Origin of the sequence: Hyphomicrobium sp. B1 (assembly GCF_049532635.1) — a bacterium.
Lineage (GTDB): Bacteria > Pseudomonadota > Alphaproteobacteria > Rhizobiales > Hyphomicrobiaceae > Hyphomicrobium_B.
The window spans coordinates 2,381,241-2,611,926 of record NZ_CP134871.1; the positions used below are offsets into that span (position 1 = coordinate 2,381,241).

At 59.8% G+C, this 230,686-nt stretch carries 197 protein-coding genes, 6 tRNA genes and 6 pseudogenes (2 of these 209 only partly in view); 133 read left to right on the plus strand and 76 right to left on the minus strand.

The window, feature by feature from the left end; genetic code table 11:
• Together RLW55_RS11415 and uvrC are read right to left on the minus strand one after the other, a co-directional pair.
• Nucleotides 1-593 carry the 5' portion of a mechanosensitive ion channel family protein gene (locus RLW55_RS11415; RefSeq protein WP_423414252.1) on the minus strand. Its footprint begins 2,257 nt before the window's first position, so only the first 593 of its 2,850 coding nucleotides appear in the window; its start codon is at nt 591-593; the stop codon falls past the left edge of the window.
• Nucleotides 594-714: 121 nt separating this feature from the next.
• Nucleotides 715-2,706, minus strand: a complete 1,992-nt coding sequence (gene uvrC / locus RLW55_RS11420; protein ID WP_423414253.1) for an excinuclease ABC subunit UvrC — start codon at nt 2,704-2,706, stop codon at nt 715-717.
• 134 nt (nt 2,707-2,840) lie between these two features.
• On the opposite strand from uvrC, the gene RLW55_RS11425 reads away from it, so the two are divergent.
• On the plus strand, nt 2,841-3,875 hold the full coding sequence (locus tag RLW55_RS11425) for a hypothetical protein (RefSeq protein WP_423414254.1): 1,035 nt from the start codon (nt 2,841-2,843) through the stop codon (nt 3,873-3,875).
• Nucleotides 3,876-3,896: 21 nt separating this feature from the next.
• On the opposite strand, the gene RLW55_RS11430 is transcribed toward RLW55_RS11425, so the two are convergent.
• The 3 genes from RLW55_RS11430 to RLW55_RS11440 all read right to left on the minus strand — a co-directional run bounded on the left by RLW55_RS11430 (nt 3,897) and on the right by RLW55_RS11440 (nt 7,650).
• A complete protein-coding gene (locus RLW55_RS11430) occupies nt 3,897-5,342 on the minus strand; it encodes a hypothetical protein (RefSeq protein ID WP_423414255.1) in 1,446 nt (481 codons plus the stop codon).
• Between the two features lie 35 nt (nt 5,343-5,377).
• Entirely contained in the window at nt 5,378-6,697 is a 1,320-nt protein-coding gene (locus RLW55_RS11435; RefSeq protein ID WP_423414256.1) for a glucosaminidase domain-containing protein, read from the minus strand.
• A 212-nt stretch (nt 6,698-6,909) separates the two neighbouring features.
• Nucleotides 6,910-7,650 carry an SDR family oxidoreductase gene (locus RLW55_RS11440; protein WP_409560668.1) on the minus strand — a complete coding sequence of 247 codons (741 nt, stop codon included), beginning with the start codon at nt 7,648-7,650 and terminating at the stop codon, nt 6,910-6,912.
• 383 nt (nt 7,651-8,033) lie between these two features.
• On the opposite strand from RLW55_RS11440, the gene RLW55_RS11445 reads away from it, so the two are divergent.
• Together RLW55_RS11445 and RLW55_RS11450 are read left to right on the plus strand one after the other, a co-directional pair.
• The gene (locus RLW55_RS11445; RefSeq protein WP_423414257.1) at nt 8,034-8,831 is read left to right on the plus strand and encodes a TorF family putative porin; all 798 of its coding nucleotides are present in this window, start codon (nt 8,034-8,036) and stop codon (nt 8,829-8,831) included.
• Nucleotides 8,832-9,028: 197 nt separating this feature from the next.
• A complete protein-coding gene (locus RLW55_RS11450) occupies nt 9,029-9,784 on the plus strand; it encodes a hypothetical protein (RefSeq protein WP_423414258.1) in 756 nt (251 codons plus the stop codon).
• Nucleotides 9,785-9,861: 77 nt separating this feature from the next.
• On the opposite strand, the gene RLW55_RS11455 is transcribed toward RLW55_RS11450, so the two are convergent.
• The gene (locus tag RLW55_RS11455; RefSeq protein ID WP_423414259.1) at nt 9,862-10,842 is read right to left on the minus strand and encodes a ribonuclease T2 family protein; all 981 of its coding nucleotides are present in this window, start codon (nt 10,840-10,842) and stop codon (nt 9,862-9,864) included.
• A 57-nt stretch (nt 10,843-10,899) separates the two neighbouring features.
• The gene (locus tag RLW55_RS11460) at nt 10,900-12,303 is read right to left on the minus strand and encodes a dipeptidase (RefSeq protein WP_414463275.1); all 1,404 of its coding nucleotides are present in this window, start codon (nt 12,301-12,303) and stop codon (nt 10,900-10,902) included.
• Between the two features lie 146 nt (nt 12,304-12,449).
• Between RLW55_RS11460 and ppdK the strand changes: the two genes are divergently transcribed.
• Entirely contained in the window at nt 12,450-15,161 is a 2,712-nt protein-coding gene (gene ppdK / locus RLW55_RS11465) for a pyruvate, phosphate dikinase (RefSeq protein WP_423414260.1), read from the plus strand.
• Here ppdK and RLW55_RS11470 read toward each other — a convergent pair.
• From RLW55_RS11470 to RLW55_RS11505, 8 genes are all read right to left on the minus strand, one after another.
• Complete coding sequence (locus RLW55_RS11470) at nt 15,158-15,391, minus strand: hypothetical protein (protein WP_409560662.1); 234 nt, start codon at nt 15,389-15,391, stop codon at nt 15,158-15,160. The two genes, ppdK and RLW55_RS11470, sit on opposite strands and share 4 nt — an antisense overlap.
• A 77-nt stretch (nt 15,392-15,468) precedes the next feature.
• Nucleotides 15,469-16,341, minus strand: a complete 873-nt coding sequence (gene nadC / locus RLW55_RS11475; protein ID WP_423414261.1) for a carboxylating nicotinate-nucleotide diphosphorylase — start codon at nt 16,339-16,341, stop codon at nt 15,469-15,471.
• Between the two features lie 22 nt (nt 16,342-16,363).
• Nucleotides 16,364-18,022: an L-aspartate oxidase gene (locus tag RLW55_RS11480; protein ID WP_423414262.1), complete on the minus strand. Its 1,659-nt coding sequence runs from the start codon at nt 18,020-18,022 to the stop codon at nt 16,364-16,366.
• 46 nt (nt 18,023-18,068) lie between these two features.
• Entirely contained in the window at nt 18,069-19,127 is a 1,059-nt protein-coding gene (nadA, locus tag RLW55_RS11485; RefSeq protein ID WP_423414263.1) for a quinolinate synthase NadA, read from the minus strand.
• Between the two features lie 186 nt (nt 19,128-19,313).
• Nucleotides 19,314-20,372, minus strand: a complete 1,059-nt coding sequence (locus RLW55_RS11490; RefSeq protein ID WP_414463270.1) for an NUDIX hydrolase — start codon at nt 20,370-20,372, stop codon at nt 19,314-19,316.
• A gap of 108 nt (nt 20,373-20,480) precedes the next feature.
• Nucleotides 20,481-21,089 carry a hydrolase gene (locus tag RLW55_RS11495; RefSeq protein WP_414464643.1) on the minus strand — a complete coding sequence of 203 codons (609 nt, stop codon included), beginning with the start codon at nt 21,087-21,089 and terminating at the stop codon, nt 20,481-20,483.
• On the minus strand, nt 21,086-21,691 hold the full coding sequence (locus tag RLW55_RS11500) for a DNA-3-methyladenine glycosylase I (RefSeq protein ID WP_414463269.1): 606 nt from the start codon (nt 21,689-21,691) through the stop codon (nt 21,086-21,088). The genes RLW55_RS11495 and RLW55_RS11500 overlap by 4 nt, the downstream gene beginning before the upstream one ends.
• Nucleotides 21,691-22,602: a YgfZ/GcvT domain-containing protein gene (locus RLW55_RS11505; RefSeq protein ID WP_409560657.1), complete on the minus strand. Its 912-nt coding sequence runs from the start codon at nt 22,600-22,602 to the stop codon at nt 21,691-21,693. The genes RLW55_RS11500 and RLW55_RS11505 overlap by 1 nt, the downstream gene beginning before the upstream one ends.
• Nucleotides 22,603-22,683: 81 nt before the next feature.
• Between RLW55_RS11505 and RLW55_RS11510 the strand changes: the two genes are divergently transcribed.
• On the plus strand, nt 22,684-24,018 hold the full coding sequence (locus tag RLW55_RS11510) for a dihydroorotase (protein WP_423414264.1): 1,335 nt from the start codon (nt 22,684-22,686) through the stop codon (nt 24,016-24,018).
• 11 nt (nt 24,019-24,029) lie between these two features.
• Here RLW55_RS11510 and RLW55_RS11515 read toward each other — a convergent pair whose 3' ends face one another.
• The gene (locus tag RLW55_RS11515; RefSeq protein ID WP_409560655.1) at nt 24,030-24,788 is read right to left on the minus strand and encodes a L,D-transpeptidase; all 759 of its coding nucleotides are present in this window, start codon (nt 24,786-24,788) and stop codon (nt 24,030-24,032) included.
• Between the two features lie 124 nt (nt 24,789-24,912).
• Complete coding sequence (locus tag RLW55_RS11520; RefSeq protein ID WP_409560654.1) at nt 24,913-25,443, minus strand: hypothetical protein; 531 nt, start codon at nt 25,441-25,443, stop codon at nt 24,913-24,915.
• Between the two features lie 170 nt (nt 25,444-25,613).
• On the opposite strand from RLW55_RS11520, the gene RLW55_RS11525 reads away from it, so the two are divergent.
• On the plus strand, nt 25,614-26,273 hold the full coding sequence (locus RLW55_RS11525; RefSeq protein WP_409560653.1) for a LysE family translocator: 660 nt from the start codon (nt 25,614-25,616) through the stop codon (nt 26,271-26,273).
• 24 nt (nt 26,274-26,297) lie between these two features.
• On the opposite strand, the gene RLW55_RS11530 is transcribed toward RLW55_RS11525, so the two are convergent.
• Nucleotides 26,298-26,543 carry a hypothetical protein gene (locus RLW55_RS11530; RefSeq protein ID WP_013948581.1) on the minus strand — a complete coding sequence of 82 codons (246 nt, stop codon included), beginning with the start codon at nt 26,541-26,543 and terminating at the stop codon, nt 26,298-26,300.
• 159 nt (nt 26,544-26,702) lie between these two features.
• Nucleotides 26,703-27,113, minus strand: coding sequence for a TIGR02301 family protein (locus RLW55_RS11535; RefSeq protein WP_423414265.1), 411 nt, complete (start codon nt 27,111-27,113; stop codon nt 26,703-26,705).
• 91 nt (nt 27,114-27,204) lie between these two features.
• Here RLW55_RS11535 and RLW55_RS11540 point away from each other — a divergent pair, with 91 nt between their 5' ends.
• From RLW55_RS11540 to RLW55_RS11550, 3 genes are all read left to right on the plus strand, one after another.
• Nucleotides 27,205-27,891 carry an SOS response-associated peptidase gene (locus RLW55_RS11540; protein ID WP_423414266.1) on the plus strand — a complete coding sequence of 229 codons (687 nt, stop codon included), beginning with the start codon at nt 27,205-27,207 and terminating at the stop codon, nt 27,889-27,891.
• 216 nt (nt 27,892-28,107) lie between these two features.
• Nucleotides 28,108-29,931, plus strand: coding sequence for a Clp protease (locus tag RLW55_RS11545; RefSeq protein WP_423414267.1), 1,824 nt, complete (start codon nt 28,108-28,110; stop codon nt 29,929-29,931).
• 122 nt (nt 29,932-30,053) lie between these two features.
• A complete protein-coding gene (locus RLW55_RS11550) occupies nt 30,054-30,242 on the plus strand; it encodes a hypothetical protein (RefSeq protein WP_409560650.1) in 189 nt (62 codons plus the stop codon).
• On the opposite strand, the gene RLW55_RS11555 is transcribed toward RLW55_RS11550, so the two are convergent.
• Complete coding sequence (locus RLW55_RS11555; RefSeq protein ID WP_423414268.1) at nt 30,239-31,207, minus strand: L-threonylcarbamoyladenylate synthase; 969 nt, start codon at nt 31,205-31,207, stop codon at nt 30,239-30,241. The two genes, RLW55_RS11550 and RLW55_RS11555, sit on opposite strands and share 4 nt — an antisense overlap.
• Nucleotides 31,208-31,288: 81 nt before the next feature.
• Here RLW55_RS11555 and RLW55_RS11560 point away from each other — a divergent pair, with 81 nt between their 5' ends.
• The 9 genes from RLW55_RS11560 (at nt 31,289) to RLW55_RS11600 (ending at nt 40,631) form a co-directional block, all read left to right on the plus strand.
• Nucleotides 31,289-33,058 carry an acyl-CoA dehydrogenase gene (locus tag RLW55_RS11560; protein ID WP_423414269.1) on the plus strand — a complete coding sequence of 590 codons (1,770 nt, stop codon included), beginning with the start codon at nt 31,289-31,291 and terminating at the stop codon, nt 33,056-33,058.
• Nucleotides 33,055-33,828, plus strand: a complete 774-nt coding sequence (locus RLW55_RS11565) for a crotonase/enoyl-CoA hydratase family protein (protein ID WP_423414270.1) — start codon at nt 33,055-33,057, stop codon at nt 33,826-33,828. The genes RLW55_RS11560 and RLW55_RS11565 overlap by 4 nt, the downstream gene beginning before the upstream one ends.
• Before the next feature lie 115 nt (nt 33,829-33,943).
• Nucleotides 33,944-34,828 carry an SDR family oxidoreductase gene (locus RLW55_RS11570; protein WP_414463258.1) on the plus strand — a complete coding sequence of 295 codons (885 nt, stop codon included), beginning with the start codon at nt 33,944-33,946 and terminating at the stop codon, nt 34,826-34,828.
• 25 nt (nt 34,829-34,853) lie between these two features.
• Complete coding sequence (locus RLW55_RS11575; RefSeq protein WP_423414271.1) at nt 34,854-35,798, plus strand: histone deacetylase family protein; 945 nt, start codon at nt 34,854-34,856, stop codon at nt 35,796-35,798.
• A gap of 49 nt (nt 35,799-35,847) precedes the next feature.
• Nucleotides 35,848-36,132, plus strand: coding sequence for an exodeoxyribonuclease VII small subunit (locus RLW55_RS11580; protein WP_409560644.1), 285 nt, complete (start codon nt 35,848-35,850; stop codon nt 36,130-36,132).
• A 195-nt stretch (nt 36,133-36,327) separates the two neighbouring features.
• Nucleotides 36,328-38,235: a 1-deoxy-D-xylulose-5-phosphate synthase gene (gene dxs / locus RLW55_RS11585; protein ID WP_423414272.1), complete on the plus strand. Its 1,908-nt coding sequence runs from the start codon at nt 36,328-36,330 to the stop codon at nt 38,233-38,235.
• A 46-nt stretch (nt 38,236-38,281) separates the two neighbouring features.
• Nucleotides 38,282-38,650 (plus strand): DoxX family protein, encoded by a 369-nt coding sequence (locus RLW55_RS11590; RefSeq protein ID WP_013948569.1) that lies wholly within the window; start codon nt 38,282-38,284, stop codon nt 38,648-38,650.
• A 27-nt stretch (nt 38,651-38,677) separates the two neighbouring features.
• Nucleotides 38,678-39,409 (plus strand): TlyA family RNA methyltransferase, encoded by a 732-nt coding sequence (locus RLW55_RS11595; protein WP_423414273.1) that lies wholly within the window; start codon nt 38,678-38,680, stop codon nt 39,407-39,409.
• The gene (locus RLW55_RS11600; protein ID WP_423414274.1) at nt 39,402-40,631 is read left to right on the plus strand and encodes a class I SAM-dependent RNA methyltransferase; all 1,230 of its coding nucleotides are present in this window, start codon (nt 39,402-39,404) and stop codon (nt 40,629-40,631) included. The genes RLW55_RS11595 and RLW55_RS11600 overlap by 8 nt, the downstream gene beginning before the upstream one ends.
• Here RLW55_RS11600 and RLW55_RS11605 read toward each other — a convergent pair.
• From RLW55_RS11605 to RLW55_RS11655, 11 genes are all read right to left on the minus strand, one after another.
• Nucleotides 40,628-41,314 carry an NAD-dependent deacylase gene (locus RLW55_RS11605; RefSeq protein ID WP_423416411.1) on the minus strand — a complete coding sequence of 229 codons (687 nt, stop codon included), beginning with the start codon at nt 41,312-41,314 and terminating at the stop codon, nt 40,628-40,630. The genes RLW55_RS11600 and RLW55_RS11605 overlap by 4 nt on opposite strands.
• A 34-nt stretch (nt 41,315-41,348) precedes the next feature.
• Entirely contained in the window at nt 41,349-42,437 is a 1,089-nt protein-coding gene (aroC, locus tag RLW55_RS11610) for a chorismate synthase (RefSeq protein WP_414463253.1), read from the minus strand.
• Nucleotides 42,438-42,953: 516 nt separating this feature from the next.
• Nucleotides 42,954-43,571 (minus strand): histidine phosphatase family protein, encoded by a 618-nt coding sequence (locus tag RLW55_RS11615; protein WP_409560639.1) that lies wholly within the window; start codon nt 43,569-43,571, stop codon nt 42,954-42,956.
• Nucleotides 43,568-44,419 (minus strand): enoyl-ACP reductase FabI, encoded by an 852-nt coding sequence (gene fabI, locus RLW55_RS11620; RefSeq protein ID WP_013948563.1) that lies wholly within the window; start codon nt 44,417-44,419, stop codon nt 43,568-43,570. Before fabI ends, RLW55_RS11615 begins: the two co-directional genes overlap by 4 nt.
• A 190-nt stretch (nt 44,420-44,609) precedes the next feature.
• Nucleotides 44,610-45,350: an ABC transporter ATP-binding protein gene (locus tag RLW55_RS11625; protein WP_013948562.1), complete on the minus strand. Its 741-nt coding sequence runs from the start codon at nt 45,348-45,350 to the stop codon at nt 44,610-44,612.
• A 22-nt stretch (nt 45,351-45,372) separates the two neighbouring features.
• Nucleotides 45,373-46,587 (minus strand): ABC transporter permease, encoded by a 1,215-nt coding sequence (locus RLW55_RS11630; RefSeq protein WP_423414275.1) that lies wholly within the window; start codon nt 46,585-46,587, stop codon nt 45,373-45,375.
• Nucleotides 46,588-46,695: 108 nt separating this feature from the next.
• Nucleotides 46,696-47,235, minus strand: coding sequence for a hypothetical protein (locus RLW55_RS11635; protein WP_423414276.1), 540 nt, complete (start codon nt 47,233-47,235; stop codon nt 46,696-46,698).
• Between the two features lie 138 nt (nt 47,236-47,373).
• Nucleotides 47,374-47,793: a hypothetical protein gene (locus RLW55_RS11640; RefSeq protein ID WP_414463249.1), complete on the minus strand. Its 420-nt coding sequence runs from the start codon at nt 47,791-47,793 to the stop codon at nt 47,374-47,376.
• A 23-nt stretch (nt 47,794-47,816) separates the two neighbouring features.
• Nucleotides 47,817-48,032: a hypothetical protein gene (locus tag RLW55_RS11645; protein ID WP_423414277.1), complete on the minus strand. Its 216-nt coding sequence runs from the start codon at nt 48,030-48,032 to the stop codon at nt 47,817-47,819.
• A 250-nt stretch (nt 48,033-48,282) separates the two neighbouring features.
• Nucleotides 48,283-49,368, minus strand: coding sequence for an HlyD family secretion protein (locus RLW55_RS11650; RefSeq protein WP_423414278.1), 1,086 nt, complete (start codon nt 49,366-49,368; stop codon nt 48,283-48,285).
• A gap of 237 nt (nt 49,369-49,605) precedes the next feature.
• Nucleotides 49,606-49,884 (minus strand): hypothetical protein, encoded by a 279-nt coding sequence (locus RLW55_RS11655; RefSeq protein WP_414463248.1) that lies wholly within the window; start codon nt 49,882-49,884, stop codon nt 49,606-49,608.
• Nucleotides 49,885-50,083: 199 nt separating this feature from the next.
• On the opposite strand from RLW55_RS11655, the gene RLW55_RS11660 reads away from it, so the two are divergent.
• Entirely contained in the window at nt 50,084-50,665 is a 582-nt protein-coding gene (locus tag RLW55_RS11660; protein WP_423414279.1) for a glutathione peroxidase, read from the plus strand.
• Nucleotides 50,666-50,744: 79 nt separating this feature from the next.
• Here RLW55_RS11660 and sseA read toward each other — a convergent pair whose 3' ends face one another.
• The gene (gene sseA / locus RLW55_RS11665; RefSeq protein ID WP_409560631.1) at nt 50,745-51,608 is read right to left on the minus strand and encodes a 3-mercaptopyruvate sulfurtransferase; all 864 of its coding nucleotides are present in this window, start codon (nt 51,606-51,608) and stop codon (nt 50,745-50,747) included.
• A gap of 270 nt (nt 51,609-51,878) precedes the next feature.
• Between sseA and RLW55_RS11670 the strand changes: the two genes are divergently transcribed.
• The 9 genes and pseudogenes from RLW55_RS11670 (at nt 51,879) to RLW55_RS11710 (ending at nt 60,714) form a co-directional block, all read left to right on the plus strand.
• Nucleotides 51,879-51,963: transfer RNA gene (locus tag RLW55_RS11670), tRNA-Leu, on the plus strand.
• Between the two features lie 239 nt (nt 51,964-52,202).
• Nucleotides 52,203-53,504: a protoporphyrinogen/coproporphyrinogen oxidase gene (locus RLW55_RS11675; RefSeq protein WP_423414280.1), complete on the plus strand. Its 1,302-nt coding sequence runs from the start codon at nt 52,203-52,205 to the stop codon at nt 53,502-53,504.
• A gap of 13 nt (nt 53,505-53,517) precedes the next feature.
• Nucleotides 53,518-54,366, plus strand: a complete 849-nt coding sequence (gene hpnK / locus RLW55_RS11680; protein ID WP_423414281.1) for a hopanoid biosynthesis-associated protein HpnK — start codon at nt 53,518-53,520, stop codon at nt 54,364-54,366.
• Nucleotides 54,367-54,461: 95 nt separating this feature from the next.
• Nucleotides 54,462-55,655 carry a bacteriohopanetetrol glucosamine biosynthesis glycosyltransferase HpnI gene (hpnI, locus tag RLW55_RS11685; protein ID WP_423414282.1) on the plus strand — a complete coding sequence of 398 codons (1,194 nt, stop codon included), beginning with the start codon at nt 54,462-54,464 and terminating at the stop codon, nt 55,653-55,655.
• A complete protein-coding gene (locus RLW55_RS11690; RefSeq protein ID WP_409560627.1) occupies nt 55,655-56,680 on the plus strand; it encodes a lysylphosphatidylglycerol synthase domain-containing protein in 1,026 nt (341 codons plus the stop codon). The genes hpnI and RLW55_RS11690 overlap by 1 nt, the downstream gene beginning before the upstream one ends.
• A gap of 98 nt (nt 56,681-56,778) precedes the next feature.
• Complete coding sequence (locus tag RLW55_RS11695) at nt 56,779-57,108, plus strand: hypothetical protein (protein ID WP_414463243.1); 330 nt, start codon at nt 56,779-56,781, stop codon at nt 57,106-57,108.
• Between the two features lie 114 nt (nt 57,109-57,222).
• On the plus strand, nt 57,223-58,632 hold the full coding sequence (gene selA / locus RLW55_RS11700; RefSeq protein ID WP_423414283.1) for an L-seryl-tRNA(Sec) selenium transferase: 1,410 nt from the start codon (nt 57,223-57,225) through the stop codon (nt 58,630-58,632).
• Between the two features lie 36 nt (nt 58,633-58,668).
• Nucleotides 58,669-60,501 (plus strand): annotated as a pseudogene (gene selB / locus RLW55_RS11705) (selenocysteine-specific translation elongation factor); the annotation flags it as partial.
• Between the two features lie 117 nt (nt 60,502-60,618).
• Nucleotides 60,619-60,714, plus strand: a tRNA-Sec gene (locus RLW55_RS11710).
• A gap of 111 nt (nt 60,715-60,825) precedes the next feature.
• Here the strand turns inward: RLW55_RS11710 and RLW55_RS11715 are convergent.
• Nucleotides 60,826-61,452 carry a sulfotransferase family 2 domain-containing protein gene (locus tag RLW55_RS11715; RefSeq protein WP_414463241.1) on the minus strand — a complete coding sequence of 209 codons (627 nt, stop codon included), beginning with the start codon at nt 61,450-61,452 and terminating at the stop codon, nt 60,826-60,828.
• Nucleotides 61,453-61,833: 381 nt separating this feature from the next.
• Between RLW55_RS11715 and RLW55_RS11720 the strand changes: the two genes are divergently transcribed.
• On the plus strand, nt 61,834-63,906 hold the full coding sequence (locus RLW55_RS11720; RefSeq protein WP_423414284.1) for a glycosyltransferase family protein: 2,073 nt from the start codon (nt 61,834-61,836) through the stop codon (nt 63,904-63,906).
• A 203-nt stretch (nt 63,907-64,109) separates the two neighbouring features.
• Here RLW55_RS11720 and selD read toward each other — a convergent pair whose 3' ends face one another.
• From selD to fdnG, 5 genes are all read right to left on the minus strand, one after another.
• Nucleotides 64,110-65,156, minus strand: coding sequence for a selenide, water dikinase SelD (gene selD / locus RLW55_RS11725; protein WP_423414285.1), 1,047 nt, complete (start codon nt 65,154-65,156; stop codon nt 64,110-64,112).
• A 118-nt stretch (nt 65,157-65,274) separates the two neighbouring features.
• Nucleotides 65,275-66,204, minus strand: coding sequence for a formate dehydrogenase accessory protein FdhE (gene fdhE, locus RLW55_RS11730; protein WP_423414286.1), 930 nt, complete (start codon nt 66,202-66,204; stop codon nt 65,275-65,277).
• Nucleotides 66,205-66,214: 10 nt separating this feature from the next.
• Nucleotides 66,215-66,886 (minus strand): formate dehydrogenase subunit gamma, encoded by a 672-nt coding sequence (locus RLW55_RS11735; protein ID WP_423414287.1) that lies wholly within the window; start codon nt 66,884-66,886, stop codon nt 66,215-66,217.
• A complete protein-coding gene (gene fdxH / locus RLW55_RS11740) occupies nt 66,883-67,830 on the minus strand; it encodes a formate dehydrogenase subunit beta (protein WP_423414288.1) in 948 nt (315 codons plus the stop codon). The genes RLW55_RS11735 and fdxH overlap by 4 nt, the downstream gene beginning before the upstream one ends.
• 11 nt (nt 67,831-67,841) lie before the next feature.
• A complete protein-coding gene (gene fdnG / locus RLW55_RS11745) occupies nt 67,842-70,913 on the minus strand; it encodes a formate dehydrogenase-N subunit alpha (protein ID WP_423414289.1) in 3,072 nt (1,023 codons plus the stop codon).
• 497 nt (nt 70,914-71,410) lie between these two features.
• Here fdnG and tig point away from each other — a divergent pair, with 497 nt between their 5' ends.
• The 9 genes from tig (at nt 71,411) to RLW55_RS11790 (ending at nt 79,971) form a co-directional block, all read left to right on the plus strand.
• On the plus strand, nt 71,411-72,769 hold the full coding sequence (gene tig, locus RLW55_RS11750; protein ID WP_423414290.1) for a trigger factor: 1,359 nt from the start codon (nt 71,411-71,413) through the stop codon (nt 72,767-72,769).
• 101 nt (nt 72,770-72,870) lie between these two features.
• Complete coding sequence (locus tag RLW55_RS11755; RefSeq protein ID WP_013948535.1) at nt 72,871-73,524, plus strand: ATP-dependent Clp protease proteolytic subunit; 654 nt, start codon at nt 72,871-72,873, stop codon at nt 73,522-73,524.
• A gap of 350 nt (nt 73,525-73,874) precedes the next feature.
• The gene (gene clpX, locus RLW55_RS11760; RefSeq protein WP_013948534.1) at nt 73,875-75,125 is read left to right on the plus strand and encodes an ATP-dependent Clp protease ATP-binding subunit ClpX; all 1,251 of its coding nucleotides are present in this window, start codon (nt 73,875-73,877) and stop codon (nt 75,123-75,125) included.
• A gap of 278 nt (nt 75,126-75,403) precedes the next feature.
• Entirely contained in the window at nt 75,404-77,830 is a 2,427-nt protein-coding gene (gene lon / locus RLW55_RS11765; protein ID WP_409560616.1) for an endopeptidase La, read from the plus strand.
• Nucleotides 77,831-78,082: 252 nt separating this feature from the next.
• Nucleotides 78,083-78,361, plus strand: a complete 279-nt coding sequence (locus tag RLW55_RS11770; protein WP_013948531.1) for an HU family DNA-binding protein — start codon at nt 78,083-78,085, stop codon at nt 78,359-78,361.
• Nucleotides 78,362-78,450: 89 nt separating this feature from the next.
• A tRNA-Val gene (locus RLW55_RS11775) sits at nt 78,451-78,525 on the plus strand.
• 180 nt (nt 78,526-78,705) lie between these two features.
• Complete coding sequence (locus tag RLW55_RS11780) at nt 78,706-79,212, plus strand: DUF1993 domain-containing protein (protein WP_423414291.1); 507 nt, start codon at nt 78,706-78,708, stop codon at nt 79,210-79,212.
• Between the two features lie 4 nt (nt 79,213-79,216).
• Nucleotides 79,217-79,777, plus strand: coding sequence for an AAA family ATPase (locus RLW55_RS11785; RefSeq protein WP_423414292.1), 561 nt, complete (start codon nt 79,217-79,219; stop codon nt 79,775-79,777).
• A 117-nt stretch (nt 79,778-79,894) separates the two neighbouring features.
• Nucleotides 79,895-79,971, plus strand: a tRNA-Asp gene (locus tag RLW55_RS11790).
• Between the two features lie 128 nt (nt 79,972-80,099).
• Here RLW55_RS11790 and RLW55_RS11795 read toward each other — a convergent pair.
• The gene (locus RLW55_RS11795) at nt 80,100-80,855 is read right to left on the minus strand and encodes a HugZ family protein (RefSeq protein ID WP_423414293.1); all 756 of its coding nucleotides are present in this window, start codon (nt 80,853-80,855) and stop codon (nt 80,100-80,102) included.
• A gap of 149 nt (nt 80,856-81,004) precedes the next feature.
• Here RLW55_RS11795 and RLW55_RS11800 point away from each other — a divergent pair, with 149 nt between their 5' ends.
• Nucleotides 81,005-82,588: a Na+/H+ antiporter gene (locus RLW55_RS11800; RefSeq protein ID WP_423414294.1), complete on the plus strand. Its 1,584-nt coding sequence runs from the start codon at nt 81,005-81,007 to the stop codon at nt 82,586-82,588.
• Nucleotides 82,589-82,672: 84 nt separating this feature from the next.
• On the opposite strand, the gene RLW55_RS11805 is transcribed toward RLW55_RS11800, so the two are convergent.
• On the minus strand, nt 82,673-83,812 hold the full coding sequence (locus tag RLW55_RS11805; protein ID WP_409560611.1) for a Spy/CpxP family protein refolding chaperone: 1,140 nt from the start codon (nt 83,810-83,812) through the stop codon (nt 82,673-82,675).
• On the opposite strand from RLW55_RS11805, the gene RLW55_RS11810 reads away from it, so the two are divergent.
• The 3 genes from RLW55_RS11810 (at nt 83,789) to RLW55_RS11820 (ending at nt 86,388) form a co-directional block, all read left to right on the plus strand.
• Nucleotides 83,789-84,349, plus strand: coding sequence for a hypothetical protein (locus tag RLW55_RS11810; protein ID WP_423414295.1), 561 nt, complete (start codon nt 83,789-83,791; stop codon nt 84,347-84,349). The two genes, RLW55_RS11805 and RLW55_RS11810, sit on opposite strands and share 24 nt — an antisense overlap.
• Nucleotides 84,350-84,700: 351 nt before the next feature.
• Nucleotides 84,701-85,363, plus strand: coding sequence for a transglutaminase-like cysteine peptidase (locus tag RLW55_RS11815; protein ID WP_423414296.1), 663 nt, complete (start codon nt 84,701-84,703; stop codon nt 85,361-85,363).
• 134 nt (nt 85,364-85,497) lie between these two features.
• Nucleotides 85,498-86,388: a bestrophin family protein gene (locus RLW55_RS11820; protein ID WP_423414297.1), complete on the plus strand. Its 891-nt coding sequence runs from the start codon at nt 85,498-85,500 to the stop codon at nt 86,386-86,388.
• A gap of 18 nt (nt 86,389-86,406) precedes the next feature.
• Here RLW55_RS11820 and RLW55_RS11825 read toward each other — a convergent pair whose 3' ends face one another.
• Complete coding sequence (locus RLW55_RS11825; protein ID WP_423414298.1) at nt 86,407-87,537, minus strand: DUF2778 domain-containing protein; 1,131 nt, start codon at nt 87,535-87,537, stop codon at nt 86,407-86,409.
• Between the two features lie 287 nt (nt 87,538-87,824).
• A complete protein-coding gene (locus RLW55_RS11830) occupies nt 87,825-88,160 on the minus strand; it encodes a hypothetical protein (RefSeq protein WP_414463224.1) in 336 nt (111 codons plus the stop codon).
• Nucleotides 88,161-88,519: 359 nt separating this feature from the next.
• Here RLW55_RS11830 and RLW55_RS11835 point away from each other — a divergent pair, with 359 nt between their 5' ends.
• From RLW55_RS11835 to lpxB, 43 genes and pseudogenes are all read left to right on the plus strand, one after another.
• On the plus strand, nt 88,520-88,885 hold the full coding sequence (locus RLW55_RS11835) for an NADH-quinone oxidoreductase subunit A (protein ID WP_013948518.1): 366 nt from the start codon (nt 88,520-88,522) through the stop codon (nt 88,883-88,885).
• A complete protein-coding gene (locus RLW55_RS11840; protein WP_409560605.1) occupies nt 88,876-89,469 on the plus strand; it encodes a NuoB/complex I 20 kDa subunit family protein in 594 nt (197 codons plus the stop codon). Before RLW55_RS11835 ends, RLW55_RS11840 begins: the two co-directional genes overlap by 10 nt.
• A 63-nt stretch (nt 89,470-89,532) precedes the next feature.
• On the plus strand, nt 89,533-90,138 hold the full coding sequence (locus RLW55_RS11845; protein WP_024276165.1) for an NADH-quinone oxidoreductase subunit C: 606 nt from the start codon (nt 89,533-89,535) through the stop codon (nt 90,136-90,138).
• 170 nt (nt 90,139-90,308) lie between these two features.
• The gene (locus RLW55_RS11850) at nt 90,309-90,638 is read left to right on the plus strand and encodes a hypothetical protein (protein ID WP_423414299.1); all 330 of its coding nucleotides are present in this window, start codon (nt 90,309-90,311) and stop codon (nt 90,636-90,638) included.
• 10 nt (nt 90,639-90,648) lie between these two features.
• A complete protein-coding gene (locus tag RLW55_RS11855; RefSeq protein WP_409560603.1) occupies nt 90,649-91,098 on the plus strand; it encodes a thioesterase family protein in 450 nt (149 codons plus the stop codon).
• Between the two features lie 2 nt (nt 91,099-91,100).
• The gene (locus RLW55_RS11860) at nt 91,101-92,291 is read left to right on the plus strand and encodes an NADH-quinone oxidoreductase subunit D (RefSeq protein ID WP_409560602.1); all 1,191 of its coding nucleotides are present in this window, start codon (nt 91,101-91,103) and stop codon (nt 92,289-92,291) included.
• 6 nt (nt 92,292-92,297) lie between these two features.
• Nucleotides 92,298-92,729, plus strand: a complete 432-nt coding sequence (locus RLW55_RS11865; protein ID WP_423414300.1) for an SRPBCC family protein — start codon at nt 92,298-92,300, stop codon at nt 92,727-92,729.
• 96 nt (nt 92,730-92,825) lie between these two features.
• A complete protein-coding gene (locus RLW55_RS11870) occupies nt 92,826-93,293 on the plus strand; it encodes a hypothetical protein (protein WP_414463219.1) in 468 nt (155 codons plus the stop codon).
• 230 nt (nt 93,294-93,523) lie between these two features.
• Nucleotides 93,524-94,765 (plus strand): NADH-quinone oxidoreductase subunit NuoE, encoded by a 1,242-nt coding sequence (gene nuoE / locus RLW55_RS11875; RefSeq protein ID WP_423414301.1) that lies wholly within the window; start codon nt 93,524-93,526, stop codon nt 94,763-94,765.
• A gap of 5 nt (nt 94,766-94,770) precedes the next feature.
• Nucleotides 94,771-96,057 carry an NADH-quinone oxidoreductase subunit NuoF gene (nuoF, locus tag RLW55_RS11880; RefSeq protein WP_409560598.1) on the plus strand — a complete coding sequence of 429 codons (1,287 nt, stop codon included), beginning with the start codon at nt 94,771-94,773 and terminating at the stop codon, nt 96,055-96,057.
• A gap of 5 nt (nt 96,058-96,062) precedes the next feature.
• The gene (locus RLW55_RS11885) at nt 96,063-96,398 is read left to right on the plus strand and encodes a pentapeptide repeat-containing protein (protein WP_414463217.1); all 336 of its coding nucleotides are present in this window, start codon (nt 96,063-96,065) and stop codon (nt 96,396-96,398) included.
• Between the two features lie 20 nt (nt 96,399-96,418).
• The gene (gene nuoG / locus RLW55_RS11890) at nt 96,419-98,515 is read left to right on the plus strand and encodes an NADH-quinone oxidoreductase subunit NuoG (protein ID WP_423414302.1); all 2,097 of its coding nucleotides are present in this window, start codon (nt 96,419-96,421) and stop codon (nt 98,513-98,515) included.
• 6 nt (nt 98,516-98,521) lie between these two features.
• Nucleotides 98,522-99,607 carry an NADH-quinone oxidoreductase subunit NuoH gene (gene nuoH, locus RLW55_RS11895; protein ID WP_409560596.1) on the plus strand — a complete coding sequence of 362 codons (1,086 nt, stop codon included), beginning with the start codon at nt 98,522-98,524 and terminating at the stop codon, nt 99,605-99,607.
• The gene (gene nuoI, locus RLW55_RS11900) at nt 99,604-100,092 is read left to right on the plus strand and encodes an NADH-quinone oxidoreductase subunit NuoI (RefSeq protein ID WP_423414303.1); all 489 of its coding nucleotides are present in this window, start codon (nt 99,604-99,606) and stop codon (nt 100,090-100,092) included. Before nuoH ends, nuoI begins: the two co-directional genes overlap by 4 nt.
• A 13-nt stretch (nt 100,093-100,105) precedes the next feature.
• The gene (locus tag RLW55_RS11905; RefSeq protein WP_409560594.1) at nt 100,106-100,756 is read left to right on the plus strand and encodes an NADH-quinone oxidoreductase subunit J; all 651 of its coding nucleotides are present in this window, start codon (nt 100,106-100,108) and stop codon (nt 100,754-100,756) included.
• Nucleotides 100,753-101,061 carry an NADH-quinone oxidoreductase subunit NuoK gene (nuoK, locus tag RLW55_RS11910; RefSeq protein WP_013948504.1) on the plus strand — a complete coding sequence of 103 codons (309 nt, stop codon included), beginning with the start codon at nt 100,753-100,755 and terminating at the stop codon, nt 101,059-101,061. The genes RLW55_RS11905 and nuoK overlap by 4 nt, the downstream gene beginning before the upstream one ends.
• Nucleotides 101,062-101,067: 6 nt before the next feature.
• Nucleotides 101,068-103,026 carry an NADH-quinone oxidoreductase subunit L gene (nuoL, locus tag RLW55_RS11915; RefSeq protein WP_409560593.1) on the plus strand — a complete coding sequence of 653 codons (1,959 nt, stop codon included), beginning with the start codon at nt 101,068-101,070 and terminating at the stop codon, nt 103,024-103,026.
• Nucleotides 103,023-104,522, plus strand: a complete 1,500-nt coding sequence (locus tag RLW55_RS11920; RefSeq protein WP_409560592.1) for an NADH-quinone oxidoreductase subunit M — start codon at nt 103,023-103,025, stop codon at nt 104,520-104,522. Before nuoL ends, RLW55_RS11920 begins: the two co-directional genes overlap by 4 nt.
• Entirely contained in the window at nt 104,519-105,982 is a 1,464-nt protein-coding gene (gene nuoN / locus RLW55_RS11925) for an NADH-quinone oxidoreductase subunit NuoN (RefSeq protein ID WP_423414304.1), read from the plus strand. The genes RLW55_RS11920 and nuoN overlap by 4 nt, the downstream gene beginning before the upstream one ends.
• Nucleotides 105,983-105,988: 6 nt before the next feature.
• Nucleotides 105,989-106,762, plus strand: a complete 774-nt coding sequence (locus tag RLW55_RS11930; protein WP_409560590.1) for a biotin--[acetyl-CoA-carboxylase] ligase — start codon at nt 105,989-105,991, stop codon at nt 106,760-106,762.
• Nucleotides 106,759-108,474 carry a ribonuclease J gene (locus tag RLW55_RS11935; RefSeq protein WP_423414305.1) on the plus strand — a complete coding sequence of 572 codons (1,716 nt, stop codon included), beginning with the start codon at nt 106,759-106,761 and terminating at the stop codon, nt 108,472-108,474. The genes RLW55_RS11930 and RLW55_RS11935 overlap by 4 nt, the downstream gene beginning before the upstream one ends.
• 47 nt (nt 108,475-108,521) lie before the next feature.
• Nucleotides 108,522-108,926 (plus strand): methylmalonyl-CoA epimerase, encoded by a 405-nt coding sequence (gene mce / locus RLW55_RS11940; RefSeq protein WP_409560588.1) that lies wholly within the window; start codon nt 108,522-108,524, stop codon nt 108,924-108,926.
• A gap of 35 nt (nt 108,927-108,961) precedes the next feature.
• The gene (locus RLW55_RS11945; protein ID WP_423414306.1) at nt 108,962-109,228 is read left to right on the plus strand and encodes a DUF1467 family protein; all 267 of its coding nucleotides are present in this window, start codon (nt 108,962-108,964) and stop codon (nt 109,226-109,228) included.
• A 174-nt stretch (nt 109,229-109,402) separates the two neighbouring features.
• A complete protein-coding gene (gene proS, locus RLW55_RS11950) occupies nt 109,403-110,935 on the plus strand; it encodes a proline--tRNA ligase (RefSeq protein WP_423414307.1) in 1,533 nt (510 codons plus the stop codon).
• 87 nt (nt 110,936-111,022) lie between these two features.
• Nucleotides 111,023-112,339: a lipoprotein-releasing ABC transporter permease subunit gene (locus RLW55_RS11955; protein WP_423414308.1), complete on the plus strand. Its 1,317-nt coding sequence runs from the start codon at nt 111,023-111,025 to the stop codon at nt 112,337-112,339.
• Between the two features lie 5 nt (nt 112,340-112,344).
• On the plus strand, nt 112,345-113,055 hold the full coding sequence (locus RLW55_RS11960; protein ID WP_409560584.1) for an ABC transporter ATP-binding protein: 711 nt from the start codon (nt 112,345-112,347) through the stop codon (nt 113,053-113,055).
• A 95-nt stretch (nt 113,056-113,150) separates the two neighbouring features.
• Nucleotides 113,151-116,696: a DNA polymerase III subunit alpha gene (gene dnaE / locus RLW55_RS11965; protein WP_423414309.1), complete on the plus strand. Its 3,546-nt coding sequence runs from the start codon at nt 113,151-113,153 to the stop codon at nt 116,694-116,696.
• A 141-nt stretch (nt 116,697-116,837) separates the two neighbouring features.
• Nucleotides 116,838-117,083 carry a hypothetical protein gene (locus RLW55_RS11970; protein WP_013948492.1) on the plus strand — a complete coding sequence of 82 codons (246 nt, stop codon included), beginning with the start codon at nt 116,838-116,840 and terminating at the stop codon, nt 117,081-117,083.
• A 106-nt stretch (nt 117,084-117,189) separates the two neighbouring features.
• Nucleotides 117,190-117,561, plus strand: coding sequence for a hypothetical protein (locus RLW55_RS11975; RefSeq protein WP_409560582.1), 372 nt, complete (start codon nt 117,190-117,192; stop codon nt 117,559-117,561).
• 364 nt (nt 117,562-117,925) lie between these two features.
• Nucleotides 117,926-118,915, plus strand: coding sequence for a 30S ribosomal protein S2 (locus tag RLW55_RS11980; RefSeq protein ID WP_013948488.1), 990 nt, complete (start codon nt 117,926-117,928; stop codon nt 118,913-118,915).
• A 107-nt stretch (nt 118,916-119,022) separates the two neighbouring features.
• Nucleotides 119,023-119,976 (plus strand): translation elongation factor Ts, encoded by a 954-nt coding sequence (gene tsf / locus RLW55_RS11985; RefSeq protein WP_409560580.1) that lies wholly within the window; start codon nt 119,023-119,025, stop codon nt 119,974-119,976.
• A gap of 142 nt (nt 119,977-120,118) precedes the next feature.
• The gene (gene pyrH, locus RLW55_RS11990) at nt 120,119-120,850 is read left to right on the plus strand and encodes a UMP kinase (RefSeq protein ID WP_409560579.1); all 732 of its coding nucleotides are present in this window, start codon (nt 120,119-120,121) and stop codon (nt 120,848-120,850) included.
• A gap of 79 nt (nt 120,851-120,929) precedes the next feature.
• Complete coding sequence (gene frr / locus RLW55_RS11995; protein WP_409560578.1) at nt 120,930-121,493, plus strand: ribosome recycling factor; 564 nt, start codon at nt 120,930-120,932, stop codon at nt 121,491-121,493.
• Between the two features lie 73 nt (nt 121,494-121,566).
• A complete protein-coding gene (locus RLW55_RS12000) occupies nt 121,567-122,325 on the plus strand; it encodes an isoprenyl transferase (RefSeq protein WP_013948484.1) in 759 nt (252 codons plus the stop codon).
• A gap of 9 nt (nt 122,326-122,334) precedes the next feature.
• Nucleotides 122,335-123,207 (plus strand): phosphatidate cytidylyltransferase, encoded by an 873-nt coding sequence (locus RLW55_RS12005; RefSeq protein WP_423414310.1) that lies wholly within the window; start codon nt 122,335-122,337, stop codon nt 123,205-123,207.
• 2 nt (nt 123,208-123,209) lie between these two features.
• The gene (locus RLW55_RS12010) at nt 123,210-124,448 is read left to right on the plus strand and encodes a 1-deoxy-D-xylulose-5-phosphate reductoisomerase (RefSeq protein WP_423416412.1); all 1,239 of its coding nucleotides are present in this window, start codon (nt 123,210-123,212) and stop codon (nt 124,446-124,448) included.
• A 63-nt stretch (nt 124,449-124,511) separates the two neighbouring features.
• On the plus strand, nt 124,512-125,654 hold the full coding sequence (gene rseP / locus RLW55_RS12015) for an RIP metalloprotease RseP (RefSeq protein WP_409560575.1): 1,143 nt from the start codon (nt 124,512-124,514) through the stop codon (nt 125,652-125,654).
• Nucleotides 125,655-125,950: 296 nt separating this feature from the next.
• Nucleotides 125,951-128,362, plus strand: a complete 2,412-nt coding sequence (bamA, locus tag RLW55_RS12020) for an outer membrane protein assembly factor BamA (RefSeq protein WP_423414311.1) — start codon at nt 125,951-125,953, stop codon at nt 128,360-128,362.
• A gap of 190 nt (nt 128,363-128,552) precedes the next feature.
• Complete coding sequence (lpxD, locus tag RLW55_RS12025; RefSeq protein ID WP_423414312.1) at nt 128,553-129,614, plus strand: UDP-3-O-(3-hydroxymyristoyl)glucosamine N-acyltransferase; 1,062 nt, start codon at nt 128,553-128,555, stop codon at nt 129,612-129,614.
• 56 nt (nt 129,615-129,670) lie between these two features.
• Nucleotides 129,671-130,174 carry a 3-hydroxyacyl-ACP dehydratase FabZ gene (gene fabZ / locus RLW55_RS12030; protein ID WP_013948478.1) on the plus strand — a complete coding sequence of 168 codons (504 nt, stop codon included), beginning with the start codon at nt 129,671-129,673 and terminating at the stop codon, nt 130,172-130,174.
• Nucleotides 130,167-130,973: an acyl-ACP--UDP-N-acetylglucosamine O-acyltransferase gene (lpxA, locus tag RLW55_RS12035; RefSeq protein WP_013948477.1), complete on the plus strand. Its 807-nt coding sequence runs from the start codon at nt 130,167-130,169 to the stop codon at nt 130,971-130,973. Before fabZ ends, lpxA begins: the two co-directional genes overlap by 8 nt.
• Before the next feature lie 11 nt (nt 130,974-130,984).
• A pseudogene (locus tag RLW55_RS12040) lies at nt 130,985-131,797 on the plus strand (LpxI family protein); the annotation flags it as partial.
• A 471-nt stretch (nt 131,798-132,268) separates the two neighbouring features.
• Complete coding sequence (lpxB, locus tag RLW55_RS12045) at nt 132,269-133,447, plus strand: lipid-A-disaccharide synthase (RefSeq protein WP_423416413.1); 1,179 nt, start codon at nt 132,269-132,271, stop codon at nt 133,445-133,447.
• Here lpxB and gltA read toward each other — a convergent pair.
• The gene (gene gltA / locus RLW55_RS12050; protein ID WP_013948475.1) at nt 133,444-134,754 is read right to left on the minus strand and encodes a citrate synthase; all 1,311 of its coding nucleotides are present in this window, start codon (nt 134,752-134,754) and stop codon (nt 133,444-133,446) included. The genes lpxB and gltA overlap by 4 nt on opposite strands.
• Nucleotides 134,755-135,080: 326 nt before the next feature.
• Nucleotides 135,081-136,646 carry a glutamate--tRNA ligase gene (gltX, locus tag RLW55_RS12055; RefSeq protein ID WP_423414313.1) on the minus strand — a complete coding sequence of 522 codons (1,566 nt, stop codon included), beginning with the start codon at nt 136,644-136,646 and terminating at the stop codon, nt 135,081-135,083.
• Between the two features lie 71 nt (nt 136,647-136,717).
• Here gltX and RLW55_RS12060 point away from each other — a divergent pair, with 71 nt between their 5' ends.
• Nucleotides 136,718-139,063, plus strand: a complete 2,346-nt coding sequence (locus RLW55_RS12060; RefSeq protein ID WP_423414314.1) for a ComEC/Rec2 family competence protein — start codon at nt 136,718-136,720, stop codon at nt 139,061-139,063.
• Between the two features lie 58 nt (nt 139,064-139,121).
• Here the strand turns inward: RLW55_RS12060 and lexA are convergent, their stop codons facing one another.
• Both lexA and RLW55_RS12070 read right to left on the minus strand, forming a co-directional pair.
• Complete coding sequence (gene lexA / locus RLW55_RS12065) at nt 139,122-139,862, minus strand: transcriptional repressor LexA (RefSeq protein ID WP_423414315.1); 741 nt, start codon at nt 139,860-139,862, stop codon at nt 139,122-139,124.
• Between the two features lie 357 nt (nt 139,863-140,219).
• Nucleotides 140,220-141,191, minus strand: coding sequence for a hypothetical protein (locus RLW55_RS12070; protein ID WP_423414316.1), 972 nt, complete (start codon nt 141,189-141,191; stop codon nt 140,220-140,222).
• Nucleotides 141,192-141,448: 257 nt separating this feature from the next.
• Here RLW55_RS12070 and RLW55_RS12075 point away from each other — a divergent pair, with 257 nt between their 5' ends.
• Together RLW55_RS12075 and RLW55_RS12080 are read left to right on the plus strand one after the other, a co-directional pair.
• Nucleotides 141,449-141,586, plus strand: a complete 138-nt coding sequence (locus RLW55_RS12075; protein ID WP_155831253.1) for a hypothetical protein — start codon at nt 141,449-141,451, stop codon at nt 141,584-141,586.
• 663 nt (nt 141,587-142,249) lie between these two features.
• Entirely contained in the window at nt 142,250-142,387 is a 138-nt protein-coding gene (locus RLW55_RS12080; RefSeq protein WP_409560568.1) for a hypothetical protein, read from the plus strand.
• A gap of 52 nt (nt 142,388-142,439) precedes the next feature.
• Here the strand turns inward: RLW55_RS12080 and RLW55_RS12085 are convergent, their stop codons facing one another.
• A complete protein-coding gene (locus RLW55_RS12085) occupies nt 142,440-143,072 on the minus strand; it encodes a dihydrofolate reductase family protein (protein WP_423414317.1) in 633 nt (210 codons plus the stop codon).
• Between the two features lie 323 nt (nt 143,073-143,395).
• Between RLW55_RS12085 and RLW55_RS12090 the strand changes: the two genes are divergently transcribed.
• Nucleotides 143,396-143,686 carry a hypothetical protein gene (locus RLW55_RS12090; RefSeq protein ID WP_423414318.1) on the plus strand — a complete coding sequence of 97 codons (291 nt, stop codon included), beginning with the start codon at nt 143,396-143,398 and terminating at the stop codon, nt 143,684-143,686.
• Between the two features lie 260 nt (nt 143,687-143,946).
• Here RLW55_RS12090 and RLW55_RS12095 read toward each other — a convergent pair whose 3' ends face one another.
• Nucleotides 143,947-144,396 carry a hypothetical protein gene (locus RLW55_RS12095; protein ID WP_423414319.1) on the minus strand — a complete coding sequence of 150 codons (450 nt, stop codon included), beginning with the start codon at nt 144,394-144,396 and terminating at the stop codon, nt 143,947-143,949.
• Between the two features lie 165 nt (nt 144,397-144,561).
• On the opposite strand from RLW55_RS12095, the gene pdxH reads away from it, so the two are divergent.
• Both pdxH and RLW55_RS12105 read left to right on the plus strand, forming a co-directional pair.
• Entirely contained in the window at nt 144,562-145,218 is a 657-nt protein-coding gene (gene pdxH, locus RLW55_RS12100) for a pyridoxamine 5'-phosphate oxidase (protein WP_409560564.1), read from the plus strand.
• A gap of 445 nt (nt 145,219-145,663) precedes the next feature.
• Nucleotides 145,664-146,107: pseudogene (locus RLW55_RS12105) on the plus strand (DUF1499 domain-containing protein); the annotation flags it as partial.
• Nucleotides 146,108-146,189: 82 nt separating this feature from the next.
• Here the strand turns inward: RLW55_RS12105 and RLW55_RS12110 are convergent.
• From RLW55_RS12110 to RLW55_RS12120, 3 genes are all read right to left on the minus strand, one after another.
• A complete protein-coding gene (locus RLW55_RS12110) occupies nt 146,190-147,098 on the minus strand; it encodes an MBL fold metallo-hydrolase (protein ID WP_013948463.1) in 909 nt (302 codons plus the stop codon).
• Between the two features lie 90 nt (nt 147,099-147,188).
• Complete coding sequence (locus RLW55_RS12115) at nt 147,189-148,463, minus strand: FAD-dependent oxidoreductase (protein WP_423414320.1); 1,275 nt, start codon at nt 148,461-148,463, stop codon at nt 147,189-147,191.
• 234 nt (nt 148,464-148,697) lie between these two features.
• The gene (locus RLW55_RS12120) at nt 148,698-149,705 is read right to left on the minus strand and encodes an NAD-dependent epimerase (protein WP_423414321.1); all 1,008 of its coding nucleotides are present in this window, start codon (nt 149,703-149,705) and stop codon (nt 148,698-148,700) included.
• A 294-nt stretch (nt 149,706-149,999) separates the two neighbouring features.
• Between RLW55_RS12120 and RLW55_RS12125 the strand changes: the two are divergent.
• From RLW55_RS12125 to RLW55_RS12135, 3 genes and pseudogenes are all read left to right on the plus strand, one after another.
• A pseudogene (locus tag RLW55_RS12125) lies at nt 150,000-150,263 on the plus strand (DUF2793 domain-containing protein); the annotation flags it as partial.
• 135 nt (nt 150,264-150,398) lie between these two features.
• Nucleotides 150,399-150,659 (plus strand): annotated as a pseudogene (locus RLW55_RS12130) (DUF2793 domain-containing protein); the annotation flags it as partial.
• Nucleotides 150,660-151,453: 794 nt separating this feature from the next.
• A complete protein-coding gene (locus RLW55_RS12135; protein ID WP_423414322.1) occupies nt 151,454-151,654 on the plus strand; it encodes a hypothetical protein in 201 nt (66 codons plus the stop codon).
• Nucleotides 151,655-151,832: 178 nt separating this feature from the next.
• Here the strand turns inward: RLW55_RS12135 and RLW55_RS12140 are convergent.
• Nucleotides 151,833-151,909 (minus strand) — tRNA-Pro (locus RLW55_RS12140).
• A 295-nt stretch (nt 151,910-152,204) separates the two neighbouring features.
• Between RLW55_RS12140 and RLW55_RS12145 the strand changes: the two genes are divergently transcribed.
• A tRNA-Gln gene (locus tag RLW55_RS12145) sits at nt 152,205-152,279 on the plus strand.
• Between the two features lie 23 nt (nt 152,280-152,302).
• Here the strand turns inward: RLW55_RS12145 and RLW55_RS12150 are convergent.
• The gene (locus RLW55_RS12150; protein ID WP_423414323.1) at nt 152,303-152,839 is read right to left on the minus strand and encodes a hypothetical protein; all 537 of its coding nucleotides are present in this window, start codon (nt 152,837-152,839) and stop codon (nt 152,303-152,305) included.
• Between the two features lie 156 nt (nt 152,840-152,995).
• Between RLW55_RS12150 and RLW55_RS12155 the strand changes: the two genes are divergently transcribed.
• Complete coding sequence (locus RLW55_RS12155; protein ID WP_423414324.1) at nt 152,996-154,132, plus strand: NAD(P)/FAD-dependent oxidoreductase; 1,137 nt, start codon at nt 152,996-152,998, stop codon at nt 154,130-154,132.
• 52 nt (nt 154,133-154,184) lie between these two features.
• Here RLW55_RS12155 and RLW55_RS12160 read toward each other — a convergent pair whose 3' ends face one another.
• The 3 genes from RLW55_RS12160 to RLW55_RS12170 all read right to left on the minus strand — a co-directional run bounded on the left by RLW55_RS12160 (nt 154,185) and on the right by RLW55_RS12170 (nt 155,688).
• Complete coding sequence (locus RLW55_RS12160) at nt 154,185-154,730, minus strand: VOC family protein (RefSeq protein ID WP_423414325.1); 546 nt, start codon at nt 154,728-154,730, stop codon at nt 154,185-154,187.
• Nucleotides 154,731-154,800: 70 nt separating this feature from the next.
• Entirely contained in the window at nt 154,801-155,553 is a 753-nt protein-coding gene (locus tag RLW55_RS12165; protein WP_409560556.1) for a M23 family metallopeptidase, read from the minus strand.
• A gap of 3 nt (nt 155,554-155,556) precedes the next feature.
• Nucleotides 155,557-155,688, minus strand: coding sequence for a hypothetical protein (locus RLW55_RS12170; protein WP_423414326.1), 132 nt, complete (start codon nt 155,686-155,688; stop codon nt 155,557-155,559).
• A 72-nt stretch (nt 155,689-155,760) separates the two neighbouring features.
• Between RLW55_RS12170 and RLW55_RS12175 the strand changes: the two genes are divergently transcribed.
• The 4 genes from RLW55_RS12175 (at nt 155,761) to RLW55_RS12190 (ending at nt 162,727) form a co-directional block, all read left to right on the plus strand.
• Nucleotides 155,761-156,672: a 4'-phosphopantetheinyl transferase family protein gene (locus tag RLW55_RS12175; RefSeq protein ID WP_409560554.1), complete on the plus strand. Its 912-nt coding sequence runs from the start codon at nt 155,761-155,763 to the stop codon at nt 156,670-156,672.
• Nucleotides 156,599-160,657, plus strand: coding sequence for a Pls/PosA family non-ribosomal peptide synthetase (locus RLW55_RS12180; RefSeq protein WP_423414327.1), 4,059 nt, complete (start codon nt 156,599-156,601; stop codon nt 160,655-160,657). Before RLW55_RS12175 ends, RLW55_RS12180 begins: the two co-directional genes overlap by 74 nt.
• Nucleotides 160,658-160,844: 187 nt before the next feature.
• On the plus strand, nt 160,845-162,320 hold the full coding sequence (gene bcsS / locus RLW55_RS12185; protein ID WP_423414328.1) for a cellulose biosynthesis protein BcsS: 1,476 nt from the start codon (nt 160,845-160,847) through the stop codon (nt 162,318-162,320).
• Between the two features lie 116 nt (nt 162,321-162,436).
• Nucleotides 162,437-162,727, plus strand: coding sequence for a hypothetical protein (locus RLW55_RS12190; protein WP_409560551.1), 291 nt, complete (start codon nt 162,437-162,439; stop codon nt 162,725-162,727).
• Between the two features lie 39 nt (nt 162,728-162,766).
• Here RLW55_RS12190 and RLW55_RS12195 read toward each other — a convergent pair whose 3' ends face one another.
• The 5 genes from RLW55_RS12195 to RLW55_RS12215 form a co-directional block, all read right to left on the minus strand.
• On the minus strand, nt 162,767-163,600 hold the full coding sequence (locus tag RLW55_RS12195; RefSeq protein ID WP_423414329.1) for an FkbM family methyltransferase: 834 nt from the start codon (nt 163,598-163,600) through the stop codon (nt 162,767-162,769).
• Between the two features lie 75 nt (nt 163,601-163,675).
• Complete coding sequence (locus RLW55_RS12200; RefSeq protein WP_423414330.1) at nt 163,676-164,842, minus strand: hypothetical protein; 1,167 nt, start codon at nt 164,840-164,842, stop codon at nt 163,676-163,678.
• A 43-nt stretch (nt 164,843-164,885) separates the two neighbouring features.
• Nucleotides 164,886-165,260, minus strand: coding sequence for an EamA family transporter (locus RLW55_RS12205; protein ID WP_409560548.1), 375 nt, complete (start codon nt 165,258-165,260; stop codon nt 164,886-164,888).
• Nucleotides 165,261-165,268: 8 nt separating this feature from the next.
• Complete coding sequence (locus RLW55_RS12210) at nt 165,269-166,765, minus strand: UbiA family prenyltransferase (protein WP_423414331.1); 1,497 nt, start codon at nt 166,763-166,765, stop codon at nt 165,269-165,271.
• A gap of 246 nt (nt 166,766-167,011) precedes the next feature.
• Complete coding sequence (locus tag RLW55_RS12215; protein ID WP_423414332.1) at nt 167,012-167,479, minus strand: hypothetical protein; 468 nt, start codon at nt 167,477-167,479, stop codon at nt 167,012-167,014.
• A 328-nt stretch (nt 167,480-167,807) separates the two neighbouring features.
• On the opposite strand from RLW55_RS12215, the gene RLW55_RS12220 reads away from it, so the two are divergent.
• From RLW55_RS12220 to RLW55_RS12235, 4 genes are all read left to right on the plus strand, one after another.
• Nucleotides 167,808-168,803, plus strand: coding sequence for a glycosyltransferase family 2 protein (locus RLW55_RS12220; protein WP_423416414.1), 996 nt, complete (start codon nt 167,808-167,810; stop codon nt 168,801-168,803).
• Between the two features lie 335 nt (nt 168,804-169,138).
• Nucleotides 169,139-170,734 (plus strand): polysaccharide biosynthesis/export family protein, encoded by a 1,596-nt coding sequence (locus RLW55_RS12225; protein WP_423414333.1) that lies wholly within the window; start codon nt 169,139-169,141, stop codon nt 170,732-170,734.
• 384 nt (nt 170,735-171,118) lie between these two features.
• Nucleotides 171,119-172,636, plus strand: coding sequence for a lipopolysaccharide biosynthesis protein (locus RLW55_RS12230; protein WP_423414334.1), 1,518 nt, complete (start codon nt 171,119-171,121; stop codon nt 172,634-172,636).
• A gap of 19 nt (nt 172,637-172,655) precedes the next feature.
• Nucleotides 172,656-173,615 (plus strand): glycosyltransferase family 2 protein, encoded by a 960-nt coding sequence (locus RLW55_RS12235; protein WP_423414335.1) that lies wholly within the window; start codon nt 172,656-172,658, stop codon nt 173,613-173,615.
• A 98-nt stretch (nt 173,616-173,713) separates the two neighbouring features.
• Here RLW55_RS12235 and RLW55_RS12240 read toward each other — a convergent pair whose 3' ends face one another.
• Entirely contained in the window at nt 173,714-175,624 is a 1,911-nt protein-coding gene (locus RLW55_RS12240; protein WP_423414336.1) for an exopolysaccharide transport family protein, read from the minus strand.
• A 313-nt stretch (nt 175,625-175,937) separates the two neighbouring features.
• Here RLW55_RS12240 and RLW55_RS12245 point away from each other — a divergent pair, with 313 nt between their 5' ends.
• The 9 genes from RLW55_RS12245 (at nt 175,938) to RLW55_RS12285 (ending at nt 185,577) form a co-directional block, all read left to right on the plus strand.
• On the plus strand, nt 175,938-176,408 hold the full coding sequence (locus RLW55_RS12245) for an acyltransferase (protein ID WP_409560541.1): 471 nt from the start codon (nt 175,938-175,940) through the stop codon (nt 176,406-176,408).
• 63 nt (nt 176,409-176,471) lie between these two features.
• A complete protein-coding gene (locus RLW55_RS12250; protein ID WP_423416415.1) occupies nt 176,472-177,485 on the plus strand; it encodes a Gfo/Idh/MocA family protein in 1,014 nt (337 codons plus the stop codon).
• A 6-nt stretch (nt 177,486-177,491) separates the two neighbouring features.
• Nucleotides 177,492-178,589: a DegT/DnrJ/EryC1/StrS family aminotransferase gene (locus RLW55_RS12255; RefSeq protein WP_409560540.1), complete on the plus strand. Its 1,098-nt coding sequence runs from the start codon at nt 177,492-177,494 to the stop codon at nt 178,587-178,589.
• A gap of 45 nt (nt 178,590-178,634) precedes the next feature.
• Nucleotides 178,635-179,600 carry an NAD-dependent epimerase/dehydratase family protein gene (locus tag RLW55_RS12260; protein ID WP_409563279.1) on the plus strand — a complete coding sequence of 322 codons (966 nt, stop codon included), beginning with the start codon at nt 178,635-178,637 and terminating at the stop codon, nt 179,598-179,600.
• The gene (locus RLW55_RS12265; protein ID WP_409560539.1) at nt 179,597-180,739 is read left to right on the plus strand and encodes a DegT/DnrJ/EryC1/StrS family aminotransferase; all 1,143 of its coding nucleotides are present in this window, start codon (nt 179,597-179,599) and stop codon (nt 180,737-180,739) included. Before RLW55_RS12260 ends, RLW55_RS12265 begins: the two co-directional genes overlap by 4 nt.
• A gap of 71 nt (nt 180,740-180,810) precedes the next feature.
• A complete protein-coding gene (locus RLW55_RS12270) occupies nt 180,811-181,614 on the plus strand; it encodes an ABC transporter permease (RefSeq protein WP_423414337.1) in 804 nt (267 codons plus the stop codon).
• Entirely contained in the window at nt 181,611-182,882 is a 1,272-nt protein-coding gene (locus RLW55_RS12275) for an ABC transporter ATP-binding protein (RefSeq protein ID WP_423414338.1), read from the plus strand. The genes RLW55_RS12270 and RLW55_RS12275 overlap by 4 nt, the downstream gene beginning before the upstream one ends.
• On the plus strand, nt 182,873-184,585 hold the full coding sequence (locus tag RLW55_RS12280; RefSeq protein WP_423414339.1) for a glycosyl transferase family 1: 1,713 nt from the start codon (nt 182,873-182,875) through the stop codon (nt 184,583-184,585). Before RLW55_RS12275 ends, RLW55_RS12280 begins: the two co-directional genes overlap by 10 nt.
• Complete coding sequence (locus tag RLW55_RS12285) at nt 184,582-185,577, plus strand: glycosyltransferase family A protein (RefSeq protein ID WP_414463176.1); 996 nt, start codon at nt 184,582-184,584, stop codon at nt 185,575-185,577. The genes RLW55_RS12280 and RLW55_RS12285 overlap by 4 nt, the downstream gene beginning before the upstream one ends.
• A gap of 30 nt (nt 185,578-185,607) precedes the next feature.
• On the opposite strand, the gene RLW55_RS12290 is transcribed toward RLW55_RS12285, so the two are convergent.
• Together RLW55_RS12290 and RLW55_RS12295 are read right to left on the minus strand one after the other, a co-directional pair.
• The gene (locus tag RLW55_RS12290; RefSeq protein ID WP_423414340.1) at nt 185,608-186,588 is read right to left on the minus strand and encodes a glycosyltransferase family 2 protein; all 981 of its coding nucleotides are present in this window, start codon (nt 186,586-186,588) and stop codon (nt 185,608-185,610) included.
• Complete coding sequence (locus RLW55_RS12295) at nt 186,585-187,385, minus strand: polysaccharide deacetylase family protein (RefSeq protein WP_423414341.1); 801 nt, start codon at nt 187,383-187,385, stop codon at nt 186,585-186,587. The genes RLW55_RS12290 and RLW55_RS12295 overlap by 4 nt, the downstream gene beginning before the upstream one ends.
• Nucleotides 187,386-187,606: 221 nt before the next feature.
• Here RLW55_RS12295 and RLW55_RS12300 point away from each other — a divergent pair, with 221 nt between their 5' ends.
• From RLW55_RS12300 to RLW55_RS12335, 8 genes are all read left to right on the plus strand, one after another.
• Nucleotides 187,607-188,686: an acyltransferase family protein gene (locus RLW55_RS12300; protein WP_423414342.1), complete on the plus strand. Its 1,080-nt coding sequence runs from the start codon at nt 187,607-187,609 to the stop codon at nt 188,684-188,686.
• 174 nt (nt 188,687-188,860) lie between these two features.
• A complete protein-coding gene (locus tag RLW55_RS12305; RefSeq protein WP_423414343.1) occupies nt 188,861-189,679 on the plus strand; it encodes a sugar transferase in 819 nt (272 codons plus the stop codon).
• A gap of 540 nt (nt 189,680-190,219) precedes the next feature.
• Nucleotides 190,220-190,993, plus strand: a complete 774-nt coding sequence (locus tag RLW55_RS12310) for a LuxR C-terminal-related transcriptional regulator (protein ID WP_423414344.1) — start codon at nt 190,220-190,222, stop codon at nt 190,991-190,993.
• Between the two features lie 86 nt (nt 190,994-191,079).
• Complete coding sequence (locus tag RLW55_RS12315; RefSeq protein ID WP_423414345.1) at nt 191,080-193,356, plus strand: glycosyltransferase; 2,277 nt, start codon at nt 191,080-191,082, stop codon at nt 193,354-193,356.
• A 312-nt stretch (nt 193,357-193,668) separates the two neighbouring features.
• On the plus strand, nt 193,669-194,646 hold the full coding sequence (locus RLW55_RS12320; protein WP_423414346.1) for a glucosyl transferase: 978 nt from the start codon (nt 193,669-193,671) through the stop codon (nt 194,644-194,646).
• A complete protein-coding gene (locus tag RLW55_RS12325; protein ID WP_423414347.1) occupies nt 194,643-195,755 on the plus strand; it encodes an acyltransferase family protein in 1,113 nt (370 codons plus the stop codon). Before RLW55_RS12320 ends, RLW55_RS12325 begins: the two co-directional genes overlap by 4 nt.
• A gap of 15 nt (nt 195,756-195,770) precedes the next feature.
• The gene (locus RLW55_RS12330; RefSeq protein WP_409560527.1) at nt 195,771-197,060 is read left to right on the plus strand and encodes an O-antigen ligase family protein; all 1,290 of its coding nucleotides are present in this window, start codon (nt 195,771-195,773) and stop codon (nt 197,058-197,060) included.
• 40 nt (nt 197,061-197,100) lie between these two features.
• Nucleotides 197,101-198,807, plus strand: coding sequence for a hypothetical protein (locus RLW55_RS12335; protein ID WP_423414348.1), 1,707 nt, complete (start codon nt 197,101-197,103; stop codon nt 198,805-198,807).
• 30 nt (nt 198,808-198,837) lie between these two features.
• Here the strand turns inward: RLW55_RS12335 and RLW55_RS12340 are convergent, their stop codons facing one another.
• From RLW55_RS12340 to RLW55_RS12350, 3 genes are read right to left on the minus strand one after another with little or no spacing between them, the layout of a single operon-like run.
• Nucleotides 198,838-201,966, minus strand: a complete 3,129-nt coding sequence (locus RLW55_RS12340; protein ID WP_423414349.1) for an efflux RND transporter permease subunit — start codon at nt 201,964-201,966, stop codon at nt 198,838-198,840.
• Between the two features lie 4 nt (nt 201,967-201,970).
• The gene (locus tag RLW55_RS12345) at nt 201,971-205,117 is read right to left on the minus strand and encodes an efflux RND transporter permease subunit (RefSeq protein ID WP_414463165.1); all 3,147 of its coding nucleotides are present in this window, start codon (nt 205,115-205,117) and stop codon (nt 201,971-201,973) included.
• Nucleotides 205,114-206,448: an efflux RND transporter periplasmic adaptor subunit gene (locus tag RLW55_RS12350; protein WP_409560523.1), complete on the minus strand. Its 1,335-nt coding sequence runs from the start codon at nt 206,446-206,448 to the stop codon at nt 205,114-205,116. The genes RLW55_RS12345 and RLW55_RS12350 overlap by 4 nt, the downstream gene beginning before the upstream one ends.
• Nucleotides 206,449-206,856: 408 nt before the next feature.
• On the opposite strand from RLW55_RS12350, the gene RLW55_RS12355 reads away from it, so the two are divergent.
• Nucleotides 206,857-208,815, plus strand: a complete 1,959-nt coding sequence (locus RLW55_RS12355; RefSeq protein ID WP_423414350.1) for a putative bifunctional diguanylate cyclase/phosphodiesterase — start codon at nt 206,857-206,859, stop codon at nt 208,813-208,815.
• A 15-nt stretch (nt 208,816-208,830) separates the two neighbouring features.
• On the opposite strand, the gene msrB is transcribed toward RLW55_RS12355, so the two are convergent.
• Nucleotides 208,831-209,328: a peptide-methionine (R)-S-oxide reductase MsrB gene (gene msrB / locus RLW55_RS12360; protein ID WP_013948411.1), complete on the minus strand. Its 498-nt coding sequence runs from the start codon at nt 209,326-209,328 to the stop codon at nt 208,831-208,833.
• A 107-nt stretch (nt 209,329-209,435) separates the two neighbouring features.
• The gene (sfsA, locus tag RLW55_RS12365; protein WP_409560520.1) at nt 209,436-210,155 is read right to left on the minus strand and encodes a DNA/RNA nuclease SfsA; all 720 of its coding nucleotides are present in this window, start codon (nt 210,153-210,155) and stop codon (nt 209,436-209,438) included.
• An 87-nt stretch (nt 210,156-210,242) separates the two neighbouring features.
• Between sfsA and RLW55_RS12370 the strand changes: the two genes are divergently transcribed.
• The gene (locus RLW55_RS12370) at nt 210,243-210,989 is read left to right on the plus strand and encodes a competence/damage-inducible protein A (protein WP_409560519.1); all 747 of its coding nucleotides are present in this window, start codon (nt 210,243-210,245) and stop codon (nt 210,987-210,989) included.
• Nucleotides 210,990-211,923: 934 nt separating this feature from the next.
• Nucleotides 211,924-212,220 (plus strand): annotated as a pseudogene (locus tag RLW55_RS12375) (septal ring lytic transglycosylase RlpA family protein); the annotation flags it as partial.
• 68 nt (nt 212,221-212,288) lie between these two features.
• Here the strand turns inward: RLW55_RS12375 and RLW55_RS12380 are convergent.
• On the minus strand, nt 212,289-212,465 hold the full coding sequence (locus tag RLW55_RS12380; protein WP_423416442.1) for a hypothetical protein: 177 nt from the start codon (nt 212,463-212,465) through the stop codon (nt 212,289-212,291).
• A 231-nt stretch (nt 212,466-212,696) separates the two neighbouring features.
• Complete coding sequence (locus RLW55_RS12385; protein ID WP_409560518.1) at nt 212,697-213,314, minus strand: hypothetical protein; 618 nt, start codon at nt 213,312-213,314, stop codon at nt 212,697-212,699.
• 434 nt (nt 213,315-213,748) lie between these two features.
• Here RLW55_RS12385 and RLW55_RS12390 point away from each other — a divergent pair, with 434 nt between their 5' ends.
• The gene (locus RLW55_RS12390; protein WP_409560517.1) at nt 213,749-213,976 is read left to right on the plus strand and encodes a hypothetical protein; all 228 of its coding nucleotides are present in this window, start codon (nt 213,749-213,751) and stop codon (nt 213,974-213,976) included.
• A gap of 314 nt (nt 213,977-214,290) precedes the next feature.
• Nucleotides 214,291-214,635 (plus strand): GIY-YIG nuclease family protein, encoded by a 345-nt coding sequence (locus RLW55_RS12395; RefSeq protein ID WP_423414351.1) that lies wholly within the window; start codon nt 214,291-214,293, stop codon nt 214,633-214,635.
• Nucleotides 214,636-214,889: 254 nt separating this feature from the next.
• Here the strand turns inward: RLW55_RS12395 and RLW55_RS12400 are convergent, their stop codons facing one another.
• On the minus strand, nt 214,890-215,537 hold the full coding sequence (locus RLW55_RS12400) for a hypothetical protein (protein WP_423414352.1): 648 nt from the start codon (nt 215,535-215,537) through the stop codon (nt 214,890-214,892).
• Between the two features lie 258 nt (nt 215,538-215,795).
• On the minus strand, nt 215,796-219,563 hold the full coding sequence (locus RLW55_RS12405; protein WP_409560514.1) for a vitamin B12-dependent ribonucleotide reductase: 3,768 nt from the start codon (nt 219,561-219,563) through the stop codon (nt 215,796-215,798).
• Nucleotides 219,564-220,240: 677 nt separating this feature from the next.
• On the opposite strand from RLW55_RS12405, the gene RLW55_RS12410 reads away from it, so the two are divergent.
• Both RLW55_RS12410 and RLW55_RS12415 read left to right on the plus strand, forming a co-directional pair.
• Nucleotides 220,241-220,639 (plus strand): NADH:ubiquinone oxidoreductase subunit NDUFA12, encoded by a 399-nt coding sequence (locus tag RLW55_RS12410; protein ID WP_409560513.1) that lies wholly within the window; start codon nt 220,241-220,243, stop codon nt 220,637-220,639.
• 93 nt (nt 220,640-220,732) lie between these two features.
• The gene (locus tag RLW55_RS12415; protein WP_423414353.1) at nt 220,733-221,314 is read left to right on the plus strand and encodes a DUF2155 domain-containing protein; all 582 of its coding nucleotides are present in this window, start codon (nt 220,733-220,735) and stop codon (nt 221,312-221,314) included.
• 269 nt (nt 221,315-221,583) lie between these two features.
• Here RLW55_RS12415 and hemB read toward each other — a convergent pair whose 3' ends face one another.
• Nucleotides 221,584-222,633: a porphobilinogen synthase gene (gene hemB / locus RLW55_RS12420; protein WP_423414354.1), complete on the minus strand. Its 1,050-nt coding sequence runs from the start codon at nt 222,631-222,633 to the stop codon at nt 221,584-221,586.
• Between the two features lie 160 nt (nt 222,634-222,793).
• A complete protein-coding gene (locus RLW55_RS12425) occupies nt 222,794-223,927 on the minus strand; it encodes an extensin family protein (RefSeq protein ID WP_423414355.1) in 1,134 nt (377 codons plus the stop codon).
• A gap of 282 nt (nt 223,928-224,209) precedes the next feature.
• Between RLW55_RS12425 and RLW55_RS12430 the strand changes: the two genes are divergently transcribed.
• From RLW55_RS12430 to glyA, 5 genes are all read left to right on the plus strand, one after another.
• Nucleotides 224,210-225,325: an enoyl-CoA hydratase/isomerase family protein gene (locus RLW55_RS12430; protein WP_423414356.1), complete on the plus strand. Its 1,116-nt coding sequence runs from the start codon at nt 224,210-224,212 to the stop codon at nt 225,323-225,325.
• 218 nt (nt 225,326-225,543) lie between these two features.
• Entirely contained in the window at nt 225,544-226,053 is a 510-nt protein-coding gene (ldtR, locus tag RLW55_RS12435) for a transcriptional regulator LdtR (RefSeq protein ID WP_013948395.1), read from the plus strand.
• A 156-nt stretch (nt 226,054-226,209) separates the two neighbouring features.
• Entirely contained in the window at nt 226,210-227,562 is a 1,353-nt protein-coding gene (locus RLW55_RS12440; protein WP_423414357.1) for a L,D-transpeptidase family protein, read from the plus strand.
• Nucleotides 227,563-227,800: 238 nt separating this feature from the next.
• A complete protein-coding gene (gene hemA / locus RLW55_RS12445; protein WP_409560507.1) occupies nt 227,801-229,033 on the plus strand; it encodes a 5-aminolevulinate synthase in 1,233 nt (410 codons plus the stop codon).
• Nucleotides 229,034-229,227: 194 nt separating this feature from the next.
• Nucleotides 229,228-230,532 (plus strand): serine hydroxymethyltransferase, encoded by a 1,305-nt coding sequence (glyA, locus tag RLW55_RS12450; RefSeq protein ID WP_414463153.1) that lies wholly within the window; start codon nt 229,228-229,230, stop codon nt 230,530-230,532.
• A gap of 79 nt (nt 230,533-230,611) precedes the next feature.
• Here glyA and RLW55_RS12455 read toward each other — a convergent pair whose 3' ends face one another.
• On the minus strand, nt 230,612-230,686 hold the end of the coding sequence (locus tag RLW55_RS12455) for a flavodoxin family protein (protein ID WP_409560505.1). The gene runs 510 nt beyond the window's last position; the window shows 75 of its 585 coding nt (coding positions 511-585); the start codon falls outside the window, past its right edge — the gene reads right to left on this strand; it ends in the stop codon at nt 230,612-230,614.

Below are 230,686 nucleotides of genomic sequence, written 5' to 3' on the forward strand. Positions count from 1 at the left end.
GATTTCTCCGCCCCGTCCATCTGGCCGACGAGATTGGTGATCTCCGCGTTGACCTCCTGAGAAACCGCTGGCGGCGGCGGAGGCGCAGCTGGTGCTGCCGGAGCGGGTGCTGCGGCCTGGGCGGGTGCCGCAGCCGGAGCAGGCGTCGCCGGAGCCCCAGCCGCCGGAGCTGTTGCGGTGGGAACCACCGCAGCGGGGGCCGCTGTTGCTGGAACCGCTGCCGCAGGCGCCGCTGGGGCTGCAGTCGCCGCAGGAGCGGCTGCAGCGGGTGTTTGCGCCGCGGCAGGAGGAGGTGCTGCGGCGGGTGCCGCAGGCGCTGGCTGGGCCGCTGGAGCCGCCGCGGTTGGCTGTTGCGCCGGCGTGATGGTTTGAGCGGGCACCGCCGATTGTGCAGGCTGTGCAGCAGAATGCGCGGGAGCCACGGGCTGTGCCTGCGTCGTGGCCTGCGCCTGCGGCTGAGCCGGGGCTTCCTTGGTTTCCTTGACGGGATCGGCAACTGGTGCCCAGCCGTTCGTGGTGGCGTCCTGGGCGTCGGCCCGCGGTACCGCAAAGAGAATGGCTAAGGTGGCGATCGCAAGTGCACGTCTGAGCATCGGCAGAACTGGAGCCTTTGGAAAGTGAATTGAGCACAAGGGAGATGGCCCATCGCCCTCAAGTGCCGCGAAATTAGGGCGGACGGTGTGCAGCTGGCTAGCCTTTAAAGAGTCCCCGCGACTATCCCGCCCGTTCGTGGAAGAAGTCGTAGATTTTTTTGGCCATATCGGCCGAGATTCCATCGACGGCCTTCAAGTCTTCGACACCGGCGCGTGACACCGCCTTGGCCGAACCGAAGTGTTTCAGAAGCGCCCGCTTACGCGTGGGACCAACGCCCTCGATCTCGTCGAGCGGATTGGCGCCGAGCGATTTCGCACGCTTCGCCCTGTGCGTGCCGATTGCAAACCGATGTGCTTCGTCACGCAGGCGTTGCACGAAGTAGAGCACCGGGTCCTTCGCTTCAAGCATGATCGGCCGGTCGCGCCCCGGAATGTGGAAATGTTCGCGGCCTGCATCGCGATCCGGACCTTTTGCGACACCGATCAATGCAATATCGTGCAATCCGAAGCCGGCCAAGACTTCGCGCGCGACCGAAAGCTGCCCCAGGCCGCCGTCGATCAGGACGAGATCGGGCTTGTCTGGAAACGCGCGTTCGTCTGCGGTGTCATCCGGATCGTCGACAATGGGCGAAAGCGGACCTCCGCTGACGTCTGAGGCAATCTCTTCGACCTCGGTCTCGATCTCGTCCAGCACCTCGGCTTCCGCAATGCGCTTGAAGCGGCGCGTCAGGACCTCGCGCATCATCGCGTAGTCGTCGCCCGGCGTTGTCTCCGGCGACTTGATGTTGAACTTGCGATACTGGCCTTTGACGAACCCCTCCGGCCCCGCGACGATCATGCCGCCGACGGCATTGGTGCCGGAGATATGGCTGTTATCGAAAACCTCGATGCGGCGCGGCACGGCCGCAAGCGAGAACCGCTCCGCCACACCTTCGAGCAGACGCGCCTGCGACGAGCTTTCTGCGAGCTTTCGGCCGAGCGCTTCGCGGGCGTTCGCAAGCGCATGTTCGACGAGCGTCGATTTGGTGCCGCGTGATGGCACGCGAATTTCAACCTTGCGCTCCGCCTTTGTCGTCAACGCTTCGGCCAGCAGTTCGCGGTTCGGGATATCGTGCGAGATCAGGATCAGGCGCGGCACGGGCTTATCGTCGTAAAACTGCGCGATGAAGCTATCGAGTACGTCCTCGACGTTCAGCGAGCGATCCGCTTTCGGATAGTAGGCGCGATTGCCCCAGTTCTGTCCGGTGCGGAAGAAGAACACCTGAATGCATGTCTGTCCGCCGTCCTGGTAGGCGGCGAACACGTCGGCTTCTTCGACGCCTTCCGGATTGATCGACTGATCGGCCGTGACATGCGCCAGCGCCCATAGACGATTGCGATATGTCGCGGCGGTCTCGAATTCGAGCTTCTCTGCGGCTTCCGCCATCAACCGTTGATACATCTCGCGGACCGTCTGGCTTTCGCCGCTGAGAAAGCTTTCCGCTTCATCGACGAGCCGCCCGTAATCGTCGAGGTTGATCTCTCCGGTACACGGCGCCGAGCAACGCTTGATCTGATAGAGCAGGCACGGCCGTGTGCGGCTGTCGTAGACGCTGTCGGAGCACGAGCGCAGCAGAAACGCGCGTTGCAGCATGTTGACGGTGCGGCTGACGGCGCCAGCGGACGCGAACGGTCCAAAGTATCGGCCTTTGCGGTTGCGCGCACCGCGATGCTTCATGACGGCCGGCGCGCCGTGGTCCCGGCTGATGAGAATGTAAGGAAACGACTTGTCGTCGCGCATCAGCACGTTGAAGCGCGGCCGGAAGCGCTTGATGAGGTTCGCCTCAAGCAAAAGCGCCTCGGCTTCGGTGCGTACCGATACGAACTCCATCGACGCCGTCGAAAGGATCATCCGTGCGATGCGGTTCGTATGGCCATTGAGACGGGCGTAATTCGAGACGCGGGCTTTGAGCGACCTCGCCTTGCCGACATAGATCACCTCGCCGTCCGTATCGAGCATTCGATATACGCCGGGGCTCGGCGGCAGCAGCTTGAGATAAGCCCCAATGACCTCGGGCCCTGTCTTTGCGGGCGTTTCCGGGGAGGATGTCAATGTCGCGGGTTCTTCGGTCATGGCGCACCTAAAATTGGGCCGCCGCCAAGGTCAAGCAAGGCATTGCATGCTGCGCCACAAAATCACCATGCCGAGGGCGTGGTGTCCAATTTCATTGAAAGTTCAGGGAACAACGATGCGCCGAGGGGGGCGTCATGCGTCGCGTCATCGCCATTCTTGGCTTAGCTTGGCTCATTTTGCTGCCGGCGTTCGCGGTGGCGAGACCCGTGAAAGTGAATGATTTCACACTTGCCGGACCTGCTAGAAATTCCGCCGTTGCGAAACACACGAAAGGCAAGTCTCAGAAGCCGTTTCAGAATTCGCAAGAGCTACTCAAGTGGATCAACGATTATCGCAAGAATCCTGATCCTCAACGTCTGCCGCTAGCCGTGAAGGCAATGTCGGATTTCGGCGTGACGAGGGATACTGATCAGTCCGGCGTCTACATCGGCTTCGTCGCCGGCGTGCTGGGCGCTAACCCAAAGATCGCCGACGAACTGATAACGAAGATGTTTCCGCTCCCGCCGGAAGATCAGGTGCTCGTGATCAAGGGCATCGCGTATTCTGGCCTGCCGCGTTGGCGCGATACCCTGAAGAAATACGTCGAGCGTATGCCGGCCCGCAGAGTGCTGATCGAGAAGTATCTCTACGGCAACAAGCCGACGCTGACGGAGATGTCGATCAAGGATGACTCCAGCGTTATCGATTTGAATTGGGGCTATTACTTCGCGACCGGCTGGGAAGCGCCAGTCCGGCGCATTGTGACCGCGCTCGAATTATCGCTCGATAAGGACAAGGTCGATTATCTGACAATCGGCGCGATGGCGAAGTGGACGCTGGCGCAAAACGCCGCTCGCAACGATGACTTGCTGCGAATGTTGAAAAAGATTTCGACAGACGTCGATCCCAAACTGCGCAAGCCGCTTGCCGAAGTGATCGACGCGGCCGAGTCCTATGAGCTCGCCAAGCTGCGCAAGGATGCACTGGCGTCGATCGACCAGCTCAAAGCTCAGGGTCCTGAGAGCCTTCGCAATTACAACTGGTGGGGTCAGGCCGGGCAGACTGTGCTGGCGCTCGGCTGTGTCGCTGCCGGTGCGCTGGGACAGGTTGAGGTCGGCATTCCCTGCGTCATAGGCGGTGCGGCATCAACAGCTGCGCTTAAGTATCTTGCGCCGACATCGACGCCTTAATACGGGCGCGCGAACGGCGCCTCACTTGTCCTCAGGACAATTGACCTTGGCGTCGATCAGCGCCGATTCCGGTGACGCATATTCGCCGACGATCTCGGCACCGACTGCTTCCGTGCGGGCGTAGGCGTCGAACATCGGCTTTTCGAAACCGTCCATGATCGTCAGCGCCGTGTATTGAACTTCATCGCCGGAGCGTGAGCGGATCAGCAGTGTTTTCTTGCCGCCGTAGCTCGCTGTCAGAACCTTGCAGTGCGCTGCGGGCGCGTTTTCCGCGGCCTTCGCCGCGGCGCCAAGCTCCGCCGGGAGCGGACCGCCGAGAGGTGACGGCTGGGGCGGCTCCGGCGCGATACGGAACGTCGGCAGCCACGGCAGGAAACTTGAGCTTTCGCTGTTCTCTGCAACTTGCTCTGTCGCTGGCGGCGCGGGAGCCACGGCTGGAGCAGCGTCCGCTCCTTCCTTGGCAATAGTCGTCTCGTGCGTGACTTCGGTCGTTGCAACCCAAGCCGATGTCGAAGTGTGGGCGCTCGCCAAGTGCGACGCCGTTTTCGACTTTCGCGCTAGTTTGCGAACTTTCGCTTTTTTCAGTGCATGTTTCGGGGTTTTCACCGCGGGCTTTTTCGGAGCCACCGCGGCGGGATGGGCATGATGGACCGGTGCAGCCGGTTGTTTCTTCGATTTCACGCCCAGGGGCGGGACTTCGGGCCCGGCGTTGTCGTCTTCGGGTACTGGTCCGCCAAGTCCGGACGGCGGCCGGAACGGATACCGCCATTCACGCCGGATCTGTAACGGTGCGGGCGGCGGCACGTCGCTTTCCGCTGCTTGCGCCGGCTGGTCGCAATAGCGCGCGCGGAACAACCCGGCGACGATGTCGATCGACTTGCCGTAAGCGCGGTCTGCAGCCCATCGGCGCGCGAGATCGCCGAACGTCACCGGCCGTCCGAGCCGTTGGGCGAGTTTGATGATGTCGTCTTGATTTTCGCGTGTCCGCTTGGCAACCGGCGCCGCGAGACGTTCGCCCGAATAGGCGACGAGATGCTGGATCTGCGCGTGTACGCCGGTCTTCACATCCGCGAAGCGCTCGCCGCGCACGCCGCCGCCGGTCGCACCGATGCCTGCAAAATTGTTTTGGTTTTCACGAACGTCGCCGCGCTGTCCATCGCCCCGGCGATAGGACAGATAGTTCGTCTCCAGCACCATCTGATAGAACGCATAGTCCCACCGCACGTGCCAGCCTTCGCCGAAATATTTGTACCAGCGCGCGATTTCGCGGAAGCGCGGGTCAACGTGCGGATTGCGCTCGGCCACAAAAGCCATGAGGCGTTCCGGAGTGACGCAGGCCGGAACCTGATTTTGCGCACTCGTCCTGATCGGAGGCGCGGCTTTGGCACCGCTCGTCGTCAGGACGAACAGTGCCGATGCCAGGGCGGCGGTTAGATTCCGGAATGGAAGCGGCTTTGGTGTCGCCATCAAATAAGGCCCTCTGCGACGGTTTCTCTTCGCGATCAACCGTCAGGGCAGAGTTCGAAGGCCTTATCGAGGGCTTGCGATGGGTTCGAATATTCGCCAACGGTCACGCCGCCCTTCGCGTACGCTGCAATGTAGGCTGCAGCCTCGCGTTTTTCGGAGCCTTCGTTGACGTCAAGCACCGTATAATTTTCCTGCGCATCCGCTTTGGCGCGGATAATAACCGAGTGGCCGCCGCCATAGCTCGCCGTCCAGACTTTGCACTTCGGCTTTACGCCTGCAGCCGGGATCATCATCGCGGTCTTGGTGCCGCTGGACACTTTCGCGGCAGCAGACTGCTTCTTGTTCGTCTTCGACTTCAACGGCTCGACCTGAGCAGAGGTATCAGCAGTCGCGGCTTCATCGTCGGGCGACGTCGAGGCGTTGATGACCTTGAACGACGTTGTCGACGTATTGGCGGCCGGTTCGCCGACGGCGGGTGCATTATCCGCCGGCGGGATCAGCGATTCAGCGCCGAGGCCAGAACGCTCGAACGAACCGGATTTCCGCGCTTCTTCTACCGCGCGCTTGGCGAGTGCCGCGCCGGAAATATAGGGACCCGTGTTAGCCGAGCTGTCGTCGGCCGAGGCGACTTGCGTTGACGTGGTGTCCGCAGGCGGCGTCTGCGCGGCAACCTTCGTGCCGCCGCCCGGCTGGGCGAGGGCCATCAGTTCAGGCTGCGGATCAGGGCCGCGGCATGGGCTGCCGTAGAATGCTTCGACGAGCCCTGCGATTTCGCGGCTGTAGCGCCGCGAGCCGGGCGCCCATTGCTTTGCAAGCTGATCGTAGGTGACAGGACCGTGCAGTGATTTCTGCCAGTCCGTCAGAATACCCCACTCCTGAACCTTCCGCGTGCGCTCGGCGACCGGATTGTCGATGTGTTCGCCGGCGTACATCAAGAGATGCTGCAGATGGGCTTCGACGCCCGTCGCGACATTCGGAAAGCTTTCGCCGGGCACATTCTTGCCCGTGGCGCCCATGCCGGCGAAGTTGTTTTGCGTCGCCTTGACGTCGCCTTTGAACGTCAGGTTGCCGGTTTCGAGCATCATCTGGAAGAAAGCGATATCCCAGCGAATTTTAAGCTCGTTGCCGATCCGCATGTAATCAGCGGCAATCGTCTGAAATTTCGGATCGAGATCGCGATTGCGGCTTTCGAGAAAGCCCATCAAGCGTCCAGGCGTGGCGCACACCGGGACCTTGTTCTTTGCGCTGATCTCGACCTGAGGAAGTCCCGCAGCCTTTACAGGCAGCGACATGGCAGCCAGTGGCACGGCTGCAGCCAAAGCGAACGCAAAAGGCGTCCGAACGCGGCGAAGCATGGTTACACCCATTTGCACGCGGCACCCCCTGTCGAGGCGCCCAACAGAACTATTAACGTTCGTAGGCGCTTAACGTTAAAAAAGTGTTTATGAGCCCCCCATTTGGACCCGATTCAAAGGTCGCCAAGTATTTGGGCAGTAATGAGAACAGCGCGCGGTGACATTGCGGCGGGGCTGGGGCATTGCCGCGCAACGACGGGCTCATTTGTGCCTCAAGTCAGATGTTGTCCGCCGTCGAGGGCGATCATCTGGCCGGTGAGGGACGGCGTCGCAAGAATGAATCGCACGGCGGCGGCGATCTCATCGGTAGAGGCGCCGCGCCCGAGCAATGTCGATCGGCTCTCGCGCTCGAAATCATCGTCTGTCTGGTGAATGCTGCGCAAAACGGGGCCGGGACCGATGGCGTTCACGCGAACCCGGGGCGCGAGCGCTTGCGCCAGCGTTCGCGTCGCCGTCCAGAGGCCCGCCTTCGAGATCGTGTAGGAAAAGAAGTCCTGCGTCAGATTCCAAACGCGCTGGTCGATGATGTTGATGATGTTTCCTTCGCAACCCTCTGGCAGACCCGCGGCAATCGCTTGAGCCAAAAACACCGGCGCTTTGAGATTGATGCCGAGGTGGAGATCCCAAGTCGCGTTATCGAGATTCTGAACCGTGTCGGGCAGAAACTCGGACGCGTTATTGATAAGCACGGTCGGCGAGCCGAATACGCGCTCGACGTCGGCAACGAGGGCGCGTGGCGCTTCTGAATCGATCAGATCGGCTTGAAACGCTTGCGCACGGCCGCCGTTCGACTCGATTTCCTCGACCAGCAGCAGGGCCGCTGGCGCCGATTTCCGGTAATGAATCGCAATCGTCCATCCCGCGCGCGAAAGATCGAGGGCGAGCGCACGTCCAATGCGCCGCGCCGCGCCGGTAATGAGGACGGTACCGGGGGGATTGTCGGGGTGATTCATGTCTTTGACGGCTTATGTGCGAGCGAAACTGAGTGCGTTGTAACTGCCACAGATAATTCCTGACGAGACGTCATAACGAAGCGTGTTCAGATAGTTTCTCATTTGGTGTTCAATTTGCTTTTGCTTTTTGCAAGGTGCCTTTAAGTTGGCTTTTGCCGCAGCACTGACGTGCTTAATTTCAAGGCATATCGACAACGCACAGGCTTCTTCTCTCGGCAGCGTTGCACACAGGTAACATACGCCTGGCAAGTCACACAGTGTTGCTCCTAATCGCTTGTGCGGTCCCATCAAAAAAGTTTTCCTAATCTCAGAGCGGTTGAGAGTCGCGTTGTCCGCAATAGAGCGGGTGTTGCGAGCCGCAGATCTGGGACGGGGGTTGTCTTATGAAGAATATCAGAAGTTTCTTGGGCGCTGCAGGCGTGGCGGCTGTCGCCGCGCTGGGCATGTCGACGGCAGCGCTCGCCGATGACGACGGGGCGAACAAGTTCGGCTACTCGATCACCATCTCGGGCACCTCGGACTACATGTTCCGTGGTATCTCGTTCACGAACGAAGATCCGGCCTTCCAGCCGTTTATCGAATTCACCTACGGCAATCCTAACCTGACCTGGTACTTGGATTTCTGGGGTTCGAATATCGCCGATCCGTACGGCCCGTTCGAGTTGGATATGTACGCAGGTGTCCGTCCTGTGACCGGTCCGGTCAACTGGGACTTCGGTATCCTGTACTATACGTATCCGAACAACTCGATCCCTGGCTCGAGCAACGGCGACTACCTCGAACTTAAAGCCGCGGCGTCTATCACGCCGATCACCAACTTTACGACCGGTCTCACGCTGTACTACACGCCGGATCAGGGCGGCAACTACAACGAAACCTGGACGATCGAAGGCAACGCGTCCTACACGCTGCCGAACTTCTACATGTTCACGCCGGTTGTCAGCGGCGTTGTCGGTTATACCGATACCGGCATGTCTTCCACGAGCGCCGACTTCATCGGCGTCGGTCTGGGCCAGAAGGATTACACCTACTGGAACGCTGGTCTGAAGCTGTCGGTCGACAAGTACTTCATGGACTTCCGGTACTGGGATACGAACATCAGCAAGAACGCTGCTGACGGCTTTGATAACAATCTGGCCGACTCGCGTTTCGTCTTCACGGCTGGCGTAAACCTCCCGTAATCACGTAAGTAAAACAGACCCTAATCCCGTCGCAGATGGCCGGAGCCTTCCTCAGGGCTCCGGTTCCATTTTGTGGCGGGATTGCTCTTTATGCAGATAATGTTTTTCACCAAGCGAATTGCTCAAGGCCGCTTGAGAATTGCCGCAACTCAGCTCAGAGATTGTAGTGAGGTTTCTGGCATCGTGCGGTCCGGTCCGTGCTCCTAACGGTCATTGCTCTCGTTTCTCTGACCACTATTGCCGCCGCGACCATCATCGTGCCGCGGCTCGTGCCGCATCATGTCCGCCTTGCCGATAATCCAGACCGACCGCGCGCCTTCGGGCACGATATGGCTTGGCTTGCGATCAAATCAAACGATCGGGCGGCCGTAGCGGCGGCGCTCGGACTTGTCCGGCTTCGGCCTGCCAACTGGAATTCTGGCGTAGGTGCAATTTACGATTCGGAGATCTCGAACGGGCTCGTTTTCATCGGCCCGCCGATCAAGGGCTGGACGCTCGTCGCTGCCGAGTCGCTTCCTATTCCGTCCAGTGAGTCGTTTATCGATAAGATGACGCCGCTGCTTCGGCATCTCGCGATCGAATTCCCAGCCGTTCAGTATTTCGCGTCATTCCCGATCATCGACTTCTACGCCTGGGCGCGCTTTGAAAAGGGCCGGCGCGTCCGGGCCTTTGCGGTTGGCGATGGGGGCGTGATCTGGAATGCCGGCAATCTGTCGCAAGAAGAACGCCAGCTCGGCCTGTCGTTCATCGAAATCAGGGGCATCCGCGACCGCCACGGAGACCTCGGCGGCGAGCTACAGCTCTACCCGACCGAAGAGCACGTCTCCGCGATTTCCGGCGGCTGGAGCATCAATCCTATGGCGATCGAATCGCTGCGAGCGCCGACCAGCGTCGGCTGGATCGCCGATGCACCGCGTTCCTGGCGGCCTGAGCGCATTCGCAAGGTTGCCTGACGGCAACCACGCGAGGAGAGCGGGAAAGGGCACGGCGCGCCTCGTTGGCCGACGCCAATCACACGACCTTCGAAGCTTCACTGCGTGCTGCGCCCGTAATTGTAATTCATCTGCGGCCCCGGCAGATGGTCGCCGCCTTGTGCATTGTTTCCCGGTGGCGTCGGCAACTGGATCTGCTGTTGGTTCTGCCAGTTGCGCGCCGTCGAGCGGGCTGGCGGCACGAAGACTTGGTTGGCCGTGCAGAGATTGCGTCGCGTTTCGTTCTGGCCGCAACGGCGCGGTGCGCCGTCCTTCGTCAGGCAAAGCCGCACTTCCCGCAGCATGCCGCCTGCGCCGCCGCAGACGACGGTCATCATATCGGGACTGAATTGAGGGTTGGCCTGCAGGAAGACTCGTTTGACGTCGGCCGCCGACAGGATCTGCGACTCAAACGGATTGTTGAAGCGCTCAGGAATGTTGATGCCGTCGAACAGGCGGCGTGCCAGCGCGAAGTACTGCATCGGGTTGAGACCCGAGCATGTCCCGTGGGCGCGGTACTCGTGAATGACCAAGCCACGGCTAGGCATGATGTCGAGCATGTTGTTGATCACGGGATCAGGAACGAACGGCCGCCTCGGAAGGCGGCAGTTCGACGGATAGCCGCTGTCATACTGCGGCCAGAGACCATGCAACACGAACGAGTGGCGACGGCCGTCGCGGCGATTGCACTGCGTGTCGTCATCGCGTCCCTGGTCGGAGCAGTAGGTCGGGCTCCATGAGAGAACCAGCGCGTAGTAGTCAAACTGGCCCGGAACGTTTCGCTGGTCGCTATCGTCGTCGGAGTTCTCGTTCCAACGGTCGTCGTCGTTGTACGCCTGTTTGTTTCGGGCATCGCGGCCGGAGAGATTGGAATTTCCGTTGCCGCTCGTACCGGCGCTGGATCCTGTTGTTCCTTTGCCACCGTCGGCGGTGCGGCCGGGCAACGGATATATCTCGGGCCGCTCGCTCATAAAGTGGGCAAAGTAAGCGCCAAGAGCCACGAGCACTAAAACCGTCAGAAATAAATGAGGTTTGAGCATTTCTCTTTCTCTGACATCGCACGCAAGATGCGGCGTGAGCGGACGGTTTCGGTAGCCTCACGTACCAGGTTTGGCGAGCGCTGCAAGAATACGCGCCCAGCTCCGCGCACCCTTCTCGAAGCTTCGGATATTGTATTTCTCGTTGGGCGAATGAATGCGGTCGTCGTCCAATCCGAAGCCGACCATCAGGCTGTCCATGCCAAGCGCATCGCGGAACGAAGAGACAATCGGGATCGAGGCGCCGCTGCCCATCAGCACCGTGGGCTTGCCCCATTCTTCTTCCAGCGCCTTGGCCGCCGCGCGCATCGTCGGGTCGTTGGTATCGAACATGATCGCGCCTGAGCCGTGATGGCCGAGCCAGGTCGCCTTGCAGTCGGCTGGAATAAGCGTCGCGACGTAATCGCGGATCGATTTCATGACGTGCTCGGGATCTTGGCCGGACACCAATCGGCACGTGATCTTCACCGAGGCTTTCGCCGGGATCACGGTCTTCGAGCCGATGCCCTGGTAGCCGCCCGTCACACCGTTGAATTCAAGCGTCGGGCGCGACCACAGTTGCTCAATGACGGAGCGGCCTTTCTCGCCTGCAGGCACTGACAATCCAACCGAGCCGAGGAACGACTGCGCGCGCACGCCAAGTGCCTGCCACTGCGCGAGCTGCTCTGCTGTCGGCTCTTGAACGCCGTCGTAGAATCCCGGAACGGCGATCTTGCCGGTATCGTCGTGGAGTGCGGCCATCACCTTCGCCAGCACGCGAATGGGGTTCGCGACGGGGCCGCCGTAGATGCCCGAATGCAGATCGCGCGTCGGTCCGGTAATGACGAGTTCGTCGCCGACAAGTCCGCGCAGCATCGTCGTGATGGCAGGGGTGTCCTTGTCCCATTGTCCCGTGTCACAGACCAGAACGAGATCGGCCTTGAGTTCATCGCCGTGCGAGGCGAGGAACGCCGGCAGCGACGGCGAGCCGCACTCTTCTTCGCCCTCGATCAACACCGAGACGGCGATCGGCAATTCGCCCGCGACCTTCTTCCAGGCCCGCGCCGCTTCGAAAAAGGTCATGAGCTGACCTTTGTTGTCTTCTGCGCCGCGCGCCACGATCACCTCGCCGTTGACGAGATCGCTTTCGATCCGCGGCTCGAACGGCGGCGTTTTCCAGAGGTCGAGAGGATCCGGCGGCTGCACGTCGTAATGTCCGTAGAACAGGACGTGCGGCATGTTGGGGTCGCGCTTCGGCCGGTCGTGCGCCACGACCATCGGATGGCCGCTTGTTGGCACAACCTTGGCTTCCGCAAAGCCGATGTCTTTTAACGTCGCCGCGCACCATTCCGCAGCCCTGAGGCAACTCGCCTTGTGGCCGGGATCGGTCGAGATGCTGTCGATGCGCAGAAGCTGGAACAATCGGTCAAGTCCGGCCGATTTTGACTGGCCCAAGGTATCGAGAACGGTTTCGAGCTTGCTCATTGCGACAGACTTTCCGACGTGTTGCCAGCGGGGCAGGATCAGGCGGCGCTAGGAATGCGGGGCCTCATTTGCTATGGCACCTCTCCCTGACGCCCATCACTCCTGAAAGGAATGATGGGCAGTAAAAAGACCGCATCGGAGGTCTGATGGCACAGCCGAACGCCGACGGCAAAAAGAAATGGGTTTACGCTTTCGTACCTGGAAGGGCCGAAGGCAGCGCCGAGATGTCCGAACTGCTGGGCGGTAAGGGTGCCAATCTTGCCGAGATGGCGGCGCTCGACCTTCCCGTGCCGCCCGGATTCACGATCACGACCGAGGTTTGTAAGGCTTTCTTTGCCGCAGGCCACCAGCTGCCGGAAGAGCTGAAAGGCGAGGTGCTCCAGGCGCTCGACGCCGTCGGCGAGACCGTGTCGGCCAAATTCGGCGACGAGACGCGGCCGCTGCTCGTTTCCGTCCGCTCCGGCTCGCGTGCGTCGATGCCCGGCATGATGGATACGATCCTCAATCTCGGTTTGAACGATAAAACGGTCGAAGGGCTCGCCGCGCTGACTGGCGACCCGCGCTTCGCGTTCGACAGCTATCGCCGCTTCATTCAAATGTACGGCGACGTCGTCCTGGGTGTCGATCACGGTGCGTTCGAAGATATTCTCGAAAATTTCAAGAACCTGAACGGCTTCGCCGCCGACACCGACCTCGACGCCGAAGCCTGGCACGAAATCATTGCCGACTATAAGGCCGCGATAGAGCGCGAGCACGGCGCGCCGTTTCCGCAGGACACCAGCGAGCAGCTCTGGGGCGCCATCGCCGCCGTCTTCAATTCCTGGGACAATCCGCGCGCGGAGACGTATCGCCGGCTGCATGACATTCCTGAGGATTGGGGGACCGCCGTCACCGTTCAGGCAATGGTTTTCGGCAACCTGGGTGACAACTCCGCGACAGGCGTCGCCTTCACGCGAAACCCATCGACGGGCGAGAAAGAAATCTTCGGCGAGTATCTTCCCAATGCCCAGGGTGAAGATGTCGTCGCCGGCATTCGCACCCCGCACGCGTTGACGAAAAAGAGCGCAGCCGGTGAGGCCGAGACGTCGCTAGAAGTCGCGATGCCCGACGTCTTTGCCGAACTCAAGAACATCTTCGACCGCCTGGAACGCCATTATCGCGACATGCAGGACGTCGAGTTCACTGTCCAGATCGGCAGGCTCTGGATTCTGCAGACGCGGTCTGGAAAGCGCACGACGGAAGCCGCGCTCCGCGTTGCCGTCGATCTGGCGGCAGAAGGCCTGATCTCACAGGATGAAGCCATTCTGCGCGTCGAGCCCGCGCAGCTCGATCAATTGCTGCACCCCGCGATCGACCCGTCGGCCGACCATGACCTGATCGCCAAAGGCTTGCCCGCGTCTCCTGGTGCCGCATCCGGAGAAATCGTTTTCCATTCTGAAATGGCCGAGGCGCTGAAGGCTAAGGGCCGCGACGTCATCCTCGTGCGCTCCGAGACGAGCCCGGAAGACGTTCACGGCATGCACGCAGCCGTCGGGGTTTTGACGGCGCGAGGCGGCATGACGAGCCACGCCGCCGTCGTCGCGCGCGGCATGGGCCGGCCCTGCGTCTCTGGCGCCGGAACCCTTCGCATCGATGCCAACGCCGGCACCATGCGGGCCGGCACGCGTACCTTCAAATCCGGCGACATCATCTCGATCGACGGCAGCTCCGGCCGCGTCTACGCGGGCAAAGCCAAGATGCTGCCGCCGCAGCTTTCCGGCACGTTCGCGACCGTCATGGAATGGGCGGACAAGACGCGACGCATGAAAGTGCGCACCAACGCTGACACGCCGCGCGATGCCCGTCAGGCCCGCGCGTTCGGCGCCGAAGGCATCGGACTCTGCCGTACCGAGCATATGTTCTTCGAGGAAAAGCGCATTCTTGCCGTCCGCGAGATGATTTGCGCGGAAGACGAAGAGGGCCGCCAGCAGGCGCTCGACAAGCTGCTTCCCGTCCAGCGCGCCGACTTCGAAGAGCTGTTCGAGATCATGGCGGGATTGCCGGTCACGATCCGCTTGCTCGATCCGCCGCTGCACGAATTCCTGCCGCACGAAGATCGCGAGGCCGCGCAGGTCGCGGCCGCGTTGGGCATGGATCTGATGCGCCTGAAAGCCCGCGTCGCCGAGCTTGAGGAATTCAACCCGATGCTTGGGTTCCGTGGCTGCCGTCTCGGCATCAAGTTTCCTGAGATCACGCGTATGCAAACGCGCGCCATCTTCGAAGCGGCGATCAATGCGCAGAAGAAAACGGGCGACGCGGTCCATCCCGAAATCATGATCCCGTTCATCGCCTATCGTCGCGAGCTCGATATTCTGCGCGACGTCATCACGGCGACTGCAAAGGCCGTGGAAGAGGAGACGGGCGTCACCATTCCCTACGCCGTCGGCACGATGATTGAGTTGCCTCGCGCGGCGTTACGCGCCGCCGATATCGCTGCAGGCGAGAAAGGGGCCGACTTCTTCTCCTTCGGCACCAACGACATGACGCAGACTGTGCTCGGCCTGTCGCGCGATGACGCCGCGCCAATTCTATCGAACTACCTTGAGCACGAAGTCATCACGACCGATCCGTTCGTTTCGATCGATCAGCTCGGCGTCGGCGAATTGGTGAAAATCGGTGTTGATCGCGGCCGGTCCGTCAAGCCAGGCATCAAGACTGGCATCTGCGGCGAACACGGCGGCGATCCGAGGTCGATCTACTTCTTCGAAACGGTCAATCTCGACTACGTATCGTGCTCGCCGTATCGCGTGCCGATCGCGCGTTTGGCAGCAGCACAGGCAGCGATCCGCAGGAAACGGCGCGAGCAGGCGGCGTCCTAGAGCGGCCCGTTTTCGTGCCTGTCGATTTCATCGAGTGTCGGCCGGCGCGGCCGCGGACCCTTGTTTCGCGGCAAGAGCAGCAGCCAAAGTGCGAACGGCGGCACCAGGAAGCTCCACGCTGTCCAGTACGACAGATCGCGATTCTTGATGCCTGCGAGGACGGCCGCAAAGACCGAGGCTGCGATTGCGATCCCGCCCCAAAGCACGATCCATTGCATTGCCATCGACATGCCGATTCTCCCAAACCCGCGCCCGAGACTCAGAGTTTCTACCACAGTCAGCCAGATGCGAGCCGACTATGGCGAATTCAAGCAGGGCGGCCGGAACTCTTTTGCGGTGCCGAGATGAAATCAAGTCCCAGGTCGAGAACGGGCGCCGAATGCGTCAGCGCACCGACCGAAATCAAATCAACGCCGCTTGCGGCAATTTCCTTGACGGTATCGAGGTTAACGCCGCCCGAGGCTTCGGTCAGGCAGCGCCCGGCGACCGTCGCGACGGCCGCTCGCAATCCCTGCGGGGTCATGTTGTCGAGCAGCACGCAATCGACTTTTTCCCGCATGACGACGTCAAGCTGTTCGAGCGTGTCGACCTCGACTTCGATCTTCGTCATATGACCGGCCGCGTCGCGGGCAGCCTTGATCGCCTCGGCGACACCACCGGCGGCGACGATGTGATTGTCTTTGATGAGGATGGCGTCGAATAGCCCGAAGCGATGGTTGTGGCCGCCGCCGCAGCGCACCGCGTATTTTTCGAAGACGCGAAGTCCGGGCGTTGTCTTGCGCGTATCGACGATTTTCGCCTTCGTTCCTGCCGTCGCTTCGACATAGCGCCGCGTCAGTGTTGCGATCCCGCACATTCGGCCCATGAAATTGAGGGCGACGCGCTCGGCCGTGAGAATGGCGCGGGCATTGCCGCTAATCCGGGCAACCGTATCGTCGGCAACGATGCTTGCTCCGTCGTCGATATCGACCTCAAAACTGCAATCGGGATCGAGTTCCCGGAATGCTGCTTCGGCGAGCGCGATCCCTGCAACGACGCCGGGCGTTCGCGCCACAAGCAGCGCATCCGCACGAACGTCGGCACGGACGGTCGCATTCGTTGTAATGTCGCCGCTGAGGCCGAGATCTTCGGCAAGCGCAGCGCGAACGGCGGTGAGAACAAGATTATGGGAAAGCATCATTGGCGAACTTGCGGGACTTTGATCATGAGCATGCGGCCAGGGGTGGCGCCGCGGAGCGTTGTTTTGCGGAGTCATCCATCGTATCGAGGTCGGCGAGCGTTATGAACGTACGCTGCGCGAGAGCTGGATTGGTTTGCGGATAGTCGACGCGATAGTGGCCGCCACGGCTCTCCTTGCGAAGCAGCGCTGCCGCCGTAATCAATCGCGCGGCCAGCAGCATGTTGGATAGTACGCGATCATTGGCGTTGCTCTTCTCGAGCGCTTTCAGTTCGGCGAGTGCCCTTTTTAGACCGCGACTGGAGCGTTGAACGCCAACGTGCGTCGTCATGATATTGCGCAGCGTCTGCATCGCTTCCTTCCGCGAGGCAGTATCCGCCGCCCGCCCGCTGCCGGGAATGCGGTGCGGCACCACGAAATGCCCGACGCGATCATGCGGAAGCAGCTTGCGGATATCGTTCGCGACACGCGCGCCAAAGACGACGGCTTCCAGTAACGAATTTGAAGCCAGCCGGTTGGCGCCGTGAAGGCCCGTCGATGCAACCTCGCCGACGGCCCAAAGACCCGTAAGGCTCGTGCGGCCACGCGCGTCAGTTGCAATGCCGCCCATGTGATAGTGCTCGGCCGGAGCAACCGGAATAAGATCCTTCGACGGATCAATGCCGGCGCGCTGGCAATGTCCCCAGACGGTCGGAAATTCTTTTTCGAAATGCATGCCGATCGCAGCACGGCAGTCGAGATAGACACGGCGTCCGGCAGCGAGTTCGTTATAGACGCCGCGCGCAACGACATCTCGTGGGGCAAGCTCTCCGCGTGGATCAATGGACAGCATGAAGCGCTCGCCGTCCGAATTGACAAGCGTCGCACCTTCGCCGCGCAATGCTTCCGTCGCCAGCGGAGCGGGATCGATGCCCGCATCGATTGCAGTCGGATGGAACTGCACGAATTCCGGATCGGCAATAACCGCACCGGCGCGCGCCGCCATCGCCAGCGCTTCACCTTTGGCGTAGGAGGGGTTTGTCGTCAGTGCGAACAACGCGCCGACGCCGCCCGTTGCCAGCACCACCGCCGAAGCAGGCACGAAGGCATAGCGGCCGTTGCCAAGCGCTGTCGGACGGATCAGCCGAACGCCTTCGATGCGGCCATCGGCGACGATGAGATCATCCGCTTCGTAACCTTCCAGTACACGGATTGACGGCGTTGCGCGAACCGCTGCGATAAGCGCCTGCATGATCGCCGCGCCCGCCTTGTCGCCGGAGACGCGCACGACGCGCTTTTCCGAATGCGCTGCTTCCTTCGAAAGCACGTAATGGCCTTCGAGATCGCGATCGAACGGCACGCCATAGCCAAGCAGATCGCGAATGCGATCGGGACCTTCCTCCGCAACGAGGCGCGCGACGTCCGGATCGACGATCCCGGCCCCCGCCTCGATCGTATCGGCCGCATGCTTTGCCGTGCTGTCACCTTCGCCGACAGCGGCAGCGATGCCGCCTTGCGCCCACATGCTCGATGCGCCCTCGCCGAGGGGCGCCGCGGCAATCACCGTCACAGGCAGCGGCGCAAGCTTCAATGCCGTAAACAGACCCGCAAGCCCGGCCCCGATAATGGCGACGTCACCGGGGCCGGGCTCGCCCGTGAAGCCTTTGAAGTCCGTTACGGAATAGCGCTTCTTGTGTGCGGCCATTGAATTGCCCTCCTGGGCGAAGTTGACCCCGGCGCTTCGTTCGTTCTCAATTCGTCAGATTGACCATACGCTCGACCGCACGGCGCGCACGGGCAGCGATATCGGGATCGACCGTCACCTCATGCTGCATATGCACGAGGCTGTCGTAGATGTTTTCCAGGCTGATGCGCTTCATGTGCGGGCAGAGATTGCACGGCCGGATGAACTCGACCTCGGGCGCCTCAACGGCCACATTCGACGCCATCGAGCATTCCGTGACGAGCATCACCTTGCGCGGATGTTCGTCTTTCACCCACTTAATCATGCCGGACGTCGAACCCGTAAAGTCCGCCGCCGCGATGACATCGGGCGGACATTCCGGATGCGCGATGATCTTAAGACCCGGCTCGTCTGCGCGCATGCGTTGAAGCTCCTCGCCCGTGAAACGCTCGTGCACCTCGCACGAACCTTTCCACGTGATCACTTCGACGTTGGTCTGAGATTGCACCCATTTCGCCAGATACTGGTCGGGTATGCACAGGACGCGCGGCACGCCGAGGCTCTCGACGACTTTCACGGCGTTCGCCGATGTGCAGGTGATATCGCATTCCGCTTTCACAGCCGCCGACGTGTTGACGTAGGTCACGATCGGCACGCCCGGATAAGCTTCGCGAAGCATGCGAACGTCTTCCGGTGTGATCGACGAGGCCAACGAACAGCCCGCATGCATATCAGGTATGAGAACCGTTTTTTCCGGGGACAACAGCTTCGATGTTTCCGCCATGAAGTGCACGCCGGCCTGCACGATCACCTTTGCGTCGACGCGCGCCGCTTCTTTTGCGAGCTGCAGCGAGTCGCCGCGAAAATCCGAAACGCAGTGGAAGATCTCCGGCGTCATGTAGTTGTGCGCCAGGATGACGGCGTTCCGCTGAACTTTGAGTTCGTTGATCGCCTTGATCAGCGGCGCGTAGTAGGGCCACTCCATCGGCGTGATGACGTGCTTCACGCGCGCATAAAGCGGCGCCATCTCCTTTTCGAGGGCAGGCGACCACGAATAGGGCAACGGCTTCCGAGCTTTCTCGCGGGTCGCGGAAGCAGGAGCCAATGTCGAAACCGCAGAAACCATTCTTCGTGCCCTCCACATATGCTCGAAGAGAGCATATTTAGCTTACGAAACGCGCCGGCAAACCTGCCGTGCACACCTCACGCAGGAATGCTCAAAAAGAGCATTCCTGAACGTGTTTAAAATAATAGAGTTGAGAACGAATTTCTAGGGCGGGGGTTCCGCCCCAGATATGCGACGAAAGTCGGATCAGTTCCGGCTTGGCGGCGCTGACACCCGAACGCCGGGAGCAGGGCGCTCCAAAAGCACTTCGCGACGGAACCGGAAAAGCTTGGCCGGGCGGCCGCCGGTGCGCGTCTTGACGTCTCCCGTGGGCTCGACAAGGCCCGCGCCTTCAACCAGGCGCCGAAAGTTCTGCTTGTGCAGATGCGGGCCGAGAATGGCTTCCACGGTCTTCTGCAGCTCATACAGCGTGAACTCGTCCGGCATCAGTTCGAATACGACCGGGCGATACTTGATCTTGGCGCGTGTACGGCTGATCGCTGTCGCCAGGATCCGCCGATGATCGGCCTGCATCGGCAGACCGAGTTTTGGACGATCCGTCCACTCGCGCGCAGCCGCTCGATCGTCGCGCAGTGCTTCCTCGGCAAGACCTGCCTCGTAAAGCAGTTCGAACCGCTCAAGCACTTTCTCTTCGTCCCAGGCGGTGCCGTCGAGACCAAAGCAGATCCGCGCGCGATCTGCACGCGCGATCGTCGGCTGGGACGTGGCGGCATTGCCGGACGACCGTTCGGCCCATGCCTTGAGACGTGGCTCGATATCCCGGGCGATGATCTCCGGGCGGCCACGGCGCCAGTCTTCCCATGGGAAATACTGATACCAGCTACGCCACAGACCATCGGTCAGTCCATGGTGGCCGATCGCCTGCGTTAAGGCGAGATAGCCGATCGAGATGAAATGCGGAGCCGTATCGCCCGGTTCGGGATGGCGGCCGCGATCGGCGAACGTATAGAGCTGCTCGGCATATCCGAGTTCCAAACCAGTTTGGTCTTGAACCCAGGATCTAAGCCCACTCTCGAGCGTGCGATGCGCACGCGGATTAAATGGCCCGTACGGCAGCATGTCCGTAGCGCCAATGCTGTCCGGCTCGGCACGGACGACCAGCGCCACAGGCTCATTGTCAGACACGGCGACGATCGCCGCGTTCAAGCCAATCCCGACAGACGGCTCATGATCCTGCTCATCTTCAGGAGCTCGCTGAGACTTGTCGGGCGTCGGTTTTCTCCGGCCAGAAAGTTCCATGTTCATGTGTATCTTCCCCGTGCTCCCCATGAGGCGAGCTAGTCGCCGATCATGGCGATTTTCAGATAAGCCTCTGAATGAAAACCGCGAAACAGCCCCAAAAACGCCAGATTGTCAGTGCGGCAACAATTCCGCGAACTTGGCAAGAAAGAGTGTTTGGGCATCACTCGCCGATACGGGTTTTAATACGGCCAGGGCGTTATGAAGTTCCGTTGGTAAATTCGGAATTTCAAAAAAAGTTTCCGCTTCCGACTTTTCGAAGCCCGCTAAACGAGTTGCTTCGTAGTAGGCCGCAACCGTATCCGCCTGTTTAATCGCGCCTGCTGCGCTAAGGCTTAGTTCTCGAATTCCGAACCGGCAATAGATCGCTTGGAGGAGTTTGTGTTCGAAGGCCTTATAGTCCAGGCCGATTGCCGTTTTGAACGGACTAATAAGATCACCAATGACGTACTCTGGCGCGTCGTGCAAAAGCGCCGCAAGCAGTTCATTATGCGTGTATTCTGGCTGCAGCGCATGAACGATGTCGGTGACGATAAGGCTATGCTGTGCGACCGAGAATGCATAGGAGCCTTGCGTCTGCCCATTCCATCGCGCGACGCGGGCCAAGCCGTGTGCAATGTCTTCGATCTCGATGTCTTTGGGGTCGGGTGAGAGCAGATCGAGCCGCCGGCCGGAGAGCATTCGTTGCCAAGCGCGCGGTTTCGACTGGTTTGATGACGTCATAATCCGGGGATCTTGAGTTTCTTTTGAAGCTTCGCGCACTGATCATATCGAAAGCACGTCACGAGATGATCATTGACCATGCCTGTCGACTGCATGAAGGCGTAGAGCGTGGTCGATCCGACGAAGCGGAAGCCATCGGCCTTCAGAGCCTTGCTCATTCGTTTTGAGACGTCGGTCTCGGTGCGAATGTCCTTTGAGGATGTTATCTCGTTGACGATAGGTCGGCCATCAAGAAAACCCCACAGATATTGCGAAAACGGCGCGTGCTCCGACAACGTGAGAAATGCCTGCGCATTCGAGATCGTAGCTTCGATCTTGGCGCGGTTTCGGATGATGCCTTCGTTCTTCATTAACCGCTCGACGTCGCGCGCTGTGTAGCGCGAGATGCGCTCGGCATCGAAATTATGAAACGCAGCGCGGAAATTCTCGCGCTTGCGCAAAATGGTGATCCACGACAGGCCCGCTTGAAAGCCTTCCAGCACGAGCTTTTCAAACAGCGCACGATCATCAGTCATCGGCACGCCCCACTCTTCGTCGTGGTAGCGGATGTAGTCCGCGTCAGTGCCGGCCCACGTGCAGCGATGGATCTCTTTCGCCGCCATTACGATATCGGCCGTGTCGATTGGGATGCTCGCGCAGCGGCCGCGGAGCGATAGCGGTTCATCGCATCCTCATCGGGAGCAATCGCAATTCCGCCCGCCGTCAACGGAAGACTTTTCTGCTCTCCCTCGATAACGCGATCCAGCCGAAGCATCGCAATTGCATTTGTTCCGTCCGCCGTTCCGACACGTCCGACAGAAATATCGCCGAGAAGAATTTCCGAATTGGGCTCCAGCGGTGCGTTAGCGGAGATTTTGACGGCGCGCTTACGCACCAGTGTTTTGTTTTGCATCCGCGCGACCACTTCCTGCCCGATGAAACAGCCTTTGGTAAAGGACACGCCATTGAGCAAATCGAAATCGGCTTCATGCGGATAAGCATCGCCGAATTCGTAGTCTTTGCCACCTTCGGGAATTCCGTATTCAATGCGAAGTGCGTCGTAGGCGAGGCGCGAATCACCCTCCGATTCTGCGCCATCGGACGACAAAAAATTTTCATGAGGGCTGGCCAAAAGTCTTAGGCCGATGCCCCGATGACGCGGGTCCGGGAACGAAATGCCGCGCCCTTCCGCGAGCATTTTCGAATCAGCTCCCCACAGCGCGAAGACTTTGAAAGAATCCGAAACATCCGTGATCGTGACGTCGGCGCGGAGTTTATACATCGCCATCCGCTTGGCGAGTTCGGCCGCCTTGGCCCGCGCGACGTCGAGCAGATAGCCGTCGCCGTGGCGGACGACAAAAAAGTCGAAGAGAATTTTGCCCTGAGGGGCGAGCAGGGCGGCGTGCCGGGCCTCCCCCTCAGCGAGGCCCTGGAGATCGTTGGTCACCAGCCCCTGGAGCAGCTTTTCGCTGTCGGCGCCGGTCACGCTGACGACACCGCGGTCGGCAAGTCGCGCTATCTTTGCGGCAGACATCGGCTCACGCTCGGTTGCAAACGGAAAGAGAGTTACGTATGCGGGGTTCCGCTTGATGGCAAGACTGAGGAGTTCCCCGACATGGCTGAGACGTTCGACCTCGTGATCCGCGGTGCGACCGTCGTCAACCATGACGGCGAGGGCATTCGCGACATCGCCATATCGGGCGGCCGGATCGCGGCAATCGGCGAGCTGGGCTCGGTGTCCGCGCCTGAGATCATCGAAGCCCAGGGCCTGCACATTCTGCCGGGCGTCATTGATACTCAGGTCCATTTCCGCGAGCCGGGCCTGGAGCATAAGGAAGACTTGGCGACAGGCAGCCGCGCAGCTGTCGCAGGTGGCGTCACGGCCGTTTTCGAGATGCCGAACACCAAGCCGCTGACGACGAGCGCCGAGATGCTGGCCGACAAGGTGCGCCGCGCCCGTCACCGCATGTTCTGCGACTTCGCCTTCTTCGTCGGCGGCACGCGCGACAACATCGCCGACATCCCCGATTTCGAGAAGCTCGAAGGCTCGGCCGGCATGAAGGTCTTCATGGGCTCGTCGACCGGCGATCTTCTGGTCGATGACGGCGTCTCGCTAGACAAGATCATCGCCAGGATCTCGCGCCGTGCGTCGTTTCATGCCGAAGACGAGGCGCGGCTGAAATCGCGGATGCATTTGCGCCGCAAAGGCGATCCGTCTTCGCATCCCGAATGGCGTGACCCCGAGGCTGCTCTGATCGCAACCAAGAAGCTCGTCGGCCTTGCTGAGAAGCACGGCAAGCGCGTCCACGTTCTGCACGTCTCGACGGCGGACGAAATGGACTTCCTGAAGCATCACAAGAATTACGCGACCGTAGAAGTCACGCCGCACCATCTCACGCTCGAAGGCCCCGAGTGTTACGAACGCCTCGGCACCTATGTGCAGATGAACCCGCCCGTTCGCGACGCGCGCCATCGTGCAGCGATCTGGGCCGCGCTCGAGTCCGGCGTCGTCGATGTGCTCGGCTCCGACCACGCCCCGCACACACGCGAAGAAAAAGACCACGTCTATCCCGATACGCATTCGGGCATGACGGGCGTGCAGACGCTGGTGCCGATCATGCTTGACCACGTCAATGCCGGGCGCTTGTCGCTTCAGCGCTTCGTCGATTTGACGAGCCACGGCCCGCAGCGCCTGTTCGGCATTCGCGGCAAGGGCCGCATCGCTGTCGGCTACGATGCCGACCTGACCGTCGTTGATTTAAGCCGCACAGAGACGATCTCGAACGCCTGGATCGAGAGCCGTGCCGCCTGGACGCCGTACGATGGCGTCCAGGTGAAGGGCTGGCCGGTCGGGACGTTCGTCCGCGGCCGGAAGGTGATGTGGGAAGGCGAGATTGTCAGTCCCGCCCATGGAGAGCCCGTCGGCTTTCTCGAAGGTTACCCCGGCTAAGCCGCCAAGGTTCAGCCGTCGCGGTCCGCAACGCGCGACAGGTTCCCCGGCAGCCGCTTCAGGACGTACACCGTCGTCCCGACATCGGCGATGCTTGCGAGATGCATCACGTTGGCGTTCGTCATGCGGATGCAGCCCGACGAGGATGCCGTCCCGATCGACGACGCATCGTTCGTGCCATGAATGCGATAGAGCGTGTTGCCGAGATAGAGCGCCATGGCGCCGAGTGGATTGCGCACGCCGCCCGACATCCGGACCGGAAGTCCAGGCTTTCGAGCCCGCATTTCAGCAGGCGGAATCCAGTCGGGCCACGCAACCTTCTTCGAGATCTTTTCCGTGCCCGACCAAGCAAAGCCCTGCTTGCCGACGGCGATCGGATAACGGTAGGCGGCTTTCGACGACAGCACGTAGTAGAGGTGCCGCCCGGCCGTATCGATAATGATCGAACCCGGCGCATAGCCGCTGCGGAACGAAACCTTCGGCGGCGCCTTGGCCGCGATGCGCGGCTGGCCGCCGCCCGTCAGCGATTGCTTGTTGTCGGCGCGCTCGTCGTCTTCATCGTCGTCATGCGACTTTTGCGGGCGGCCCCAGTCCCAGCCCATGCCGAACAGAGCTTGGCTGTTGTCGGCATCGGTTTTCGCACTGGGCTTGCGGGCGAATTTTTTCGGCGGAACGTAGCCGTACGTTTCGTCGGCCGGATGAAAGGCATAGGCCGGTGCGGCCAGGACGCAGCCAAAAATAATGGCCGCCAAAAGCGACAAACGTTTCATGAAACTAGACCCTCGCTCTCACGTAAAATGTGACAAGCGGAATACAGTCAAGCCGCGGCGGTGACCACCCCTCTGCGGCAATTGGACGGTATATGCAAGCTAAGCAACGGAAAGCACCAACAGATTAGGTGCCCTTCCTAAACAGCGTCCATGTCCCATCGGCTGAAATCACGATGCGCCACCACAGCCAGCGCTTCTTCTTGCGCATTTCCGCGGCGAGTTCTGGTGTCACCAGTCGATAGAGATCGACTTGTTCGGCCGGTGTCAGCTTGTCGAGCTGGCGCGTCGAGAGATATGGCCAGACGTAGATCAGATTATTCTCGATGTCGTTGCCGAACGGCAGTGTCGACGGCGGCATGTCCAGCATTTCGACGATCGCCGCGAGCGTATCGCGGCCCAGTGGATCAGCCGACCTGTCTTTCAAAACTTTAATGGGATCGGAGCGTGGCGAGATGCCGAGATCGGGAATGTTGCCGCTGACCTCGAAGGCCGATTGCAACTCGTTGATATCGCCCGAGCGCGCCGCCGTTAGGATTGCGTCGCGCACATCGGCCACATGATCGGGAAGCTTTGGACCGCGAACACCTTCCGCGTGCGCCCTTGAGACATAGACAAGCGCGCCGGCCGCAACTACGAGTAGGAGAGTGCGCGCCATTGTCGTCAAGGACGCTGACGGGACCAACTGCTGATGTCTTTTCCACACCGCTCGGGGGAGCGCTTGCCATCGCTGCTGCTGCGCTTTCCTCCCGTTCCGATCGATGCGGAGGATGCGCGTCTGCCTGCCGCCGCTGGTGAAGTCCACTTCCGACATCGAGCTTCTGCCCCTTGCTGAGTTACATCCCCAATCCGCTCATCATTCCGGTCGGCCTGATTGTCGGAATGCTCATTGCGGCCCCGGTCGGCCCTGTCAACGTTCTGTGCATCCAGCGGGCGATCGAACGCGGCTTTTGGGGCGGCATAGCGGCCGGCATCGGCTCGGTGACGGGAGACGCCCTGATCGCGTTGTGCGCTGGCCTGGGCGTCGGCTCAATCTCAGGCGTCGTCGAAACGCATCGCGCCGTGATCCAGGTGGTCGGCGGCGTCGCGCTGGTGGCGTTCGGAATGCGTCTTTATTTCAGCGCCCCGCGGCTCAAACTGGACACTGATGGTTCTTCTGCCCGTTTGAAGGATTTTGTCTGGGACATCCCGCAGACTTTTTTTCTGACGATCACCAATCCGGGAGCCGTCCTCGGGCTTTTCGCGGTTTTCGGAGGCATCAGCACGTTCGTCGAGGTTCACTCGACGATCGATGTGCTTCTTCTGGTAGCGGCAATTGCCAGTGGCAGCATGCTGTGGTGGGTCGCGCTCTCGAACCTGATCGGGCGCTACCGTCACCACATCGATCTGCGCATGCTCAACCGCATCAACCGGATCGCGGGCCTGCTGCTCGCGATCTTCGGTGCGGTGCTGATCGCTGAAGTCATCTGGAAGGCTGGACGTTTCTGACGCCGCTTCCCCGATTGCGGCGCTTTACTGGTCGCGCCGCGCCAGCGTGAATTCCCCCTCGACGACGCGCTTCTCCAGACCGCGCGTCAAATGAATGACGGCGTCCTCGCCATAGATCGCGACGAGATCGGTGAGCGCAGTGAACAGAGCCGCGTAGGCCATCTGCTGCGGCTCAACGCCGGTATCCACCCCTTCATCCCAAGCAGCGAGGATTAGATCGAGCGCCTTTAACGTCGGATTTTTCGTATCGAGATCCTCGAAACACTGCATACCGTTTACAATCCTTCCCTCAACCCTGACCGCCACGCACGGGCGGCCCCCATCCATTGTCACCTAGCACGACAATTTGCGGTAGGTCGTAGCTGCCACTATTCACAGTAAACCGGCGAGAAACGATATGCGCCTCTCGCGACCGGCCCCGCTGACCTTTTAGTTGGGGAAAGCCTTCAGCATCCCATCCGAAAGCTCAGACCCTTCCGACAGAAATCGCGTGATGGCCGTTTGTGCCGACGGGCTGCAGGTATTGTAGGTTCGGCTGTAGCTGCGATACCCCTGGTTGAAGGCACGCGTGAGTTTCGCGCGTCGCAGCGCCGTCGAGCCTTCGGCATTCATCAAGTCATGCATGCGGTCGCGCCAGTATTGGCCTTCGTTGGCACCGCAGAGTTCGCGAAGATAGTGAATGGCGCCAAGAATTTCGGAAAGCCGCATCAGGCGGTCGTCATAGGGCTTGCTGTCGGATGCTGCAAATGCTTGCCCGCCGGCTGCTGGCAGCGCCAGCATCAGCATAACAAGGTATTGGCAGAGCTTGCGGCAGTGGCGTTTCACGCGGGCGTCCAACACGTTGAGGTTCGCTCAATCAAAGCCGTCCCTGGCGGCGAATCCGTCAACGCTTATAGTCCGGAATCATAAGGCATCAAAAGGACGGCCCTTCGTGTGTGCGCGCTACAGTCTGATATCTTCACCGGAAGCTGTGCGCGCATTCTTCGATGCACCGGCCGTTGACGATTTCCCGCCACGCTACAACATCGCGCCGACGCAACCCGTTCTGATTGCACGCAACGATCTCAAGGGCGTCCCCGAGCTTCGGCTGGTGCGCTGGGGTCTGATCCCGTCATGGGTACGCGACCCGGCGGCGTTGCGTGCGCCATTGATCAACGCCCGTGCTGAGACGGCTGCCGAAAAACCAGCCTTTCGCGGCGCGCTGCGCCATCGCCGCTGTCTCATTCCAGCGACCGGCTTCTACGAGTGGAGCGGCAAGCGATCGGCGCGGCGGCCGCATCTTATCCGTTTGAAAGACCAAGATCTTTTTGTCTTGGCCGGGTTGTGGGAAGACTGGCTCGGTGCCGACGGCAGCGAGATCGAGACGGTGACGATCCTGACGACCGCTGCAAACGCTGATATGGCGCCGATCCATGACCGCATGCCTGTGATCATCACGCCAGAAAACTTTGAGCGCTGGCTCGACTGCCGCTCGGGCACGGCTGAGCATATCCTCGACCTGATGAAGCCTTTCGCCGCCGGGCTCCTCACCATCACGCCCGTCAACCCCGCACTTAATGATGTTCGCGCCGAAGGCCCCGACCTTCAGACACCGGCGGCCTTTGGTCCGCTACTTTAAGAGCAGGCCTTCTTGGCAACGGATTGGGAGGGAATTGCTGTGTATCTGCCGCTTGCGACTCGCCCCCGAAATGAAACGGCGCTAACCTAAATGCTGTCTTAAAAGTCAAGACCTTGCCGACATAGGCAGGTACATAGCTTCGACTTGGTTGGGGTGTTTGGGTTTGCGAGGCGCGCGGCGACGGACGGCGCGGAGCGACAGAGGGGAGACGACGACATGGCGTATCACGGCGAGGATCTCGATCTCAGGACGTCGCAGACCTGGACACCAAGCGAGGTCATTCTGCCGGCCGATGCGGCACTGTCGAACGGTAAGCGCGGGTCGCTTCTTGCCGGTCCTGTGCTGGTCGATGACACCGTTCTTGCCTGCTTCAATCAAGCCTATGACATCGCCGCAGCGCATCGCGCCGGAGAGGTTCGCGTCGAACATCTCTTGAATGCCATGACGCGCCTTGATGCCGCTGCGGCAGCCCTAGAAACACATGGCATCCGCGTCGTCGCCCTGAAACGCGAGACGGCGGCGATCATCGCGGGCGATATTCCGGCGATGCCGGGAAGTGGCCCGGTTTCCCCGCGCCGCTCGGAAGATTTGGCGGAAGTGCTGAAGTTTTCAGTTGCGCTCGCAGCACGTCGCAACACGGCGGTATCGGTCGACGACCTTTTACAAGTCCTCTTCGATCACCGCGGCGAATTCGGCGCCTCGGAACTGCTTTTGCGCTTTGTCGCGCGCGCCGAACCATTGCCGCCGCTGACGCGCCCTGAGCCCCGCTATGCGGCGCCACCGCGTTATGCGGTCGATTACGGGCGTCCCCTTTATCGCAACGAATATCTCGGCACTCAAACAGATGCGCTGCAGAATTCTCGCATTGAATCGCTCGAACAAGCTGTGCGGGCGCTGGGGCAGGATCTCTCCAACGAGCGGCACGCCATCGCGAGCCTTGTACGGGACTTCGCGCGCGATACCGTCGCCCACCAAGACGATCAGGGCCGCACCCACGCACTGCTGATCGACCGGATCGGCTCGCTCGAATCTGCGTTTCGCGAAGGGGGCGCCGCCGGTCCCGTCGCCGCCGTTGACACGTCAGGGCTCGTCGCAAAACTCGGCGACATCGAAGCCGCGCTTGAGCTTCGCCTTCAGGAGATGTCGCAGTCGTGGTCGGTGCTTTCGACGCGGCTGCAGGAACTGGAAGAGGCGATAAAGCAACGCCCTATCCAGACAGAAGGCGGCACCGCGCTCGAAGACATTCGTCAGGCCGTTGATTTGAAGCCAATCAGCGATCGCCTCGACATCATCGAAGAGGCGGTCCTCGGTAGCCATCAGAGCGGCTTCGTCGAATTGGGCGATCGCCTGTCCCGCCTCGAAGACGGCGTCGGCCAAGTCCTCGCGACGCCGACGGGCGATGGACGAACCGATGAAATCATCGGCGGCATCGACCGCATCCACGGACTGTGGGGCAACATCGAAGGCCTGTCGGGCAACGTCGCGAGCCTTGCAGGAAACCTTGAAAGCCTGACGGGGAACGTCGCCGGTCTATCGGATAAGTTCGACGGCCTTTCCGGCAAGGTGGATACGCACTCAGGCTCGCTGACCGAGCTTCTCACCAATCTGTCGGAACGGGTGAAGGGTGCCGAAAGCGCGATCGCTGCCGAGATCGAAACGGCCGCGGCTAAGCATCAAGCCTACACGCAGGACCTCACCGAGGTTCATGAAGCGCTTCTCAAGGTCAATCAGAACCAGCACACGCTCGCCGGCGCGATGGATCAATGGCGCACCGATTCCGCAAGCGACGTCGCGGCCATCATGAACCGGCTCGGTGAGATCGACCGCGATACCGCGCTTCCGGCTGAGACCCTGAGCGCGTTGAACACGCACATGGACCAGATGAACAAGTTCATCATCGAGCGGTATCATCGCCGTCATCGGTTCATGTACTGGCTGTTCGGCACCGACGATTGGATCAGCGCCAGCTGGCCCTCGACGAAGGCGAAAATCGAGACGGATCAGCATCGCCTCAAGGTCGTCGAGCAAACGAAGGCCTAACAGCATCCTTCGTCCCATTCTGGAACACGTATTCACCATGCTTTGATTAAAGGCCTTGAGCCTGGCGGCACCCGCGTGCTCTCATTAACGAAGCGTTAACCGGCTTTGTTTGGGGGGCAGGAATGTTGCGTCGGTACCTGATCACGAACGGAATCAGCACGGCATTGCTATATGGCGGCATCTACGCTGCCATTCCCTCCATCGTGCATGCTTTGGGGTCGGTGCAGGACGCATTCAACGGGTTCGTGGCGCAAAGCCCGATCCTCGCACCGCTCGTCAATAAGATCGTTGTGATGGTCAGCAGCCTCTAGGGCTGCTCACGAGGCGCTGCCGCCCGCCGCAACCGGTCGTTGATAGCTTCGCCGAGGCCCTTCTGAGGAATAGGTGTCACCGCGATGGAGTCCGCCCCGGAGGCATCGAGCGTACGCAGCGTCGCAAAAAGATTTGCCGCCGCCTCGATCAAGTCGCCGCCCTCGCTGATGTTGACGAAGGCGCGTGCCGGTTGCTCCGAGATCGCACCGAACGCCATCACTGCTTCGCTCGGTTTCCACTCATAGGCATTCAGACGCAAACGCGTGCGTGGCGCATAGTGGCTCGCAAGCTGCCCCGGTGACGTGAGATGATCGCCTGCTTCTTCGCGCCGTAGCAGGCGCTCTCCGATAACTTCTTCGATTGCTTCCGCGGGGATGGCGCCGGGACGCAACAGCACCGGTGCACCGTCGACAAGACTGACCACCGTTGACTCGAGCCCGAGTTTCGTCGGGCCGTCATCAAGAATGAGCGCGGCCTTGCCGCCGATGTCGGCCGCAACATGCTCGGCGCGTGTCGCGCTGACGTGCCCCGAGCGATTGGCGGACGGGGCCGCCAGCGGACGATGGGCTTCCGCGAGAAGCGCGCGTGCAACCGGATGATCAGGAGACCGCAGTGCAACGGTCGGAAGTCCTGCCGAGACGAGCTGACTGACGTCCGTCGTCTCGGTGCGCGGCACCACGAGCGTCAAAGGACCGGGCCAGAACGCCTCTATCAGACGACGCGCAGCAGGCGAAAGCACGCCGATGATGAGTGCCTGCTCCAGTCCGAGAACATGTACGATAAGCGGATTGAAAATCGGCCGGCCCTTGGCTTCGAAAATGCGAGCGACCGCTTCACCATTGGTCGCGTCGGCACCGAGTCCGTAGACGGTTTCAGTCGGAAATGCGACGAGCGCACCCGCTCGGATCATTTGTCCGGCTTCGGCAATCCATTCTTTGTTGGCGGGTACGATCCTGCCCAGCATTTGGTATGTCACCTGGTTTGCTTGTACTTTCGTTCGGCTTAGTGTCCTGATGCAAAACCGAACGGCACCGAGAGACGATCCATGACCTATCAGGCTCCCTTAGACGACATTGTCTTTGCCCTCGAGACGGTGGCGGGCCTCAGCGATATGGGCGCTCGCGGCCTCTATCCGGGGCTTGACCGCGAGACGATAATCGCCGTCATCCAAGAGGCAGGAAATTTCGGCGCCGAGGTCCTAGCACCTTTGAACGCAATAGGCGACCGTATCGGCTCCAAGCTCATTGACGGAAAGGTGACAACCCCTCCGGGCTTCGCCGAGGCCTATCAGGCATTCGTCGCGGGCGGCTGGAGCACGCTGCCATGCTCGGAGGCATACGGCGGCCAGGATTTGCCCGAAATCGCTGCCACACCTGTCGGCGAAATTTGGAACGCTGCGAATGTGTCTTTCGGTCTCTGCCCGCTTCTGACGCAGGGTGCCATTCATGCCATCGAAGCGGGCGGCAGCGAGGCTCTGAAAGCGAAATATCTCCCCAAAATGGTGGCGGGCGAATGGACCGGCACCATGAACCTGACCGAGCCGCACGCGGGCTCCGATCTGAGCCCGCTCTCGACGCGTGCGGTGCCGCAAGGCGATGGTACGTACCGCATCACCGGCACAAAGATTTTCATCACCTGGGGTGAGCATGGGATGGCTGAGAATATCATCCATCTCGTCCTCGCGCGCCTGCCGGACGCGCCGCCCGGAACGCGCGGCATCTCGCTGTTTCTCGTGCCTAAATATCTCGTCGGCGATGACGGTTCGCTCGGCGAGCGCAACGACGTCATCTGTGCCGGTGTCGAACATAAGCTCGGCATCATGGCGAGCCCAACCTGTGTAATGAAGTTCGGCGAGAACGGCGGTGCGATCGGATATCTGGTCGGCGAAGAAAACCGCGGCCTGGCAAACATGTTCGTGATGATGAACGCCGCCCGGCTCGGTGTCGGCGCGCAAGGCGTGGGCGTTGCGGAAAGCGCGACGCAGCATGCAGTCACCTACGCCAAGGAACGTTTTCAGGGCAAAAGTTTCGCGGCCAAAGATCCCGGCAGCATGAGCCCGATCATCGAGCACGCCGACGTGCGCCGCATGCTGCTGACGATGAAATCTCTGACGCAGGCCGCCCGCATGCTCTGTTACGCGACGGCCAAGGAACTCGACGTCGCCCATCGCGCGACAGTTGAAAAAGAACGTGTCGCAGCCCGCAATCGCGCCGCTCTGCTGACGCCGCTCGCAAAAGCCTTCTCTACCGATATTGCCAACGAGGTTGCTTCTCTCGGCGTTCAAGTGCATGGCGGCATGGGCTTCGTCGAAGAGACGGGGGCTGCGCAATTCCTGCGGGATGCGCGAATCCTGCCGATCTACGAAGGCACGAACGGCATCCAGGCCATCGACCTCGTCACGCGCAAGCTGACGCTCGACGGCGGCTCTGCGATGACGAGCCTGCTCGGTGAACTCGGCGCCATTATCGCCGCCGTGCGCGCTGCAAAACGCGGCGAGTTCGGTCACATGACGGAACGCTTGATGGAAGGCTTGAGTGCACTTCAAACGGCCACCCTCTGGATGGCGCAAATGCTTCCCGGTAATCAAGAAAAGGCGCTGGCGTCGGCGACGCCCTATCTGCGGCTCATGAGCCTCGTCACGGGCGGCACATACCTCGCGAAGGGTGCCCTCGCGAAAGACGCTGCATCGCCCTACATCGTAATCGCGCGGTTCTTCGCCGAAAATATTCTGACCGAAGCCCGCGGTCTGTCTGATGCCGTGCAACACGGCGCAGATGCCGTGCTGGTCGATGCGCATGGAGCGGTGTTCGCATGACAGCAGAAATCGCAATCTGGCGCGATGGCCCCGTCCAGATTCTCCGCATCGCTCGACCTGAGAAGAAAAACGCGCTGACCGGCGCCATGTACGGCGCGCTAGCCGATGCCATCGAAGCGGGAGACGCGGACGATACGATTGCCGCGCACATTCTCACCGGCTCGGGCGGCGTGTTTACGGCCGGCAATGACATCGGCGACTTTCTTGCCACCGCACGCGGCACCGGTGGGCTCGACAAGAAAGTCTTGCGCTTCATCCGCCTGTTGCCAGTCGTCAAGAAGCCGCTGATCGCCGCCGTCGACGGCAACGCCATCGGCATCGGCACGACGCTGCTGTTCCATTGCGATCTTGTCTACGCCGCGCCGGACGCGACGTTCGCCACTCCGTTTCTTGATCTCGGTGTGGTGCCTGAAGCCGCCTCAAGCCTGCTGATGCCGGCCCGCATGGGCTACACGCGGGCCTTCGCCATGTTGGCGCTCGGCGATCCGTTGTCAGCCGACGATGCGCTCGCTGCCGGTTTCGTCAACGCCATCGTGCCTGCAAGCGATCTTGAAGCCACCGCGCTCGCCGCCGCCAAGCGGCTCTCCGCCAAACCGCCGGAAGCGCTAGCCGTTGCGCGCCGCCTGATGCGTGGCGACCCGGAGATAATTCTTGCCCGCATGGACGACGAGGTTGCGGCCTTCCGCGAACGCCTGCGCTCGCCGGAAGCCGTCGAAGCTTTCACGGCCTTTTTCGAGAAACGCCCGCCGAATTTCCGCAAACCCGTATAATTCGGAAATCCCGAGCCTCAGTCTTTACTGTTTAAGCAATCGAAGTCACCCCTTACCTAGGGTCCGCCAAGAGATTAGGCTACCCCCGGTCTGGCGTCGGAATGAGAGCAGTGGCATGGCGGCACTCAAGGGCAAGACTCTCTTCATTACGGGCGCGAGCCGCGGTATCGGATTGGCCATCGCGAAAAGAGCGGCCCGCGACGGCGCCAACATTGCCATCGCGGCCAAGACGGTCGACCCCAATCCCAAGCTCGAAGGTACGATTCATTCGGCCGCAAAAGAGATCGAAGCGGAGGGCGGCTCGGCGCTCGCGCTCGAATGCGATATTCGCAACGAAGGGGATGTCGAACGCGCCGTCGCGCTAACGGTTGAACGTTTCGGCGGCATCGACATTTGCGTCAATAACGCCAGCGCCATATCGCTGACGCCGATTGAAAAGACCGAGCTTAAGCGGTTCGATCTGATGTTCGCAGTGAACACGCGCGGAACGTTTCTGACCTCGAAGATCTGCCTGCCGCATCTGAAGCGCGCCGAGAATCCGCACATTCTCGCATTGTCGCCGCCGCTCGATATGCATCCCAAATGGTTCTCGGGCCACGTCGCGTATTCGATTGCCAAGTACGGTATGAGCCTTTGCGTGCTCGGTCTCGCCGACGAATTGAAGCCCAATGGCATTGCCGTCAATGCTCTCTGGCCGCGTACGACCATTGCTACGGCTGCCGTGCAGAATATTCTAGGCGGCGATAAGCTAATGCGCATGAGCCGGACGCCAGAAATCGTGGCCGACGCGGCCCACCTTGTTTTTAACCAACCGGCGAAGACATTCACCGGAAACTTTCTGATCGACGATACGTTTCTTTATGATGTGGGCGGCGTCACAGACTTTGGATCCTATCGCATCGACAAGTCGGTGCCGCTGGCGCCGGACTTCTTCGTTCCTGCAGACAGCAAACCGCCGCCTGGCGTGCAGATCGCGCGACTTTCGGAATTGACCTCATAACGCTTCAGAGCCACCCTCGCGATAAATGACGACGGTCCTGATCACCCATCCGGCTTTTCTGGAACACGATACCGGCGAGCATCATCCCGAGCGGCCGGACCGGATGCGGGCGATCGACATGGCGCTTTCTGCTGCAGTCTTCAACGAGCTTTTTCATCGCGACGCGCCGCTGCGTGAGGATGACAAAACCTATATCGCAATGACGCACGGGCCAGCGCACCTCGCTAACGTGACAGCCGCTATCGAGCATATTGATGGCGGGGCGCGCCATGTCGATTCCGATACCGTCGCGTCTGCCGGCACCTGGGAGGCCGCGCGCCGCGCCGTCGGCGCCGGTCTCGATGCCGTCGATCTCGTCATGGAAGGCAAAGTCACGAACGCCTTCTGTCAGGTCCGTCCGCCCGGCCATCACGCCGAGAGCAATCGCGCGATGGGCTTCTGTTTTTTCAATAACATCGCGATCGCAGCGCATTATGCTCGCGCGAAGTACGGCGCCGAGCGTGTCGCCGTCGTCGATTTCGACGTCCACCACGGCAACGGTACGCAGGAAATTTTCTGGTCCGATAAAGACCTGTTCTACGGCTCGACGCATCAGATGCCGCTCTTCCCCGGTACGGGTGCATTGAACGAGACCGGCGTCGGCAATATATTCAACGCGCCGCTGCGCTCCGGCGACGGGCGCGAGGCATTCGAAGAGGCGTTCCGCAGCCGCATTCTGACGCCTCTCCACAATTTCAGCCCCGATGTGCTGCTGATCTCTGCAGGCTTCGATGCGCATCAGCGCGATCCGCTTGCCGGGCTCGAACTTGTCGAGGAGGATTTTCGCTGGGCGACTGAAGCGCTCGCAGAGATGGCGCGGCGCCATGCAAAAGGGCGAATCGTGTCGATGCTCGAAGGCGGGTACGATCTGAAGGGGCTTGCCCTATCGACCGCCGCCCACGTAAAGGCATTGCTGGACGCAGACGTCTGAGCGGAATTTCGGTACATCCGCCCGTTTGCGCCACGAAAGCAGGACGATTATGACGACGACCAAACCGGCTCCGGCAAAAAGCTTTGCTGACATCAAGGAGATGACCTTCGAACGCGCCTTGAAGGAGCTGGAGGTCATTGTCGGCAAGCTTGAACGCGGCGACGTCGAGCTTGAAGAAAGCATTGAAATTTATGAGCGCGGCGAAGCATTGCGCGATCATTGCGACAGACTGCTGAAAGCAGCCGAGGCCAAGGTCGAAAAGTTGACGCTCGGCGCTGACGGCACGCCGTCAGGCACTGCCCCACTCGACAAGAACGGCGATGCGCCATTTTGAGGCGTCATTCCGCTTTGGCGGTTCGGCCGTCAACTGGTTTTTTAAACGTCTGCGGCACGCGGGCGCATTACATCCGGTCCATAGCAGCGCTCTTTGGGGGATCGAAGATAGCCCAAATGCATGCTAGCGTCCCTTTCGCACGGCCTGTCTCGGGCGCTTTAGGTCTAATGCCGATCGCCGCATCAAGGTTTTATTGTGAGCAAGACACCATTACTCGATAAAATTGCGACGCCGCACGAACTGCGTCAGTTGTCGGAAGATCAGCTGCCTCGGCTTGCGGCCGAGCTTCGCGACGAGATGATTGACGCCGTTTCGGTAACGGGCGGCCATCTTGGTGCGGGCCTTGGCGTCATCGAATTGACCGTGGCGTTGCATTGGGTCTTCAACACCCCGGACGATCGTCTGATCTGGGACGTCGGCCATCAGGCTTATCCCCATAAAATTTTGACCGGCCGCCGCGACCGGATTCGCACCTTGCGCCAGCCCGGCGGTTTGGCGGGGTTCACCAATCGCGAGGAGAGCGTCTACGATCCGTTCGGCGCCGGGCACTCGTCCACATCCATTTCCGCAGCGCTCGGCATGGCCGTTGCGCGCGACCTGACCGGCAAATCGAACAACGTCATCGCCGTCATCGGTGATGGCGCGATGAGCGCAGGCATGGCCTATGAAGCGATCAACAATGCCGGTGCCCGCAACGAACGCTTGATCGTCGTCCTTAACGACAACGATATGTCGATTGCGCCGCCGACTGGCGCGCTCTCGGCGTATCTCGCACGTGTGACGTCGAGCGGTACTTACGTCCACCTTCGCGACTACGCCAAGCAGCTCGCCAAGATGCTTCCGAAGGCGTGGGAACGCCGCGCCGCGCGCGTTGAAGAATATACGCGTCATCTGTGGCAGGGCGGCGCTTGGTTCGAAGAACTCGGCTTTTATTACGTCGGCCCAATCGACGGTCACAACTTCGAGCAGCTTTTGCCCGTTCTGAAGAACGTCCGTGATCTGGAGCAGGGGCCGATCCTCGTCCACGTCGTCACGCAGAAGGGCAAGGGCTACGCACCAGCCGAAGCGTCGCCCGATAAATATCACGGCGTGAATAAGTTCAACGTTGTGACGGGCGCACAGGACAAGCCGAAGCCGAATGCGCCGAGCTACACGAAGGTGTTCGCCGACAGCCTGATTGCTGAAGCGCGAAAGGATAAGCGCGTCGTCGCGATTACCGCCGCGATGCCGTCCGGTACGGGGCTTGACTATTTTGGCAAGGAATTTCCCGATCGCACGTTCGATGTCGGCATCGCTGAGCAGCATGCCGTCACGTTCGCGGCAGGACTCGCGGCGGAGGGTTATAAGCCTTTCACGGCAATCTACTCGACCTTCCTGCAGCGCGCTTACGATCAAGTCGTGCACGACGTCGCGATTCAGAAGCTGCCGGTCCGCTTCGCGATTGACCGCGCTGGTCTCGTCGGCGCCGACGGCGCAACGCATGCCGGATCGTTCGACGTCGCCTATCTCGCCTGCCTTCCGGATTTCGTCATCATGGCGGCGGCCGACGAAGCCGAACTCGTCCACATGGTCGCGACCCAGGCACAGATCGACGATCGCCCGAGCGCGCTACGCTATCCGCGCGGCGAGGGCGTCGGCGTAGAGCTTCCGGCCGAAGGCATTCCGCTCGAAATCGGCAAGGGCCGTATCGTGCGGCAAGGCTCGAAGGTCGCGTTGCTTTCACTTGGCACCCGGCTCGCGGAGTGTCTGAAGGCGGCCGATCAGCTCGCGAGCTTCGGCCTGTCCACGACCGTCGCCGACGCACGCTTTGCAAAACCGCTGGACGAGGGCCTCATTCGCGACCTCGCGACCAATCACGAAGTCCTGGTGACCGTGGAAGAAGGTTCCATCGGCGGCTTCGGCAGCCACGTTCTGCAGTTTCTCTCGAACGCGGGCTTGCTGGATCGCGGCCTTCGCGTCCGTCCCAAAGTTTTGCCCGATGTCTTCATCGACCATGGCAAACCCGAAGCCATGTACGAAGCCGCACGGCTTAATGCCTCAGGCATCGTCGAGACGGTCTTTGCTGCCCTTGGCCGCGCAGACATGCTAAGCGAGCGGGCATGACGCGCACATCTGCGCGTTAACCAGCTCGCCGTTCGGGAGAACAAACATGCACGCGCTCGTCAGCTTGGCCGCACGGGTACTTCTGTCCGCCATTTTCGTCACAGCAGGGATCAACAAGGTTTCGGGCTACGCGCAGACCCAGGCGTACATGGAATCGCACGGCTTGCCTGGCAACCTGCTGCCGCTCGTCATCGCACTTGAGGTCATCGGCGGCCTTGCCGTGCTGTTAGGTGTCTTCTCTCGTTATGCCGGTTTGGCGCTCGCCGCGTTTTGCTTGGCAGCCGCGGCCGTCTTTCACAGCAACTTCGCCGACCAAGCCCAGATGACGAACTTCATGAAGAACGTCTGCATGGCAGGCGGCTTTCTTCTCCTGTTCGCGAATGGCTCAGGCCGTTACGCCATCCGGCCTGACTGACGCTGGCGTTTGACTGATGGCCCAGTGATGCGCCTGGATCAGATGCTCGTGAACCGCGGATTAGCGCCGTCGCGCGCCCGCGCTCAGGATCTGATCAAGCGCGGGTTCGTCTCGGTTGGTGGCACCGTGTGCAACAAGCCAGCCTACGACGTGAAAGGCGATCTCGCCGTCGCTGTTGCAGCGGAAGCGCCGGGTTATGTTTCGCGCGGCGCAGAAAAACTGGCAGCAGCGCTTGCACATTTCGGGTTCGATCCGACGGGGCGCACTGCGCTCGATATCGGCGCTTCGACCGGGGGCTTCACCGAGGTGCTTCTGGAACGGGGGGCACGGCGCGTTTATGCCGTCGACGTCGGCACCAGTCAGCTGCACGCGCGCTTGAAAGATGATCTACGCGTCGTTTCACTCGAAAATATCGATGCACGTGCGCTGACGCCAAACGAAATAACAGAGAGCGTTTCCGCCGTCGTGGTCGATGTCAGCTTCATATCCGTCACGAAGGTTTTGGGCACTGTTTTGCCGTTCGCTTCACGTGGAGCTTGGGCTGTGATCCTCGTAAAGCCGCAGTTCGAAGTCGGCCGCGATAACGTCGGCAGCGGCGGCATCGTACGCGATGAAGCCGCGCGTCTGGGCGCGCTGACCAGCGTCCGCGAATGGTTCGCCGCGCAGCCAGGCTGGACGGTCGTTGGCGATATGCCATCGCCCATTCTCGGTGGCTCCGGCAACGCCGAGTTCCTGCTCGGAGCGCGCTACGATGGCTGAGCGTGAATTCGTCATCAGTCGTCTCGGCGCGCAAGGCGATGGCATCGCCGAAGTCGATGGCCGGATGGTCTTCGTACCGTTGGCGCTGCCGCGAGAACGCATCGAAGCCGAAGTCGAAGGCGAGCGCGGGCGCCTCCTGCGTGTGCTCGAACCGAGCGCCGAACGCATCGCTCCGGTCTGCAAACATTTCGGCAAATGCGGCGGTTGCAGCGTGCAGCATTTGGCGTCGGACAGTTACGCGGCATGGAAACGCGATCTCGTCGTCAACGCCTTTCAAGCGCGCGGCCTCGAACCCGAGGTCGATCAATTGCAGCGCACCGCCGGGCGCCGTCGCCGTGCGGCGCTCAAGGCGATCCGTTCGCAGTTTGGCGTCGAGCTTGGCTTCCACGAGGCCGCCTCTCACGATCTCGTGGCCATCGAAGAATGTCCGGTGCTTGAACCGAAGATCGTTGCGGCATTGCCGGCTGTAGGAAAACTGATCGCGCCGCTGCTGCCGAAACGCGGTGAGGCGCGCGTCACGATCACGCTCACGAGGTCTGGCCTAGATGTCGAAGTCGATGGCACGGAACGCAAACTGTCGCCGGAAATCCGAACCGGACTTGCGTCCGCGGCGAGCGCGATGGGACTCGCACGTCTCGTCGTGGCCGGCGATGTCGTCGTCGAAACGCTACCCCCCTTCCTGTCATTCAGCTCCGTGGAAGTTCCGTTGCCACCGGCCGTATTCGTTCAAGCCGTTGAAGCCGCCGAGATCGAAATTGCTCACCGCATCGTCGCTGCGCTCGGAAAGATGAAAAAGGTTGCCGATCTCTTCTGCGGCCTCGGCGCCTTCACGTTTCCGATAGCAGCGAAGGCCCGCGTCTCCGCGTTCGACGGCAGCAAGGCCGCGGTGACGGCACTGGGCGACGGCGCAAAAAAAACATCTGGGCTAAAGCCAATTAGCGCCGTTGTTCGTGATCTCTTCCGCGATCCGCTATCGCCGCTGGAGCTCAATGAGCACGATGCTATCGTTTTCGATCCGCCACGTGCCGGGGCCGAAGCGCAGTCGCAGCGCTTGGCGCGCTCAAAGGTGAAGACTGTTATTGCGGTGTCCTGCAATCCCGCGACGCTCGCACGCGACGCGCGCCATCTCGTGGATGGCGGCTATAAGATTGAATCCGTTACGCCGGTTGATCAGTTCATTTATTCCACACACGTTGAGGTCGTCGCGGTCTTTCGCCGTTAGCGGCCGGCCAGAATACGATCGACGAAGGCCGGAACGATCTCGGTCGCATGACCGTAGATGGCTTCGTCGAATTGGCTCGCACCCTCCGACGGTTCGAGGTTGAGTTCCACCGTGCGCGCGCCGTGCTCACGCGCTTCCGCCACGAACCCGGCCGCCGGATAGACGTGCCCGCTAGTGCCAATCGACAGGAAAAGATCAGCCTCTCCAAGAAGCCCCGTGATCCGCCCCATCTGATAGGGCATCTCGCCAAACCAGACGACGTCCGGCCGCATTCCGCCCGGCAGCCCGCAATAGGGGCACGACGTATCGACCAGCAAATCGCCCTGCCACGGGACCCGATGCTTGCAGAACGTGCACAGCGCCTTGAACAGCTCGCCGTGCATATGAATGAGGGAACTCGATCCGGCGGCTTCATGCAGGGCATCGATATTCTGCGTAACGACGGTCACGCCGCCATGCTCGGCTTCGAGACGCGCCAAAGCGATGTGCGCAGCATTTGGCTTGATGCCGTGATGAGCGCGCCGCCGCGCATTATAGAAATTCAGCACGAGTGCCGGATCGCGTTGAAAACCGTCGGGCGTGGCGACGTCGCGCCAATCGTATTTCGCCCACATGCCGATTGGATCACGAAACGTCGGGACGCCGCTTTCGGCCGACAGTCCCGCGCCAGTCAAAATGACGATCTTTGGATGCTGCGCGATGGGTCGGCCCTCGAAATTACCCGCCGATTTGGCCGCGATGCCGCAGGAAATGGTCCGCGAGCACAATCGCCATCATCGCTTCGCCCACCGGTACGGCGCGAATGCCGACGCACGGATCGTGGCGACCCTTTGTGATGAGTTCCGTCTCATGGCCTTGACGGTCAATCGTCCGGCGCGGCGTTAAAATCGAAGATGTCGGCTTAACCGCGAAACGGCAGACGATCGGCTGGCCGGTCGAAATGCCGCCAAGAATCCCGCCCGCGTGGTTCGACAGGAAATCCGGTGCACCGTCGTTGCCGATGCGGATTTCGTCCGCATTCTGCTCGCCCGTTAGCTCGGCAGCTGCCATGCCTTCGCCGATCTCGACGCCCTTGACGGCGTTGATCGACATCATCGCGCTGGCGAGGTCCTGATCGAGCTTGCCGTAGAGCGGCGCGCCCCAGCCTGCCGGCACGCCTTCCGCTACAACTTCGATAATGGCCCCGACGGACGAACCGGCCTTACGCACCTGGTCGAGATAGTCGGCCCAGTGCTCTGCCGCCTGCTTATCCGGAGAGAAGAACGGATTGTTGCCGACCTCGTCCCAATCCCAGTTGCCGCGATCGATTTTGATCTGCCCGATTTGCACCAGCGCGCCGCGAATCTTGACGCCAGGGATGACCTTCCGCGCTACGGCGCCAGCGGCTACACGCGACGCCGTTTCGCGCGCCGACGACCGCCCGCCGCCGCGATAGTCGCGAATGCCGTACTTGGCGTCGTAGGTGAAGTCGGCGTGGCCAGGACGGAACTTGTCCTTGATCTCGCCGTAGTCCTTCGAGCGCTGATCGGTATTTTCGATTTCGAGCGCGATGGGCGTTCCAGTCGTCACCTGTTTGCCGGCAGCATCGGCGAATACACCCGACAGGATTTTGACGGAGTCGGCCTCCTGCCGTTGGGTCGTGAAGCGCGACTGGCCGGGCTTGCGCTTATCCAGATAGGCCTGGATCTCACTGGCTTCGAGTGCGATGCCCGGCGGGCAGCCGTCGACGACGGCGCCGATAGCCGGGCCGTGGCTTTCGCCCCAGGTCGTCACGCGAAACAGATGTCCGAAAGTGTTGTGAGACATTGCCTGAAATATGCGGAATTGGCCCGATGGGCGCTGGATGGCTCTGCAACGATTGTTGCCGGGCTGCGTCACCGCTCTTCTTAGGTGGCTGGCGGGGTGGCGGCAAGAGCGCATCGCGGCCAAAGCCGCGTGACAACCTTCCGCGACGCAGATTAACTCGACGAAGTACTGCGTTCGTCGGCAGTTCCGTCGCCCTGACGATGGGACGAGGCAGGTGTGAGTCCGTATTTGACCGGCAACTCGGCCGAGCCCGCATCCGCTGCCCGAAAGCAGCCCGCGGCGCATCGCAGGATCGCATGTTGCGAAGGCGGTACGGACAGGTCGCTCATTCGAACGACTGCGCCGTATGCCATGTCTCATCCATTCCAGGGCGAACGTCTCTGTCGGCTCATAAAAGCCCATTCCTCTCGGATTGAGCCCCGGGTCGAGGGGGCTTTCAGCATGCACTCCTTATCGAGTGCCGAAGAGCCGGAGAGCCGCATCTCCGGCTCTTTTGCTCTGATGGCATTACAGCCCTCACAGCCACCGCATCTTGGCGTCGGCGAGCTTCAAAATCTTATCCTGGGGCACTTCAAGGAATGGCACGAGAGTTCTGTCGATTCCGAGCAGAGCGCCGCGCGCGACGCGGCTGACGCCGCCATGTCCGACGGCAACCGTATTTTGGTCCAGGGTTACGAGCCATTTAGAAACGCGGACCTCAAGGTCGTGATAGCTCTCGCCGCCATTTGGCCGCCAGCCGTAGGGATCAGCGGCTTTGGCGGCGACGCCCTGGGGATCTTTAAGCGGTAGCTCGCCCGCGAGTTCGCCTTCCCACTGTCCGTAGCTGAGTTCAGCAATGTCCGGCATAATGCGAAAGCCGTCCGGGTCGAGGCCAAGGCCTTCTCGGATCAAGCGCATCGTCTCGATGGCCCGTTGCAGCGGGCTGGCGACGAAATCGAATTCGGCGATTGCCGGCATCAGCGTTTTCAGCACGCCGCCGTGGCGACGCGCCTGTGCCCTGCCAGTATCGTTCAAGGGAATGTCGCGCTGCCCTTGGTAGCGCGCCTCCCGGTTCCAGTCCGTCTCGCCGTGACGAATGAGATAGAGCGTGAGTCCGGGCTTCAACGACGCGGTCGTTGCCGCCCCACCACTCACGCTTCGTCGCTCTTGACGACCGAAATGTCGGGCGCTTCCTCGTTCTTCATGCCCTGCACGTGATAGCCGCTATCGACATGATGAATTTCGCCGGTCACGCCGCGCGACAGGTCCGAAAGGAGATAGAGCCCGGCGTTGCCGACGTCGTCGATCGTGACGTTGCGGCGGAGCGCCGAGTTATACTCGTTCCACTTCAGGATATAGCGGAAATCCGCGATGCCCGACGCAGCCAGCGTCTTGATTGGGCCGGCAGAGATCGCGTTGACGCGGATGCCGTTGCGGCCAAGGTCGGACGCCAGATAGCGCACGCTCGCCTCGAGCGCGGCCTTGGCAACGCCCATCACGTTATAGTGCGGCATTACCTTTTCGGCGCCGTAGTAGCTGAGCGTGATCAGTGAACCGCCGTTCGGCATCAGCTTCTCGGCGCGCTGGGCGAGGGCCGTGAACGAATAACAGGAGATCATCAGGCTCTGCGTGAAGTTTTTCTCCGTCGTATCGACGTACCGGCCGTCGAGCTCGTTTTTGTCCGAGTAGGCGATGGCATGGACGAGAAAATCCAGGCTGCCCCAGCTCTTTTCGAGGGACGCGAAAACGCTGTCCATCGAGGCCGCATCGGTCACATCGCAGTGGAGAACCGACTTGGCGCCAAGCTCCGCCGCTAGCGGCTCGACCCGCTTCTTCAGCGCATCCCCTTGATAGGTGAGGGCAATTTCTGCGCCCTGGGCCGCGCAGGCTTTCGCGATGCCCCAGGCGATCGATCGATTGTTTGCGACGCCCATGATGAGCCCCCGTTTTCCGGCCATCAAAGTGCCTGGGGAAATGGACGTGTTCGCTTGAGGCCCCGCCATGGGCGCTATTTCCTTAGTTATTCCAATTTGGGATTGGTGAGTTTGGGCGCATCCTACACAAATGCCCCTTCCGGTCCAGATGCCCGGAGAGGGAGCGTGCGCGGCCATTGGCCCGAGGGACGGCCATTAAGGACTAGCCCGTCCATGCGTGCGCCCGAAAAGGCCGTCATTACAGCCTTTTTGGCGGGGGTTATCCCACCGCCACCCGAACGGGGGCATTTGCAACCTTTGGCCGCTCAGACCCTGCAATCCGGCCGTCGTCGATGGTGATGATACGATCGGCGTATTGCAGCGTCCGGTGGTCGTGGGTAACGGCCAAAACGGCCCGCCCGGTATCCTGTGCCACGGCTGCCAGCAATTCCATGACGGCCATGCCGTTCTGGGCATCGAGCGCCGCCGTCGGTTCGTCGGCCAGAATGACCGAGGGGGAACCGGCGAGCGCTCTGGCAATCGAAACGCGCTGCTTCTCTCCGCCCGACATTTTGGCCGGCATGGCGTTGATGCGGTGGCCAAGGCCAACCGCTTCGAGCGCTTCGACCGCCTGGCGGCGCGCGTCGGGACCGTTGAGGTCGCGCAGGTCCAACGCCAGCATGACATTTTCGACGGCCGAGAGCGTCGGCACGAGATTATAGGACTGGAACACGAAGCCGACATGCTTGCGCCGCAGATTGGCAAGCTGCTCCTTGTTCATGTTCCGCGTATCCATGCCGGAGATCGACAGCTTGCCCTGTGTGGGTGACAGGATGCAGCCGAGGATCGAGAGCAGGGTGGTCTTACCGGATCCGGACGGCCCCATCATCAGCGTCAGCTCGCCGGTATGCAGCTGAAGGTCGACGCCTTTCAAAACCTTGTTTTCGCCGGCTCCCGCGCCCAGCACCTTCACGATGCCTTCCGCTTCGACGATGACTTTGCTGTTGTTTGGCTCGGTCATGTTAAGTCTCCCTGGAATTCGGTTAGCGGCTGAACACGACGGCCGGGTCGATGCGGACGACCTTGATGATGGCGCTTATGGCGGCGAAGATGCACATGCCGATCGTTATTGCGAAAAGTTGGGCGGCAAGTGGCGCAGTCATGATGATTGTGAGCTTGGTGTCCTGCGCAAAATGAATGGCGGTCAGCGCCAGTCCCATACCCAGCACATAGCCGATCAGCCCTGAAAGCACGGCTTGAATGAGAATCACCTTGACGATGTAGCCCGCACCGGCCCCCAAGGCGCGCAGAGTGGCGAACTCGTTGATATGATCTTTCGTGCTCGAATAAAGCGTCTGCGCGACAATGACAATGCCGACGATCAGGCCCAAGAGCTTACCCGCATCGAGGGCGGCACCCGCGCCGGTCTGCTTCAACCAATAGTCCTGGCTGCGGGTGCGGAACTCCGCCTGTGTCAAAACTTCCGTGTCTGGAAGGCGCACTGCGATTTCCTTACGCACCGTTTCGAGGTCGGCGCCGGGCAGCAGTGTGACGCGCTGGTAGCTCGCCTGGTCCTGGTTGGCGCCGGACAGCTGACGCGCTTCGTCGATGGACGTGAAGACGAACGGCAGCGTCGTGAACGAACGCACGCGCTTGGTGATCGCCACAAGCTTGACCGCCGCGCCGTTGAGTTCGGCGTGCTCGCCGAGCCTGTTGACCCCCAGATCGTTGAAGTAGCTGCGATCGATCGCAACCGTATTCGGAGCTTCGAGCGCTGCGCGGCTGCCTTCGATGATGTTCGCAGGCAAAGCCTTTGAGCTGTCACCTGACGTTCCAATTAGCAGGACCGTCGTTTCGCCGCCTCGCGGTTTGCGCCAGCGGGCGAATGAAACCAGCATGTCTTCCGAATTTTCGACGCCGGGTGCCGAGAGCGCCAGATAGCGTTCGCGGCCAGCGAGAAACGAGGGATCGTCGTAGCTCTTGGTGCCGAGCGGCACGATCCAAAGATCGGCCGGCGCCGCGTCGATGATCGTCGCGATCTTGTTTGCCGATCCGAGATAGATGCCGGATTGGACCGCGACCAGCACAACCGAAAACAGAATGCCGACGACGGTCACGAAGAAACTCAGGCGATCATGAAAAAGATTGCGATAAGCGAGCTTCACGACCATAGGCACGCGAAATGCGCTTGGGCGTTTTTCCCGTGCGGCTGCTATCGGCTTACGCATGATGACTGGTGCTGTTGCGGCGAGTTCCATGACCTGCTCCCTCCTTGGGCGTTGGTCAGACTTTGAACGATGGCGTTGCGGTTGGCTGTTTCGCGGGGCACAGAGCTTTCAGCCTGCCGCCCGGTGTCAGTGTCAGGCTTAGTCGCAGGGGACGTCGATCAGCGCCGCGATGGCCGGCGAATAGCGTCGGCAGATGTGTGTGGTTGCTGCCGTTTCGGCATCCGCTTTCGCAGATGAAGCACGAGTATCCGAAGCGACCTTTCCGCCGTTCACTGACGTTTCCAGTTTGGTTGATGCAATCGCCCCCGTCGTAGTAGCGGCGGCCGTCTTTTCTACCGCGGCAGTCGTCACGGTATCGGCTGGCAGCCTGCCTTCGAGCTTTACTGGTTGCACGGTTGCTGTCGCGGGCGGCTTGATGGCGGTCTCGGCAACGTCGGATTGCGCGGGACGCTTGACCTTTACGATTTTGCGAGGGGCGCTCTCCTTGACTTCGCGACGGGCGGAGCGTGGTCGCTCGACGCGCTGATAATCGCGGCCACTGTAAGTCTCGTTCGAATGCGCGACGAACGAACCGAGCGGAAAGCCAAAACCGACCCTGACCGCATCTGCGTTCGCGGCGCTTGTCATCGTCGTCCCTGCCAGCAGCGTCGCGGCGAGAGCAAAGGTGATCTTGGACATGGTAGCCTCCTGACGATGGTTTCTTGCTGGCCGGTCGCGCCGGCCATGTCGCAACAATGCCTCGCCGGCTGCGTGGTCGCTGTTCCGGCAGGAACACGGCCGAATACCAGGAAATTGCTTTTATTTCAGCGTGTTGCTTTATGCAGCGAGAGGCAGGGTATGGGAACTCTGCCGCGGTCGTGCTGCCGAGGCGTCCAGCGCGAGCAGCATCTGCTGCGTATTGAACCCAAACCGGACGTTCAGTGGGCGCGCCGCGGCGTCCTGAGCAGCAAGCGCGAGCAACCGAAAGCCGCGCTCCAGAAACAGCGCTTTGAGGCGCCGGCCAGAGAAGGCGGTTAGCAGCGCCCGGAAGCGCAGCGCGACGGCGAGCCGGGCCGCGCCCTTGCGCGCATCATCGAACGCCACCCAGATCTCATCCTCGACCTCCCGGATCTCGTCTTCTCGCAGGCCGCGCAGCAGCGCCAATCCCTGACCGCGTTCGCGAAGAAGGTCGATGACAAATGCAAGGTCGGAAGCCTCGACGACCGGCACATCGGATAAATCGAAATGGGCTCGCATGGGTGGTTCTCCCGAAAGGCCGATTAAAGGACGTTCCCGAATGCTGTCCACGGCGAGCCCGCAAGCACGATGATGTCGCGCGCTTTGCGTTCGCCGAGTTCGAAATGAACTTCATGGCCTTCGAGTTTTTCGATGCCATTGCGGATGTCGCCGCCTGCGAAACGGAAGCTGCGTCCATCCTCGCCGCGAATGACGCCGACGCCGAGATCGGCGCGGAATTTCTTGATCTCTCCGTACATCTGTCTCTCCTCGATCAGTCGGTTGGGTCGATGCAGAGATGATGCGAAAAACCCATGTTTTACGCTGTTCCGGGTGAAACAGGATGTAAGCGGATTATTTTTTCGAGGTGCAGAGTAGGTCAAAAAGAAACGCGGCGGGGAGGCGTGCTGAACGGGACCGCATTCCCGTTTCCCACACCTCCCCGCCATCGGGGACCAGCGGCGCCTTCACTAAGGAGGAAGCGAGCCGCCGCAGGTCTTTCGAAAACCGCTACTTGAAGAAGGCGTCCGCCCGCATTCCCGGTAGCAGCGGCGGATTGCCCGCGAGATCGATGGTGACTTCGAGCACTTCAACATCGGTTGGGCGGCGTGCACCGCGCAGCGAGAACTGCGGCGAGGTCAAAGTCGGAGCAAGCTCGGCGACGGTGCCATCGAATTCTTTGCCGGGGTAGGCGTTGCTCTTCACGGTGACCTTGCCGCCGCGCTTGATCTTCGAGACATCGATCTCATCAACCTCAGCCTTGAGCCGCACGACCGACATATCGCCGAGCATGACCAGCGATTGCTCAGGAGAGGGCGACGCCATCTCGCCGACTTTTGCAGAGAGCTGCAGAACGGTGCCCGCAACAGGTGCACGGATGCGCGTTTTTTCAAGCATGGCTTCCGCAACAGCGACATCCGAGCGTGCAGCCTGCAGTGCCGATTCAAGGCGGTTCGGAGCCGGGATATCCGGTTTCGACTGGGCTTTGGCGTACGAAGAACGCTCTTTCTGCAGCTTGGACTTCGCTTTCGCCAGATCGTCGCGTGCGTCGGCAACACGCGCCGCGCTACCAGTACCTTGGCGCTCGGCCTGTAGTTCGTATTCGAGCCCGAAGCGTGCATTCGTCAGCGCCCGTTCGGCATCGAAAACGTTGTCCTCTGCGGTGCGAAGATCGTCGCGCGCCTTATCGAGCGGCTGCGCATCACGTTCGCGCTTGCGGGATGCAGCTTCCGTCTCGGCGGCTTGCAGACGAGCGCGGGCTTCTTCATCATCGAGACGGATCAGAAGCTCGCCTTCCTCGACCTTGTCGTTCCGTTTCACGTTCACTTCGGCGATGCGTCCGACGAGCTGTGCGCCGACGCGAATGATGCCGGATTTCGGCTCGACACGGCCAGGTGCTGCGGCCACCCAGTCGATCTGCGGTGCGCTATCATTGTCCGCCTTGATGACGTCATCGCCGCCCGCCTTTGCATTTAGCAAATCGCTGTTCGTCACGGTGATGGCGCCAAACGCTCCGGCGCTTACTGCGACGAGAAAGAAAAAGGTTTTTACGAGAAAGCCGCCGCGTCGGGGGCGATAGGTTTCTTCGGTGCTCATGTCGTTGTCCTCCTTAAGGGCCAACCTTCGAAGCCGCGCCGTCGCGGCGAAAGGTCATGAGCAGCAATAGTCTCTGTGCATCAGGTTCGCTGTTTCGATCGGAACACATGCAAATTGCGACGAAGAAAGACGATCTCCTGGCAGATCGTTCGGAAGGAGGGCATCAAAAAAGAAAAGCTCCGGAGCGTGGCCGGAGCTTTAAAAATGGAGGAAGAAGTTTGTGAGGAAGCGAGGCGTCTACTGGCACATCTCGCGTAGGGTCCAGCCGACGATGCGGCAGCTTTCAGTGCCGTTCGCGTTGATCGTGCACTTGCGGTTCGGTAGCCGCTGATAATCGCAGTAGTAGTTGTTCGAATAGCCGGAAAAGCCGTGCATCGGCTTCGAGAACTGATAGTCCTGCACGAAGAACTCCTTGGCGCTGCCCGCCGCGTTCGCGGCCGAAACGCTGGCGCCGAACGTCGCTGCCAGAATGGCGAAAGCCACTGCAACCTGACGTGTGCTGTTGAATGCCGACATATCGAAGTCCTCCTTGTGGTGCGCGTTCGCGCTGGTGTCATTCACTGGAGGCTAATCTACGGGAGGGCGGTGCGCGTCGCTGTCCCGGGCGGAACAGGAGTTATGGCGGTCCGGCCTTGAACCTGCCAAGTCCTGGACTACTATAAGGAAACCCCCCGCAACATCGCTGCGAAAGCGCCCTGCATGCACGAGGTGAAAGGTGCGAAAGCTCTGGAATACAGGCGTCAATATCTTCTCGATGATGACCGCGAACAAAAGTACGGCGCCCAGCAATCAGATCGAAGGTTCAGCCTACGACTTTGAGTTCAAAAGCATAGATGGCGGGCCGATGAAACTCTCGGACTGGCGCGGCAAACCGCTTCTGATTGTCAATTCAGCCTCGTTCTGCGGCTTTACCAAGCAATACGCCCAATTGCAGGAGCTTTGGAAGCGCTACGAGGATGACGGCTTAGTGGTCATCGCGGTGCCTTCGAATGATTTCGGCGAGCAGGAACCGCACGCTGACGGTGAAATCCAGTCATTCTGCCAAGGCGTGTTCGGCGTCACGTTTCCGATTGCGTCGAAGCATCCCGTCATCGGCCCTGAGGCGCATCCGTTCTATAAATGGGCCGCAAACGCCATGGGGCCCAGCGGCGTGCCGACGTGGAATTTTCACAAGTACCTTGTCGGCCGCGACGGTCAGCTCGTCAGATCATTTTCGACGAAATTGTCTCCGACCTCTCCTGAAATGGTCTCTTGGATCGAAAAGACCCTCTCAGAGCCTGTCCCGGCCGTCACCTAGCGGCGCTACAGCAGCGATGAAAAAAAGGCGCGCGATCGTCTCGCGCGCCTGTTCTCAACTGGAAGTCACGCAGCGCTCGTTACTTCGCCGGACCTGTCTCGATAGGCAGACCGTTCTCTTGGCCCCATTCGGCCCAGCTGCCGTCGTAGACGGCCGCGTTGGTCTGGCCGACCACGGCAAGTGCCAGGGCCAGCATCGAAGCCGTGACGCCGGAACCGCACGTCGTTACGACCGGCTTCGACACGTCGATGCCGACGCCCGAGAACAATTTGTTGATCTCGGCTGGTGACTTATAGGTTCCGTCCGGATTCAGGAGCTGCTGTGATGGAATATTCTTCGAGCCCGGTATGTGGCCCTTCCGGAGACCTGGTCTCGGCTCCGCGTCCTTGCCTTCGAAGCGTCCTGCCGGGCGCGCATCGACGATCTGGACGCCGTTCTTTTTGAGCAGAGCCTTCATGTCTTCGAGGTCGCGCAGGATCTCTGTATTCTGCAGCGGCGAATAATGCCGTTCCGAGCGCTTCGGCGGTGGCCCGTCTTCCAGCGGACGTCCCTCTGCCTTCCACTTGCGCAACCCGCCGTTGAGCACGGCGACGTCGCGGTGTCCCATGGCGCGGAACGTCCACCACACGCGCGCAGCCGAAAAGATGCCGGTCGTATCGTAGACGACGATGCGGGCACCGTCTCCGATACCCATTTTCTTCATCCGCGACGCGAATTTCACGGTCGAGGGCAGCATGTGCGGCAGCGACGACTTCTCGTCCGAGAGATCGTCGATATCGAAAAACAGCGCGCCGGGGATATGCTCGGCGAGATATTCCTTCTTGGCATCCCGTTTTTCGGTCGGCAGATGCCAGCTGCCGTCCAGAATGATCAAATCCGGCGATGAGAGGTGATCGGCGAGCCAATCCGTCTCGACGATCCAATTCTTGGCGGTATCAGGCAAGGAATGTCCTACAGGTTCGACATGGCTTTATTTTGGGGCTGACTGCACATAGGCAAAACTTGCTGGCCTCGCAAGTTGGTCGCCACAAAATCAGACGGGGTGGCCAATTGGCCGAGCCTTACAGCCGCTATGCCATACAGCCGTTTACGCGTTGTTTTCGGCAGAACTTTTCAGTATGACACCCGCTCCGCGGCAGTTTGTGGGTGCACCGCACACCTGCCGGGATGCAAAAGTGCGATATCGCGATAAAAGGCGGTTCGTTCAACCGATGCGGGCGTGGCGGAACTGGTAGACGCACTGGATTTAGGTTCCAGCGGCGAAAGTCGTGGGGGTTCAAATCCCTCCGCCCGCACCACTTTTGTTTGCGCGCAGCCGCCACGCCAGCCTGCGTGCGATGGTTCCGAAGATCATCGCGGCATAAAACTTATCCCGGGCACGCTCGGCCGCAGGCGCGAGCGCTTGCGGATTTGGCGAGGCGCCTCTAAAGGAAGCCCGGTCGGCAGCTACAACGCGCAAACCCGAAGGTTTTCCTGAGTTTACGCGTCATTCTCAGCGCGCTGGCAACGGCTTAACTAGCTCAGAATTGGACGGGGAATGTCTCGAAAATGGCTCGTCGCCGGGGGCGGCATATCGGGACTGGCGGCCGCTCAGTGCTTGCAGGCGAACGGCCGCGATTATGTCCTGCTCGAACGCTGCCCTGCAGTCGGCGGCCTGACGCGGACGACGCAGGTCGAAGATTTCTGCTTCGACTACACCGGCCACTTTCTGCATCTGAGGCGCTACCCATCGCCCGCGCAGGTTCCCTATGCGCATCTGAATGATGACGATTGGGCGACTGTCGACCGGAAGTCCTACTTCTACGCCGGAGAGCGCCTGATCGAAGCGCCCATCCAGTACCACCTGGGCGAGCTGCCGGACGGGCTTCGCCAGGACTGCGAGAAATCATATGACGAGCGGCCGAAAGCCTCGGGCGACGGCACCGGCTTTCGCGATTTCATCGTCTCGGGCTTTGGGCAGGTCGTCGCTGATCGCTTCCTCATCCCGCAGAACGAAAAGACGATGGCGACGCCGCTGAGCCGCCTGTCGATCGGCGCCGTCAAACGCTTCTTTCCGCCGCCCGACGAAGCCCGCATTCGCGCCGGTTTCGCCAATACGGGCGAGCGTTTCGCCGAATACAACACCACCTTCTGGTATCCAAAACGCGGTGGCATCGACGTGCTGACGCGCGGCCTCGCCCATGGCCTCACGAGCGTTGCGACGACGCAGGAAATCTCGCACATCGATCTTAATCGTCGTGTCGCGACCACGAGCGCGGGCCTGTCCGTCGAATGGGAAAAGATGTTCCCCAGCATTCCGCTTAAAACGCTCTGCGAGTTGACGGAAGACGCGCAGCTCGCTGGCGCTGCCGCCAAGCTCAGCCACAGCTCGACGATAAGCTTCAATTTCGGCGTGCGCGGTAAGCTGCCAAGCGTCTTGAAAGATGCGCACTGGGTTTACGTTCCCGACCGTGACATCCCGTTCTATCGTTTCGGCTGCTATTCCAACATCTCGTCTGCGATGGCCTCGCATGGGCTGAATGCGGTCTACGTCGAGGTCGGCGTACCGGGCGAAGAAATCGACAAGATCGATATCGTCAGCAAGACGCAGAAAGACGTCATCGCGGCGCTGGAAAAACTCGGCTGGGTCAAAAGCGAAGACATCATCTGTGCCGTCACCCACGTGATTCGCTGCGCTTACGTTCACCACACGCCCGAGCGCGATCAGCTTGTGGACGAAATTCTTGCGCGGTTGAATACATTCGGAATTCACCCCATCGGCCGTTATGGGCTGTGGGATTATGTGGGCATGGAGGATTCGATCAGCTCGGCGCTGACGACGGTCGAGGCCCAGCTCTGAGGGAGATCAGCGTTTGAAATCTCTGATCGTAACCGCCGACGATTTCGGGATGACCGTCCCGGTCAACGAGGCCATCGAAGCCTCGCACAAGAACGGTATTCTGTCGGCGACGAGCCTGATGACAGGCGGCGAAGCCTTCGATGACGCAGTCGTCCGCGCCCGCCAGCTTCCCGATCTCGGTGTCGGGCTGCACATCCATTTGGTCGACAGCCGCCCCGTCTTGCCGCCGGAACAGGTGCCGGATCTGGTCGGCCCCGACGGCAATTTCTCCAACAACCCCGAGGTTTTTGGCTTCAAGCTGTTCTTTTCGCCTGAGATGCGCCGTCAGGCCGAAGCCGAGATTACGGCCCAGTTCGAGCGCTTCGAAAAGACCGGGCTCGTGATGGACCACGTCAATGGTCACCATCATTTTCACATGCATCCGGTCGTGACAGACGCCATCGCCAAGCTGGCGCCGAAATTCGGCTCGCCGCCCGTGCGCTTTCCTGTCGAGCCGTTCGGGCCCTCGCTGCAGGCGGGTGGCGACAAGCCGATCCGGCGGTTCTTCAATTGGGCCTTCTACGCCGGATTGACGCACCGGATGCGCAAGAAGCTCGAATCCGTCGACCTGAAGCTGAACGATCACGTCTTCGGCGTCACCGACACCGGCGGGATGACCGAGGATCGCATTCTGGCCTATCTCGATCATTTGCCCGAGGGCGTAACCGAGCTTTACGCCCATCCAGCCATGGGCGGAGACGGCCGTCCGCAGTCTTATCCTTCTTTTGAGGAATATCGCGGGCTGATAAGTCCGGCCGTCCGCGCAAAAGTTGCGGCACTTGGGTTGCACCCTCTCACCTTCAAAGCGGCATTTGTGTCCTGAGGGGTCGAAAGCCGCCGCATTTATGCTACGCCCGTGTTGCGTGATTACGGCTAGGTCGTATTCGCCGCCACCTATGTCTTGGAGACGCCAGCCGAATGCACATGCCGATCGTGCTTCTCAATCCCTTCGTTATTGCCGGCATCGTTTTGGGTCTTGCAGCGCTCGCATACTTGGTCTTGGCGCTCTACTTCACGTGGCGATTCCGCGAACGCCCGGTTCCTGCCGCCGAAGGCTTTCGTCCGCCGGTATCGGTGCTGAAGCCGGTCCACGGCGGCCAGCCATTTCTTTACGAATGCCTGCGGACCTTCTGCGATCAGGACTGGCCGCAATACGAGGTCATCTTTGGTGCCCATTCGGAAACCGACCCGGCCGTAGCCGTGGTGAAGCGGCTGATGGCGGAATTTCCGGATCGCGATCTGCGCCTCGTCGTTGATGCAAACCTGGCCGGACCAAATCCCCGTGCCTCGAACCTTGCAAACATCTATCGCGCCGCCCGCTACGACATCCTGCTCGTCGCGGACGCCGATCTGAAGGTCGACAGCAATTGCATCGCGTCGCTCGCTGCTCCCTTCATCGATCCGAAGGTTGGCGCCGTCGCCTCGATTTACAAAGGGTTGCCCTACGGCGGCGCAGCGGCCGCCGATTTCGGCACCATGAACATCAGCGATTGGTTCGCGCCGTCTGTCCTCGTCGATGTCGGCCTGCGCGGCATCGACTTCGTTTTCGCGATGGCGAGCGTGCGTCGCGAGGCGCTCGACTCCTTCGGCGGCTTCAACCATCTGTCGAACTTTTTCCCCGATGACTTCGCGCTCGGAAATCTCGTCGCGCAGCGCGGCTACAAGGTCGAGTTGTCACCCTACTGTTGCGATACGATCGTGGCGGAGAAGAGCTTTTCAGAACTCTTCCGCCACGAAATCCTGTGGCAGCGCATGGAGCGCTTCTGCCGCCCGAGCGATCACTTCATGTCGGTGATCACGTGGCCGTTGCCGCTACTTCTTCTGCTTCTGCTGCCGTGGCCCACGGTCATCGGACTGTCGATTATCGCAGCCGAAATCGTGCTGCGCATCGCACTCCACTATCAGGTGCGGCGCAGCTTTAAGATGAACACGCCCGCACAGCCCTGGCTCGTGCCGATCCGCGAATGCGTTTGCTTTTTCGCCTGGGCCTTCGGCCTATTCGGCAACAAGGTGAAGTGGGGCAAGAACATCTTCACCTATGAAGCCTTCCGCAAGCTCATCGCCGATGGACGCAACATGAGCGCCATCGCCGCCACAGTCGGAGAGAAGTGATGAGCGCCGAGGAGGTGTCGACACAGATGGGCTCGCGGACGGCCTTGTTCGCCGCTGCGACCTGCGGCGTGCTCCTCGCCGTCGGCCTCGTCGTCTACTTCGGAATTGGCGAGATCTGGGATGCGCTGTCGACCGCAGGCTGGAGCGGCATGCTCGCCGTCATGTGCGCCTATCTCTTTTCGCTGTGGTTCTGCGCCTGGAGCTGGCGCGTCCTCCTCGTCGAAAAATACCCGCAGAGCCGCGGTCTGATGTTTCTATGGGCGCGCTGGATCCGCGACAGCGTCGGCAACCTGCTCGCCGTCATTCCCGGCGCAGGTGAGGCCGCGGGCGCACGCGAGTTGACCAAGCACGGGTTGCGCGTGAACGTCGCCGCAGCGACCACCATCGTCGATATGACGACCGAGATGCTGGGCCAGCTCATCTACACGTTCATGGGCCTTGCATTCCTGTTCGCCTATCACCCGGACGAGCCAGCCGCGTGGTGGGCCGCGGCCGGCCTTTGCGTCGCGACGATCGCCGTCGTCGGCTTTTTGATCGCACAGCGGAACGGCCTGATCCTTTTTCTGGAACAGCTTCCCGCGAAGCTCGGCTTCACGCGCGGCTGGGAAGGCATGTCGGACACGGGCAGCATTCACAGCGCGATCCAGTCCATCTACCGTGAGCGGAGCGCGGTCGCGGCATCGGTCGGCATCCACTTGCTCGGCTGGCTGTCGGGCGCTGCGGAAACGTGGCTTGCCCTCTATTTCATGGGCCATCAGCTTTCCGTCGGCGATGTTCTCGCACTTGAAAGCCTCGTCTTCGCGCTTAGAAGCGTGGCGTTCGTTGTCCCTTGGGCGGCGGGCGTGCAGGAGGGTGGCTATATCGTGATCGGCGCGCTGTTCGGTCTCGGCCCCGACGTCGCGCTCGCACTTTCCCTTCTGAAGCGCGCCAAAGAGATCATCGCCGGAGTGCCGGGTCTCATTGCCTGGCATATCTCGGAAGGCAAGCGCTTCTGGCAGGGCCGCCTTGCCGAGTCCCGAAAGTGAAGGCGAGGGCTTTCGGCGGCGGCGCGGCAACATCAAACCTTCATACGAACGCCGTATCGAGGTAGCCTCAGCGGAAAATCGCCAGCCGGATCTGTGCCATGAAACGCCTCGCCCTCGCGGGCCTGCTTGCCCTGACAGTTGCAGTCCCAGCAGCCGAAGCCAGACGCGCGCCGCGTTGCGATGGCAATTTCCAGTATGTCAGAGGTGGCTGGGTTTCGACGCCATACTGTCGTGCCGATCAAATCGCCCGCGTAGCGCGCGAACGGGGCATCCGCACGACGGCCGAGGCATTGCTGGCGCATCCGGCGGATGCCGAAGAGATCTGCAGGTTCGTCAAGGCGGACTATCGCGTGCATCCGGCTTGCGAAGAGATCTATTCCATCTTCCAGATCGACGCCGGCACCGGCGGGCTGTGGCTGCACTTTTAAGCGCCTGGCAGCAGATCGTTAAGATCGTGCATGCTTTTTAGCGGCAGGGCATCTTTCCGCCCGCGCGAAACTCGCTAGCATGGCGCGTGATGTCGTCAGCCGCCAGAGGACTGTTTGGAACTTTCAAAAGCCGCTCTCCTTCGCGATCTTCCCTCGGTCGATTCCGTTCTGAAAAGCGGAGTTGCTGCCGATCTTCTGGGACGCTTTGGCCGCACCGCCGCAACGGACGCCATCCGCGATGTCCTCGCAGAAACGCGCGCCACGCTCAAATCCGGGAGCACGACGCTACCGACGATCGAGAGCCTGGTCGCCATTGCGTTTGCCCGACTCGCCGAAAGCGATCGCTCGACAATGCGTCCGCTGTTCAATCTAACGGGCACCGTGCTGCACACCAATCTGGGCCGTGCGCTCATCGCCGAGGCCGCCATCGAAGCCGCCGTCGAAGCGATGCGCGATCCCGTGGCGCTGGAATTTGACCTTGCGACCGGTAAGCGCGGAGAACGCGACGACCATATCAGGGAACTGCTTTGCGAACTGGCCGGCGCGGAGGACGCGACCGTCGTCAATAACAACGCCGCCGCCGTGCTGCTCGCGCTCAACACGCTTGCCGGTGGTCGCGAAGCCATCGTTTCGCGTGGCGAGTTGATCGAGATCGGCGGCGCCTTTCGCATGCCGGATATCATGTCTCGCGCGGGCGCGAAACTGGTCGAGGTCGGAACAACGAACCGCACGCACGCGAAAGATTATCGCGCCGCTCTCACGGACGCGACCGGCGTCATTCTGAAAGTCCACACTTCGAACTATCGCATCCTCGGCTTCACCAAAGAAGTCTCCGCCCCCGAGCTTGCTGAAATAGCCACCGCGGCAGACGTTCCGCTGATGAACGACCTCGGTTCGGGTTCGTTGATCGACCTTTCGATATTCGGCATGCAGTCCGAACCGACCGTACGCGAAGCCGTCGCCGAGGGCGCTGGCATCGTTACGTTCTCCGGCGATAAGCTTCTCGGCGGACCGCAGGCGGGCTTCATCGTCGGCAAGCGCGACCTGATCCAGGCGATCAATCGCAACCCGATGAAGCGCGCGCTCCGCGTCGACAAGATCCGCCTCGCCGCCATCGAGGCCACGCTGAAGCTTTATCGCGATCCCGACCGGCTGTTCGAGCGATTACCAACGTTGCGCCTTCTTGCGCGGTCGCGTGCGGAAATTGAAGCCCAGGCGTCGCGGCTGCTGCCGCATGTTCAGTCTGCCGTCGGCATGGCGTTCGCGGTCGAGACACGCGACTGCAAGAGCCAGATCGGCTCAGGAGCGTTGCCGCTCGATACCGTCGAAAGCGCCGGGCTCGCAGTTCGCTCGAAAAGCGGGGGCGCGGCCCTCGAACGTCTCGCCTCGGCGCTGCGCACTCTGTCGCGGCCTGTGATCGGCCGCATCGAAGATGGCGTGCTCATTCTCGATCTCAGATGCTTGACCGACGAAGCCGCGTTTCTATCTGTCCTTACACATCTCGATCCTCACCGCCTGGCTTAATGTAGGCCGGACAAACCAAAGCCGACAGATAACAAAATGATCATCGGCACCGCCGGACATATCGACCACGGCAAGACCGCGCTCGTCAAAGCACTGACCGGCGTCGATGGCGATCGCCTGAAGGAAGAGAAGGCGCGCGGCATCACGATCGACCTGGGCTTCGCTTACATGCCTGCCGGGGATGGGCGCATTGTCGGCTTTATCGACGTGCCGGGTCACGAACGCTTCGTGCATACGATGTTCGCTGGCGCGAGCGGCATCGATCTCGCGCTGGTCGTCGTCGCCGCCGATGACGGCGTCAAGCCGCAAACGGTCGAGCACTTGGCTATTCTCGATCTCCTCGGGATCGGCAAGGGGCTAATCGTCATGACCAAAGCCGATCTGGCGAGCCCGGAACGCTTGGCTGACGTCACGTCGGAAATCAGAACCGTCGTCGGCGGAACAGTGCTCGCAGGCGCGGATATCTTGCCGGTGTCGGCCGTGACCGGCCAAGGCATCGACGAATTGCGCAGCCGACTGATCGCTGCAGCAGGCGAGACGCCCGCGCGCTCGTCGGAAGGCGCATTCCGCCTCGCGATTGATCGTGTTTTCACGCTGCCCGGCATAGGCGTGGTCGTTACCGGCACCGTGCTTTCAGGCTTCGTCGGCGTGGGCGCACACGTTCAGATCAGCCCGTCGGGTTTGTCCGCCCGTGTGCGTTCGATCCATGCCCAGAACACGCCCGCGGAAATCGGCTGGGCCGGTGATCGCTGTGCGCTCAATCTCTCTGGACCGGGCATTGCCAAGGATGCGATCAGTCGCGGCGATGTCGTGCTCAGTCCGGCGCTCCATGCCCCGACCGATCGCATCGATGCGGTCCTTAATGTCCTGCCGTCGGAAGAAAAGGCCATCGGACAATGGTTTCCGGTGCGATTGCATCATGCCTCCACCGAGGTTGGTGCGCGTATCGTTCTTCTCGATGACAAGGCCGTGCAGCCCGGCGCAACGGCCGACGTGCAACTCGTGCTCGATGCACCGATTGCAGCCGCCGTGCCCGACCGTTTCGTCATTCGCGACGTGTCGGCGCAGCGCACGATCGGCGGCGGCAAGTTCATCGATTTAAGGGCGCCTGCGCGCAAACGGCGAACACCGGAGAGAAGGACACAGCGAGCAGCGCTCGCCATCGACGATCCTAGAGCGGCATTCGCGGCGCTGCTCGATACGCCGCCGTTCACTGCCGATCTTGCTGCCTTCGCGCGAGATCGCGCACTCTCTTCCGTGCAGGCCGGTTGCATCGCTTCCGAACTCGACCTTGTCGTCCTCGACGCTGACGATACGCGAGCGTCCATCTTGCCTGCCCGCTGGCAATCGTTCGTCGCGTATATGATCGAACGCGTCACGCAATTCCACACTGACAATCCTGATCTCCAGGGCATCGGCCGCGAGCAGTTGCGCCTCCTGCTCGAGCCGCGTCTGAGCAAGTCCGTGTTCGCGGCGGCGCTCTACAAAATTGCCGAAAAAGGCGAGATCGCACTCGATGGCGCGTTCGTTCGTCTCGCCACGCATCAAGTGCGCTTGGCGCCGAGCGATGAGGAGATGTGGAAAATCATCGCGCGTCAGATTGGCGGTAACGAGCGTTTTCGGCCGCCCCGCGTTCGCGACATCGCCAATTCAACCAAAAGCCCCGAGCGCGACGTCCGCAGGTTGATGAAGCTCGCAAGCCGCCTCGGTCGGGCCGATGAAATAGCGCACGATCATTTTTTCCTGCGGCCGACGGTCCGCGAGATGGTCGCGATCGCGGCCGACGTGCAAGCCAAAGCTGAGACCGGCTGGTTCAACGCCGCCGAATTCCGTGATCGTCTCGACAACGGCCGTAAGGTTGCGATCCAAATTCTCGAATTTTTTGACCGCAACGGCGTGACGCTCCGCAAGGGTGATCTGCGCCGCATGAACCAACACCGGCTGGACTTGTTCGGAAGCATCGTGCATGCGTCCACAATGGCCGATGGAGGAGAATCGTCCCCGGTGGGGCGTTCGGACTTCAAATCCGAGTGGGGCAGCGAGCCTGCCCTTGGTGGGTTCGACTCCCATTCTCCTCCGCCAGGCGCCAGAACCCGCAAACCTAGCACATCGTGATCAATGCGGCCGATGCGGGCAATAACGCATATTGTAACGAATAAGGGCGGATGGATATCGGCGGGATGCTGCTAGCTTTTACCCAGTGATAGCTAGCCGATATTCTGCTCCGTCAATTGCATAACCAAATCTCTCGAAGTCAAGACGATACATTTTCGTAATCGCCTCGATATCACGTTCGTTTAATTTGTGATTGTCTCTGGATTTTTCTACCCAGTGATTAAATGGCCGTGAAACCCCTAGCTTCGCCTCGATGAACTTCATATCTTCGTCGAGTTGCTCGTATCGCGCTATAAAATCTAATGGCTCGTTGAGGATATTGCAGTAAACCGCGTTGGGTTGATGTCGGTCATTTAATAGCTCGCTGCGATTCGAAAAGCGATAATCGTGCTCCAGAACTATGTCGCGACCAAAATGTGAATGGTATTCCTCGAAAGAAATACCGCTTGGCGTTTGCCGCAAGCCAAAATAATCCGAATAGTGCAGGCATGATCGCGTCCGATCAATCGGGTTCCGAACCACGGCGAATTTGAAATAGTCATCCCACCAGTTGGCATAAAGCTCTTTGGCTTGGCTGGCTAAAAGATGCTTGGTGTGAGGCTCGAATTCCCACCAATCCTGATTGCACAGCCACGTCTCAATGCTTGTCCCTGCGCAGCGAGGAATGTGTACAAAAATACATCGATATTCGTGTGAGATCATCATGTCATCCGTACTTATGATCTACGCACTTTAAACAGGCCCATTGTTCTAAGTCTTCAGCGGGGCTGCGGAAACCAGTGGACAACGGGTTGATCGGACGTCTGGGTCTCCGATAACCTTTGCTCATTCTCGCTCGCCGTTGTGTAATGTAAGTGTTGATCCATCCGGCGGAACGCTTGTTCGCAATATTGCGCGGGCAAGTGTCGTGTCGGTCCAAATTGAAGGATGGTCGGGAGAATTAGTCTGACTATGCCATCGGCGTCCATCGCGGGAATTGCCGTCAAGCCGGAGCCTTTTCAGCGCGCTTGTTCCTGAAAGAGGGATATCGTTCATGGAGAGAAGAGACGTTCGTTATCGTTCAACATTGAACTTTTCTCGCGCATCATGCGCATAGCAATTACCGATAGTTTGCCAAATCGTCCTTATACGGCAGAGCGAGAATTCATTCGACGATTTGCGGTTGCGGCGAAGAATGTTGGCCACGAGGCAATAGAGGTTGTCACGTCGAATGATATCCTGAGGTGCCAGCCCGACGTGGTGCTTTGCCTTCACGAATTCACTCCTAAATTGACCGGCTATCCTACGTTTGGAGTTATGTGGAGCCCTCCGGCGTTCTACAGGCACGATGCCGACCGTATTCGTTCAATAAGGAGCTACGACGCGTATCTGGTGGGCTCTCCTGCCGTCAAACAATACCTGGACGATCTGGAATTCTCTTCTCGGGTTCAGAAGCCGAAATCTGATTTTTGGTTCCTGCCAGCCTCCCCTTGGCAAAAGTTGGCACCGTCCATCCCCAGCACGGTTCGATCGCTTGCGTACATCGGCGTACATTGGGACGGCGCCCGACACGCGGACATACTGACAGATCTTGCCGATGACGGGTCTCTCGCCGTCTATGGACCGGAGTCGAACTGGACCCATCTTCAATCAGGCTATCGCGGTCCTGTTCCTTTTAGCGGAACGGCCGTTCATGACATCCTCTCGTCTCACGGCATCGCGTTATGCCTTCATAAGACAGAACACAGAGAAGCCGATACTCCGTCTATGCGCCTGTTCGAGGCAGCCGGGGCAGGTTGCGTGATCATCGCCGATGAAATTCCGTTTGCTAAACGGATGCTAGGGGATGCCGCCCTTTACGTCGATCTCCGACAGCCCGCAGACAGGGTTGTTGGCGATATCAGGAAGCATCTGGAATGGATCAATCAGAATCCAGGTCAAGCCGACGAGTTGGCAAGACGAGCCCATACCGCCCTGAACCAAGAATACAATCTCGAAGATCTGATTTCCAAAACCGTTGATTTTGCCACCGAAGTCGCATCTATACAGCGCCGCAACATGGAGGAAGTGAAGCGTTTTTATTCGGTTCAAGAGACAGGGTCATCGGCATCGAGCCCGATATCCGAGCCGCTCATAGATATTATTATTCGCGTGGGAGGACGCCCTCGTTCATATGTGGAGCGCGCGGTTCAGAGTGTCGAGAGGCAACTCGTCGGAACATTTCGTATTCTGTTGGTTGATTGCAAAAAGAGGGACGACATACGAGCTATTGAGCATCGCTCGTTCCGTAACTTGAAAATTTGCTACCTCGAATGTGAAGATAACGGTCTTCGTAGCGCCGCGTTGTGGAGGGGGCTCCAAGCAGTAACCGCTCCTTTCTTCGCCGTTCTGGACGATGCGGATCAGATTGAACCCGCTCACTTCTCGCATCTGCTATTTGCGGCCATCAGGCATCCTGAAGCGGGCTTTATCTATGGTGGTGTAATCCGAACCGAAGAGGACGAAGGCTGCTTCGTGGAGGCTCGCAATTTCAGAGGGCCGGGCGGGAAACAGATCGAGGAAACACGTGAACTCAAGTTTCTTGATGAATTCAATCTCACTCGATTGATAACGGGCGACAATTATATTCATTCAAATGCTTGGATAGCTAGGAAGGAAGTTCTTGATTGGACCCTTCTTCAAGATCCACGACTTGAATTCGCCGAGGACGTTTATCTTTACAATTTGATAGCCTCGAAGACGCGATTTGCATTGTGCAATAGAGCGACAGCGGTATGGAATTGGCGGACGATCAGTGAAGATAACAGCGTATTTTTGGATAAAACTAGCGCATGGATCGCATGCGATGAAAGAATAAGACTTCGCCTGCAGGAATTGACATATCCCGGGACGGCGACTTTTTCTGAGTTGTTTCACGCTCAGAGGTCGTCAGCGGAGCTCGTTAACGCGCTGTCCTTGCGCCATCTTCAGGAGCGCCCTCAAGAGAACGACAGTTCTAATGCGATAAAAGACGACAGTCCCGAAACGATAAAAAACGATAACGCCAAGACGATTAAACAAGTGGGCCATTTTAAATCGTGGCTGCAAACAATTCCGATTTACAACTCCTATCGGGAAAATAGGCGGAGGCTCCGGCGAAACGCCAGATCGTTAAAAGAGAGTCAAAGTTCGCCGGAATGAGCTGGCTCGAAATCGGATGTTTGCGGTTCCACCTCGGATGAAGTTCTCGGGCGTCCGTTCGGCGTATTTTCCTGAATTCCTTCGCCGTCTCGAACCGCGCTGCCGCTTCGATTTGAACAAGGTGCGCTTCTTTTTCTGGAAGGACTTGTTGCCCGACATCAGTTGAGTTTCCTGTCGAGCGTCCGTCCTGACGGCGGCAGGATTCAGCGGATGCGAACTTGTGGCGTGCCGCTCGCAACCAAACCAATGATGCGCGCCATCGGATATCCGGCGCGTTCGATCTCGCCGCGAATGTTCTCGGCTTGATCTGCCGCACAGGCGACGAGAAGGCCGCCAGAGGTTTGCGGATCGGTCAGCAGCGCTTGCTGCCATTGCGGGTAATCACCCGGCAAAACGACCTCATGGCCATAGCTCGCCCAGTTGCGCCCAGAAGCGCCTGTGATGAAGCCGCTTTTGGCTAGCGCTTCGGCACGTGATAGAAATGGCAACTTATCAAATGCGATCTCGATGCTGACACCGCTGCCACGCGCGATCTCGAGCGCGTGCCCCAGAATGCCGAAGCCGGTCACATCGGTAATGGCGTGCACATCTGCGTTCTCGCCAAGCGTCTGACCGATCCGATTGAGCAGTGTGGTGGACGCCATGAATTCTGCGTACGCATCGTCCGGCAACGCGCGCTTCTTGAAGGCGGCCGAGTAAATGCCGACGCCGATGCCTTTGGTCAGGATCAACGCGTCACCGGGCTTCGCACCGGCATTGCGGCGGACGTTCTGCGGCTTTGCAAGCCCGATAACGGCAAGCCCATAGATCGGCTCCGGTGCGTCGATCGAATGACCGCCTGCCACGGGAATGCCCGCCTCCGCACAAACGGACGCGCCGCCGGCCAGGATCTCGCGCACGTCCTCAACGGAGAGTTTGCCTAGCGGCATGCCGAGGATCGCCAGCGCCATGATCGGGCGGCCGCCCATCGCATACACGTCCGAAATCGCGTTGGCCGCCGCGATCCGCCCGAAGTCGCGAGGATCATCGACCATCGGCATGAAGAAATCGGTCGTCGCAATGATGCATTGGTCGTCGTCGATCTGCCAGACGGCGGCATCATCGCCGGTTTCGTTGCCGACGAGCAGTTGCGCGAAGGCCCCCGCTGCGGGCTGTTTGGCCAGAAGGTCCTGCAGGACGGACGGCGCGAGTTTGCAACCGCAGCCGCCGCCATGCGCGAGGTCGGTCAAGCGTTGTGTAGGGCCAGACATGTTTCCTGCTATGGTCGAGACGGATTGAGCCCTCGATATAGGCAGGCGCGCCAGTTATCGCCACGGCGATTTTTCGGAATGCATGGTTTCGTAAAAAGGCGGACGCTACTGTCGCGCGTCAGCCGACGAGAAGCAGGGGATTGGGCGCATGCCGCGCCCAGCCGGCTTCTGACACCATGATATCAAGCCCGAGGGAAGCCAGATCGTCGGCGTAAGGATCGACCTTCGTATCTTTCACTTGGTAAAGCATCTTCGCGTATGTGTGGCAGTCGTCGCAAGTTTCCGCTTGGACGGCCGCCGAGCCGCCTTGAATACCTTTGAGCAGCAAGGCGCCGGAGCTTTCACACGTGATGCAGACCGCCCGCACGTGGTTCCACGCCGTCGAGCATAGTGAGCAATAGAGGTACCGCGTGCCGGGCGTCGGCCCCGAGGCGGTGATCAATCCTGAAACCGGCGTCGAGCCACAGCAGGGACAAAGTCCGCGCTGCGGCAGCAGGCGAAGCGTTGACGCATCGAGGCTTGCGGCAAGGCGCGTGAAGTAGACCTGCAAGGCGGCTGCAACATAAAGCGCCGCGCCGACGTCTCCCATGCTCAGAGCACCGCGCAGAAAGCCGTCCGCTAAATCTTCGATGTCATTTACAGGCAAGCCACGCATGTTGGCGATGACCGCCGCAGCAGATTCGGGAATATCTTTGCTGTCGAGTTCTTCGAACAGCACTGCCAGTCCGTCGCGCCATGCTGCATGCCGGTGATGGCCATCTGCCGCGAGGGGCGGCATGCGCGCAGCGACCGATTGCTCGACGAGTGAAGGATCGATACCGGGCATTGGCTGTAACGTCGCCGCGGCTTTGTCCTGCGCGTCCGAAAGAAGCGCCATGAAGCCAAGCCACTTCGTCATCGGGTGACCGGTTGCAAGCGCTCGAAGACGAGCGGCCGTCGCGGAGAAGCGTGTTGTCAGATCGGGCAGAAGCAGCGGCTCGGGCGTACTGACGCCGCCAAGCGGACTGCCGACCCATTTGCCGGTCGGTGGCGCGCCGCCTTGCCTCACGCAACACTCCTTACTTGTGCAGACGGCCGTTCACGCTTGGCCGCGGTCCGGTTGAACCCGTCGTCGCGAGCGACCGGAACCATTTCCGATGGTGCCGCCACGCCCAGCCCGGCGTCACCCAGCCCTGCGTCATGGCCCGCATAGAACCGCGCACCCAGATCGCAGCATAGACGTGAACGATCCAGATGATAATCGCGGCAATGGCAGCCAACGAATGAATGAGCAGAGCCGCGCGCTGCGTCGGGATCGACGTATAGCTGCCGAAATAATATTCCCAGATGACGAGGCCAGTAAAGAACAGCACCGGAACGAGAAGCGTCATCGACCAGAATACGAATTTCTGTCCGGCATTGAAGCGCGCAACTTCCGGTACGCCTTCCTCTTTGTTCTCGAGAACCTTGTCGATAGCTTTCATCCACGCGATGTCGTCGCGGGTCCAAAGATTGTCGCGCCAGAACTGAATGATGAGGCCGGTATAGCTGACCAGCAGCACGCAGCCGATCCACGGATGCGCCGCGCGCGTCCATTGCCCGCCGCCGAACAGGTTCGACAGCCAGTACAGCAGCGGATCAAACATCGACAGGCCTGACAGCATCAAAAGAATGAAGCAGGCGGCCGTCAGCCAATGGTTGAGGCGAGTGATCGTGCTGTTGCGCGTCAGCGTTCCATACGGGCGGCTCATGTCGGATGCTCCGTTCGCTGCGAACGGCCACCGACTTCGGGGAAGCGGTTGGCCTCAAGAACGTGGTTGGCTTCTTCTTCGTCTTCCGGCTGCACTTCGTTAGGCCCGGCGATGACCCAGTGCAGGAAGCCTGACACCGCCGCGGCTGCAATGCCGACGAGCGCCACAGGCTTGATGAGGCCCTTCCAGAATTCGACCGTCGAACTGATTTTCGGATTTTCCGGTAGCCCCGCGTAAAGCTGAGGCTGGTCCGCGTGATGCAGTACGTACATCACATGCGTGCCTTGGACGCCCGGCGGATCATAGAGACCGGCATTTTCAAAACCGCGCGATTTGAGGTCGACGATGCGCTCGCCCGCCCAGTCTGTCATGTCCTTTTTCGAGCCGAACATGATGGCGCCGGTCGGACAGGCTTTCACGCAGGCAGGCTCAAGCCCCACCGCCACGCGATCGGAACAGAGCGTGCACTTGTACGATTTGTGATCGACCGGGCTGATGCGCGGAATGTCGAACGGACAGCCTTTCACGCAATAGCCGCAACCGATACAATTCTCGCTGATGAAATCGACGATGCCGTTCGCATACTGAACGATCGCGCCGGGGGCAGGGCAGGCCTTGAGACAGCCCGGATCCTCGCAATGCATGCAGCCGTCCTTGCGGATCAGCCATTCGAGGTTGCCGTCGGGATTTTCGTATTCCGTGAACTTCATCACGGTCCACGTGTGCGGATCGAGATCGAGCGGGTTGTCGTAGGTTCCGTGGAACTCGCCGACTTCGTCGCGTAGGTTGTTCCACTCCATGCAAGCCGCCTGGCACGCCTTGCAGCCGATGCAACGCGTAACGTCGATGAGCTTCGACACCTGGTCTTCCCAGCTGCGCGCGTCGGGCGGTGTCATCGTCGTCGCGGAGCGGCGGATGTAGTCTTGCGATTGCAGATCAGACATCAGCTTCTCCGTCAGACCAGAGGTCCGTTGACACTTTCGATATTGACCAGGAACGCCTTGAACTCAGGCGTCTGTGTGTTGGCGTCACCGACGGACGGCGTCAGCGTGTTGGCGCCGTAGCCCTTCTTCGCTTGGCCGGTGAAGCCCCAATGCAGCGGCACGCCGATCACATGCGTCGGCTTGCCGTCGACCATCATCGGCTTGATCCGTTTCGTGACGTAGGCCTTGCATACGATGAAGCCGCGCTTGGAGGCCACGCGCACCCAGCCGTTCTGAGCGATGCCCTTTTCGTTCGCGAGCGCTTCCCCGATCTCGATGAATTCCTGCGGCTGCAGGATCGAGTTGATGCGGGCGTGCTTGGTCCAGAAGTGGAAGTGTTCCGTCAGGCGGTAGGTGGTCGCCACATAGGGGAACTCGGCTGGCGTTCCGAAATCGGCCCTATCGTCGGGGAACACACGCGCGGCCGGATTCGTCTGCACCTTTGGATGCAGCACATTGATCGCCGGCGACTCGAACGGCTCGTAGTGTTCCGGGAATGGGCCTTCGACCATCATTTGGCGCGCGAACAGGCGCCCGACACCTTCCGCGTTCATGATGAAGGGACCGACCGAGTCGGAAGGCTTCACCGTTGGGCCGTAGTCCGGCACGTCGATGCCGACCCACTTCGAGCCATCCCACTGGATGATCGGTTTCGCCGGATTCCATGGCTTGCCCGCGGGGTCCGCGCTGGCGCGATTGTAGAGAATGCGCCGGTTCATGGGCCACGCCCACGCCCAGTTCGGTGCGATGCCTTGTTCGCGCGGATCGGATGCGTCGCGCCGGGCCATCTGGTTGCCCTTCTCGGTCCAGCAGCCCGAGAAGATCCAGCAGCCCGACTCCGTCGTGCCGTCATCACGCAGTTGCGCGAAACCATCGAGCAATTCGCCCGCTTTCTTGATGACGGCGCCGGACGCATCTTTGAGATCGATGCGCGCCCGGCCGTTCATGTCCTTCGCCAACTCGTCCGGGTTGGGCTCGACCGGATTGGTATAATTCCACGTGAGATTAAGGATCGGATCGGGGAACGCGCCGCCTTCCTTGCGATAAAGCTCGCGCATCCGGTGGAAGATTCCGGACATGATCCAGATGTCGGGCTTCGCCTGAGCAGGCGGCTCCGCGGCTTTCCAATGCCATTGCAGCCAGCGCGCCGAGTTGACGAGCGAGCCGTCTTCTTCGGCAAAGCACGTCGTCGGCAGCTGGAACACTTCCGTCTGGATCTCGGCGGAGTCAGCCGGGTTTTGTGGCCCGAAGTTCTCCCAGAAACGCGACGTCTCCGTATCGAGCGGATCCATCGTGACGAGGAACTTGAGCTTCGACAAGCCGCGCCGGATCTTGCCGCGATCAGGGAATGCTTGCTGCGGATTGAAGCCCTGGCAGATGTATCCATTCATCTGCCCCTGGTTCATCATCTCGAACGCTTTGATGATGTCGTAGAGCGGTATGTCGAGCTTCGGCAGCCAATCGTAAGCCCAGCTATTTTCCTGGGTGGCGGCATCGCCGAACATCGATTTCTGGAAGCTGACGAAGAACTTCCTGTAGTTCGACCAATAGCTCGTCTGGCCTGGTCGCAGCGGCTTATAGAGCCGTGTCTTCATATAGTCGTCGAACGTAACCTCGTGATCGGCCGCAAGCGTCATGTAGCCGGGCATGAGGTTCGACAACAAACCGACGTCGGTCAGGCCCTGAATGTTCGAGTGGCCGCGCAGCGCATTCATGCCACCGCCGGCGATGCCAATGTTGCCGAGCAGCAGCTGCACCATCGCCATCGTGCGGATGTTCTGCGAGCCGATCGAGTGCTGCGTCCAGCCGAGCGCGAACAGGCTCGTCATCGCTTTGTCGGGCGCCGCCGTCTCCGCGATCATCTCGCAGATGTGCAGGTATTTATCCTGTGGCGTACCGCAAATGCGCGACACCATCTCGGGCGTGTAGCGCGCGACGTGGCTCTTCAGAAGGTTCATGACGCAACGCGGATGCTGCCACGTATCGTCGACCTTCGCGAAGCCTTGATCGTCGAGTTCGTAGTCCCAGCTCGATGTGTCGTACTGGCCCTTCTCGCGGTCGTACCCGCTGAACAGACCGTCTTCGAAGGCATAGCCTTCTTTCACGATCAGGCCGGCGTTCGTATAGGCGCGCACATACTCGTGCTGGATCTTGTCCTTTTCGAGCAGATACCGGATCACGCCCGACAGGAAGGCGATGTCGGTTCCTGGACGGATCGGCGCATAATAATCGGCGACCGACGCCGTCCGCGTAAAGCGCGGATCAACGACGACGAGCCGCGCCGCATTTTCTATTTTTGCTTCGACAACCCACTTGAAGCCGCACGGATGCGCTTCAGCGGCGTTTCCGCCCATAACGATGACCAAGTCGGCATTCTTGATATCCTGCCAAGTGTTGGTCATTGCGCCGCGACCGAATGTTGGAGCCAGACTGGCCACCGTCGGTCCGTGTCAGACACGTGCTTGGTTATCGAAGACCAACATCCCGAATGAGCGGGCGACTTTCCACGTGAGATACGACGTTTCGGTCGATGAAGCCGAAGCCGCCAGCATGCCGGTCGAGATCCACCGGTTGACGGTGGTGCCCTCGGCATTCTTAGCGATGAAATTCTTGTCGCGGTCGTCCTTCATCAGGCGCGCGATACGGTCAAGCGCCCAGTCCCAGGAGACTTCCTCGAACTCGGTTCCGCCTGGCTTGCGGTACTTCGGCACCTGCAGGCGCGTCGGCGCGTGGACGATATCAAGCAGCGCCGAGCCTTTCGGGCACAAGGTACCGCGGTTCACCGGATGGTCCGGATCGCCTTCGATGTGAATGATGTCGGAGCGGGCGTTCTTGGCGCCGTCGCCGAGCGTGTAAATCAGGATGCCGCAAGCGACGGAACAGTAAGTGCAGGTGTTCCGCGTCTCCTTGGCGTGGGTGAGCTTGAAGGGGCGAACGTCTTCCGCGACCGCCTCACCGCAACCACCAAACCCGAGCGCTCCCATACTCGAAGTCGCAAGCGCCGCGCCTGTGAGCTTTATGAAGCCTCTACGAGTGAGATCCATGCCGGGCGCTCCATCTTCCATGCCTGCAACTTTTAACAGTTCTCGATGGCGGTCGTATAGCCCTCGTGAACATGGATCGGGGAATTGGCCGCAGTCTTTCAAGAACTTAGCTATAGTTCCGCGGAAATAATCGTGCGTTTTCGATAGACAACCCTTCGAACGGCTGTCCGTTGCAATCACCTCGGCGCCGAGCCTGTGTTTGACGGCCATGCGACAGCGTATTGCCAATCTCCCAGAAAGGCTGTTTAAGCCTCGGCATAGGCTTCCAGGCGCGTGATGCTGGCATTCCCGATGGGGCATGGCCAAGGATTCGTGGCTTGCGGTGGTTTAAAAACGTAGCAATTTCAAAGCAATATCTCTGGGGGCTCACTTCTGTCCGCACGAGTGTTGCGGCAGCTGGTGGCGTTTGGCGCTTTGTGGACCCGCGGGCGGCTTCCTAAATAGTCGGTCGGCGAGGTCGGGTGCCGCGCTTTGATCTCGAATTCAGGACACGGACAATGCAAGTCACGGAAACGGCACGAGAAGGTTTGAAGCGGACGCTCCAAGTGGTCGTCGGCAAGGCGGAGCTGAGCGAGCGCTTCGCGACCCGCCTCGACGAGATCAAGGACCGCGTGGAGATCAAGGGTTTCCGCCGCGGCAAAGTTCCGGTCGCGCACATCAAGAAGCTGTACGGCAAGTCGCTGATGCAGGAAGTGATGGAGCAGACGCTCAACGAAACGAGCGCGCAAGCCATCAAGGATCGCAATGAGCGTCCGGCACAGCAGCCGAAGGTCGAGCTCGTCGACTTCAACGAAGAGACGTTCGAGAAAATCGCGAGCGGGCAGGGCGATCTCGCCTACAACATGTCGTTCGAGGTCCTGCCGCCTATTCCGTTGGCTGATCTGTCGACGCTGAAGCTCGAAAAGCTCGTTGCCGACGTCGACGACGAAGCTCTCGACAAAGCGCTTGCGAACCTCGCCGAGCGCAACACGGCCTACGACATCGAAGAAGGTCGCGCCGCTTCGGAAGGCGATCTCGTAACGCTCGATTTCGTCGGCAAGATCGATGGCGAAGCGTTCGAAGGCGGCTCGGCCGAAGGCCAGAGCCTGGTGATCGGCAAGAAGCAGTTCATCCCGGGCTTCGAAGAAGGCTTGGTGAGCCTGAAAGCCGGCGACGAGAAAGTCGTGACCGCAACGTTCCCGGCCGAGTATCCGGTCGCGGCTCTCGCCGGCAAGACTGCAGAGTTCGACGTCAAGGTGAAGGGCGTTTCAAAGTCCCGCACCCCGGCTGTCGACGAAGATTTCGCCAAGGGCGTCGGTGCTGAAAGCCTAGAGCAGCTGCGCGGCTTCATCTCTGAGCAGATCAAGCGCGAGTATGATCAGGCGTCTCGGCAGAAGCTGAAGCGCGAGCTTCTCGACGCGCTCGACGCCGCTCACACGTTCGAGCTTCCGGCGTCTCTTGTCGATTTCGAATTCGACAATATATGGACTCAACTCGAGAACAATCTCAAAGCCACGAACAAGACGTTCGCCGACGAAGGCAAGACCGAGGACGAGGCGCGCGCCGAGTATCGGAAGATCGCCGAACGCCGGGTGCGCCTTGGCCTCGTGATCGGCGAGATTGGCGAGAAGAACAATCTGCAGGTCTCCCAGGACGAATTGCGCCGGGCTCTGGTTGAGCAGGCGCGCCGTTATCCTGGGCAGGAGAAGCAGGTGTACGAATACTACGAGAAGACCCCTGGCGCGCTGGCCGAACTACGCGCACCGATCTTTGAGGATAAGGTCATCGACTTCGTCATCGACGAAGCCAAGCCGACCGAGAAGAAGGTGACTCGCGACGAGCTTCTCAAGGCCGTCCAAGAGGCGACTGAAGAATAGAGAGCCGCAACCGCGGCTCCTGCAATCCAATACGCAATGCGTGCGAGTCAGGCAGGCGGGACCGGGGTGGTCCGCCTGCGAAATGAGGAAAGACGAAGGCGATGCGCGATCCGATCAATACTCTGACCAACACCTTCTGGCCCATGGTCGTCGAGCAGACGACGCGCGGTGAGCGCGGCTACGATCTGCCGTCGCGGCTTCTGAAGGAACGCATCATCTTCGTGACCGGACCGGTCGAAGATCACATGGCCGCATCGATCTGCATGCAGCTTTTGTTCCTCGAGTCCGAGAACCCGAAGAAAGAGATCTCGATGTACATCAACTCGCCGGGCGGTGTCGTCACTGCGGGTATGGCGATCTACGACACGATGCAGTTCGTGAAGCCGGCCGTCGCCACGCTGTGCATCGGCCAGGCTGCCTCGATGGGTTCGTTGCTGCTTTGTGCCGGTGCGAAGGGCATGCGCTACGCGCTACCGAATGCCCGCGTCATGGTGCACCAGCCGTCGGGTGGTTTCTCTGGCCAAGCGTCCGACATTGAACGCCACGCCGAGGACATCATCAAAATGAAGCGGCGTCTGAACGAGACCTATGTGAAGCACACGGGTCAGACCTACGAGATGGTTGATAAGACGCTGGACCGCGACTACTTCATGACGGCCGACCAGGCCCGCGATTTCGGCCTGATCGACAAAGTCCTCGAAAACCGCGACGAAGTCGAAGGGACTGTCTTCGAACCTGGCAAAATCGCCGACTGATAAGGCAAATTGCCAGCGCAACTCGGCCGTTCGCGGTCGGAACACCACGAGAGTGGGCGGCAATTCGCCCTCTCAGGAGAACAAACGCTGCACATCAGCGTGTGAGTTTAGGTAAATGCTCGGATTGAATCGCCGGTGTTGCCAGCTCGTTTATCAACTGTGGCAATAGCGCCGCTTGCGAGCTGTGGCCGGGTAGGCTCCATTAATCCAATCTTGATCTGCTGAACGATAGCGTGCTCAGATTGGCTATGGAGTTCACGTAGCCGCAGAATCGGCTCAGCGCCGAGCGTGAAAAGCGGGCCAAAGCAAGAACATCGCGTTGGTGGGTCTTGCACGGAAGGTGAGAACAAATGGCTCAAGAGAAGAACACTCTCTACTGCTCTTTCTGCGGCAAGAGCCAGCATGAGGTCCGCAAACTGATTGCTGGCCCGACAGTATTCATCTGCGATGAATGCGTCGAACTTTGCATGGACATCATCCGCGAGGAGAACAAGAACACCCTCGTCAAATCCCGCGACGGCGTTCCGACTCCGCAGGAGATTTGCGGCGTGCTCGACAGCTACGTCATTGGCCAGAACCATGCCAAGCGCGTTCTCTCTGTCGCCGTCCATAACCATTACAAGCGCCTGAACCACGCTTCGAAGAACAACGACGTGGAGTTGGCGAAGTCGAACATCCTGCTCGTCGGACCGACGGGTTCGGGCAAGACGCTGCTCGCGCAAACGCTGGCGCGTATCCTGGATGTTCCGTTCACGATGGCAGACGCCACGACGCTCACCGAAGCCGGCTACGTCGGCGAGGACGTCGAGAACATCATCCTGAAATTGCTGCAGGCTGCTGACTACAACGTCGAGCGGGCGCAGCGCGGCATCGTCTACATCGACGAGGTCGACAAGATCAGCCGCAAGTCCGACAACCCATCGATCACGCGGGATGTCTCGGGCGAAGGCGTGCAGCAGGCGCTTCTGAAGATCATGGAAGGAACCGTTGCGTCGGTTCCTCCGCAGGGCGGCCGCAAGCACCCGCAGCAGGAATTCCTGCAGGTCGACACTACGAACATCCTCTTCATCTGCGGCGGCGCGTTCGCCGGCTTGGAGAAGATCATCTCGCGTCGTGGCAAGGGTTCCTCGATCGGCTTCCAGGCCCGCGTCAGCGGTCCGGACGAACGCCGCACGGGCGAGATCCTGCGCAACGTCGAGCCGGAAGATCTGCTGAAGTTCGGCTTGATCCCGGAATTCATCGGCCGTCTGCCGGTCATCGCAACGCTGGAAGATCTCGACGAGTCGGCGCTCGTTCAAATCCTGACTGAGCCGAAGAACGCCATCGTCAAGCAGTACCAGCGCTTGTTCGAGATGGAAGACGTCAAGCTGACGATCACGCTTGATGCTCTGAAGGCGATTTCGCGCAAGGCCATCGAGCGCAAGACCGGTGCACGTGGCCTGCGGTCCATCATGGAGGGCATCCTGCTCGACACTATGTACGACCTGCCGACGCTTAAGGGCGTCGAGGAGGTCGTGATCGGACCGGAAATCGTTGAGGGCTCGGCGAAGCCACTGCGGATCTACACGGAACGCGCGGAAGAGAAGGGCTCGACAGCCTGAGCCGTCGCGACAATTAACGCTTTCCCGGGGCACTGCCCCGGGACTTGTTTGCGGGGCGCCGGTCCCCATTTGTTCGGAGGGAGTGGCGTCAAGCAGCCAGCCGTATTTCTCCGAAAACCGGTGTCTAGGGCTTGGGTCTCACCCCGCGCTCGCGCTCACGAGCATGCAGAACCGTCGCCACAAAAAGGGGCGGGACGCGTGGCTCCTAAAGTGGAACGGGTGTGGAATGTACCGGTAGGATATGACAGACCTTCGGTGCACGGCGAATAGGTAGTGAAATGAGCGAAGACAAAAAGACCAAGGAAAAAGCCGGCGGAAAAGAGCTGTTCCCGGTTCTGCCGCTCCGAGATATCGTCGTTTTTCCCTACATGGTCGTCCCCCTCTTTGTCGGGCGCGAGAAGTCGATCGCGGCCCTTGAAGAGGTCATGCGCGCCGACAAGCAAATTCTGCTCGCCGCGCAAAAGAACGCCAGCGATGATGATCCGGCGCCGGATGCCATCTACGAGATCGGCACGCTCGCATCGGTTCTGCAACTTTTGAAGCTTCCCGACGGGACGGTGAAAGTCCTCGTCGAAGGCAATGCGCGCGCCAAGATCACGCGCTACACGCCGAACGCCAACTATTTCGAAGCTGAGGTCGAGCGCGTCGCTGAAGTTCCCGGCGCTAAGGACGAACTCGAAGCGCTGGCGCGCTCCGTCGTGACCCAGTTCGAAAGCTACGTGAAGCTCAACAAGAAGGTCTCGCCCGAGGTCTTGAGCAACGTTGGCCAGATCGAGGATTACGCGAAGCTCGCAGACACGATCGCCTCGCATCTCGCCGTCAAAATCTCCGACAAGCAGGACGTGCTTGAAACCGCCAGCATTTCCGAGCGGCTTGAGCGTGTCTACACGCTGATGGAAAGCGAGATCTCGGTTCTCCAGGTCGAGCGTAAGATCCGTTCGCGCGTCAAGCGCCAGATGGAGAAGACGCAGCGCGAGTACTATCTGAATGAGCAGATGAAGGCCATTCAGAAGGAGCTGGGCGATTCCGACGAGCGCGACGACATCGCCGAGTTCGAGGAAAAGATCGAGAACACCAAGCTGTCGAAAGAGGCCAAGGACAAAGCGCTCGCTGAGCTGAAGAAGCTCAAGCAGATGTCGCCGATGTCGGCCGAAGCGACTGTGGTGCGGAACTATCTCGATTGGCTGCTCTCGATCCCGTGGGGGATCAAGGGCAAGGTCAAGAAGGATATCGCCGAGGCCCAGCAGGTTCTCGATCAGGAGCACTATGGCCTGGAGAAGGTCAAGGAACGAATCCTTGAGTACCTCGCCGTGCAGGCGCGGACGAACAAGCTCAAGGGGCCGATCTTGTGCCTCGTCGGTCCTCCGGGCGTCGGTAAGACGTCTCTGGGCAAGTCGATCGCTAACGCGACCGGCCGTGAATTCGTGCGCATGTCGCTGGGTGGCGTCCGTGACGAAGCGGAGATCCGCGGCCATCGCCGCACCTACATCGGCTCGATGCCTGGCAAGGTCATCCAGTCCATGAAGAAGGCAAAGCGGACGAACCCGCTCTTCCTCTTGGACGAGATCGACAAGATGGGCCAGGACTTCCGCGGCGACCCTGCGGCGGCTCTGCTCGAAGTGCTCGATCCGGAACAGAACCAGTCCTTCAACGATCACTATCTTGAGGTCGACTACGATCTCTCGAACGTGATGTTCGTGACGACGGCCAACACGCTGAATATCCCCGCGGCCCTTATGGACCGCATGGAGATCATTCGGCTCGCGGGCTACACGGAAGACGAGAAGCTTGAGATCGCCAAGCGCCACTTGATCCCTGAGCAGTATGCAGCTCACGGCCTCGAACAGGGCGAGTGGACGGTCGAAGACGATGCACTGAAGGAAGTCATTCGCCGCTACACGCGTGAAGCCGGTGTGCGTTCGCTCGAACGCGAAATCGCCAAGCTCGCCCGCAAGGCCGTGAAGGAAATCCTGACGTCGTCGAAGACCTCGATCGTCGTCACCGCGGAGAACGTTCACGACTTCCTCGGCGTGCCGAAGTACCGCTTCGGTGAAGCTGAGCTTGAGGATCAGGTCGGTATCGTCACCGGCTTGGCCTGGACGGAAGTCGGCGGCGAGCTGCTCACGATCGAAGGCGTTATGATGCCGGGCAAGGGCAGGATGACCGTCACGGGGAACCTGCGTGACGTGATGAAGGAGTCGATCCAGGCCGCGAACGCCTACGTGCGCTCGCACTCGGTTGATTTCGGCATCCATCCGTCGCTCTTCGAAAAGCGCGACATCCACGTGCACGTGCCGGAAGGCGCAACGCCGAAGGATGGACCGTCTGCAGGCATCGCCATGACGACGGCGATCATCTCGGTTCTGACCGGCATCCCCGTCCGCAAGGACGTCGCGATGACGGGCGAGATCACGCTGCGCGGTCGCGTGCTGCCGATCGGTGGACTGAAAGAGAAACTGCTCGCGGCTCTTCGCGGCGGCATCAAGACGGTCATTATTCCGGAGGAGAACCGCAAGGATCTCGCGGAAATTCCGTCGGAAGTGCAGACCAAGATGGACATCATCCCGGTCTCGCGTCTCGACGAAGTCTTGAAAGTCGCACTCGTCCGTGTGCCGGAGCCCATCACGTGGGACGAAGCCGCGGAAGCTGAGGCTCTGGAAGCCAAAGAAGCGGCCAAAGGCGGTGCGCGAATTACCGCACACTGACCTTCGTCGGATAAGCGTAAATTTACGTTAAGGAATGCCCCTGCTCGGTTGCCGCGCAGGGGCATTTTGTTCTGGGCTGAATGAGCATTAGGATGCGCTTTTGTCCGGAAATACGGGCGTTTTCCGCTTGACGACCGGGGCGATTGAGCGCTTCTAGCCCTTCATGCGCGGCCCGCTTCTCCCCGAAATGGCCGCCTCGGGCTTCGAGCCCACGCGCCGAAGCCCCACCTCCCACATTAGAGGAAAGACGAGATGAGCAAGAAAGATTTGATTGATGCCGTTGCCCGTGATTGCGAGCTGACGAAGGAGAAGGCGAGTGGCGTTGTTGATGCCGTTCTCGCCCACATTCGTGCCGCGATGAAGGACGGCCATGAAGTGCGCATCCCGGATTTCGGCACGTTCAAGGTCGCTGCCCGTAAGGCGCGCGAAGGCCGCAATCCGGCGACCGGCAAAACGATCCAGATCCCGGCTTCACGCGTGCCGAAGTTCACGCCGGCCAAGGGCCTGAAAGACGCGCTGAACATCAACTAAGCCGCGGTACACTTTTCAACGCGCGCCGCGAAAGTGGCGCGCGTGTTTGTTTTGACAGCCTTTTGCAGACAGACTAGCAAGGGCGCGTCGGGCGGTTAGCTCAGTGGTAGAGCGCCTCGTTTACACCGAGGATGTCGGGAGTTCGACCCTCTCACCGCCCACCATGTTGCTTCGTTCCAGGCGACAGGCCCGTGCGACGGCGGTATCCCACCTCGCCAATCCCCAAGAAATAACCGTGCGTAGACGTTGCCGCAAACGTAGCGCAGCTGACGTATGTCTTGCTGCCGCTGGCCAGTTATCATACGTTAGTTCGGTATTACCGAACTTTAGAAGGAGGAAACACAATGGCTCTATCACTGTACGACATCGCCGTCCCGACCTTTCAGAAGCAGCTCTCAGCACTTGAAGCGTTGCTCGACAAGGCCGCAGAGCAGGCGGCCGCGAAGAAGATCGACTTTGCAGTTTATCTCGGCTCGCGTCTGTATCCCGATATGTTCAACCTGACGCGTCAGGTTCAGCTCGCGACCGATTTCGCCAAGGCTGCGCCGGCGCGCCTCACCGGGACAGAGGTGCCGGGCTTTCCCGACGTCGAGACGACACTGCCGGAACTCAAGGCGCGCATCGGAAAGATCCAGGCGCTTCTCGCGGCTTACAAGCCTGAGCAGTTTGAAGGCGCAGACACGCGGGAATTGACGATCAAGACTGGCGGCCAGGACGTGACGATGACGGGCCGCGAATACCTGCTCCACGTCGCGTTCCCGAACTTCTATTTCCACTGCACTACTGCCTACGACATCCTGCGCCACAACGGCATTGAGATCGGTAAGCGCGATTTCGTCGGCCGAACCTGAGCACATGGCGCAAACGGCGAAAATCGGATCACGTCTGGTTATTGTTACGGGCGGACCTGGATCCGGTAAAAGTTCGCTGGTGTCAGCCTTGGCTGACGCCGGCTTTCGAACCATGCCGGAAGCAGGACGGGGTATCATTCTCGACCAGGTAGCGATCGGCGGCGCGGCACTCCCGTGGGCGGATCGAAACGCATTTGCCGATCTCATGCTGAGTTGGGATCTGCGCTCCTATCGCGAAGCTCAAGCGGCTGCCGAAACAGGAATTGTCTTCTTCGACCGCGGTATCCCGGACGTTATCGGCTATCTGCAACTTTCTGGCTTGCCGGTACCGCCGCAGGTGCAGCGCGCTGCAGAAAAGTTTCGTTATAATGATCGCCTCTTCATAGCGCCGCCGTGGCCCGAAATTTTCACCCAGGACTCCGAGCGCAAGCAGACGATTGAGGAGGCGGAAGCCACCTACCACGCCATGGCCGACGTCTATACCGGGTTGGGCTATGAATTGGTCACCTTGCCGCGCCTGCCCGTTGCCGAGCGTGCGGCCTTTGTTCTGTCGACTTGCGCCTGAATTTCAATCGGTTGGAAGCGCTGTGAGCGCATCCAAATTCTATCAACCGGCCGCTTGACTTGGACGCCGCGAACACGTATCTCGACCGCTCGCATCGATGCTCTGCGCATCTGGATTGCGGGAGTAGCTCAGTTGGTTAGAGCGCCGCCCTGTCACGGCGGAGGCCGCGGGTTCAAGTCCCGTCTCTCGCGCCATTTATCAGTCCGCTAAACGGTTTTCTGATGATGGCTTCGACGGTGGCCGATTTACAGCCATCGCAACACGAATTCCCACTCGCAATACCAAAAAAATGGGTCGGCATACCGCCAGACCGAATGGCATCTCAGGCAGAACTGGGCGTTTCTTTTGCCAGCGCCACGAGCACCGGCCTCAGTTCCGCAGCCGAGGAAAGCGGGCGGTCGAACCACAGCCGCGCGGCACGGTCGCCGGAGGCGAGGTCCAGACCCTCGGGATCGAGCGTCGAAATCTTCCAGCCACCCGGTTCTTCACCGATCTTTGCCGCATATCGCTCGATCGCGGCGAGGTGATCGGAATTCATATGTGAGACGGCGCCGTCTTCCATGTCGGCAAGCGCTTCGACACCGTCGAGTGACGTCGCGAGATCGGCAGCTTTCATCGCGTAGGCCTTGCCGAAGCCCCCGTTCAAAGATGCCCGCGCCGTCTCGAAACGCCAGAATGAAAAATCCGGAAAGTCGACGTAAAGCGCCGCCTTCGGATTCCGCCTGAGATAGCGGCTGCGATAAAGCGTGAGTTCGGCTCCCGCGGGAATTTGTTTAGCCGTGCCGATCAGCGTCATGCGTGGATGGGCGAGGGGATCGCCCTTGCAGGGTTCGCCGACGAGCAATGAGCATTTCCCGTCCGCCATCAAGTTGGTGCAATGGGACGAGAGCCGGGAAATAAGAAATATCGGCGCGCCATCCATGGCGGTGGCGAGGCTCACGCGGCTCACCGACGGCGAGCCGTCGAGCGGATCGAGCGTTCCCAGTGCGCCATAGCGGGCACTCCGCACAAGCGTCTTGCCGAGTCGAATAGCTGCGTCGTCGACGGGCTGCAGGACGTCGAGTTTCTTTTCTTCCATGGTCGATGTTCCTTGTATCGGTAGGCACCCGCCCTGGCGCAGGCCCAACCCGTTTGTCTCAGCGGCCGAAACTACACAAATGCGCGGCCATCAGCTACAGGGGGCACCTTACCTGGCAGGCGCACGCACTATTGGAGAACTTGAACCGCATGCATCCCGTCCAAGTCTTCGAACTCATCTTCACGATGCTGCTCGCCATCCTCGCACTCCACTGGGTCGCGCTGCGTCTGAAACTGCCTCCCGCTGTGGCGCTTTTGATCGGCGGCGGTGCAATGGCGTTCATTCCGGGGCTGCCGGTCTTCGAACTCGATCCCGAACTCGTGCTCGTGCTGTTCCTTCCGCCGTTGCTGATGGACGGCGCCTTTTTCACTGCGCACGCCGAATTCAAGCGGCACATCGCCGGAGTTCTGTCTCTTGCTGTCGGTGCGGTGATCTTCACGACGCTTGTCGTCGGCGTCGTGACACACTGGCTGTTGCCAAACCTGCCGTGGGCCGCCTGCTTCGCACTTGGCGCTATCGTGTCGCCGCCGGATGCAGTGTCAGCGCGCGCCGTTTTGCAAACCGTCAAGCTCCCGCGAAGGCTCTCAACATTGCTCGAAGGCGAAAGCCTTCTGAATGATGCGACTGGCCTGGTCCTTTTCCGCTTCGCCGTCGCCGCCGTGTTGACCGGCACGTTCTCTGCTGGAGCGGCAGCCGGACAGTTCTTCGTGCTGGCGCTGGGTGGCGTCGCGGTCGGCGCGCTCATGGGTGGCCTTTGGATGCTTTTGCTTCGGCGGCTCAGAGACGACTATCTGACGATCACCGCGTCGATCCTGCTGTGCTGGGCGGCCTACATTTCCGCCGAAGCCGTGCATGTGTCCGGCGTCATCGCAACGGTCACTGCGGGGCTTCTGTTCGGCTGGTTTCAGCACACGGTATTTTCAGCCAGCATCCGCATGCGCGCCGGTGCATTCTGGCAGGTGATGGTCTTCATTTTCGAAGCCTTCATTTTCATCCTGATCGGATTATCGCTGCGCGGCGTCCTCGACCGCGTCGGTGGCATTGACGTCGTTCTGGCGCAAATGGCCGTCCCGGTCTTGATCATCGTACTGGCGATGACGGTTGCGCGCTTCGCGTGGATCTTCGGCAGCGATGCCGTCCTTTCGATGCTACGAAGCCTGGGCGTCAAACGCGCCCGGCCGCTCGGCGCACCGGCAGCGACCGTGCTCGGATGGGCAGGCATGCGCGGCGTCGTTACGCTCGCCGTCGCGCTGACACTCCCAGATGCAGTGCCGGGCCGCGACTTCATGCTGGTAACGGCGTTTGCGGTGATTCTCGTTACGGTGCTCCTGCAGGGAACGACGCTCGGCGCTCTCATCCGCGTGCTCGGTCTCAAGGAAGATGAGACGCCTCACGCGAGACTATCGGCATCTCAGGCCGAAGAGGCGATGATCGTGGCGCAGAAGAACGCCGTCGAAAAACTGGCATACGATGGCGACGGCAACCTCGTTCATCCGCAACTACTCGAAAGGTATACGCGTCGCGCCGCGGTAGCCGCGATTTACACGGGCAACGAAAGCGCACACACAGATCGGATCAATGCACATTTCGATGTCATCCTGGCAGCCGTCGCTGCCGGACGTAGCGAGCTGATGCGTTTGCATCGCGCTGGCGACATTGATGATGAAACGCTGCATTCGCTCGAACGTGATCTCGACATTCAGGAAATCGGCGCTTTAGAAAACCGCGTTTAGCCGAACCGGCGGAAGCCCAAACGATTTGTGCCGCCGCCCATTAGCGATGGACGACGGCACTTAATCGGCTTGCTGCCTTTCTTTTTACTTCGACGCTGGGGATTGCGTGCCCGCCTCGCCGCTGCTCGATCCGGTGCTGCTCGCAGGTGGCGATCCCGGCGACGACTGAGCCGTCGCTACGCCGATGGAGTTGAAGCGGGCTTTCTGCTCGTCGGAGAGGGACGCATAGAAGTCATCGACGGCGGGTTGAAGCTCGTTCGTCGCCTGCAGCAGCGCATCGACCCGTTTCTCGACCGCATCGAGGCGCCCGCCGACGGTCGTCGGCATCGTCGAGATACAGCCGCCCTTGGAGATATCCGCCGCTTTCGTCGATGCTGTCTTCAGAGCATCGAGCTTACCGCGCTGGGTGTCATCCAAGTTGATCGCCCGTTCGATCTGGTCAGCGGGCAGATCGGCAAACGCCGGTCCGCGGTCGCCGCATAGCTTCGCCACGTCGAGACCTGCGGCCTTGTTGGCTGACTTGCCTTTCGGTTGCGACGCCAGAAGAGCCTTATCGAAGCGCCGCTGTTGGTCCTCACTCAGCGCACTGTAGAGCTTATCGAGCGACGGACGAACTTCGCCAATCGCGGTTTTCATGGCGGTGAGCCGTTGGGTGACGGCCTGGAGCTTGGCCGGAGGCGTAAGCGGCGCCTCGGCGGGACAAGCCTGCTTCATGACGTCAGCGCCTTTAGTCAGCGCCGTGTCGAAGTCCTTCAGCGCGACACGCTGGTCCTCTGTCGTGGGTGCAATAGCTTTCTGGATGCGTGCAACCGGCAACTGAGCCACGCCGGGAGCCAGGCTGCCGCAAGCGTCCTGCCGCTGCGGCTCCGGAATGGACGCACTCGCGACGCTAGTCGAGCGTCGGCGCGGCGTGTTTACGCCATAGATATCGCCGTAGTCATAGCTGCCGCCGTAATTGTAATATCCGGGTTCGCCACCAGGCCAGAATACGCTCGACAGGATCCAGTCTGAGCCATAGTCCCAGAACGGATCGTAATAGTCATAGGGCCAGAGCGCGAAGGCGAATGCGTCCCCGTAGGCGTACGGCCAGAATACCGGGCCGTACCATCCATAGCCCCAGCCGCGATGCCAGCGCCCGTAGCGGCCATAGGCGTAGCGATTATGCCAGAAGCCATTGCGGGCGAAGTGGTGGCCGTAGCCATGACGACCGAAGGCATGTGTCATGCGGCCTGTCGCGGCCAGCGCGCGCCCGTGGCTTGCGAACTGCTTGTTGCCTCGAAAGTGCCGGTTCGCGAAGCCGCGGTTTCCGACGCCACGATGTCCACGCGCGAAATGCGATCCGCGGAAATGATTGCCCCGAGCAAAGCCTCTATGGCCAAAATGCCGGCCTCCGAAGTGTCGACCGCCGAAGTGCCTGCCGCCAAAATGGCGGCCCCCGAAATGTCGACCGCCAAAGCCCCCGAAGTGCCGTCCTCCGAAGTGCCTGCCACCGAAGCCACCGAAGTGACGTCCACCGAAGTGTCGGCCGCCAAAGCCTCCGAAGTGACCGCCTCCGAAGTGACCGCCTCCGAAATGGCCGCCGCCAAAATGTCCGCCGCCAAAATGCCCACCGCCGAAGTGGCCTCCATGACCACCGCGCGCCTCAGCTTGGCTGGAAAACATCAGCGAACCCATCGCCAACACCGATGCGCTCGCGACGACGGCAATCATACGCACTATGCGAAACATGAGATTGGCTCCATTTCCCTGGCGCGGGAATGATTGAAACAAATACAACTATAATCGATGATTATTGAACACCATCCCACATAATCTGTTCCCGGAGCGGAACGACATATCGGCCATTCCGTAATCGTACGGAGCCGTGCTGCGACGCATCACGTCAGCCAATCCGGAAGGACTCCGTCAACCAGTCGAAGGGTGATGCGTCTCGCATTCGAATGCGGGCATCGCGACGGCGAGCAAAACGAAAACAGTCGGTCGCCGACATCACATGTTTCCTAGGCCAACTGGCTAGGCCGAGATTCCGGCGCAAGATCGATAATCTTAGCCCTCCATTAATGTGCAATATTGATCTTCATTCGAGCGTGTAACGGGCTCGGTGTTATCGCAATGCGTTTTGTCAAAATCGTTTTCGCCGGATGGATTGCGTCCCTGGCTGCGACCGCCGTATGTGCAGGCGAGGCGCAGCCGCATCTGCAGCATGTGATCCAAAATCTCTTTCTGGAAGAATACGGAACTGTCGCTCCTCCCGCCGCTTTCGTCCGGTTTTGCACCGAGTCTCCGAGCGAATGCGTGCTCCGCAAAGCGGGAAATGGCTTTGCGGAATCGGCTAAGCGCCTTGAGCAGCTGGACGAGGTCAATCGCCGGATCAACCGCGCGATCACGCCGATGACCGATATCGAGCACTACGGGATCGAGGATTATTGGACCATCCCGAAAGACGGAAAGGGCGACTGCGAGGATTACGCTCTTCTCAAGCGTCACATCCTAATTTCGATGGGATGGCCGACAAGCTCACTGTTGATGACGGTCGTGCGTATCGAGAACGGAGAAGGGCACGCGGTTCTGACTGCGAGAACGAAATTCGGCGACCTTATTCTCGACAATCGCACGGACGACCTGAAGCCTTGGTACCAGACGGGGTACAGCTACAAAATGATTCAGTCGTCCAATGATCCTCAGGTCTGGCGCGATCTCGATCCCGACGACGACGTGTTGCCGACGCCGATCGCGGTGCCGCAACTGCTCTATGATCTCACGCACCTGCAATAGGATGCAGAGGGTCTGAAGCTGCGTCCGTGCTTTGCACGCATTTTCGTCGGATACGATGGACAGGCCAATTGCGAGCTTCTGCTCCGGCGCATAGAAGATGATCGAGCAGCACCTCGTGAGCACAGGCCCCGCCCTTGATCGTCCGACCGAAAGCCTCCTTCTTCGACATCCTCTTTGCCGTCCGCGGATCCATCGCGGGCCGTGTCGCATGGCGCTGCCTTTTCATTACGGTGCTAGCCTGCGTCGTCGTCTTTACTGGCGATTTTCATCTGGAGCCGATGTCTCATCTGGGCACGGCGCCGTTCGGCCTGATCGGCATTGCCATTTCGATCTTCATGAGCTTCCGGAACAGCGCCGCTTATGACCGCTGGTGGGAAGGGCGCAAGCAATGGGGAGAGCTTCTCGTTCAAGTCCGCTCTTTGATTCGCGAGTTATCCGACCTCGATACGGAAGCCAAACGCCGCATCTTCATGCCCTTGATCGCGTTCGCCAATGCGCTCTCGGCGCGCCTTCGCGATGAGGATGAACTGGCCGCGGCCCGCCCATGGGACGCGACGGCATCCGCCGGCCCCAACGTGACTGATGCCATTCTCAGGCAGGTCGGTGCGGAGCTGATTGAACTGAATAAATCCGGAGCGCTATCGGATTGGCGTTATTCGTCTGCTGCCATCCGCATGAATGGCCTCTCGAACGTTCAGGCTGCCTGTGAACGCATCAAGGCGACCCCGCTGCCATTCGCCTATACGCTTCTCATTCACCGCACGGTTTATCTGTTTTGTGTGTTGCTGCCGTTTGCGCTCGCCCCGCAACTCGGCTGGGGAACGCCCGTCATCGTGGCCTTCATAAGCTATACATTCTTCGGGCTCGACGCGATCGGCGATGACCTCGCCGAGCCGTTCGCCCCCGCCGACAACAGCCTTCCGGTCAAAGCGCTCGTGCGCGTCGTGGAACGCGAAATACTCAGCTCTCTGGACGTGTCGCCTCTGCCCGACGAGCTTCAACCCGTTGGCTACGTATTGTCGTGAGGCTAGGAACTCGCGCCGCTATTTGAACAGCGACGTGAGCGAGAACGACGAGGCGACGACGATCGGCGGGTTTTCCGCGACTTGAGGATACGGCTCGTCGATATAGGCGTTGACGCCCGTAGCGCGGCCAGCCTTGACCAATGACGCGACGTAAGCCCAGCCCTTCGGTTCCAGCCCGAGGCAGGCCTCCGACATCTCGCCCTTGAGGCGCTCGTGAATGGCGATGTTCCCGCGCGCGAGAATGGCGGCCGTCTGGCGCGGCGTGAACCTGTCCTTGTCCCAAAGCTTCCGGAGATAGATGCCGACGACGTTCCGCTTGGTCTTCGGCCCCCATGTCACGCGCTTGCTTGGATCGTTCGAGCCGAAGGCGTATTCGCCTGGCGGCAGCGGGCCGACGGCGCGCGTTGCAAGACAATCAGGATCGGGATTGTTTCGGCACATCTCTCGGCCGGAAATCGCCCACGCGATCGTTTGTCCGTTCGAACGTGGATCGCTGGAGATTACGAATAGGCGCCCGGTCCGGATCGTATAGCCGAGCCGGAAAGTTCCGGCGGTCGGCGGAACCTCGTGGATCACATCCTCGAACGGATTGCAGATTTCGCCGCCCGTCAGCTTGCGCGGATAACCGTTGAGCTGAATGGTGACGAAATCGACGCCAGGCGCGCAGTCCCACTGCGGAAGCGTTCGCTTGTTCGCGATGGAAATGGGCGGGCCGGTCGGGACCTTCGCGGGCGCTTTCGGCACGACGGGAGGCGGCGGTGCTTCGGGCTCATCCGTCGGCGCTAGGCTTGCGATCGGCCCTGGTTCCTTCGGCAGACGGCGGATGGCTTCGCACTTTGCGGACAACTTCGGCGGATGAATTTGCTTCACGGCGAGCTTTCGCGCCATGGCAGCGCTCGCGCCGGCCTTGATGTAGGCCACGATCAGAGCCTGCTGAACCTCGATCTGCTCCTGTGAGAGTTCGAAGATGCAATCGTCGTAGATTTGATCTCCGACCTCACTGAAGAAGTCCGCGATCTGCCCGGCTGCAGCCGCTGCTGCCGCCGAGGGATGCGTCGCGCCGGGCGGGGATTGCTGCGCCTGGCTATGACCGGCCGCAAGGAACGGCAGGCACGCGGCGAGCACTACGGTAGCCGCGTTGAACGCCACTCGCGCCCCGGTCAGCCCCGCGCGTGCGCCCCGCCGATGAGCAATATGGTTAGTCCAAATCATATGCCATCCCTAACCAAGAGTCGGGGCAACAGCGAGGCTGTCAGTAAAATTGCGCTCATTCGCCTGCGTCGCAGCGGTCGCGCTCCCCCAAAAGCTCAAAATTGGTCCCGCGCAAATCCGCCGAACGATCCAGTCGCGAGGCTGACGCAGAAAGCGATCTGCGCGCCGATTGCCATCAGCGCGCAGGATGAACTCGAACGGAATATTTGAAAGAGAGCAGGGGGTTATCGCCAGCCGCGATGACCACCCCAGTGTCCACCGCGCCAACCACCGCCATGGCGGCCCCAATAGCCGCCGCGATAGTAGGGCCGCCCGCCCCAATAGCCATAACGATAGGGATTATAGCCGGCCCAGTAGGGATAGGGTCGGTAATAGCGGGGCCCGTCGTAGTAGGTCACAACGGGGCCGTCATAATAATATTCCCGTACTGGAGGGCCTTCGACCACCGGACCGCGTTCGACATAACCGCCGTTATATCCGTCAAGGTCCGCTGCCTGCGCCGAAAGCGGCGTGACGCCAACAATGGCTATCGTCGAGAGCGCATAAATCAAGGTTTTCATGAGGATCTCTCCCTGGAGAACTTGCAGGAGAAAACACCTCTGGCTCTGAATGGTTGCTGAACACTGCTCGTCATCTTGCCTGATCTCGAAGCGCAAAGAACAATGCTCGCCGAATAGCTATCAGCAGAAAGTAATATTGCATTAATAATTGTGATCGGGTCTGCAATCACCCCGTACTGCAACGCCCTCCAATCGGCTTCGAACGAAAATGGGACTGGGCAATGCGGGGCGATGCAACTGTTTTGTCCTGCGTTTCTCGCTCAGGGCATGGTCAGAAGCTGGGTGTTGCGCCGCAGGACGGCGTGAGTTAACACCGCACAGAAGGCGCTCGGACACTTCGTGCAAGCGGACGCACTGCAATGATGGATCTGACTACGCAATATTTGCCGATAGCTATCTTTATCGGCGTGGCTCTGCTGATCGGCGGCGCCCTGATGATCGCGCCCTTTCTTGTCGCTGTCCGCAACCCTGATCCCGAGAAGGTCTCGGCCTACGAATGCGGTTTTGACGCCTTCGACGACGCCCGCATGAAATTCGACGTGCGCTTCTACCTCGTGTCGATCCTCTTCATTATTTTCGATCTTGAGATCGCATTCCTCTTTCCCTGGGCAGTCGCCTTCAAGGAAATCGGCGTCTTCGGCTTCTGGTCCATGATGGTGTTCCTCGGTGTGTTGACCATCGGCTTCATCTATGAATGGAAGAAGGGCGCGCTGGAATGGGAATGATCATGAAGGACGACGGCGCGCCTGGCCTGCTCTTTGATCGCACCTTTGACCGCGCCCGCGAAGGCGCCGCGGTGACCGGCGCTCCGGCGGCCGATCCGTTTTTTACCGACGTCTCGAACGAGTTGGCCGATAAGGGTTTTGTCGTCACGACCGTAGACGATCTCATCAATTGGGCGCGAACCGGCTCGTTGATGTGGATGACGTTCGGCCTTGCCTGCTGCGCGGTCGAGATGATGCAAGTCTCGATGCCCCGCTACGACGTCGAGCGCTTCGGCTTTGCGCCCCGCGCCTCGCCCCGGCAGTCCGACGTGATGATCGTCGCCGGTACGTTGACCAACAAGATGGCTCCCGCGCTGCGGAAGGTCTATGACCAGATGCCTGAGCCGCGGTACGTCATTTCGATGGGGAGCTGCGCCAACGGCGGCGGCTACTACCATTATTCCTATGCTGTCGTCCGCGGCTGCGATCGCATCGTTCCGGTCGATGTTTACGTGCCAGGTTGCCCGCCGACCGCGGAAGCACTGCTCTACGGAATTCTTTTGCTGCAACGGAAGATTCGCCGCACTGGCACGATCGAACGTTAGGCAAAAGCAAAAAATCACCATGGCCGGCTCATGCTGTCGGCCGCGCTGGGAGATCGCCGGCCGATGACCGAATTGTCCGTATTGCAGGATGCTGCAAATTCGATTGCGGGCGCTGCTTTGCAGCGGTCGGCCATCGCTTACGACGAATTGACGATCACCGTTGCTCGCGAAGATATCGTCGGCGTGCTGACCAAGCTTCGCGACGATCCCAAATGCCTGTTTGAAGTTCTGATCGACATCTGCGGCGTCGATTATCCTGAACGGGCTGAACGCTTCGACATCGTCTATCATCTGCTGTCGCCGCGCCTGAACCAGCGTATCAGGGTCAAGATCGCAACCGACGAGGTAACTCCGGTCGCGAGCGTCAACGACGTGTTCCCCGCTGCCAACTGGTACGAGCGCGAGGCCTACGATCTTTATGGGATCCGCTTCATTGGCCATCCCGATCTGCGCCGCATCCTGACGGACTACGGTTTCCAGGGCCATCCGCTGCGGAAAGATTTCCCGCTCACTGGCTATGTCGAAGTTCGCTATGATGACGAGAAGAAGCGTGTCGTCTACGAGCCGGTGAAGCTCACCCAGGAATTCCGCGATTTCGATTTCGAGAGCCCGTGGGAAGGTCCCAGTCACGTTCTGCCGGGCGACGAGAAAGCCGGTCCGAAATCTTAAAGCCCGCAATCTGGCGTTCCCCTTTAAATGTTCGTTCGTTTGGTCTTGCCATCCAGTTGTTCAGCTGCGTTGCCCGAGGCGCCGAAGCAGGGGCATGCTCTCGAATTCAGAGGTCGGCGCGAAGTGCGCCTTTTCGCAGTTGCCGGTAACGAGGTTGTCGGAGGTGCGAAATGGCGGTGATGCACAGGACCCGGATCGCAATGCAACTGGAAGCTAGCGTCGCAATCGCGGCAGCCTTCATGACCATGGCCTTTATCATCGACTGGCCGCGCGCTGTGGCGGGCTTGGTTCTTGGTGCCGTATGCCGCTTTCTGCCCTACGGCACCATTGTCGTGCCGCTGGGCGTGATCTTCGTCTCCGCGCTGTTTGAGCTTCTCTATCCGTGGTTCGGACGCACGACGGGGCCGCACTTCTGGGGTTTTTTCGTTGGCCTGTTTGCAGTCGCAGGGACGGCTTCGAGCCTCTACATCACGATCCGCAATCTGAAGGATCGCGTATGAGCGGCGTGCCATGAAAGATACGCTTCATCCCGGCGCCAAGACACAATTTACGTATCGTGTTCCCGCGACGAAGACCGTGCCGCATCTCTACCCCGAGGCGCATGAGTTCCAGCTCATGCCGACGGTGTTCGCAACAGGCTACATGGTCGGCCTGATGGAATGGACGTGCCTACACATCATTGCGCCTCACCTCGACAAGGGGGAGGGCTCGCTTGGCATCCACATCAATGTTTCGCACCTCGCCGCCACAGTCCCCGGACAAACGGTGACGGTCGACGCCGAATGCACGAAAGTTGCTGGCCGCCGCCTATATTTTCATGTCAAAGCCCACGACGGCATTGACCTAATTGGCGAGGGCGAGCATCAGCGTATGGTCGTCAACTGGGAAAAGTTCGAGCAGCGGGTGAACGAAAAGGCGAAGATCGCCAGGCTTGCACCCATCACGCGCGGGACCGTTTGAACATGGCCGAGACTGAGATCCGCAATTTCAACATCAACTTCGGGCCCCAGCACCCGGCAGCGCATGGCGTGCTGCGCTTGGTGCTCGAGCTCGATGGCGAGGTGGTCGAGCGGGTCGATCCGCACATCGGGCTTCTCCATCGCGGCACCGAAAAGCTGATCGAGCACAAGACCTACATGCAGGCGATCGGCTACTTCGATCGCCTCGATTACGTCGCGCCGATGAATCAGGAGCATTCGTTCTGCCTCGCAGCCGAAAAGCTTCTAGGTTTGGAAGTTCCGCGCCGCGCACAGCTCATTCGCGTGCTTTATTCCGAGATCGGGCGCCTCTTGTCCCATCTCTTGAACGTCACCACCCAGGCGATGGACGTCGGCGCGTTGACTCCGCCGCTCTGGGGCTTCGAAGAGCGCGAAAAGCTGATGGTGTTCTATGAGCGCGCATCAGGCTCGCGCATGCACGCCAAATACTTCCGCATCGGCGGCGTCCATCAGGATTTGCCCGATCAGTTGATCGACGATATCTACGCTTTCTGCGATCCGTTCCTGAAGGTTCTGGACGACATCGATGGTCTGCTGACCGAGAACCGGATTTTCAAGCAACGCAACGTCGATATCGGCGTCGTCTCGCTCGATGAAGCGTTTGCGTGGGGATTTTCTGGCGTCATGGTCCGCGGCTCCGGCGCCGCCTGGGACCTGCGCAAGGCGCAGCCCTACGAATGCTATGCCGAACTCGATTTCGATATCCCGATCGGCAAGAACGGCGATTGCTACGATCGCTATCTCATCCGCATGCAGGAAATGCGTGAGTCGACCAAGCTGATGAAGCAGTGCTGCGAGCTTTTGAAGTCGGCCAGCGGCCAAGGCCCGCACGTCGCCCAGAACAAGAAGGTCGTGCCGCCCAAGCGCGCAGAGATGAAGCGCTCGATGGAAGCGCTCATTCATCACTTCAAGCTCTACACCGAAGGCATCCATGTACCGCCCGGCGAAGTCTATGCGGCCGTCGAAGCGCCCAAGGGCGAATTCGGCGTCTATCTCGTCGCCGACGGTTCGAACAAGCCCTATCGGTGCAAGATCCGCGCTCCCGGCTTCCCGCATCTGGCGGCGATGGATCACATCAATCGCGGCCACATGCTCGCCGACGTCTCGGCGATCCTCGGCTCTCTCGATATCGTCTTCGGCGAAATCGACCGCTGATTCGCCATGGCGCGCGTGATCGAAACGGCGGTGCTGATCCGGGCTGTGCCGTCGCGCGTCTGGTCCGTCCTGATGGACTTCCACGCCTACCCGAGCTGGAACCCTTTTATTCGCAGCATCTCCGGGGAAAAGCGTGTCGGCGGCAAGCTCGAGGTGGTTATCGCGCCGCCGGGCGGAAAGCCGCAGACGTTTCGGCCAGTCGTCGCCGAATTCGTCCCCGAACAACGCTTCTGCTGGCGCGGATCGCTTCCCATTCCGGGGCTCTTCACGGGTGAGCACCGGTTCGTGCTTGGCGCAGAGGGACCAAACACGCTTTTCACGCACTCGGAAGCATTTTCAGGTCTTCTGGTGCCGTTTGTCGGCGGTATCCTCGCCGCGACCGAACGCGGATTTCAGGCCATGAACGGCAAGTTGAAAGCGCGCGCTGAAGGGAGCTAGCGGTCGTCGCCCAAAAAAAACTTATCCCCCCGCGTGGGGGGGCCGGTATGATAGCCGGAGGATAGATTTCGAGGCATTGCGCAGAAGGACTCCAACATGCTTCCCGGTGCAGCCCCCATGGTCGACAATCTCTTTCTGCTGGCGGTCGCGTCCCTCGGATGGGGCTTGAGCCTCGCGACCTATCGGCTTTTTGCCCGTTCGCGCGGCTGGCCGATGGGCGCGCTGCAAGCCGATCTTCCGTTCATCCCTGTTCTGATCGGTCTCGTCGGGCTCTTCTCGGCATTGCTATTCGCGACCGCGCGCGGCGCTGACGACGGTGGTTGGGTGATTATCGTGCTGGGGCTTCTCTTCGCGGCCATTTGGACGGGCTTCCTGCGCGTGGGATCGCAAGTCGCGCTCTTTCTGGCGCCGGTCGCGACGTTCCTGTTGTTGCTTGGCTGGCTTGCTGTGCCGCTCGGATTCTCCGAACGCAGATGGGCGACCGAGAAGCCGACCGAGACGTTGCAACGGCGCGGGCTGCTCCCCTCGGAATCGGCGGCGCCGCCTCCGTCTGCGACACCGTAATCTCGCGCGCGTATCGTCGCACCTGAACGCTGATGACGATCATCACTTGTCACATGTGACAGATGGACAAATGCTTGCTTTGCGTCCGCGATCCTCGTACTGGACCGCGTAACGAAGTGAGAGTTAATGTCGCCGAGTGATTAGACGTGAAGCATAACGGGCAAATCGTCCCGCGACGTTCGCTCATTATGCTCCGGCGACATTAGGATTGACGTTCGAGGGAGCCGTGAATGGCCGTTCGCCGACTGAATCCTGAGCAACCTGCCCAGTTCGCTTTCACGGCTGAGAATCTTGCATGGGCCCGCGAGACAATCGCGAAGTATCCCGAAGGCAAGCAGGCTTCCGCGATCATTCCGCTGATGTGGCGGGCGCAGGAGCAGGCGGGCGGTTGGCTTCCTGAGCCGGCGATCAGGCTCGTTTGCGATATGCTGGGTATGGCCCACATACGCGGCATGGAAGTTGCGACCTTCTACACGATGTTCCAGCTGTCGCCCGTGGGCAGCAAGGCGCACATCCAGGTCTGCGGTACCACGCCCTGCATGTTGCGCGGCTCCGGCGATCTCATCTCCGTTTGCAAGAAGCGCATCAACGAGCACGCCCACGAAACGAACGCCGACGGTACGCTGTCGTGGGAAGAGGTCGAATGCATTGGCGTGTGCGCCAACGCCCCTGTCGTCCAGGTCCACAAGGATACCTACGAGGATCTGACGGCTGAGCAGCTGGACAAGCTCCTGGATGCCTTCCTCGCCGACAGTAAGCCGAAGCCCGGTTCCCAGACTGGACGCACCGCATCCTGCCCGTCTTCCGGACCGACGTCGCTGACCGACGCGACGCTTTACGACGGATCGACCATCGGCGCCTGGAAAAAGCGGTTCGAGGAATCGTCGGGTGGCGCCGAAGACCAGCCGAAAGAATCGACGCCGCCTTCGGCTCTGGCTTCGCCAGCACACAAAGAGCAGGTTGCGACCGGGACGTCTCCGGCATCGCCGGCGAACGCGCAATCCGGCAGCGCACCGCTGCATCCCGCGGCCCTGACCGCGATGGCGAACGCCGGTCTCGTCAAGGAACTCGAAGCGCGCGGCGGCGGCAAGGCATTGAGCGCCGGCGAGCTCGATAAGATCAAGTCCGACATGATCCGCGACCGCGCGATTGCGGCAGCTGCCGAGCAGGCGGCTCCGGCAATCGCTATCGTCCAGCCCGAGCTTCTCAAGGAGCCGCTCGGAGGCAGCGCGCCCGACGATTTATCCTTGATCTGGGGTGTCGCCGATAAGATGGCGGAGAAGCTGAACGCAATGGGAATTTGGCACTTCGACCAGATTGCCAAGTGGACGCCCGAGAACGTCGCTTGGTTCGAAAGTCAGCTTGACGGGTTCAAGGGCCGCGTTACCCGTGACAAGTGGATTGAGCAGGCTCAGAAGCTTGCTTCCGGGTGGCGTCCCGAAAGCAAAGCCGGCGAAAAGCCGAAGGGGTAGCGCGCATGCTGCATGATCGCGACCGGATTTTCCGTAATATCTACGGCTTCCACGATGTCAGCCTCAAGGGCGCGCAGAGCCGTGGCGTATGGGATGGCACCAAGTTCTTCATCGACAAGGGCCATGACTACATCATCGATGAGGTGAAGAAGTCGGGCCTGCGCGGACGCGGCGGCGCCGGCTTCCCGACCGGCCTCAAGTGGTCGTTCATGCCGAAGGCGGATGCGCGCCCGAGCTATCTCGTTATCAACGCCGACGAGTCGGAGCCCGGCTCCTGCAAAGACCGCGAGATCCTCCGCCATGACGCGCATCTACTAGTCGAAGGAGCGCTTCTCGCATCCTTCGCGATGCGAGCGCACGCCTGCTACATCTATGTGCGCGGCGAATACATCCGCGAACGCGAAGCGCTGCAGCTGGCCATCGATGAGGCGTATGCGGCGAAGTTCATCGGCAAGAATAACATTCATGGCTGGGACTTCGATCTCTACGTCCACCACGGCGCCGGCGCTTATATCTGCGGTGAAGAGACGGCGATGCTCGAAAGTCTTGAAGGCAAGAAGGGCCAGCCGCGCCTGAAGCCGCCGTTCCCCGCCAATGTCGGACTCTACGGCGCGCCGACGACGATCAACAATGTCGAAAGCATCGCGGTGACCGGCGAAATCCTGCGCCGCGGATCGGCGTGGTTCGCGGCTCTCGGCAAGCCGAATAATACCGGGACCAAGCTCTTCCAGATCTCAGGTCACGTCGAACGCCCGTGCGTCGTCGAGGAAGAGATGGGCATTCCATTGAAGGAACTTATCGACCGTCACTGCGGCGGCATTCGCGGCGGCTGGGATAATCTGCTGGCAGTTATTCCAGGTGGTTCGTCGGTTCGCTGCATCACCGCTGAGCAGGCCGAAGCCGTGACGATGGACTTCGACGCGCTCGGCAAGCTCGGCTCCGGTCTCGGCACCGCCGCCGTAATCGTGATGGACAAGTCGACCGACATCATCGCCGCCATCCGGCGCATCGCCTACTTCTATAAGCATGAGAGCTGCGGCCAGTGCACGCCGTGCCGCGAGGGCACCGGCTGGATGTGGCGTGTCATGGAACGCATGGAGCGTGGCGAAGCGGAAAAGCGCGAAATCGATTTGCTGTTTGAAGTCTCCAAGCAGATCGAAGGTCATACGATTTGCGCGCTAGGCGACGCGGCGGCTTGGCCCATCCAGGGTCTCATCAACAATTTCCGCCCCGTGATCGAGCAGCGGATCGACGACTATAAAGCCAAACATGCCCGTGTGGCGGCGGAGTAAGCAGAATGAAAATCGAAAACGAGAAACACCGGCTTGAAGTCCGACGCGCCGTCATCTCGGGTTCGGTGTTTGATGACGTGAATCTGTCCGGCGCCACGTTCGAGAACGTGAACCTATCCGGCGGCCGGTATCACAACGTCAATCTTTCTGGATGTTCCTTCGACGATCTCAACATGTCTGGCTGGAAAGTGCACGACGTCAACTTGTCGGGAATGTGCATCGAGAAGGCCAATCTTGCTGGCGCCTCTATCAAGGACAGCTGCATGGAAGGCATGACCATCGAAGGAATTCCCGTTACAGAACTGCTCGCCTATTGGCGTGCCGGCCATGAAGCGGTTTGAACGCAAGGGCTCGCTGATCAATGTCAAAGCAACTCATAGTCGACGGCACACCGATCGAGGTCGAGGACGGCACGACCTTGATGCACGCCTGCGAAATGGCGGGCTCTGTCATTCCGCGCTTTTGCTATCACGAACGCTTGTCGATTGCCGGTAACTGCCGCATGTGTCTCGTCGAAGTGCAAGGCTCTCCCAAGCCCGTCGCTTCATGCGCGATGCTCGTCAACGATCTGCCGCCGAACAAGGACGGCTCGCCGAAAGTCGTCAACACCTCGTCCCCAATGGTCAAGAAAGCGCGGGAAGGGGTGATGGAATTTCTTCTCATCAACCACCCGCTCGATTGCCCCATCTGCGATCAGGGTGGCGAATGCGATCTGCAAGATCAGGCGATGGCCTTCGGCATGGGTGGCTCGCGCTATCACGAAAACAAGCGCGCCGTCGAAGAGAAGCACATCGGTCCGCTGATCAAGACGATGATGACGCGCTGCATCCACTGCACGCGCTGCGTCCGCTACATGACGGAAGTCGCCGGCGTCGAAGAGCTAGGCCTGATCGGCCGTGGTGAGGATGCCGAGATCACGACCTATCTCGAACACGGCATCATGTCCGAGATGAGCGCGAACGCCGTCGATCTCTGCCCGGTCGGCGCGCTAACCCACCGTCCGTGGGCGTTTGCCGCGCGGCCCTGGGAAATGGAAGCCGTCGAGACAATCGACGTCATGGATGCCGTCGGCTCCGCCATCGCGGCGGACGTACGCGGCGCGGCGGTCATGCGCATCCTTCCGCGCAACAACGATGCCGTGAACGAAGAATGGATTTCCGACAAGACGCGGCACGTCTCGGACGGACTGAAAACGCAGCGTCTCGATCAGCCCTACATCAAAAAGAACGGCCGCTTCGTGCAGGCGAGCTGGGACGAAGCGCTGGGCCTCGTCGCGGAGAAATTGAAAGCTACGCCTGCCGACAAGATCGGTGCGATAGCGGGCGATCTGTCCGGTGCGGAAGAAATGTTCGCGCTGAAAGATCTTCTCACCCGCTTCGGCGCAAAATCGCTCGATTGCCGCCAGTCGGGTGACAGGCTCGATCCCAAGCTCGGCCGCGCGAGCTATCTCTTCAATTCTTCGATCGAAGGCATCGAGCAGGCCGACGCAATTCTGCTGATCGGCGCCAATCCGCGCATTGAAGCGACGGTGCTCAATGCCCGCATTCGCAAGCGCTGGCGGTCCGCGCCGACGAAGATCGGCGTCGTCGGCCCGAAAGTCGATCTAGCCTACGGCTACGACTATCTTGGCGCCGGGCCGGACACCCTGACGGAAATCGCCAACGGCAGGCATCCGTTCGCCGAAGTTTTGAAAGCTGCCGCCAAGCCGATGGTCATCGTTGGCGAAGGCGCTTTTGCACGGCCCGATGGGCTTGCAGTGCTGTCGCTTGCAGCACGCATTCTCCTTGCCGCTTCGGCCGGAAAAGAAGCGAGCTGGAACGGCTTCAATGTCCTGCACACTGCCGCGGGGCGTGTCGCGGGGCTCGATCTCGGCTTCGTGCCCGAGAAGGGCGGCAAGGACACCGCAGGCATTCTCGGACCCGACACCGAGTTTCTTTATCTTCTCGGCGCCGACGAGTGCGATCTTTCCAAGCTCAGCCCGAAAGCCTTTGTCGTCTACCAGGGTACGCATGGTGATAAAGGCGCCGAACGCGCCGACGTCATTCTGCCGGGCGCCGCGTACACCGAAAAGAACGCGACCTACGTCAACACGGAAGGCCGCGTGCAGCAAACTGCCAAAGCTGTCTTCCCGCCGGGCGACGCCAAGGAAGATTGGACGATCCTTCGCGCCCTATCGCAGCGCGCTGGCGCCACGCTTCCCTATGACAATATCAAGGAGCTGCGCGCCGCCATGTACCGGGCGAGCCCGCAACTTGCTGCCCTCGACACGGTTGAGATGCGCGCCGTGTCTGGCTTGGAGACGCTCGCCAAGCTGACCGGCCAAGCATCTTCCGAGCCTTTCGCTCCGGCCGTGCTCGACTTCTATCTCACGAATCCGATCGCGCGCGCTTCGGCCGTGATGGCAGGAATGAGCGCGTTGAAAGCTTCAAAGACGCAGCCACTCAAGGCGGCGGAGTAGGGACGGATGCTCGAATCGCTGCAGACCTTCATGACGGACTACGGCTGGAACATTCTGGCCCTGATCGGCTTCTCGCTGCTCATGCTCGTGGTTCTGCTCATCATAATCGCATTCCTGTTGCTCATGGATCGCAAGGTCTGGGCTGCCGTGCAGATGCGGCGCGGGCCGAACGTCGTCGGTCCATTCGGCCTGTTGCAGTCGTTTGCCGATCTTCTGAAATTCGTCCTGAAAGAACCGATTATTCCGGCAGGTTCCGACAAGGGCGTATTCCTGCTTGCGCCGCTGGCGACGGCCGTATTCGCACTCGCTTCCTGGGCGGTCATACCGGTCAACGAAGGCAGCTTTTTCGGTCTTACCTCCGGCCGCTGGGTCATTTCCGACATGAACGTCGGAATTCTTTACCTCACGGCCATCTCGTCGCTCGGTGTCTACGGCATCATCATGGGCGGCTGGGCCTCGAACTCGAAGTATCCATTCATGGGCAGCTTGCGCTCGGCAGCTCAGATGGTCTCCTATGAAGTTTCGATCGGCTTCGTGATCGTCTGCGTGATCCTTTGCGTCGGCTCGCTCAACGTCACCGATATCGTCAATGCGCAGAAGGCCGGTATTGGCACGCGACTCGGCCTAACAAACTCGTTCTTAGACTGGCACTGGTTGCCGCTGTTCCCGATGTTCGTCGTCTTTTTCATCTCGGCGCTGGCTGAAACGAACCGGCCGCCGTTCGACCTCGTCGAAGCGGAATCGGAACTCGTCGCGGGCTTCATGGTCGAATATTCCTCGACGCCCTATCTTCTCTACATGCTCGGCGAGTACGTCGCGATCACCACCATGTGTGCGCTGACGACGATCCTGTTCCTCGGTGGTTGGCTGCCGCCGCTCGATATCTGGCCGCTCAATGCCATCCCTGGAATTTTCTGGTTCCTGATCAAAGTCGTGATGGTCTTCTTCATGTTCGCCATGGTGAAGGCAATGGTGCCGCGGTATCGCTATGACCAGTTGATGCGCCTCGGCTGGAAAGTGTTCCTGCCGCTGTCGCTCGTCATGGTGATCCTCACCGCCGCCGTGCTGCAATTCGGAGGCTTCCTCTCATGAACATGGCGCAGGGCGTAAAGTCGCTCTTTCTGACCGAGTTCGTCTCGGCGTTCTTTTTGACGATGCGCTACTTCTTCTCGCCGAAGAAGACGCTGAACTACCCTTATGAAAAGGGCCCGCTGTCGCCCCGCTTTCGCGGCGAACACGCGCTCCGTCGCTATCCGAACGGCGAGGAACGCTGCATTGCCTGCAAACTCTGCGAGGCGATCTGTCCGGCTCAGGCGATCACCATCGAAGCTGGCCCGCGCCGCAACGACGGCACGCGTCGCACGACACGCTACGACATCGACATGACGAAATGCATCTATTGCGGTCTGTGCCAGGAAGCCTGCCCCGTCGATGCCATCGTCGAAGGCCCGAACTTCGAGTTCGCGACGGAGACGCGCGAGGAGCTTTTCTACGACAAGGACAGGCTGCTCTCGAACGGCGACCGCTGGGAACGCGAGATCGCCAAAAACCTCGCGCTCGACGCGAAGTATCGGTGAGGGAAGAGAAGAAATGGCATCGGCTCTCTTCTTTTATATCTTCGCGGTTCTCGCGGTAGCATCGGGCGCGATGGTCATCCTGACCAAAAACCCGGTGCACGCCGTGTTGTTCCTGATCCTCGCCTTCTTCAACGCCGCCGGGCTCTTTGTTCTGCTAAATGCCGAGTTCCTGGCGATGCTGCTCGTCATCGTCTACGTCGGTGCGGTCTCGGTGCTGTTCCTCTTCGTCGTGATGATGCTCGATGTTGACTTTGCGGAACTGAAAGCCGGCTTCATCAAAAATGCCGGAGTCGGCGCGGTCGTCGGCGGCATCGTTCTCGCTGAAATTCTGGCGCTCGTCGGCTATCGCGGTTTGACGGCTGCTTCGTCTCTCAACGTCGCGTCGCCGGTTCCTGCCGCAGGCTCCGGCATCACCAATACGCAGGCGCTCGGTGAGATACTCTACACGAAGTACGTCTACTTCTTTGAGGGCGCGAGCTTGATCCTGTTCGTGGCGATGATCGGCGCCATCGTGCTGACCCTGAAGCATCGTGTCGCCGTGAAGCGCCAGTCGATCGCCGCCCAGGTCGCGCGCGGACCGAAAACTGGCCTCGAAGTCATCAAGGTCCCAAGCGGCGGCTCTGTGATCCCGCCCGCTGCAAAGCACCCGGAGGCAGCCGAATGACCATCGGTCTTGGACATTACCTCGTCGTTGCCGCGTGCTTGTTTACGCTCGGTATCTTCGGCATCTTCCTCAACCGCAAGAACGTCATCGTGATCTTGCTGTCGATCGAGTTGATGCTGCTGGCGGTCAACATCAACCTCGTGGCGTTTTCTCACTTCAACGGCGACCTCGTCGGCCAGGTCTTTGCGCTCTTTGTGCTGACGGTCGCCGCCGCCGAATCTGCCATTGGTCTCGCGATTATGGTCGTCTACTTCCGCAACCGCGGCTCCATCGCGGTTGAAGACATCAACATGATGAAGGGGTGAGGCGGGATGATCTACGCCGCCATCGTATTCCTGCCGCTCGCAGGCGCGCTCATCGCGGGCTTTTTCGGTCGCGCTATCGGCCCGCGGCCGTGCGAGATCATCACCACCTCGTTTCTGATGATCGCCGCGGTGTTGTCCTGGATCGTTTTCTTCCAGGTCGCGCTTGGCCACCAGACGAGTGAGATCACGCTGATGCGCTGGATCACATCCGGCGAACTCGACATCTCGTGGGCGTTGAAAGTCGATACGCTGACGTCGGTGATGCTCGTTGTCGTGACGACGGTATCCTCCCTCGTGCACCTTTATTCCATCGGCTACATGCACGAGGACGACTCGCGTCCACGCTTCTTTGCATATCTGTCGCTGTTCACGTTCGCGATGTTGATGCTCGTGACCAGCAACAATCTCGTGCAGATGTTCTTCGGCTGGGAAGGCGTCGGCCTCGCGTCCTATCTGCTCATCGGCTTTTGGTACACGAAGCCGTCGGCATGCGCCGCGGCGATAAAGGCCTTCGTCGTCAACCGTGTCGGCGACTTCGGCTTCGCGCTCGGCATCTTCGCCCTGTTCTTCGTCTTTCACACCGTCAATTTCGATACGCTCTTCACGGCTGTGCCGAGCGCTGTCGGCAAGACGTTTAGCTTCGCCGGTCATGACGTCGACATCCTGACGACGATTTCGCTGCTCCTCTTCATGGGCGCGATGGGCAAGTCAGCGCAGTTTCTGCTGCACACCTGGTTGCCCGACGCCATGGAGGGACCCACGCCGGTATCGGCGCTCATCCACGCCGCCACCATGGTCACCGCCGGCGTGTTCATGGTTGCTAGGCTATCGCCGATCTTCGAACTCGCGCCGGATGCCTTGGCGTTCGTAACGCTGATTGGCTCGATTACAGCGTTCTTTGCTGCAACCGTCGGCCTCGTGCAGAACGACATCAAGCGCGTCATCGCCTATTCGACCTGCTCGCAGCTGGGCTACATGTTCGTTGCGTGCGGCATCGGCGCTTATGGCGCCGGCATCTTCCATCTCTTCACGCACGCGTTCTTCAAGGCGCTGCTGTTCCTTGGCGCAGGCTCCGTCATCCACGCGATGCATCACGAGCAGGACATGCGCGCGATGGGCGGACTGCGTAAGAAAATCCCGTGGACGTTTGCCGCCATGCTGATCGGCACATTTGCGCTGACCGGCGTCGGCATTCCGCATTTGACGGGGTTTGCGGGCTTCTATTCGAAAGACGCGATCATCGAAGCGTCCTATGCGGCGGCGACGCCGAACAACTATGCCTTCTGGGCCCTCGTCATCGCGGCGGTGTTCACGTCGTTCTATTCGTGGCGTCTGGTCTTCATGACCTTCTACGGACACACCCGCGCCGATCATCACACCTATGATCACGCGCACGAAAGCCCGCCCTCGATGATGATCCCGCTCGCGGTCCTTTCGATCGGCGCTGCGCTGGCAGGTGTCGTTTTCACGTCGTATTTCATCGGGCATGACCAGAAGGAGTTCTGGGGCGCTGCAATCTTTACCGGCGAGCACAACCACATCCTGCACGAGATGCACGACGTGCCGGAATGGGTCAGCTACTCGTCGTTCATCGCGATGATCTTCGGCTTCGTCGTTGCCTGGGTTTATTACATCGGCGCGCCCTGGCTTCCCGAAGCCACTGCAAGGGCATTCAAGCCGCTATACCTGTTCCTGTTGAATAAGTGGTATTTCGACGAACTCTACAACTTCATCTTCGTGAAGCCAGCCTTCGCGCTCGGCCGCTTGCTCTGGAAAGGCGGCGACGGAACGATCATTGACGGCGCGATCGACGGTACGGCGGAAGGCGTTGTCCGCGTCACCGACCGGGTCGTCAAACTGCAGACCGGCTACATGTATCACTACGCCTTCGCGATGCTGATCGGTGTCGCCGCCATCCTCACGTGGCTGACGTACAACGGGCTCTTCGGCGGGGTGCTCAAATGAGCAACATTCTCTCGGTCACGATTTTCCTCCCGCTCATCGGAGCGGTGCTGATCGCGACGCAAAACGCCGAAGCGAAGGGCAATGCGCGCTGGATCGCGCTTTGGACGACGCTCGTCACCTTTGCTGTGTCGTTGCTGATCTGGATCAACTTCGACAGCTCGTCTGCCGGCTTTCAGTTCGTTGAGGAATACAACTGGCTTGGCCCCCTGAAATACAAGATGGGAGTCGACGGCATCTCGATGCTGTTCGTCATCCTGACGACGTTCCTGATGCCGCTTTGTATTCTTGCGAGCTGGCAGTCGATACAGATCCGCGTCAAGGAATACATGATCGCGTTTCTGATCCTCGAGACGATGATGCTCGGCGTCTTCTGCGCGCTTGATATCGTGCTCTTCTATCTGTTCTTCGAGGGCGGCCTCATCCCGATGTTCGTCATCATCGGCGTCTGGGGCGGTAAGCGCCGCGTGTACGCGAGCTTCAAGTTCTTTCTGTATACGCTGCTCGGCTCTGTGTTGATGCTGCTCGCCATGATGGCGATGTACTGGCACGCCGGTACGACCGACATCCCGACGCTGCTGCAAACGAAGTTCCCGCCTGAAATGCAATGGTGGCTATGGATCGCGTTTTTCGCATCCTTCGCGGTCAAGATGCCGATGTGGCCTGTTCATACGTGGCTGCCCGATGCTCACGTTGAAGCGCCGACCGCAGGCTCCGTTATTCTCGCCGGCATTCTGCTGAAAATGGGCGGCTACGGCTTCCTACGCTTTTCGCTGCCGATGTTCCCGAACGCATCTGCCGATCTCGCGCCCTTCGTCTTCACGCTCTCGATCGTGGCGATCGTCTACACCTCGCTCGTCGCGCTCGTTCAGGAAGATATGAAGAAGCTGATCGCCTATTCGTCGGTTGCGCACATGGGCTACGTGACGATGGGCATCTTCTCGGCGACCCAGCAGGGCGTTGACGGCGCCATCTTCCAGATGCTCTCGCACGGCATCGTCTCGTCGGCGCTGTTCCTGTGCGTCGGCGTTATCTACGACCGCATGCATACGCGTGAGATCGCAGCTTACGGCGGCCTCGTCGAGCGTATGCCGAAATACGCCTTCGCCTTCATGGTCTTCACGATGGCGAATATCGGCCTGCCTGGCACCAGCGGCTTCATCGGCGAATTCCTGACTTTGCTCGCGGCGTTTAAAGCCAATACCTGGGTTGCGATCATCGCGACGACGGGCGTGATCCTCTCGGCGTCTTACGCGCTTTATCTTTATCGGCGCGTGATTTTCGGGGCGCTGGAAAAGGCGAACCTCAAGAGCATCCTCGATCTGTCGCCGCGTGAGGTTGCGATCCTGGCGCCGTTGATCCTGCTCACCATTTTCTATGGCGTATATCCGTCGCCGGTTCTGGACGTGACGGCGACGTCGGTGAAGAACCTAGTCGAAAATTATCAGTCGGCCCAGGCAACGGCGGCCGCATCGCTGACGACGCGAGGATACCAATGATCGATAGCACGGTCCTGCAAGTCGTCCTGCCCGAGCTCATCCTCGCGCTCGGCGCCATCGCGCTGCTGATGGTCGGCGTTTTCATGAAGAACGGTGAAGCGGCTGGCCGCGTCGTCTCGTGGTTGGCCATCGGCCTGCTGGTCGTCGTCGCCATCGCCGTTTTCGAGCAAGGCGGCTCCGCAACGGTATTCAATGGTGCGTTCGTATCCGACAGTTTCACCCGCTTCCTGAAGATCGTCATTCTCGTCGGTGCGGCGCTGACGCTGCTGATGACCTTCGACAACTTCACGCGCGCGAAGCTGCTGTTGTTCGAATATCCGGTGCTGGTGCTGCTAGCGACGCTCGGCATGCTGATGATGGTTTCGGCGAATGACCTCATCGCGCTCTATCTTGGACTCGAATTGCAATCGCTGGCGCTTTACGTCGTGGCCGCCTTCAACCGCGACGATGTCCGTTCGAGCGAGGCGGGTCTGAAGTATTTCGTGCTCGGCGCGCTGTCGTCAGGCATGCTGCTCTATGGCGCTTCGATCCTGTACGGCGTCACTGGCTCGACGAGCTACGCGTCGATCGCATCCGCTGCTGGCTTGCCGGAAATGGCGACGAACGTCGGCCTGACGTTCGGCCTCGTTTTTGTGCTTGTCGGCATCGCTTTCAAAATCGCCGCCGTGCCGTTCCATATGTGGACGCCCGACGTCTACCAGGGATCGCCGACGCCGGTGACGGCCTTCTTCGCCGGCGCGCCGAAAATCGCTGCGATGGCACTCTTGCTGCGATTCACGCAAGCCGCAATGCCCGCAGCCGCGCCGCAATGGCAGCAGATCGTCATCTTCCTGTCGATCGCGTCTATGGCGCTTGGCGCGTTCGCCGCCATCGGTCAGACCAACATCAAGCGGCTGCTCGCCTATTCGTCGATCGGCCATGTCGGCTTCTCGCTGGTGGGCCTCGCCGCCAACAGTCCCGAGGGAACGAGCGGCGTACTGATCTATCTCGCGATCTACGTCGCCATGACGCTCGGCGCCTTCGCCTGCGTCCTGTCAATGCGCCGCGGCGACCGCTACGTCGAAAGCATCTCCGATTTGGCCGGGCTCGCGCGCTCCGATCTGACGTTCGCGACGATCCTGGCGATTTTGATGTTCTCGTTTGCAGGCATTCCGCCGCTCGCGGGCTTCTGGGCGAAGTGGTACGTGTTCCTTCCGGCCATCAAGGCAGGGCTCTATCCGCTCTCGGTCATCGGCATGGTTTCGAGCGTCATCAGCGCCTACTATTATCTGCGCATCGTGAAGGTCATGTTCTTCGATGAACCGGCCGAGGCGTTCTCGCCGCGCGAAGGCCGAACCTCCGCTGTCATGGCGCTGTCGGCTGTTTTCGCGGCCGCATTCGTGCTGCCGTTCGTCGGTGGTGCCATCGTTGACGCTGCCACCGCCGCCGCCTCAGTCCTGGTGTCGGCGCATCCGCTTTAATGACTGATGGATGAAGTCCCGCCGCCGCGAATCGTCCACGTCGCCCAGACCGGCTCGACGAACGCCGACGCTACGCGCTTAGGACTGGCGGGTGAACCGCTGCCCCTATGGGTCATCGCCGACGTCCAGACCGGGGGTAGGGGGCGTTCCGGGCGACAGTGGGTCTCCCAGACGGGAAATCTTCACGCCAGCTTGGCCTTTCGTTGCACTGCGCCAATGGAAAAAGCGGGCCAATTGTCACTTCTGGCAGGAATTTCAGTCATAGACGCCATTCGAGCGACAATGGATCTTGCTTCGGAGGCCGAACTTCGCCTCAAATGGCCGAACGACATTTTGATTGGGTTTGCCAAAGCCGGTGGAATTCTGGTCGAGAGCACGTCGTTACGGGAAGGCTCCGGCTTTTTAGCTATTTTGGGTTTTGGATTGAATCTTGTGACTTTTCCGGACGCGCTTGGGCGCGCTGCTACTGCACTCGGCCATTTCGGTCGATCACCTGAACCGAGTGCCTTGCTCGACGTCCTGTCGGAACGCGTTTTCCATTGGCTGGATTGCTGGAACGCTGGAGCGAATTTTGCTGCGATCCGCGAGGCCTGGATCGAACGCGCCGGTCCGCTCGGGGAACGGATAACGATCAATACAACCCAGGGGCCCGTCTCCGGAACCTATCAGGGACTGGCGGAAACCGGTGCTCTGCTGGCCGAGGTCGGCGGCGCCGTCAGGGAAGTCAACTACGGTGACGTTGCCTTGGTCGGCGAAGTCGCGCGCGATGGGGATTCATGAGCGAACGTCCGACGTCATCCCCATCCTCCGGAAAGTTTAATTCAGACGAACTCGTATTCATGGCGCTTGGCGGTCTCGGTGAGATCGGCATGAACGTCTATCTGTACGGCTTCGGTCCACCGCGCGCGCGCTCGTGGCTGATGGTTGATCTCGGCGTGACATTCCCGCACGAGGGCGAACCCGGCGCCGACGTCATATTGCCTGATCTCCGCTTTATCGTTCCCGAACGCAAGAACATCGCTGGCCTCGTCTTGACCCACGCGCACGAAGATCACATCGGCGCCGTCATCGACCTGTGGCCTTCGCTGGAATGCCCGATCTTCGCGACACCGTTCACGGCAGGAATGCTGAAGACGAAAGCCGGCGAGTTCGGAGGTTCCGTTTCGCTGCCCATCAAAGAGGTTCCGCTTGGGGGTCGCTTCAAAGCGGGCGCTTTCGATATTGAACTCGTATGCCTCACGCATTCGATCCCTGAGCCCAACGGGCTCGCGATCCGCACACCCGCGGGCCTCGTATTCCATACCGGCGACTGGAAGCTCGATCCGACGCCCGTCGTCGGCCGTCCACATGATGCCGCGAAGCTGCAGTCGCTCGGCGATGAGGGCGTGCTCGCGCTTGTCGGCGACTCGACGAATGCCATGCGCGAAGGGCGTTCGGCCTCGGAAGAGGACGTCGCCAAAACGCTGAAAAAGCTGATCGCCGATGCACCGCGCTGTGTCGCTGTCACGCTCTTTGCCTCGAATGTGGCCCGCGTTGCTTCGATTGCGGCCGCGACGCAGGCCGCGGGGCGCACGCTCGTCGTTGCAGGGCGCGCTTTGCATCGGATTATCGAAGTTGCGATTGAGACCGGCTACTTGCCGCCGAACTTCACGTATTTGGATCAGCAGCGCTTTTCGGATCTGTCGCGCAATAAAGTCGTCGTGCTGTGTACCGGCAGCCAGGGTGAGCCCCGCGCCGCCATCGCGCGTATCGCCGAAGACGAGCATCCGGACATTTCGCTGGATAAGGGCGATCTCGTCATCTTCTCGTCGCGCACCATTCCGGGCAACGAACGCGCCGTCTCGCGCGTGCAGAATGCTTTGGCGCGACTCGGTACCGAAATCGTCACCGACGCCGAAGCGCTCGTGCACGTCACCGGTCATCCCCGTCGCGACGAACTGAGAGACATGTATTCCTGGCTTCGCCCGAAGATTGCCGTCCCGATGCACGGCGAAGCGCGGCATCTCAGGGAACACGCCAAGCTCGCGCGCGCTTGCGGCGCCGAGCAGACGTTTACCATTGTTGATGGCGAAATCCTGAAGCTCTGGCCGGAGCCGGTTTCTGTTATCGACGAGGCGCCTGTCGGCCGTCTCTATCGCGACGGCAATCTCATCGTGCCCGACGTCGAAGGACCGGTGAAGGCGCGCCGCAAGCTATCGTTCGTTGGCATCGCCGTCGTTGCGATGGCGTTGTCCCGCCGTGGCGAAATTCTGAGTGAACCCGGCGTCGTGCTCGAAGGCATTCCGGCCGCGGACCGAGACGGTGACTCGATGCGCGAGATCGTGCTCGATGCCATCGATGGCACGCTCCGCTCCATTCCGCCGAAGCGGCGGGCCGACCACGGCATGGTCCAGGAAGCCGTTCAAAGGGCTGTGCGCTCGGCCATTAACGAAGCCTGGGGCAAGAAGCCTGTTGTCAAAGTGCTCCTCTCCGTGGTGGATGGCAGGGGCTGAAGTCTCGAAACTTCGCCAAATCTCAATCCCACATCGGAGAACGGAGCATGATCGGACGCCTGAACCACGTTGCCATCGCGGTCAAGGACCTCGAAAAGGCCTCGGGCGTCTATAAGAACGCTCTGGGAGCCAAAGTCGGCGCGCCCACGGATCAGCCCGAGCACGGCGTCAGGGTCGTGTTTATCGAGCTTCCGAACACCAAGATCGAGCTTCTGGAGCCGCTTGGCGAAGCTTCGCCTATCGCGAAGTTTCTTGAAAAATCTCCTGACGGCGGTATCCACCATGTGTGCTATGAGGTTGACGACATCATTGCTGCGCGTGACCAGTTGAAGGCCCAGGGTGCGCGCGTGCTCGGCGACGGAACTCCGAAGATCGGCGCGCACGGTAAGCCCGTGCTGTTCCTGCATCCGAAGGACTTCTGCGGCACCCTCGTCGAGCTGGAACAGGTGTAAACCGAGCCTCTGGCTCTAGTTCGAAGGGTCTCGTCATGCGAACCTCGATCGCCGTCGCCACGTTCTTTTGCCTGTGGTTCATCACGCTTTTTACGGTCCTGCCGTTCTTTGCAAAAACACAGGGTGAAGCGGGCGACGTCGTGCCCGGCACACCCGAAAGTGCGCCCCACAGAATCAACCCGTTACGCGTCTTCCTCGTGAATACGGTCGTGACGTGCGTGGTGTTCGCGATCGTTTACGCTGTCGCTGCAAAGGTCGACCTTTTGCAGATCTCAACAGGCCTCATTCACGTCGGCAACTAGGCGGCGAACCCGTCCGGCGGCCCTTAAGCGCAAATTTCGCACATAATTCCACCAATTTGGGGCTTGCACCTGCGCGACGTGTTGCAAGCGGCATTCCAAGCGGCTATGCGCGCTGATCCCTAGAATAGGCTAGGCCCGCGGCTACGGGTCCGCCAGAAGCATAAAGTCGGTACGATGAGCAAGCGCGCGCTTTCCGTTTCCCGCGAGGAGAACTTCCCCGAGTGGTACCAGGCCGTCGTCCGTGACGGCGACATGGCCGAGACGAGCCCTGTCCGCGGCTGCATGATCATCAAGCCATGGGGCTGGGGCGTGTGGGAGCGTATTCAGGCCGATCTCGATGCCCGCATCAAAGAGACGGGGCACGACAATTGCTATTTCCCACTCTTCATCCCGATGAGCTTCATCGCCAAGGAAGCCGAGCACGTCGAAGGCTTCGCCAAGGAAATGGCGGTTGTCACTCATCATCGCCTGAAGAACGAAGACGGCAAGCTCGTCGTCGATCCCGACGCCAAGCTCGAAGAACCGTTGATCGTCCGTCCGACGTCGGAAACCATCATCGGCGATGCGTTTCAGCGCTGGGTGAAAAGCTATCGCGATCTTCCGCTACTGATCAACCAATGGGCCAACGTCGTGCGCTGGGAAATGCGCACGCGTCTGTTTCTACGCACGGCAGAATTCCTCTGGCAGGAAGGTCATACCGCTCACGCCGACCGCGACGATGCCGTCACTGAAACGCTGAAGATGTTGGAGGTCTATCGCACGTTCGCTGAAGACGTTCTCGCGATGCCGGTTGTGGCTGGCGAAAAACCGCCTAATGAGCGATTTCCCGGCGCCGACAACACCTATTCCATCGAAGCCATGATGCAGGACGGCAAGGCGCTGCAAGCCGGTACGTCCCATTATCTCGGTACGCACTTCGCCGAAGCGCAGAACATCCAGTTCCAGAATGCGCAAGGCCAGCTGACCTATTGCCATACGACGAGCTGGGGCGTGTCGACCCGTCTCATCGGTGGTGTCATCATGACCCACGGAGACGACGATGGCCTTCGCTTGCCGCCGATGATCGCGCCGCGCCAGATCATCATTGTCCCGATGCTACGCGAGAAGCCGGAAGATGCCGCGCTCATCGAATATTGCGCTTCAATTGAGAAAGACCTGAAAGCAGCCGGTGTCCGCACCCTCGTCGATCTGAAGCCGATCAAGTCGGCCGAGAAGCGTTGGAACTGGGTCCGCCGCGGCGCGCCCGTCATTGTCGAGGTTGGCGGCCGCGATGCTAGCGGCGGCAACGTCACGTTCATGCGCCGCGATCGTCTGCGCGATGGCGACAAGGTCATCTCGACCACCATGCCGCGCGACGAGTTCGTCGCCGGTGCCCCAGCACTTCTCAAGGATATTCAAGGCACTCTGTTCGCCGAAGCCAAGGCGCGGCTCGACGGCAACATCATCACCAACATGACGACGTTCGACGAGCTGGCTGACTATTTCGGCCCTGGCGAGGGCGAAGACGAGGCGGGCGCCTTCAAAGGCTGGGTCCGTGTCCCGTGGTCGCGCCCTGATGGCGAGGTCCTGGAAGGAATTGCAGATCGCCTGAAGGCTCTGAAGCTTACGATTCGCAATGCGCCTCTGGTTCAAGACGCGCCCGCAAGTAAATGTTTCTTCACGGGAGAACCCGCGAAAGAGTATGTGCTTATCGCCCGCGCATACTAAAACGGCCGCAATGCGGTGAGATGGCCTTAACTGCGACACAGGGAGCTGCGATGCGGCGCGCAATGGGGCAACGACAGTGAGGGCTCGATGACAGTTTCAGCGCACGGTGGGGTGTCCGCTGGAGTGCCCGCCGACCAAGGTGCCATAAGCGGGACGGCGCCGTTTTCCGCTTTCGAGTGGATGATCGCGGGCCGCTACCTCCGCGCGCGCCGCAAGGAAGGCTTCATCTCGGTCATCGCCGGGTTCTCCTTTCTCGGCATCATGCTCGGCGTCGCCACGCTAATCATCGTGATGGCCGTGATGAACGGCTTCCGACACGACCTGTTCTCCAAGATCATGGGCCTGAACGGCCACGTCATTGTGCAGAAGATCGGCGAGCGCTTCACCGATTATGATGCAGTCGCTGAGCGGATCAGCAAAGTGCCTGGCGTCAAAATCGCGATGCCGGTGATCGAAGGCCAAGTCATGGTTTCCTCCAGCACCCAGGCGCTGGGCGGACTTGTGCGCGGCCTGCGCGAAAGCGACATCAAATCCTTGAAGCTCGTTTCCGGAAATATGCGCGCCGGAACGCTCGATGGCTTCGACAGCCAGCACGGCATCGCTATGGGCGTGCGTCTTGCCAACCAGCTTCACGTTGGCCTGGGCGATATGGTCACGCTTGTGTCGCCGCGTGGCGCTTCGACTCCCTTCGGCACCGCGCCGCGATCTAAAGCCTATCAAATCACCTCGATCTTCGAGCTCGGCATGTCGGAATACGACCGCATGATGATTTTCATGCCACTGGCCGAAGCGCAGAAGTATTTCTCAAAGACGGGCGAGACCGATGTCGTCGAAGTGGTTGTCGACAATCCTGAGGACGTCGATCACTACGACGATCTGATCAAGAATGCGGGCGGCCCGACGATCGCCGTCAACGACTGGCGTCAACGCAACGAGACGTTCTTCAACGTGCTCTCAGTTGAGCGCAACGTCATGTTCATCATCCTGTCGCTGATCGTGCTGGTTGCGGCGTTGAACATCATCTCCGGCCTGATGATGCTCGTGAAAGACAAGGGCCGTGACATCGCCATTCTCAGAACGATGGGCGCCACCAAAGGCGCAGTGATGCGCATATTCCTGATAACCGGCGCATCGATCGGTATCGTCGGCACGCTCGCCGGTCTCGTCATCGGCGTGCTCTTCTGCTGGAATATCGAGAGCATCAAAAACTTCGTCTCGTGGGTTTCGGGTACGACCGTATTCGACCCGAGCGTCTACTATCTGACGAAGCTTCCAGCCGAGATCGATTTCCACGAAACCGGCGGCATTGTCGTGATGGCGCTCGTGCTCTCGGTCATCGCGACGCTCTATCCATCGTGGAAGGCGTCGAAGCTCGATCCCGTCGAAGCCCTGCGGTACGAGTAGGACGCATGGAAAACAAACCGATCGCACCAATTCTGCAGCTTGAGGGCGTCACGCGTTCTTTCCGCCAAGGCGAGAAGGAAGTCGTGGTGCTGCGCGGCGTCGATGCCGTGCTTTGGCCGGGTCAGGCCGTGGCGCTCGTCGGCCCTTCCGGTGCTGGTAAGTCGACGCTTTTGCACATCACGGGCCTACTTGAATCGCCGTCGAGCGGTCGGGTCGTCATCAACGGACGCGACTGCGCCACGATGACAGAAGCCGAGCGCACACGTCTGCGTCGCAAGGAAATCGGCTTCGTCTACCAGTTCCACCAGTTGCTGCCCGAGTTCAGCGCGCTGGAAAACGTCGTCATTCCGCAGCTCATTCTCGGCAAAAGCCGCAAGGCCGCCGAAGCCCATGCGCACGAACTTCTTGCCGGCGTCGGGCTTGCGCAGCGTGCGGAGCATCGTCCTGCCGAGTTGTCCGGCGGTGAGCAGCAGCGCACTGCCATCTGCCGTGGCTTGGCGAATAGCCCCCGCCTTCTGCTGGCCGATGAGCCGACGGGCAATCTAGATCCGCACACGTCCGACCACGTTTTCGTGCAACTCGTTGACGTCATCCGCCGCCAGGGCGTTGCAGCCTTGATCGCGACCCACAATATGGAGCTGGCAGCGCGCATGGACCGCGTGCTGCAAGTCCAGGAAGGCCAGCTGATCGAAATTTCGCTGTCCAAAACGCGTTAAGGCGCCAAATGGCCTTCGACGCGAGCCAAACGGGTTGTTTTTGCCCGGTATTTTTGCGTCGAGACAGCCGCGTTTGAAGCGCGCAAAATAGGCTTATGAACGCTCCGATTCGCACCGCTCCGCACGCGCCAAAATTCATTCACCTGAAGGTTCATTCGGCTTATTCGCTGCTCGAAGGCGCGTTGCCGATTACCAAGCTCGCCAAGCTCGCGACGGCGATGAACCTTCCCGCGATCGGCCTCACCGATACGAATAATCTTTTCGGCGCGCTTGAGTTCTCCGAGAAAATCTGGGGCGCAGGTGTGCAGCCCATCGTCGGCACGACGCTCGATATTGATTTCGGCGATAACCGCGACAATGGCCCGATGGCATTGCGAGCCATGAGCAACGAGCCGCGCGTGAAGCCCGCGGGCAAGCTCGCGCTGCTGGCCATGAACGCCGACGGCTTTGCGAACCTTATGAAGCTGTCGAAGGCGCTGAATTTCGAGGCGGCGTCGGACGAGCCCGCGCATGTGAAGATCGCGCGGCTCGAGGAATTGTCGGCCGGATTGATCGTGCTGACGGGTGGCCCGCAAGGCCCGATCGACACCGCTTTGCGCAACGCTCAGCCCGATCACGCCGCCGAGAGGCTCGCGACGCTTGAGAAGATATTCGGCGATCGCCTCTACGTCGAAATTCAGCGGCACGGTCTTGCAGAAGAAGCCGAAGTCGAGCCGCAGTTGCTCGAACTTGCCTATGCGCGGCGCTTGCCGATCGTTGCGACGAACGAATGCTATTTCGCCTCGCGTGCCGATTACGAAGCGCACGACGCGCTGCTATGCATCGCCGATGGCCGTTATGTTGTCGAAGACGATCGACGCCGAGCCAGCCCCGAGCATTACCTCAAGACCGAAGACGAGATGGCGTCTCTCTTCGCCGATCTTCCCGAGGCGCTGGCGAGCACGATAGAAATTGCGATCCGCTGCGCATTCCGCCCCGAAGGCAAGAAGCCGATCCTTCCACGCTTTGTTGCCGGTGATGATAGCCTCAGCGAAATCGAAAATTTCCGCTTAGAAGCCGCGGAGATGAAGCGTCAGGCGGTCGAAGGCCTGAAGCGCCGCCTCGAGGCACACGGGCCATCGCCAGGCTTCACGGTCGAAGACTACGAAAAGCGCCTCGCTTACGAGGTCGACGTCATCACGCAGATGAAGTTTCCCGGCTACTTCCTCATCGTGGCCGACTTCATCAAATGGTCGAAAGCCAACGGCGTGCCGGTCGGACCGGGCCGCGGTTCGGGCGCCGGTTCTCTCGTCGCTTATGCGCTGACGATTACCGATCTCGATCCGTTGCGCTTCGGCCTGCTGTTCGAGCGCTTCCTCAATCCTGAGCGTATTTCGATGCCGGACTTCGACGTCGACTTCTGCCAGGAAAAGCGCGACCGCGTCATCGACTACGTGCAGAAGAAATACGGCGACGACCGCGTCGCGCAGATCATCACGCACGGAAAGCTGCAAGCGCGCGCCGTGCTGCGCGATGTCGGCCGCGTGCTGCAGATGCCGTATGGCCAGGTCGATCGGCTCTGCAAGCTCGTGCCGAACAATCCTGCCAATCCGGTCACGCTCCGCGAAGCCATCGACGGCGAACCCAAATTGCAGGAAGAGCGCGATAGCGAACCAATCGTCGCCCGCTTGCTCGAAATCGCCGAAAAGCTCGAAGGCCTTTATCGCCACGCCTCGACGCACGCCGCCGGTATGGTGATTGGCGACCGTCCGCTCGAAGAGTTGGTGCCGCTCTACCGCGATCCGAAATCGAACTTCCCGATCACACAATACAACTGGAAGATGGTCGAGGCAGCGGGCCTCGTGAAGTTCGACTTCCTGGGTCTCAAGACGCTCACCGTGCTCGAAAAAGCCGTGCAGCTCATCAAGCGCGTGCGCGGCATAACCGTCGACTTGCCGAGTTTGCCGCTCGACGACAAGCCCGCTTATGAAATGCTGGCCAAGGCCGACACGGCCGGCGTGTTCCAGCTTGAAAGTACGGGCATGCGCGAAAGCTTGAAGCGGCTGAAGCCTGACCGCTTCGAGGACATCATCGCCATGGTGGCGCTCTATCGCCCCGGCCCGATGGATAACATCCCGACCTACATCAACCGCAAGCACGGCGAGGAGCCGGTCGACTACCTGCATCCGATGCTCGAAGGTATTCTAAAAGAGACCTACGGCGTCATCATCTACCAGGAGCAGGTCATTCAGATCGCGCAGGTGATGGGCGGATACACGCTTGGCCAGGCCGACATGCTTCGCCGTGCGATGGGTAAGAAAGACAAGGCCGAAATGGCGAAGCAGCAAGCGCGCTTCGTCGAAGGCGCTGTCAGCAAGGGCGTGAAAAAGGAAGAAGCGATCTACATCTTCGAACTCGTCGATAAGTTCGCTGGCTACGGCTTCAACAAATCGCATGCAGCCGCGTATGCGCTCGTCAGCTATCACACGGCGTATTTGAAGGCGAACTTCCGCGAGGAATTCTTCGCCGCGTCCATGACGCTCGATATGGGCAACACGGATAAGCTAGCGATGTTTGCGTCCGAAGCGCGCAAATCCGGCATCCGTATGCTGCCGCCGTGCGTGAACAATTCCGGTGTGGATTTCGGCGTTGAGCCGCCATCGGGAGATTCCAAGCTTGGTTCTATCCGTTATTCGCTTGCCGCATTGAAGAATATCGGGGCGAGCGCCGTCGAGACGATCGTCAATGAGAGAAACTCCGGCGGCCTTTATGAATCGCTCGCCGATTTTGCGTCACGCGTCGACGCCAAGGCTCTGAATAAGCGTGCGCTCGAGACGCTCGCCAAGGGCGGCGCGTTCGACTCGCTGAATTCCAATCGCGCGCTCGTCACTGCCAATGCCGATACCATTCTTGCATCCGCGCAGCGCCGCACCGCCGACGAAGCTCAGGGCACGACCGATCTTTTCGGCACCGCCGGGAAGCCCGCAGATCTCGTTCTGCGCGCGACGCAGTCGTGGACCGCGATGGAGAAGCTATCGGAAGAGTTCCAAGCCGTCGGCTTTTATCTCTCCGGCCATCCGCTCGATCAGTATGATCGCGTGCTGAAGAAGCTTGGCATAAAGAAATTCAGTGAATTCGAAATGCTCGTGCAGCGTGGCGCGACGGCCGGACGCCTCGCTGGCATCGTCATCGCCGCTCGCGAGCGCCGCTCGCAGAAAGGCAACAAATTCGCTTTTGCAACATTCTCCGACGCGACCGGCCAATTCGAAGCGGTCATATTTTCCGATACGCTTGCAGCCAGTCGCGAGCTTCTGGAGCCGGGCACGCCGGTGATCGTTTCAGTCGAAGCCGAGCGCGATGGCGAGACGATGAAAATGCGCGTGCAATCTATTGAGGAACTCGACAAGGCTGCGTCGGCAGTTCCCCGCAATCTCAAACTTGTTCTCGATCGAAAGTCTGTCGTGGCTAATGCTGCGCCGGTTTCGGACGTTAGCAAATATTTACGCCCGAGTGCGCGCGGCGGCGAAATTCGCATTGTATTGCCGCTCGAAGATCGCAATCGCGAAATGGAATTTATCCTCGCGGGGCGGTACGACGTTTCCCCGCGCGAAGCAATTCGCATTGAAGCGCTGCCAATTGTGGCGGAAATAATCGAAATCTAATACCGCTGGTTGCTGGCTCAAAAGTTACACTCAATTCGCGGAATATTTTTCGTCATCACCGACGGCTTTTCGCTGCGCTAAGCGTTAGAGGTTCAAGACGTGAGAGACCGCGTCTTTCTTTGAAGAAGATAGGAGCCTCTAATGAAAAAGAGCTTGATCGCAGCAGCTGTTGCCGCTGCCGTCACCCTCGGCGCTTTTGGCGGCGCTGCAAACGCAGGTGTCGCCGGCGCGAACCTCAACGGGATTGGCGTGCATGCGGATAAAACCGCCGTCGAGCACGTCTATTACAAGAAGCGCTACTACAAGCATCGGCACTACAAGCACCGCAAGTGGGTTTGCCGTTGGCATCACGGCCACCGCAAGTGCTACTGGCGCTATTGGCGCTAAGTGAAGTTGCGTTTTTAGTCGAAGGCAGCGCCGTGACGCTGCCTTCTTCTGACACAGTTTCAGCGCATAGCTCCGCACCCCGAGCTAGCCAAAAACGAGGCAAGAGATGTCAAAATTCCACGCCGCTTTGATTGCTGCTTTGCTGCTTGCTCCTGCTGCTACCGTCGCTCGCGCCGCCGACGACGAGAAAGAGCCGCCGAAATTGAGCGCAGCCGACATTAAGAAGAATATCGAAGCCGTCGCCTCCGATCCCGCGAAGGTGAAAGCCTATTGCGCCATGACCAAGAAAATGGACGAGGTCGGCGACGACGAGAAAAAGGCGGAAGCCGCCAGCGACGAAATCGACGGATATTTCAAAACGCTGGGCGAGGATTTCGAGAACGCCTGGGATGACGGCCAGGACGCCAAGGACGACTCGCCGGAAGCCAAGGCGATGGACGACGCCGTCTCGACGCTCGATTCCAAGTGCAGCAAGTAAACTGACGACGCGACGCGTCTCGCCTCGAACGCGGGGAGGGGCGAGAGCAGTAGCCGCATATCCCCTTAATCCATAATTCGGCGCGCCACGATCCGCTCATCAAGACGGCGGCCGTGGCGCGCGTTGCATTCGCGGCCTGGCAGGCGAGGCGCCGGAGGTGGCTGATACAAGTTTAGCCGCAGCCTAGGCTTGCACAAAAAGCCGATCCCCCGTATACAGCCGCCATCTCACACGCGAGACATTTGCGCCATGCGGATGAAAAGCCCCGCATCGTGCTCCGGTGGAGAAATGCTAAGTCTGTAAAAAGGCTTGCAAATCTCTTCTCAAGTCTCGCGGAGGTCTAACCGGAAAAGGAAACGTTTCGATGGCACTTCCTGCCTTCAACATGCGTCAGCTATTGGAAGCTGGCGTTCACTTCGGCCACCAAGCTCACCGCTGGAACCCCAAGATGGCGCCGTTCATCTATGGGTCGCGCAACAAAATCCATATCCTTGATCTGACGCAGACGGTGCCGTTGCTGCACCAGGCGTTGCTGAAGGTTTCCGACACGGTCGCCGGCGGCGGTCGCGTTCTCTTCGTCGCGACGAAGCGTCAGGCGTCAGACGGCATCGCTGATGCTGCCAAGCGCAGCGCCCAGTACTTCATCAACCATCGTTGGCTCGGCGGCACGCTGACCAACTGGAAGACGGTTTCGCAGTCGATCCGCCGCCTGCGTCAGCTGGATGACATCCTCGCCGACCCGCAGGGCCGCACGAAGAAGGAAATCCTGAACCTGACGCGTGAGCGCGACAAGCTCAACCAGTCGCTCGGCGGCATCAAGGACATGGGCGGCACGCCTGATCTTCTCGTTGTGATCGATACCAACAAGGAATCGATCGCCATCCAGGAAGCCCGCAAGCTCAACATCCCGATCGTTGCGATCGTCGATACGAACTGCGATCCCGACGGCATCGACTACCCGGTTCCGGGCAATGACGACGCCGGCCGCGCCATCACGCTCTATTGCGATCTCATGGCTCGCGCTGCGCTCGATGGTCTGGAGCGTTCGCAGGGTTCTGCTGGTGTTGACGTTGGTGCCTCCGAGACACCACCGGCCGAGGAACTGCCGAAGGTCACCTTCAAGGGCATCGAAGCGCCGCGCGGCGAGGCCGACGATCTCAAGCGCATCACCGGTATCACGCCGAAGATCGAGCAGCGCCTCAACGATGCGGGCGTCTACCACTTCTGGCAGATCGCCGATCTCGACAACGATTACGCCGAGGCGCTCGATCGCCAGCTGAAGCTCAAAGGCCAGATTGCCAGCGAAAACTGGGTTGCCCAGGCCAAGAAGCTCGTCGAAGCCGCCAGCGTCTAAAGCGCGTTGGCAATTCGACACAAAACTGACGTGCTTTTGAAGCGCGAACGTGAATGAACTTTGATGAGGCGCCCGCCGGGGCGCCTCGAACCTCATAGGTGACAGGAATGACAACGATCACCGCCGCAGACGTGAAAAAGCTGCGCGACATGACCGGCGCCGGTATGATGGACTGCAAGACCGCGCTGACCGAAACGAACGGCGACATCGAAGCCGCCGTTGATTGGCTGCGTAAGAAGGGCCTTTCGAAGGCTGCGAAGAAGTCGGGCCGCATCGCCGCCGATGGTCTCATCGGCATCGTCGCCAAGGGCCGTGAAGGCGCCGTCGTCGAGGTCAACTCGGAAACCGACTTCGTTGCCCGCAACGAGCAGTTCCAGACCCTCGTCCGTGATATCGCAGGCCTCGCTCCTGCAGCGAAGGGCGACCTCAAGGCGCTCCTCGATGCAAATTATCCGGGCACCAAAAACACCGTCGAAGTCCAGCTTCAGGAAGCTGTCGCAACGATCGGCGAAAACATGACGCTGCGCCGCACGGCGGCCGTTGCGGTGAAGGAAGGCGTCGTCGCTGACTACGTCCACAATCGCGTCGCAGACGGCCTCGGCAAGATTGGCGTGCTCGTTGCACTGGAAAGCGCGGGCGATGAGCCGACGCTCTTCGATTTCGCCCGCAAGATCGCGATGCATGTGGCAGCTTCGCCGACCACGCTCGTTGTCAACGAGAGTGACCTTTCCCAAGAGGCGATTGACCGCGAAAGGGCGGTCTACGTCGAGCAGGCGAAGGCTGAGCCGCGCAACGCCGGTAAGTCGGATGACATTCTGGCCAAAGCCAGCGAGGGCCGGCTGCGCAAGGAATTCATCGGTACGGTTGTGCTCATGAACCAGGCGTTCCTGATTGGCGACGGCAAGGCGACGGTCGCGCAGGCCGTTAAAGAAGCCGAGAAGGCCTGCGGTGCGCCGATCAAGGTCGCAGGCTTCATCCGCTACGCGCTCGGCGAAGGCATCGACAAGAAGGAAGAAGATTTCGGCGAGGAAGTCCGCAAGCTGGCAAGCGGCGGTCGCTGAGATCGGCAAGGTCGAGCTCAAGGTCAACGGACGCCCGCTGGCCGGAATCGCCCGAGCAGGTTAGGTATCAACCGGCCGATCGCCCGTGATCGGCCGGTTTTTCGTATTATGATGGCTTTGGTGCTGATCGGGAGGCAACGGAATGGCGGACGCGCGGGGTCTTAAATACAAGCGGCTGCTGCTGAAGCTTTCCGGCGAAGCTCTGATGGGTAAGCAGCCCTACGGCATCGACATGAGCGTTGCCGAGCGGTTGTCGAAAGACATTGCGGATGCTGTTGCGGCAGGCGCCGAAATTGCGGTCGTCATCGGCGGCGGCAATATTTTCCGCGGCCTTTCCGGCGCAGCGAAAGGCATGGACCGCGCGACTGCCGACTACATGGGCATGCTCGCGACAGTCATGAACGCATTGGCGTTCCAAAATTCTCTTGATCGTCTCGGCGTCCCCGCCCGCGTGCTCTCGGCAATCCCCATGCAAACGGTCTGTGAAAGCTACGTGCGCCCCAAGGCGCTGGCCTATCTCGCGCGCCAGCAGGTCGTCATTTTTGCGGCAGGTACCGGAAATCCGTTCTTCACGACCGATACGGCAGCCGTTCTGCGGGGCATCGAGATGAACTGCGACGCCGTCATCAAGGCCACCCAGGTGGACGGCGTTTACTCTGCCGATCCCAAAAAACACAAAGATGCAGTACGTTATGACCGGCTCAGTTATTCCGAAGTTTTAGCGAATGATCTCAAAGTGATGGACGGAGCGGCCATTGCCCTTGCCCGGGATAACGGACTTCCGCTAATTGTGGTTTCCATCGAAGAACCGGGAAATCTCTTGAAGGCGCTGCGCGGCGAGGCTCGCCAGACCCTCATTGAAGGAACCGGCTGAAGGCCGCTCGATGCCGATCTGCGCCGCGTTTCGAGCGGGGCGCTGCTGTCCGGTTTTGCGCGCCGGGAAGGAATAGGAAATGTCTCAGACTGTTCACGACATCAAAGAAATTGAAAAGCGCATGCGCGCTTCGATCGACGCTCTGAAGCGCGAGTTTACTGGCCTTCGCACTGGGCGTGCACACGCCAATCTCCTCGATCCCGTACAGGTGATGGTTTATGGCTCGCGGATGCCGCTCAATCAGGTTGCAACCGTTTCGGTTCCCGAGCCCCGCATGATTACGGTGCAGGTTTGGGATCGCAGCAACGTCATTGCCGTTGATAAGGCAATTCGTGAAGCCAACCTCGGCCTCAATCCCATCACCGATGGCCAGATCCTCCGTCTTCCGATTCCCGCGCTGACAACCGATCGCCGTCAGGAACTCGTCAAGCTCGCCCACAAGTATGCCGAGCAGACGAAAGTTTCGGTTCGCAATGTTCGGCGCGAAGCCATGGATCTTCTCAAGAAACTTGAGAAGGACGGCAAAATGAGCCAGGACGAACAACGGGGAAACTCGGATAAGGTCCAAGAACTCACCGATCGCCTCATCAAGGAGGTCGACTCGACGCTCGCTACTAAAGAGGCCGAAATTCAAAAAGTCTGATGGCCACGGTCGTTTTGCTGGCTTGAAGTTGTCTGAAGATATGTGAGATCTCAATCCCAGAGGCCGTTTGACATTGGCGCCACCAGCGAAGCCGACAGACGAGCGGACCGGCCCTGTAACGCCGCCGAAGCACGTTGCCATTATCATGGATGGCAACGGTCGCTGGGCGCGCGAGAGGGGATTGCCGAGAACGCTCGGTCATCGTCAGGGCGTCGAAGCCGTCCGCCGTGCCGTGCGCGCCGCAATCGAGCTGCAAATCACATATCTCACGATCTTCAGCTTCTCCTCTGAGAACTGGAAACGTCCGATCGACGAAATCGACGATCTGATGGGGCTGATGAAACGCTTCATCCGGCGCGATCTTGCCGATCTGCATAAGTCGGGCGTTTGCATTCGGGTCATCGGTCAGCGTTTGCACGTCGACAGCGAACTGATGACCCTGATCGACGAAGCCGTCGAATTGACCCGCAATAACGACAAGCTGACGCTCGTTATCGCTTTCAACTACGGCTCGCGCTCGGAGATCGCAGGCGCCGCGCGCAAGCTCGCCGAACAGGTCGCAGCGGGCCTGTTGGATCCGGCCGACATCACCGTCGAACGCATGGCGAATGCGCTCGATACTTCGGGCATTCCGGACCCCGATCTGCTGATCCGCACGTCCGGCGAAATGCGTCTTTCGAACTTTCTATTGTGGCAGACCGCCTACTCAGAGTTCGTCTTTCTCGACTGCTACTGGCCGGATTTCGACAAGACGGCATTTGAAAACGCCATTGCGGAATTTCGCTCCCGCGAGCGCCGTTTCGGCGGCTTGACCAAGCGCTCGATGGCCTGAGGATTGGCAATGCCATCAGAAAATCGGGACGGCCAGCAGCGTTTTCTTGGCGGCTTGTTCGACTTTATCCCCGCTGAATTGCGCCTGCGGATCGTCTCTGGTGTCGCCATTGGCGCCATTGCCTTCACCATGCTGTATTGGAGCCCAGGCGCTTTCGCGCTGCTAACCTTTCTGGTCGCTGCGGCGATGAGCTGGGAGTGGGGCCGGATTGTCAGGGGGCCGATGCCGGATAGCGGGTTGATCGTCCATGTGCTGGCGGTATTGGCTGCCGCCATGCTGACGGCCCGAGACATGGCCGGAATGGCCATCGTCTCAGCCGTCGTCGGCGCCGTCGCCGTTGCAGCATTGGCGGCTGGTTCCGATCGGGCGCGGCTGTCAGGAGCGGGCGTGCTTTACACCGCGCTGCCGGTCGTCGCGCTCGGATGGCTGCGAAGCGACGAGCCTCTGGGCTTTCTCGCCACGTTGTTCGTTGTTCTCGCTGTGGCCGTAACCGACGTCGCAGCCTTTGCCGCCGGACGCATCATCGGAGGGCCGAAACTCTGGCCCCAGGTCTCACCGAACAAGACCTGGTCCGGTTTGATCGGGGGCATCTCGGCAGCGGCTGCGGTGGGCGCGTTGTTCTCGGTCGTGTCCGGTACGGGCGGCGCGATTTGGCTCGCAAGCCTCGGATTGGCGGTCGGTTTGGTGTCGCAATGGGGCGATTTGGCTGAATCGGCACTAAAGCGCCATTTCGGCCTGAAAGATTCTGGAGGCTTGATTCCCGGCCATGGCGGTTTCATGGACCGTATGGATGGGCTTGTGACAGCCAGCGTTGCGGCCGCGCTCATCGGCTTTTCAATTGATGCGTTCGCGCCGGCGCGAGCGCTTTTATACGGATCATAATGATGGCAGTGACCGCAAGCGTTCCGAACCGGTTGCCCGATCGCGCCACGGCAGCGCCGCGAGGCGATGCAGCACGGCCGATGCGGCTCAGCGTGCTTGGAGCGACGGGGTCGATCGGGACGAGCACACTCGATCTCGTCTCGCGGACTCCCGAAAAATTCGAAATCGTTGCGCTGACGGCGCAATCGAACGCCAAGGAACTCGCGGCCCTGGCGCGCCGTCACAATGCCCGGGTTGCCGTCATCGGCGATGAAACGCGTCTTGGCGAACTGCGTGAGGCGCTGGCTGGAACGAGCATCCGCACGGCCGCAGGGCCGGACGCGCTTGTCGAAGCCGCGCTTGAACCCGTTGATTGCACATTGGCGGCCATCGTCGGCGCCGCGGGGCTCAAGCCGACGTTTGCGGCAGCCTCGCAAGGCGCCCGCGTGGCACTCGCAAACAAGGAATGTCTGGTCTCGGCCGGCCACGTCTTCACGTCGGCAATCTCTCGGGCTGGCGCCGAACTCCTGCCGGTCGACAGCGAGCACTCCGCCGCCTTTCAGGTCATGGCCGGTGCAGACCCAGCCTCGATTGATAAGATCGTGCTGACGGCGTCCGGCGGCCCCTTCCGGTCCTGGACCCGCGACGCCATCGCTGCCGCTACGCCGGAGCAGGCGCTCAAACATCCGAACTGGTCGATGGGCGCCAAGATCACCATCGACAGTGCTACCTTGATGAACAAGGGCCTGGAACTGATCGAAGCTTTCCACCTCTTTCCTGTGGGTGTGGATAAACTCGATTGCATCGTCCACCCGCAATCAATCATCCATTGCCTCGTCAGCTACGTCGACGGCTCTGTGCTCGCACAGATGGCGTCCCCCGACATGCGCACGCCGATCGCCGTCGCTCTGTCCTGGCCCGACCGAATGGCGGCGCCGACGGAAAAGCTCGATCTCGCCCGCCTCGCGACCTTGACGTTCGAAGCCCCTGACGAAGATCGGTTTCCGGCTCTGCGCGTCGCCCGGGCGGCGATGCGCCGCGGCGATACGGCTCCGGCAGTGTTGAATGCCGCTAACGAGGTGGCCGTAAAGGCATTTCTCGATCGCCGCATCAAAATGTTCGACATTGCCGCGCTCGTCGAAGAAACGCTTGCTGCGGCGGAGCGTCAGGGGGCCATTTGCCCGGCCCAAAGCCTCGACGATATACTGGCGGTCGATGACATGGCCCGAGCCTTATCTAACGAGAAACTTAGTGGCTATTGAGGCGCCTAGCGCCTAATCTCGGCGGCTAACGGTAATCCGAATCAGCATCGGGATCGCGGACCTATGGATTTTTTGGCGTCGCTCGCAGGTTGGATCTGGCAATACGGCGTGATGTTCCTGCTGGTGTTGACCCTCGTAGTCTTCATCCACGAGCTGGGGCATTTTCTGGTTGCGCGCTGGTGCGGCGTGACGGTCAAGGCCTTTTCGATTGGCTTCGGCCCTGAAATCTTTGGCTTTTATGATAAGTACGGGACGCGCTGGCGCTTCGCCTGGATCCCGCTTGGCGGCTACGTCAAATTCATCGACGACGAAAATCCTTCGTCGTTCGGCGGCGAAAAGCAGCTGAAGCCCTCCGAACGTGCGGGCGCATTCCATTCGAAGTCGGTAGGTGCGCGCGCTGCGGTCGTCGCGGCCGGTCCGATCGCCAACTTTATCCTCGCCATCGTTCTATATTCCGGCCTTAACGCCACGGTTGGCCTGCATATTCTGCCGCCGCTGGTGGACGCGGTCGTGCCGAATTCCCCCGCCGAGCGCGGCGGTTTCAAGCAGGGCGACATGATCGTCGCGATCAATGGCACGAAGATTGATCGTTTCGATGATTTGCAGCGAATTGTCGGCTCAAGCGCCGGCGAGCAGTTGACCTTCACGGTCGATCGCGACGGTAAGACCGTCGAACTCAAGGCGACGCCAAACGTCGATGAGCAGCGCGATGCGATGGGTCGGACGTTCCGCCGTGGCTTGATCGGCATCCAGCGCGCCATTGCGCCGGACAAGGTGCGGACAGTTCACGTCGGGTTGCCGGAAGCCGTAATGCTCGGCGTCAGCGAAACCTATGGCAACATTACCGCGACGCTGGCAGGGCTCAGAGATATCATAACCCGCCGGCAGTCGGCGGAGCAGATGGGCGGCCCGATTATGATGGCCGAGGTCACCGCAAAAGTCGCCGAACTCGGAATCGAGCCGATGCTGCGGTGGATCGCCTTCATCTCGGCCAATATCGGCTTCCTGAACCTGCTGCCGATCCCCGTTCTCGACGGCGGTCACCTTATGTTCTACGCGTTCGAGGCGGTGCGTCGGAAGCCTGCCAGCGAACGCCTGCAGCAGATGGGCTTCCAGGTCGGGCTGGCGCTGCTCATGATGTTGATGGTTTTCGTGAATTTCAACGACATTATGAACGTTTGGCGTCGATTGACGGGGGCGGGCTGATGCCGAGAAGAATCATTGGGGAGTGACGTAAACTTACAACTTTTCGAGGGCTTTCTGAATCGTTAAAAGCGGTATCCTGCGCAGCATGTTATGATTTCGACTCGGGGGGCCGAAGAGAAGTCAGACGGGAGAGGCTGTCGCAGATCTGGGACGTCACCACGAACAAGACCAATAAGAAACGAGCCGACAAGAACGACAAAAAGACGACGAGAAAAGAAGACGCATGAGTGTGACGCTGCCGCCGACAGCGCGCATGTGAATTTGGGGGTCGGCGGCACACGGGGGCAATTCCGCGTATGCAGAAATTCAAGATCATCTTGGCGGGATTGCGCCTCTTACTGGCGCTTCTTGTCCTCTCGCCGATGGTCGCGATGGTGGATGCAACCTGGACGTCGGGTGCTGCGTTCGCTCAAAGCGTGATCAAGAATATCGAAGTTATCGGTAACCGGCGGGTAGAGCCGGAGACCGTCCGCTCCTACTTGCAGTTCAACGCTGGCGATCCCTACAACGCCTCGAAGGTCGACGCCTCGATCAAGGCTCTCTTCGCAACCGGCCTCTTCGCTGACGTTTCGATCGACTACAAGGGCGCGACGATTGTCGTGACCGTGAAGGAAAACCCGGTCATCAACCAGGTCGCCTTTGAGGGTAACAGCGAGGTCGATACGGCCACGCTTGTCGGCGAAGTTCAGTTGAAACCCCGCTCTGTCTTCACGCGCGCCAAGGCTCAGGCCGATGTGCAGCGCATTCTTGACGTTTATCGCCGTCAGGGCCTTTTCGCCGCGACCGTCGAACCGAAGATCATTCAGCTTGAACAGGATCGCGTAAACCTCGTCTTCGAGATCAACGAAGGTGCGGCTACGAAGGTCAAAGGCATCAATTTCGTCGGCAACCACGCGTTCTCCGACAGCCAGTTGCGCGACGTCATCTCGACGACGCAGGTCGGCTGGTTCGACTTCCTCAAGGGAACGTCGATCTACGATCCTGACCGCATGAACCTCGACCGCGAGCTGATCCGTCAGTATTACCTCAAGAACGGCTATCCCGACGCGTCCGTTACGGCCGCCAACGCCGAAATCGATCCGGACGGCACGGGTTTCATCATCACCTTCGCAATCGAGGAAGGTCAGCCCTACACGTTCGGGGCCATCAACATCGAAAGCTCGCTTCCGGGCATCGATACCAGCACGCTGACGGGCGATCTCCTGACGCAGACGGGGCAGGTCTATGACGCCTCGCAAATCGACAAGACGTCCGAAAAGCTGACGCTCGACATCGCGGACCAAGGCTATGCCTTCGCGCGCGTTCGTCCGCGGCCGATCCCTGATGCAGCATCGCACACGATTGCGATTACCTACGTCGTTGACGAAGGCCCGCGCATCTACATCGAGCGCATCAACGTCATCGGCAATACGCGCACGAAAGACTTCGTGATCCGTCGCGAATTCCGCCTTGCAGAAGGCGACGCGTTCAACGCGTTGATGGTTGATCGCGCCAAGAAGCGCTTGCAGGCACTCGGCCTCTTCAAGAGCGTCGACATCAAGCGCCGTCCCGGTTCCGCACCCGACCGCGTCATCCTTGACGTCGAGGTGCAAGAACAGTCGACCGGCGAGCTTTCGTTCGGTGCGGGCTACTCGACGAGTGAAGGCGTCATCGGCGACGTCTCGATCTCCGAGCGCAACCTGTTCGGTAATGGACAGTACGTCCGCTTGAAACTTGCAGGCTCGTTCGAGCGTGCGCAGGTGGACTTCTCGTTCACCGAGCCGCGCTTCCTTGATCGTAACTTGGCCGCGGGCTTCGACCTGTTCTTCAAACAGCTCGACTACACTGATCAGTCAGGTTTCCAACAGCGCAAAATCGGCGGTGACGTTCGTCTGGGCTTTCCGCTTGCCGAGCATCTCTGGATGCAGACGACCTACGCATTGTCTCGCGATGAGATCTTCGACGTTACGTCTTGGGCATCGCCTGCCATTAAGGAAGCCTGCGGTGCGAACTTCAACGGCGGCACCGACCAGAACGGCCTGTTCCGTTGTACCGATAAGGGTTACTGGACGTCGCTCATCGGCACGACCATCAGCTACGATCGGCGTAACAATGCGCGTAACCCGACCAACGGCTACTACATCGAGCTGGCCAACGACTTCGCGGGTCTCGGCGGTGACGCACAATACTGGCGTGTCAATGCGGAAGGTCGCTACTATTACCCGATCACCGACAAGATCACCTTCGTTGGCCGCGCAGTTGGCGGCGTGATCCAGGGCTGGGGCGGCGAAGATGTCCGCCTGCTCGACTCCTTCTTCAAAGGCGGCGAGACGGTTCGTGGTTTCGATATCTCTGGCTTCGGTCCGCGAGACATCAATTCGTCGAACAAAGACGCGCTCGGTGGTCAGAAATACTGGGCGGCAACTGCAGAAATCCGCTTCCCGCTGCCGTTCGTTCCTGAGGACATCGGCCTCAGCGGTGCGGTCTTCGCCGACGCGGGCTCTCTCTGGGATGCGACGGGCGGCGCCCACGACGCGCTTGATGGCTGCGTAGCGAAGAACGGTCAGTCCTGCTTGCAGGATAGCAGCGCCATTCGTTCGTCGGTCGGTGGCAGTATCATGTGGAACTCGCCGGTCGGACCGCTTCGCATGGACTTTGCCAAGGTCCTCACCAAGGAAAGCTACGACCAGACGCAGTTCTTCCGCTTCGGTGCTTCGTCCAGGTTCTAAGGTCCGGACGTGAACGGTTTGAAATTGTGATAAATTCGAGAGCGGCGCCCCAACAGGCGCCGTTCTTTTTGTTGATCAGGCAATACAGCTATGGGCAATTCCGCTCAGGGGCTTGCCATTATCTCTCAGGTCGTTCATTCAACGTCCCCACACCAATCATCTGAAACAACGACGTGCCGGAGGCGGCGCCATGGAGCATCCCGGTTTTTTCGAACGCACCGGGCCATATACGCTGTCTGAAGTCGCAAAGGCGGCAGGCGCAAAATTGGCTGATGGGGCAAATCCAGATGCCCCCATCGACGACGTACGGCCGCTCGTCGAAGCGGCGGCCACGCACGTGTCGTTTATCGACAATAAGAAATATCTGCCGCAGCTGGCTACGACGAACGCCGGCGCTTGTCTGGTTAGTCCGGCACTCGCCGATCGCGTGCCGGCCGGAACGACGGCTCTAGTCACGCCGCAGCCCTATCACGGCTTTGCTTTGGCTTTGGCGCTGTTTTATCCAAGCGCTATGCAACCCATGGTGGCTGCAGTAGGCGCGCCGCCTATCGACCCGACCGCCAAGATCGAGGCGGGTGTCATCATCGAGCCGGGCGTCATCATCGGACCCGGCGTGCAGATCGGCAGCGGCACGCGCATCGCCGCAGGCGCGGTCGTCGGCGCCCGGGTAACGATCGGACGGGACTGCTTTATCGGCCCGCTAGCGACCGTCACCCACGCTCTTGTGGGCGATCGCGTCATAATTCATTCCGGCGTCCGGATCGGCCAGGACGGCTTCGGCTTCGCCATGGGCCGCGGTGGACATCTGAAAGTTCCGCAGATCGGTCGCGTCATCATCCAGGATGATGTTGAGATAGGGGCAAATACAACCATAGACCGTGGCGCCCTTAAGGATACGATGATCGGCGAGGGCACGAAAATTGATAATCTCTGCCAGATCGGGCACAACGTCCTGATCGGCCGCAACTGCATCATCGTTGCGATGTGCGGCATCTCGGGCTCGACCGAGCTCGGCGATTTTGTCGTCATGGGCGGTCAATCCGGGACTGTCGGCCACATCAAGATCGGTAGTGGCGCGCAGGTCGGCGGGGCATCGCATCCCACGCACGATCTCGCGGCGGGCGGCCGATACTTCGGCACACCGGCAAAGCCGTTGCGCGAATCCGCGCGTGAGCAGGCCATGATCAAACGGCTTGTCGCGCGCGACAAGGGAAGTCATGACGACGGATCGTCAGGCTCGGACGCAAGCTGACAATTCGAAGTCGGCGGGTGCGCCCGTGCAGTCACAATTTTTTGGAGCAGACGACGATGGAAGGCAAGGCACCAGCGGGCAAGGTTCTCGGGACCGCGGATATCAATCGCGTGATGCAGCTATTGCCCCATCGCTACCCGTTCCTGCTCGTCGATCGCATCTACGATATGGACGGCGATGAAAGCTGCGTCGGCGTCAAGAACGTGACGATCAACGAGCCGTTTTTCCAGGGGCACTTTCCGCAGTTTCCGGTCATGCCGGGCGTGCTGATCATCGAAGGCCTTGCGCAGACGGCAGGCGCGCTTTGTGTCTCGAACGTCGGTCAGGATTACAAGGCCGAACTCGTCTACTTCATGGGCATCGACAACGCGAAATTCCGCAAGCCGGTTCTACCGGGCGATCAGCTCCACTTTCACGTGAAGAAGGTTCGCAATCGCGGCCGCGTTTGGCGCTTCAAGGGCGAAGCCAAGGTCAACGGCAAGGTCGTCGCCGAGGCGGAGATCAGCGCCATGCTCGCCGACACGGCCGATGCCCGCGCATTTGCGAGCCAGAATGGCTGAGGTCGAAGTCCATCCGACGGCCATCGTCGAAGACGGCGCCTCGCTTGCGCCCGGCGTGAAGATCGGGCCGTTCTGCGTCGTCGGGCGCGAGGTTAAGCTTGGCGAGCGCGTGGAACTCGTGAGCCATGTCGTCGTCGCCGGCACGACGGACATCGGAGCCGGCACGCGCGTCTTTCCGTTCGCCTCGATCGGCCATCAGCCGCAGGATTTGAAGTACAAGGGCGAGCCGTGCTCTCTGTCCATCGGTTCCGATTGCATCATCCGCGAAGGCGTGACGATGAACCCCGGAACGGCCGGCGGCGGTTCGGTAACGACGGTCGGCAACGGCTGCGCGTTTCTTGCAAACAGCCACGTCGGCCACGATTGCCGCGTCGGCAATGGCGTCATCTTTTCGAACAACGTCATGCTGGCGGGCCATTGTAACGTCGGGGACTTCGCAATTATCGGCGGCGGCGCGGCCGTGATCCAGTTCGCTCGTGTTGGTCATCACGCCTTCGTCGGCGGCATGTCTGGCCTTGAGAACGATCTCATTCCGTACGGCATGGCGCTCGGCAATCGCGCCTATCTATCGGGCCTCAATATCGTCGGCTTGCAGCGGCGCGGCTTCTCGCGCAACGACATCCACGATCTCCGCCGCGCCTATCGCCTGCTGTTCGCGGCCGAAGGCACGCTCGTAGAACGCATGGAAGACGTCGCCGAGGAATTCGCGGGCCACGCCTCCGTGCAGGAAATCCTGGCCTTCATCCGCCAGGGCGGCAAACGTTCTCTGTGCACGCCGAAGAACGGCGCTGAAGACTGAGCTTACGCGCGATGGGCGAGGCGACGACGAAGCGCATCGGGATCATCGCGGGCTCAGGATCGTTGCCGCTTGAGGTCGCTCGAAGCATCGCGCGTCAAGGCGGCAGCGTTCACGTTGTCATGGTCGAAGGCGCAGCCGATCCGGCCTTAGCGGCCTTTCCACATACGATCGTCAATTGGGCACAGCCCGGCCGCGCGATGGCTGCGTTCCGCAATGCTGGCATCACTGACGCCGTGCTCATTGGCGGCTACGGCCGCCCATCGTTTGCCACGGCGCGTCCCGATCTCACGTTTCTGCGTCTCGTCCCGGCCGTCGTGAAGTTGCTGAAAGCAGGCGGTGACGATGCTGTGCTGCGCGGCGTGCTCGCGCAATTTGAAGCCCTTGGTCTTCACATCTTGAGCGTCGGCGATGTCGCACCGGAATTGATCGTTGCCGAAGGCGGCCTGACGAAAGCGCGTCCCTCCGATGGCGACGCTGCCGACATCGCCCGCGGGTTCGATCTCGTTGCCGCGCTCGGCCGCTACGATATCGGCCAGGCTGTCGTCGTCACGCGTGGCGAGATCGAAGCCATCGAAGGCGCGGAAGGCACAGATCGCATGCTGAAGCGCGTCGCCGAACGCCGGGCTGCGCATGGAATGCGCGAACGCGCAGGCGTACTCGTCAAGCGCCCGAAGCCCGGACAGGACATGCGCGTCGATCTTCCGACCATCGGACCCGATACGGTTGCGAATGCCGCCGCAGCAGGATTGGCAGGCATCGCCGTGATGGCAGACCACGTCATCGCCGTGAACCGCAACGACATGATCGCGGGCGCCGATGCGCAAGGCCATTTCGTGACCGGCGTGAAAGATGGCGAGCGCACCCCGCTTGCTGCGAATCCGCCGTCATCGCGCATGACCACGCTTGGTCATATGACCGCCTACGAAGCAGCCGATAAAGACGTGACGCGCGCTGCGGGCATTTTGTCGGCCCTCGAACATTTCGGCGGCGGATCAGCCGTCGTCATCGACCGTGGCCGCGTACTCGCTGTCGGCACGACTGAAGACCCGTCCGACGTCATCGCCCGTGTTCGCGATCTTCGCGGCAACAATGCCAAGCGGCGCGGCTTGGTCGTCGTCGGCGCAGGGCAAGCTCTCACCCCAGATTTCATAAAGGTCGCCAACGCCGCGCATCTTCTCGGCGTCGTCGCAACCGAAGCAGTAATCTCTCCGCCTGTCATCACGGCGGCAAACGAATTAGCGATGTTCGTCGCAACGACTGCAGCACCGGCAACCGCACGAGGCACGGCTCGAACGATGACATCGCAATCCACATCGCGACCGTTAAAGATTTTTGTCGTCGCGGGTGAGCATTCCGGCGACGCACTTGGCGGCAAGCTGATCCATGCGCTGAAGAAGCGATATGCGGGCGACATCACCTTTGCCGGTGTCGGCGGGCAAGATATGGCGCGCGAGGGTTTCTCGTCGCTCTTCTCGATCGAAGACGTCGCGGTCATGGGGCCGCTGTCGATCCTGCCGAAGCTGCCGCGCATCGTGCGCCGCGTCTATCAGACGGTCGATGCCGCGCTTCGCTTCGCGCCTGATCTCGTCGTCATCATCGACAGCCCGGAGTTCACGCACCCAATCGCAAAGCGCATCAGGAAGCGCGCACCGCAGATCCCGATTGTCGACTACGTCAGCCCGAGCGTTTGGGCTTGGCGTCCCGGACGCGCAAAAAAGATGCGCCCGTATGTCGATCATATCTTGGCACTGCTGCCGTTCGAGCCGGAAGCGCACGCGCGTCTCGGCGGACCTGCATGCACCTATGTCGGCCATCCGCTGATCGAAAAGCTTGCCGAAATCCAGAACGCCGACGCCGCGGCTCTTTCCGCGCGCTTGCATCTCGATCCGACGCGCCCGGTCCTTCTCGTTCTTCCCGGCAGCCGAACATCCGAGGTCGAGCGCCTGATCGACGTCTTCGGAGAAGCGGTGTCGCAGCTGGCCGGTGCTATCGGACCGATCGAAGTCGTTATTCCAGCGGTGCGCCACGTCCGCGACCGCATCGTGGAAAAAACCGCAAACTGGACGCCGCGTCCGCACATCGTTGAGAGCGACGACAAATACGCCGCGATGCGATTGGCCCGCGCCGCGCTCGCCGCTTCCGGTACGGTGACGCTCGAACTGGCGCTCGCGCAGACGCCCGCGGTCGTCGCCTACAAAGTCGATAAAGTGATCGCGAACCTGCGCTTCCTGCTGAAGGTGCCGAGCGTCGTGCTGGCAAACCTCGTCATCGGTAAGAACGTCTATCCGGAATTTCTACAGGAGGCCTGCACGGCGGAAAATCTCGAAGCCGCGCTGAAACCGTTGTTCGGCGAAACACCTGAACGCGCAGCCCAGCTCGAAGGCCTCTCGCTGGCGCCTGCCAAAATGCAGCTCGCCGCCTCAAGTCCAAGCGAGGCGGCGGCCGATGTTGTTCTGTCTGTCGTGAAGGCTTAGGCCGCCGGAAAATCGCGGCGTGCCGGACCGATGTAGAGCTGGCGCGGACGGCCGATGCGCTGCTCCGGATCTTCGATCATTTCTTTCCACTGCGCGATCCAGCCCACGGTGCGAGCCACGGCGAACAGCACCGTGAACATGTCGACCGGGAAGCCCATCGCGCGCAGAGTGATGCCCGAATAGAAGTCGATGTTCGGATAGAGCTTCTTCTCAATGAAGTACTCATCCTGCAGCGCAATGCGCTCAAGCTCGATTGCGACCTTCAAGAGCGGATCGTCCTTGTGGCCGAGCGCATCGAGCACCTCGTGGCAGGTCTTCTGCATCACCTTGGCGCGCGGATCGTAGTTCTTGTAGACGCGATGGCCGAAGCCCATGAGGCGGAAGCCCGATGTCTTATCCTTCGCCTTCTTCACGTACTCGGGAACGCGATCAACCGTGCCGATCTCTTTCAGCATGTTGAGCGCGGCTTCGTTGGCGCCGCCATGTGCCGGACCCCAAAGACAGGCGATGCCCGCCGAGATGCAGGCAAATGGATTGGCGCCGGACGAGCCCGCAAGGCGAACTGTCGAGGTCGAAGCATTCTGCTCATGGTCGGCGTGCAGGATGAAGATGCGATCGAGCGCGCGCGAGATGATCGGATTGACGATGTAGGGCTCGCATGGAACGGCGAAGCACATCTGCAGGAAGTTCGACGTGTAATCGAGATCGTTGCGCGGATAGATGAAGGGCTGGCCCATCGAATATTTGTAGGCCATTGCCGCGATCGTCGGCATCTTGGCGATCATGCGCTGGCTCGCGACCTCGCGCTGCGCCGGATCGTTGATGTCGGTCGAGTCGTGATAGAATGACGACAGCGCGCCGACCGTGCCGACCATCACCGCCATCGGATGCGCGTCGCGCCGGTAGCCGGTGAAGAACCGCGTCATCTGTTCGTGAACCATCGTATGGTTCGTGATCGTCTTGCGGAAGTTGATGAACTCGGCGTTCGTCGGCAGCTCCCCGTAAAGCAGCAGGTAGCAGACCGCGAGGAAATTCGTGTTCTCGGCGAGCTGGTCGATCGGATAGCCGCGATAGAGCAATTCGCCCTTGTCACCGTCGATATACGTGATCGAGCTTTTGCAGTTCGCCGTCGACGTGAAGCCGGGGTCGTACGTGAAGCAGCCTGTCTCTTTGTAGAGATTGCCGACGTCGATGACGTCCGGGCCGATGGTGCCGGAGCGAACCGAAAGCTCGACCTGCTTGTTCTCGACCGTCAATGTTGCGCTGGGCTTCGCTGTGCCCTTCGCCGCCTTGTCGTGGATGTTCATGATCGCCACCTCGCCCCGGGGAAGACACTACCGACGCCTGAAGTAACTATCGCATTCCCCGACGGGTGGGCCCGTATGCTTAAGGACCCTGGAGAACGTTCGGCGGCCTTCACAGAAGCAATCGGCAAACCAGGATTTACCGGATTTTTTGCGGTGCGGCAAGAGATCGTTAAGTGGGATATGAATGCTGAAAACAGCCCGGATACAGTCCGTCTGATACGGTCATCCTGAAAGGCAAAGCCGATGATACAGTGCGGCCGCTCGCTAGTTTCCCGTCGATCTTCGGAACAAGCCCGAGGATCGCATTCGAAGCCGGAAATTAGCGTTTACGCTGCGGTATCGGCAATCCGGCCTAGACTTTCGTCGCGTCCCAGCACTTCAAGGACGTCGAAGACCGGCGGCGAGACTGCGCGCCCCGTCAGCGCCGCGCGCAGCGGTTGCGCGACGTTGCCGAGCTTTAACGCTTTCTCTTCGACGTAGGACTTCACCTTGGCTTCGAGCAACGCCGAGGTCCATTGCTCCGCGGAAACCTCCGAGAGCAGCTTGACCACTTCGGCGTTCGAAGCCCGGCCCTCTGCATTCAAAAGCTTCGCTGCCTTGTCTTCGAGCTTCAGCGGACGCTGAGCGACAATGAACAATGCGCCGCCAACCAACTCGGCGAGCGTCTTCGAGCGTTCTTTCAGCGACGGAATTGCGCGCGTGAACGTCTCCCAGCCTTTCGCCGCAAAGAGATCCGCCAGGTCTTTTCCCGACTGCACGGCCGGAAGCTGGCGCAGCACTTCGCGCGCGAGAGCGACGTCGGATCGCGGCGGAGCCTTTGGGTCCGGCGCGATCTCGGCAAGCGCTGAAAAATTCAGGTGCGGCAGCATTCCGCGCACGTGCGCAGCCAACTCATCGTCGGAGGCCGCGCGAATGTAATGGCCATTGAGATCGTCGAGCTTCTTAAAGTCGAGCCGCGCCGCACTCTTGTTGATGTTATCGATGTCGAACCAGCGGATCAGGTCCTCCGTCGAAATAATCTCGTCGTCGCCGTGGCTCCAACCGAGGCGGACGAGATAATTGCGCAACGCCACCGGCAGATAGCCCATGTCGCGATATTCTTCGACGCCCTGTGCGCCATGACGCTTCGAAAGTTTCGCGCCGTCCGCGCCGTGAATGAGCGGCACGTGCGCAAAATCGGGCACCGTCCAGCCCATGCCATTGTAGATTTGTGTCTGCCGCGCCGAGTTGGTCAGGTGATCGGCGCCGCGAATGACGTGCGTGATTTCCATGTCGTGATCGTCGACTACGACCGCGAGATTGTACGTCGGGTTGCCATCCGATCTGAGGATAATCAGATCATCGAGATCCTTATTCGGAAAGGCAACGCGTCCCTGCACGTGATCGTTGACGATCGTCTCGCCGTCGCGCGGTGCCTTGAGGCGGACAGCGGGCTTTACGTCCTTCGGTGCGTCACTCGGATCGCGGTCGCGCCAGGGCGACAGGAAAATCTGCGGTCGCCCCTCGGCTTTGGCTTTCTCACGTGCCGCTTCGATCTCGGCGGGCGAAGAATAGCAGTAATAGGCGGCGCCGCGCGCCAGCAGCTCGTTCGCCACCTCGCGATGCCGGTCGGCGCGCGAGAACTGCGAAATCACATCGCCGTCCCAGTCGAGGCTAAGCCACTTGACGCCATCGAGGATCGCCGCGACCGCCGCCTCGTTGTTGCGTTCCCGGTCCGTATCTTCGATGCGCAGCAAAAAGCGGCCGCCACGCCCACGCGCATAAAGCCAGTTGAATAGCGCCGTCCGTGCGCCGCCGATATGGAGAAATCCGGTGGGCGAGGGTGCAAATCGAACGATGGGCGCGCTGGGTGTCATGGTCTCGGCCTTTGGACCTTTTGTTCTGTCTGCCATTGAGGGATTGAGGCTCCGCTCGTAGCATGTGAGATGGGACAAGTTAAGGGGGCGGAAAATTCCCGTTCCCGATGCGTCATGGACAGGGCATGTCGGTCGAAGCGCGGGGACCGGACGTCGCATTTCCAGGCTATGCCGACCACGGCATGAGCCGCGCTGCCCTGTTGTTTGAAGCTGAACGGCAGAGCTTTTTCCTTTGGGCGCCCGTTTGCCTCGGTGCCGGAATTGCCGCCTATTTCGCGCTCCCAATGGAGCCGGCGCTGATCGTAGCGTTCGCGCCGCTGGCACTCGCCGTGATTTTGCGCCTGACAGTGCGCTCCGGCACGCTCGCCGCGACACTGATGATGGCGCTGGTTCTGATCGGTGCGGGCTTTGGCATCGCCAAGCTGCGCGTCGAAGCGGTCCGCGCGCCCGTTCTGACCAAGGCGCTGCACAGCGTTGAAGTCTCAGGCACCGTGACAATGGTCGAGGCCAAGCTGCCGCGTGGCCAGCGACTGACGATTGCCAACCCCAAAATCGCAAATCTCGCTGCAGCCGATACGCCTGCCGTCGTGCGCATCCGCACGATGTCGTCCAAAACGCGCGCCGCACCGGGCGACAAGATCCGCATCAAAGCCAATCTCTCACCGCCGGCAAAGCCAGCGCTTCCAGGCGGCTTCGATTACGCGCGCACCGCTTGGTTCGAATCTGTCGGCGGCGTCGGCTACGCATTCGCAGCGCCAACGATCGAAGGCCACCTCGACCCCAATAGCATCGTCCAGTGGTATCGCCGCTCCATTGAAAATATCCGCCAGGCAATCGCCGCGCGCATCCGTGCGGCGCTTCCCGGCGAAACCGGCGAAATCGCGCTTGCCCTCATCACCGGCGAGCGCGGCGGCATCAGTGCCGAGACGAACAACGCGTTCAAGAATTCCGGACTGTTTCACATTCTCTCGATCTCCGGCCTGCACATGGTGATTGCAGCAGGCGCTGTTTTCTTTTCGATCCGCCTGATCCTCGCTGCGATCCCGCGTGTCGCCTTGACGATGCCGATCAAAAAGATCGCCGCTGCGCTCGGCATCATCAGCGCGGTCGCCTATCTCGCGATTTCGGGAGGCCAGTTCGCAACCGTGCGCTCGGCGCTGATGATCTTCATCATCTTCGGCGCCATGCTGATTGATCGCCCTGCGCTTGCGTTGCGCAACGTCGCGCTCGCGGCGATCCTTATTCTGTTGGCTTATCCCGAGAGCCTGCTCGACGCGGGCTTTCAGATGTCGTTTGCCGCCGTAACCGCGCTGATCGCCTCGCACGAATTTCTGAGCAGCCTGTTCAATCGCGAGCAGAAGCCGCATCCCGTCATGCGCGTCGTCGTCTTCTTCGGTGAGATCATCGCCTCGACGTTGATCGCAAGCGTCGCGGTCGCGCCGTTCGCGGCCTATAATTTTCACCAGAGCCAGCAGTATGCCGTGCTCGCGAACATGATCGCCATTCCGATCTGCAACCTGATCGTCATGCCGGCGGCGCTCGTCGCGATGGTGCTGATGCCGTTCGGCCTCGAATGGCTCGGCCTGAAGCTGATGGGCTGGGGCATCGAAGGCATGACGTGGTGTGCGAACGAAGTCGGCGCGTTGCCGGGCGCTGTCGGACATATTCCAGCGATCCCTGAACTGGCTTTCGTGCTGATGCTCACGGGCGGCATCTGGTTTTTGCTTTGGCAGACGCGGATCAGGCTTCTCGGCGTTGCACTTGTCGGCGCCGGTTTGCTTGTTGCGCCTTGGATGCCGCGCCCTGATGTTCTGGTCGGACAGAAAGGTTTGCTTGTCGCCGTGCGCGATGACTCGGGCAAGCTCGACGCCATGCCGGGCAAGGGCACGAAATACGACCTCGACCGCTGGCTCGAATACGACGGCGATTCCCGAACGGCGCGCGATGCCAAGACCGGCGAAGGCTTTACTTGCGACGCTGTCGGCTGCATCGCGCATGTCAAAGGCGCGACCGTCGCGGTCGCGCGCCATCCCGCTGCCGTGACCGACGATTGCCTCAACGCCGACGTGCTTGTGCTCGATACGCCCAAGCCCGGCAATTGCGCCGTGCCGCGAACGGTCGTCGACGTTTTCGATCGCTGGCGCAATGGTGCTTACGCCCTTTACGTCGACCGCGGCAACGACAGTCCGGAGCCCAAAATCCGTCTTGAAACGGTCGCGGCCCATCGCGGCGAACGACCTTGGAGCGAGACGCCGGAGCGAAAGCAGGTAGTGCTGCCGAAACCCCGTATTCTGCAGGCCCCGCCCCCCCCGGCGGGCGCCCCGGCTGCCGAACCTGCCCGGACGGCCGAAGCAGAACCCGAAACACGCACATCAGCCGACGTCGATCCGGGTGAGGGGGCGGAACTCGAAGCGGAAGATCTCACTGAGCCGGACGCCGAAAGCGGTCGTTAGCCATCGACGCTGCGCCGCGTCGTTCTAGCTCGGTCGACGCATGGCGGCGAACCGCCGCTCAATACCGCCGCATCAAGCCGACGAGGCGCCCCTGAATGTCGATCTGGTCGGGTCCGAAAATCCGCGTCTTGAATTCGGGGTTCGCGGCTTCGAGCGCAATAGTCGAGCCCTTCTTGCGCAGCCGTTTCAGCGTCGCTTCCTCGCCCTCGACCAGCGCCACGATGATATCGCCGTTCTCCGCCGTATTGCAGCGCCGGATGATGACGGTATCGCCGTCATGGATGCCCGCCTCGATCATCGAATCGCCTTTGACCTCCAGCGCAAAGTGCTCGCCGTTGGTCAGGATGTCGGGTGGCACCGCAATGTCGTGCGTGTGGTTCTGAATGGCGCTGATCGGCGTACCGGCGGCGATGCGGCCCATGACCGGGATCGACACCGTCCGCGCGTCAATGACGTGCGACGGCGGCGGCGTGGCCACATTCGTCTTCGGCGGACCGGAGCCTTCGATCACGCTTGGCTGGAAGCCCCGCTGCGGTGCTGCGGCCGTGCTGGCACCCTGTGCCGCGGACGGCAAGCCAACCTGATTGTCCGGCAGCTTGATGACTTCGATGGCCCGCGCCCGGTGCGGCAAGCGGCGGATGAACCCGCGTTCCACCAGAGCGGTGATCAGCCGGTGAATGCCGGACTTCGACCTGAGATCCAGCGCATCCTTCATCTCGTCGAATGAGGGCGGCACGCCGCGCTCCTGCATGCGCGCATGGATGAAGAGGAGGAGGTCTTTCTGCTTTTCGGTGAGCATAGCGGTTCGTCTCAAGCCTTTCCTGGCTGGCAAGCGCGGCGGGCTGAGACGCTGACCACCGAAATACCGCCCGCTCATTCACAGTACAAATCGTGTATGTACCCTAACCGTTCTCGTCTCGTTCCGCAACCCATGCAAGTCAATAGGTCGTGTCGCAGTTTGAATTTTCCGGCCAGTGGTGCCGAAGAGCAGCAAATGGCGGGAATGGCATCATGATTTGGGGGGGGGGGGCGTGTAGGGGGGCGCGCCGTGCGGGCACTGGCGGCTTGGGCCGCCCTCCATCTATACGCTGATGTCGTTGCCTTGAGCGGAATTCATGAAGGTGAATCCCTGGTATTAGGGCGCAAACGCCAGAAGCTAGTTTTCGGTCGTTTCGGGGCGCGGTCCAGTTGTGGCGGTTGCAACCAAAGTATCCGGCTGTTCAAGGATTTCAGCCTCGGCAAGGCGGGGCCGCAGTCTCTGCGCATCGCGAAAACGCTGGCCGCACTCGCGCTCAGCGCCGTTGTACTCTGTGTGGGTTCGATCGCTGACGATCATCCCGCTGCCTCCAGGCTGGAGCCGCACGAGAACTTCCATGCAAAACTCCGTTCTATGTCTATCCGTATGGGCTACTTGCGCGAAAATGTCATCGTATTCAGTCCAGCCATACGCAAGGATGCGTGCTCTACCAGCGAGCACTTCACGCAGGTTAGCTTCTGGGATCAGCACCGGGAGCATGGTTCTGGTGCCTTTTGGTCCAATAGAGCTTGGGCCACCTGGAGCGGCATTTGGATAATTGAACCCAGACCAAATGGCGGGTGGAAAGGCTTGCCAAGTTATGGCGGATCTCATCTGAACAGTTTGCGTGTTTCCGATGTTCTCCCACGTGACCACGACATTCATTCCCTTTCCAGACTCTTCCTCAAAAGCAATCCGCTTGAAGAAGACAAACGCCCTATTCAATTCGTGAAGGCTTCTTTCGGCGACTTCGGCGGATTTTTTGGCGGCGTCAGCGGAATCAGCGGTCGCCTTAATCGATCGATCCATATCGCGTGCTTGGGCGACGGATGCGCGCCAAGTGACGATCCAAAGGCCTATGGTAGAGATGGCGAGAACGGCGGTGAAAACAGTCAGCCAAAGAGTGAAGAACGCGACCGGATCAGACGTCAGCCGCTCCCGAAAGGTTTCGCCGAGCAAACGCTTGTTGTCTTCCTGTGAGTACTGTGCGCAGGGTTGGGGTTGTTGTTGTGGCTGGTCCGCACCGAAGACGGCGCCCAAACTAAAGACGGTCAGAGAACAAAAAAGGCCGATAAATAAAGCACCCAAAACATCTCTGACTATCTTTGGCATCAATTCACACGTTTTCCAACCTCACACTCGCATCCTATCGCGGCAAATTCTCAGGCGGCAATCCGCTTCTTATACGTCTTTGGGCGTCCTGGCTTTGGCGCTACTTCATCCATCAGTCCGACAATCTCTTCCATCGTCCATAGATGATCTGGGAGACGCCAGCACCAAACAAAGAACCGACGGAAAGACGTCGCATGTCTGTTTATCGACCCGGGCGTTTCATACTTTTGCCGTTGGGGTGGAGCATCGTGCGAACAATGCGAGGTTTGTTTTCTCAAATCATCATTGGGGTCATTGTCACCGTAATCGGGACGCTTGTGACCGACGCCATCACCGGCGGCAACATGAGCCGTCATTTCGTTCCGGGCGTGCACGGCTCCTGGCGCGGGCATTGACGCACGGATTTGCGCAGCCCCTCGCATAGCGCCCGGCTCGCGGAACGCCGTCATTAGCGCCATCAATTTCAAAGAACGAAGACACAGGCGTGTGCAACCGGCCGGCTCTGCGGAGCAGAGTCGGTTGCACCAAGTATAAAGCACGAAGCGGACGGGTTCCGCGGCTGGGTCGTGGCATTTGAAGTCTCGGAACCGATCCGCTCCGTGACAGCCTGAGAACAGGGTCGCGAGCACGGTCACTTGATGAAGCGGGATGCTCCGCACACGGGTTTCTCACCCCGTGCGGACCGGCCGTTCGCCTTGTCCGGAAGCGTGCGTGATGCCCCGGGTCAGGCTGCCCCGTCCGAGCCCGACGCAACGCCTTGCGCGCGAGCCCTTCACCGGACGGGCGAGGGAAGTATGCGGGCGGTTCGGAAGGCGGGGATAAGTTTTTTTGTGGGAGGCGCAGCGCCCCGCACGAGCTGACTGACCCATGCCCGAAGCTGACCCGATACCCGCCTTTCGATGGCTGGGAACATAACGGGAGCATTTTTAGGCGACAGGTTGCGGTGGGGCAGGGTCCGCCTTACATTTTTTGAATGAAGCCGAAGCAATCGGTTTATGGAACTCGCCATAGCGGCATTCCGAGCGCGTTTAATCAACAGCCAGCCAAGGAAAAAAGCCATGAACTATTATTCGGATTCTGGTCGCTTCTATTCTCCACGGCCCAATCGGACCGGCGCGATTTACGATGCGCTTGCCGTATCAGTCTTCATGTTTCTGCTGGTCTTCGGGATCGTCTCGACCTACGGCCTCGGCTAGCGCGCCGCGTGTAACCTCTTCCTTGAGGCTTAGACGGCGGAGCCCTCGGCGTTCAGCTGGACAACACCAGATGGGTTGCCAAACCCGTCGGGACCACCTCCGTTACGCGATACCCAAGGCTTGGCAGGTCGATGCCTGCAAACAGGTTTTCACCGCGGCCCAGGACGATGGGCGACTGCACTAGGTGTAACTCGTCGATCGCTCCTGCCATCAGGTATTGGCGAACTGTCGAAACCCCGCCGCCGATCTTCACATCAAGGTCACCGGCAGCGGCTTTGGCTTGAGCGAGAGCCGCCTCGATCCCATCGGTAACAAAATGGAACGTCGTCCCGCCGTCCATCACGATTGGGGCGCGCGCATGGTGGCTGAGGATGAACGTCGGAGCATGATACGGGGGATTGTCGCCCCACCATCCTTTCCAGTCGGGTCCTCCCCAATCGTCTCCGGCCGGGCCGAACATATTTCTTCCGAGGATGAAGGCGCCAAAGCCTGCCATTGCGGCGCTGGCGAACCGGTCTTCGGTACCGCCATCCTTCCCTATCATCGACCGAAAAGCCCGCGTCGGATAGAACCACTGGTGCAAGTCCTTGCCACCTTTTCCCATCGGGTGTTCCAGGCTTTGTTCTGGCCCTGCACCGAAGCCATCGATCGACACCGCAAAGCCAGCTACGCGAACCCTACCCATGAATTGCCCCTCAGATTGTGAATCTCGTCGTCTTGTTTGCTTAAAGGACGATCGACTAACCGCACGGCCGACATGCGGTTAGAAATTTATCCCTGCAAATCCCCGGCCTCGGCAACAGCAACCAGCAAACTAAACCATTAGTGGAGGGATGACGGTGCTCCTCAGCCGAGAACGCGAACTTGAGACGAGGCTTTCTGGCGCGCCAGCCGAGGCGTTCAGTAGCGCCACAACCACAGAAGGAGGGTTCCGACATAAGCCGTTGATAACCACGCAACGCAAACGGCGATCAGAGAGTTTCAGGTCCGGCAATTCGGAGCACACAATTGAACGCAGCATCATCGGAGGCTTCACCCCTCCGTCTCCCCACCATTATCCTCGTCGCGATCGAGACGCTGGTCGCGATCTTCTACATCGCGGTCTTTCATCAGGCGGGGCGGAGCAATGCCATCGCCAACATCGCCGTCGATAGCGTGACGGCGATCGTCGTCGCGATCTGGGTCGTGTTCGTGCTGCCCGCGATCGTGCTCGTCGTTCGCGACACGAAACCGGGATTGGCGCTGGGCCTGTCGCTCGCGGCGGTCGTGGCCTTTGCTGCGAACCTCGTCATTTTTTGATGCTTCGTCGGCCGGACGTCGCTCGTCCCGTGAGAGAAGTGCAACCGGCAGCGCAGTCGCACGCGCCAAACAAAGAAAGAAGCACCAACCCCGCGCCGGGCGGCCGGCTCGCGGAACGCGAGTCGCCCGGCCCTAACAAAGAACGACGCACCAAGCCCGCGCGTGCGGCCGGCTGCGCAGAGCGCAGTCGCACGCGCCAATGAAAAAGGCGACCCAAGGGCCGCCTTTTTCATTGGTCTGGGGGAGAGGTTTGGGGAAACTTATGACTCGATCTGCCAGATGCCGGTCGGCAAACGGCAGGCGACGAATTCGGTGCGCTTCGTGGCATGCGCTCCGGTTAGTATGACGACGGCATACCGGCAGACGCTGCCGTGCGTGTCTTTGAATGAGGCGAGGGGCGCCACGAGCCCGGAGAGCTGGCCGTGGCCGCGATGCCAGACATAGTTGGCGCCGTCGGCGACTTCGGTCAGTGCGAATTGCACGCTTTCGAGCGCCGCATATTCGTCGCTCTGATCGAGAACGGCTTTCGCGCTCTTGATATCGGGCAATTTCGGTTTGATATCGACGGCGCTAGGGTGCGCCTGCTTAGGCTCGCCGAAGCTCTGATCGGCGGCGAGCGTGTAGTTGTAGGGTACGAAAATTGCCGCAACCAGCGCGAATGCTGTTGCGCCGGCCGCGGCTAAGGGAAAAAAACACGGATTTGACGACATAACGCGACTGACCCTAACGCGACTGAAAAACTCGAACTCCGCCCAACAAGGCGGCTACTGGGATACAGTCTGCGCCGGTATGGTTAATACGGACTAAAGAGCGAGCCTTGAACGTCCTCAAACGGCGCAGGGCAGATAAGTGAAATCGAGCGTTGAGCACGCAACATGAGCAACACTGACGATACCCCGGCCGCGACGCCGGAAACGGCGCTGGACTTCTCAGGCGCAACCGATCCGTTTCAGCTCTTCGACGCGTGGATGGCGGAAGCCGGCCGCACTGAGCCGAACGATCCCAACGCCATGTCGCTCGCGACCGTCGATGCCGGCGGCATGCCGAACGTGCGCATCGTGCTGCTGAAGGGCGTCGATGCGCCGGGCAATGCCGACCGCGGTTTCGTTTTCTATACGAACTTCGAAAGTGCGAAGGGCCGCGAGCTGCTTGCCAACCCCAAGGCAGCATTGCTCTTTCACTGGAAAACGCTGGAACGCCAGGTGCGTATTCGCGGCCCCGTCTCGCTGGCCTCGCACGGTGAGGCGGATGCCTATTTCGCGTCGCGTCCGCGGCTCAGCCGCATCGGCGCCTGGGCCTCGCATCAGTCGCGGCCGCTTTCCACGCGTGACGTGCTCGAAGCCAAGGTCCAGCATTTCGAGGCGAAATTCCCCGATGAGGGCATCCCGCGCCCGGCGTATTGGTCCGGTTTCCGAGTGCTCCCGGTCGAAATCGAATTCTGGATGAGCCGCCCATATCGCCTGCACGACCGCATCGTTTTCCGCCGCGACGCGCCGCGCGACTCCTGGCACAAAACCCGCCTCTATCCTTAACGAATCACAAAAACGAACGAGTTAGGGTAGAGAAGGCGGGACGTATCAGAGTTCGGGGACGGGAGCGTTTGGGTCGCGAATGGTGACGGATCGTATCGACGAACGCCGCACGCAAAGGCGGCCGCGCGATCGTTATCGTTCGTCGCGCATTTATTATGCTGTCGGCGAGCCTCCCTCGTTCCTGGCGATGTGGACGAGCCGCATCGCGATTTTTTGCGCTGCGGCAGCGGTCGTGACGGCGGCGCTACATCGTGTGTCGCTGTTGCAGACGCCTGTCGCGCTGACGATTGCATATCTGCTGGTTGCGGGCGCGGCGCTGGCGCTGCTGATGGCCCTCGTCGCCGGGCTCGATATCTGGGTGACGGGCCGGCCTGGGTCTGCGCGTGTCTTCGTCGGCGCCATCGTGGGCCTCGGCATTCTTGCCGTGCCGGTCGCGGTCTGGGCCATGAGCCTGCATTATCCCGCACTCTACGACGTGACGACCGACCTCGCCGAGCCGCCCGAGTTCACGATGGCGAAAGAGGAACGGGGAGCCGAGACCAATCCGATCAGCTATGACGGTGAGCGGTTCGCCGCGCTCCAGCGCCAGGACTATCCCGATCTCAAAAGCCTGACCATTCCGCGCGCCACGGATGAGACCTACGAACTCGTTCTGCAGGCGCTTCATAAATTGAAATTTAAGCCGACGCTTGAAGTCCCGCCCGACGATGAGGACGACTCTCCCGGCTTCATCGAGCTCTCCGAGCACACGCAAGTCCTGGGCCTGATCGATGATATCGTTATTCGCGTGCTCGGCAGCGACGACGACAGAAGCGCGCGCGTCGACGTCAGGTCCGCGTCGCGCTACGGCCCGACCGACTTCGGCCGCAACGCCGACCATGTCCGCACGATTTTGAAGGAAGTCGCGGCGCGCTTCGAAGCCTCCGTCCCCGATCCTGACAAGGAAGCTATGGCGGCGCGAAAGGCCAAGCTTAAAGCCGAGAAAGGTCGCGGTCGGGCGTCAAAGGCAGATCGGAAGCGACCAAACCTTTCTCGATCAAATATTCGACGTGCGCCTGAACGGAAAGCGTCGCGGCCGGGATCAGCTGGGGCGCGAGGTCGCGATAGACCTGGGGCACAATTCGACGAATAGTCGTAGCACCGCCCGTCAATGCATCGAGAACAGATTTCTCGCGCCAGTTCCGGTGCAGAAGATACGCTCTGACCGTTCGCTGCGGCTCGCTCAGGCGATCGCCGTGACCCGGCAGGAAAACGTCGTCGTTGCGATCGAGCAGAATTTCGAGCGACGCTTCGTAGTCGGCCATACGCCCCTCGGGCGGTGCGATGACAGTCGTGTTCCACGCCATCACGTGATCGCCCGAGAAGACGACCCGGCGGCCATCGACGGCAAAGCAGAGATGATCCGGCGCATGTCCCGGCGTATGGATCGCCGTTAGACCCCAGTCGGCGCCTTCGATCCTGTCACCGCCCGTGAGCGGAATGTCCGGTTCGAAATCGTAATCGACGAAGTAGCGCCCCGAGGGTGAATTTTCGAGCGCAACGCGTCCGGCTTCCGGATCGCGCGCATAGGCAGCGACCAGCGCGCCAGTCTCGGCCTTGAGCTTCGCAACGCCGTCGACGTGATCGCGATGTGCGTGCGTCGACAGGATATGCGTGATCGGTCGCCCCGCCGCGGCTTTCAGAATGGCCGCGCGATGCTCATCGCTATCGGGACCCGCGTCGATCACCGCAAGCGACGTCGAACCGATGAGATAGGTATTCGTGCCCTTGTGCGTCAGCGGGCTCGGGTTGGGCGCGACGAGGCGAACGATCCCCGGCCCCATCGGCGACGGTTCGCCATAGGTGAACACCATTTCCGTTTTGAATTTGAGAGAGTCCAAGCCCCCAAAACCTCTCGCGTAAGCCCTCAGTATTGCGCCCGGTTATAGAAAAGTCGGGCGAACGACGAATACCCCGAAATTCGCCGCAGGTTAACGCTGCGCTTTCAGCCGCACATGCTCGGGCCGAAAACCGAGCCCGATCAACCGTCCCGAAAGGTGCGCGAGGATCGGCCAACGGGCGATGCCCTTGATGAAACCGGGCGGACCCGAGCGCGTCGCCGCATCGGCTTCGCGCTTGCGCTTGTCGCTACGCATCATGAGCTGAATTTTTTGCGTCGCCTTCGTCGGAAACGTGCGCCGCTTCTCCACTGCTGCCAGATGCCGGTCCGACAAGCGTCCGTCTTTCAACGGACCTGCAAGGATGTTCGCCGCAGCGACCGCATCCTGAATCGCAAGGTTCACGCCGACACCGCCGATCGGTGACATCGCGTGCGCCGCATCGCCGATGCACAGAAGCCCCGGTCGCCACCACTGCTTCAGCCGGTCGATGCGGATGCTCAAGAGGTGCACGTCGTCGAAGGAGGCAAGCTCTTGCACGCGATCCTCCGGCAGCGGCGACACCGCTGCGACCATGGCGCGGAAAGCCTCGATACCGCCCGCCTTAATATCGGCATACGTGCCGCGCCGCACGATGTACCCGCATTGCCAGTAGGCGCCACGGTCGATCATCACGAAGCCCTGGCGCGGCCCGGCGTGGCCCATCGTGTAAGGCGGATCGGTCGCCAGATGCGAGAACTTCATCCACAGCACTTCGCTCGGGATGCCGAAGCTTTCGATTTCGAGTCCAGCAAGCGACCGCGCGATCGAGTTGCGCCCGTCCGCGCCGACGACGAGAGACGAGCGGATCGTCAGTGCGCCATCCGGAGATGCCGTGCGAACGCCCGCAACGTTGCCGTTCTCGATGATGAGATCGGTAACTTCCGTTCGCATCAGCAGCCGGAAGTTCGGATAACGCTTCGCCTCGCGCGCGAGGAAATCGAGAAAGTCCCATTGCGGCATGAAGGCGATGAAACGGTTCTTCGTCGGCAGCCACGAGAAGTCGGCGATAGTGATGTCCTTGCCGCCGATCTCGGCATGCAGCGAGCGCGCTTCCGTGTGCGGTAGTTTCAGAAGCTCGTCGGCGAGGCCGAGTTCGTGCATGACTTGCAGCGTCGAAGGGTGAATGGTGTCGCCGCGAAAATCGCGCAGAAAATCGCCGCGCTTTTCGATCACCGTCACATCGACGCCCGCACGCGCCAGCATCAGGCCGAGCATCATCCCCGCCGGTCCGCCGCCGACGATGGCGCAGGCGGTGGTGATGTTTTGATCTGCCGCAGAACGAGATTCCGCATTCGCAAGTCCGGCGGATTTTGTACCCTCAGTCATGTCGTAGCCGACGTCTTGGCCATGGGCCTCATCCCCGAAAAGCTGCCGTTGTTCGCAATATAGATAGGCGCTCGGAAGCAGGTAGCCAAATTTGTATATTTTCGAAGGGATTCGCTTGTTCTCAGGTGGCCGTGATTTTTTCCCTCATGTCATCCCGGCTCAGGCCGGGATTCAGTCAAGCGGCACCATCGAGCTTGCTGCTTGTTGTCTAATGGCCGCCTTCGCATCTAAAAATCAAACGCCGTAATACGACCGGTACCATGCAACGAACCGCGCAATGCCGTCGTCGAGCGATGTTGAAGGCCGGAAGCCAACGTCGCGCACCAGATCGTCGATATCTGCGAATGTCTTCGCAACGTCGCCGGGTTGCATTGGAAGAAATGTCTTCTTCGCCTCGCGCCCTGTCGCCTTTTCTATCGCCGCCACGAAATCCATCAGCGCCACGGGTTTGTTGTTGCCGATGTTGTAAACGCGGTAGGGCGCATCGGATGTCGCCGGATCGGGTGCATTGCTGTCCCATTTAGGATCGGGCGCGGCGATTTTATCAGCCGTTCGCAAGACACCCTCGACGATATCGTCGATATAGGTGAAGTCGCGCGCATGATCGCCGCCGTTGAAAATCTCGATCGGCTCACCTGCCAGGATCTTTTTCGTAAAGCTGAAGTAGGCCATGTCCGGCCGTCCCCATGGACCGTAAACGGTGAAGAAGCGCAGCGCCGTGATAGGAAGCCGATAGAGATGCGCGTAGGAATGCGCCGCAAGCTCGTTGGCCTTCTTCGTCGCGGCGTAGAGGCTGACGGGATGATCGACGTTGTCGTGCTCGCTGAACGGCATCTTCGTATTGGCGCCGTAGACCGAACTCGACGACGCCATCACGAGATGCTTCACGTCATTGTGGCGGCAGCCTTCGAGAACGTTCTGCGTCCCGACGATGTTGGAGTCGATATACGCGTGCGGATTGTGCATGGCGTAACGCACGCCCGCTTGCGCCGCGAGGTGAATGACCTTGTCGAAGCGCTGCACGCGAAAAACCTCCGCCATAGCGCTCCGCTCCGCGATGTCGAGATGCAGGAATGAAAAACCCGGCCTGCCGCCGAGATTGACGAGGCGCGCTTTCTTCAGCGCCGGATCATAGTAGCCGTTGAGGTTATCGATGCCGACCACTTCGTCGCCGCGTTCGAGCAGGCGCAGACACGTGTAAAAGCCGATGAAGCCAGCGGCGCCGGTCACCAGAAATTTCATTGCGGCAGCCCTCGTTGCGAATTTCTCGCCAAGCCTGAAACGACGCCCGGTTTAGAGAGTCCGGTGTCGCTGTCAATCGCGCTGGCGGCAAGCAGTAAATGAAAGCAATCAGATGTCATCCTCTGGCGTCTCACCAAGGCCGCGCCAGCGGCCGGCTAGCTTTTTATCGGTGCTGGCGACTCCCGTCCCGGGAGCCGGCCGCCAGCACAAAATAAAAAACAAAAAACTTATCCCCGCCCTTTCGCCCGCCCGTATCTTCATGCTGGGAGCATGACAACGGATGAACGCGCGACGATGACAGATACGCCGAACCTCGCATTGCCTTACATTTTGGCGTCCCAAGCGCAGAAGCACGTCACGCACAACGAAGCGATCCGCGCTCTCGATTGTCTTGTGCAACTCGCGGTCGAAAGCCGTTCGCTGGCCGCGCCGCCCGCAAGTCCCGGCGAAGGCAGCCGCTATCTCGTCGCCGCGGCGGCGACGGGCGACTGGAGCGGCCAGAGCGAGAAGATCGCAGCCTTCCAAGATGGCGCCTGGATGTTTTACGAGCCGCGGGAAGGGTGGATCGCATGGGTTGCCGACGACCATGAACTCGCGATCTATTCGGCCGGAGCCTGGGCGGCGTTCACGTCCGGCGGAGGCGGCGGCAGCGATCCGGGCGACATCACAGAACTCGATGATCTCGCCCACGTCGGCATCAACGCGACCGCGGACACCACCAACCGTCTCGCGCTGAAAAGCCCGGCCAGCCTCTTCGATAATGCGGGCAACGGCCACCAGCAGAAGATCAACAAGCACGCAGCGGGCGACACTGCATCCGTGCTTTACCAGACGAACTATTCCGGCCGCGCCGAAATGGGGCTCGCCGGCGATGATGATTTTCATTTCAAGGTGAGTCCTGACGGCGCAAGTTGGTACGAAGCGCTCAAGATCGACCGTAACACCGGCAGGCTCACTTTCCCGGTGACTGGCGGTCCGCGCGAAGTCTTGACCGCCAATCGCACCTACTACGTCCGCTCGGACGGTTCCGACAGCAACAACGGTCTTGCGAACACATCGGGCGGTGCATTTCTGACGATCCAGAAGGCACTCGACGTCGTCTACGGCACGCTCGATCTCTTCGGTTTCAACGTCACCATTCAGGTGCAAGCCGGAACGTGGACGCAGAGCCTAAGCGTATCGTCGCCGCAAGTTGGCGCAGGCGCCGTTACGCTTCTCGGTGACGCAACAACGCCGTCCAATGTCGTCATATCGACCACGAGCGCATGCATCACCGTGGCAGGCTCGGGCACCTCTCTCACCGTGCGCGGATTCAAGCTAACGTCATCGGGCAACAACTGCCTTCAGGCGACGCAAGGCGGCCGCATCAGCTATGGAAAGATCGAGTTCGGCGCGGCGAGCGCCTTCCACTTGCGTGCCGACAATGCGGGCGCAATCAGCTGCCCCTCAGGAGAAGCGTTTACGCTCTCGGGCTCTGCGCAGGGCCATCTCCTCACACTGTCCTACGGTCTGATCTCGATCCCGACGAGTGCTCTCACCATCACGGGCACGCCCGCTTGGGGCACCTCGTTTGTCAGCAACCAAGGAGGGCAGGTGTCCTTGTACGGCGTGACCTTCAGCGGATCGTCCACGGGCCGCCGCTATGACGTGTCGGTCAACGGCGTGATCAATACATTCGGCGCCGGTTCGGCCTCGACCTACTTCCCCGGCAACGTCAATGGCGTGTCTTCCACCGGAGGCCAGCAGGTATGATGACTGATTTCGATATGCCCGTCTTCGTGATCCGGGATTGGTTCTGGCAGATCGGCGCGGATGAGAGCCGCTACTGGTCGAGCGCGGCCGGCGCGTATGTCGCCGAGGCGCAAGAGGGCCGGATGACGATGGTGCCCTCGCTCGAAGACTTGCAGGCGGCCTTGGCGCAGCTCGGACTATCCGCGCCGAGCGAATAAGTCAGTGAGCCGTGCGCGCCCTGTTGGCTTCACCATGCGATTGTTCGCGCCGCCCCGCATTGCGGGACGCAGCGTATCGCCGACGCGAACGTCTCACGCAGCGTCGCCAGAAAAGGATTTCTTGGGACAATTTCCGAGGCACGGCTAGCGGATTAACTCGCTAACCCATTGAAAAGACTGGTCGGAGCGAGAGGATTCGAACCTCCGACCCCTTGCTCCCGAAGCAAGTGCGCTACCAGGCTGCGCTACGCTCCGCCCGACCGTCTATGCCTGCATTTAGGCTTTCCTGAGCGCCGTGTCGAGCACCTAGGAGACGCGCTTATAGCGGCCTCGATCCCGTACCGCAAGCGTCTCAAAACACCGATTTTTCGAGGTGCCTCATGCAACTTCCTGATGGAAGCCCCGCCGGAGCTTGCCCGCTGCGGCGCGCCATCGCATCGAGTCTGTGAATCCGGTGGTGCGCTTTGCCGCGCGCCATTGCCCAGTCGCAAACGACTGACTATGGTGCGCTCCGCCGACGCTTCGGACGTCGGTTCTCCTGACGCGCTGGTGGGATGTAGCCAAGTGGTAAGGCAGCGGATTTTGATTCCGCCATTCGGAGGTTCGAACCCTCCCATCCCAGCCAACTGTTAGAAGTGGCGATAACTGCTATTTTTGCGCGGCATCGCCGGTCGGCATGCGGAACGCGGCGGCATGGCCGCTATCGCCGAAATCGCTTTGTCGGCATTTGCCGTCGAGATTGCGATATTCGTTGCTCCTCAGACCCGCATCGACAAACGCGACGCCGCGCGCGGAAGGTTCCAAAGCGAAGAGCACGATGCGGATGGCGCCGTCTGGCGAGGTGATCGCTGGCGCCCCGTCGTCGTCGAGCGCATAGGGCCAGACCGGGCGCTCACCGGCATCGAAGACCTGGTTACCGTCGCGCGTCGCTTGACTGCGCAGATCGAAACGGGGCGGCGCACCATCCGGAAAGGCGACGGCAAAATCGAAGCTGACGACGATGTTCGCGTGCGTCAAATCATAGAACACACAATTGAGCGTCGGGGCCGGACTTTGCCGCGCCGTTGTTTGCTGCGGTGCGGCACCCTGGTGGGCGAAGCGCGCGATGGCGATACCAGCCAGGAGAACCGCCGCGGCACCAGCCGAGAGCAGGAGCACAGACCGTCGGATGTGTATGACTGGCATGGCAGGCCACTAGCTCGTTTGAGTCTCAGGAGACGCCGGATGGAGATGCCCCGATTGATGTTGCCAATCAACCCTTGATGGAGGGTGTTGCGTGCCGAGCCGCGATCCCATACCACGCATCCAGCATTCGCAGCGCGGCGGAGAGACGTTTCGGACATGGCGGCATCAGGTGCGGCGAGCGATTTCGAAACGGTCGTCATCGGCGCCGGTGTCGTCGGATTGGCCATCGCTGCTGAACTTGCCGAAGCAGGGCAGAATGTGCTCGTCGTCGAGCGCCACAGCACGTTCGGCACCGAAACCTCGTCGCGCAATTCCGAGGTCATTCACGCCGGAATTTATTATCCGCCGGGCTCGTTGCGCGCCAAGCTGTGCGTCGAGGGCCGCGAACGTCTCTACGCGTTTGCCGCGAGATACAACGTGCCGGTCCATCGCTGCGGGAAACTTCTGGTCGCCACAGCCGAAAGCGAAATCGCGCAGCTCGAAACCATCGAAGCGAAAGCGGCGGCGAATGGCGTGCCTGATCTAAAACGCTTGACGCCGGACGAAGTCCACCGCCTCGAACCCGATGTGCGCTGCGTCGCTGCAACTCTGTCGCCGTCCACCGGCATCATCGACGGTCACGCCTTCATAGCTGCGCTCGAAGCGCGATTGCTCAACGCCGGAGGCGAGATCGCGTATCATTCCGAAGTCGTCGGCATATCCGCCGGATCGGGCGATGCCTTTCGCCTCTCGATATCCTCCGCAGGCGATGTTTCTGAGCTTTCATGCCTGCGCCTCGTCAACGCCGCGGGTCTTGGCGCCTCGCGTATCGGCCGCATGATCGAATATCGAAACGCCGGTTACGTGGTGCCCGGCCTTTTTCCCGCCAAGGGACATTACTTCTCGTTATCTGCAAAAGCGCCGTTCAAGCATCTGATCTATCCGATGCCGTCGCCCGACGCGCTGGGCGTGCACGTTACGCTCGATATGTCAGGCGCGGCGCGCTTCGGCCCGGACGTCTATTGGCAGAACGATCTCGACTATGCGTTCGTCTCAGCCGATGCGCGCCGCGAGACGTTCGCAAAAGAGATCAAGCGCTATTGGCCGTCGCTGCCTGAGGGCGCGTTGATGCCTGCCTATACCGGCATCCGCCCGAAGATTTACGCCGAAGGTTCGACCCCGGCCGACTTCGAGTTTCATGGCGTCGAGCGGCACGGTGTTCCGGGCTTCGTCGCGCTTTACGGTATTGAAAGCCCCGGCCTCACATCCGCGCTTGCCATCGCGACGCACGTCGCGCAATTGCTCGACGCGTGACGAAAAACGCGAGGCCCGCACACCCTGCTGCGAGCCTCGCGCCGCACGCGACTTAGTGGTTCGCGTTGTTCGCGTCCGCTGCCTGCTTCGGTTCCGGCGCATAGAGGCCAAGTGGGTTGCCGTCGGGATCTTCGATGATGGCGAGACGGCCGACATCATCGACGTCGGAAGGTGCTTTCAATACGCGTCCGCCTTTTTTGATGGCTTCGGAAACAGCGGCATCGACATCGCCGACCTGAATGTACGTCACCCAGCCCGGACGCGGATCGTTCGGCTTGCCTTCATATTTCGTAAGCCCGGCCTGCTCGGAGCCGTTGGCATTGAAAAGTGTGTACTCGGACTCGCCCGGAGCCGGAGGCCGCGAGTTGTCGTCCGCCGAAACGATCTTCGGCGTCCAGCCGATGACGCTCGCATAGAAATCGCGCGCCTTGTCGGGATGCGCGCTGACGAGCTCGCTCCACCATACGCTGCCGTTATCGCTGCTCGATGCCGGTGCCGTCGGGCTCTCGGCGAAAGCCGGCATCGCAACGCATGCGGCGAGCGCCACAGAGAAGACCGCGGCGACGCCGTGGCTGGAACGCGAAAGAGTACGGGACATTGCTTCACTCCTGGATCGGATAAAATCTATCAGGCCCGAAGCAATTAAAGTGCCAAGTCGCGTAACCGTGCTATTTCGGGACGCACTGGAGAATATAGGTGAAGCCGCGAAAGCCTGCGTAATCTCTGCCTTTGACGAACGGCACGATCTTTACGTTGCCGTCTTTCGGCGGGTCGTTGAGACCCAACATGTAAAGCGGATCGATCAGCGCAGCGGTCCCGTTCCACCAGTCTTCCGCGCCGTAACGGTTGGGACGCCAGCTGATTTGATCGTCATCGACTTCCCAGACTTCCCAGTGGACTTCGGGCAGATAATTCGGGTTGCCGCCGGGCCGTGTCACACGCGCCAGCCGCTCGCCGCGTTCGACGCGCTGTCCCTCTTTGAGATGCTTGATTTCGTCGAAATCGAGATGATCAAACTCGGAATAGTAATATTTCGGGCCATCGGACAGGTTGACGTCGCGCCGGTCGTGCCGGATGAGCAGCGCGCCCTCGCGGCCCCATTTCCAGTCGGCCTTCCAGACGGCGCGCACCGTGCCGGACGCAGGCGCCACGATCCAGTCACCGAGCCGCCCGGCATCGATGCCGGTGTGGACTTCGTCGCGCCGCGTACCGTCGACGTCGATCCACGTCGCATAGGGTGACGTGATCGGCGAGCATTTGAAGTCGTCCGGATAGACCGGCTTCAACCCGGTCGGCTTGACGCCGTAGCCTTTTTTCATCGCCATTTGCGGATCGTCCTGCGGAGCGTTTGCCCTCGCGATGACGGCGAGCGCCAGGCACCCGAGCGCGAACGGCACAAATCGTCGTGTCAGTGAAAGCATGAGCTACATCGCGATCCGATGGCGGACGCGCAAGGCCCCGCAAGTCTCTTCGGTATCGGCCGCAACGAGCGGCATCGCGATGGCGTCAGGGCGGGGTGCCGCATTTACGTTAATATGAGCAATTTGATCGGTCATTCGTTATCGGTCCCTTAATGGGCTGGTCTTTGCAGAACACCGCACTGTGTTTGCGCCAGAAAGGCCGGCCCAGTGTTTGGTTTCGAATTCCTTGCAAGTGTTGCTCCAATTTTAGCTTACCGCGGTGAGGGCGGCCGGAGCGTTTCGGCACGCCGCGTTTCGGAATGCGCCAACCCTGTCTCGGGTCAGGAAATTTCGCCCGGTGTCCGGATCTGGTACGTGCCGCACCGCTCTGAAACGGGCGCGGGTCATTGTGCGACGACGACCGCTGACGATGCCGCCGAGTTTGCCGATATTCGTGACGCCGCCATGCGCCGCCGCTCGCTAACGACGCGGGCCGTGCTGCGCTCCGCGCTGAGCGAAATGGTTGGCGGCACGGTCGCTCCGCACGCCTGGCGCTTCGGTCGGACGGAGAACGGCAAGCCCGTCCTGACGAATGGCCCCGATACGCTGAACTTCAGCTGCTCACACACCGAGATAGCGTCAATAATCGTGGTTTCCGCGAGCAAAGAGGTCGGCATCGATATCGAAGCGGCCGCTATTCCCACGACTGAGCATTGGCTGGCCGATGTCTTCACCAAGACGGAACGCGCCGCCATTAATGCTTTACCGGCTCACGAGCGCGAACGGACCGTCGCCCGGCTTTGGACGCTGAAAGAGTCGTATTTGAAGATGCTTGGCACCGGAATTGCTGACCTGTTGGAAGTTGCGTTCGATCCCCGCAACGATTGCCTCTTGCCGGGACATATGTCCCGCCAGGCGGCGGCATCGTTTCAAACGTGGATCGTTAACTGCCAAGGGCAGCTTCTCTCCGTGGCCGTCGCCATCCGCGACCCCAAGAAGAAAGGCGCCTTTTGGCGTCAGTTGATTGGGGAATGCCGTGGCCGTTCACGAGCCAAATTTGTATCCGATGACAACCGCGCGCCCTCGGGAGCCGCGGCTGCTGCATCACTATTTCGAGGCGCAGGTTCGGCGGCGACCTGACCATCCGGCGGTTGAATTCGCGGGTGAGATGCTGACTTATGAAGAACTCGACCAGTCGGCCAATCGCATCGCCAACTATCTCATCGAAAAAGGCGTCGGGCCTGACGTTCTCGTCGGCATCTACCTGAAGAAGTCGCCGCGCCTTTACGCGACCATCCTCGGCATCCTGAAGGCGGGCGGCGGCTACGTGCCGATTGACCCGCGCGCGCCGCAGGAGCGCATCCAGGCCATCGCCGAAGACGGCAACCTGCATTCCATCGTCACGGAAGACGCGCTTGCCGATCAGATCGAAGGCAAGCTTGAAACGCCGTTGCTTCGTCTCGACCGCGAACAGCGCGCGCTCGCAGCGCAGCCGTCCGCACAGGTGCTGCGCGTCGACGCCGAGATCAGCAACAAGGCGCTGAGCTACGTCATCTTCACGTCGGGTTCGACGGGCCGTCCCAAGGGCGTCATGATCGAGCACCGCAACGTCGTCGCCTTCGTCAAATCGCTGCAGACCGTTTATCGCGTCACGGCGGATGATCGCGTCTATCAGGGCTTCTCGACGGCGTTCGATGCGTCCGTCGAAGAAATCTGGGCTGCGTTCTCGCGCGGGGGCACGCTGATCGTTCCGACCGAAGACGTCGAGCGCTCGCCTGTGGACGTTGCCCAGTTCATCGACGACATGGGCATCACCTATTATTCCACGGTGCCGACGATGCTGGCGATGATCGACCACGATCTTCCCACCGTCACGACGCTGATCCTCGGCGGCGAAGCCTGCTCGAACGAGCTCGTCGCGCGCTGGGCGAAGCCCGGCCGCCGTATGCTCAACACCTACGGCCCGACGGAAGCGACCGTCGTCGCGACGTGGCACGAGTGCGTCAGCGGTGAGCCCGTCGCCATCGGTAAGGCCATCCCGCAGTATTCGACATATGTTCTCGATGAAAACCTCAAGCCGGTGCATCCGGGCGAGAGCGGCGAACTGTTCATCGGCGGCGCCGGCGTCGGCCGCGGCTATATGAACCTCGAAGCCCTGACCGCGCAGCGCTTCATCGCCAACACCATCGAGCCGGAATGCAACGACCGCCTCTATCGCACCTACGACCACGTTCGGTTGGGGATGGACGGAGAATTGTTCTTCCTCGGCCGCCTCGACGATCAGGTGAAAATTCGCGGCTTTCGCATCGAGTTGTCCGAGATCGAAGCGGTGCTGATGGAGCATCCGCAGATCAAGGCGGCGACCGTCGCCGTCATCGATCGCGGCGAAACGAAGGACCTCGCCGCTTACGTCGTCGCGAATTGCGCCGCCGACGATCTCGATCGCGCCGAGGTCGATCAGCTGCTTCGTCGCCGCATGCCCGCGTACATGGTGCCGCAGTATCTCGATGTCATCGACGAGATGCCGATGATGCCGAGCGGCAAGGCGGATCGCAAAAGCCTACCCGCGCCGAAATCGTTGCTGAAAGGCCATAAGGACATCGTCGCGCCCGCGAACGATCTCGAACGTCAGGTCGAAGCCGCATGGGGCGAAGCGTTCCGCTTGAGCAACGTCTCCGTAACCGATGACTTCTTCCTCGATCTCGGTGGCCATTCGCTGATGGCGTCGCGCTGCGCCAGCTTCCTGCGCGATAAGATCGATGGCGTGCAGCTTTCGGTCCGCGATTTCTACGAGCACCGCACGGTGCGTCGCTTGGCGGCCGTCCTCAAGGATCGCATTGACGCCAGAGGCCAGAACGCCGCCGCCAACGACAACGCCGGTACGGGTGCCTTCAACAGCGTCCACCCGCTGATGCGCTGGACGACGGTTGCGCTTCAGGCTGTCAGTATCTCGATCTATTACGCCATCCTCGTCGCACCCGTCGCCTATGCCATTCTGATGGTGACCGCCGTGATCGACGGCAAGGTCAACTGGGTCGATGCCGCGCAGATTTCGACCATTGTCGGCTTCGCGATCTGGCCGTGCATGCTGCTGGGCAGTATCGCGCTGAAATGGATCGTCATCGGCCGCTACAAGCCGGGCCGCTATCCGCTGTGGAGTTTCTATTATTTCCGCTGGTGGCTCGTCACGCGCTTCCAGGCGCTGAGCTGGGCCGAGATGTTCTCCGGCACGCCACTGATGAGCCTCTACTGGCGCGCCATGGGCGCCAAGATCGGCCGCGACGTGACGATCTGCACACCGCTCTGCGGTGCCTTCGATATGGTGTCGATCGGCAGCGGTACGAGCGTCGGCGTCGAGAGCCAAATCCTCGGCTATCGCGTCGAAGACGGCTATCTCATCATCGCGCCCGTTTCGATCGGCAATGATTGCTTCGTCGGCATGCACTGCGCGCTTGGGCTGAACACCAGAATGGGCGACGGCGCTCGTCTTGATGACATGTCGTTGCTGCCAGACGGCACCGAGATGGCAAGCTACGAATGCCGCCGCGGCTCGCCTGCGCAGCTATCGGCCGTCGTCGTGCCGGAAGTGAAGCGCGTGCGCGCTCCGCGGCTGAAGCGCTTTGCCTTCGGCCTGATGCACCTCGCGCTGATCTATGCGATGGGCTATTTTCTTCTTGCGACTATGGTCCCCTCGATCGTGCTGATCGCGGCCGGTCTTTGGTTTGCCGGTCCCGTCGGCGGCATTATCGCGGCATTCGTTGCGGTGCCGGTCGGCATCCTGAGCTACGCGTTCGGCGCAATCGACATGGTTCGCATTATCCGTCCCGTCGCGGCCGGCACCATGTCGCTCTATAGCGTCAAGTATCTGCGCCACTGGTTCGAGGGTTATCTGCTTGAAAACACCAAGACGATCCTGTCGCCGCTCTATGCGACGATCTACTGCCCGTCGTTCCTGCGCGCCCTCGGCGCTAAGATCGGCGCCGGATCGGAAGTCTCGACCGTTGCGCACATCACGCCGCATCATCTCGAAGTAGGCGAGGGCAGCTTCCTCGCCGATGCTTGCCTCGTCGGCGGCCAGCGCGTCTTTGGCGACGTGGTCGAGATCGGCGCTGTCCGCATCGGCACCAAGAGCTTCATCGGCAATAGCGCGCTCGTGCCGGGCGGCACCACCATCGGCGACAACACGCTGATCGGCGTCGCCTCGACGCCGCCGTCGGATACGAACGTTGTCCCCGACGACACGCGTTGGCTGGGCTCGCCCGGTTTCGAACTGCCGCATACGCAACGCAACGTCTGCTTCAACAACGCCGAGATTTTTGCGCCGACGCGAAAGATGATCGTCGCGCGGGCGCTGACCGACGCAATGCGTATCCTGTTGCCCAGCTTCATCATGATGGCCGAGGGCGTCGGACTTGCGGCCTATCTCGTCGCTGGGTTCCGCTCCCTGCCGCTGTGGATGGTGATCGCCGGCATCCCGCTCGTCGCGACCGCGCTTGCGGCCGGTTCGGTGCTGATGACGGCGCTGGTCAAGTGGCTGGTCGTCGGTCGCATCCGCCCGACCGTCAAGCCGCTGTGGTCCCGGTTCATCTGGAACAACGAACTCGTCAATGGCGTGTTCGAGATGAACGCCGCAGCCGCCATGACACCGCTGCTCGGGACGCCGTTCGTCGCCACCTGTCTGCGGCTCATGGGCGCCAAGGTCGGTAAGTGGTGCTATCTCGAAACGACGCTCTTCTCCGAGTTCGACCTCGTCGAAATCGGCGACCGGGCCTGCTTGAACCTCGGCGCAACCGTCCAGAACCACCTGTTCGAGGATCGCGTCTTCAAGGCAGAGCGCATCAAGATCGGCAACGGCTGCAGCGTCGGCAACATGGGCGTCGTTCTCTACGGAACCCAGATGCACGACGGTTCGAGCCTCGGCGCGCTATCGGTGCTGATGAAAGGCGAGGTGCTGCCTGCAGCGACCCGCTGGCATGGCACCCCATGTGAACCGCTGGTCTCGCAACCCGCCGACATCGATGCGGCCATCATTAAGTTGTCCACAGCCGCAGGTTTCCGTGCACAAGAGTCTCGTTCGCGGCGACAGGCCAAGCAACACATCGAGTTACTGCCGCTCTCTGCATAGCGGCAGCCTCTCTCTGTGGCTTGGCGGTCATCCGAGCCACAGATTGACGCTTGACTATTGACACCATCCTCGACGGGCCGTCGCGAATCACGTTCCCTCATCCCAAATCGGGACTCTGCCAAACGCGTTGTTAAGGGTTTGGCGGCGACAAACAGCGCGACGCAAAAAAACGCGCCGAGGAATGGTGATGAAGAAATATCTGGTGTTGGTTGCGTGTGGAGCGGCAATGCCCGCATTGAGCGTACCTGCTTTTGCGGACGGGCCGTTTTCGCTCAAAGATACGCCAGTTCAGGTTGAGGTTCCCAGCTGGACCGGATTCTATTTCGGTGTCGGCGCCGGATACGGCCATAACCACTCGAAGAACAACTATCACGATAACGGCGGCGGCGGCGATGGGCCGACAACCTCATCGAAGAATGAGTCCGCGGATGGCGGTTTCATCTCGACGATGTTCGGCTACGATCGCCAGATCAGCGATCGGTTCGTTGTCGGCGCCTTCGCGGATCTTTCGACGTCGGAATTCACGCGCGGCAATGAAGACATTCACGACGGTCTCGTCGTCGATCGCTCTTGGGCCATCGGCGGCCGTCTCGGCTACCTCATCAACGAACGCACGATGATTTACGCCAACGCCGGTTATACCCAGGCGCATTTCTCCAATGATGGCTGGTGGGACATCGACGCCAATGGCGTCGGTCCGACGCTCCCCGGTAAGGGCGGCAATTGGTTCAGTGGCTATTTCGTCGGCGGCGGCTTCGAACGCAAGCTGAACGACAATTTCTATCTCCGCGGCGAAGCCCGCTATTCGGATTTCGGCGCCGAGGTCACGAACACCGGCGACTTCGAAGGCACGCACTACGTCGATAAGGAAGTCCCGTCTATCATCACGGGTGAGCTGGCGCTCGTCTATAAGCTCGACCGGCCGCGCATCCTCGGCGGCGACACGACGCCGATCGACGAAAATCACGGCCCGCGCGTCATCACCTATAACGGGATCGATGCGGCATCGAACTCGGTCTATTATTACGGCGGTACGGTCTTCGGATTGACCAACGACCTCTACCACAACGGCTTGCTGCTCCGTTCGGAGGGCGTCATCGCCGACTACAATTATGATGAGTCTGCTGCGCCCCACACCAACGTCGACGCCGATGATCGTTCGCTCGATGTGATGCTGGGCTATCAGTGGGTGTTCCCGACCTGGAGCGCAATCGGCTACGTCGGCTACGAGGTGCGCAGCGTGCACCTGTCGCCGTTTGATCCGAACAATAACGTCGTCGGTGGTGAGAGCGGCTTCAAGGTTGCCGGCGAGTTGGAAACGGACGACTCGCTGCCGTATTACGCCAGCCTCGAAGGCAGCTACTCGACGGCATTCGACTCCTATTACGGCCAGGCGCGTGTCGGCTGGAACAGGGAAATGTCGTTCTTCGGACCGCGCACGATCACGTTCGGCCCTGAAGCCGCCGTTTACGGCGACGGCGGCGATTACGCCCCGCGCGTCGGTGCCTTCGCGACGATCCCGTTCCAGATGTGGTGGCTGAATACGCCCGCCAAGCTGACCTTCGACGTGGGGCAGCAGTGGACCGGCGGCAGCGATGGTGGCGAAACCCGAGCCGGCGGCGAGGGCGCCTATGGCGGCTCAATGCTCCGCATCGACTTCTGATCGCAAGAGGGGGGCAGAGATGCCCCTCTTTCTTTTTAAGGTCGCTCTAGCTTCAGAACCGGGCCTTGGCCCGGCGCTTGCTCGATACCCGTTGAAATGACAGCGAGTGTTCGACAATGAAACTGAGCAACTACAACTCACCCCGCCGCCCGACAATTGCCCCGAACAGAAATCTGACCGAGCGTGCCGGTTTGATCCGCGACGTCGCCAACATGCTGGGCATTGACGCGATCAAGATCGAGCTTTCAAATCTGCTGAAAGATGCGTTCCGGATCCAGTTCGACGACTGCACCGGCCGCGCTCAAACCCTCTTCATTCCCGCCGCCGCCAGCCCCGCCCGCATCAGCCAGACGCTTAGGCTTGTCTCGGGGCCTCGGCGCAGCAGTGGCCAATTCTGGCGGGGTTGAAGCAGATCTCGTCAATAAGCGCGGAGGGCGATCGCTCGCCTATTGCGGCCTTTCGACGAGCGCCTTCAGATCCGGGCGCGATCGCGACACGCAAAAGTAGTTGCAGAACTTAAAGTCCTCCATCGTCCAGTGATAATCCTGGAACGGCACGCCGCCTGGAAAGATCTTTCCAATCCAGAACGACTTGGAAAGCGTCGCAAAATAGTCCGCAAGCAGATGCCGCGTGTCGATCGCGAACGGCCCGTATTCGAACTGCAGACAATTGACTTTACCCGCGTCGAGGAAGTCCGAAAAACCTTTCAAGACGCGATACTCAGCGCCTTCGACGTCGATCTTCAAGAAATCGATTTTTTCGATGCCGTTCTTTGCGCAATAGGTATCGAGCCGAACCATCTTCGCCTCGAACGGGACTGAGGTCAGGTCGTGCCGCGGCATATCACAAGTGAGTTCTGGCGCGTCGGCGAAGTAGTACATAGTTTGCGTTTCTTCAGTGTCAGAAACGCCGACGTTGTTCAGAGTGATCCGCTTGCTGTTTGCCGGAAATGCACTCTGTAAATCTCGAAACGTGTTGGGAGCAACCTCGAACGCGTGTACGTGAGCATTCGGCCAGTTTTCGAGAGCGGTTTGGGACCATTTCCCAACGTTTGCGCCGACATCGAAAATGATGTCGAAATTCGCTTGGCTCAACTTGGAGAGCAGCTCTTTCTCGCCATTTCTCGTGAAGTCAGAGCCTTCATTCTCATATGCCTGCTCGATGAAGCGAGCGACGCTGTGCGCCATCCTTATGGGGTAGGTCGATCTGTTCTTGGTGATCGCCGATTTCACGGCCTCCTTCATCTGGCCGAGACGTAAAACCTTTTTGAGCGTGGTCATGACTGGAGACCTGTGTCTACGGGCTAGATGACGTTGATTGGGTATCAGGTATTAGGGTCAGCTTGCGGCGATATTCTATAGTTCTCTATTTATTTGGTTATTTACTTGAAGCCATTTCTGCATTGCCATCGCCATCAAGACGAAAAAGCCAACATACAGCATGCTGAGGTTCCTCATTTCGCCCTCGGCGCAAAAAAGGAAAAAGAGTGGCATGTTGACTATCGCCGCAATGGCGATGTGCGCCTTTATGTAGTGTGGCGTATTCGGCCAGCCATAGTAAGCGAAGACGGCGATCCATGCGAACATGATCAGGCTATAGCCTTTAAATAATGGAAGGCCGTAAGTCTGGTCGAAGCCGAAAAGATTGAGCGGATTGGCGTAAAACGACAAGTGTCTGAAGAATTGAAAAATCGCTGTTGATCCAGGATTTCCAGAATAGATTTGGTGGACTACCGCATAGGCCGCCAAGGAGATAACTAAGCTGCCGACAGTACCAATTAGCGCTTTCCTGCCGGAGACGCGATAAAGCAGAAGCGGCCATAGGCTCAAAGTAAAGAACGCGTACGATTCCTTATTCAGCGTCGCAGGCACGGCAAGGAGCAGGAGAAGGCCCACCTGGCCCGCCAAAGCGAGGCGTGCCGCCAGGGCGAACGCCAGCAATTCCGGATAGTCGTAGAAGTAACCGCCCCGCGTTTGGATTACAGGGATCATGATGGCAAACACGATCGGCGCAACGATTGCCGCTGGCCTTCCTGCACCGATGCATTCGCCGATCGACTTGAGCACGAACAACGCAGCCAAAAGCGACAGAAAGGTCAAGTAATAAACGATGCGATACCGCAAAACATAGCCGGTCTTGTTTGCGCCGATACCGGTCGGTGCTTTCAGCGCGCCATTAGCGTTTTCCAGGCGTGTGCTGATTGCAGAGCGTACCCGCTCGGGTAGCGCTTTCTCGATAAGGTTTGCCGTCGCCGGTAGCAGTTGTCTGTAGACGTATGGGCGATCCGCGATGCCATCGAGCATTGAGATCAAAGACTGCGAAGGCGTTTCGTCGCTCATCGTCCACTTCGAATAATAGCCTTGGAACGTAGCGGCGGCCGTTACGGCATAGAGAACGATCAGCACAAAATTAAACGCAACCGTTTGGGAAGTGATAGAAGCGCGGATACGCTGAAACACAGGGACGCCTACGTCTATTTGCGTTGTCATGCCCGATCCATTGCTGCTGAGGCGTGGTTCCATAGGTGCGTCATTGTAATGAGAACCGTGGCGAGCCCGACCAAAGTTACCTCTGCGCGATGAGGAAGATGCCGATGAACACGAGGATCGTACCGCCAATGCGCGACGAACTCAGCGTGTCGCCAAACAGCAGATGTCCCGCAAGCGCGGTCATAACAAAGCCAAGGCCGACGAACGGATAGGCCTGCGAGAGCTGAACCTTGCCAAGCGCAGTAAGCCAGAGAAGGGTGCCAATGCCATAACAGCCGAGGCCCGCGAGCACGCCTGGTGTGATCAGTGCATGCGCAAGTTTGCTGATGGCGCCGATGTCAGACCGCTGGTCCATCCAACTCAATGAATTGAGCCCGAACTTGAAACAGATTTGGGCGAGTGCCGATAAACTCACGCTCGTGATGATCAGAAGCAGCGCAGAAATGGGCATGGAGATCCTCAGTAGAAAGATACAATTCCGGTCGCCGATGCGAACATGACAAGAACCGCAGTAACGACCACGCACCATGTAACCCAGTCGCGCGCCGCATACACGATCGGGTCATCGTGCATCCAACCCCGCATCGTTGCGAGCCAAAGCCGGCACTGCCAGAAAAGCATGAGCGGAACGAGCAGCCATAGAATCTCTGGCGAACGATATTGTTCAGATGCCGCGGAGCTGCCGACGAAGAGAGCCAGAACAACGCTAGAAGCAAACGTCGACGAGCAGCCGAGCATTTGAAGAAATGGGAGGTCTTCGGGCAGATAACCGCGCGCCGAGTTCGTTTTTCTGGTGGGCGATCTCTGTATGGCCATCAGTTCTTCTGTTCTCTTGACCGACGAAAGGCTTAGGAATGTGAAGCCCGAAAAGCCGAGCAGCCAAAAGCTGACTGGATGCGCAACCGCGATGCCGCCTGCGAGAACACGAAGCGTGTAAAGCGCGGCCAGAATGAAGATGTCGACGAGCGGCAACTTCTTAAGCCCGAGCGAATAGGATAAAGACGTCAGCGCATAAATGATGACGACCGTTGTCACGCCGGCGACATAGGACAGGACGAGGCCGATCGAAAGTGTAGTCAGTGAAATCGCGATCGCGATGGGGATCGATACGTCTCCGCTCGCAACCGCCCGCTTGCGTTTGCGTGGATGTCTGCGGTCCGATGAAATGTCGATGATATCGTTGATGACATAGATCGAAGACGCGATCGCGCAAAAACTCAGAAACGCATATATGGCGTCGCCCCATGCGCCCAGATCGGTCCAAAGTCGCGCCGCAATGAGTGGGACGAAGACCAGCAGGTTTTTCGACCACTGATGAGGACGCAAAAGGCGCAGGCTGGAGATCAGGATATTCGGGCGGTCGTCGATGATCGTTTGAATGGTCGCCGATCGCTGCGCCTGGGCAACGACCGCTGGAGAGGCATTGACGACAATTGCTGCGTCCGCAAATTTCCAGACGGCTAAGGCGTCTTGGTCATTTCCGACATAAATGAAACCGCTTTCACCGAACCGCTCTTTCAGCCTATCGGCAATCTGATTTTTATCCGATGGGCCGTGTTCGAGAAAGATGACGTCATCGAAGATTGATAAATGCTCCGCCACCGCGCGCGCCAGCGGGTCAGCGGCCCTGGCCAGAAGCACGATGGGATGCCCCTTCGTTTTTTCTGCTCGCAGAAAGCCGAGAAGCTTCTCGTTGTAGGGAAGTGTTTCTGCATCCTGTGTATCGAAGCGGGAGATGCACTCCCGGAGTTTGGTGGAACCCCCGCCGGCGGTTCCAAGGAGCGCCAGCAGTCCCGTCGGCTTAAAGAGCATCGCCAGAAAGCGCTCTTGCGTAAGGTTCGCACGAACGAGGCCACCCTCCAAGCAGAGACAAATCGGTTTCAAGGCGAGTGTCTGCGAGCCGCGAGCCGGCGCGGGCGAGTGGGGTCTCTGTGCGGTGTCGAAGGGCTGACCCATCAACTTTCCCTCGGAATTAAATGGCGTCACGGGCGTTGAAACAAAAGCGATCTCTTTTTCCGTCATAAGATCGTGCGACCGGTGGCATTTGGGCATTCTTAGAACGGCTGAATAAAATTAGTCCTACTGCCGGAATACTGATGGAATTTAAGAAATACCCCAAATCGGATAACCGCGGTCAAATCGTTAATCGAGAATTTATTGCGGAAGATCCGACACTGTTGCTTCGGGCGCTAATAGAGGGGCTCATTCCGGCGAAGTATCAAAGTCGTCGTCCCGTTTTTTACTTTTCGGCTTCGGCGGAGGCGGATGGGCGGGTCCGGCCTCATAGATGAATTTCAAGCATCCCTGAAAGAATGCCTTTGAATGCCCGTAGCAGAGTGAAATGTCACGCGTGTCTTTCTCTTGACCGAATTTATAGCCGGCGATGACGTCGTCGCAGTCGTCGTCGCAGGCAATGCCATGAACGTCCCTGCTCAGCGCGGCTTGAGGCGCAGCAAGGGCGAAACCGACGAGCAGGAGTGTCACGACTGTCTTTGACATGAGGTACTTTGAGAAAGTGATGGCCGATGTCTCTGTATCTAAAGTGCGCGCGAACCCCTTAAAGAAGAGACCGTCGGTCCGCGGCAACAGCACAAAAAAGTAAGGGCCGGTATCGCCGGGATTGCTGGCGTGCAGACGAGCAGCAATCATGCCAGCAATGCGCCGTCGCATCGGTACCCTCCGGCGTTGGTTAATAGCTGTCTAAGATCGCTGACTGCGGCTACCTCTGTGAGACATCGAGACGACGAACCTTTCAGCGCGCGGTCGGATACGAATGAGACTAAATTAACTGCATTTCAAAAACGCATAAATTTGATGCATCTCAGGCGCAAGCGATTTACGCGCATTTGACGGTTGGCTGATTTTCTGGCCCGGACCTTTGACAACACCCTCGACTGGGCGAGTCCATGCAGCGTTTGCGGTCTCGAAGCCCTGTCGCGGTGGCAGCGCACCGGCAACTCAATTGAGCAAAACAGTGGGAAATTCGTCCTTGCCGGAAGTGACATCACAGTTCACCGCCATCGTGATGCCGGCGTTCAATGAGGAATTGTACATCGCGGCAGCGATAAACTCACTCTTGCAACCGCAAGAGCCGCGTGATTACGAGTTGTTGGTTTTGGATGGCGGAAGTTCCGATCGCACGCCGGCAATCGTTCAGGAACTCGCCAAACTTAATCCTCGCATAAAGCTCATTCACAATACGCGCCGCACCCAATCCGCCGCAATGAATATCGCTGCCTCTATTTGCGATCCGAGGGCGACAGTGCTGGTCCGTGCGGACTGCCACGCCAGTTACCCGCCGCACTTTGTTTCCGATTGCGTCGCGACGCTGCGTGAAACGGCAAGCTCCTCGGTCGTCGTTTCGATGCGCGCCGTCGGCCGCTCGCCGCTTCAGAAAATCTTTGCTGCGGCTCAGAACAGCCGACTGGGCAACGGAGGCTCCGCGCACCGCCGTCAATCGCAGTCCGGATACGTCGATCATGGCCATCATGCCGCGTTCGATCGACAGGCGTTTCTGTCACTCGGCGGCTACGATGAAACCGTCCAATATAATGAAGATGCCGAATTCGACGCCCGTCTCGTCGCGTCTGGGCGGAGAATTTATCACGATGGCCGCTTGCTGATAGACTATTATCCTCGCACGTCCTTCCCATCTCTGGCGCGACAGTACTTTCGCCACGGCAAGGGGCGCGCGAATACGCTGTTGAAGCATAAAATGCGGCCGAAGCTTCGCCAGATGTTGCCGGTGTTCGTCCTTCTGGCCTCCGTGATTGCGCTCGCCGCTTACCCGTTCGTCGGATCCATCGCGTTGCTAGTTCCCGCTGGGTACATATTGGTATGCATGGCGTGGGGAGCGTACCTCGCGGCCGAGTGCCGACAGCCGTCATTTCTCCTTATCGGGCCCGCGGCAATCACAATGCACATGAGCTGGGCCGCGGGCTTTCTGAGCCGATTTCTGCGCGGAAATTCGAACGGTCTTAACCATGCGAAATAGTTTTGCGGCGCGATTGGCACATCAATTGCTTCATCTCAACTGCTTGGTCGGTAAACCAACCCCCCAAGCGCGTCTAACGCGTATCTACCTCTTTAGTAGGCTTTCTGGTGGAGAGGATTACCCCAGGCGAATATCCCATTGGATCGCTAGGGAAATACTGGCGCCGTGATAGGATGTAGAGTGCAGTGGGAAGGTTTTTGGCGTTCGCCAAGTTTTGGTTGCGAGAGTCTCGGCGAAGAAATCCGAGCTGTTGTGCGTCCCGAATTGGGACCGCTGAAAGTAAGATTTCGGGACGAGATGGTTGTTTTGGGATTGAGTGCGGAGAGGGTTTCGCTATGAGACGTCGGTTTGGTTTTCTGCCATCCAATGCGTCCAGGTCATTCAAGCTCTGGGCCTCGATGCCGGTTGCATGCAGCTTCGCAGCACTGATTGCCTTGGGGACAGTTATTCCCAACGACACGACAGCTGCTGCCGATCAACAGCGCGACGGCGCGCTGAGTGACGTAATCGCGCAAAGAGGCGTTGCGTCCAATCCGATGGCTGATTACCGGCTTGGCGTACGCGATCGCGTTCGCGTCCAGGTCTTCGAGTGGCGTCCTTCGCGTGACGAAGTCTACAGCTGGAACGCGCTCAATCAGGTCTATACGGTTGACCCCGCAGGCAAGATTTCGATGCCGCTTGTCGGCGTCGTGAATGCAGCCGGCTATACGACTGAAGAATTGGGGATGATTATCTCCCGCCAGTTGATGCACCGCCTTGGTCTTGCGACCCAGCCGGACACGACGGTCGAAGTTACGGATTTCCGTCCGATTTATATCACCGGCGCAGTCGAAAAGTCGGGCGAATATCCCTTCGCGGCGGGCATGAACGTCCTCCAAGGCGTAAGCCTCGGCGGCGGCCTGTTCCGGAATTCGGCACTCGCCGGTCTGCGGCTTGAGCGTGAATTCGTTTCGACGGTCGGTAGCTATCAGGCGCTTGAGCAGGAGCGTCAGCGTCTGCTCGCCCGCAAAGCTCGGCTCGACGCAGAGCTGAGCGGAGCTGATCGCATCGCATTTCCCGCGGAACTTCAAACCGTCAGCGCGCCCCAGGCAATCGAATCCACGTCGTCTGTGATGGCGAAGGAACAGAGCGTGTTCGATCTGCGGCGGCGCGCCAACGAAACACAGCTAATCGCGCTTGATCAGTTGCAAGGTTCGCTCGAGCAGGAGGTCAAGACGCTGGATATGCGCGTCGACTCCCAGCAAAAGCAGATTGATTTGTTGCGTTCGGAATACGACGGCATCAAGCGGCTGAGCGACAAGGGGCTGTCCACTGCACCACGAGTTCTGGGTCTGCAACGGAACTTGGCGGAGCTTGAAGGTGAGAAGCTGCGCATCGAAAGCGATCGCACGCGTGCCGAGCAGGAAGTCAGCCGCACCAAGATTTCTCGTATCGAATATCAGAATAAGCGAGACAACGATCTGACCGTCGAACTCCAGACGACGGAAGCGCGCTTGCAGCAGATCGACCAGGAAGCAACTGTCAATCAGCGCCTTTTGGCCGAGACCAAGTCGCAGGCCGTTGCCTCACCGCTCCATCTTGTTACGACGGGTGGCACGGCCCCTGACGGTAGCTCGACTCTGGAGCCGAAGATCCACTACACAATCGTGCGGCAGGTAAGCGGCGGTGGCGTGCTCAATATAGACGCAACGGAAGACACGCTTTTGCAGCCGGGTGATACGGTTAAGGTCGAGATGACGATGCCGGCAACGTCGAAAGATGCCATGTCGCTTGATGCCGTCCTTCGCTCTCAGAAGCCGGCAATTCAGGAGCGGTCCGTCCAGACGACGCCCATCAGCGCGCCTCCGAGCATGGTGCCGTCCACGGTCTTTCCCGCGCCGGATCATGCCTCGCTGGAACCTGTCCGGGCAGATGTGCTGCGGCCCGATTGATCCGCATTGTCATAAAATGAGACTTCGAATGTGTGGGGCAGCACCGTTGCTCCACACATTTCATTTTGGGATCGGGGAACTGTCGTCAGGTCGCTGGACCGTCAGCGTTCCGAAATAGACAGAGTAAATAGATTTCGCTTGATACGGGGCCTTTTCCCATTCGTTTTTCCCTCACCCTCGAAACCAGAAACGCTGTTTCCTCGCTGGCGGCGTATCCTGCGCGCGCGGACGAATTGCGCGAATTGTCTCTCTGCTGAATGGATTGTTTACATCGTTCGATAATTCGATAACGGATCAGAAATGGTGATGTGTTATCGATGTCATTGCGATGACGACGACGGCATTCGTCAAAAAAGCTGCCTGCATGTGCAATTGAGAATTTGAATGTCGAGCGTTCGCAGGGGACTGATATTTTCAAGTTTTGAGCGCTATAGCGTCCTCTTACTGGGGATGTCGACGACCATTGTAACGGCCCGCCTCCTGACCCCGGCGGATTTTGGTATCGCGGTCATCGGCCTAGCAATCTTCGGATTGATCGACATCTTCCGAGATTTCGGCAGCGGCACCTACATTATTCAAGTCGATGATCCGACACCGGAACGCGTACAGTCCGTTTTCACCGTTACGCTGATGCTCGCGCTTCCGCTTTTTCTGTTGACCTATTTCTTCGCCGGAACAATCGCAAAATTCTATGGTCTGCCGGGTCTCGAATCCTATTTGCATGTCACCGCGTTTTGCTTGCTGACGTCATCATTCTGTTCTCCGGCTTACGCGTTGTTGAACCGAAATCTTCAGTTCGACAAACTGACGATCCTGAGCCTGACGACCAGTTCCTTGAATGCCGTCGTAACGATCCTGCTGGCGCTCGCTGGCTTCAGCTATATGAGCTATGCTTGGGCACAGCTCGTATCGACGGTCATATATTTTGGGCTTTGCCTGATGTGGGGCCCGAAGTTTCCAATTTACAGGTTTTCGCTTTCGGAATGGCGGCCTGTCGTCAGGTATGGGGTGTATGATAGCGCCCGGGCGCTGTTGTTGCACCTTGGCGATGCCGCTCCTTTTCTTGCCTTCGGAAAGACACTCGGCGCAGCGTCTCTCGGTATCTATCAGCGCGCGTTGTCGATCAGCCGGCTGGCAGACAAAACGTTATTGTCTGGCTTCGCTCCCGTTCTCCAACCAGCCTTCTCCAAACACTCGCGCGAGGGGCGCGATCTCGGCAAGAGTTTCCTGTTGGGTATTGAGCATGTGACCGTGCTTCTATGGCCCGCATTGGTTGGAGTGGTCCTCCTCGCTCATCCGTTGGTCATGATTTTGCTGGGGGCGCAGTGGAGTAGCACCGTTCCGATCATCCAGGTGCTGGCGATGTCGTCGATGATTTGCTTCCCGCTCAGTTTGTGTCGTCCCGCTCTCATTGCCGCCGGAGGAGTTCGCGAGACAGCTATTCTAGCAATCCTGACTGTGCCTGTCGTTGTTGCCGTGCAGATCGCAGCTTCTTTTTGGGGGCTGATGGCCGTCGCTTGGAGCTTTGTTTTGACGAATATGTATACAGTCGCGGTCTCACTTCATTTCGTCAGTAAACACATCTCATTGCCTCAAAACGACGTTCTACGTGCTTTGAAAAAAAGTTTTATCGTAACCCTCGTGAGCGCAGTACCTTTGATACTCGCGGCAATCATTGCGGACGGAGCGGAGCAAATGCCATTGGCGATCGGCGTCGGCGCGGCCATTCTCTCGGCCATCTCGTGGTTCTTCGCGATCCATTTGACGGGCCATCCCATTAAAAATGAGATAGATCGCTTGTTGGATGCCGCAGCTGCGGTCTTGTTTTCACCAGCGACAGTGCAAAATTTGAAAGCTGTCAGGTTGGCTGTGGTCTCGCGGACATCCGTGAGAAAAGAGTAATCCAAGGATAGCCGGCCAGATGGGCGTCGTCGGATCAACAGCGGTAGTGATTGCAGCCAAGAACGCCTCGGCGACCGCGGCTTACGCCGTCAGTTCGGCTTTGCGCCAGTCATTGGCCGGAGAAGTCATTTTCGTCGACGACGGATCGCGTGATGATACCGCAGCTGTTGCCGCGTCCGCCGATGATGGATCGGGCCGGCTGAAGATTTTGCGCCTCGAGCAGAATGTCGGGCCGTCCAGAGCCCGCAACATAGCAATCGAGTCCTCGACGTCGCCGTTCATTTGTATCCTGGATGCCGACGATTACATGGCGCCGGATCGTCTTGAGCGGCTGTTTTCAGCGGGAGGAGACGACTGGGATTTCCTCGCCGACGATCTGTTCTTCACGGCTGATTACCGCGGCGAAAGCATCCTCGATAGGCTGTTGCCGAAGGCGACAAAACTGCCGCTTCAGCTCAGCCTAGATGCCTTTCTGGCTGGGAATATCTCACGCAAGGATCGTGTTCGCCGCGAACTGGGGTTTCTGAAACCCGTCATGCGGAGAGAGTTTCTGCAGACGCATGCCCTGCGGTATGACGAACGGCTGCGCCTGGGCGAAGATTTGATCCTGTATGCCCATGCACTCCGCCGCAACGCGCGATTTAAGCTGGTTGCGGGCTGCGGTTATTTCGCGGTCGAACACCCCACGTCGTTGAGCGGCTCCCATCGCACCCGGGACATCGCCGAACTCTATCGCGCCCTGACGGAACTCGACGCTGCATTGGGGCACGATGGGTACGCGCCCTCGCTCGAAAGATTGTTAGTTTCAACTCGGAACAATAGGGACTTCCGGATTTTGTTGGATGCCAAGCGCGAGCATGGGCTTGTGGGAGCGCTTGGCGCTATCTCGAAGTCACTTGCAAGCGTCCCCTATATGGCTCGCGAAGTCGCCGAGGCAAAGCTCAGTGCAATAAAGCGAAAGCTGAGCGCCTCGCCCTAGGCCACCCTCAGTTAAGGCGACCCAAATCGAATGACGCTCATGCCGGCCACGACGAGGGCCGGCCCGTGCCGTTGTGAAGTGTTCGGCAATAGGCGGTCCTACGAAAACTTCGCGCTCACGACGCCGAGAGGCGGCTGTCCGACGATTCGCATGCGCGATGCGACGTCCTCAAGTTCCGCCAAGCTTGTCTGCCATATTTCGGCAACGATGACGACGCCTTCGACGGCCTTCGTGACGACTTCGGTGTCCGATCCAGATGGGAGATGCACGAAAATATTTTCGTATGACCCGCTCAGGCTTTTGATGAGTTCGCTCAGTTTCGCGACACGCGGGAGGGTCCAGAATCCCGCCGCCTCTGTCTTGTTGATCAGAAGCAAGGAGAGGGCGGGTTCGATGTCGTACTGCACGATAGCCGCTTCCGGTTCTGCTCGGCCTTCTATCACGTCCTTCAGATCGAACTGGAGATCGCCGACCAGCGAGGCTGCAAGATTTGTACGGCCAGGCTCCGTCTCGATCAGCAAAGTCCTCTTGCCAGCGCGCGCATTGAGAAGCGCAACGTTGCTGCAAACGGCGGCGTCGTCGATTGCCTTGGAAATTCCGAAGATGCCTATAGCTACCGCACCCCTCGCATTGGCGGCATCATTGATGGCGGCCGCGGTCTTGACGAGTTGTCGGGCGTCTGGCGATTGCGGATGGCTTACGACGATTAGGGCGTTTCGCTTTCGTCGCTGCCGCCGGCCGAGGTGCCTTCCAATGATGGGTAGCCGCGAACGCCATCGCGTATCGTCGATTTCACCAAGAAGGGGCGCTCCGATATGCCTCATAAGCTGGTTGGAGGACCGCACACGCTCGTTCAGAACAGACATGGCCAGCGCCCCTCCGGCGCCTAGAATGCCGCCAAAGATGAGAGAGCCGAGAAGAGTCAGCGTGCCTTTTGGGCTGCTTTTACGTTTTGGCGGCTGGGCTCGAGTGATGAGACGAGCGGACGTCGAAGGGTAGGACTGGCGCTGAACGGTGTCCGTGTAGGCGCGAAGGTAGCTCTCATAGATCTTCTGATAGGTAAGCGCGCGGGAGTCGAGCTCTTCGAGCGTCGGAGCCTCCTGAGGCGTCGTCGCCCGCTGATTATCCTTCGGCACCGGTTTGGGAGCGCTGTCTCCCGTTGCGGGGCTTGCCGGAGCTGTCGGTTTGGGCAGAAAATCTAGTCCGAGATTGCTGTCGCTGGATGTGGGACGGTCAGCCAAGCGGTAATCGCGGCGAGCCTTGAATTCCTGCACGTCGATAGCGGCTTCATTCATCAGTCGGCGGATTTCTTCGATGCGCGCCTCGAGCCAAAGGCTGTTGCGCCGAGCCGCGCTTGCGCGCCCGTCGATCTTGTCCTGGACGTAAGCATCTCCAAGTGTATTGACGATCTCTGCAGCCTTTTTCGGATCCGGATCTCTGTAGGAAAGCTCCAGAACATAGGAAAGTCCGACACGCTTGACGCCCAGATTGGATTGGATGGTGAGCTCGATCTGGCGCAGCTTTTCCGCTTCTTGAGCCGGCGTTGGCGGCGGGGGAGCGCCAAACAGAAGCCGTGACAGCCAGCCCCGCTCGCTGGTGCTGGCCGGAGGGGGCGGAGGAGTTTTGTCGGCTGCGTCTGCTTTCGCATCACCTTTGAGCAGTGTTTTCGCGACGCGCCCGACAATCTGTTCCGAATTGAGAACGGCAATCTCGCTTTCGATCTGCGGTGTATCAAGAGAAACCACCGCCTCCGGCGTCATAATGGTTGGTCCGGAAGCCTGATTGGTCTCGATCAAAAGCTGAGCCGTCGCCATGTATGTTGGCGTGGCCGTCAAGACATAAAGCAGACCTAATATTGCGCACGCGATTGAAGCGCTTGCGATGAAAGGCCAGAAATGCTTGAAAAATGAGATGACGTCAGCGATCGAGAGAAGCTCGCCATGTCGAATGCCGTCGTCATCCTGATGAATGTCCGCATTTTGAACGCTGCGCAAATTATCGAAACGCACCAGAGCGACTCCTGACCCAATCCGTATGTTCGAGCCAATATGACATGACGGTTGGTGTGTATCTTATGAAAATTTGCGCAATACCTGATGTCAGACGGTGACGCAGACTTTGACCATTTATTCGCTGTACGGAATAAAGATATCTTAAATTTTTAAGCGACGGCCTTATGGTGATCCGGGACGCAAATTTTCTGCTACGTTAAGTTTAGATTTCGAGGTCTTTTTTAAATCTTCAGGAGATAGATATTCGGCCACGACGGCCTAACCCGTCGAAAGGTCAGTTAATGAAGTATTGCCAAATTGGGAACAGGAAATGCCGATCGACGGATCTGTGCGGCTGGGGGTGGACGTTAAAATTTATCACCCCGATCAGGTCAATCTTTACGGATGCACAATCGGCAATGGCACGAGAATTGGATCGTTCGTCGAGATTCAGAAAAATGCCGTTGTTGGGGACCGGTGCAAAATTTCGTCCCACAGTTTCATTTGTGAGGGTGTCGAAATCGAAGACGAGGTGTTCATAGGCCATGGCGTGATGTTTACCAATGACCTCTATCCCCGAGCGGCAAACCCCGACGGGAGTCCGCAAAGTGAGGCGGATTGGACGGTCATTAAGACACTCGTCAGGAAAGGAGCAAGTATCGGTAGCAACGCAACGATCCTTCCGGGCGTGACAATCGGATATGGCGCGCTTGTTGGCGCCGGTGCCGTGGTTGCGAAGGACGTGCCGGACCATACGATCGTGGCAGGGCCTGCCGCGACCATCGTTCGGAAATGTGATTGAGAGTTTTTCGCTTTCTGCTTCGGCAGGAGCGGGGGTGTCTTGTTAGCGGGTGGCGTGAGTACGATGATTGGTATCGGCGTAATCGGGTATGGCTATTGGGGGCCAAACCTCGTTAGAAATTTTGCGGAGCTTTCGCGGGCTAAGCTCGTTGGCGTTTCAGACCTTGACAGCAAGCGACTTGCCTTAGTCGCCGCGCGTTTTCCAGGTGTTCACACTACAACTGATTATCATGAGCTGCTTCGCGACCCGAAGATTGACGCGATTATTATCGCTACTCCGGTCTCAACGCACTTTCCCATTGCAATGGCGGCCTTGAAGGCCGGAAAGCATGTCTGGCTCGCCAAGCCGATGACGGAAACGTCAATGCAGGCCGCGCAACTTGTGGAGGTCGCTGCAAAGCGCAATCTCGTTTTGCTGGTCGATCACACGTTCGTCTACACCGGCTCGATCCGGAAGGTCGGCGAGGTCGTGCGCTCGGCCGATATGGGACAGTTGTTCTATTATGACTCGATCCGGGTCAACCTCGGCCTCTTCCAGCGTGACGTGAACGTCATTTCTGATTTGGCCGCGCACGACTTCGCAATTCTCGACTACCTGCTCGACGAAAAACCCATTGCGGTGACGGCGGCGGGTTCGAACCATTTTCCCGGCTCGCCAGAAAATCTCGCGTACGTCACGCTATTCTATAACTCCGGCATGATCGCCCACGCCAATGTCAGCTGGCTTGCCCCCGTGAAGGTCCGTCAGATTCTGATCGGCGGAAGCAGCAAAATGATCACTTACAATGATCTCGAGCCGAGTGAGAAAGTCAAAATTTACGACAAGGGCGTCAGCTTCACGGACGATCCAGGACAGATCCAGGAAATGCGCGTCGGCTACCGCATGGGCGACATGTGGGCACCCAAACTGGACAGTAAGGAAGCTTTGAGCGTCGAGGGCGAACATTTCCTCGACTGTATCGAAAAGCAGCAAAAACCTATTTCAGACGGCCAATCCGGAGAGCGTGTCGTTTCGCTCATAGAGGCGGCAACCAGTTCCATGCGCGGCCGTGGCGAAACCATTTACATTCATCGGTAGGCTTTGATGATCCCGTTCGTAGACCTCAAGACCCAATTTCATTCTATCAAGCCGGAGATCATGAGTGCGATCGAAGGCGTTCTCGAAAGCTGTCAGTTTACGCTCGGCAAAGAAGTCGCAACTCTCGAAAACGAGTTCGCGACTTACTCAGGCAACAGCATCGGCTGCGGCGTGAACAGTGGTACGAGTGCCCTTCATCTGGCGCTCCTGGCGGCAGGCGTTGGTCCTGGCGACGAAGTCATCACCGTGCCGTTCACATTCGTCGCAACCGTCTCGGCGATCCATTATGCCGGCGCGAAGACCGTGTTCGTTGATATCGATCCGCTGACCTACACCATGGCGCCGGACGCGATCGAAGCTGCAATTACGCCGCGGACGAAAGCAATCATGCCGGTCCATCTCTATGGCCAGCCCGCCGATATGGATCCGATCAACGCGATCGCGAAGAAACATGGCCTCGTCGTTATCGAAGACGCCGCTCAGGCGCATGGCGCGGAATATAAAGGCCGCCGCGTAGGCAGCCTCGGTGATCTTGCGTGCTTCAGCTTCTACCCGGGCAAGAATCTCGGCGCGTACGGTGAAGCCGGCATGGTCGTCACGGGAAACGAGAATTATGCACGCACGGTCCGCATGTTGCGAGACTGGGGCGCGGAAAAAAAATATCAGCATGAGCTCAAGGGCTTCAACTATCGCATGGAAGGCGTCCAGGGTGCCGTTCTTCGTGTGAAGTTACGCTATCTCGAAGGTTGGACGGAGAACCGTCGCGCGGCCGCTGAGCGCTATCGAGATCTGCTTCAGGGCAGCCCCTATGCGCCGCCGCATGAGCGCAACGATGCACGTCACGTTTATCACGTTTACGCCATCAGGACGAAGTCGCGTGCGGCGCTGCAAAGCTGGATGGAGTCCAAAGGCGTGCAGACGGGCATTCATTACCCGACGCCCGTTCATTTGCTGCCCGCGTTCCGGGATCTAGGATACGAGGCAGGTCAATTCCCTTACGCCGAAGCGGCCGCTGCCGAGGTCCTTTCGCTTCCGATGTATCCGGAGCTGAAGCCTGAAGCGCAGAAAGCCGTCGTCGATGCTCTTCTTGCATTTCCAGGATAATAGCGCCGTAATAACTTTGGGGATGGATAGGACAAGGCCATGTTGATCGAAGGTTCAAGAATACTCGTAACGGGCGGTTGCGGTCTCGTCGGCTCGACGACAATTGATCTTCTTCTCCAGCATCACAAACCCGAGAAGATTATTATTCTCGACAACCTGGAACGCGGCACCATCGGCAATGTCGACGGTGCGTTACGTGACCCCCGCGTCGAACTCGTCAAAGGCGATATTCGCGATATTGCCACCGTCCAGCGAGTGACGGATGGCATGGACGCCGTCATCCACATGGCAACGCTGCGTATTACGGCCTGTGCCGAGCAGCCGCGCGCCGCGCTGGAGACGATGTGCGACGGCTCCTACAATGTTCTCGAAGCGGCCGTCGCAAAGGGCGTCAAGAAATTCGTCACTGCCTCGTCGGCTTCAATTTATGGTTTGGCCGATGTCTTTCCGACCAAGGAAGACCATCACCCGTACAACAACCGGACCTGGTACGGCGCGAGCAAGATCATGCTCGAAGGCTTGCTTCGGTCGTTCAACGATATGTATGGGCTGCCGTACGTCGCGCTGCGCTACTTCAACGTCTACGGTCCGCGCATGGACATCTACGGCAAATATACCGAGGTACTGATCCGCTGGATGGAACGCATCGAAGCCGGTCAACCACCGTTGATCTTTGGTGACGGTAAGCAGACGATGGACTTCGTCTATATCGACGACGTTGCCCGCAGCAATATCCTGGCGCTGCAGTCTGATAAGTCCGATAATGTCTACAATGTCGCCAGCGGCACCGAGACGTCGCTGAACGATCTTGCCTATGCGCTGCTCCGCGTTATGGGTTCGAACATGCAGCCGGAATATGGTCCCGAGCGCAAGGTGAACCCGGTATCCCGCCGCCTTGCCGACACGACAGCCGCCGAAAGAGATCTCGGCTTCACGGCCGAGGTCGATCTCGACGAAGGGCTGCGCCGCCTCGTGAACTGGTGGCAGATGAAACGTAAGAGCGCCGCATGATCCCGATCATGCGCCCGATCATGGATGAGCGCGAGGCGGACGCCGTCCGCCGCGTCATCCTGAGCGGATGGACGACACAAGGCCCAGAAGTTGCAGCCTTCGAAAAAGAGTTTGCGGCGTTCGTCGGCGCGCCGCACGCTTGTGCTGTGTCGAGTTGCACGACGGCACTTCATCTTGCGCTGCTCGCTCTTGGCGTAGGCGAGGGCGATGAAATCATCACCGTCAGTCACACCTTTGTCGCGACTGCCAACGCCGTCCGCTATTGCGGCGCGACGCCGGTCTTCGTCGATATTGAGGAAACTGGCTTCAACATCGATCCAGAACTGATCGAAGCCGCGATCACACCGAAGACGCGTGGGATCATCTGCGTGCATCAGATCGGAATGCCGTGCAATCTCGAAGCAATCGCCGCCGTTGCCTCCGCTCACGGTTTGCCTGTCATCGAGGATGCAGCCTGCGGCATCGGCAGCGAGATCAATTGGAAGGGCAATTGGGAGCGGATCGGCAGACCGCACGGCGACATTGCCTGTTTTTCGTTTCATCCGCGCAAGATCATGAACACCGGCGACGGCGGCATGATCACCACCGCCAATCCGGAATGGGATGCGAAATTTCGCCTGCTGCGCCAGCACGGCATGAGCGTACCCGATACGGTGCGGCACGGCTCCGCTCAGGTCATTTTCGAAAGCTATCCGACCGTTGGATACAACTATCGCATGACCGACATTCAAGCCGCGATCGGCCGCGAGCAGTTGAAGCGCGTGCCTGAAGTTGTCGCCGCTCGCCGCGCGCTTGCAGACCGCTACACGGCACTATTTAGCGACAATTCCGGGATTAACGCACCGGTTGAACCGGCATATGCGCGCAGCAACTGGCAGAGCTATTGTGTCCGCCTGCCTGATGGACTCGATCAGAAAGCGGTAATGCAATCGATGCTCGACGCGGGAATTTCAACTCGTCGCGGCATCATGTGCATTCATCGCGAAGCCTCTTACTCCGGCGCCGCGAACACGGTTCTGCCGCGCTCGGAAGCCGCCCAAGATCAATGCATCATTCTGCCATTGTACCCGCAAATGACGCATGCAGAGCAAGATCAAGTCATCACAACCTTGAAGCAATCCTGCACCGTAAACGTATGAGTTTTCTATCGACTGATACCATTGTTCCATCCGGCGCGCCGCCGAAAGGCGGACGGTCGCCAGGCTATGACTTGCGGCCTAGCCGTGGGCTGTTCGATCTAGAACTCGGTGATGTCTGGCGCGCGCGCGAGCTTCTGTTCGTCTTGATGATGCGCGACGTGCAGGTGCTTTATCGCCAAGCCATACTCGGCGTCGCTTGGGCGATCATTCAGCCGGTCTTCGCCGTCATAATTTTCACTATCATCTTCGGCCACTTCGCCAGAATTGCTTCCGATGGCCTGCCGTATTCAGTCTTCGCATTCGCAGGCGTTTTGATCTGGACGTATTTTTCAGAGTCCGTTCGCCGCAGCGCAACTGCGCTCGTCACCGATGCCGAACTCGTGCGCAAAATCTACTTTCCGCGGCTTATCATTCCGCTCGGAAGCGTCATTGCACCCTTGATCGAATTCTCGATTGGCTTTGTCATTCTGCTTCTGCTGATGTTCTGGCACGGGCTTTATCCGTCTTGGCATATACTCGCCATTCCACCGCTTCTGCTGGTGGCCGGCGCTCTGGCGCTGTCAATGGGACTTTGGCTTGGCCCGCTTAACGTGCGCTTTCGCGACATCAAGCACACGCTGCCGTTCATGCTGCAGATCTGGATGTATGCATCGCCCATCGTCTATCCGCCGAGCATCGTGCCGCCAGAATGGCGTTGGGCCTATTCGCTCAATCCTATGGTCGGCGTCATCGACGGTTTTCGCTGGGCCGTCTTCGGTCAGGGCCAGTTGAACCTCGATACCTTGGGCATCAGCGTGGTGATAATCGCCGCCCTTCTGGTCAGCGGCTTGGTCTTCTTCAAACGCCAGGAGCGCGTCTTCGCGGACGTCATATGACGACGAATGATATTGCCATTCGCGCGTGCGGCCTCGGTAAACGCTACCGGCGGGGACAGCGCAACAAAAGTAACTCGTTCCGCGAAGTCCTCGTGGATGGCGCAAAGTCGTTGTTCGCACCACGTGCGAAAGCGGATGACGATAGGCCTTCGCCCGACTTCTGGGCGCTTCGCAACGCGACGTTCGACATAGAACGCGGTGAAAACGTCGGCATCATCGGGCTGAACGGCGCTGGCAAGAGCACACTTTTAAAGATTCTATCGCGCATTACCACGCCGACCGAGGGTACGGGGCGCGTCGAAGGGCGCCTTGGTGCACTTCTCGAAGTCGGCACCGGCTTCCATCAGGAACTGACCGGCCGCGAGAATGTTTTTCTTTACGGCTCGATCCTCGGCATGTCGCGCGAAGAAATCGCCCGCAAGTTCGACGCCATCGTCGCCTTTTCCGAGATCGCTGATTTCATCGACACGCCGGTTAAGCGCTATTCGAGCGGCATGTACGTCCGTCTAGCGTTTTCGGTCGCTGCCCACCTTGATCCGGACATTCTTCTTCTCGACGAGGTTCTGGCCGTCGGTGATTTTACGTTCCAGCGCAAATGCATCGACTTTGCACACGAGCTTGAAAGGAAGGGCGCGACCATCCTGTTCGTGTCGCACAACATGTTCTCGATCAAGTCGATGTGCCAGCGCGTTATCTATCTGCGGCACGGCGAGGTCGTGTTCGACGGGCCAACCGACGACGGATTAAAGCTTTATGAGGCCGATTGCCGTCTCGCCGTTGCGCCCTGGTTCCACCCGGATCCGGATGCACCCGCCATCGACATCACCGATATCGAGCTCATCGGCGAAGGCGGCGAGCGCAAGCAGATGTTCGATTTCGGCGAGCGCATGACAATTCGTGTACATTACGACGCCAAGGATCCAATCAAAGATCCAGACATACGCATCGGCATCAATCGCTCGGACGAAGTTCATTGCTGCACGTTCAGCAGTGTCGCTGACGATGTCGGCTTGAGCGTACTCTCAGGCCCCGGTGAAATAGAGCTGACGACGCCGCCGATCAAGCTCGTCTCCGATCTATACACGCTGACGATTGCGGTTCGTGAGAAGAAATTCGGCCGCTTGGTTGTCGCGCGCATCGGAGAAACATTTCACGTCCGCCACCCCATCTTCGCGTCGAATGCATTTGGCGTCATGCATGAGCGTGGGGAATGGCAGCACTCGGGTGCAAAAGTCGTGGGTAAGATTGGGCCGCAGCGATGCGCATAGAAAACGTGGCTCCTACTGCCGATGAACATGGCGCATCGCCGTCGTCGCCCGGCGCGGATCGGCATGCGCAGAATGCGGACCGCCAGATCGCGCGCATGAAGAGCAATTACGCTATCTTCGATTCGTATGTCGCGAAGGCGCAGAAAAGCCTTGAGCAGGGAAATCTCGAAACGGCTGGCGGCTACGCGTTGATGGGAGCCTGGGTTGCGGCCCATATGCATTGCGGCTTCTTTGCGAGCCCGCGAATTGAGCGCATTCTGAATAAAATAGGTCGTCAAATTCCGTCTTCTCTGCCTACTACGGACAGAGCAGGGCGACCGGAGCAGGTGAAGCGCGTTCTCCATGTCAGCGGCGAAATCACCGCTGTAGGAGGGCTCGCGACGATGTTGCGGCGCTGGATTGAAAGCGATCCAGGCCGTGAACACTCGGTCGCCCTGACCCAGCAGTACGATCAACCAAGCGCCTTGATCACGGCGGCCGTTTCGCGCGCAGGCGGCAGTATTCATCTGCTCAGCCGTGCCGGCGGGCTGGCCGCCAAGGTAACAAAGCTGAGGCAGCTCGCAAGCGAGCACGATCTCATCGTCCTGCATATACCGAATTCGGACGTCGTTGCCCCGATCGCCTTCGCCGAGCCGAAGCGCTTTCCGCCTGTCCTTTTTCTCAATCATTCAGATCACATGTTCTGGATCGGATCGACGATCAGCCAAGTCGTCGGCAGCATGCGGAAAGCAGCTCTCGATATCTGCGAAAAGCGCCGTTACGTTGAAAAGAAGCGTAGCGTATTGCTTCCGATCCTCGTCAGTCCCACTGCGCGGACGAAGGACAGGGAGGCGGCGAAGGCGGCGTTGGGCCTCGATCCTTCGGCGCTGCTTCTCATCTCCGTTGCGCGGGCACAGAAATACCGAACGATCGGTGGTGTTTCGTACGCGGATACGCACTCGGAGTTGCTCAAAAGGTTCCCGAATGCATTGTTGATGGTCGTCGGCGGCGGCGAGCGGCCGGATTGGGCGGATGCGAGCGCAGCCGTTGGCGGTCGTATTCAATCACTGACACCGCGTGATCCGAAACCCTATTTTGAAGCCGCGGACATCTATCTGGATTCCTTCCCGTTCTGCTCAGCGACATCAATGATGGAAGCTGCGGGGTATGGGCTGCCTTGTGTTTCTCGTTTCGTGCTGGCCCCCGAGGCGCGAATTTGCGGCATGGATCATCCCGGCCTCGCGGGGCCACTGGTTGAATCGACAAACGACCAAGATTATATCGCAAGCCTCGAACGATTGATGTCGGATCCGAAGCTGCGCGCGCGCATCGGTGAAGCGACCGAGAAATCCGTGCTGGACGCCAATGTCTCACCCGGCTGGAATAAATACCTCGAAGCTGCGGTTGCGCGCGCACTTGAATTACCTCCTGTCGATCTCGAAGCCATTCTCAGCGGCGACTTCACCGAGAAGCTGAACTTCGGCGAGCCTGACACGCGCCTCGAGGATATCTACGGCTTCGCGCCGCCCCAGGCTGCGATCTTGCGCCATCATCTCGGGCTGTTTCCGTTGTCTGAGCGCCTGAAGCTTTGGATTGATGTAGCGAGAGCGCGAGCGTTTCTCGGATGGAAGGACGCCGTAAAGGGGCTCTTCCGCGAAAGCTTGGTTTTCAAGTTGAAGGATACGCGCGCGGTGGCATTGTCGGTGTGGAGGCCAAGCCAGTGAGCGAGGTCGCCATTATCATCCCGTATTATCAGCGCGAACCAGGAATCCTTCGCACCGCAATTCGGTCCATTTATGCGCAGGACATCCCGCTGGGCGTGACCGTCCGCGTCGTGATCGTAGACGATCAATCGCCAGTGCCCCCCGAACCAGAATTCGCAGCTTTTTCGCATTCGGAAATCTCCGTTGAAGTCGTCAAGCGTGAGAACGGCGGCCCGGCGAAAGCACGAAATACCGGCTTGGACACAGTCAGGCATGCAGACGTCGTAGCGTTTTTGGATTCCGACGATTTCTGGGACCCTCACCATCTTGCAAAGGGACTCGCTGCACTCGCGCAGGGCGCGGAGTTTTATTTCGCGAACAACTTCTACGAGGACAAGCGCACCTGGTTCGATGGGCTCGAAGGCATCGACGCGCTTAAGGCCGAATCAAGACTCGGGGATGACGGCATTTATCACATCTCCGGAGCCGGCATTATGCCGTTTATGCTTCAGGACTGTCTCGCACACACATCGACCGTGATGTTCGACAACCGCATCCACGGCGCAATGCGTTTCGATGAAGATCTCGCCTTTGCCGGAGAGGACTATCTCTTCTGGCTAACACTGTCGTCCAAGGCGAAAGACGTCGCGTTTTCCGCAGCGCCGATGGCTGCTCGGGGCAGAGGAATGGACCTTTACCGCGGGGCGCTCGATTGGAACCGTCCGGAGTGCATCCGCAGACTTTTTTACGCGCTCTTGCTTCATAAGAAAGTTCGGGAGCGGTTCTGCACGACGAGTGCATCCAAAAGCGTGATCGACGCTAAGATCGTCAAGCTGCGTCAAGGCATAATCTATCTTCTGATCCGCAACGGTCTTGTCCATCGCCGTATCAGCGGATGGATCATTCGCGAGCTTGCACGCAAGGATCGTCGGTTCTGGGTCGAGTTTCCTCGGAACGCTTACCAGACGATCTCAGGTAAGTTGCGCGGAAACTTCGAATTTCCGATCGGATAGCAATCGAGTTAGAATTTGAGGCGCACACGTCTATCCGACGTTACCCTCTTTGGTTGCGAGATTGCGGTTGCGAAGCACAGATGCGAACAGTGCGGCTCGCAAAGCCGTTGGTCGAATGAGCCGGACAGCCGTCACATGTGGCAACGTCACAAATGCGCCGAACAACGCATGTCTCGCGCCTTTAAATTCGCCTGCGGTTGATCGCTTGACTGCTTGGCCGCAGAAATAATCGAAATACTGCCAGACCGACCCCAGATACGCGCGGTAGACTTTGCGCGCGGTAAGCCGCTCGAGCGGCGGCTGCCGCGATAGGAAAGCATGCCGGCGAAAAATGCGCTTCGTGTATTTCTGCCGTGTGCGTTGCAATTGATCGAAAGAGCCGGGATCCCGCTGGCGGAACAGTACGCACGGCATCTTGACGAGGCCGATCCTGCCGTTGCGAGCAATGCGCAGCTGCCAGTCCCAATCGGAATCGCCGATGAGGCTTTCGTCCATCAGACCGTATTTTGCGACGGCGTTGCCTCGGAAGACGCTGCCTCCCACCTGCGGAAAATATCCACTCAGCATCATGTCGAACACGTCGCCGTCGGAAGGCAGAGCGCCGGGCCAAGGCTCGCCTATTGGCTGCCGCAGAGTATTCGTACTCACGATTTGGCTGAAAACGGCTTCGTGGTCGGGATGCGCGTCGAGGAACGCGATATGTGGTCGGATATGCTGCGGAGTCCACAGATCATCGTCGTCGAGGAACGCGATGAATTCGCCTGTCGCGCGCCGCATTGCGAGGTTGCGTGCCGCCGCGCAACCATTCTTGTCCGTTTTCGCGTAGATCCCGCTGAATTCGGCAACGACGGTCGGCGTCTCGGGTGTCGTTCCATTATCTCCGACGAGAATCTCGAATGTCAGGTCCGGCCCCTCGAGCGCGCGAATGCTGGCGAGAGCTTCGCGCAACAATGCGGGACGGTCCCGAGTCCCGATGATAACCGAAACCCGCCTGGGCGTTGTTGGCGTCATATCCATTCCTCCCAGCGGTCGAACACGCCGGCAAGCGAGGCACTGAAAATGCGCGAGTCGTCGAAATGGGTGACGAATGTGCGCGGTACGGTAGAAGCGGGTCGCGTCTCCTCCGCCTGCGCGTAAATGATCTCATATCCGGCTTCTCGCGCGGCGATGGCCGCAGCGGCGGTCCAATTCATTGATTGACCGAGTGGAATGGCAAATGTCGTTGGCGCGACCCCCAATCTGTCTTTGATAATCTTTCGCGATCCAGACAGCTCGTCAGTCAGAAAGCGCTCGCTGATCTTGCCAAAGTCGGGATGGGTACGAGAATGGCTGCCGATCTCGACGCCGAGGGTCATCAAGTGTTCGAGATCTTTCCAGGATACGATCCGCTCTTGGTGATAGGCATTCGTGTGGTCCGTCCAATCCGTAACCACGAACAGCGTCCACGGAATTTCGTATTCTGCAAGAATGCGGGCAGCGTGTGTCGCCACGCTCCGGCGACCATCGTCGAACGTAATCGCGAGGTCGCGTTCGCTTCCGAGGCCTCGCGCTATTCGCGACGGCTCGACGAACGTGTAACCCTTCTTGAGCGCCAGCTCGATCTGCGCCCGGAATTGCCGCTCGCTGACGTCATTGACGCCCATTTCCGGTTCGTCGATGGAGTGATAGCAAAGAATGCGGCCATGAGGCTTGAAGCGTTTCTGGCCGAACGTGGCGAGGAAATTCCGTTCCCCCCACATCCGCGCTGCCGCCACGTGTTTGCGTTCAATGCCCGCCGCTTTAGCCAGTGATTTAACCTGTTGCCGCATTCGTTCGGACCCCGTTAGCCCAGCTAGCGACTTCTATTCATTGTCCAGCCCGGTGCAAAGACTATGCCCATCGTAAGCTGGCAGACGATCATTAACGCGGCGTGGCGGTCGATGAAGAAAGACTGTCCCTATAGTACGGGAATTGCAACGCAGTCACGCCATGAACTTGGTGTATTAATTTGGGCTTCGGGTCCGATGTCCCACTAACCCAATCGGAGATCATGTTGTCCCAACGGATCAGGGGCTTTGACGGCCTGCGCGCGATCGCATTCTTGCTCGTTTTTGTCAGCCACAAAGTTATTATGCCGGTGACAGATCGCGTCGGATCGCTGGCGGTTTGGATTTTTTTTGTTCTGAGCGGCTTTCTGATCACCCGCATTTTGGCGGGGCAAAGATCGAAGATCGAAACGGGACGAACGTCCCGTAAAGAGGCACTGCTGGGCTTCTATCTGACTCGGGCTTTTCGGATTTTTCCGCCCTACTACGCATTGCTGGCGGTGCTGGCCATCCTGGCCGCGAGCGGCCATTACGATCTTGGAGACGCCGGGCGGCAATGGGCTAATCTGCTTTTCTATTCGAATATTTATATCGAGCGTCACGGTTGGCGGGACGATCTCGGCCACTTTTGGAGCCTGGCCGTCGAGCAACAATACTATCTCGTCTTCGCACCGCTCGTACTGTTCCTGCCGCGCGCCGTCGTATCCAGACTATGCGTTGCCCTGCTAATCGTCAGCATTGCGGCAACTGTCTTGTTCATCGCTGATCGCCGTCCGCCCATTACTTTCGACGTTAATTCGCTCGTCAATATCGGACTGTTTGGCTTTGGCGGCCTGGCCGGACTTTTTGCCGACCGGCCTTTGCCGCGATGGCTGTTGAACGATTGGGCGATCGTGATCGTGTTCGCACTCGTCCTGTCGCCGCCAATTCTACTATCCAATCCCGAATTTGCTGAACTTAGCCGTCCGGCAGTCGGCATCTTGGCGGCCTGCCTTCTCGTTCAGATTACGCAATGTCAGGATGGTCTCGCGGTCAGAGCCTTGGATCTGGCGCCAATCCGCTGGGTGGGCGTGATCAGCTACGGCGCCTACCTCTTCCACCCAGTGATCCATTCCAACGCGTTTCTTGAATTTTTTGGCCTGCCAATTCCGCTGCTGCATCGGTGGATCGTGGTCCTCGATTTCTTGCTCACCATTCTCTTCGCGTCGGCATCCTGGCTATTACTGGAACAACCCTTGATCAGACTTCGCCAGAGGCTGACAACGCGGCGGCTCGATGGTGCGCGCGCCTTCCAAAAAGGCTGAGCGACGGTTTAGCCACCCCTAGCCATTTGCCGTAACGGCAGACCGGCGCGCATCTCACCACTTACATCTTTTGGTTCGGTTGGCTTTCACAGGGCAATATTTGACAATTGGAATGAGCGGAAGAGACCTAGTTCATTAAATTATAAGTGCGTTTTTGCGGGGTATATGTTCCAAATGTCTGTCGTTTCGCCGCGCGATTTTTCGGTAATTTCGCGTTCGGATGGCGGCGGCTCAGAGGCTAGGCTGCTGCCTGCAACTTTAGCTCGCACCGACGAGCGCGGACGCGTGGAGGTCGAAGGCGAAGCGTCTGTGACCCGCGCGCGGCGTCGCCTCTGGGCGCTCTACAGCATCAACGCCGGTCCTGAGCGGGCACCCCCGCCTGTCGGTGGCCGATTCAAGCGTGTGTTCGACGCATTCGTAGCATTCACGGCTCTGATCCTGCTTGCCCCATTACTGCTCGTCCTCGCCGGCGCCATCAAGCTGACGACTGGCGGCGACGTGATTTACCGCCACCGAAGGGTCGGCTTTGGCGGCAAGTATTTTTCATGTCTCAAGTTCCGCACGATGGTGCTAAACGGCGACGCGGTTCTCCGTCGCCACCTCGAGACAAATCCTGCAGCAGCCGACGAATGGCGGCGGACGCGCAAGTTGGCCGATGATCCGCGGATTACGGCACTCGGATATGTGCTCCGTAAAACAAGCCTTGATGAGCTGCCCCAGCTGATCAACGTTCTTCGCGGGGAAATGAGTTGGGTCGGCCCTCGGCCGATCGTTGCCGAGGAACTGCATTTCTACGGCGACAATGCCGTCGAATATTTCAAGGCTCGCCCCGGCATTACCGGCTTGTGGCAAATCAGTGGTCGCAGCCTCGCAACCTACGATGAGCGCGTAAATTACGATCTTCGATATGTGCGGGATTGGTCGTTTGCAAAGGATCTCGTAATCCTGATCCGTACCATCCCAGCGGTTTTGAATACAGGGCAGGCGGCCTAGCTAGCGGCTCTCGATGGCGCAGCGCCATGTTTGGCAACTAGAGGTAGCGTCCGAAAAAGGGGAAGAGGGGGGAAATCATTTATTCCAGAAATGGGGCAGTGATCCGGATTCTGAGCAGTTTTTATTCAAATTACATTCATACCCACATCTGATGACCTATAATGAAACAAATCATAAAGCGTAAGTTGTAGAACTTTTGCGTGCGTGGTCTGATAATCAGCCATCGGAGATGGCAGTGTGCGCTATTTATATGGTAAACGAGCGCGTGTAAGACCTTGGTAGAAGAAACAAGAATGCTGTAAAATAAAACTTATTTACTCATGCAATTTCAGTAGCTTGGACGTCATGCATTCACGATGACAACAAAAAGCCGGCATATAAATGGCTTAGATCTGCGACTATGGCACCAATAATGCAATCCGAATTTATTAACGAGGTGCTGCGTTTTCGGTCCAATTGTAACTAAAATTGGTATAAAAGAGAGTGGGCCATACTACGTCATACACCTCATCGTGGCGGTAGGTTTGGAGTTTTTGTATCGTGCGTACGTCCTTCCGTGAGACCGGGCCCGTCGTTCCTTTGGCGATGGGCAAAACACCTTCAAATAACAACAAAGCGCCTTTGGAGAATGCGCGGTCTGAAACCGCGCAATTGAAGCAGCCCGGCATTTCGGTGCTAATTGTAATTGAGCCGCGCTCTTTCGTGCGCAACTGCATTGTTTCAAGCCTTTCCAATGCAACCGAAATAAAGGGCATCGGTGTCGGCAGTGTCGCGGAATATTTCGACAAGCTCTCCGATGTCAGGCCCGCAGTCATCATCGTATGCGCGATGGACGCCAGCAGCTCCGACATTTCGAGCCAACTCGAACAGCTGAAGAATGCCGGCGTTAACGTTCCGGTCATCGTTATGGCCGACGCGAATAATGTCGACCTCATTCTTACTGCGCTCAACGGCGAGGCTAACGGCTTCATTCCCGCGGATATTTCGCTTGAAATAGCGGCGCACGCTCTGCGGCTCGTTATGGCCGGCGGCAAGTATTTCCCAGTGAACGGCCTACTCGCGGTCCGGAAATCGTCCGCGGCGTCCGCGCCTCGTGAGGCGCAGCCCAAGACCACGCTTTTCACGCGGCGCCAGATCGCGGTCATCGACGCGCTTCGCAAGGGTAAGGCGAACAAGATTATCGCCTACGAACTGAACATGTGTGAAAGCACGGTGAAGGTTCACGTCCGTAACATCATGAAAAAACTTAACGCAAAAAATAGAACTGAGGCTGCTTATTTGGCGGGTGAGATGCTCTGCGCTGACAGCCGATAGTCAACCGGGCATTCGCAACTTCCGCATCTATGCGGCGAGTGATTTCTCCTCGGACGGAGAAGCCGATCGGCTTTAAGACATAAGTAATGCTTAGAGTTTCACCCGCGCCGACCGTCTCGGTTCTGATCGCCAATTACAATTGCGCTCAATTCCTCGGCGGCGCGATTCATTCGGCATTGCGTCAGACGTTGAAGCGCCTCGAAGTCATCGTCGTCGACGACGCGTCGACAGACGGAAGCCGAGAAATCGCGCGGGATTTTGCCGCTCGCGATCATCGCGTCAGATTGATCGAACTGCCTACCAACGCTGGCCCGGCCGCTGCACGCAATGCCGGGCTTGCTGCGGCTGAGGGAACCTGGGTCGCCATTCTTGATAGCGACGATTTCATGCACCCGGAGCGGCTGCAAAGGCTCGTCGAGGAAGCCCAGGCCGGAGCGGAAATCTGCGCCGATGACCTGCTCGTATTCGGCGAGGGACGCCGTCCTGGCGAGCACCTTTCAAAAGCTCAGCGACAGATGGCCTATATCTCGCTCGCCGATTTTTTGAATTCGAACCTCATCTACGGGACCGTTCCGGCGACAGGCTACCTCAAACCACTTTTGAATTTGGCGTTCTTACGCAAGCACGCCCTGACATACGATACGGCGTTGAAGATTGGCGAAGATGCCGATCTTATCGCGCGGGCCCTTGCTGCGGGCGCCAAATACCGCCTGATCGACAGTCTTGGCTATTTCTACCGCAAGCATCCGAATTCGATTTCTCACCGTTTGTCACGCGATGACCTTCAGCAGATGCTCAACGGCGACATGCGCCTGAAGGCGTCGCTCTCGGCTTGTTCTGTTGAAGTCGCCGAAGCGTTCGCTCGCCGCCAAGCATCCATTGAACGCGCGTCGAACTTCGATCGTCTCGTTACGGCGATCAAATCTCGATCCTGGTCGCAAGCCCTACAGATTGCGATCCATCATCCCAACACGATCTCGGCTCTGGGGATGCCGTTGGCTGCGCGTCTCCAGCGTCTGCGCCGAATTCAAGGTCCGAAAGGCCAGTCGGAGTCGACCAAAAAGGCTTGTTTGATTTCAAGACAACGCATCATCGGGCCGACAAACGGCAGCTCCGCGTACATCCTGGGAATTTGCCGGGCGTTGCGAGACGATGGCTATGACGTAACGCTCGTATCGCCGAACGCCGGTACCATCGGGCGCTTGCCAGTGTTTCGTCTTCGTCCAGAAATGTCAGTCTTCAATCAAATTTTTCTGCGTGGCGCCTGGAAGTTCGGAAATATCTGCGTCAGCAAAGACCCGCGCATCGCACTTGCGGCATTGAAGGCCAAGATTGCACGCGCCCTAAGGCGCTTCGGCGTGGAACGCCTCTCTTATTGGGATACGCCGGCGCCTTATGTCATTGGCGCGCCTTGGCAACGTGACGAACTTCTGTACGTGGCTGGGCACGCTTCGAAAAGTGAACTGGTCATCGCCGATTATGCGTTCACCACGCCGGCAATCCCGTTCGCGCTCAGCGAGTCGGCGCGCAGCTTGGTCGTCATGCACGACCTTCTTTCCGTGAGAGAAAGTCGCTTCAAGGACGCCAAGCTGCCTGACACGGTCAAGACTTTGGACGAAGCCAGCGAGATGCAGCTTCTTGGTCAGGCCGATGCGATCATCGCCATCCAGGATATCGAGGCGAAGCACGTCAAGGCGCGCCTTCCGGATCATACGGTACTCCTGGCTCCCGTCGTGTGCGCATCAGTCGATGCGCCTCAACCAGGCGCAGGCAAAAGCGTGCTGTTCATAGGCAGCAATACGGCTCCGAATGTTATCGGCCTCAGATGGTTTCTGGAGTTTTGCTGGCCGCGGATATATGCCGAAAATCCCGACGCTGAATTGGTAGTCGCGGGCGGTGTCGGTTCGCAATTTCCCGAAGGTGCGCCCCGAGCCAAGTTCTGCGGCATCGTCGATGACCTTGCTCCTATCTATCGCGAAGCCAGCGTTATTATTTCGCCGCTGACGGTAGGCTCCGGACTGAAAGTCAAAGTCGTTGAGGCATTGGCCCAGGGCAAGGCCATCGTAGCGACTACGGTGTCCGTCGAGGGGATGGGGGACGACATCGCGTCGGCGCTTAATGTCTGCGATGACGCTGTCACTTTCGGCAATGCAGTCAGCGCGCTCTTATCGGACAATGAATTACGCCGTCGGAGCGCTGATGCCGCCTACACCTACTTCAAGCAACATTATTCTCGCGAGGCCTGCGTCCGTGAGTTGCTCGCCTACGTCGACGGTCGGTCGGACGTATCGGCGTCGACAGTTTGCAGTCTTGCCCCCTACGCTCGTCGAGGCACGTCGATCGCGGTCGATTGTGTGCGCTGAGCGATAACTCCGAAGCCGGACAAAGAGATGCCAACAAGCTGCTGCATCGGACAGGACGAGGAGATCGAGCTTTCGTTTGATAAAAGCCGAGCAAGGCGTGCGCGCGAGAACATCAGCATCGCGTTTTTTGGACATGACTCGAACGAGAGCACTATCCGAAAGCGCGTTTGCGCATTGCAAAGAAATGGTGCCGACGTTACCGGTTTCATGTTCGATCGTCGCCGTGAAATGGCATTGCCTGCCCCAGATTGGAATAACATCAATCTTGGGGTGACCGAGGACGGGCATCACGGTCGTCGTTTGTTCAGCTTGATGCAAGCGATTGTAATTCTATGGCGTCACCGTGCGGTCATTCGGCAAGCCGACATTCTTTATGCACGCAACATCGACATGCTTGCGCTAGCTTGGTTGGGCCGCCTTTTGGCGCGCTCCCATGCACCGATTGTCTACGAAGCGCTCGATGTTTATCCGGCCTTTACGGGCCGCGGCGTCAAGGCAGCCATCCTGCGCCTCCTAGAGCGCCAGCTGTTGGCTTACAGCCGACTTCTGGTTGTGAGTTCTCCCTATTTTATCGACCGTTATTTCTCGCCGGTTCAGAGATACACGGGAGAGTGGTTTCTTCTCGAAAACAAGCTCGGGTCAGAGCATGAGACGGTTCGTCCTCTGGATCACATCCGCAATCAAAGCGACGAGCGTGCTTGGACGATAGGTTGGTTCGGTGTTCTTCGCTGCAATCGCAGTCTAGAGATTCTCCGCGCGATCGCGTCTCGGCTCGGCAGTCGGATCGCCGTCCATATCAGGGGCGTTCCGTCGGAACCCGACGGGATTACCCGTGAACTGCTAGAATCTGTCGCGGCTGAAACACCGAATATATCCTATTTCGGAACATATCAAAATCCGCGCGATCTCCAGGAAATCTATTCCGCAGTCGATTTCGCCTGGGCGATCGACTTCAGCGCCTGCGGTGCCAACTCCGATTGGCTGATACCGAACCGGCTCTACGAGGGCGGCCTATACGGCGTGCCTGCGTTGGCACGGGCAGGTACGGCCACAGGCGATATTGTGGAGCGCGACGATCGCGGCTGGACGTTTCGCGAGCCAATGGAGGAAACGGTCTCCGATTTTCTCATTCATCTCGATGCCTCCGACTACAACGAAAAAGCAAACGCGTTGCGTCAAACCGAGCGCGCCGTGTTTGTAGACGTGTCCGACACATCTCGGCTCTTGTCGCGGCTGAGAAACCTTTGTCACCTGGCGGAATCCCGCCAGCTTCCGGAACATCAGCCGTGATAAGAATCCCAGCAAACGCCACCGAGACGAATAACGGGCGCGAAACCAATGTGGTTAAGCGCATCGACACGATCGATTCTCTTCGCGGTTTGGCGATCTTGCTCGTCATCTGCTTCCACTATCTTGTTCGCTGGGCGCCTCCGTTCTTCCCCGACGACCTCTATCAGTATTCACAGGCCTACTCGCCGCTATGGGAACTCGGCCGCTTTGGCGTTGAATTCTTCTTCGTCATCTCAGGTACGGTCATCGCGCTAACGGTTGAGAGCTCGAGTAATGCAGTTGACTTCCTCATCAGGCGGTTTTCGAGGATATACCCGGCGCTTATCTGCTCGATCTTCGTGACATTTTTTTTCGTCAACGCTTTTGGCCCCGAACCCTTCCATCGCGGCGTCGTCGACATCATTTCAAGTATGCTGATGCTTCCCGCCGTTCTGCCGTCGAAGTGGAACTTTCAGTATGTCGATGGTGTGTATTGGAGCTTGGCCGTCGAATTTAAGTTTTATGCGGTGGTCGCTTTTTTTCTGATCCTCTTGGGCCGGCGGTTCTGGGCCGGGATCATTCTGTTCGGCATTCTGGGCGAAATTTGCTTTCACATCGCCCCTAACCTCGCTGATAAAATATTCATTCACCAATATATGAGCTTCTTTCTCTTCGGCGTCGCGATCGCCCAATGGCACTTCTCCCGAAACGTTCTCGCGGCCAGTCTTTGTCTGATGAGCGCGGTAATTCTTTACGTCCTTAATCTCGACTACGTCAGCTTGCTCGATCAGCCGTCCGTTGTGGCGGCGCTCTTCGTCGCGACCGGGGTCGTTTTGATGGGTGTTCTGATTTGTCTGAACGTTCCGCTCAGTTGGCGGCCGCTGCTGCTTGTTGGTCAGGCATCATATTCGCTGTATTTACTGCATGAAAACATCGGCATAACGATCATCTCAAATCTGAAGCGATTAGGCTTCGGCGACATGACCGCTATCGCGATTGCCTTCACGTCGATGCTTGCGCTGGCAGTTGCGATGTTTAACTTGCTCGAAAAGCCAGCTCAGCGCGCCTTGCGGCAGATGTGGAAAGCATTTCCCGTCTTTGGCGCAGCCAGATCCAGTTCGGCAGCTTGAGGACGGCTGAAAGCGATGACGCGAAAACACAAATCTTCACAGCGATCGCGCCGCCGCCTGCTGAATTACCCGCTCGCCGCCACGACGTTTTTCTTTGCCATCTTCAACGTCCAGATTTTTTCGCTGATTATTCCATTGCTAATAATGGCGGTCACGGGCCTCTGCGCTCTCAAGTTTCACCGGGAGCTTGTGGGATATGGTGCCGAACTTAAGGTCGTGCTCATTTTTCCGGCGATTGTCATGCTGTCGGCGACCTGGTCAGACGTGCCGACCATCTCGCTTTGGTACGGTATCCAGCTGCTTGTGACGATCTTTGTCGGCATTCTCATCGGCATCTGCGCGACAAGTCGAGAAATTGTTCGCGGCATTTATTACGCGATGGCAATCGTGGTCATTGCTTCGCTCATATCCGGTCAAACTGGCCCGTCGGCGGCGGGTCCGGTACTCATCGGAATAACGGGAAGCAAGGACGCAATGGGTTTCGTGGGCCTTACGCTGTTCGCTGCGGCCTTGGGCGTGGCCACGGATGCAGGTCAGCCGACGTTCTCCCGCTTGTCGACACTCGTCTTTCTTCCGCTCGGCGCGGGCATAGCGGCCGGCGTCGAGGCGCTCTCATCGGCGCTTGCAGCCGTCGGCTTCGCATTGGCATTCTTGGGCTTCCTGACGCTCAAGCGGTTTGACCGATGGTCGCGCTGGACATTTGTGGTCATTGGGCTCATCGCTGTGATGTTCGCCGCCTTGGCCCTTGCTGGCATGGGGTTCTCGTCAGACCGCGTGCTTGCCGCCTTCAACAAAGATCCGACGTTGACAGGCCGAACCACGCTTTGGGACTGGGCCGATATCTGGATTTCGAGAGCCCCGTTGCTTGGACATGGATATAAGGCATTTTGGCTCGGCGACTCGAATGAAACGGCTTCAGTGCTGTCGATGTTCGGGCAGACCGATGGACGCGTCTTTCAGTTCCACAATACCTTCCGCGAAATTCTGGTCGACCTGGGATGGGTCGGGTTACTTGCGTTTCTGGCTGCTGCCCTTGTCTTTGTTTATTTCGCGTTGATGAACGTCATGAATTTTCCAAGCAGCACGACAGCATTTTTTGCGTCGATGCTATTATTGCTCGTCGCTCGCTCACCATTTGAATCGATAGTTCTGGTTTTTTACCCTTACACCGTTTTGTTTTACGCCTGTGGAATTGCCAGCTTGATGCCTCGGCTCAAATTGCGGCATAGGACACCGATGCCACGTTGGCCATCGTTGCCCAACGCTGAATTGACCCCCTCTGTTGGCATTCAACAAACCCGGTAGGTCGATCTCGGCCTGCGCCGAATTCGCCGCGAGAGCATGTATGCGTTTCATGAGTTTCCCCCACCCTCTGGGCGCAGTGCCGCTTGTGCTTGTCGTCTGCTTGCAGCTCTGCTGCGCCGTCGTCGCCAAAGCTCAATCGTCTGAAGCCTCCGGTACTGGGACAACCTATTATGTGTCGCCGACGGGGGATGATTTGAATTCAGGAATAGCGCCTGACGCGCCTTGGCGCAGCCTCGAGAGGATACAGCAGTCTGTCTATAATGCCGGAGATTCAATTCTCCTTGAGGGCGGCAAGACATTTGTGGGCTGTCTTCAGATTTCGCGCGGGATGCTGCGCGGTACCGCGGAACGTCCGGTAACGATCGGCGCTTATGGGGATGGAAAATTTCAGATCAAATCGAACTGCGCCGGGCGTCTCGTGGCAGCGATCGATATCGTCGGCGCCAGCGGCGTTGTCGTGCAGGATTGCACTCTACGCGGCAACGGCGGCAAGACGCCCTTTGGTGTCTGGATTCAAAACCCTTACGACAATGACGCCGCTCGAAACATAACAGTTCGACGATGCGACATTAGCGGGTTCTTCACCACCAGTCCCGGACAGAATGGCGCCGAGATTTTTGTTACTGGCCACCCGGGCGCCGGCCTCGATGGTGTGAATGTCATCGACAATGTGCTGCACGGTTCCGACGGACCGACAAGTCCGGACAATAACGGGCTTTATGGCTTTGGACGCGACAAGAACGTCCGAAACATTCTGTATCAGGGCAATGTCATTTACGACATTGGAGGCCGGCCTGGCGGTACCAACGGGGCCGACGGCAACGGCATGATCGCCAATGGCGTCACTGGCGGCCTGATTCAAAACAACATTGCGTACAATCTCGGCGCCAATGTCGATACCTGCGGTGGGCCATCCGGTTTCTGGGCGTATAGCTCAAGTCACATCGTCATTCAGTTCAACGAAGTCTACAACGCCAAGCCGAGTAAATTCGTCAAAGGCTGCGATTGGGATGGCTTCGATCTAGACGGCTACGTCACGGACTCGGTTCTTCAATACAACTATGCTCACGACAACTGGGGTGCCGGATTTGCCGCCTATATCGACGGCGAGTGGGGGCGGAATATCATTCGCTATAATGTTGCCGTGAATAATGCCACATCGTGGGGCGCTTCCTACTTCGGAAACATCGTAATTGCGAGGGGAGCCGAAGCGCCCCAGCTCAGTATTTATAACAACACGCTCATTTCCAACGGCCCGTCGAACACAACAGCCGGCATTTCCATTCAGGGAAATCCCAAGGGCGCGATCATTGCAAACAATCTTATCGTAGCGCTGAATGGAGCGAACTACATCAATACCGGGTCAGAACTGCCTGAGGTTCGAATCCTCTCCAACAGCTACTATTTGACGGACCAGTTCGCCATTCGGTGGCGCGATAGAAACTACACCAATCTTGATACTTGGCGGCAAGCGACGGACAACGAAACGCTCGATGGCAAGTCGACGGCATTCACCGATTATCCGCAAATTGACACCACCGCCCTGGGAGAGATTTGCGGCGGCTACAAGCGATCATGTCCGCGTGCGGCATTGCACGTCTCGCAAAAGCTGACGGGGCGCGGAATTGATCTAACGAAGCCGCCATTTAATCTTGATGTCGGATCTCGCGACTACTTCGGCAACAAGATTCCGCAGTCGGGATCGGGCACCGGATATGGGATCGGCGCAGTTGCTGTAGATAAGTGAACTGGGGTAGATGCGAAACAACAGGACAGTTCACGGCCTAGGTGCGTCTTGCGGGACCATTCGCGTCGAGCGCGATTTTCGTCGCCGCGCGAACCAAGCCTTACCCCGCTCCAGCATCAGGTAAATCACCGGCGTCGTATAGAGCGTCAGGATCTGCGACACGACCAGTCCGCCGATAATGGTGATGCCGAGCGGCCGGCGCAGTTCGGAGCCGGGGCCGATGGCGACGGCAAGCGGAACAGCACCCAGGAGTGCCGCGAGCGTCGTCATCAGGATGGGCCGGAAGCGCTGCAAGCATGCGTCATAGATGGCGTCATGCGGGGAAAGCCCAAGCTCGCGCTCGGCATGGATTGCGAAATCGACCAGCATGATGCCGTTCTTCTTCACGATGCCGATCAGCAGAATGACGCCGATGAGCGCGATCAGCGACAGATCCATATGGGCAAGTTCGAGTGCCAGCAGCGCGCCGAGGCCCGCAGACGGCAACGTCGATATGATCGTCAGCGGATGCGCGAGACTTTCATAAAGAACGCCAAGCACGATGTAGATCGAGAGCAGAGCGGCAACGATCAGCAGCGTCTGGGCGCGTGCTTGCTCCTGAAACGCCTTGGCATCGCCGGCGGGCTCGGCCCGGATGCTTTCCGGCATATGCAGTTTCTGCAGCGCCTGATCGATTGCCTGCAGGCTCGTGTCTACGCTGACACCCGGCTTCAAGCTGTAGTTGATGGTGACCGCCGGGAACGGTCCCTGGTGATTGACGACGAGCGGCGCGATGCCTTCAGTCAATGTCACGACGCTCGACAGCGGAACCTGCCGCCTTCCGTCAATCGTCGGTACATAGATGCGCGACAGATCTTTCGGCTGGCCCTGGAGATTGGGGTCCACCTCGATGACGACTTTATATTGATTGCGATCGGTGTAGATCGTCGAGAACTGCGTCTGCGAAAAGGCGTTGGATAGCGCGGTGTCGATATCGGCGATCGCCACGTTGAGGCGTGAAGCGACATCGCGGTTGATGTTGACGTTGAGCTGAAGGCCGCCCGACTCGCGATCTGAGCTGACATCGACGACGCCCGGAATGGCGCGAACCGCGGTGAGGGCTTTGGGCACCCAGGCATAAAGATCGTCGGCGTTGAGCGACCATAATGTATATTGATAGTCGGCTTTGCCCGATCGCGCGCCTACGCGAACGTCGCGTGATGACATCAACCGCGTCGCGAGCCCGACGATCTTGCCGAGCGGCTTCCTCAGCCGGTCGATGACTTCCGCCGTTGGAACGTTGCCGCGCTCGCTCAGCGGCTTGAGGCTGATGAACATCCGGCCCTGGTTCTGCGTCGGGTTGAAGCCGCCGGCGCCCATCGACGAACCGATGTTGTCGACGGCGGGATCGGCGAGGATGACCTTCAGCGCCCGGTCCTGAAGTTTTTTCATTTCGGCGAACGAGATATCCGCGTTGGCTTCGGTCGCCGCGATGATCAGGCCCGTGTCGTCCTCGGGCAGAAAGCCCTTCGGCAGTACGCTGTAAAAATGCACAGTCAGGAAGATCGTTGCGACGAAGACGCTCAGCATGACAAGCTGATTACGCAGCGCGATCCTGAGAGTGAACGCATAGGCGCGCACAACCATGCTCAGCGCACCTTCGAAGATGCGGTCGGCGAGGTTGCGATGTTCTTCAGCGCCTTCCTTGATGAAGTGTGCGCAAATCATTGGCGTGACGGTCAGCGAGACGATCGCGGAAATGACGATGGCGAAAGTCAGCGTCATGGCGAACTCGTGCAGCAGCCGGCCGGCAATGCCGGTCATGAACAGCACTGGAATGAATGCTGCGACGAGCGAGACGGAAATCGATATGACGGTGAAGCCGATCTGGCGCGAGCCTTCTAGCGCCGCAGGAATAGGCTTCATGCCCTTTTCCATGTTGCGGTAGACGTTTTCGATCATCACGATTGCGTCGTCGACCACGAAGCCAACAGCAACGGCGAGGGCCATCAGCGTCAGGTTATTGATGGAATAGCCTGCCGCCCACATGGCCGCGCACGTTCCGGCAAGCGAGAGCGGCACCGTGATGCCCGCGGCGATGGTCGGCGTCGTGCGCCGCAGAAAGACGAACACGACCGACATGACGAGCAGGATCGTGAGACCCAGCGTGAACTGCATGTCGTGCACCGAAGCGCGGATCGTCGTCGTGCGGTCGGACAAAATGGAAATGTCGACGCCCGCCGGAATCCATTCCTTGAGCTGCGGCAGGATCGCCTTCACGCGATCGACGGTGTCGATGACGTTGGCATCGGCCGTCTTAGTGACGATGAGCAGGACGGCGGGCTGCAATCCATAGCGCGCCAGCGAGCGGGTGTTACGCGTGGCGTTGATGACTTTCGCAACGTCCCCGACCTTGACCACATCGCCGTTCGGCATGTTCTTGATGACGATGTCCTTGTAGTCCTTGGGGTCCGTCATCTGCGAATTGGACTGCAGCACGATGGTCTGGTTCGGTCCGTCGATGGAACCGATCGACGACAGATCGTTCGCCGCCTCGACCGCGTTTTTGACATCGTCGAAGCTGACGCCCATCGACGCTACAAGCGTTGGATCGACCTGAATGCGCGTCGCCGGCTGGTCAGCCCCGCTGACGGTCACGTCTGCCACGCCTTCTACCTGCGAAATACGTTGCCCGAGGATCGTATCCGCGGTGTCGTAGATGTCGCTGGTCGTCATCGTCTTCGACGTCAGTGCCAGAATGAGAACGGGCGCCGCCGACGGATTATATTTGCGGTACGTCGGCACCTGCGGAAGATCGCCGGGAAGATCGGCCGTCGCACTGTTGAGGGCGGCTTGAACGTCGCGCGCTGCGCCGTCGATATTTCGGCTGAGATCGAACTGCATCGCAATCGACGCCGAGCCGAGCGAGCTGGTCGACGTCATTTCCGTCACGCCCGCGATCTCGCCGAGTCGGCGTTCGAGCGGCGACGCGACGCTTGCTGCCATCGTCGCTGGGTCGGCACCCGGTCGCGACGCCATGATGCGGATCGTTGGAATTTCGATCGACGGCATGCTGGCGACCGGCAGCATGAAGTATGCGACCGCGCCCACCAGAAAGAGCCCGATGGCGAGAAGCGCCGTGCCGATCGGTCGTTCGATGAAGATGCGTGAGACGTTCATGCGCCTACTCCGCAGCCTCGCGGTTGCCCGCAGTGATCGCCCGTGATTGCTCCGGCGCAGCGGTAACCGGTTCGCCATTGGCGTCGAGCGCGCGGCCGCCGAGCCTGGCGCGCAGCCGTTCCATCGCCAGATAGATGACGGGCGTGGTGTAAAGCGTCAGCAGCTGGCTGAGCAGCAGGCCGCCGACGATGGTGATGCCGAGCGGGTTGCGCAGCTCAGAGCCCGTTCCGCTTTCGAGAGCCAGCGGCAACGCGCCGAACAGTGCCGCGAGCGTCGTCATCATGATCGGCCGGAAGCGCAGAAGTGCCGCTTCCTTGATCGAGTCCCGCGGCGACAGCCCACGCTCGCGCTCCGCTTCCAGCGCGAAGTCGATCATCATGATCGCGTTTTTCTTCACGATGCCCATGAGCAGGATGATGCCGATCAGCGCCACGAACGAAAGGTCGTTGCCCGTCAGTTCCAGTGCCAGCGCCGCACCGATGCCCGCCGACGGCAGCGTCGTCAAAATCGTGAACGGATGAATGAGACTCTCATAGAGCACGCCGAGCACGATATAGATCGTGACGATGGCCGCCAGGATGAGCCACGGCTGGTTCTGCAGCGACTTGGAAAACTCTGCCGCGTCGCCATAGAACGTGCCCGATACCGTCGCGGGAAGGTCAATTTCCTTCTTCGCCGTGTCGATGGCCGCGAGCGCATCGCTCAACGACGCATTCGGCGCCAAGTTGAAGCTGATCGTGATGGCCGGGAACTGATCCTGGTGGCTGATCGCAAGCGGCGCCGTCTCGTACTTGATTTTCGCCACGGCCGTCAGCAGCACGGGCGTTCCGGCCGTCGTCGATGCAACGTAAAGCCGGTTGAGGCGTGACGGGTCGCTGCGATATTGCTCAGCGGCTTCCAGCACGACGCGATACTGGTTCGCCTGTTCGTAGATCGTCGAAACCTGCCGTTGGCCGAAGGCATTGCTTAGCGCATCGTTGATGGCCTGCATTGTGACGCCGAGACGTCCGGCGACGACACGGTCGACGTCGATCCGCGCGATCAGCCCGCCATCGACTTCTTCCGTCGCGACGTTGCGCAGGAACGGCGACGCCCTGAGCGCGTCGGCCATCTTCTTCGACCACTCGGTGACCTCGTCGCTGTCGGTGCTGGCGAGCGTATACTGATAGCGCGCGCGGCTCGACTGCGTTGAAATCTGCACGTCTTGGACCGGCTGGAAATAGACCATCGTGCCCGGCGCGGTCTTGACCTCGCGCTTCAGGCGCTGGATCACCTCGACGACGTTGGACTCGCGTTCGTCGCGCGGCTTCAGCATGATCTTGAGGCTGCCCGCATTCTGCGTTGCGTTGAGCTGTCCGATGCCGACGATGGAAGCAACGCCCGCAACGTCTCTATCCGTTGCGACGATGGCTGCGACGTCCTTCTGCAGCTTCGTCATTTCGGTGAACGAGATCTGCGGGCTGCCCTCGACGACGGCGGTGATGGCGCCGGTATCCTGGTCGGGCAGGAAGCCCTTCGGCATGATGACATAGAGCCAGATGGTCAGGACCACGGTCATCAGTGCCACGATAAGCGTCGCGCCCTGATGCCGGAACACGAATTCCAGCGAGCGGTCGTAACCGGCGATCACGCGCTCGATGAAGCGGCCGATGATGCCCGACTTCTCATCATGGCCGCCGCGCAGAAGCTTCGAACACATCATCGGCGTCAGCGTCAAAGACACGATCGCGGAGACGACGACGGCAATTGTTAGCGTCATCGCGAACTCGCGGAACATGCGCCCGACCAGACCCGTCATGAAGAGCAGGGGGATGAAGACGGCGATCAGCGACAGCGTCAGCGAGATCACTGTGAAGCCGATTTCGCGCGCACCATCGAGCGCCGCCTTCATCGGCTTTTCGCCCTTCTCGATGTGGCGCACGACGTTCTCGATCATGACGATGGCGTCGTCGACGACGAAGCCGGTGCCGATCGTCAATGCCATCAGCGACAGGTTATCGAGACTGAAGCCGCAGAAATACATCACGCCGAACGTGGCGATCAGAGAAACCGGCAGCGCCACGCCTGCAATGATCGTCGCGCGCAGCGAGCGCAGGAACAAAAGCACGACCATGACGACGAGGCCGACGCTCAGGACGAGTGTAAACTGCACGTCGCGGACGGAAGCCTCGATCGTGCCGGTACGGTCGCTGACGATCTGCAGATTGACGCCGGCCGGCATCGAACGCTCGAAGCGGGGCAGTTCGTCCTTGATGCGGTTGACCGTATCGATGACGTTGGCGCCAGGCTGCCTCTGAACGTCGACGATGACCGCAGGCTTGCCGTTATACCAGCCGCCAACGCGTGTATTCTCCAGCCCTTCCGTAACCTTTGCGACGTCCTTGATGCGGACCGGCGCGTCGTTCCGATAGGCGATGATGACGTCTTCATAGATATGCGCCTGGTCGATCTGGTCGTTGGCGGCAATCGTGTAGGATTGCTTCACGCCGTCGATCGAACCTTTCGGCCCCGAGACGTTGGCGCTCGCAATTGCGGCGCTGAGATCGGCCATGCTGAGGCCGTAACTCGCCAGCCGAGAGACGTCGGCTTCGACGCGCACCGCAGGCTTGATGCCGCCTTCGATCGATACGTGGCCGACACCCGAGACCGACGCCAAGCGTTGCGCCAAAAGCGTATCGGCAAGGTCAGACAGCGACCTGAGCGATTGCGTATCGGACGTCAGCGCTAAGGTGACGATCGGCGTGTCGGCCGGATTGACCTTCGAATAGGTCGGCGGGTAGGGGAGGTTCTTCGGTAGCGTCGATCCAGCGGCATTGATCGCTGCCTGCACGTCCTGAGCCGCGGCGTCGATATCGCGGTCGAGGTTGAACTGCAGCGTGATGCGGCTCAACCCGAACGAGCTCGTCGAAGACATCGCGGCGAGCGATTGGATCTGTCCGAACTGGCGTTCGAGCGACGCCGTAACGAGCGTCGACATCGTCTCGGGGCTGGCGCCCGGAAGCTCGGTCGTCACCTCGACGGTCGGGAAATCGACCTGTGGCAACGACGAGATCGGCAGCGCGAAGTAGCCGAGAATGCCGCCGAGGATCGTCGCTACTGCAAGCAGTGACGTCGCGATCGGACGGACGATGAAAAGGTGCGAAACGCTCATGGCGATGCGCCGTTATCCTGGTCGTGGTGGCGGCGATGTTTGCCGTGGCGCGGTTCGTCGCCAGCTGTCGAGCCGGTAACGAGCGCGGCTTCCGTCGGCAACTGCGCGGCCTGCGCGTTCTGATCCGCCGAAGTCGACTTTTTGCCGTCCGGCGACTTCTTGTGGCGCGGTTTGTCGGCGGCAGGCGCGGACGTGCCGTCATTAATAGAGACAGTCGATCCGTCCTTCAGACGGCTGAAGCCGCTCGTCACGACCTTGTCGCCCGGCTTGAGGCCCTCGGCGATGACAGCGAACTTGTCGTCCTGGCGCGAAACCTTGACCGCCCGCATCGCGGCGGTGTTGTCGGGGCCGATGACGAACACATAGGTTCCATCCGGTCCGCGCTGCACGGCTTCCGTCGCCACGACCGTCGCGTCTTTGACGGTATCGACCAGCAACCGCACATTGACGAACTGGCCCGGCCAAAGCTGACGCTTCTCGTTCGGGAATTCGGCCTTAAGCTTGATCGTGCCGGTTTGCTGGTCGACCTGATTGTCGATGACCTTCAGCGAGCCGGTTTCGAGTTCCGTCTGGCCGTCCGTCGACAGCGCCGTCGCGACCAACGGACCGGTTTCGATGGCTTTGATCAGGGTGGGCAACTCCTGCTGCGGCAACGTGAAAGTTGCCGTGATCGGCTGCACCTGGGTAATGACGACGATGCCGGTTGTGTCATTGGCATGCACGAGGTTGCCTTCATCGACGAGGCGGATGCCGGTACGGCCGTCGAACGGCGCCACGATCGTCGTATAGCCGAGGATCGCCTGCGCATTCTCGATAGCCGCGACGTCAGATTTGATCTGCGCTTCCTGTTGCTTGATCAGCGCGACTTGGGTGTCAATCTGCTGCTGGGAAATGGCGAGCGTGCCGACCTTCTGGTAGCGGTCGAGGTCGCGCTTCGTATTTGCGAGCAGGGCTTCGTCGAGCGCTTTCTTTGCTACGGCCTGATCGAGTTGCGCCTGGTAGGTCGCCGGGTCAATCTTGGCGAGCAGATCGCCCTTCTTGACGTCCTGGCCTTCCTTGAAGTTGACGCTCAAAATGCGCCCATCGACCTGCGCCCGGATGGTCGCGGTGTTCAGAGCTTTGACGGAGCCGACGCCTTCGAGATAGACCGGCACGTCAGCCTTTGCGGCGTCCTTAGCAAGAACGGCAACCGGGCCGCCGAAGCCGCCGCGCGCATTCCGGCCTTTGGCGCCGTCCTCCGGCGCTCCGCTGCCTCCGTGCATCGTATAATAGACGCCGCCCGCTATCGCACCGATAACGACGACCGTAGAAACCCACCGGAGTAACGCCATAGTCTCTTTGCTCTCGTAAGAACTTCGCATGCCGGGCTGAACGATTGGCAGGCGGAAGCTCTGTCCCATACACCCGGAGAAGAAAACGTACCGCCCTGCGGAATCCGTTGCCCTTCATGTGGTGCTTCTGCATCACATGGCCGGGGTAGGCATGGGCCACCGGGATGGCCGAAACATGCCGCAAAGCCTTCCGGGTCGCGGAGCCATAACGAAAATTCGCTCGGCGCCGCTTATGCTCTCAAATATTATATTGTGCTTGCGGCGAGTGACGCAGCGCAACAGTCGGAAAGCGCGATTTTTTTTGCGAGTGCCGGAGCAACTTAACGAATTATCTGTCCTGGCGCAGCAGGATCGTTAAGGGCTCCGGCCTAGTGTGGCCGCCGTCTCAATGCGCACTGAGGCCTGGAAGTGAAATTTCTGCATGATGAAGGCGGGTGGAAGTGGTCATCCGTCCACAAGGAGCAACTTGCGAGTATCGCCCGGGCAACGCCAGCGGCGATGGCTGGTTACGCGATCAACGTCCTGCTGGCCACCATCGCATTCAGCGACCTGATTCGATGGCCGGCGCTCCTGCTCTGGACGCTCTTTGCATTAGCGATTTGCAGTTTTGTCGGCATTCGGTCACTGCGTAACCGTGCTAATCACCGGACGTCTGCCAACGGCAGAAATACCTCGCGCCGCCCGGCCCGAAACGCCTTGCTGTTTAGTGTCCTGCTGGCCCTGCCCTGGAGTCTGCTCGGAACGCTATGGACCGGGACGGTTGCCAACAGCGAGGTCATCATTGTTGCGCTTGTAGTCGGCATGGCCGCGAGTGGCAGCGTCTTGCTCTCTCCCATTCCTGCCGCCGCGATCCTCTATGCGGCGACGATCCTGATCCCGTTGGCGGTGAAGTGCGTGTTCATCACGCTCGACAACCATCTCATTCTCGCCGCACTGGCGCTCAGTTATTTTATGTTCCTCGTTGGCCTCATTGCGTCGAACGCCCGGATTTTCGCCGAGCGCCTGGAGGCCGTCGAAAAACTGAAGGACTCCTTTGCCGCCCTGGTGTCGGCGCGCGAAGAGACTGAACGTGCCGCGATGACCGACGGCCTGACGGGTGTCGCCAACCGCCGCGCTTTCATGGCCCGCCTCAACACGCTGGCCGCCGATCGCGATCAGTCGCCGGAATATGGCGTCTTTTATATTGACCTCGATCGCTTCAAAGGCGTCAACGATGCCTTCGGCCACGCGGCGGGCGACGCGGTGTTGCGAATGGCGGCATCGCGGATCGCGAAAGTCGTCCGCGACGGCGATCTGGTAGCACGCCTCGGCGGCGACGAGTTCGCTGTCGTCGCTCAGGAGATCTGCGGCCGCGCTACGGCTCAGGCCCTGGCTGTGCGTCTCGTCTCTGCTTTATGCGATCCGTTCTTTCTTGAAGGTCAGCGCGTGCAAATTGGCGCGAGCGTAGGCGTCGCCATCGCTTTCGAAAGCGACTCTACCGGCGATCAACTGCTGACTCAGGCCGATCTTGCGATGTACGCGAGCAAGTCTGCGGGCCGCAACGCGTACTGCGTTTTCGAGCCTGACATGCTGCGCTCGGTGGAAGAGCGTCAGGCTGTTGAGCAAGGGCTGCGGGGCGCGCTTGCCAAGAACGAACTGGAACTCTTTTTCCAGCCGATCCACGGCCTGACCAAGAATGAAATTGCCGGTTTCGAATGTCTCATTCGTTGGCGGCACCCGCTGCGTGGTCTGCTGCCGCCTGCCCAATTCTTAAGTATCGCAGATGAAATCGGAATGGCGAACGATATCGGCGGATGGGTGATCGAGGCTGCATGCGCCCAGGCCGCGAAGTGGCCATCCGATGTCGTCGTCGGCATCAATCTATCGCCGTTGCAGATCGCCTCCGACGACGTCGCGCAACGCGTCGAGCGCGCGCTCAAGTCATCGGGGCTTCCGGCCAATCGGCTCGAAATAGAGATCACCGAGACGAGTTTGCTGCAAAACGATCCGGTGACGCTCGATCAGCTCAAGCGGCTGAAACAACTCGGCGTCTCAATCGCACTTGACGATTTCGGGACCGGCTATTCGTCGTTGAGCTATCTTGTCAGCTTCCCGCTCGATCGCATCAAGATCGACCGGCTGTTCGTCAGTCAGCTGGGGCGTTCGCGGGAAAGCGATCTCATTGTGCGCTCAATCACGCAGCTTGCGCGCAACTTGAACTGTACGGTTGTCGCTGAAGGGATCGAGACGGACGAGCAGCTTCAAAGGCTGCGTGCGCTTCATGTCGGGTTCGGGCAGGGTTATCTGTTTGGAATGCCGATGCCCGCCGCCGAGGCGACGGAATTTCTGGCTTCGGGCAAGAGCAACGCTCTCGCCCAAAGCGCTTGACGATTTGCTTGCTGACTAGGCGACCTTGGGCACGAACTTCAAAGCTACGCCGTTCATGCAGTAGCGCAGGCCTGTCGGCTTCGGTCCGTCTTCGAACACATGACCAAGATGTCCGCCGCAGCGGTGGCAATGAACTTCCGTGCGGGTCATGAAGTAGCTATTGTCGGTAGACGTCTCGACCGCACCATCAAGCGGCTTCCAGAAGCTCGGCCAGCCGGTGCCGCTATGATACTTCGTTTCCGATGAGAACAGTGCAAGCTGGCATCCGGCGCAAAGGTAGGTGCCCGGCGCGTCGTTTGCATCGAGCGGCGACGTGCCAGCCCGTTCGGTGCCCTGCTTGCGCAGCACGTTGTACTGCTCCGGCGTCAGCTCTTTGCGCCACTCCGCGTCCGACTTCGTAACTTGGAATGTCTCGGCCGAACCTTCCGCCGCCAAGCCGGTTGCCGATTTAAGTGCTGCGACGCCACCGGCCAGGGCAAGCCCCAGCCTCGAAAAATCGCGACGTGAATACATCGATCGTCACCTTGGGTTTCGTTTCCTTGACCGGCGCCCTAAACGCCGTCTGCTGGAGAGTACGTTGCCTCTCTCTTGTGTGTTTCAGCCGTTGACCGGCCTTCTCGTTAAAGATCCGCAATCTCGATGCGTTTCTCAACTGCGATTTCTGTAGGGCTGAGCTGGCATTTATAGCAGAGCATTTCAACACCTGATGCTGCAGCAGCCTGAAAAGCGGTGGCATATGCGGGGTCGATGTCACGCGCGAGCTTGAAACTCTCAGCATCGCTGCGCTGCACAAGAAAAACCATCACGGCGCGGTGGCCTTCGCCAACCATGTTTGCAAGTTCGCGCAAGTGTTTGGCACCGCGCTCTGTTTTGCTGTCGGGAAACTCGGCGAGGCCGTTCTCGCGCATCAAATGCACGTTCTTCACCTCGACATAGCAGTCGCGATTATCACGTCCGCCCGAAAGCAGCACGTCGATGCGGCTGTCGAGGCCGTATTTCACTTCGCGCCGCAACATCGGATATCCGGCGAGCTCTGCGATCGTGCCGGTCTCGATGGCCTCGGTGACGAGCGCGTTCGGTCGTCCCGTATTGATGCCGACGAGGTGCGGACCCGTCCCAAGGTCGGCCTCGATCATTTCCCAGGTATGCCTGTATTTACGCGTCGGGCTGTCGCTTTCCGAAAGCCAGACCTTCGAGCCGGGCTTCGTCAGGCCGAGCATCGAGCCCGTATTGGGGCAACTCGCGGTGACCGTGACGCCGCCAGCGGTTGTGACGTCCGCGAGAAAGCGCTTGTAGCGCTGGATCAGAATGCCGGGCACGAGGGGGTGTGTAAATTTCATGGATCAGGCCATATCGGCGTTCGGCGCCGCCCGGCAAGTATTTTCGCCGCGCGTTCGGCGGTGCTATGACGGCGGCTGAAAGCAGCGATGGACGAGCGAGCCTTGACGGAAGAACGGATTGTTACAGCAGCCCTCCTGGTCATCGGCGACGAGATTCTGTCGGGCCGCACCAAGGATGAGAACATCGGCGCCGTCGCCGAGCATTTGACGAACATCGGCATCCGCTTGCAGCAGGTGCGCGTCGTCGCCGACGATGAGGATGAGATCGTCTCGGCCGTCAATGCGCTTCGCTCCCGCTACACCTATGTGTTCACGACCGGCGGCATCGGTCCGACGCACGACGACATTACCGCCGACAGTATCGGCAAGGCCTTCGGCGTTTCGGTCGGCATCGACGCCCGCGCGGAAAAGCTGCTTCGTGACTATTATACCGGCCGCGGGCTTGAGGTGACGGCTGCGCGCTTGCGCATGGCGAGAGCGCCCGCAGGCGCCGAGCTGATTGACAATACTATTTCGGTCGCGCCGGGATTTCGCATCGGCAATGTGTTCGTGATGGCGGGCGTGCCGAGCGTCATGCGCGCCATGCTCGCAAGCGTGACGCCGATGCTGGAAACCGGCGCCAAGCTTTTGTCGATCACCATTCCCGTCGATCGCCCGGAAAGCGAGATCGCGGATATCTTCTCGACACACCAGCAGCGCTATCGCGACGTGGCGATGGGCAGCTACCCGCAATTGCGCAATGGCCGCCCGGTGTCCGACCTCGTGCTGCGGTGCTCGAATCCTCAGCGCCTGAACGAGGCGGCTGAAACGCTCAAGGCTGCGCTGAACCTTTGAGCGACGCTGGGGTCGGCCTATCAGGCGCCGCGACGGGCGCTGCGATAGGTGCCGGCGCAGGCTCGGGAGCGCTGGGCCTTATGGTTCCTGATGACTGTTTGTTGCAGTCCGGCGACCACGTGTAGGCGCTCCGATCGCCGCAGACATGCGGATCAAAGTCCTGCGGACAGTCGCACCTCTTGATGCGTATTGATCTCAGCACGGACGTGGCGGATGGTTTCGTCGCATCTGTGCTAGGTCTTGGCTTGGCCGGTATCGCCAGCGCGACCCGTTTCGCGTGCACGCGCTTTTTGATGGTCAGTCGCTCGACCGGCGGATCGCAGACACAACCGCTTAGAAACGGCAGCAATGCCAGCGCAATAGATCCCAGGAATAGACGCAAAATTTCCCCCGAAAACCCCCGTATTTGCGGCCCCCGAGCGAGATGAGACGCATACGCCCTATGCGGCGCAACCGGAGAATTTCGTCCGGCTTCGTATTACACTCCGCGTGATGCATATACGCCTCAGCAACCGTGGCCTTCGGGGCGCATGCGGCACACCGTTTCACCTGCATAGAAACGGAGCCAACTCAGTCACGCAACGTCATGAAATAACTTGTGATTGCGCGGGAATTGTAACGGCAATTCTTGGGTTGTCGTGGTGCATCGCAAACTCTATGGTCCGGCGCTGCAGTTGGTGTTTTGTTCCAAGGCGGATGGAACGCACGGAGGAGAACGGCGCGTAGGCCCGTGCCGAAGAAAGACGGGAGAGTAGGGATGTCATCGAGTATTCGTCGTCGTGCGCATGCATGCGCAGCGGCATGGGTTGCCTGGAGTGTGCCGGCAGCCGTTGCAGCGGTGTTGGCCTTCAGCGCCGCCCCTGTCGAAGCCAAGACGCCTGGCAAGACATACTGCTTCAACCACACCTGTCACCGCGTGCTGAGCATCGCCGAGATGGTCGCCATCGTCGGCCAGGACACGGTGCTCCAAGCCTCGTACTACGATGACTGTCGCCGCGACCGCTACAACCCATGCGGATTGACGTCATCTGGCGAAGCCTTCCGCCCCAACGAGGCCGACAGCGCCGCCAGCCCGATTTATCCAGACGGCACGATCCTGCTCATTCGCAACCCTGACAATGGCAATGCCGCCGTCGTTCGCGTCAACAACGCCGGACCGTACTGGCGTCAGCGCAAGCTCGACGTATCGCGCGCAACCGCGCACAAGCTGGGCTTTGCGGGAAGCGGCGTTGCGAAACTCGAAGTCCGCGTGATGTCGGCGCCGTCCATCGTCGACGCGACCTATAAAAGAAATCGCCGTTATGCGCCGGTCCCGGGTTCCATCGGGTCGTTCGCATCGCTCGACCAGGCCCAGGGCGGCATGATGATCGCGATGGCGCTTGATGCCATGTCGACGTCGGTCTTCGCGCCGGTCGCCGGCAAGATGCTGACAGCGGTGAAAACCATGAAGCCCGCATTGGCCAACGTCCTGCGCACGGATTCAACCCGTGTGGCGTCCGTTGACGGAACTGTGCCGGCAAGCATCGCGGTGAATTTCGAAAAGTCGGCGGCTGCGGTTGAGAAGCCTGAGGCCAAAGCTGAGGCGCGTTCGCTTGTTCTCAGACGAGCGACTGTGGCGTCGCGCTCGGTCAAGCGTTCGCCTACCCGTTCGGCACGCGTCGCCAAATGGCGCAGCAAAACGCGCTGGGCGTCTGCGACGTCGCGCCGTCAGTTCAAGGGCAGCCGGTCGGCGTCATCGAGGTCGAGCAGGAGCGTCCGCTTCGCAACCGGCGCCTCTTCGACGAAGAGATCATATTGGACGTCGAGAGCATCAAGGAAGGCCGCCGCCATATCCAAGAGAGGCCCGAGAGCCATGCGCGCGGCGACCAGGAAGCTGTCGTCGATCGTCAGGTCCGACGCTTTCCGGATGGCCGCTGCATCGGGGGCGATCAGTCCGCGGCTGCGAACGTAGGCGATGATCTCATCGCCCGTGTCGAAGTCGAGTTCGCGCGCGTCGCCGCTTTCCTCGACCGCGTCGAGCAGAATGGCCGTGCCCGACGCAAATAACCGTCCGAGCGTGCGAAAACGCTCGTCGTATTCGGAGAGCGCGATGGCATGGCTGCGCGCCTTCAGAACGCGGGCAACAAGCATCAGCTCAAGGGCGCGGATCTCGTCGGCAATCTTGCGCTGACGCATCACGAAGTCTGCCGGCTCGCTGGTGTGTTCGGCGAGTTCGCGCCACTGGCTGCCGCGCACCATGATGTCCTCGCCGGCGGCAAGTGCAGCATCGAGGTGATCGGCCAGCATATAGACCGATAATGGCGCCTGCGCCCCACCGAGTTTCATCTTCAACTCCGCATTATTTCTCAAGCACTTGGATACGACTGAAGCGCGTTGATTCGCTATTGCTGGGCGGCGTTTACCCAATGTGCAAAAGGAACGGGGAGGACTGAGGATAAGGTGTGGAAGCGCATTGCGGCTTCATGCTGGACACAATCAAAAACGCAACAAACAAGGCGTTAGCGGTCTTTCGCTGAGAATCACTGTGATTGATGCGGCGTACACGTCCAATGAACGCCGAAATGTTTTCGCACCTCGATGTGGCCGAGACGACATACAAAGCCGTCGCAGAAATGCGACGCGCGCCTCGGAGGCGAGGCGGCCGTTCGAAAAAAATCTTCCGAGCATTTGAAGTCTTCTTCTTTCTCTTTTCGGGAACCGCCGCCTAGCGTCGCGTTGCAGCTCGAGACCGGCTGCGGCTCTGCTTGGGATAGAAGACAATGAAAATTGCACGATTGATTTTGCTCGGCGCCTTCGCTCTCGGCGTTGGCGCCACCGCTTCCGCCGAGGCTGCAACGACAGCGCCACGGCTATCCGCCTCGCACACTGCGACGCTCGTCACGCTGAAATCAAAGGACAAGAAAAAGGTCCACGCGCACAAGGCCGGCAAGCAGAAGGTCGCGCAGACGCACAAGACGAAAAAAGTGAAGAAAGCCAAGAAGACTTGACGCCGGATCGCGCGCTGGATCGGGGGGTCGATTCAGTCCGCGCGCGTCCACGCACCGCCGAGAGCGCGCTCCGTTTCCTCGCATCTCAGGACGCACGCTCTCGGCGGGTTGGTTCTACCGAGACACCTAACCACCGTCAGCCCGGCGCAGCGCAAAGTTCCGAGCGCCGTCGCAGACGCCAACCATTTCTCGACATCCCGGCGCAACAGCCAGCCCCACCACCGTCATCCCGGCGAAGGCCGGGATCCAGTCAACGAGCAATCAAAGGATTTGCGCGATCTCCTGCGGCGCTTCAATCTGCGCAGGAGGACGTCATGAGCCGGAAAAGCAAATCACCGTGCGTCTATATCTTGGTGAGCGGCCAAAACGGCACGCTCTACATTGGCGTGACGAGTGATCTTCACGCGCGAATGGCTCAACATTCTCAAAAACTCGTTGCTGGGTTCACCGCGCAATATAACGTGACGCAACTCGTCTATTACGAGATGCACGAAACTCTCGACCAAGCCATCGCGCGTGAGAAGCAATTGAAAGAATGGCGGCGCGCTTGGAAGCTCCGCTTGATCGAACAAATGAACCCCGAGTGGCGCAATCTTTTCGATCCACAAACGGGTGAGATCAGTTCAGGCTCATTCGACAAATCCGAGCAGGCTATCTGACAGACAGTCTGCTGCCCATTGTCTGGGTGCCGACCTTCGTCGGCATGACGGAGAATGGGCACGATCTTCGCCCCATCTCCCTCATCCCGGAGAAGGTTAGCCCCCGCGATAGCCCCCAACACATCATCCCGGCGTTCGCAGACCATTCCCAATTCCGTCATCCCGGCGCAGGCCGGGATCCAGTCAAGCCAAAACAAATAAGCCGCCACTCGCGATGGCGCCTTGAAAAGATACGGCCTGGCGTCGCCCGAATCTTACGCCGGCAAAATTCTGTACGTCGCTATCAGGCAATCATCCCATGTCCCAAAGCGATGCCAAGCTTCTTTTGATTTAACGGTAGCATGAAACCCAAACTGCTCGTTTACATGCCTAAAATCTATATCGAGCAATAATTGCGTGCGGTCTGGGCAAAGCATACCTGTGGTGCTGCCGATCCAATCGATTGAATATTCCGCGCGTGCAAAAGTTGGGTCGATCTCAACTTCGATGGACAATCTCTCCCCCACTCTGACGGTGGCCAATGGTTTCCCGCTTGGCTGGGCTAACATCATGCTGCCCATTTGTAGGAACTGTTCTCGATGCAGAACATTGCCGCGACTATCAGAATATCGAATGATAGTGGGGACGTTGAATTCCTTCTCCATGTTTTTTGTGGCGTAGTGCCCCTTAAGTGCATCTATGACATCACTACTATAACATATTATTTGCTCTGCTTGTCTCACGGCCAGGGGGCCCGCATGGGCTAAAGCATTTCTCGGTTCAACAAGACGTATAAGAACACAGCGCGCTTGCTCGCGCCCCAGCGGAAATGTTTCCGACAGAGGTTCGTGGAAATGGGCTCTATAGAGGTCAGGATTGCACAAAATATCGATCAGGTGATCGAGATCAGCAGCATCAAGCACGCGGGGATATCGTTGCGGATCGCTAGCTCTTCTAGCGGTAATTGGCTTGCTTAGCCTGTTGCAAATTATCCTTTCCCCATTTGCGCGACAATCTGAGAAGTAATTTGCGCCGTACGCGGCGCACAGTTGCTCATGGATCAATCTTCGCAACCAAAGTTCGAGCGTTTCAAGCGCACGACGACAATGATCGCGAAGATCTTTCTCTGACAAACTATGCAGGGGCACGGGATCTCGCCGCTCCTAACTTTGCACAGCTCCTCAACTGCACCCGCTCGTTGATCCGCACGTATCGCACTTCAGGCAGGTGCCGTTCCGAACCATCGTGAAGTTCTGGCACTCGGTGCAGGCGACGCCTTCGTAGCCGCGGAGTTTCGCTTCGGAGAGGCGCTGCTTGTAAAGCTCCGACTTCGTCAGAACCGGCGATGACACCGCCGCTTGCATCTCTTCGCTTACCGCCGACAGCGCATTCGCGCCGTGCGTCAGCGTCGATTCAACGTAGCGGGCGCTGACGTCGTAGCTCGCGTTCTGCACGGCGGCCGCGCCAAGCGATGACGCCTTGGGACCAGATGCAGACGAAACGTTTGTCGTCGTGCGGCTCGCGAGGCGAACCACGTCGGCGCCGCGAACGAGGCCCTTCGACACCATCTTCGTCACGCTCTCCGGCAGGTTGAGCGAAAGCTGCTCATCCGTATCGTCGTCGCTGGAGCCCAGCCCCGTCTCACCGACGATTTCGCGCGGATCGACGTGCGCCAGATCGTGACGGCCGAGGTACGACACCGCCAGTTCGCGGAAGATGTAGTCGAGGATCGACGTCGCGTTCTTGATCGTCTCGTTGCCCTGCACGAGACCTGCCGGTTCGAAGCGCGTAAAGGTGAACGCCTCCACGTATTCTTCCAGCGGCACGCCGTATTGCAGGCCGAGCGAGATCGCGATGGCGAAGTTGTTCATCAGCGAGCGGAAAGCAGCGCCTTCCTTATGCATGTCGATGAAGATTTCGCCGACGCGGCCGTCGTCGTATTCGCCGGTGCGCAGATACACTTTATGCCCGCCGACAGCGGCTTTCTGCGTGTAGCCTTTACGGCGGCCCGGCAGCTTATCGCGGCCCTTCGCCTTCTCGCGCTCCACATAGACGACGCGCTCGACGATCTTCTCGACGATCTTTTCAGTCACGGTCGCCGTGCGAGCGGCAAGCGGCTGGCTCATCAGAGCATCCACCGCGTCCGCTGCCTCGTCCGCATCATCGCCGAGGATCTGGCTGTTGAGCGGCTGAGAAAGCTTCGAACCGTCGCGATAGAGCGCGTTGGCTTTGAGAGCCAGCTTCCACGACAGCATGTACGACTGCTTGCAGTCTTCGACCGTCGCATCGTTCGGCATGTTGATCGTCTTCGAGATCGCGCCCGAGATGAACGGCTGTGACGCCGCCATCATGCGGATGTGGCTCTCGACCGAAAGGAAGCGCTTTCCCTTCTTGCCGCACGGATTGGCGCAGTCAAACACCGGCAGATCATCGGCCTTGATGTGCGGTGCACCCTCAAGCGTCATCGCTCCGCAGACGTGCTCGTTGGCGGCTTCGACGTCTTTCTTCGAGTACCCGAGATGCGCGAAGATATCGAACGACGGATCGTTGAGCTTGTCGGCTGGAATGCCGAGTTTGCCCGTCATGAAGTCGTCGCCGAGCGTCCAGCGGTTGAACACGAACTTAATGTCGAACGCGGTCGCCAGACCCTTCTCGACCTTCGCCAGAACGTCGTCGGTGAAGCCCTTGGCCTTCAGCGTGCCCGTGTTGATGGCGGGCGCCTGGGCCAGCGAGCCGTGGCCGACCGCATAAGCCTCGATCTCGGCGATCTGGCTTTCGCGATAGCCGAGCGCGCGCAGCGCTTCCGGCACCGACTGGTTGATGATCTTGAAGTAACCACCGCCGGCGAGCTTCTTGAACTTCACGAGAGCGAAGTCGGGCTCGATGCCGGTCGTATCGCAGTCCATCACGAGGCCGATCGTGCCGGTCGGCGCAACGACGGTGGCTTGAGCATTGCGATACCCATGCTCCTGGCCGAGTTCGATCGCGCGATCCCAAGCGCGTTTCGCAGCGTCGCCGAGGCGCGCATCCGTTAGAGCGTCGTGATCGAGCGGCACGGGAGCAACCGAAAGTTTCTCGTAGAATTCGGCTTCGCCATGAGCGGCGCGGCGATGGTTGCGCATCACGCGCAGCATGTCCTGCGCATTCGGCGCGTAGCCGGGGAACGGACCGAGCTCTTCCGCCATCTCTGCGCTCGTCGCATAGGCAACGCCCGTCATGATCGCCGAGATTGCACCGCAGATCGCGCGGCCTTCCTCGGAGTCATAAGGAATGCCCGACGACATCAAGAGGCCGCCGATGTTCGCGAAGCCAAGGCCCAGCGTGCGATAGCGGTATGAAAGCTCCGCGATCTGCCGCGACGGGAACTGTGCCATCAGCACCGAGATTTCGAGAACGACCGTCCACAGACGGCAGCCGTGCTCGTACGATTCGATGTCGAAGGATTTGTCCTCGCGGCGGAAGCGCAAGAGGTTCAGCGAAGCCAGGTTGCACGCCGTATCGTCGAGGAACATGTATTCCGAGCACGGGTTCGATGCGCGGATCGGCCCCGACTGCGGGCAGGTGTGCCAGTCGTTGATCGTCGTGTGGAACTGGATGCCGGGATCGGCCGAGGCCCACGCTGCAAAGCCGATTTGCTCCCAGAGATCCTGGGCGCGGATCGTCTTCGTTACCTTGTTGCCAAGGCGAGAACGAAGGTTCCAGTCTTTGTCCTCGACGACGGCGTTGAGGAAGTCATCCGTCACGCGCACCGAGTTGTTGGAATTCTGGCCCGCGACGGTAAGGTAGGCCTCGCTGTCCCAATCGGTGTCGTAGGTGTCGAACTCGATGTCCTTGTAGCCCTGGCGCGCGAACTGGACGACACGCAGGATGTAGTTCTGCGGAACGCCGTCACGTTTGGCTTCGCGGATCGCGATTTTCAGCTTGGGGTTCTTCGTCGGCTCGAAGCAGGCGTCGCCTTCCGCTTCGCAGTTGACGCAAGCCTTCATCACAGCCTTGAGCCGCTTCTGGCAGATCTTCGAGCCGGTGACGAGCGCCGCCACTTTCTGCTCTTCTTTGACCTTCCAGCCGATATATTCCTCGATATCCGGGTGATCGACATCGACGACGACCATCTTCGCCGCGCGCCGCGTCGTGCCGCCCGACTTGATGGCGCCCGCCGCCCGGTCGCCGATTTTGAGGAAGCTCATCAGGCCCGACGAACGGCCGCCGCCCGACAGCTTCTCATTTGCGCCGCGCAGCGACGAGAAGTTCGAGCCCGTGCCCGAGCCGTATTTGAAGAGGCGCGCTTCGCGCACCCAGAGATCCATAATGCCGCCCTCGTTGACGAGGTCGTCGGCAACCGACTGGATGAAGCAGGCGTGCGGCTGCGGATGCTCGTAAGCCGACGTCGACTGCACGAGTTCGCCCGTCTGATAGTCGACATAAAGGTGGCCCTGGCCGGGGCCGTCGATGCCATAAGCCCAGTGCAGGCCGGTGTTGAACCACTGCGGCGAGTTCGGCGCCGCCATCTGCATGGCCAGCATGTAGCGCAGCTCGTCGAAGAACGCCTGCGCGTCTTCCTCGGACGAGAAGTAGCCGCCCTTCCAGCCCCAATACGTCCAGGTGCCGGCGAGACGGTCGAAGACTTGGCGCGCGTCCGTCTCGCCGCCGAAACGCTCGTTCTCCGGCAGCTCGGCAAGCGCGGCGTCATCCGGGGCGGAGCGCCACAGCCACGACGGAACCTGCGTTTCTTCGCACCGCTTCAGGCGCCGCGCCACGCCCGCCTTGCGGAAGTATTTCTGCGCCAGGATGTCGGCTGCAACCTGACTGAACTGTTCGGGAACATCGAAGCCTTCGAGACGGAAAACGATCGAACCATCGGGGTTCTTGATTTCTGACGTCGCACGCCGGAACGGGATCGAGGCATAGGGAGAAAGGCCGGCTTTCGTGAAACGCCGTGTAATCTTCATGTGAAAGTGCCCCCGAATTGCGCGGCGCGCAGCGGTGTTGCCGAGCGCCGTATGTGATTTTTTGGACGCCACGCGCTCAGAGCCCTGCAACTCCGGCGAACGGCGGGTCGAGAACGCGGATGGACAGCCCGAAGGCGCCTCGTCGGCACTCAACACACCTGCCGCAGTTTCCCCGTGCCCGCGAAGACACCGAAAAGGCGACTCCGCCGGCCTCATGCCGACCCGAAGTGTGTGATTGCGACGAAGACTCGCGCGCTACGCTGGAACGCTACTGAACCGAACAGCTGCGAAGTCGTCGTCAACCGATCTCGAACGGTCCGTCTTACGAATGTCGCAACAGGGCCAAAGTTAGGAGATTCGAAGCCGACCCGACAAGGGAAATTAAATAGATGTTGGGGTGGCAGAGACAACAAGCACTATATCTAGTGGTGTTAACAACTTCCGGCCGGAGTTGGCATTTGCCGCGCATTCGTTGGGGTTTTACCGGTCATCTTGGCCGTTGGTGGTGTGGACAGGACTTAATTACGTCCGTTTTTTCGATCCGGCTGCTGACGAGCTTAGTGCGATTCCGCGTCAGCTATGTTGCATGCCTGCACCGGCTCAATGGCGTCTGGACATCACCGCCGAAGAACCGCTAATTCGTGATCAGGGTAGCAGCGGCAAAGGATGCCCAAACGATGAGCTTATTCAGCGAGATTTTCTGCTGGTGGGGCGGCAATACCTGGGGCACGCGCCTGTTTACGTGGCGCAAAGGCAAGCTCGTCGGCGAGGACCAGTTCGGGAATCGCTACTTCATTCAGAGAAGCGGCGTAGGCCCGTTGGGCGTCCCGGCGCGTTGGGTCATCTATCCCAAGCTCTCGGAAGCGAGTCAGGTGCCGCCCGAATGGCACGGCTGGCTGCATTATACTGTCGATACGCCGCCGACCGAAGAGCGCTATCACCCGCGCCCTTGGCAGAAGCCCCATCAGATGAACATGACGGGCACGGCGAAGGCTTATCGCCCCAAGGGATCGATCCTGGGCACCGGCCAGCGCGCGGCATCCACCAGCGACTACAAGGCGTGGAAGCCGAATTAATCGAGATTAATCCGGCAGAACGAAATATCGCCCCCTTTGGCGGGCAATCCGGCGAGGCGCGGTAGCGCGCCTCAGGGGAATGGATTTTTGCAGTTGAGACAGACGGACTTGTTAGATTTCGGGCGCTGCACGAAGGTCTGTCGCCGTGCGGGCGTGTTCGTGTCGGCGCTGCTTCTGTCTGGCACGCTCGCCGTCCTGACCGCGCCGCCCGCAGCAGCCGATCGCATTGAAAATCAAGTCGCCGTCTTTTCAGCGCTCGATAAGGTGACGGCGCACATCTCGAAGATCGAAGTCGAACTTAACAAGACGGCGACATTCGGCGCGCTCAAGATCACGCCGCGCGCCTGCTATTCGCGCCCGCCCACCGACGAGCCCAAGACGGACACGTTCGTCGAGATCGATGAGTCTCAGGTTGACGGTTCCGAGAAACGTATTTTCACCGGCTGGATGTTTGCCGAAAGCCCCGGCATCTACGGTCTGGAGCATCCGACATATGATGTCTGGCTGACAAAATGCGAGAAGCCGATCCGCACCATCGCTGAGGACAATCCGAACGCTGGTACGGTCGCGCCGTCCGACGATCCGAACCAGGCCGGCGCTGCGGCCGCAGGCGGTAACGCCCCCGCCGATCAGATCCCCCCCGATCAAGACTTCCGCCGCCGCGTCCGGCGCTAGCTTCTTATCGTCGTCCTCGGACGAGTGCAGCGAAACGCCAGACCTCCGACGTCATGGCCGCGCAGGCGGCCATCCACGGCAACACTCAGCTCAAGCGCTGAAACTTGTCTGGGTGCTGACCTTCGTCGGCATGACGATGTTGTGGGATGACGGCCCACCCAACAACCGTCATCCCGGCGCAGGCCGGGATCCAGCCAAGTTGGATGTTCGGCCGGTTCTTTGATGGCGCGGTGAGCCTCGGCGTCGCTCGGAGATGACGAGCGGCCGAATTACTCAGCCAGCAGTTTCGCCACTCTCGGAGCAAAGTACGTCAGCACGCCCGACGCTCCCGCGCGTTTGAAGGCCAACAGGCTCTCGACCATTGTCTTGTCGGCATCAAGCCAGCCGCGCTCGAACGCCCCCGCCAGCATCGCATACTCGCCCGACACCTGATACGCGAACGTCGGCACGCCGAATTCGCTCGAAACCCGCTGCACGATGTCGAGATAGGGCATGCCGGGCTTCACCATGATCATGTCGGCGCCTTCGTCGAGATCGAGCGCAACCTCGCGCAGCGCTTCCTCGGTGTTTGCCGGGTCCATCTGATACGTGCGCTTGTCGCCCTTGAGCAGGCCCGTCGAGCCGACCGCATCGCGGAAAGGCCCATAGAATGCGCTCGCATACTTCGCGGCATACGACATGATCTGCGTGTTCTTGAATCCCGCCGTCTCAAGTGCGGCGCGAATGATGCCGATGCGCCCGTCCATCATGTCCGAAGGGGCCAGAACGTCGGCCCCAGCTTCCGCCTGGACCAGCGATTGCTTGACGAGCGCGGCCGTCGTCTCGTCGTTCACGATCTCGCCGCCGACGATCAGCCCGTCATGCCCGTGGCTCGTATAGGGGTCCAGCGCCACGTCGAGAATGACGCCGATGTCGAGCTTGGCGGCCTTGATCGCGCGCGTCGCCCGGCAAACGAGATTGTCGGGATTGAATGCTTCCTCGGCGCTCTCGCTACGCTTCTTGGGGTCGGTAAACGGGAAGAGGGCGAGAGCCGGAATGCCGAGCGCTTCAGCTTCCTTCGCCGCCTCGACGATCAGATCGACGCTCAACCGTTCGACGCCCGGCATCGACGCCACCGGAATGCGCTGGGCTTCGCCATCGACGACGAACAGTGGCCAGATCAGATCGTTCGGCGAAAGCAGATGCTCGGCAACGAGGCGGCGCGACCACGGACTTTTCCGGTTCCGGCGCATGCGAATTGCCGGAAATCCGCCGGAAAGAGAGTCGGGCGGCGTGCCTGCATTGGCGGCGGAAGACGTGGGGCGCATGCGAGAAGACATGGGAAAAGTCCTGCTGACGTGTCGATCCGTTCCTGAGATGGCGGAACCGCGGGGACAATGGACACGTGCCGGCCTTCCGCGCAAGCCGCGTTACGCAGGTCAGATATCCGCAGGCGTCACGCTCGTTCCCTCATCCCCTTGCCTAGAGAGGCGGTCGGTCCTAATCGCAGATCTTGCCGAACTTTCGCTGGGCCATGTCGATGTGAAAATGGTTCCGGTGCGCGGCATTCGCTTCTGGTCCAAGCGTCGTGCCGAATGTCCGGCAGGCCGAGGCGTGCGCTTCCCGTAGGAAGGCCTGCATTTCCGGCGGCGGGTTTCTGAGGCCGACAGGAAACGCCGCCTTGGGCGTCGCTGTTTCCGGGCCCGGTCCGCCGAGCCGGTTCACATCCGTGGCCGATGCCCACGACGACGTGACCACGACATTTGACACGCCTTCGATGATGGTCGAACGCACGAGCCCCGCCGCCGCCGCGCCCGCAGTCGATGGCACGATGGACGGCAACGCCCCTTGCGCCGGATTGCTGGCCACGTTCGTTTGCGCAGTCTTGGCGGCCGCGTCTTCCGCAGCCTTCTTCCGAGCCGCAGCTTCAGCGGCAATCTCGCGCTGCGGCATGCCCCAGTCGTCGAGCACCTCGGCCGTCTTCGCGGATCTGGTAACGAAACCGCCGATGTCGATGGCGTTTGCAAGCGCGTGTTCGCTGAGCTTCGTCGACTTGCGGCCATAGGCGTTGCGGCAGGAATAAGAACTCATCGTCTCGATTCGGACGATCGCCGATTTTAGATGCTTGCGCGCCAGGGGCTGCACGTCGTTTTCGAACCAATTCGCGAGCTGCTCGACGAGATCGCAGCGCACAATCGCGGGCGGCGACAGCGCGACCTCCGGACTTTGTCCGATGCTGATGAGTTCGACCGGCGCGGGAGCCCCGCAAGCGCCGTCGCGGATGGGCGCGTGCGGGAGGGCCACGGCATGAATGCGCTGCAGGATAACGGCGCAATGCGCGCGGGCGTCGGCAATTTCCGTCTCCGACCAAGCGTCGGCAGGTTTCGCTGCGGCTTGTGCGTCGGCCTCGGCGGCGGAAGGCGTCGACTTGGCCGGATCGGCGGCCGTGGAAGCCGCCGCAGCGTTTGTTTTCGGCGCGGCCGTTTGCTGCGCCGGCTTATGAGGTTTCTTGGTGGTTGTCGCGTCCGCGTCTGCCGCAACGAAGCCGATCGCAGCGGATGCGCAGGCCGCAGCAGCCACGACGGCGCGCCAATACGTTCGTTTGGCCGAATTGCGCTCGTGTGCTGTCATCATGATTGTCTGTATGCGGCCTGGTATTTCAACGCGGGCGGGATTTCGAAAGCCGATGCCAAGGTCAGGGCGCGACGCATGCCCGCGCAGTCACGCAATTATGATCATCGCAGAGTTTGCGTCCGCGGCCAAGTCATTGGCGTTGCACGGCAGTTACAAGTTCTGGACAAATTCCGTGAGCCTTGTGACCGATTGTGCTTTATCGCCGCAAAAACTAGCGAGCCCGGTGGAAACGGGGCATAGCATAACGATTGGAATCAAAGCACGTCTACGATCGAGCAGGCAGTGAACGAACCTAAGATCGCCATCAACACGGCCACACCGATGCAGGCTGAGAAAATCGTCGCCGCCCAAACACAGGCGTTGCAGACGTTCACGCTTGATCGGCCCTCGTCCCTCAATGCTCTCGACAATGAGATGTGCCGTGCGTTGCTTTCCGCCATTCCGCGTGTTGCGAGAAATCCCGACGTTTACATCGTTGCGCTCGTGTCGAGCAGTCCGAAAGCATTTTGCGCCGGCGGCGATGTTGTGGCGCTTTCCGCCGCCGCGAAAAGCGATATCGCGACGGCAAAAAGCTACATGCGAGACGAATATTCGCTGAACTGGTTGCTTGAATGCTTCTCCAAGCCGACCGTCTCTTTCATCGACGGGCTGTGCATGGGCTCGGGCGCGGGGCTTTCGGCGTTCAATACGCACCGCATCGCTGGTGAAAACTTCAAATGGGCAATGCCTGAAACAAAGATCGGACTTTTTCCCGATGTTGGGATTGCACGTGTTCTGGCGAAAATGCCATGGCCGATCGGTCTCTATCTCGGCCTGACGGGGCGCTCGATCGGCCGCGCCGATGCGCAATGGCTGAGGCTCGTCACGCACTGCATATCGTCCTCACATTTCGAAGATATTCGCGCCAAGCTCGCTGACGCCCTGCCCGTCGATCCGCTTCTCGATGATCTGAACCAGCCGCAAGTGCCGGGCGATCTGCAGAAAGAGCGCGGCCATATCAATGAGCATTTCTCCGAGCCGACGCTTGACGGAATTTTTCGCTCGCTCGAAAGGGCCGAGGCGAAAGGTTCGGAATGGGCGCAACGCACGCTCTCTGGGTTGAGGAAGTGCTCGCCGATTTCATTGGCGATAACGCTGCGCCATATTCAGAATGCGCTTCGTTTCGATATTCGCGATACGCTGATTGAAGATTATCGTCTCGCGGTGCGCTGCCTTGAAAATCACGATTTCCACGAAGGCGTGCGCGCTCTGCTACGCGATAAAGATGGCAAGCCCGTCTGGCAGCCGGCGCGTTACGAAGATGTTGCAGCCGACATCGTCGAAGGTTATTTCAAGCCGCTGCCGGAAGGCGATCTCGAACTGCCGAGTCGCGTGGAAATGCAGGCCGCGCGCGTCTGATTTGCGATGGCGTATTGCATCCAATTATCGTTGCGCAATTAACGCGAAAATCACCACAAACAAATTTCATGTTGCTGACTGGTTAAAAAACCCTTGGAAATAGGGCCTGTCACTATTCTTTTACTATATCTATTTAGGCGAAATTCAGTCCTTCCCATTATCTATTTGTCAAAACCCGGGGCAAACCGGGTGGCGTCAAAAACATGTGAGGCAGGGTAATGAGTTTAGCGTATGAAGTGGCACGTCACCGCGCGCCCGTTCAAGAAGAAGGCTTCCGTGGTGAATATCTCCAGGCATTGCGCCTGATCGAACGCCTTCATCGGCTTTTGCTCGACGTCATCAAAGACGAATTCGATCGTCGTGGCGGCGCCGAACTCAACAGCGTGCAAGCGCTGCTGCTCTATAACATTGGTGAGAGCGAATTGACCGCGGGCGAATTGAAGACGCGCGGCTATTACCTCGGCTCGAACGTCTCCTACAATTTGAAGAAGCTCGTCGATATGGGCTACATTCACTACAAGCGGTCGGATACCGATCGCCGCTCGGTGCGTGTCAGCCTCACCGACAAAGGCCACGAGGCCCGCGACGTCGTCAGCAAGCTCTATCTTCGCCAGCTCGGTTCCGTTCAAACCGTCGGCGAAGTGTCGGGCGATGACGTCAAGAGCCTGAATAAGGCGCTGGTTCGCCTGGAACGTTTCTGGTCGGATCAGATCCGCTACCGCCTGTAATACTGACGATTGCGCCACTCCCCGGGTTTGCCATGCTGTTGTCCCGCAGCATAAAATGGGCCGTTCCTTAAATCCGGAGCGGTCCTTTTTCGTTTGCAGTTATTCGGTTAGACTGTCCCTGAGAAAAGCCGCCATGGCGAGGGGCAGGGGGACGACGTGCATATCGGGCGATCGACATTTGCCAGGGCGGGCTCAGCCGCCCGCAGAATCGCGCCACTGCTGGTCGGTATCGGTTTCGTGACGCTTTCCGCCGCCGCATGGACCGGCATGGGAAGTGCCGCCGCCCAGAGCTTCGGCTGGATCAATTTCGGCCCGACCGGCAACGACGCGCCGGGTTCCTCGCTCTCGACCAATCCGACCGACCCCGATTTCGTCCGCGAGTGGGAAGCCAACCCGCCGAAGGGCTTCGCCACGCTCGCGAAGGCGAACATCGAAGCGACGAAGATGGCTGTCCGCGAATATCTGATGATCGTCAGCCGGGGCGGCTGGCCGCAGCTTCCGGTACCGCCGAACAAGACGCCGCGCGATAACCTGCTGCAGTATGGCACGACCGATCCAAGCGTCGCGCTTCTCCGTGCACGCCTTGCAGCGTCCCGCGATTTGCGGAGCGGTAATACAACTTCGACCTATTTCGATTACGAGGTCGACAAGGCGCTGAAGCGGTTCCAGGCGTCGAACGGATTGACACCGACCGGCATCGCCGACAAGCGCACGATCATGGCGCTGAACGTGCCCGCGGACGTACGCCTGAAGCAATTGAAGGCCAATCTGGCGCGCCTCCAGGAAGTCATCCCGACGACGCAGAAGAAGTACGTCGTCGTGAACATTCCTGCCGCCCAAATCGAAGCTGTCGAGAACGGACAGATCGTTGCTCGCTATGCAGGCGTCGTCGGCAAGGAAGATCGCCCGACGCCGTTGCTACGCACCCCGATCACCGATCTGAGCTTCAATCCGACCTGGCGCCTGCCGCCGACGGTCATCGCTGAGGATCTGATTCCGCGCGGTCAGCAGATGCAGAAGAAGGGGCAGAACGTTCTGCTGAAATTCGGCATCGACGCCTACGACGGCGGCGGTAGGAAAGTCGATCCAGCGAAAATCGACTGGGACAAGGTCAAGCCCGGCACCTACCGCTATAGCCAGAAGCCCGGCAAGGAGAACCCGCTCGGGTTCCTCAAGATCAATTTCAACAGCGCCCACTCCGTTTACATGCACGACACCCCGTCGGACCGAATTTTCGGGCGGAATTTCCGATCCGAAAGCTCGGGCTGCATCAGGGTTCACAACATCGAAAATCTGGCGACGTGGTTGCTTGCCGGACAAAACGGCTGGAATGCCGACCGGATCGCGCAAATGAAAGAATCAGGCAAGCCGATGGACGTCCGGCTGAAAAAACCCGTTCAGCTGCTGTTTGTTTACATTAGCGCCTGGGCCACGGCCGACGGGGTCGTCCAGTTCCGCCGCGACATCTATCAAAAGGACGGCGTCGGCGAGATCGCCGCCTCATATTAGCTCAGAGAACTGTCTACATACCTCGGTATGGTTTGATGCGCCTCAAGGTTGGTTGTGGTGCTTTAGAATAATTGCAAAGGTTCTGGGCAGGAGCGTTGGGTGTTGAAGAAAGTCCTTGAACCTGACCAAAATTTCATGCAACTGCGCGACGAAACGGCACTGGTTCTTTGTGCCCTCCGGGGCCATAAAGGCTGAAAAATAAAATGAACGTCGTGCTTTTGGGAGCGGAAACCAGAAGATGAATTACGAGCAGAAGCTCTCCGATGCCCTCGATGCCGTCAAGAAAGAAGGCCGCTACCGCGTCTTCGCCGACCTGAAGCGCCGCCGAGGTTCCTTTCCCAAAGCCGAAGTGATCAAGGGCGAGGCTGCCAAGCCCATTACCGTATGGTGCTCGAACGACTATCTCGGCATGGGCCAGCACCCCAAAGTGCTCGCCGCCATGCACGAAGCGATCGACCTCGTCGGTGCCGGTTCGGGCGGGACGCGCAACATCGCCGGCACGACCCACTATCACGTCGAACTCGAAAACGAACTCTCCGACCTCCATGGCAAGGAAGCCGCTCTCGTCTTCACGTCGGCCTTCGTTGCCAACGAAGCGGCCCTCTCGACGCTGGCCACGCTCTTTCCGGGCTGCGTGATCTTCTCGGATGAAAAGAACCACGCTTCGATGATCGCGGGCATTCGCAACGGCCGCGGACCGAAGCAGATCTTCCTCCATAACGATCTCGCCGATCTCGAAGCCAAACTCAAAACGGTGCCGCGTGAGACGCCGAAGATCATCGCTTTCGAGAGCGTCTATTCGATGGACGGCCACGTCGCCATGATCGGCGCCGTCTGTGATCTTGCGAAGAAATATAACGCTCTGACGTATCTCGACGAAGTGCATGCCGTCGGCCTCTATGGTCCGCGTGGCGGCGGCGTCGCCGAACGTGACGGCGTCATGCACCGCGTCGACATCATCAACGGCACATTGGCCAAGGGCTTTGGTGTGATGGGCGGCTACATCGCTGCCTCGAAAACCATCTGCGACGCCATCCGTTCCTACGCGCCGGGCTTCATCTTCACGACGTCTTTGGCGCCGGCCATCGCTGCTGGTGCAGTTGCTTCGATCCGTCACCTGAAGTCGAGCAGCACTGAGCGCGAGGCGCACCAGGAACGTGCCCGCACGTTGAAGCGCAAGCTCGCTGCTGCCGATCTTCCGGTCATCCAGGGGCCGAGCCACATTGTGCCGGTGCTCGTCGCCGATCCGGTGCGCTGCAAGGCGTTGACGGACGTTCTCCTTGATCGCTACGGCATCTACGTCCAGCCGATCAACTACCCAACCGTGCCGCGCGGCACGGAGCGTTTGCGCCTGACGCCGTCTCCGCATCACACCGATGCCGACATGGATCACCTCGTTAACGCCCTGTCCGAGCTGTGGTGCCAGTGCCCGCTGGCGCTGATGGAAAGCCTTGCCGAAGCCGCCGAATAGGGCGGGTTCGCCGAGCAGGACCTGACTACCCCTTTGAGCCAAAAGCCCCATCCGCGCCGATATTACGCGCCCGGGTGGGGTGTTGAGCCCTGGCGCCTGAGCCCTTACTATGGTTGAACCCGCGTCCGGCCGGGCTTGACTTAACGGTCCCCGCCAGCGCTACAAAAACATTTCCAAAATCAGGGGAAAGCTCAATGTCGACTGCACCGGCCGCAGCAAACTCGCAGACGTCGCGCTTCTTCAAGGCGCACCTCTCGGAGACCGATCCCGAGGTCTTCTCCGCCATCCAAAAGGAATTCGGACGTCAGCAGCACGAGATCGAGCTGATCGCATCTGAGAACATCGTGTCTCAGGCTGTGCTCGATGCTGCAGGTTCTGTTCTGACGAACAAGTACGCCGAAGGCTATCCGGGCAAGCGCTACTACGGCGGCTGCCAATACGTCGATATCGCCGAAGAGCTCGCGATCGACCGCGCCAAGAAGCTGTTCAACTGCGGTTTTGCCAACGTTCAGCCGAATTCGGGCTCGCAGGCCAACCAGGGCGTCTTCAACGCGCTGGCGAAGCCGGGCGACACGATCCTCGGCCTGTCGCTCGCTGCCGGCGGACACTTGACGCACGGCGCACCCGTCAACCAGTCGGGCAAGTGGTTCAACGCCATCCATTACATGGTGAAGCCCGACACGCACCTCATCGACATGGACGAGGTGAAGAAGCTTGCCCACGAGCACAAGCCGCGCATCATCATCGCCGGCGGTTCGGCCTATCCGCGCAAGATCGACTTCGCAGCGTTCCGTGCGATTGCCGATGAAGTCGGCGCGACGTTCCTCGTCGATATGGCCCACTTCGCCGGTCTCGTCGCCGCTGGCCTGATCCCGAGCCCGTTCCCGCACGCTCACGTTGTCACGACGACGACGCACAAGACGCTGCGCGGCCCGCGTGGCGGCATGATCCTGACGAACGACGAAGATATCGCGAAGAAGATCAACTCGGCGATCTTCCCTGGCATCCAGGGTGGCCCGCTGATGCACGTCATCGCTGCGAAGGCCGTCGCTTTCGGTGAGGCGCTGCGCCCGGACTACAAGGTCTACATCAAGAACGTCATGGACAACGCCAAGGCTCTTGGTGAAGTCATGGTGCAGAACGGCTTCGCGCTCGTCTCGGGCGGCACCGACACGCACCTGATCCTCGTCGACCTTCGTCCGAAGAAGATCACGGGCAACAAGGCCGAGAAGTCGCTCGGCCGCGCGCACATCACCTGCAACAAGAACGGCATTCCGTTCGACCCAGAGAAGCCGATGGTCACGTCGGGCATCCGTCTGGGTTCGCCTGCCGGCACCACGCGCGGCTTCGGCGTCGCGGAGTTCCAGGAGATCGGCCGCCTGATCTCGGAAGTTCTCGATGGTCTGTCGAAGAACGGCGAAGAAGGCAACGCAGCTGTCGAAGAGGCCGTGAAGGCCAAGGCGACGGAACTCTGCACCCGTTTCCCGATCTACGCTTAAGCGCGATGTAATGAAAAAGGCCGTGCGGCGCTCGCCCCACGGCCTTTTTTCATGTCTGCGAAGCTGAGTGATCGGGGCTTTACGCGCCCTTCTTCCAGCGCGCGGCGGCTTCGGCGATGCGGGCCCCGAAGAGTTCCGCTGTCTTCCTGTCCTG

Bases quoted from the DNA above. Each gene is read 5' to 3' on its own strand.
- uvrC (WP_423414253.1), bottom strand. From the start codon at position 2,706: ATGACCGAAGAACCCGCGACATTGACATCCTCCCCGGAAACGCCCGCA.
- RLW55_RS11425 (WP_423414254.1), top strand. From the start codon at position 2,841: ATGCGTCGCGTCATCGCCATTCTTGGCTTAGCTTGGCTCATTTTGCTG.
- RLW55_RS11430 (WP_423414255.1), bottom strand. From the start codon at position 5,342: ATGGCGACACCAAAGCCGCTTCCATTCCGGAATCTAACCGCCGCCCTG.
- RLW55_RS11435 (WP_423414256.1), bottom strand. From the start codon at position 6,697: ATGCTTCGCCGCGTTCGGACGCCTTTTGCGTTCGCTTTGGCTGCAGCC.
- RLW55_RS11440 (WP_409560668.1), bottom strand. From the start codon at position 7,650: ATGAATCACCCCGACAATCCCCCCGGTACCGTCCTCATTACCGGCGCG.
- RLW55_RS11445 (WP_423414257.1), top strand. From the start codon at position 8,034: ATGAAGAATATCAGAAGTTTCTTGGGCGCTGCAGGCGTGGCGGCTGTC.
- RLW55_RS11455 (WP_423414259.1), bottom strand. From the start codon at position 10,842: ATGCTCAAACCTCATTTATTTCTGACGGTTTTAGTGCTCGTGGCTCTT.
- RLW55_RS11460 (WP_414463275.1), bottom strand. From the start codon at position 12,303: ATGAGCAAGCTCGAAACCGTTCTCGATACCTTGGGCCAGTCAAAATCG.
- ppdK (WP_423414260.1), top strand. From the start codon at position 12,450: ATGGCACAGCCGAACGCCGACGGCAAAAAGAAATGGGTTTACGCTTTC.
- RLW55_RS11470 (WP_409560662.1), bottom strand. From the start codon at position 15,391: ATGTCGATGGCAATGCAATGGATCGTGCTTTGGGGCGGGATCGCAATC.
- nadC (WP_423414261.1), bottom strand. From the start codon at position 16,341: ATGATGCTTTCCCATAATCTTGTTCTCACCGCCGTTCGCGCTGCGCTT.
- RLW55_RS11480 (WP_423414262.1), bottom strand. From the start codon at position 18,022: ATGGCCGCACACAAGAAGCGCTATTCCGTAACGGACTTCAAAGGCTTC.
- nadA (WP_423414263.1), bottom strand. From the start codon at position 19,127: ATGGTTTCTGCGGTTTCGACATTGGCTCCTGCTTCCGCGACCCGCGAG.
- RLW55_RS11490 (WP_414463270.1), bottom strand. From the start codon at position 20,372: ATGAACATGGAACTTTCTGGCCGGAGAAAACCGACGCCCGACAAGTCT.
- RLW55_RS11495 (WP_414464643.1), bottom strand. From the start codon at position 21,089: ATGACGTCATCAAACCAGTCGAAACCGCGCGCTTGGCAACGAATGCTC.
- RLW55_RS11500 (WP_414463269.1), bottom strand. From the start codon at position 21,691: ATGGCGGCGAAAGAGATCCATCGCTGCACGTGGGCCGGCACTGACGCG.
- RLW55_RS11505 (WP_409560657.1), bottom strand. From the start codon at position 22,602: ATGTCTGCCGCAAAGATAGCGCGACTTGCCGACCGCGGTGTCGTCAGC.
- RLW55_RS11510 (WP_423414264.1), top strand. From the start codon at position 22,684: ATGGCTGAGACGTTCGACCTCGTGATCCGCGGTGCGACCGTCGTCAAC.
- RLW55_RS11515 (WP_409560655.1), bottom strand. From the start codon at position 24,788: ATGAAACGTTTGTCGCTTTTGGCGGCCATTATTTTTGGCTGCGTCCTG.
- RLW55_RS11520 (WP_409560654.1), bottom strand. From the start codon at position 25,443: ATGGCGCGCACTCTCCTACTCGTAGTTGCGGCCGGCGCGCTTGTCTAT.
- RLW55_RS11530 (WP_013948581.1), bottom strand. From the start codon at position 26,543: ATGCAGTGTTTCGAGGATCTCGATACGAAAAATCCGACGTTAAAGGCG.
- RLW55_RS11545 (WP_423414267.1), top strand. From the start codon at position 28,108: ATGGCGTATCACGGCGAGGATCTCGATCTCAGGACGTCGCAGACCTGG.
- RLW55_RS11550 (WP_409560650.1), top strand. From the start codon at position 30,054: ATGTTGCGTCGGTACCTGATCACGAACGGAATCAGCACGGCATTGCTA.
- RLW55_RS11555 (WP_423414268.1), bottom strand. From the start codon at position 31,207: ATGCTGGGCAGGATCGTACCCGCCAACAAAGAATGGATTGCCGAAGCC.
- RLW55_RS11560 (WP_423414269.1), top strand. From the start codon at position 31,289: ATGACCTATCAGGCTCCCTTAGACGACATTGTCTTTGCCCTCGAGACG.
- RLW55_RS11565 (WP_423414270.1), top strand. From the start codon at position 33,055: ATGACAGCAGAAATCGCAATCTGGCGCGATGGCCCCGTCCAGATTCTC.
- RLW55_RS11570 (WP_414463258.1), top strand. From the start codon at position 33,944: ATGGCGGCACTCAAGGGCAAGACTCTCTTCATTACGGGCGCGAGCCGC.
- RLW55_RS11575 (WP_423414271.1), top strand. From the start codon at position 34,854: ATGACGACGGTCCTGATCACCCATCCGGCTTTTCTGGAACACGATACC.
- RLW55_RS11580 (WP_409560644.1), top strand. From the start codon at position 35,848: ATGACGACGACCAAACCGGCTCCGGCAAAAAGCTTTGCTGACATCAAG.
- RLW55_RS11590 (WP_013948569.1), top strand. From the start codon at position 38,282: ATGCACGCGCTCGTCAGCTTGGCCGCACGGGTACTTCTGTCCGCCATT.
- RLW55_RS11595 (WP_423414273.1), top strand. From the start codon at position 38,678: ATGCGCCTGGATCAGATGCTCGTGAACCGCGGATTAGCGCCGTCGCGC.
- RLW55_RS11600 (WP_423414274.1), top strand. From the start codon at position 39,402: ATGGCTGAGCGTGAATTCGTCATCAGTCGTCTCGGCGCGCAAGGCGAT.
- aroC (WP_414463253.1), bottom strand. From the start codon at position 42,437: ATGTCTCACAACACTTTCGGACATCTGTTTCGCGTGACGACCTGGGGC.
- fabI (WP_013948563.1), bottom strand. From the start codon at position 44,419: ATGGCGGGGCCTCAAGCGAACACGTCCATTTCCCCAGGCACTTTGATG.
- RLW55_RS11625 (WP_013948562.1), bottom strand. From the start codon at position 45,350: ATGACCGAGCCAAACAACAGCAAAGTCATCGTCGAAGCGGAAGGCATC.
- RLW55_RS11630 (WP_423414275.1), bottom strand. From the start codon at position 46,587: ATGGAACTCGCCGCAACAGCACCAGTCATCATGCGTAAGCCGATAGCA.
- RLW55_RS11635 (WP_423414276.1), bottom strand. From the start codon at position 47,235: ATGTCCAAGATCACCTTTGCTCTCGCCGCGACGCTGCTGGCAGGGACG.
- RLW55_RS11640 (WP_414463249.1), bottom strand. From the start codon at position 47,793: ATGCGAGCCCATTTCGATTTATCCGATGTGCCGGTCGTCGAGGCTTCC.
- RLW55_RS11645 (WP_423414277.1), bottom strand. From the start codon at position 48,032: ATGTACGGAGAGATCAAGAAATTCCGCGCCGATCTCGGCGTCGGCGTC.
- RLW55_RS11650 (WP_423414278.1), bottom strand. From the start codon at position 49,368: ATGAGCACCGAAGAAACCTATCGCCCCCGACGCGGCGGCTTTCTCGTA.
- RLW55_RS11655 (WP_414463248.1), bottom strand. From the start codon at position 49,884: ATGTCGGCATTCAACAGCACACGTCAGGTTGCAGTGGCTTTCGCCATT.
- RLW55_RS11675 (WP_423414280.1), top strand. From the start codon at position 52,203: ATGTCTCGAAAATGGCTCGTCGCCGGGGGCGGCATATCGGGACTGGCG.
- hpnI (WP_423414282.1), top strand. From the start codon at position 54,462: ATGCACATGCCGATCGTGCTTCTCAATCCCTTCGTTATTGCCGGCATC.
- RLW55_RS11690 (WP_409560627.1), top strand. From the start codon at position 55,655: ATGAGCGCCGAGGAGGTGTCGACACAGATGGGCTCGCGGACGGCCTTG.
- RLW55_RS11695 (WP_414463243.1), top strand. From the start codon at position 56,779: ATGAAACGCCTCGCCCTCGCGGGCCTGCTTGCCCTGACAGTTGCAGTC.
- RLW55_RS11715 (WP_414463241.1), bottom strand. From the start codon at position 61,452: ATGATGATCTCACACGAATATCGATGTATTTTTGTACACATTCCTCGC.
- RLW55_RS11720 (WP_423414284.1), top strand. From the start codon at position 61,834: ATGCGCATAGCAATTACCGATAGTTTGCCAAATCGTCCTTATACGGCA.
- selD (WP_423414285.1), bottom strand. From the start codon at position 65,156: ATGTCTGGCCCTACACAACGCTTGACCGACCTCGCGCATGGCGGCGGC.
- RLW55_RS11735 (WP_423414287.1), bottom strand. From the start codon at position 66,886: ATGAGCCGCCCGTATGGAACGCTGACGCGCAACAGCACGATCACTCGC.
- fdxH (WP_423414288.1), bottom strand. From the start codon at position 67,830: ATGTCTGATCTGCAATCGCAAGACTACATCCGCCGCTCCGCGACGACG.
- tig (WP_423414290.1), top strand. From the start codon at position 71,411: ATGCAAGTCACGGAAACGGCACGAGAAGGTTTGAAGCGGACGCTCCAA.
- RLW55_RS11755 (WP_013948535.1), top strand. From the start codon at position 72,871: ATGCGCGATCCGATCAATACTCTGACCAACACCTTCTGGCCCATGGTC.
- clpX (WP_013948534.1), top strand. From the start codon at position 73,875: ATGGCTCAAGAGAAGAACACTCTCTACTGCTCTTTCTGCGGCAAGAGC.
- lon (WP_409560616.1), top strand. From the start codon at position 75,404: ATGAGCGAAGACAAAAAGACCAAGGAAAAAGCCGGCGGAAAAGAGCTG.
- RLW55_RS11770 (WP_013948531.1), top strand. From the start codon at position 78,083: ATGAGCAAGAAAGATTTGATTGATGCCGTTGCCCGTGATTGCGAGCTG.
- RLW55_RS11780 (WP_423414291.1), top strand. From the start codon at position 78,706: ATGGCTCTATCACTGTACGACATCGCCGTCCCGACCTTTCAGAAGCAG.
- RLW55_RS11785 (WP_423414292.1), top strand. From the start codon at position 79,217: ATGGCGCAAACGGCGAAAATCGGATCACGTCTGGTTATTGTTACGGGC.
- RLW55_RS11795 (WP_423414293.1), bottom strand. From the start codon at position 80,855: ATGGAAGAAAAGAAACTCGACGTCCTGCAGCCCGTCGACGACGCAGCT.
- RLW55_RS11800 (WP_423414294.1), top strand. From the start codon at position 81,005: ATGCATCCCGTCCAAGTCTTCGAACTCATCTTCACGATGCTGCTCGCC.
- RLW55_RS11810 (WP_423414295.1), top strand. From the start codon at position 83,789: ATGACGACCGAAGGCATGTGTCATGCGGCCTGTCGCGGCCAGCGCGCG.
- RLW55_RS11805 (WP_409560611.1), bottom strand. From the start codon at position 83,812: ATGACACATGCCTTCGGTCGTCATGGCTACGGCCACCACTTCGCCCGC.
- RLW55_RS11815 (WP_423414296.1), top strand. From the start codon at position 84,701: ATGCGTTTTGTCAAAATCGTTTTCGCCGGATGGATTGCGTCCCTGGCT.
- RLW55_RS11830 (WP_414463224.1), bottom strand. From the start codon at position 88,160: ATGAAAACCTTGATTTATGCGCTCTCGACGATAGCCATTGTTGGCGTC.
- RLW55_RS11835 (WP_013948518.1), top strand. From the start codon at position 88,520: ATGATGGATCTGACTACGCAATATTTGCCGATAGCTATCTTTATCGGC.
- RLW55_RS11840 (WP_409560605.1), top strand. From the start codon at position 88,876: ATGGGAATGATCATGAAGGACGACGGCGCGCCTGGCCTGCTCTTTGAT.
- RLW55_RS11845 (WP_024276165.1), top strand. From the start codon at position 89,533: ATGACCGAATTGTCCGTATTGCAGGATGCTGCAAATTCGATTGCGGGC.
- RLW55_RS11850 (WP_423414299.1), top strand. From the start codon at position 90,309: ATGGCGGTGATGCACAGGACCCGGATCGCAATGCAACTGGAAGCTAGC.
- RLW55_RS11855 (WP_409560603.1), top strand. From the start codon at position 90,649: ATGAAAGATACGCTTCATCCCGGCGCCAAGACACAATTTACGTATCGT.
- RLW55_RS11860 (WP_409560602.1), top strand. From the start codon at position 91,101: ATGGCCGAGACTGAGATCCGCAATTTCAACATCAACTTCGGGCCCCAG.
- RLW55_RS11865 (WP_423414300.1), top strand. From the start codon at position 92,298: ATGGCGCGCGTGATCGAAACGGCGGTGCTGATCCGGGCTGTGCCGTCG.
- RLW55_RS11870 (WP_414463219.1), top strand. From the start codon at position 92,826: ATGCTTCCCGGTGCAGCCCCCATGGTCGACAATCTCTTTCTGCTGGCG.
- nuoE (WP_423414301.1), top strand. From the start codon at position 93,524: ATGGCCGTTCGCCGACTGAATCCTGAGCAACCTGCCCAGTTCGCTTTC.
- nuoF (WP_409560598.1), top strand. From the start codon at position 94,771: ATGCTGCATGATCGCGACCGGATTTTCCGTAATATCTACGGCTTCCAC.
- RLW55_RS11885 (WP_414463217.1), top strand. From the start codon at position 96,063: ATGAAAATCGAAAACGAGAAACACCGGCTTGAAGTCCGACGCGCCGTC.
- nuoG (WP_423414302.1), top strand. From the start codon at position 96,419: ATGTCAAAGCAACTCATAGTCGACGGCACACCGATCGAGGTCGAGGAC.
- nuoH (WP_409560596.1), top strand. From the start codon at position 98,522: ATGCTCGAATCGCTGCAGACCTTCATGACGGACTACGGCTGGAACATT.
- nuoI (WP_423414303.1), top strand. From the start codon at position 99,604: ATGAACATGGCGCAGGGCGTAAAGTCGCTCTTTCTGACCGAGTTCGTC.
- RLW55_RS11905 (WP_409560594.1), top strand. From the start codon at position 100,106: ATGGCATCGGCTCTCTTCTTTTATATCTTCGCGGTTCTCGCGGTAGCA.
- nuoK (WP_013948504.1), top strand. From the start codon at position 100,753: ATGACCATCGGTCTTGGACATTACCTCGTCGTTGCCGCGTGCTTGTTT.
- nuoL (WP_409560593.1), top strand. From the start codon at position 101,068: ATGATCTACGCCGCCATCGTATTCCTGCCGCTCGCAGGCGCGCTCATC.
- RLW55_RS11920 (WP_409560592.1), top strand. From the start codon at position 103,023: ATGAGCAACATTCTCTCGGTCACGATTTTCCTCCCGCTCATCGGAGCG.
- nuoN (WP_423414304.1), top strand. From the start codon at position 104,519: ATGATCGATAGCACGGTCCTGCAAGTCGTCCTGCCCGAGCTCATCCTC.
- RLW55_RS11930 (WP_409560590.1), top strand. From the start codon at position 105,989: ATGGATGAAGTCCCGCCGCCGCGAATCGTCCACGTCGCCCAGACCGGC.
- RLW55_RS11935 (WP_423414305.1), top strand. From the start codon at position 106,759: ATGAGCGAACGTCCGACGTCATCCCCATCCTCCGGAAAGTTTAATTCA.
- mce (WP_409560588.1), top strand. From the start codon at position 108,522: ATGATCGGACGCCTGAACCACGTTGCCATCGCGGTCAAGGACCTCGAA.
- RLW55_RS11945 (WP_423414306.1), top strand. From the start codon at position 108,962: ATGCGAACCTCGATCGCCGTCGCCACGTTCTTTTGCCTGTGGTTCATC.
- proS (WP_423414307.1), top strand. From the start codon at position 109,403: ATGAGCAAGCGCGCGCTTTCCGTTTCCCGCGAGGAGAACTTCCCCGAG.
- RLW55_RS11955 (WP_423414308.1), top strand. From the start codon at position 111,023: ATGACAGTTTCAGCGCACGGTGGGGTGTCCGCTGGAGTGCCCGCCGAC.
- RLW55_RS11960 (WP_409560584.1), top strand. From the start codon at position 112,345: ATGGAAAACAAACCGATCGCACCAATTCTGCAGCTTGAGGGCGTCACG.
- dnaE (WP_423414309.1), top strand. From the start codon at position 113,151: ATGAACGCTCCGATTCGCACCGCTCCGCACGCGCCAAAATTCATTCAC.
- RLW55_RS11970 (WP_013948492.1), top strand. From the start codon at position 116,838: ATGAAAAAGAGCTTGATCGCAGCAGCTGTTGCCGCTGCCGTCACCCTC.
- RLW55_RS11975 (WP_409560582.1), top strand. From the start codon at position 117,190: ATGTCAAAATTCCACGCCGCTTTGATTGCTGCTTTGCTGCTTGCTCCT.
- RLW55_RS11980 (WP_013948488.1), top strand. From the start codon at position 117,926: ATGGCACTTCCTGCCTTCAACATGCGTCAGCTATTGGAAGCTGGCGTT.
- tsf (WP_409560580.1), top strand. From the start codon at position 119,023: ATGACAACGATCACCGCCGCAGACGTGAAAAAGCTGCGCGACATGACC.
- pyrH (WP_409560579.1), top strand. From the start codon at position 120,119: ATGGCGGACGCGCGGGGTCTTAAATACAAGCGGCTGCTGCTGAAGCTT.
- frr (WP_409560578.1), top strand. From the start codon at position 120,930: ATGTCTCAGACTGTTCACGACATCAAAGAAATTGAAAAGCGCATGCGC.
- RLW55_RS12005 (WP_423414310.1), top strand. From the start codon at position 122,335: ATGCCATCAGAAAATCGGGACGGCCAGCAGCGTTTTCTTGGCGGCTTG.
- RLW55_RS12010 (WP_423416412.1), top strand. From the start codon at position 123,210: ATGGCAGTGACCGCAAGCGTTCCGAACCGGTTGCCCGATCGCGCCACG.
- rseP (WP_409560575.1), top strand. From the start codon at position 124,512: ATGGATTTTTTGGCGTCGCTCGCAGGTTGGATCTGGCAATACGGCGTG.
- bamA (WP_423414311.1), top strand. From the start codon at position 125,951: ATGCAGAAATTCAAGATCATCTTGGCGGGATTGCGCCTCTTACTGGCG.
- lpxD (WP_423414312.1), top strand. From the start codon at position 128,553: ATGGAGCATCCCGGTTTTTTCGAACGCACCGGGCCATATACGCTGTCT.
- fabZ (WP_013948478.1), top strand. From the start codon at position 129,671: ATGGAAGGCAAGGCACCAGCGGGCAAGGTTCTCGGGACCGCGGATATC.
- lpxA (WP_013948477.1), top strand. From the start codon at position 130,167: ATGGCTGAGGTCGAAGTCCATCCGACGGCCATCGTCGAAGACGGCGCC.
- lpxB (WP_423416413.1), top strand. From the start codon at position 132,269: ATGACATCGCAATCCACATCGCGACCGTTAAAGATTTTTGTCGTCGCG.
- gltA (WP_013948475.1), bottom strand. From the start codon at position 134,754: ATGAACATCCACGACAAGGCGGCGAAGGGCACAGCGAAGCCCAGCGCA.
- gltX (WP_423414313.1), bottom strand. From the start codon at position 136,646: ATGGCAGACAGAACAAAAGGTCCAAAGGCCGAGACCATGACACCCAGC.
- RLW55_RS12060 (WP_423414314.1), top strand. From the start codon at position 136,718: ATGCGTCATGGACAGGGCATGTCGGTCGAAGCGCGGGGACCGGACGTC.
- lexA (WP_423414315.1), bottom strand. From the start codon at position 139,862: ATGCTCACCGAAAAGCAGAAAGACCTCCTCCTCTTCATCCATGCGCGC.
- RLW55_RS12070 (WP_423414316.1), bottom strand. From the start codon at position 141,191: ATGCCAAAGATAGTCAGAGATGTTTTGGGTGCTTTATTTATCGGCCTT.
- RLW55_RS12075 (WP_155831253.1), top strand. From the start codon at position 141,449: ATGCGAGGTTTGTTTTCTCAAATCATCATTGGGGTCATTGTCACCGTA.
- RLW55_RS12080 (WP_409560568.1), top strand. From the start codon at position 142,250: ATGAACTATTATTCGGATTCTGGTCGCTTCTATTCTCCACGGCCCAAT.
- RLW55_RS12085 (WP_423414317.1), bottom strand. From the start codon at position 143,072: ATGGGTAGGGTTCGCGTAGCTGGCTTTGCGGTGTCGATCGATGGCTTC.
- RLW55_RS12095 (WP_423414319.1), bottom strand. From the start codon at position 144,396: ATGTCGTCAAATCCGTGTTTTTTTCCCTTAGCCGCGGCCGGCGCAACA.
- pdxH (WP_409560564.1), top strand. From the start codon at position 144,562: ATGAGCAACACTGACGATACCCCGGCCGCGACGCCGGAAACGGCGCTG.
- RLW55_RS12115 (WP_423414320.1), bottom strand. From the start codon at position 148,463: ATGACTGAGGGTACAAAATCCGCCGGACTTGCGAATGCGGAATCTCGT.
- RLW55_RS12120 (WP_423414321.1), bottom strand. From the start codon at position 149,705: ATGAAATTTCTGGTGACCGGCGCCGCTGGCTTCATCGGCTTTTACACG.
- RLW55_RS12135 (WP_423414322.1), top strand. From the start codon at position 151,454: ATGATGACTGATTTCGATATGCCCGTCTTCGTGATCCGGGATTGGTTC.
- RLW55_RS12150 (WP_423414323.1), bottom strand. From the start codon at position 152,839: ATGCCAGTCATACACATCCGACGGTCTGTGCTCCTGCTCTCGGCTGGT.
- RLW55_RS12155 (WP_423414324.1), top strand. From the start codon at position 152,996: ATGGCGGCATCAGGTGCGGCGAGCGATTTCGAAACGGTCGTCATCGGC.
- RLW55_RS12160 (WP_423414325.1), bottom strand. From the start codon at position 154,730: ATGTCCCGTACTCTTTCGCGTTCCAGCCACGGCGTCGCCGCGGTCTTC.
- RLW55_RS12165 (WP_409560556.1), bottom strand. From the start codon at position 155,553: ATGCTTTCACTGACACGACGATTTGTGCCGTTCGCGCTCGGGTGCCTG.
- RLW55_RS12170 (WP_423414326.1), bottom strand. From the start codon at position 155,688: ATGACCGATCAAATTGCTCATATTAACGTAAATGCGGCACCCCGCCCT.
- RLW55_RS12180 (WP_423414327.1), top strand. From the start codon at position 156,599: ATGACAACCGCGCGCCCTCGGGAGCCGCGGCTGCTGCATCACTATTTC.
- bcsS (WP_423414328.1), top strand. From the start codon at position 160,845: ATGAAGAAATATCTGGTGTTGGTTGCGTGTGGAGCGGCAATGCCCGCA.
- RLW55_RS12190 (WP_409560551.1), top strand. From the start codon at position 162,437: ATGAAACTGAGCAACTACAACTCACCCCGCCGCCCGACAATTGCCCCG.
- RLW55_RS12195 (WP_423414329.1), bottom strand. From the start codon at position 163,600: ATGACCACGCTCAAAAAGGTTTTACGTCTCGGCCAGATGAAGGAGGCC.
- RLW55_RS12200 (WP_423414330.1), bottom strand. From the start codon at position 164,842: ATGGAACCACGCCTCAGCAGCAATGGATCGGGCATGACAACGCAAATA.
- RLW55_RS12205 (WP_409560548.1), bottom strand. From the start codon at position 165,260: ATGCCCATTTCTGCGCTGCTTCTGATCATCACGAGCGTGAGTTTATCG.
- RLW55_RS12210 (WP_423414331.1), bottom strand. From the start codon at position 166,765: ATGGGTCAGCCCTTCGACACCGCACAGAGACCCCACTCGCCCGCGCCG.
- RLW55_RS12215 (WP_423414332.1), bottom strand. From the start codon at position 167,479: ATGCGACGGCGCATTGCTGGCATGATTGCTGCTCGTCTGCACGCCAGC.
- RLW55_RS12225 (WP_423414333.1), top strand. From the start codon at position 169,139: ATGAGACGTCGGTTTGGTTTTCTGCCATCCAATGCGTCCAGGTCATTC.
- RLW55_RS12230 (WP_423414334.1), top strand. From the start codon at position 171,119: ATGTCGAGCGTTCGCAGGGGACTGATATTTTCAAGTTTTGAGCGCTAT.
- RLW55_RS12235 (WP_423414335.1), top strand. From the start codon at position 172,656: ATGGGCGTCGTCGGATCAACAGCGGTAGTGATTGCAGCCAAGAACGCC.
- RLW55_RS12245 (WP_409560541.1), top strand. From the start codon at position 175,938: ATGCCGATCGACGGATCTGTGCGGCTGGGGGTGGACGTTAAAATTTAT.
- RLW55_RS12250 (WP_423416415.1), top strand. From the start codon at position 176,472: ATGATTGGTATCGGCGTAATCGGGTATGGCTATTGGGGGCCAAACCTC.
- RLW55_RS12255 (WP_409560540.1), top strand. From the start codon at position 177,492: ATGATCCCGTTCGTAGACCTCAAGACCCAATTTCATTCTATCAAGCCG.
- RLW55_RS12265 (WP_409560539.1), top strand. From the start codon at position 179,597: ATGATCCCGATCATGCGCCCGATCATGGATGAGCGCGAGGCGGACGCC.
- RLW55_RS12275 (WP_423414338.1), top strand. From the start codon at position 181,611: ATGACGACGAATGATATTGCCATTCGCGCGTGCGGCCTCGGTAAACGC.
- RLW55_RS12280 (WP_423414339.1), top strand. From the start codon at position 182,873: ATGCGCATAGAAAACGTGGCTCCTACTGCCGATGAACATGGCGCATCG.
- RLW55_RS12290 (WP_423414340.1), bottom strand. From the start codon at position 186,588: ATGACGCCAACAACGCCCAGGCGGGTTTCGGTTATCATCGGGACTCGG.
- RLW55_RS12295 (WP_423414341.1), bottom strand. From the start codon at position 187,385: ATGCGGCAACAGGTTAAATCACTGGCTAAAGCGGCGGGCATTGAACGC.
- RLW55_RS12300 (WP_423414342.1), top strand. From the start codon at position 187,607: ATGTTGTCCCAACGGATCAGGGGCTTTGACGGCCTGCGCGCGATCGCA.
- RLW55_RS12305 (WP_423414343.1), top strand. From the start codon at position 188,861: ATGTCTGTCGTTTCGCCGCGCGATTTTTCGGTAATTTCGCGTTCGGAT.
- RLW55_RS12315 (WP_423414345.1), top strand. From the start codon at position 191,080: ATGCTTAGAGTTTCACCCGCGCCGACCGTCTCGGTTCTGATCGCCAAT.
- RLW55_RS12320 (WP_423414346.1), top strand. From the start codon at position 193,669: ATGCAAGCGATTGTAATTCTATGGCGTCACCGTGCGGTCATTCGGCAA.
- RLW55_RS12330 (WP_409560527.1), top strand. From the start codon at position 195,771: ATGACGCGAAAACACAAATCTTCACAGCGATCGCGCCGCCGCCTGCTG.
- RLW55_RS12335 (WP_423414348.1), top strand. From the start codon at position 197,101: ATGCGTTTCATGAGTTTCCCCCACCCTCTGGGCGCAGTGCCGCTTGTG.
- RLW55_RS12340 (WP_423414349.1), bottom strand. From the start codon at position 201,966: ATGAACGTCTCACGCATCTTCATCGAACGACCGATCGGCACGGCGCTT.
- RLW55_RS12345 (WP_414463165.1), bottom strand. From the start codon at position 205,117: ATGAGCGTTTCGCACCTTTTCATCGTCCGTCCGATCGCGACGTCACTG.
- RLW55_RS12350 (WP_409560523.1), bottom strand. From the start codon at position 206,448: ATGGCGTTACTCCGGTGGGTTTCTACGGTCGTCGTTATCGGTGCGATA.
- msrB (WP_013948411.1), bottom strand. From the start codon at position 209,328: ATGTATTCACGTCGCGATTTTTCGAGGCTGGGGCTTGCCCTGGCCGGT.
- sfsA (WP_409560520.1), bottom strand. From the start codon at position 210,155: ATGAAATTTACACACCCCCTCGTGCCCGGCATTCTGATCCAGCGCTAC.
- RLW55_RS12370 (WP_409560519.1), top strand. From the start codon at position 210,243: ATGGACGAGCGAGCCTTGACGGAAGAACGGATTGTTACAGCAGCCCTC.
- RLW55_RS12385 (WP_409560518.1), bottom strand. From the start codon at position 213,314: ATGAAACTCGGTGGGGCGCAGGCGCCATTATCGGTCTATATGCTGGCC.
- RLW55_RS12390 (WP_409560517.1), top strand. From the start codon at position 213,749: ATGAAAATTGCACGATTGATTTTGCTCGGCGCCTTCGCTCTCGGCGTT.
- RLW55_RS12395 (WP_423414351.1), top strand. From the start codon at position 214,291: ATGAGCCGGAAAAGCAAATCACCGTGCGTCTATATCTTGGTGAGCGGC.
- RLW55_RS12405 (WP_409560514.1), bottom strand. From the start codon at position 219,563: ATGAAGATTACACGGCGTTTCACGAAAGCCGGCCTTTCTCCCTATGCC.
- RLW55_RS12410 (WP_409560513.1), top strand. From the start codon at position 220,241: ATGAGCTTATTCAGCGAGATTTTCTGCTGGTGGGGCGGCAATACCTGG.
- hemB (WP_423414354.1), bottom strand. From the start codon at position 222,633: ATGTCTTCTCGCATGCGCCCCACGTCTTCCGCCGCCAATGCAGGCACG.
- RLW55_RS12425 (WP_423414355.1), bottom strand. From the start codon at position 223,927: ATGATGACAGCACACGAGCGCAATTCGGCCAAACGAACGTATTGGCGC.
- ldtR (WP_013948395.1), top strand. From the start codon at position 225,544: ATGAGTTTAGCGTATGAAGTGGCACGTCACCGCGCGCCCGTTCAAGAA.
- hemA (WP_409560507.1), top strand. From the start codon at position 227,801: ATGAATTACGAGCAGAAGCTCTCCGATGCCCTCGATGCCGTCAAGAAA.
- glyA (WP_414463153.1), top strand. From the start codon at position 229,228: ATGTCGACTGCACCGGCCGCAGCAAACTCGCAGACGTCGCGCTTCTTC.